Annotated in this window: 212 protein-coding genes, 7 tRNA genes, 3 rRNA genes, 1 other RNA gene, 3 pseudogenes and 1 other annotated feature (2 of these 227 cut by a window edge); of the genes and pseudogenes, 82 read left to right on the top strand and 144 right to left on the bottom strand. The window is 55.3% G+C overall.

The features are described 5' to 3' along the window. The 4 genes from ABLV66_RS07275 to tla1 all read right to left on the bottom strand — a co-directional run. Window positions 1–362 carry the 5' end (the start) of a KPHS_23130 family T6SS system protein gene (locus ABLV66_RS07275; RefSeq protein ID WP_316423358.1) on the bottom strand. The gene continues 760 nt to the left of window position 1, outside the view, so 362 of the gene's 1122 nt are visible here — the first part of the coding sequence; the start codon lies at window positions 360–362; its stop codon lies beyond the left edge, outside the window. 74 nt (window positions 363–436) lie between these two features. Further along, complete coding sequence (locus tag ABLV66_RS07270) at window positions 437–2881, bottom strand: Tle1 family T6SS lipase effector (protein ID WP_348876109.1); 2445 nt, start codon at window positions 2879–2881, stop codon at window positions 437–439. Then, window positions 2869–3441 carry a DUF3304 domain-containing protein gene (locus ABLV66_RS07265; protein ID WP_047045769.1) on the bottom strand — a complete coding sequence of 191 codons (573 nt, stop codon included), beginning with the start codon at window positions 3439–3441 and terminating at the stop codon, window positions 2869–2871. The genes ABLV66_RS07270 and ABLV66_RS07265 overlap by 13 nt, the downstream gene beginning before the upstream one ends. Window positions 3442–3489: 48 nt before the next feature. Then, on the bottom strand, window positions 3490–4269 hold the full coding sequence (gene tla1 / locus ABLV66_RS07260) for a toxin Tle1 chaperone Tla1 (RefSeq protein ID WP_348876118.1): 780 nt from the start codon (window positions 4267–4269) through the stop codon (window positions 3490–3492). A 323-nt stretch (window positions 4270–4592) separates the two neighbouring features. Between tla1 and ABLV66_RS07255 the strand changes: the two genes are divergently transcribed. From ABLV66_RS07255 to ypdK, 6 genes are all read left to right on the top strand, one after another. Further along, window positions 4593–5084, top strand: a complete 492-nt coding sequence (locus tag ABLV66_RS07255; protein WP_045391542.1) for a WbuC family cupin fold metalloprotein — start codon at window positions 4593–4595, stop codon at window positions 5082–5084. Window positions 5085–5431: 347 nt separating this feature from the next. Then, window positions 5432–6295: a hypothetical protein gene (locus ABLV66_RS07250; RefSeq protein WP_045391545.1), complete on the top strand. Its 864-nt coding sequence runs from the start codon at window positions 5432–5434 to the stop codon at window positions 6293–6295. Between the two features lie 348 nt (window positions 6296–6643). Next, a complete protein-coding gene (locus tag ABLV66_RS07245) occupies window positions 6644–7321 on the top strand; it encodes a MipA/OmpV family protein (RefSeq protein WP_052667981.1) in 678 nt (225 codons plus the stop codon). A gap of 486 nt (window positions 7322–7807) precedes the next feature. Continuing rightward, entirely contained in the window at window positions 7808–8263 is a 456-nt protein-coding gene (locus ABLV66_RS07240) for a nucleoside deaminase (RefSeq protein WP_047066247.1), read from the top strand. Beyond that, window positions 8263–9456, top strand: a complete 1194-nt coding sequence (locus ABLV66_RS07235) for a cyanate transporter (protein WP_045391555.1) — start codon at window positions 8263–8265, stop codon at window positions 9454–9456. The genes ABLV66_RS07240 and ABLV66_RS07235 overlap by 1 nt, the downstream gene beginning before the upstream one ends. A gap of 366 nt (window positions 9457–9822) precedes the next feature. Beyond that, window positions 9823–9894 carry a membrane protein YpdK gene (gene ypdK / locus ABLV66_RS07230; protein ID WP_077777854.1) on the top strand — a complete coding sequence of 24 codons (72 nt, stop codon included), beginning with the start codon at window positions 9823–9825 and terminating at the stop codon, window positions 9892–9894. Window positions 9895–9938: 44 nt separating this feature from the next. On the opposite strand, the gene alaC is transcribed toward ypdK, so the two are convergent. Beyond that, a complete protein-coding gene (gene alaC / locus ABLV66_RS07225) occupies window positions 9939–11177 on the bottom strand; it encodes an alanine transaminase (RefSeq protein WP_348876110.1) in 1239 nt (412 codons plus the stop codon). Window positions 11178–11557: 380 nt separating this feature from the next. Between alaC and ABLV66_RS07220 the strand changes: the two genes are divergently transcribed. Together ABLV66_RS07220 and ABLV66_RS07215 are read left to right on the top strand one after the other, a co-directional pair. Next, window positions 11558–13255, top strand: a complete 1698-nt coding sequence (locus tag ABLV66_RS07220) for a LytS/YhcK type 5TM receptor domain-containing protein (protein ID WP_348876111.1) — start codon at window positions 11558–11560, stop codon at window positions 13253–13255. A gap of 11 nt (window positions 13256–13266) precedes the next feature. Then, window positions 13267–14010 (top strand): LytR/AlgR family response regulator transcription factor, encoded by a 744-nt coding sequence (locus ABLV66_RS07215; protein WP_047066271.1) that lies wholly within the window; start codon window positions 13267–13269, stop codon window positions 14008–14010. A gap of 40 nt (window positions 14011–14050) precedes the next feature. Here the strand turns inward: ABLV66_RS07215 and glk are convergent, their stop codons facing one another. Next, window positions 14051–15016 (bottom strand): glucokinase, encoded by a 966-nt coding sequence (gene glk, locus ABLV66_RS07210; RefSeq protein ID WP_047078324.1) that lies wholly within the window; start codon window positions 15014–15016, stop codon window positions 14051–14053. 264 nt (window positions 15017–15280) lie between these two features. Here glk and ABLV66_RS07205 point away from each other — a divergent pair, with 264 nt between their 5' ends. Then, window positions 15281–16516, top strand: a complete 1236-nt coding sequence (locus ABLV66_RS07205) for an ion channel protein (RefSeq protein WP_348876113.1) — start codon at window positions 15281–15283, stop codon at window positions 16514–16516. Here ABLV66_RS07205 and ABLV66_RS07200 read toward each other — a convergent pair. Further along, a complete protein-coding gene (locus tag ABLV66_RS07200) occupies window positions 16513–18174 on the bottom strand; it encodes an alpha-keto acid decarboxylase family protein (protein ID WP_348876114.1) in 1662 nt (553 codons plus the stop codon). The genes ABLV66_RS07205 and ABLV66_RS07200 overlap by 4 nt on opposite strands. 176 nt (window positions 18175–18350) lie before the next feature. Between ABLV66_RS07200 and mgrA the strand changes: the two genes are divergently transcribed. Then, window positions 18351–19343 (top strand): L-glyceraldehyde 3-phosphate reductase, encoded by a 993-nt coding sequence (gene mgrA, locus ABLV66_RS07195; protein ID WP_047066253.1) that lies wholly within the window; start codon window positions 18351–18353, stop codon window positions 19341–19343. Between the two features lie 126 nt (window positions 19344–19469). Further along, window positions 19470–19826: a DUF2502 domain-containing protein gene (locus tag ABLV66_RS07190; protein WP_013878154.1), complete on the top strand. Its 357-nt coding sequence runs from the start codon at window positions 19470–19472 to the stop codon at window positions 19824–19826. A gap of 39 nt (window positions 19827–19865) precedes the next feature. On the opposite strand, the gene ABLV66_RS07185 is transcribed toward ABLV66_RS07190, so the two are convergent. Beyond that, window positions 19866–21101 carry an Nramp family divalent metal transporter gene (locus tag ABLV66_RS07185; RefSeq protein WP_047078327.1) on the bottom strand — a complete coding sequence of 412 codons (1236 nt, stop codon included), beginning with the start codon at window positions 21099–21101 and terminating at the stop codon, window positions 19866–19868. A 345-nt stretch (window positions 21102–21446) separates the two neighbouring features. On the opposite strand from ABLV66_RS07185, the gene nupC reads away from it, so the two are divergent. Continuing rightward, window positions 21447–22649 (top strand): nucleoside permease NupC, encoded by a 1203-nt coding sequence (gene nupC / locus ABLV66_RS07180; RefSeq protein WP_013878156.1) that lies wholly within the window; start codon window positions 21447–21449, stop codon window positions 22647–22649. A 55-nt stretch (window positions 22650–22704) separates the two neighbouring features. On the opposite strand, the gene ABLV66_RS07175 is transcribed toward nupC, so the two are convergent. The 3 genes from ABLV66_RS07175 to ABLV66_RS07165 form a co-directional block, all read right to left on the bottom strand. After that, a complete protein-coding gene (locus tag ABLV66_RS07175) occupies window positions 22705–24888 on the bottom strand; it encodes an EAL domain-containing protein (protein WP_289577883.1) in 2184 nt (727 codons plus the stop codon). 209 nt (window positions 24889–25097) lie between these two features. Beyond that, window positions 25098–25173 (bottom strand) — tRNA-Ala (locus ABLV66_RS07170). A 41-nt stretch (window positions 25174–25214) separates the two neighbouring features. Continuing rightward, window positions 25215–25290 (bottom strand) — tRNA-Ala (locus ABLV66_RS07165). A gap of 219 nt (window positions 25291–25509) precedes the next feature. On the opposite strand from ABLV66_RS07165, the gene ABLV66_RS07160 reads away from it, so the two are divergent. Together ABLV66_RS07160 and ABLV66_RS07155 are read left to right on the top strand one after the other, a co-directional pair. Beyond that, entirely contained in the window at window positions 25510–25863 is a 354-nt protein-coding gene (locus tag ABLV66_RS07160; protein ID WP_013878158.1) for a YfeC-like transcriptional regulator, read from the top strand. Between the two features lie 7 nt (window positions 25864–25870). Continuing rightward, the gene (locus tag ABLV66_RS07155; RefSeq protein WP_047045741.1) at window positions 25871–26266 is read left to right on the top strand and encodes a YfeC-like transcriptional regulator; all 396 of its coding nucleotides are present in this window, start codon (window positions 25871–25873) and stop codon (window positions 26264–26266) included. Window positions 26267–26321: 55 nt separating this feature from the next. Here the strand turns inward: ABLV66_RS07155 and gltX are convergent, their stop codons facing one another. After that, window positions 26322–27740: a glutamate--tRNA ligase gene (gene gltX, locus ABLV66_RS07150; RefSeq protein ID WP_020078209.1), complete on the bottom strand. Its 1419-nt coding sequence runs from the start codon at window positions 27738–27740 to the stop codon at window positions 26322–26324. 258 nt (window positions 27741–27998) lie between these two features. Here gltX and ABLV66_RS07145 point away from each other — a divergent pair. From ABLV66_RS07145 to ABLV66_RS07130, 4 genes are all read left to right on the top strand, one after another. Further along, window positions 27999–28074, top strand: a tRNA-Val gene (locus tag ABLV66_RS07145). Between the two features lie 46 nt (window positions 28075–28120). Continuing rightward, window positions 28121–28196: transfer RNA gene (locus tag ABLV66_RS07140), tRNA-Val, on the top strand. Between the two features lie 46 nt (window positions 28197–28242). Then, window positions 28243–28318: transfer RNA gene (locus tag ABLV66_RS07135), tRNA-Val, on the top strand. A gap of 4 nt (window positions 28319–28322) precedes the next feature. Continuing rightward, window positions 28323–28398: transfer RNA gene (locus tag ABLV66_RS07130), tRNA-Lys, on the top strand. Window positions 28399–28494: 96 nt separating this feature from the next. On the opposite strand, the gene ABLV66_RS07125 is transcribed toward ABLV66_RS07130, so the two are convergent. Together ABLV66_RS07125 and ABLV66_RS07120 are read right to left on the bottom strand one after the other, a co-directional pair. Continuing rightward, window positions 28495–30300 (bottom strand): cation:proton antiporter, encoded by a 1806-nt coding sequence (locus tag ABLV66_RS07125; RefSeq protein WP_047043545.1) that lies wholly within the window; start codon window positions 30298–30300, stop codon window positions 28495–28497. Between the two features lie 248 nt (window positions 30301–30548). Next, window positions 30549–31475, bottom strand: a complete 927-nt coding sequence (locus tag ABLV66_RS07120) for a LysR family transcriptional regulator (protein ID WP_045392579.1) — start codon at window positions 31473–31475, stop codon at window positions 30549–30551. 89 nt (window positions 31476–31564) lie between these two features. Between ABLV66_RS07120 and ABLV66_RS07115 the strand changes: the two genes are divergently transcribed. Continuing rightward, on the top strand, window positions 31565–32563 hold the full coding sequence (locus ABLV66_RS07115; protein WP_045392582.1) for a bile acid:sodium symporter family protein: 999 nt from the start codon (window positions 31565–31567) through the stop codon (window positions 32561–32563). On the opposite strand, the gene ABLV66_RS07110 is transcribed toward ABLV66_RS07115, so the two are convergent. From ABLV66_RS07110 to zipA, 3 genes are all read right to left on the bottom strand, one after another. After that, window positions 32560–32778, bottom strand: coding sequence for a DUF3820 family protein (locus tag ABLV66_RS07110; protein WP_013878164.1), 219 nt, complete (start codon window positions 32776–32778; stop codon window positions 32560–32562). The two genes, ABLV66_RS07115 and ABLV66_RS07110, sit on opposite strands and share 4 nt — an antisense overlap. Before the next feature lies 1 nt (window position 32779). Then, window positions 32780–34795, bottom strand: a complete 2016-nt coding sequence (gene ligA / locus ABLV66_RS07105; protein ID WP_045392584.1) for an NAD-dependent DNA ligase LigA — start codon at window positions 34793–34795, stop codon at window positions 32780–32782. Window positions 34796–34869: 74 nt separating this feature from the next. Further along, complete coding sequence (gene zipA / locus ABLV66_RS07100; RefSeq protein ID WP_045392587.1) at window positions 34870–35949, bottom strand: cell division protein ZipA; 1080 nt, start codon at window positions 35947–35949, stop codon at window positions 34870–34872. Between the two features lie 230 nt (window positions 35950–36179). On the opposite strand from zipA, the gene cysZ reads away from it, so the two are divergent. From cysZ to crr, 5 genes are all read left to right on the top strand, one after another. Next, on the top strand, window positions 36180–36941 hold the full coding sequence (gene cysZ, locus ABLV66_RS07095) for a sulfate transporter CysZ (protein WP_348876963.1): 762 nt from the start codon (window positions 36180–36182) through the stop codon (window positions 36939–36941). Between the two features lie 177 nt (window positions 36942–37118). After that, window positions 37119–38090 (top strand): cysteine synthase A, encoded by a 972-nt coding sequence (gene cysK, locus ABLV66_RS07090; RefSeq protein WP_045362238.1) that lies wholly within the window; start codon window positions 37119–37121, stop codon window positions 38088–38090. A gap of 379 nt (window positions 38091–38469) precedes the next feature. Beyond that, on the top strand, window positions 38470–38727 hold the full coding sequence (gene ptsH, locus ABLV66_RS07085) for a phosphocarrier protein Hpr (RefSeq protein ID WP_000487600.1): 258 nt from the start codon (window positions 38470–38472) through the stop codon (window positions 38725–38727). A gap of 44 nt (window positions 38728–38771) precedes the next feature. Continuing rightward, a complete protein-coding gene (gene ptsI, locus ABLV66_RS07080; RefSeq protein ID WP_015365498.1) occupies window positions 38772–40499 on the top strand; it encodes a phosphoenolpyruvate-protein phosphotransferase PtsI in 1728 nt (575 codons plus the stop codon). A 42-nt stretch (window positions 40500–40541) separates the two neighbouring features. Beyond that, a complete protein-coding gene (gene crr, locus ABLV66_RS07075; RefSeq protein ID WP_015365497.1) occupies window positions 40542–41051 on the top strand; it encodes a PTS glucose transporter subunit IIA in 510 nt (169 codons plus the stop codon). A 42-nt stretch (window positions 41052–41093) separates the two neighbouring features. Here the strand turns inward: crr and ABLV66_RS07070 are convergent, their stop codons facing one another. Together ABLV66_RS07070 and pdxK are read right to left on the bottom strand one after the other, a co-directional pair. Next, window positions 41094–41321: a hypothetical protein gene (locus ABLV66_RS07070; protein ID WP_045392593.1), complete on the bottom strand. Its 228-nt coding sequence runs from the start codon at window positions 41319–41321 to the stop codon at window positions 41094–41096. A 2-nt stretch (window positions 41322–41323) separates the two neighbouring features. Further along, window positions 41324–42187: a pyridoxine/pyridoxal/pyridoxamine kinase gene (gene pdxK, locus ABLV66_RS07065; RefSeq protein WP_015703132.1), complete on the bottom strand. Its 864-nt coding sequence runs from the start codon at window positions 42185–42187 to the stop codon at window positions 41324–41326. Between the two features lie 82 nt (window positions 42188–42269). On the opposite strand from pdxK, the gene ptsJ reads away from it, so the two are divergent. Together ptsJ and ABLV66_RS07055 are read left to right on the top strand one after the other, a co-directional pair. Continuing rightward, window positions 42270–43565, top strand: a complete 1296-nt coding sequence (gene ptsJ, locus ABLV66_RS07060) for a MocR-like B6 salvage transcription factor PtsJ (protein ID WP_320482844.1) — start codon at window positions 42270–42272, stop codon at window positions 43563–43565. Window positions 43566–43579: 14 nt separating this feature from the next. Beyond that, a complete protein-coding gene (locus ABLV66_RS07055) occupies window positions 43580–44296 on the top strand; it encodes a type 1 glutamine amidotransferase (RefSeq protein ID WP_047043520.1) in 717 nt (238 codons plus the stop codon). Between the two features lie 45 nt (window positions 44297–44341). Here ABLV66_RS07055 and cysM read toward each other — a convergent pair whose 3' ends face one another. The 5 genes from cysM to ABLV66_RS07030 all read right to left on the bottom strand — a co-directional run bounded on the left by cysM (window position 44342) and on the right by ABLV66_RS07030 (window position 49160). Beyond that, window positions 44342–45253 (bottom strand): cysteine synthase CysM, encoded by a 912-nt coding sequence (gene cysM / locus ABLV66_RS07050; RefSeq protein WP_015365492.1) that lies wholly within the window; start codon window positions 45251–45253, stop codon window positions 44342–44344. 98 nt (window positions 45254–45351) lie between these two features. After that, window positions 45352–46446: a sulfate/thiosulfate ABC transporter ATP-binding protein CysA gene (gene cysA / locus ABLV66_RS07045; protein ID WP_047043512.1), complete on the bottom strand. Its 1095-nt coding sequence runs from the start codon at window positions 46444–46446 to the stop codon at window positions 45352–45354. Beyond that, on the bottom strand, window positions 46436–47311 hold the full coding sequence (gene cysW, locus ABLV66_RS07040) for a sulfate/thiosulfate ABC transporter permease CysW (protein ID WP_047043509.1): 876 nt from the start codon (window positions 47309–47311) through the stop codon (window positions 46436–46438). Before cysW ends, cysA begins: the two co-directional genes overlap by 11 nt. After that, window positions 47311–48144 carry a sulfate/thiosulfate ABC transporter permease CysT gene (cysT, locus tag ABLV66_RS07035; protein ID WP_015365489.1) on the bottom strand — a complete coding sequence of 278 codons (834 nt, stop codon included), beginning with the start codon at window positions 48142–48144 and terminating at the stop codon, window positions 47311–47313. The genes cysW and cysT overlap by 1 nt, the downstream gene beginning before the upstream one ends. After that, on the bottom strand, window positions 48144–49160 hold the full coding sequence (locus ABLV66_RS07030; RefSeq protein ID WP_015365488.1) for a sulfate ABC transporter substrate-binding protein: 1017 nt from the start codon (window positions 49158–49160) through the stop codon (window positions 48144–48146). The genes cysT and ABLV66_RS07030 overlap by 1 nt, the downstream gene beginning before the upstream one ends. Window positions 49161–49360: 200 nt before the next feature. Here ABLV66_RS07030 and ABLV66_RS07025 point away from each other — a divergent pair, with 200 nt between their 5' ends. Further along, on the top strand, window positions 49361–49723 hold the full coding sequence (locus ABLV66_RS07025) for an endonuclease domain-containing protein (protein WP_348876962.1): 363 nt from the start codon (window positions 49361–49363) through the stop codon (window positions 49721–49723). Between the two features lie 204 nt (window positions 49724–49927). Here the strand turns inward: ABLV66_RS07025 and ABLV66_RS07020 are convergent, their stop codons facing one another. The 4 genes from ABLV66_RS07020 to ABLV66_RS07005 form a co-directional block, all read right to left on the bottom strand. After that, window positions 49928–50827 carry a Dyp-type peroxidase gene (locus ABLV66_RS07020; RefSeq protein ID WP_032712132.1) on the bottom strand — a complete coding sequence of 300 codons (900 nt, stop codon included), beginning with the start codon at window positions 50825–50827 and terminating at the stop codon, window positions 49928–49930. 94 nt (window positions 50828–50921) lie between these two features. Next, on the bottom strand, window positions 50922–51497 hold the full coding sequence (locus ABLV66_RS07015; protein WP_047043503.1) for an RpoE-regulated lipoprotein: 576 nt from the start codon (window positions 51495–51497) through the stop codon (window positions 50922–50924). Between the two features lie 60 nt (window positions 51498–51557). Beyond that, the gene (locus tag ABLV66_RS07010; protein WP_047050999.1) at window positions 51558–52007 is read right to left on the bottom strand and encodes a DUF2919 domain-containing protein; all 450 of its coding nucleotides are present in this window, start codon (window positions 52005–52007) and stop codon (window positions 51558–51560) included. Next, a complete protein-coding gene (locus ABLV66_RS07005) occupies window positions 51994–52419 on the bottom strand; it encodes a GNAT family acetyltransferase (RefSeq protein ID WP_045392622.1) in 426 nt (141 codons plus the stop codon). Before ABLV66_RS07005 ends, ABLV66_RS07010 begins: the two co-directional genes overlap by 14 nt. 211 nt (window positions 52420–52630) lie before the next feature. On the opposite strand from ABLV66_RS07005, the gene amiA reads away from it, so the two are divergent. Together amiA and hemF are read left to right on the top strand one after the other, a co-directional pair. Next, window positions 52631–53503, top strand: a complete 873-nt coding sequence (gene amiA, locus ABLV66_RS07000) for an N-acetylmuramoyl-L-alanine amidase AmiA (RefSeq protein ID WP_045392625.1) — start codon at window positions 52631–52633, stop codon at window positions 53501–53503. After that, a complete protein-coding gene (gene hemF / locus ABLV66_RS06995) occupies window positions 53503–54402 on the top strand; it encodes an oxygen-dependent coproporphyrinogen oxidase (RefSeq protein WP_047078069.1) in 900 nt (299 codons plus the stop codon). Before amiA ends, hemF begins: the two co-directional genes overlap by 1 nt. 55 nt (window positions 54403–54457) lie before the next feature. Here the strand turns inward: hemF and maeB are convergent, their stop codons facing one another. Continuing rightward, the gene (gene maeB, locus ABLV66_RS06990) at window positions 54458–56737 is read right to left on the bottom strand and encodes an NADP-dependent oxaloacetate-decarboxylating malate dehydrogenase (protein ID WP_015365481.1); all 2280 of its coding nucleotides are present in this window, start codon (window positions 56735–56737) and stop codon (window positions 54458–54460) included. Window positions 56738–57030: 293 nt separating this feature from the next. On the opposite strand from maeB, the gene tal reads away from it, so the two are divergent. Continuing rightward, the gene (gene tal, locus ABLV66_RS06985) at window positions 57031–57999 is read left to right on the top strand and encodes a transaldolase (RefSeq protein WP_045392631.1); all 969 of its coding nucleotides are present in this window, start codon (window positions 57031–57033) and stop codon (window positions 57997–57999) included. A 6-nt stretch (window positions 58000–58005) separates the two neighbouring features. Next, window positions 58006–60000: a transketolase gene (gene tkt, locus ABLV66_RS06980; RefSeq protein WP_213794796.1), complete on the top strand. Its 1995-nt coding sequence runs from the start codon at window positions 58006–58008 to the stop codon at window positions 59998–60000. On the opposite strand, the gene ABLV66_RS06975 is transcribed toward tkt, so the two are convergent. The 3 genes and pseudogenes from ABLV66_RS06975 to aegA all read right to left on the bottom strand — a co-directional run bounded on the left by ABLV66_RS06975 (window position 59990) and on the right by aegA (window position 63740). Then, window positions 59990–61036: a DUF1176 domain-containing protein gene (locus ABLV66_RS06975; protein WP_213797454.1), complete on the bottom strand. Its 1047-nt coding sequence runs from the start codon at window positions 61034–61036 to the stop codon at window positions 59990–59992. The genes tkt and ABLV66_RS06975 overlap by 11 nt on opposite strands. Window positions 61037–61113: 77 nt before the next feature. Then, window positions 61114–61711, bottom strand: a pseudogene (nudK, locus tag ABLV66_RS06970) (GDP-mannose pyrophosphatase NudK). Between the two features lie 58 nt (window positions 61712–61769). Further along, on the bottom strand, window positions 61770–63740 hold the full coding sequence (gene aegA, locus ABLV66_RS06965) for a formate-dependent uric acid utilization protein AegA (protein WP_348876961.1): 1971 nt from the start codon (window positions 63738–63740) through the stop codon (window positions 61770–61772). A gap of 383 nt (window positions 63741–64123) precedes the next feature. Here aegA and acrD point away from each other — a divergent pair, with 383 nt between their 5' ends. Further along, complete coding sequence (acrD, locus tag ABLV66_RS06960) at window positions 64124–67237, top strand: multidrug efflux RND transporter permease AcrD (RefSeq protein ID WP_047043488.1); 3114 nt, start codon at window positions 64124–64126, stop codon at window positions 67235–67237. 84 nt (window positions 67238–67321) lie between these two features. Here the strand turns inward: acrD and ypfM are convergent, their stop codons facing one another. After that, window positions 67322–67381 (bottom strand): protein YpfM, encoded by a 60-nt coding sequence (gene ypfM, locus ABLV66_RS06955; RefSeq protein ID WP_087867655.1) that lies wholly within the window; start codon window positions 67379–67381, stop codon window positions 67322–67324. A gap of 355 nt (window positions 67382–67736) precedes the next feature. Between ypfM and ABLV66_RS06950 the strand changes: the two genes are divergently transcribed. Genes ABLV66_RS06950 through ABLV66_RS06940 form a run of 3 tightly spaced genes read left to right on the top strand, consistent with a single transcriptional unit; the run spans window position 67737 to window position 69478 of the window. Beyond that, window positions 67737–68093, top strand: coding sequence for an ArsC family reductase (locus tag ABLV66_RS06950; protein ID WP_015703145.1), 357 nt, complete (start codon window positions 67737–67739; stop codon window positions 68091–68093). 3 nt (window positions 68094–68096) lie between these two features. Next, window positions 68097–69224 (top strand): succinyl-diaminopimelate desuccinylase, encoded by a 1128-nt coding sequence (dapE, locus tag ABLV66_RS06945; RefSeq protein ID WP_020078199.1) that lies wholly within the window; start codon window positions 68097–68099, stop codon window positions 69222–69224. Window positions 69225–69277: 53 nt separating this feature from the next. Continuing rightward, window positions 69278–69478 (top strand): YpfN family protein, encoded by a 201-nt coding sequence (locus ABLV66_RS06940; RefSeq protein WP_015365470.1) that lies wholly within the window; start codon window positions 69278–69280, stop codon window positions 69476–69478. 307 nt (window positions 69479–69785) lie between these two features. Here the strand turns inward: ABLV66_RS06940 and ypfH are convergent, their stop codons facing one another. The 6 genes from ypfH to dapA form a co-directional block, all read right to left on the bottom strand. Continuing rightward, window positions 69786–70484, bottom strand: a complete 699-nt coding sequence (ypfH, locus tag ABLV66_RS06935) for an esterase (RefSeq protein WP_047043485.1) — start codon at window positions 70482–70484, stop codon at window positions 69786–69788. Window positions 70485–70591: 107 nt separating this feature from the next. After that, window positions 70592–72592, bottom strand: coding sequence for a tRNA(Met) cytidine acetyltransferase TmcA (locus tag ABLV66_RS06930; protein ID WP_348876960.1), 2001 nt, complete (start codon window positions 72590–72592; stop codon window positions 70592–70594). Window positions 72593–72601: 9 nt separating this feature from the next. Continuing rightward, the gene (gene ypfJ / locus ABLV66_RS06925; RefSeq protein ID WP_047043480.1) at window positions 72602–73477 is read right to left on the bottom strand and encodes a KPN_02809 family neutral zinc metallopeptidase; all 876 of its coding nucleotides are present in this window, start codon (window positions 73475–73477) and stop codon (window positions 72602–72604) included. Between the two features lie 121 nt (window positions 73478–73598). Next, the gene (gene purC / locus ABLV66_RS06920) at window positions 73599–74312 is read right to left on the bottom strand and encodes a phosphoribosylaminoimidazolesuccinocarboxamide synthase (RefSeq protein ID WP_015703148.1); all 714 of its coding nucleotides are present in this window, start codon (window positions 74310–74312) and stop codon (window positions 73599–73601) included. 142 nt (window positions 74313–74454) lie between these two features. Further along, window positions 74455–75489 (bottom strand): outer membrane protein assembly factor BamC, encoded by a 1035-nt coding sequence (gene bamC / locus ABLV66_RS06915; RefSeq protein ID WP_047043476.1) that lies wholly within the window; start codon window positions 75487–75489, stop codon window positions 74455–74457. 16 nt (window positions 75490–75505) lie between these two features. After that, window positions 75506–76384: a 4-hydroxy-tetrahydrodipicolinate synthase gene (gene dapA, locus ABLV66_RS06910; RefSeq protein WP_015365464.1), complete on the bottom strand. Its 879-nt coding sequence runs from the start codon at window positions 76382–76384 to the stop codon at window positions 75506–75508. Window positions 76385–76537: 153 nt separating this feature from the next. On the opposite strand from dapA, the gene ABLV66_RS06905 reads away from it, so the two are divergent. Beyond that, entirely contained in the window at window positions 76538–77107 is a 570-nt protein-coding gene (locus ABLV66_RS06905; RefSeq protein ID WP_015365463.1) for a glycine cleavage system transcriptional repressor, read from the top strand. Between the two features lie 3 nt (window positions 77108–77110). Then, window positions 77111–77581, top strand: coding sequence for a thioredoxin-dependent thiol peroxidase (bcp, locus tag ABLV66_RS06900; protein ID WP_015365462.1), 471 nt, complete (start codon window positions 77111–77113; stop codon window positions 77579–77581). 65 nt (window positions 77582–77646) lie between these two features. On the opposite strand, the gene ABLV66_RS06895 is transcribed toward bcp, so the two are convergent. Further along, a complete protein-coding gene (locus tag ABLV66_RS06895; RefSeq protein ID WP_045392657.1) occupies window positions 77647–78711 on the bottom strand; it encodes an AI-2E family transporter in 1065 nt (354 codons plus the stop codon). A 223-nt stretch (window positions 78712–78934) separates the two neighbouring features. On the opposite strand from ABLV66_RS06895, the gene bepA reads away from it, so the two are divergent. From bepA to ABLV66_RS06880, 3 genes and pseudogenes are all read left to right on the top strand, one after another. Beyond that, on the top strand, window positions 78935–80398 hold the full coding sequence (gene bepA / locus ABLV66_RS06890; RefSeq protein WP_047043473.1) for a beta-barrel assembly-enhancing protease: 1464 nt from the start codon (window positions 78935–78937) through the stop codon (window positions 80396–80398). A 9-nt stretch (window positions 80399–80407) separates the two neighbouring features. Further along, window positions 80408–80767, top strand: coding sequence for an arsenate reductase (glutaredoxin) (gene arsC, locus ABLV66_RS06885; protein WP_320482835.1), 360 nt, complete (start codon window positions 80408–80410; stop codon window positions 80765–80767). A 66-nt stretch (window positions 80768–80833) separates the two neighbouring features. Next, a pseudogene (locus ABLV66_RS06880) lies at window positions 80834–81055 on the top strand (Rpn/YhgA-type helix-turn-helix domain-containing protein); the annotation flags it as partial. Here ABLV66_RS06880 and ABLV66_RS06875 read toward each other — a convergent pair. The 4 genes from ABLV66_RS06875 to ABLV66_RS06860 all read right to left on the bottom strand — a co-directional run bounded on the left by ABLV66_RS06875 (window position 81052) and on the right by ABLV66_RS06860 (window position 85488). Further along, complete coding sequence (locus tag ABLV66_RS06875) at window positions 81052–81753, bottom strand: DnaA inactivator Hda (protein ID WP_026612247.1); 702 nt, start codon at window positions 81751–81753, stop codon at window positions 81052–81054. The pseudogene ABLV66_RS06880 and the gene ABLV66_RS06875 overlap by 4 nt on opposite strands. A 98-nt stretch (window positions 81754–81851) precedes the next feature. Beyond that, window positions 81852–83138: a uracil permease gene (gene uraA / locus ABLV66_RS06870; RefSeq protein WP_045379877.1), complete on the bottom strand. Its 1287-nt coding sequence runs from the start codon at window positions 83136–83138 to the stop codon at window positions 81852–81854. A 96-nt stretch (window positions 83139–83234) separates the two neighbouring features. Then, the gene (gene upp / locus ABLV66_RS06865; protein WP_015370402.1) at window positions 83235–83861 is read right to left on the bottom strand and encodes a uracil phosphoribosyltransferase; all 627 of its coding nucleotides are present in this window, start codon (window positions 83859–83861) and stop codon (window positions 83235–83237) included. Window positions 83862–84057: 196 nt separating this feature from the next. After that, complete coding sequence (locus ABLV66_RS06860) at window positions 84058–85488, bottom strand: 6-phospho-beta-glucosidase (protein ID WP_348876959.1); 1431 nt, start codon at window positions 85486–85488, stop codon at window positions 84058–84060. Between the two features lie 249 nt (window positions 85489–85737). Between ABLV66_RS06860 and purM the strand changes: the two genes are divergently transcribed. Next, on the top strand, window positions 85738–86775 hold the full coding sequence (gene purM, locus ABLV66_RS06855) for a phosphoribosylformylglycinamidine cyclo-ligase (protein WP_348876958.1): 1038 nt from the start codon (window positions 85738–85740) through the stop codon (window positions 86773–86775). Then, on the top strand, window positions 86772–87413 hold the full coding sequence (gene purN, locus ABLV66_RS06850) for a phosphoribosylglycinamide formyltransferase (protein ID WP_045392675.1): 642 nt from the start codon (window positions 86772–86774) through the stop codon (window positions 87411–87413). Before purM ends, purN begins: the two co-directional genes overlap by 4 nt. Before the next feature lie 53 nt (window positions 87414–87466). Here purN and ABLV66_RS06845 read toward each other — a convergent pair whose 3' ends face one another. Continuing rightward, entirely contained in the window at window positions 87467–88807 is a 1341-nt protein-coding gene (locus ABLV66_RS06845) for a glycoside hydrolase family 28 protein (RefSeq protein ID WP_348876957.1), read from the bottom strand. Window positions 88808–89167: 360 nt separating this feature from the next. Here ABLV66_RS06845 and ABLV66_RS06840 point away from each other — a divergent pair, with 360 nt between their 5' ends. Together ABLV66_RS06840 and bglB are read left to right on the top strand one after the other, a co-directional pair. After that, a complete protein-coding gene (locus ABLV66_RS06840; RefSeq protein ID WP_512173933.1) occupies window positions 89168–90679 on the top strand; it encodes an MFS transporter in 1512 nt (503 codons plus the stop codon). Continuing rightward, complete coding sequence (bglB, locus tag ABLV66_RS06835) at window positions 90654–91751, top strand: beta-galactosidase BglB (RefSeq protein WP_047043450.1); 1098 nt, start codon at window positions 90654–90656, stop codon at window positions 91749–91751. Before ABLV66_RS06840 ends, bglB begins: the two co-directional genes overlap by 26 nt. A gap of 5 nt (window positions 91752–91756) precedes the next feature. Here the strand turns inward: bglB and ABLV66_RS06830 are convergent, their stop codons facing one another. Further along, window positions 91757–93415 (bottom strand): hypothetical protein, encoded by a 1659-nt coding sequence (locus ABLV66_RS06830; RefSeq protein WP_047078074.1) that lies wholly within the window; start codon window positions 93413–93415, stop codon window positions 91757–91759. Between the two features lie 177 nt (window positions 93416–93592). On the opposite strand from ABLV66_RS06830, the gene ppk1 reads away from it, so the two are divergent. Both ppk1 and ppx read left to right on the top strand, forming a co-directional pair. Further along, a complete protein-coding gene (ppk1, locus tag ABLV66_RS06825; RefSeq protein WP_047043447.1) occupies window positions 93593–95653 on the top strand; it encodes a polyphosphate kinase 1 in 2061 nt (686 codons plus the stop codon). A 3-nt stretch (window positions 95654–95656) separates the two neighbouring features. Then, window positions 95657–97183, top strand: coding sequence for an exopolyphosphatase (ppx, locus tag ABLV66_RS06820; protein ID WP_045392691.1), 1527 nt, complete (start codon window positions 95657–95659; stop codon window positions 97181–97183). 48 nt (window positions 97184–97231) lie between these two features. On the opposite strand, the gene ABLV66_RS06815 is transcribed toward ppx, so the two are convergent. Further along, window positions 97232–99463, bottom strand: coding sequence for an EAL domain-containing protein (locus ABLV66_RS06815; RefSeq protein ID WP_348876956.1), 2232 nt, complete (start codon window positions 99461–99463; stop codon window positions 97232–97234). Between the two features lie 370 nt (window positions 99464–99833). Between ABLV66_RS06815 and ABLV66_RS06810 the strand changes: the two genes are divergently transcribed. After that, window positions 99834–100025: a YfgG family protein gene (locus ABLV66_RS06810; protein WP_045392697.1), complete on the top strand. Its 192-nt coding sequence runs from the start codon at window positions 99834–99836 to the stop codon at window positions 100023–100025. Window positions 100026–100293: 268 nt separating this feature from the next. Here the strand turns inward: ABLV66_RS06810 and guaA are convergent, their stop codons facing one another. Both guaA and guaB read right to left on the bottom strand, forming a co-directional pair. Continuing rightward, window positions 100294–101871, bottom strand: coding sequence for a glutamine-hydrolyzing GMP synthase (gene guaA / locus ABLV66_RS06805; protein WP_015703162.1), 1578 nt, complete (start codon window positions 101869–101871; stop codon window positions 100294–100296). Between the two features lie 69 nt (window positions 101872–101940). Continuing rightward, entirely contained in the window at window positions 101941–103407 is a 1467-nt protein-coding gene (gene guaB / locus ABLV66_RS06800) for an IMP dehydrogenase (protein ID WP_015370334.1), read from the bottom strand. A 158-nt stretch (window positions 103408–103565) separates the two neighbouring features. On the opposite strand from guaB, the gene xseA reads away from it, so the two are divergent. From xseA to ABLV66_RS06785, 3 genes are all read left to right on the top strand, one after another. After that, the gene (gene xseA, locus ABLV66_RS06795; protein ID WP_047043444.1) at window positions 103566–104939 is read left to right on the top strand and encodes an exodeoxyribonuclease VII large subunit; all 1374 of its coding nucleotides are present in this window, start codon (window positions 103566–103568) and stop codon (window positions 104937–104939) included. A gap of 80 nt (window positions 104940–105019) precedes the next feature. Continuing rightward, window positions 105020–106048 carry a M4 family metallopeptidase gene (locus tag ABLV66_RS06790; protein WP_047043441.1) on the top strand — a complete coding sequence of 343 codons (1029 nt, stop codon included), beginning with the start codon at window positions 105020–105022 and terminating at the stop codon, window positions 106046–106048. Beyond that, window positions 106045–106383, top strand: coding sequence for a protealysin inhibitor emfourin (locus ABLV66_RS06785; RefSeq protein WP_047043438.1), 339 nt, complete (start codon window positions 106045–106047; stop codon window positions 106381–106383). The genes ABLV66_RS06790 and ABLV66_RS06785 overlap by 4 nt, the downstream gene beginning before the upstream one ends. Here the strand turns inward: ABLV66_RS06785 and ABLV66_RS06780 are convergent. The 11 genes from ABLV66_RS06780 to ABLV66_RS06730 form a co-directional block, all read right to left on the bottom strand. Then, on the bottom strand, window positions 106380–106595 hold the full coding sequence (locus ABLV66_RS06780; RefSeq protein ID WP_047043436.1) for a zinc ribbon domain-containing protein: 216 nt from the start codon (window positions 106593–106595) through the stop codon (window positions 106380–106382). The two genes, ABLV66_RS06785 and ABLV66_RS06780, sit on opposite strands and share 4 nt — an antisense overlap. Before the next feature lie 117 nt (window positions 106596–106712). Further along, entirely contained in the window at window positions 106713–108191 is a 1479-nt protein-coding gene (gene der, locus ABLV66_RS06775; RefSeq protein ID WP_015370328.1) for a ribosome biogenesis GTPase Der, read from the bottom strand. A 113-nt stretch (window positions 108192–108304) separates the two neighbouring features. Then, window positions 108305–109483 carry an outer membrane protein assembly factor BamB gene (gene bamB / locus ABLV66_RS06770; RefSeq protein WP_045392712.1) on the bottom strand — a complete coding sequence of 393 codons (1179 nt, stop codon included), beginning with the start codon at window positions 109481–109483 and terminating at the stop codon, window positions 108305–108307. A gap of 10 nt (window positions 109484–109493) precedes the next feature. Further along, window positions 109494–110114: a YfgM family protein gene (locus tag ABLV66_RS06765; protein WP_045392715.1), complete on the bottom strand. Its 621-nt coding sequence runs from the start codon at window positions 110112–110114 to the stop codon at window positions 109494–109496. Between the two features lie 34 nt (window positions 110115–110148). Then, complete coding sequence (hisS, locus tag ABLV66_RS06760; protein ID WP_015703166.1) at window positions 110149–111423, bottom strand: histidine--tRNA ligase; 1275 nt, start codon at window positions 111421–111423, stop codon at window positions 110149–110151. 89 nt (window positions 111424–111512) lie between these two features. Next, the gene (gene ispG / locus ABLV66_RS06755; protein WP_015370324.1) at window positions 111513–112634 is read right to left on the bottom strand and encodes a flavodoxin-dependent (E)-4-hydroxy-3-methylbut-2-enyl-diphosphate synthase; all 1122 of its coding nucleotides are present in this window, start codon (window positions 112632–112634) and stop codon (window positions 111513–111515) included. A 26-nt stretch (window positions 112635–112660) separates the two neighbouring features. Further along, window positions 112661–113659 carry a cytoskeleton protein RodZ gene (gene rodZ / locus ABLV66_RS06750; protein WP_348876955.1) on the bottom strand — a complete coding sequence of 333 codons (999 nt, stop codon included), beginning with the start codon at window positions 113657–113659 and terminating at the stop codon, window positions 112661–112663. A gap of 274 nt (window positions 113660–113933) precedes the next feature. Beyond that, complete coding sequence (rlmN, locus tag ABLV66_RS06745; RefSeq protein WP_348876954.1) at window positions 113934–115100, bottom strand: dual-specificity RNA methyltransferase RlmN; 1167 nt, start codon at window positions 115098–115100, stop codon at window positions 113934–113936. A gap of 349 nt (window positions 115101–115449) precedes the next feature. After that, window positions 115450–115881 (bottom strand): nucleoside-diphosphate kinase, encoded by a 432-nt coding sequence (gene ndk / locus ABLV66_RS06740; protein WP_004866348.1) that lies wholly within the window; start codon window positions 115879–115881, stop codon window positions 115450–115452. A 160-nt stretch (window positions 115882–116041) separates the two neighbouring features. Then, window positions 116042–118366 carry a peptidoglycan glycosyltransferase PbpC gene (pbpC, locus tag ABLV66_RS06735; protein WP_348876953.1) on the bottom strand — a complete coding sequence of 775 codons (2325 nt, stop codon included), beginning with the start codon at window positions 118364–118366 and terminating at the stop codon, window positions 116042–116044. Then, window positions 118367–123310 carry an alpha-2-macroglobulin family protein gene (locus ABLV66_RS06730; RefSeq protein WP_348876952.1) on the bottom strand — a complete coding sequence of 1648 codons (4944 nt, stop codon included), beginning with the start codon at window positions 123308–123310 and terminating at the stop codon, window positions 118367–118369. A gap of 204 nt (window positions 123311–123514) precedes the next feature. Between ABLV66_RS06730 and sseA the strand changes: the two genes are divergently transcribed. From sseA to ABLV66_RS06715, 3 genes are all read left to right on the top strand, one after another. Next, complete coding sequence (gene sseA, locus ABLV66_RS06725; RefSeq protein WP_045392728.1) at window positions 123515–124372, top strand: 3-mercaptopyruvate sulfurtransferase; 858 nt, start codon at window positions 123515–123517, stop codon at window positions 124370–124372. Between the two features lie 164 nt (window positions 124373–124536). After that, window positions 124537–125187 (top strand): DUF5066 family protein, encoded by a 651-nt coding sequence (locus ABLV66_RS06720; RefSeq protein ID WP_348876950.1) that lies wholly within the window; start codon window positions 124537–124539, stop codon window positions 125185–125187. Window positions 125188–125286: 99 nt separating this feature from the next. After that, the gene (locus tag ABLV66_RS06715; RefSeq protein WP_348876949.1) at window positions 125287–126129 is read left to right on the top strand and encodes a hypothetical protein; all 843 of its coding nucleotides are present in this window, start codon (window positions 125287–125289) and stop codon (window positions 126127–126129) included. A 72-nt stretch (window positions 126130–126201) separates the two neighbouring features. Here ABLV66_RS06715 and sseB read toward each other — a convergent pair whose 3' ends face one another. From sseB to trmJ, 11 genes are all read right to left on the bottom strand, one after another. Further along, entirely contained in the window at window positions 126202–126978 is a 777-nt protein-coding gene (sseB, locus tag ABLV66_RS06710; protein WP_047043418.1) for an enhanced serine sensitivity protein SseB, read from the bottom strand. A 94-nt stretch (window positions 126979–127072) separates the two neighbouring features. Further along, window positions 127073–128359 (bottom strand): aminopeptidase PepB, encoded by a 1287-nt coding sequence (gene pepB / locus ABLV66_RS06705; protein ID WP_348876948.1) that lies wholly within the window; start codon window positions 128357–128359, stop codon window positions 127073–127075. A 71-nt stretch (window positions 128360–128430) separates the two neighbouring features. After that, entirely contained in the window at window positions 128431–128631 is a 201-nt protein-coding gene (gene iscX, locus ABLV66_RS06700) for a Fe-S cluster assembly protein IscX (RefSeq protein ID WP_002913954.1), read from the bottom strand. 1 nt (window position 128632) lies between these two features. Beyond that, window positions 128633–128968: an ISC system 2Fe-2S type ferredoxin gene (fdx, locus tag ABLV66_RS06695; protein WP_012540871.1), complete on the bottom strand. Its 336-nt coding sequence runs from the start codon at window positions 128966–128968 to the stop codon at window positions 128633–128635. Between the two features lies 1 nt (window position 128969). Then, a complete protein-coding gene (gene hscA / locus ABLV66_RS06690) occupies window positions 128970–130820 on the bottom strand; it encodes a Fe-S protein assembly chaperone HscA (protein ID WP_047043413.1) in 1851 nt (616 codons plus the stop codon). A gap of 15 nt (window positions 130821–130835) precedes the next feature. Continuing rightward, on the bottom strand, window positions 130836–131351 hold the full coding sequence (hscB, locus tag ABLV66_RS06685) for a co-chaperone HscB (RefSeq protein WP_289577847.1): 516 nt from the start codon (window positions 131349–131351) through the stop codon (window positions 130836–130838). Between the two features lie 74 nt (window positions 131352–131425). Continuing rightward, on the bottom strand, window positions 131426–131749 hold the full coding sequence (iscA, locus tag ABLV66_RS06680; RefSeq protein ID WP_012540868.1) for an iron-sulfur cluster assembly protein IscA: 324 nt from the start codon (window positions 131747–131749) through the stop codon (window positions 131426–131428). A gap of 19 nt (window positions 131750–131768) precedes the next feature. Further along, window positions 131769–132155 carry a Fe-S cluster assembly scaffold IscU gene (iscU, locus tag ABLV66_RS06675; RefSeq protein WP_004866383.1) on the bottom strand — a complete coding sequence of 129 codons (387 nt, stop codon included), beginning with the start codon at window positions 132153–132155 and terminating at the stop codon, window positions 131769–131771. 26 nt (window positions 132156–132181) lie between these two features. Continuing rightward, window positions 132182–133396 carry a cysteine desulfurase gene (gene iscS, locus ABLV66_RS06670; RefSeq protein ID WP_015703173.1) on the bottom strand — a complete coding sequence of 405 codons (1215 nt, stop codon included), beginning with the start codon at window positions 133394–133396 and terminating at the stop codon, window positions 132182–132184. Between the two features lie 177 nt (window positions 133397–133573). Beyond that, a complete protein-coding gene (iscR, locus tag ABLV66_RS06665) occupies window positions 133574–134065 on the bottom strand; it encodes a Fe-S cluster assembly transcriptional regulator IscR (RefSeq protein WP_015370314.1) in 492 nt (163 codons plus the stop codon). Window positions 134066–134317: 252 nt separating this feature from the next. After that, complete coding sequence (gene trmJ / locus ABLV66_RS06660) at window positions 134318–135052, bottom strand: tRNA (cytosine(32)/uridine(32)-2'-O)-methyltransferase TrmJ (RefSeq protein WP_015370313.1); 735 nt, start codon at window positions 135050–135052, stop codon at window positions 134318–134320. Between the two features lie 120 nt (window positions 135053–135172). Between trmJ and suhB the strand changes: the two genes are divergently transcribed. After that, complete coding sequence (gene suhB, locus ABLV66_RS06655) at window positions 135173–135976, top strand: inositol-1-monophosphatase (protein WP_015370312.1); 804 nt, start codon at window positions 135173–135175, stop codon at window positions 135974–135976. A 48-nt stretch (window positions 135977–136024) separates the two neighbouring features. Here the strand turns inward: suhB and ABLV66_RS06650 are convergent, their stop codons facing one another. Then, window positions 136025–137005, bottom strand: a complete 981-nt coding sequence (locus ABLV66_RS06650) for a nickel/cobalt transporter (protein WP_045367515.1) — start codon at window positions 137003–137005, stop codon at window positions 136025–136027. Further along, the gene (locus ABLV66_RS06645) at window positions 136996–137634 is read right to left on the bottom strand and encodes a DUF1007 family protein (RefSeq protein ID WP_348876947.1); all 639 of its coding nucleotides are present in this window, start codon (window positions 137632–137634) and stop codon (window positions 136996–136998) included. The genes ABLV66_RS06650 and ABLV66_RS06645 overlap by 10 nt, the downstream gene beginning before the upstream one ends. A 124-nt stretch (window positions 137635–137758) precedes the next feature. Between ABLV66_RS06645 and csiE the strand changes: the two genes are divergently transcribed. Beyond that, window positions 137759–139036 (top strand): stationary phase inducible protein CsiE, encoded by a 1278-nt coding sequence (gene csiE, locus ABLV66_RS06640; protein WP_045392750.1) that lies wholly within the window; start codon window positions 137759–137761, stop codon window positions 139034–139036. On the opposite strand, the gene ABLV66_RS06635 is transcribed toward csiE, so the two are convergent. Continuing rightward, window positions 139033–140169, bottom strand: a complete 1137-nt coding sequence (locus ABLV66_RS06635; protein ID WP_047043398.1) for a 3-phenylpropionate MFS transporter — start codon at window positions 140167–140169, stop codon at window positions 139033–139035. The two genes, csiE and ABLV66_RS06635, sit on opposite strands and share 4 nt — an antisense overlap. 299 nt (window positions 140170–140468) lie before the next feature. Here ABLV66_RS06635 and ABLV66_RS06630 point away from each other — a divergent pair, with 299 nt between their 5' ends. Next, window positions 140469–140891 (top strand): DoxX family protein, encoded by a 423-nt coding sequence (locus ABLV66_RS06630; RefSeq protein ID WP_045392754.1) that lies wholly within the window; start codon window positions 140469–140471, stop codon window positions 140889–140891. A gap of 56 nt (window positions 140892–140947) precedes the next feature. Here the strand turns inward: ABLV66_RS06630 and glyA are convergent, their stop codons facing one another. Then, a complete protein-coding gene (glyA, locus tag ABLV66_RS06625; RefSeq protein WP_015370305.1) occupies window positions 140948–142201 on the bottom strand; it encodes a serine hydroxymethyltransferase in 1254 nt (417 codons plus the stop codon). Between the two features lie 325 nt (window positions 142202–142526). Here glyA and hmpA point away from each other — a divergent pair, with 325 nt between their 5' ends. After that, entirely contained in the window at window positions 142527–143717 is a 1191-nt protein-coding gene (hmpA, locus tag ABLV66_RS06620; RefSeq protein WP_348876946.1) for an NO-inducible flavohemoprotein, read from the top strand. A gap of 142 nt (window positions 143718–143859) precedes the next feature. Here the strand turns inward: hmpA and glnB are convergent, their stop codons facing one another. The 5 genes from glnB to purL form a co-directional block, all read right to left on the bottom strand. Further along, entirely contained in the window at window positions 143860–144198 is a 339-nt protein-coding gene (gene glnB / locus ABLV66_RS06615; RefSeq protein WP_002914032.1) for a nitrogen regulatory protein P-II, read from the bottom strand. Window positions 144199–144263: 65 nt separating this feature from the next. Then, window positions 144264–145601 carry a two-component system response regulator GlrR gene (gene glrR / locus ABLV66_RS06610; RefSeq protein WP_045377589.1) on the bottom strand — a complete coding sequence of 446 codons (1338 nt, stop codon included), beginning with the start codon at window positions 145599–145601 and terminating at the stop codon, window positions 144264–144266. Continuing rightward, window positions 145588–146280 (bottom strand): two-component system QseEF-associated lipoprotein QseG, encoded by a 693-nt coding sequence (gene qseG, locus ABLV66_RS06605; protein WP_047043539.1) that lies wholly within the window; start codon window positions 146278–146280, stop codon window positions 145588–145590. The genes glrR and qseG overlap by 14 nt, the downstream gene beginning before the upstream one ends. Window positions 146281–146297: 17 nt before the next feature. After that, window positions 146298–147734, bottom strand: coding sequence for a sensor histidine kinase (locus tag ABLV66_RS06600; protein WP_072251588.1), 1437 nt, complete (start codon window positions 147732–147734; stop codon window positions 146298–146300). Window positions 147735–148303: 569 nt separating this feature from the next. Then, window positions 148304–152191 (bottom strand): phosphoribosylformylglycinamidine synthase, encoded by a 3888-nt coding sequence (purL, locus tag ABLV66_RS06595; protein ID WP_348876945.1) that lies wholly within the window; start codon window positions 152189–152191, stop codon window positions 148304–148306. A gap of 173 nt (window positions 152192–152364) precedes the next feature. Here purL and mltF point away from each other — a divergent pair, with 173 nt between their 5' ends. Next, window positions 152365–153984 carry a membrane-bound lytic murein transglycosylase MltF gene (mltF, locus tag ABLV66_RS06590; RefSeq protein WP_047043386.1) on the top strand — a complete coding sequence of 540 codons (1620 nt, stop codon included), beginning with the start codon at window positions 152365–152367 and terminating at the stop codon, window positions 153982–153984. Here the strand turns inward: mltF and tadA are convergent. Both tadA and yfhb read right to left on the bottom strand, forming a co-directional pair. Next, the gene (tadA, locus tag ABLV66_RS06585) at window positions 153981–154484 is read right to left on the bottom strand and encodes a tRNA adenosine(34) deaminase TadA (RefSeq protein WP_348876943.1); all 504 of its coding nucleotides are present in this window, start codon (window positions 154482–154484) and stop codon (window positions 153981–153983) included. The two genes, mltF and tadA, sit on opposite strands and share 4 nt — an antisense overlap. A 79-nt stretch (window positions 154485–154563) precedes the next feature. Next, complete coding sequence (yfhb, locus tag ABLV66_RS06580) at window positions 154564–155175, bottom strand: phosphatidylglycerophosphatase C (RefSeq protein WP_213293137.1); 612 nt, start codon at window positions 155173–155175, stop codon at window positions 154564–154566. Window positions 155176–155413: 238 nt separating this feature from the next. Between yfhb and ABLV66_RS06575 the strand changes: the two genes are divergently transcribed. After that, window positions 155414–156262: a MurR/RpiR family transcriptional regulator gene (locus ABLV66_RS06575; RefSeq protein WP_045392768.1), complete on the top strand. Its 849-nt coding sequence runs from the start codon at window positions 155414–155416 to the stop codon at window positions 156260–156262. Window positions 156263–156296: 34 nt separating this feature from the next. Here ABLV66_RS06575 and nadS read toward each other — a convergent pair whose 3' ends face one another. Then, window positions 156297–156593: a NadS family protein gene (gene nadS / locus ABLV66_RS06570; protein WP_045392770.1), complete on the bottom strand. Its 297-nt coding sequence runs from the start codon at window positions 156591–156593 to the stop codon at window positions 156297–156299. A 66-nt stretch (window positions 156594–156659) separates the two neighbouring features. Further along, window positions 156660–156977 (bottom strand): annotated as a pseudogene (locus ABLV66_RS06565) (type II toxin-antitoxin system RelE/ParE family toxin). Between the two features lie 203 nt (window positions 156978–157180). Here ABLV66_RS06565 and ABLV66_RS06560 point away from each other — a divergent pair. Beyond that, on the top strand, window positions 157181–157441 hold the full coding sequence (locus ABLV66_RS06560) for a YfhL family 4Fe-4S dicluster ferredoxin (protein ID WP_047043379.1): 261 nt from the start codon (window positions 157181–157183) through the stop codon (window positions 157439–157441). A gap of 8 nt (window positions 157442–157449) precedes the next feature. Here the strand turns inward: ABLV66_RS06560 and acpS are convergent, their stop codons facing one another. The 12 genes from acpS to rseD form a co-directional block, all read right to left on the bottom strand. Next, window positions 157450–157830: a holo-ACP synthase gene (gene acpS / locus ABLV66_RS06555; RefSeq protein WP_045392774.1), complete on the bottom strand. Its 381-nt coding sequence runs from the start codon at window positions 157828–157830 to the stop codon at window positions 157450–157452. Further along, window positions 157830–158561 (bottom strand): pyridoxine 5'-phosphate synthase, encoded by a 732-nt coding sequence (gene pdxJ, locus ABLV66_RS06550; protein WP_045392776.1) that lies wholly within the window; start codon window positions 158559–158561, stop codon window positions 157830–157832. Before pdxJ ends, acpS begins: the two co-directional genes overlap by 1 nt. An 11-nt stretch (window positions 158562–158572) precedes the next feature. Then, window positions 158573–159310, bottom strand: a complete 738-nt coding sequence (gene recO / locus ABLV66_RS06545; protein WP_015370291.1) for a DNA repair protein RecO — start codon at window positions 159308–159310, stop codon at window positions 158573–158575. Window positions 159311–159321: 11 nt separating this feature from the next. Next, the gene (gene era / locus ABLV66_RS06540) at window positions 159322–160227 is read right to left on the bottom strand and encodes a GTPase Era (RefSeq protein ID WP_015370290.1); all 906 of its coding nucleotides are present in this window, start codon (window positions 160225–160227) and stop codon (window positions 159322–159324) included. Beyond that, a complete protein-coding gene (gene rnc, locus ABLV66_RS06535; RefSeq protein ID WP_020078171.1) occupies window positions 160224–160904 on the bottom strand; it encodes a ribonuclease III in 681 nt (226 codons plus the stop codon). The genes era and rnc overlap by 4 nt, the downstream gene beginning before the upstream one ends. 253 nt (window positions 160905–161157) lie before the next feature. Then, complete coding sequence (gene lepB / locus ABLV66_RS06530; protein WP_045392778.1) at window positions 161158–162132, bottom strand: signal peptidase I; 975 nt, start codon at window positions 162130–162132, stop codon at window positions 161158–161160. A gap of 14 nt (window positions 162133–162146) precedes the next feature. Further along, the gene (gene lepA, locus ABLV66_RS06525) at window positions 162147–163946 is read right to left on the bottom strand and encodes a translation elongation factor 4 (protein WP_008803765.1); all 1800 of its coding nucleotides are present in this window, start codon (window positions 163944–163946) and stop codon (window positions 162147–162149) included. A 184-nt stretch (window positions 163947–164130) separates the two neighbouring features. Beyond that, window positions 164131–164610 carry a SoxR-reducing system protein RseC gene (rseC, locus tag ABLV66_RS06520; protein WP_045392781.1) on the bottom strand — a complete coding sequence of 160 codons (480 nt, stop codon included), beginning with the start codon at window positions 164608–164610 and terminating at the stop codon, window positions 164131–164133. Further along, on the bottom strand, window positions 164607–165563 hold the full coding sequence (gene rseB, locus ABLV66_RS06515; RefSeq protein WP_045392783.1) for a sigma-E factor regulatory protein RseB: 957 nt from the start codon (window positions 165561–165563) through the stop codon (window positions 164607–164609). The genes rseC and rseB overlap by 4 nt, the downstream gene beginning before the upstream one ends. Further along, window positions 165563–166213 carry an anti-sigma-E factor RseA gene (rseA, locus tag ABLV66_RS06510; RefSeq protein WP_015370285.1) on the bottom strand — a complete coding sequence of 217 codons (651 nt, stop codon included), beginning with the start codon at window positions 166211–166213 and terminating at the stop codon, window positions 165563–165565. The genes rseB and rseA overlap by 1 nt, the downstream gene beginning before the upstream one ends. A 32-nt stretch (window positions 166214–166245) precedes the next feature. Continuing rightward, window positions 166246–166821: an RNA polymerase sigma factor RpoE gene (gene rpoE, locus ABLV66_RS06505; RefSeq protein ID WP_002914074.1), complete on the bottom strand. Its 576-nt coding sequence runs from the start codon at window positions 166819–166821 to the stop codon at window positions 166246–166248. After that, a complete protein-coding gene (rseD, locus tag ABLV66_RS06500; protein WP_350425049.1) occupies window positions 166818–166880 on the bottom strand; it encodes a rpoE leader peptide RseD in 63 nt (20 codons plus the stop codon). Before rseD ends, rpoE begins: the two co-directional genes overlap by 4 nt. Before the next feature lie 363 nt (window positions 166881–167243). Between rseD and nadB the strand changes: the two genes are divergently transcribed. Next, window positions 167244–168863, top strand: a complete 1620-nt coding sequence (nadB, locus tag ABLV66_RS06495) for an L-aspartate oxidase (protein WP_047043373.1) — start codon at window positions 167244–167246, stop codon at window positions 168861–168863. Here nadB and trmN read toward each other — a convergent pair. Next, a complete protein-coding gene (gene trmN, locus ABLV66_RS06490; protein WP_049061051.1) occupies window positions 168848–169585 on the bottom strand; it encodes a tRNA(1)(Val) (adenine(37)-N(6))-methyltransferase TrmN in 738 nt (245 codons plus the stop codon). The two genes, nadB and trmN, sit on opposite strands and share 16 nt — an antisense overlap. A gap of 131 nt (window positions 169586–169716) precedes the next feature. On the opposite strand from trmN, the gene srmB reads away from it, so the two are divergent. Then, window positions 169717–171048, top strand: a complete 1332-nt coding sequence (srmB, locus tag ABLV66_RS06485; RefSeq protein ID WP_348876942.1) for an ATP-dependent RNA helicase SrmB — start codon at window positions 169717–169719, stop codon at window positions 171046–171048. Between the two features lie 45 nt (window positions 171049–171093). On the opposite strand, the gene grcA is transcribed toward srmB, so the two are convergent. Continuing rightward, a complete protein-coding gene (gene grcA, locus ABLV66_RS06480) occupies window positions 171094–171477 on the bottom strand; it encodes an autonomous glycyl radical cofactor GrcA (protein ID WP_002914084.1) in 384 nt (127 codons plus the stop codon). 312 nt (window positions 171478–171789) lie between these two features. On the opposite strand from grcA, the gene ung reads away from it, so the two are divergent. Continuing rightward, window positions 171790–172479, top strand: a complete 690-nt coding sequence (gene ung, locus ABLV66_RS06475; protein WP_020078167.1) for a uracil-DNA glycosylase — start codon at window positions 171790–171792, stop codon at window positions 172477–172479. A gap of 55 nt (window positions 172480–172534) precedes the next feature. Here the strand turns inward: ung and ABLV66_RS06470 are convergent, their stop codons facing one another. Continuing rightward, window positions 172535–173605 (bottom strand): tRNA/rRNA methyltransferase, encoded by a 1071-nt coding sequence (locus ABLV66_RS06470; protein WP_015703188.1) that lies wholly within the window; start codon window positions 173603–173605, stop codon window positions 172535–172537. Window positions 173606–173809: 204 nt separating this feature from the next. Here ABLV66_RS06470 and trxC point away from each other — a divergent pair, with 204 nt between their 5' ends. From trxC to ABLV66_RS06445, 5 genes are all read left to right on the top strand, one after another. After that, entirely contained in the window at window positions 173810–174235 is a 426-nt protein-coding gene (trxC, locus tag ABLV66_RS06465) for a thioredoxin TrxC (protein WP_015370277.1), read from the top strand. A 69-nt stretch (window positions 174236–174304) separates the two neighbouring features. Next, complete coding sequence (tapT, locus tag ABLV66_RS06460; RefSeq protein ID WP_047043367.1) at window positions 174305–175003, top strand: tRNA-uridine aminocarboxypropyltransferase; 699 nt, start codon at window positions 174305–174307, stop codon at window positions 175001–175003. 35 nt (window positions 175004–175038) lie between these two features. After that, window positions 175039–177714, top strand: a complete 2676-nt coding sequence (locus ABLV66_RS06455; protein WP_348876941.1) for a bifunctional acetate--CoA ligase family protein/GNAT family N-acetyltransferase — start codon at window positions 175039–175041, stop codon at window positions 177712–177714. A 96-nt stretch (window positions 177715–177810) separates the two neighbouring features. Then, entirely contained in the window at window positions 177811–179166 is a 1356-nt protein-coding gene (gene pssA, locus ABLV66_RS06450) for a CDP-diacylglycerol--serine O-phosphatidyltransferase (RefSeq protein WP_348876964.1), read from the top strand. A 40-nt stretch (window positions 179167–179206) separates the two neighbouring features. Beyond that, the gene (locus tag ABLV66_RS06445; RefSeq protein ID WP_045392800.1) at window positions 179207–179530 is read left to right on the top strand and encodes a YfiM family lipoprotein; all 324 of its coding nucleotides are present in this window, start codon (window positions 179207–179209) and stop codon (window positions 179528–179530) included. 2 nt (window positions 179531–179532) lie between these two features. Here ABLV66_RS06445 and ABLV66_RS06440 read toward each other — a convergent pair whose 3' ends face one another. The 8 genes from ABLV66_RS06440 to rluD form a co-directional block, all read right to left on the bottom strand. Continuing rightward, window positions 179533–180831, bottom strand: coding sequence for an MFS transporter (locus tag ABLV66_RS06440; RefSeq protein WP_045392803.1), 1299 nt, complete (start codon window positions 180829–180831; stop codon window positions 179533–179535). Window positions 180832–181547: 716 nt separating this feature from the next. Continuing rightward, window positions 181548–181663 (bottom strand): 5S ribosomal RNA (gene rrf / locus ABLV66_RS06435). 96 nt (window positions 181664–181759) lie between these two features. Then, a 23S ribosomal RNA gene (locus ABLV66_RS06430) occupies window positions 181760–184664 on the bottom strand. Between the two features lie 182 nt (window positions 184665–184846). Next, window positions 184847–184922, bottom strand: a tRNA-Glu gene (locus ABLV66_RS06425). A gap of 85 nt (window positions 184923–185007) precedes the next feature. Next, window positions 185008–186547, bottom strand: a 16S ribosomal RNA gene (locus ABLV66_RS06420). The 16S, 23S and 5S rRNA genes sit together here with 1 tRNA gene alongside, the layout of an rRNA operon. 468 nt (window positions 186548–187015) lie before the next feature. Next, entirely contained in the window at window positions 187016–189589 is a 2574-nt protein-coding gene (clpB, locus tag ABLV66_RS06415) for an ATP-dependent chaperone ClpB (protein WP_015703191.1), read from the bottom strand. 129 nt (window positions 189590–189718) lie between these two features. Then, window positions 189719–190450, bottom strand: coding sequence for a purine nucleoside phosphorylase YfiH (gene yfiH, locus ABLV66_RS06410; RefSeq protein WP_047044442.1), 732 nt, complete (start codon window positions 190448–190450; stop codon window positions 189719–189721). Continuing rightward, the gene (rluD, locus tag ABLV66_RS06405) at window positions 190447–191427 is read right to left on the bottom strand and encodes a 23S rRNA pseudouridine(1911/1915/1917) synthase RluD (RefSeq protein ID WP_047044438.1); all 981 of its coding nucleotides are present in this window, start codon (window positions 191425–191427) and stop codon (window positions 190447–190449) included. The genes yfiH and rluD overlap by 4 nt, the downstream gene beginning before the upstream one ends. 131 nt (window positions 191428–191558) lie before the next feature. Here rluD and bamD point away from each other — a divergent pair, with 131 nt between their 5' ends. The 4 genes from bamD to pheA all read left to right on the top strand — a co-directional run bounded on the left by bamD (window position 191559) and on the right by pheA (window position 194327). After that, window positions 191559–192296 carry an outer membrane protein assembly factor BamD gene (gene bamD, locus ABLV66_RS06400; RefSeq protein WP_015370268.1) on the top strand — a complete coding sequence of 246 codons (738 nt, stop codon included), beginning with the start codon at window positions 191559–191561 and terminating at the stop codon, window positions 192294–192296. Window positions 192297–192568: 272 nt separating this feature from the next. Then, window positions 192569–192904 carry a ribosome-associated translation inhibitor RaiA gene (raiA, locus tag ABLV66_RS06395; RefSeq protein WP_002914111.1) on the top strand — a complete coding sequence of 112 codons (336 nt, stop codon included), beginning with the start codon at window positions 192569–192571 and terminating at the stop codon, window positions 192902–192904. 112 nt (window positions 192905–193016) lie between these two features. Then, window positions 193017–193141: a sequence feature (Phe leader region), on the top strand. After that, entirely contained in the window at window positions 193018–193065 is a 48-nt protein-coding gene (pheL, locus tag ABLV66_RS06390) for a pheA operon leader peptide PheL (RefSeq protein ID WP_100279143.1), read from the top strand. Its footprint overlaps the feature before it by 48 nt. Before the next feature lie 25 nt (window positions 193142–193166). Beyond that, window positions 193167–194327, top strand: coding sequence for a bifunctional chorismate mutase/prephenate dehydratase (gene pheA / locus ABLV66_RS06385; protein WP_045395094.1), 1161 nt, complete (start codon window positions 193167–193169; stop codon window positions 194325–194327). Here the strand turns inward: pheA and ABLV66_RS06380 are convergent. From ABLV66_RS06380 to aroF, 3 genes are all read right to left on the bottom strand, one after another. Further along, window positions 194324–195196 (bottom strand): SMP-30/gluconolactonase/LRE family protein, encoded by an 873-nt coding sequence (locus tag ABLV66_RS06380; protein ID WP_348876864.1) that lies wholly within the window; start codon window positions 195194–195196, stop codon window positions 194324–194326. The genes pheA and ABLV66_RS06380 overlap by 4 nt on opposite strands. Window positions 195197–195264: 68 nt before the next feature. Then, on the bottom strand, window positions 195265–196386 hold the full coding sequence (gene tyrA, locus ABLV66_RS06375; protein WP_015703194.1) for a bifunctional chorismate mutase/prephenate dehydrogenase: 1122 nt from the start codon (window positions 196384–196386) through the stop codon (window positions 195265–195267). Window positions 196387–196395: 9 nt separating this feature from the next. Further along, complete coding sequence (gene aroF / locus ABLV66_RS06370) at window positions 196396–197466, bottom strand: 3-deoxy-7-phosphoheptulonate synthase AroF (protein WP_348876863.1); 1071 nt, start codon at window positions 197464–197466, stop codon at window positions 196396–196398. 343 nt (window positions 197467–197809) lie between these two features. On the opposite strand from aroF, the gene yfiR reads away from it, so the two are divergent. The 3 genes from yfiR to ABLV66_RS06355 are packed head-to-tail and all read left to right on the top strand — an operon-like array spanning window position 197810 to window position 200027. Then, window positions 197810–198319, top strand: a complete 510-nt coding sequence (yfiR, locus tag ABLV66_RS06365; RefSeq protein WP_348876869.1) for a regulatory sequestration protein YfiR — start codon at window positions 197810–197812, stop codon at window positions 198317–198319. Continuing rightward, window positions 198312–199535: a diguanylate cyclase DgcN/YfiN gene (gene dgcN, locus ABLV66_RS06360; protein WP_047044434.1), complete on the top strand. Its 1224-nt coding sequence runs from the start codon at window positions 198312–198314 to the stop codon at window positions 199533–199535. Before yfiR ends, dgcN begins: the two co-directional genes overlap by 8 nt. Window positions 199536–199547: 12 nt before the next feature. After that, complete coding sequence (locus tag ABLV66_RS06355; RefSeq protein ID WP_045395099.1) at window positions 199548–200027, top strand: OmpA family protein; 480 nt, start codon at window positions 199548–199550, stop codon at window positions 200025–200027. A 5-nt stretch (window positions 200028–200032) separates the two neighbouring features. On the opposite strand, the gene ABLV66_RS06350 is transcribed toward ABLV66_RS06355, so the two are convergent. The 7 genes from ABLV66_RS06350 to ffh all read right to left on the bottom strand — a co-directional run bounded on the left by ABLV66_RS06350 (window position 200033) and on the right by ffh (window position 205634). Beyond that, window positions 200033–201403, bottom strand: a complete 1371-nt coding sequence (locus ABLV66_RS06350; RefSeq protein ID WP_320482798.1) for a PepSY-associated TM helix domain-containing protein — start codon at window positions 201401–201403, stop codon at window positions 200033–200035. Window positions 201404–201459: 56 nt separating this feature from the next. Further along, window positions 201460–201909, bottom strand: a complete 450-nt coding sequence (locus ABLV66_RS06345) for a DUF2946 domain-containing protein (RefSeq protein ID WP_045395101.1) — start codon at window positions 201907–201909, stop codon at window positions 201460–201462. Between the two features lie 120 nt (window positions 201910–202029). Continuing rightward, window positions 202030–202377 carry a 50S ribosomal protein L19 gene (gene rplS / locus ABLV66_RS06340; protein WP_002914145.1) on the bottom strand — a complete coding sequence of 116 codons (348 nt, stop codon included), beginning with the start codon at window positions 202375–202377 and terminating at the stop codon, window positions 202030–202032. A 39-nt stretch (window positions 202378–202416) separates the two neighbouring features. Then, window positions 202417–203184 carry a tRNA (guanosine(37)-N1)-methyltransferase TrmD gene (gene trmD / locus ABLV66_RS06335; RefSeq protein ID WP_008806092.1) on the bottom strand — a complete coding sequence of 256 codons (768 nt, stop codon included), beginning with the start codon at window positions 203182–203184 and terminating at the stop codon, window positions 202417–202419. Window positions 203185–203215: 31 nt separating this feature from the next. Beyond that, window positions 203216–203764, bottom strand: coding sequence for a ribosome maturation factor RimM (gene rimM / locus ABLV66_RS06330; RefSeq protein WP_015703198.1), 549 nt, complete (start codon window positions 203762–203764; stop codon window positions 203216–203218). An 18-nt stretch (window positions 203765–203782) separates the two neighbouring features. Then, on the bottom strand, window positions 203783–204031 hold the full coding sequence (gene rpsP, locus ABLV66_RS06325) for a 30S ribosomal protein S16 (RefSeq protein ID WP_015370257.1): 249 nt from the start codon (window positions 204029–204031) through the stop codon (window positions 203783–203785). Window positions 204032–204269: 238 nt separating this feature from the next. Beyond that, window positions 204270–205634 (bottom strand): signal recognition particle protein, encoded by a 1365-nt coding sequence (ffh, locus tag ABLV66_RS06320; RefSeq protein ID WP_020078159.1) that lies wholly within the window; start codon window positions 205632–205634, stop codon window positions 204270–204272. A gap of 166 nt (window positions 205635–205800) precedes the next feature. On the opposite strand from ffh, the gene ABLV66_RS06315 reads away from it, so the two are divergent. Next, a complete protein-coding gene (locus ABLV66_RS06315) occupies window positions 205801–206592 on the top strand; it encodes a cytochrome C assembly family protein (RefSeq protein ID WP_015703199.1) in 792 nt (263 codons plus the stop codon). Window positions 206593–206609: 17 nt separating this feature from the next. Then, on the top strand, window positions 206610–207896 hold the full coding sequence (locus ABLV66_RS06310) for an HlyC/CorC family transporter (RefSeq protein ID WP_348876867.1): 1287 nt from the start codon (window positions 206610–206612) through the stop codon (window positions 207894–207896). Between the two features lie 103 nt (window positions 207897–207999). Here the strand turns inward: ABLV66_RS06310 and grpE are convergent, their stop codons facing one another. Further along, on the bottom strand, window positions 208000–208590 hold the full coding sequence (gene grpE / locus ABLV66_RS06305; RefSeq protein ID WP_015370253.1) for a nucleotide exchange factor GrpE: 591 nt from the start codon (window positions 208588–208590) through the stop codon (window positions 208000–208002). 123 nt (window positions 208591–208713) lie between these two features. Between grpE and nadK the strand changes: the two genes are divergently transcribed. The 3 genes from nadK to bamE all read left to right on the top strand — a co-directional run bounded on the left by nadK (window position 208714) and on the right by bamE (window position 211826). Further along, complete coding sequence (nadK, locus tag ABLV66_RS06300) at window positions 208714–209592, top strand: NAD(+) kinase (protein WP_015370252.1); 879 nt, start codon at window positions 208714–208716, stop codon at window positions 209590–209592. 86 nt (window positions 209593–209678) lie between these two features. Further along, a complete protein-coding gene (gene recN / locus ABLV66_RS06295; RefSeq protein WP_047044422.1) occupies window positions 209679–211340 on the top strand; it encodes a DNA repair protein RecN in 1662 nt (553 codons plus the stop codon). A gap of 147 nt (window positions 211341–211487) precedes the next feature. Beyond that, complete coding sequence (gene bamE / locus ABLV66_RS06290; RefSeq protein WP_047044418.1) at window positions 211488–211826, top strand: outer membrane protein assembly factor BamE; 339 nt, start codon at window positions 211488–211490, stop codon at window positions 211824–211826. Between the two features lie 63 nt (window positions 211827–211889). Here the strand turns inward: bamE and ABLV66_RS06285 are convergent, their stop codons facing one another. Together ABLV66_RS06285 and ABLV66_RS06280 are read right to left on the bottom strand one after the other, a co-directional pair. Further along, window positions 211890–212180, bottom strand: coding sequence for an RnfH family protein (locus ABLV66_RS06285; protein ID WP_015370249.1), 291 nt, complete (start codon window positions 212178–212180; stop codon window positions 211890–211892). Then, window positions 212170–212607 carry a type II toxin-antitoxin system RatA family toxin gene (locus ABLV66_RS06280; protein ID WP_015370248.1) on the bottom strand — a complete coding sequence of 146 codons (438 nt, stop codon included), beginning with the start codon at window positions 212605–212607 and terminating at the stop codon, window positions 212170–212172. Before ABLV66_RS06280 ends, ABLV66_RS06285 begins: the two co-directional genes overlap by 11 nt. Window positions 212608–212760: 153 nt before the next feature. Here ABLV66_RS06280 and smpB point away from each other — a divergent pair, with 153 nt between their 5' ends. Together smpB and ssrA are read left to right on the top strand one after the other, a co-directional pair. Next, window positions 212761–213243 carry an SsrA-binding protein SmpB gene (gene smpB / locus ABLV66_RS06275; RefSeq protein WP_015370247.1) on the top strand — a complete coding sequence of 161 codons (483 nt, stop codon included), beginning with the start codon at window positions 212761–212763 and terminating at the stop codon, window positions 213241–213243. 146 nt (window positions 213244–213389) lie between these two features. Then, window positions 213390–213752: a transfer-messenger RNA gene (ssrA, locus tag ABLV66_RS06270) on the top strand. Between the two features lie 55 nt (window positions 213753–213807). On the opposite strand, the gene ABLV66_RS06265 is transcribed toward ssrA, so the two are convergent. From ABLV66_RS06265 to ABLV66_RS06150, 24 genes are all read right to left on the bottom strand, one after another. Next, entirely contained in the window at window positions 213808–214107 is a 300-nt protein-coding gene (locus tag ABLV66_RS06265; protein WP_336186109.1) for a hypothetical protein, read from the bottom strand. Between the two features lie 190 nt (window positions 214108–214297). Continuing rightward, window positions 214298–214507, bottom strand: coding sequence for a hypothetical protein (locus tag ABLV66_RS06260; protein ID WP_336186108.1), 210 nt, complete (start codon window positions 214505–214507; stop codon window positions 214298–214300). A gap of 183 nt (window positions 214508–214690) precedes the next feature. Beyond that, window positions 214691–216370, bottom strand: coding sequence for a hypothetical protein (locus tag ABLV66_RS06255; RefSeq protein WP_348876862.1), 1680 nt, complete (start codon window positions 216368–216370; stop codon window positions 214691–214693). Between the two features lie 2 nt (window positions 216371–216372). Continuing rightward, window positions 216373–216918 carry a baseplate complex protein gene (locus ABLV66_RS06250; protein ID WP_348876861.1) on the bottom strand — a complete coding sequence of 182 codons (546 nt, stop codon included), beginning with the start codon at window positions 216916–216918 and terminating at the stop codon, window positions 216373–216375. Next, window positions 216890–217615, bottom strand: a complete 726-nt coding sequence (locus ABLV66_RS06245; RefSeq protein WP_348876860.1) for a hypothetical protein — start codon at window positions 217613–217615, stop codon at window positions 216890–216892. Before ABLV66_RS06245 ends, ABLV66_RS06250 begins: the two co-directional genes overlap by 29 nt. Continuing rightward, window positions 217605–218240: a tail fiber assembly protein gene (locus ABLV66_RS06240; RefSeq protein ID WP_348876858.1), complete on the bottom strand. Its 636-nt coding sequence runs from the start codon at window positions 218238–218240 to the stop codon at window positions 217605–217607. Before ABLV66_RS06240 ends, ABLV66_RS06245 begins: the two co-directional genes overlap by 11 nt. Further along, window positions 218240–220624, bottom strand: a complete 2385-nt coding sequence (locus ABLV66_RS06235; protein ID WP_348876857.1) for a phage tail-collar fiber domain-containing protein — start codon at window positions 220622–220624, stop codon at window positions 218240–218242. Before ABLV66_RS06235 ends, ABLV66_RS06240 begins: the two co-directional genes overlap by 1 nt. Before the next feature lie 10 nt (window positions 220625–220634). Then, window positions 220635–221222, bottom strand: coding sequence for a hypothetical protein (locus ABLV66_RS06230; RefSeq protein ID WP_348876865.1), 588 nt, complete (start codon window positions 221220–221222; stop codon window positions 220635–220637). Then, complete coding sequence (locus ABLV66_RS06225) at window positions 221215–222399, bottom strand: baseplate J/gp47 family protein (protein WP_348876856.1); 1185 nt, start codon at window positions 222397–222399, stop codon at window positions 221215–221217. The genes ABLV66_RS06230 and ABLV66_RS06225 overlap by 8 nt, the downstream gene beginning before the upstream one ends. Beyond that, window positions 222396–222725, bottom strand: coding sequence for a DUF2590 family protein (locus ABLV66_RS06220; RefSeq protein WP_032411168.1), 330 nt, complete (start codon window positions 222723–222725; stop codon window positions 222396–222398). Before ABLV66_RS06220 ends, ABLV66_RS06225 begins: the two co-directional genes overlap by 4 nt. Then, window positions 222722–224689 (bottom strand): phage tail tape measure protein, encoded by a 1968-nt coding sequence (locus ABLV66_RS06215; RefSeq protein ID WP_348876855.1) that lies wholly within the window; start codon window positions 224687–224689, stop codon window positions 222722–222724. The genes ABLV66_RS06220 and ABLV66_RS06215 overlap by 4 nt, the downstream gene beginning before the upstream one ends. Next, window positions 224686–224769, bottom strand: a complete 84-nt coding sequence (locus ABLV66_RS06210) for a DUF6890 family protein (RefSeq protein WP_407718992.1) — start codon at window positions 224767–224769, stop codon at window positions 224686–224688. The genes ABLV66_RS06215 and ABLV66_RS06210 overlap by 4 nt, the downstream gene beginning before the upstream one ends. 107 nt (window positions 224770–224876) lie before the next feature. Further along, window positions 224877–225134, bottom strand: a complete 258-nt coding sequence (locus tag ABLV66_RS06205) for a putative phage tail assembly chaperone (protein WP_348876854.1) — start codon at window positions 225132–225134, stop codon at window positions 224877–224879. After that, the gene (locus ABLV66_RS06200) at window positions 225121–225309 is read right to left on the bottom strand and encodes a hypothetical protein (RefSeq protein ID WP_348876853.1); all 189 of its coding nucleotides are present in this window, start codon (window positions 225307–225309) and stop codon (window positions 225121–225123) included. The genes ABLV66_RS06205 and ABLV66_RS06200 overlap by 14 nt, the downstream gene beginning before the upstream one ends. Next, entirely contained in the window at window positions 225281–225613 is a 333-nt protein-coding gene (locus ABLV66_RS06195) for a hypothetical protein (RefSeq protein WP_047043552.1), read from the bottom strand. The genes ABLV66_RS06200 and ABLV66_RS06195 overlap by 29 nt, the downstream gene beginning before the upstream one ends. After that, entirely contained in the window at window positions 225613–225954 is a 342-nt protein-coding gene (locus ABLV66_RS06190; protein WP_053064769.1) for a M15 family metallopeptidase, read from the bottom strand. The genes ABLV66_RS06195 and ABLV66_RS06190 overlap by 1 nt, the downstream gene beginning before the upstream one ends. Beyond that, window positions 225951–226244: a phage holin family protein gene (locus ABLV66_RS06185; RefSeq protein WP_032411153.1), complete on the bottom strand. Its 294-nt coding sequence runs from the start codon at window positions 226242–226244 to the stop codon at window positions 225951–225953. Before ABLV66_RS06185 ends, ABLV66_RS06190 begins: the two co-directional genes overlap by 4 nt. A 9-nt stretch (window positions 226245–226253) precedes the next feature. Then, window positions 226254–226709 carry a phage protein gene (locus ABLV66_RS06180; RefSeq protein WP_032411150.1) on the bottom strand — a complete coding sequence of 152 codons (456 nt, stop codon included), beginning with the start codon at window positions 226707–226709 and terminating at the stop codon, window positions 226254–226256. Beyond that, window positions 226706–227833: a DUF2586 domain-containing protein gene (locus ABLV66_RS06175; protein ID WP_348876851.1), complete on the bottom strand. Its 1128-nt coding sequence runs from the start codon at window positions 227831–227833 to the stop codon at window positions 226706–226708. The genes ABLV66_RS06180 and ABLV66_RS06175 overlap by 4 nt, the downstream gene beginning before the upstream one ends. Continuing rightward, window positions 227830–228537, bottom strand: coding sequence for a hypothetical protein (locus tag ABLV66_RS06170; RefSeq protein WP_348876850.1), 708 nt, complete (start codon window positions 228535–228537; stop codon window positions 227830–227832). Before ABLV66_RS06170 ends, ABLV66_RS06175 begins: the two co-directional genes overlap by 4 nt. Beyond that, complete coding sequence (locus ABLV66_RS06165) at window positions 228534–229040, bottom strand: phage tail protein (RefSeq protein WP_348876848.1); 507 nt, start codon at window positions 229038–229040, stop codon at window positions 228534–228536. The genes ABLV66_RS06170 and ABLV66_RS06165 overlap by 4 nt, the downstream gene beginning before the upstream one ends. Beyond that, complete coding sequence (locus tag ABLV66_RS06160; protein WP_207304268.1) at window positions 229037–229489, bottom strand: head completion/stabilization protein; 453 nt, start codon at window positions 229487–229489, stop codon at window positions 229037–229039. The genes ABLV66_RS06165 and ABLV66_RS06160 overlap by 4 nt, the downstream gene beginning before the upstream one ends. 96 nt (window positions 229490–229585) lie before the next feature. Beyond that, window positions 229586–230287 carry a phage terminase small subunit gene (gpM, locus tag ABLV66_RS06155; protein WP_348876847.1) on the bottom strand — a complete coding sequence of 234 codons (702 nt, stop codon included), beginning with the start codon at window positions 230285–230287 and terminating at the stop codon, window positions 229586–229588. 2 nt (window positions 230288–230289) lie between these two features. Beyond that, window positions 230290–230686 carry the end of a phage major capsid protein, P2 family gene (locus ABLV66_RS06150; RefSeq protein ID WP_348876846.1) on the bottom strand. The gene runs 626 nt beyond the window's last position, so 397 of the gene's 1023 nt are visible here — the last part of the coding sequence; its start codon lies off the right edge, out of view; its stop codon occupies window positions 230290–230292.

The raw sequence follows: 230686 nt of genomic DNA, 5'->3' as shown, positions 1-230686 counted from the left end.
TGTTTGAGCAGGCGCCACCAATGCGTATTCGTTGATCCAGACGGCCCGAGCAACACTACGTCACTTAACGTAAAATGCAGCTGATGCTCTGTCCACCACTCCTGCTGATACTGACTGACCAGCCGGTAATAGTATTGAGCGTAATGAACCGACAGCCGGTAATAGAGGAGACGAAGCATCCACAGTATCACCATCACTATCGCACTGCCGCATGACACTATGCCGACAACGTTTCCAACAGGCTGAAGTATTAGCGCCCCGATTCCCGAGAACACCACCACTATCAAGCTTATCGACAACCAGAGCACACCATAAGGCGGGCTGGCAACCTGGTAAGGCGGATATTCAGGTAATGGCCTCATCTTCCATATCCGCACAATAGGTGCAGAGTAAGGTTCTGGCGTCTTTCCTGTAACATTGTTCGCTCCTGCTCCAACTATACCAGCAGCGCTGAGGCTATTGATTCCGTCCAACGCTTTTCTATTTGTGATTTCTTCAGCGCCAGCCGCTGCTCACTAATCATCTGGGTTTGACCGGCAACGACCAGGCCAGGCTCCATGGTGGGCAACTGTAACTGCGCGGCGTTTTTCAGCATCGATAATGGCTTACCAGAAAGCAGATCGATTGCCTGAGTTTCCAGATAAATAGCCCCCGCAGCGCCAATTACCCCAATAAGCTCACCCATTACCCGCTTCTGTTTAATGATAACGGCGACACCGCCTGCGACCGTCGCTGCCCCAACTACCGCACCAGCAATCATCAGTGGAGTTAGCGGTTTACTACTTCGGCTGCCAAAGTAGATCATCCGCTGCAGAAAATAACTCCCCCACGGCTCGCGGGCTCCTAGAGCGCTGTGCATAAACCATGCGCGGGAATCATGTATTTGCTCGTCGAACAACGCCCGTACCAGTCCTGCTGGCAGATGGGCATTACTGCTCTCACCCTGCGGCGGAAAAAGTATTTTTTCTCGCTCGGCGCCTGTGGTTTTTATTTTTAGCCACTCACCGTATTCATCATCACCATTTAGCAGGAAAATCCCATTACTCATTGCGTCGACGGCCTTAAACAACCAATTGCCGTTATCCGTACGCGATAGTCGATGATAATCCTCCCGAAACTCATCTGCCGCCTGACGCAATTGCGTCTGCCCAAGGGCGGCATCAAAATCTTTTGGCCCTTGCGGCAGCATCAGAAACGCGGACTCCTGATCTTGCTCAACAATACGTTTACGCCGTGCTTTTTCTACCGCCTGTTGGGCCTCCTCTCTCTCAGCTTCAGATTTTTTTCTGACCTGCGGATCGCTATCTTTATCCAGTCCATTTGCCGCAGAATCGATGTAAAAGCGCTGGGTCTTGTAGCTACCGCCGGCATAGCGATTAATGCGCCATGCGGTGATCCAAGCGATCTGTTCTTCCAGGGCTCGTTCCAGGCAGAGGGGAGCACGTTGGGGGTCATATTTGGCGGCCAGTTCTTTACTAATATCTTTGGCGTAACTTTCAACACTTAAAGTTAAAGTCCTCCAACTGTTAAAACGCAGAACCACTTCTGGAGAAATATCAAAGTCACGAACTAATTGGACGGGCATAACGCGCCAAAGATCCTTTTTCAAATCAACAGGTAAACTTTGCAGCTTCACCTTTAATGGCGCACCTATATTATAGGCTGCAGCGTATATATCATTCAGCGCAATTTGGGATATTAATTCTAAATCAGAATCACCTTTTCCCTGATCCCCCGGCGGATATCCTCCCCCTATATCCGAGTGCACCCCCGGATAAATAACCTCCACGCTATTCGCCGGGTATTTGCCGTCCGGGCGGCGAATGGAATCCAGCGGGAAACACAGCCGCTGTTCATGTGCCGAAACCAGATGTACACAGCGTTTGATAAATCCGCCGTAGAACTCTTCATCCGGCAGCTCCTGGCTTCCGTCCGCCCACCCCATATGTCCTTCCGCTACGGGGGCAATATGCGCGACCCCCACTGAAGCAACGGTATCTAACAGGCCCAGAAACTCCACGCTTAATGGGATCTTCAGCTCTCCCACCGCCAGACACTGTTCGGGCTTTGTTTCTCCCTCCCCTGGCTTTGGCAGCAGTTCGCTCAGCCAGTTAACAAAGGTCCTGGCCGCTGCCGCTCCACGAGAAAAACCATACACATACAGCTTAATGCCTAATAGCTTCTGTTTGCCGGGCGTAGCGGGCAGCAGCGCTTTGCGCAGATCTGCGGACATTGCATTCAACAGATTATGGATGGTTTCATAGCGGTTAGCGCTGCCGGTCAGGCCAAAGGAAACCATCGATGTTGCCATCTTTTTGACCGCCTTCCAGCTATCGCCATCCGAGAGCGCATCCTTATCCATGGTCCGTTTGAGAGCATCGACCAGCCGTAGCAGCCCCCAGTTTATCCGGTCTTCGCCGTGTGTTGCCGCGGCGAGTCCCATTATGCTGAAATCCAGATCCATCACCTCCGGGAAAGGAGTACCGACGCCGGGAATATAATATTTGTAGTATTTATTGCCGCCACTGTTGCTGGCATCCAGCAGCTCAGGCCCTTTATCCGCCAACCCACCAGCATAACCCTGGCCAATAGTGGCGCGGAACAGGCGGGCAATATTAGTTGGATGCTTCGGATTGGCGACAAAAAGATCGTGATTAAGGTTATTACCGGTGCCATCAAAAAACAGGCTGATATGCAGTGTTTTGCAACAGGGGGGCTCCACGCGCCGCCCGACGGCCAGCGATAATTGCTGTCGGTAGGCCGTTTCAAGGCTCTCCTGGCGGAGGCTATTCTGCCCTACCAGCGCGGCTTGCGTCGGTAAACGTCCTTGCGCCGGAAACGCAGGCGGGTACCATGCCCGCTCGCTAATTATCGCGGACATAATTTCGGCTCCATCATCTTTATAGGTTCCTTAATGGGGTATCCCGGACTGCCGTAGTTGGCACAACTGGTGGTCACTTTGGCCCGATCGCAAGGCAAAAAATGCACGGTGATCCCGCAGGTTTCCTGTCCCGTATAGTCCGGTACCGAAACTAAAAATGAATGATGTCCACCTAATGCATTGATTTTTTTATACCACTCTTGTATTTCATCTGAATAACTTTGCCACGCCTGATAATATTCTTTTTCACTCATTCTAGAGGTATCAGGCCGTTCTGGCTCTGGGATATCAGGAACATCGCTGGCAAAAGCCACCCCCGTTTCCCAGTTCACCTTTACCGTCATCCCTGGTCTCCATTTCGCAGGTACCTGGTAACAGCATCCACCGCCGCCCCCCTGATACGGCCCGATAATGTCTATTCCCGACTGGCCATCGACGCTGAAAGCGTTAATCGCCCAACGGGTATGATTGATGGCTTTAATGGTTCCCGCCAGCGCCCCCTGGCTGGCGACAGTCAGCAGCAATGCCACCAGTATCACGCGCGGAAATGTTAGGTTCATGGAATATTCCTTTATCAATAACGAGGCATGTGAGTCATGATTTGGTTTTCATTCTGCAGGAGAGTGCCGTTCCACCAGGGTATTCATCACCCATTCCTCGCGATCGTTGTCCAGCAAAATTCCATTTTTTGTCGCATCCAACATCGCCCGAAAGCAGGCTGAAAAGCGTTCTTCTTGGGAGCTGAACAAGCTGTCCGGCAGACTTCGATGGCGAAGAAATAACCTAACGTCGCAAAGACACATCATCACTTCGAATTGCTCATCACTGAAAGCGATTTTCTGGCATTTTTCACCACGCCCAAGCGGAGCGCCGTGACCGATCAATAGTGCCGGCCTGGCATCAAGATCCAGCCAGCTCCAGAAGAGTGCGGGACGACGTAGCTGCGCTTGCTGCTCGGGTTGCAGAATATCGGAAAATAGCCACGGAAATAGACGAGCGTCAAAGTAGCGAAAAAGGCCTGATCGCCCCTCATGCGTTGCATCAACGCAGTCAGTTAGCCATTCGGCTAGCGTGGAGAAAGCCCACTGCGACCCTATTGCCAGTAATGGCGTTCTGGTTTGCGTTTTATACGCCAGTTCGATAAACCACTGCCGCTGTAGCGGGGCATTAAGTGCGATACGAATCAGGAGCGGCGCCATTTCGGGCAGAGATTCCTCCGGCAGACCAAGGTAAAGGGACTGCCATTGAAGAGGGGGAGAAAACTCCTCAAGTGCCGGGATAATGGAATAATCGAGACCGCTCTGGTCAATAATAAAATCAAGATACGCCGTTTCTATTTCGGCACAAAGCGGCTCAAGCTTGCTTACCCAGTCACTTATAGATTGCATACTCAACTATGTTTCCCTCTGTAAGAAACGCTCAGGTATGTTGCTATTTCCCCCCTATTTTTATGCTACACACCTTCGCCAACAATAAAAGAATAATGATTGAGATGAGATAAAATTAAGCGACGCCACTAAAAAAATAAAAAATCACTTAAATATATTCATCAATATGAAATAGATAAATCACCCTATGCTAATGGCGTTAAATGTGCATAATCAGGCAACCGGGAGAGCAATCTGCGCTTCGTAGCGCAGATTGCTCAACTCCACCTTAGTCATGCAAACCGGCGTAAGCCCTGAGTCATCTTTTTTTGCAGGCGGTATACATGAAACAAATCACTATCAGTGATATGCAACAACAGAGCGCGGCCGCCGCGGTCTCGCCCCGCCTACGGGCGCATCGTAACTTCCATCCGGAACTCAGCGATCCGGTACAGCGTCTGGCCATTGCCATGGAGCCGGGAACTTACATTCGTCCTCACCGTCATCCTCATACTTTTGAGCTGCTGCTGCCGTTAAGCGGCCGTTTTGTAGTACTGAACTTCGATGAACAAGGCACCGTGACCCACCGCGTGGTATTAGGAGAAGAATGCACGGCGCTGGAAATGGCGGCCGGTACCTGGCATGCGGTACTGTCGCTCGATCGCGGCGGTATCATTTTTGAAGTCAAGCACGGAGGCTATCAGCCGGTAGCCGAGCAGGATTCCGCGCCATGGGCACCAGCCGAAGGCGCGCCGGGTACCGAGGAATTAATGGCGTGGTATGCCACGGCGCAGGTGGGGGATGGCGGTTTTACTCTCCAGAAGAGCGCCCGCTAATTTATGCCTGCGATGGTTACTATAAAAAGGCGCTGCGGCGTCTTTTTTATTTATCGATACAATCATTAACATCTAACGCATTCAGTTTTAGAGTAATTTATTATAGTTCAAACCCGGCTTACCGTTAATTAAGCATTGTTCTATTCCTTATTTATAAAACAGGGATTATAATTATCTACAGAGGGTATTTTAACCATCCTCCGCCGTATAAATATTATGAACTATAAACTCACATTCCGCTGATGAATAGTTTTTCATGAAAAGGATTGTGTAGTCGAATAAAAACGCTCGCGTTCTGTTAATCAGAACACGCAAACCATTTAAAACATTTACATTAAATTAACGCCATGAATAAGATAGAAAGAAACATTTGGAAGTTGAACAATCTCCCACCGCTGGAGTATTGCTCTATCGCTCGTGCGCAAAAACTCTTGCAGTGCGAACTGGAAGATTTACTTCACTGGCACGATATCGGCGCTATCAGCCTGTGCCTGAAACTGAAAAAAAATCGCGGCACTCTCAATAGCGCCTTAACCAGGAATCAAGGGGTTGGCGACTCGTCATACGGCTACGGTGGTTTTGATGACATTACCAAAGCCAATAAACCCTGGTCTCAGCACTCTAAAATAAACAATATCATCACCCTGAATGAAAATGTGTCGGTCATTGATGCCAATCACGACAGCGCCATCGCCAAAATTAAACTCAACGTTTCAGTTTCTGGTTTATGGCACACTCATTCAAGAAATCTAATGGATGTACTGGAGAATCCGGACAACATTCAACAAGAAGATTCACTGAGCATTATCTCTCCGGCTAAAAACGTCATCTACTGCAATTTCATTCCTGATAATGATGATAAGCCGACGATTGAGCTAAGCAAGCTGTACATTACCTGTAAAGAAATTGAGAAAATTTACGAGCACACCATCAGTAGTCGTCCGCTGGAACATTCTGAAGCCGCGATGAATTCATATAATGAAAAAACCATTAATGAGCCATCCACGCCGCCACAAAATAAGCTGCTGCTCGAATTCATTAATTATATCATTCAATCTAATCCCGCCTTTAACCGCGATCTACTTAATGCGACAGAAAGCAGTAAACAGCTCGCTTTTAAATCCATCATGGAAAAACTAAAAAAAGAAGGCATCGTCACCAACGAAAATCATTCGATGGCTTCACTCTCTGAACTGATTCTCAATTCATGATACTCATTTTTGTGCGGATTATTCACACGAATAATCCGCTACTGTTACAGTGATAGTGCTGATACCGGCGCACTTTGCTTTCCCGAGTAAAAGCAAAACAGAAAAAGTACGATAAAAGACAAAAAATATCCCCCTACCGCGTTCGCTATCGTCTATATATCTTCTATTGTTTATCACGGTCGATTCACATCGACTTCATCATCTCACGCCAACTATAAGCTCATGCTCAAACTATCCCGATGCCCCATAGCCATTCTCGGTACGCTTGCTTTGTATTGCGGTTCCGCTAGCGCTGAGGTCGACCTCGGCTCAATCGACATTTTTTCCGCCGATAACCCGAATAGCCCGGTGCCTAAAGGATGGGTTCTCGGCGGCGCCGCCATTAGCGGTACCGCACGCTACCAAAAGCAGGACAACGAAACCCACTTTATTCCCGGAGGATTGTATTTTGGCGACCAGTTAATGTATCTCGGCGATCGCGCCCGCTACTACTTTCACCTTGATGACAATATCGCGCTTTACGGCTATGGGCGCTGGCGTTTCGGTAATTTAGATCCCAGCGACGATGCGGCATTCAAGGGAATGGACGAACGTAAAGGGGAACTGGAAGGCGGTATTGGCGCTACCTGGATCACGCCATACGCGCTGATAAGCGCGCGCATCAGTTCCGATATCAGCGGTCGCAGCAACGGCCAGGAGCTGCTGTTATGGGCCGATTTTCCGATTGTTAAAGACAATCTGCTGGTGATGCCCGGTATGGGGCTGATGGTGCGTAGCCATAACATGGCGAACTACTATTTTGGCGGCGTCTCAGCAGGCGAGGCGACGCCCGAGCGCCCGCAGTGGGATACCGGTACGACGGTATCGCCAATGGTCGCCATCATTACCAGCTACCGCTTTAGCCCGCATTGGGTCGCTATGGTAGCGGCAAACTACGAACGCTATGATGACGATATTGCCGATAGCCCCATTGTCCAGCACAGCGGAGAACTGTATGGCATCCTTGGCGTTGGATATACCTGGTAGATAAACCGCATGTCTGGCAAAAATCATCCTCGCGTGAGAGAACTCAGTAGTATTTCGGCAACCCATAAGCAAATCTTATTGACTCAATCACAAATAAGTCTTTTAGCTTATGGCATAAGCTCGCTACCCTGAAGCAGGGTTCAATCTCCAGCCTGCCGCCGATTGCGCTCTTTTACCCGGCCTCTACGCCGGCATGTGATCTGTAGGCCCGCGCAAGCGTAGGGCCGCCTGGCAATAACCGCGGGTAAAGAGCCACTTTCGCGCCGGATGGCGGCTGCGCCTTATCCGGCCTACGGTCCGTGCCATGGCGAGCTGAAGATTTCTACCGCTGTCCCCATGGTTACTGAAACTGCCGGTGTTGGTGGCTTCAAAATCGCTGAGACGTTCCCGGCAGGAGGGGAGCGCAATGTGCTCTGAATTAACACCACATGTTTTTCCCGGACCAAAACAGTTGCAAACCGATAACAGTATCTACAGGAGCCGCTCATGCCTACTCATGATAACTATCTTCAGCGCGCTATTACGCTTGCTGCCAAAAATGTTGAAAACGGCGGCCGCCCATTCGGCGCCGTCATCGTGCGCCAGGGTGAAGTCATTGCCGAAGCGGTGAATACCTTGCACCAGAGCGGCGATCCTACCGCGCACGCTGAACTCAACGCCATCCGCGACGTTTCTCTACGTCTGGGCAATCAGGTATTGCGCGAATGCGTGGTTTACGCCAGCGGACAACCCTGCCCGATGTGTCTGAGCGCGATGTATTTAACCGGCGTGCGCGAAGTCTATTTTGCCAACAGCAATCAGGATGGCGAGCGCTTCAATCTCTCTACCGCCGCTATCTACCAACAATTGCAGCAGCCGTTAGACAACCAATCACTCCCCATTCACCACTGCCCACAACCCGAAGGGCTGGCCCTGTATCAGCGCTGGGCGGGTAAAGCGTAATGAGCCAGACGCAACGCAATACGCTGACGTTATTTGTGCTGGTACTGATCGGCATTAATATGCGCCCGCTACTGACCTCGATAGGTCCATTGCTGCCGCAACTGCAACAGGCAACCGGTATGAGCTTTACCCTGGTGTCACTGTTGACCGCGCTTCCGGTCATCGCGATGGGGGGGCTGGCGCTCGCTGGCGGATGGATTAACCGCCACGTTAGCGAAAACCGCAGTATTGCGTTAAGTCTGCTGGCGATTGGCATTGGCGCGCTCCTGCGCGAGCTGGCGCCGCAAAGCGGCCTGCTGCTTAGTAGCGCGCTGCTCGGCGGGATTGGCATCGGCGTGATTCAGGCGATTATTCCCAGCGTCATCAAGCGTCTTTTTCATCGCCGCACGCCGCAGGTGATGGGATTGTGGTCAGCGGCGTTGATGGGCGGAGGCGGCCTTGGCGCCGCGCTCACCCCCTGGCTTGCGCAGCAAAGCGCGCTCTGGCACCACGCGCTGGCATGGTGGACGCTACCGGCCCTGGCTGCGCTCATTGGCTGGTTGCCGATCAGCAAAATGCTGCCCGCCGCGCCGGTTGCCGCATCGGCGCAAGCCGCGCCGTCGGTCTTTCGTCACCATCGGGCCTGGACGCTTGGCCTTTATTTCGGGCTGATCAATGGCGGCTACGCCAGCCTGATTGCCTGGTTACCGCCCTATTATATGCAGCTTGGCCACAGCGCTCAGTTTAGCGGCACGCTTCTGGCATTGATGACCGTCGGCCAAACCGCCGGCGCGCTGTTACTACCGATGCTCGCTCGCCACGAAGATCGCCGTAAGCTGCTGATGTTGGCGCTGGCGCTGCAGTTGCTCGGGTTCTGCGGTTTCATCTGGTGGCCACAACAGTGGCCGCTGCTGTGGGCGGTGAGCTGCGGCATAGGACTGGGCGGCGCCTTCCCGCTGTGCCTGGTACTGGCGCTAGACCATTCACCGCAACCTGCCGTCGCCGGTCGGCTGGTGGCGTTTATGCAGGGCATCGGTTTTATTATCGCCGGTTTATCGCCGTGGCTTTCAGGGCTGCTGCGCAGCCTGAGCGGAAACTACCAGCTAGACTGGGAATTCCACGCCATCTGCGTTTTCCTCTTAATGGCGCTTACCTTGCGCTTTGTTCCCGCACGTTATCCACATCAATGGCGCGCGCCGACGACCGGCCACTAACCTCATCGCGATAGGGTGCAGAAAGTGATTTCTGCACCTTCCCGCCTATAGAAAAAATCCCAAAATCAAATAACTACAGAGTGTCAGGGTATTGCTTAAAATCATCGTCGCCGTAATTGAATTTATTACCGAATGAAATTAATGTGTCGCCTATTCACGACAGTCGTAAGTAACTAAAAATTAATAAAAAAATGGATCTTGTTTCCACCATTTTTTAAGCGTACATTAGCGCCATCTGGAGCAGTTAACGCACAGAATTTCGGGTTGCCGCAGCTGCCAGAATAGTCTGGTTTTATCTGCGACAATCCTGCAATGGTTAAAGTTAAATTCATTTAGGCGTTTCGCCAAAATGCGGAGTGACATGTCGTGAAATACTTTTTGATGGGAATTTCTTTTATGGTCATCGTTTGGGCCGGTACCTTCGCCCTGATGATTTAACCTGCTATGCAGTAAAGAGATGGGAGCCAGACGGCTCCCATTTTTTATTCGTGGTGTTCAGCTACCGTTTTACCAGCTGCCGGTAGCAGCCCATCTGCACGGAACATGGATTTGATACCGCGGATGGCCTGACGGATACGATCGCGGTTTTCGATTAATGCGAAACGCACATGAGTATCGCCATAGTCGCCAAAGCCGATTCCCGGCGAGACGCACACTTTGGCCTCCTGCAGCAACTTTTTAGCGAACTCCAGCGAGCCCATCGCCGCATATGGCTCCGGAATTTTCGCCCACACGTACATTGACGCTTTCGGGTATTCAACCATCCAGCCGGCTTCATGCAGCCCTTTCACCAGCACATCACGGCGACGTTTATATTGTTCCGCAATATCACGCACGCACTGCTGATCGCCTTCCAGCGCGGCAATCGCCGCTACCTGCAACGGCGTGAAGGTACCGTAGTCATGGTAGCTTTTGATGCGGGCCAGCGCATTAACCAGCGTTTTGTTCCCTACCATAAAACCAATACGCCAGCCGGCCATGTTGTAGCTTTTTGACAGGGTGAAGAATTCGACAGCCACATCGCGCGCACCGGGCACCTGCATAATCGACGGCGCTTTCCAGCCATCATAGACGATGTCGGCGTAGGCCAGATCGTGCACCACCAGCACGTCATAACGTTTCGCCAGCGCGACGACTTTTTCGAAGAAATCGAGTTCAACGCACTGGGCGGTAGGGTTAGACGGGAAGCCCAGAATCATCATTTTTGGCTTCGGATAACTTTCACGGATCGCGCGTTCCAGTTCATTGAAGAAATCAACGCCTTCCACCAGCGGGACGGAACGGACCTGCGCCCCGGCAATAACCGCGCCGTAAATATGAATCGGATAACTGGGGTTTGGCACCAGCACCGTATCGCCATGATCGAGCGTCGCCAGCATCAGATGCGCCAGCCCCTCTTTCGAACCAATCGTCACGATGGCTTCTGATTCCGGGTCGATATCGACGTCATAACGCTCCTGGTACCAGCGCGAAATCGCGCGGCGCAGACGCGGAATACCGCGAGAGGTAGAGTAACCGTGGGTATCCGGGCGCTGGGCAACGGTACAGAGTTTTTCGACGATATGCGGCGGCGTGGCGCCATCCGGGTTACCCATACTGAAATCGATAATATCTTCGCCGCGCCGACGCGCAGCCATTTTCAGTTCGGCAGTAATGTTAAAAACATACGGAGGGAGACGATCGATACGCGTAAAACGGCGTTCAGGACTGAATTCAGCCATAGATTCCTCAGATTAACGTTAGCGCCCGGACCGTCCGAGCGACGCGGCCACCGATGTGGCTCGCTTAGAAAATAACCTGAAAAAAAACACGCTGTCTAGAGGGTTGATAAAAAATAATCGTTGGCGCAAAAATTAGGCATTACTTATTAGTATGCGGCAGAACGCCTCCCTAAAACGTGCATATATTAAATAAAACATTAACATATTGATATCATTTATAATACTGGAATTTATCATCACTCCCCATCAACGCCCTGATAGCTGGAGATATCCACTTATCCCCTTTTATTTTTGTGCTTGTTCCTCATTGATTTCTGCGGCTAGCCTTCTGGCGCGAGGTTTTCTATCATATTGCTTTCCTGCGAATCCTGGGCGCACCCATGCACGATATTTTTAATATGCTGCTGGCGGTTTTTGACCGCGCGGCATTAATGCTCATTTGCCTCTTTTTTCTTATCCGCTTACGCCTGTTTCGCGAACTGCTGCATAAATCGGCGCATACGCCTCGCGAGCTGCTGGCGGTCACCGCCATCTTCTCCATGTTCGCGCTGTTCAGCACCTGGTCCGGCGTTCCGGTAGAAGGTTCGCTGGTCAACGTACGTATTATCGCGGTGATATCCGGCGGGATCCTGTTTGGCCCGTGGGTCGGCGCGATTGTCGGCGTAATTGCCGGGGTACACCGCTATCTCATTGATATTGACGGTGTGACCGCCATCCCCTGCTTTATCACCAGTATTGTCGCCGGGCTGCTTTCCGGGCTTATCAACCGCAAAATCCCGAAAGCCCAGCGCTGGAAGGTGGGGATTCTGGCCGGGATGCTGTGTGAAACGCTAACCATGATCCTCGTGGTGCTGTGGGCGCCGACGCTGGCGTTGGGGATCGATATTGTCTCCAAAATCGGTATCCCGATGATCCTTGGCAGCATCTGCATCGGTTTTATTGTACTGCTGGTCCAGAGCGTGGAAGGCGAGAAAGAGGCCAGCGCGGCGCGCCAGGCAAAACTGGCGTTGGATATCGCCAACAAAACGCTGCCGCTGTTCCGTCACGTGAACAGCGAATCGCTGCGTCAGGTTTGCGATATTATTCGCCGGGACATCAATGCCGATGCGGTCGCGATTACCACCACTGACCGGGTGCTGGCCTACGTTGGCTATGGGGAAAATAACTATAACGATCGCAACAACGATATCAGCCCAACGACTCGTAAAGCTATTGAAAGCGACACCATCATCATTAAAAACAACGATGAAGCCTACAGAACGCCGGAGATCCACTCCATGCTGGTGATTCCGCTACGCGAGAAAGGTGTGGTGACCGGCACGCTGAAAATTTACTACTGCCACGCGCATCGTATTACCTCCTCGCTGCAGGAGATGGCGATCGGCCTGTCGCAAATAATCTCCACCCAGCTTGAGGTCTCCCGGGCCGAACAGCTGCGTGAAATGGCCAATAAAGCGGAACTGCGCGCCCTGCAGAGTAAAATAAATCCCCATTTTCTGTTTAATGCGCTTAACGCCATCTCCTCTTCCATCCGTATGAATCCGGATACCGCCCGGCAGTTGATTTTCAATTTGTCGCGTTATTTACGCTATAACATTGAGTTAAAAGATGACGAGCAGATCGACATCAAGCGCGAGCTATACCAAATTAAGGATTATATTGCGATCGAGCAGGCGCGATTCGGCGACAAGCTGACGGTGATTTATGATATTGATGAGGACGTCAGCTGCGTCATCCCCAGCCTGCTCATTCAGCCTCTGGTAGAAAATGCCATCGTCCACGGTATTCAACCCTGTCGGGGCAAGGGCGTGGTGACTATCGCCATCAACGAATGCGGAAACCGGGTGCGCATCAGCGTACGGGATACCGGGAACGGTATTGACCCGGCGGTGGTGGCCCGCGTCGAAGCCGACGAGATGCCGGGTAATAAAATTGGCCTGCTGAATGTTCATCATCGGGTGAAACTGCTCTACGGCGAAGGGCTGCATATCCGCCGCTTGACGCCGGGGACGGAGATTGCGTTCTACGTCCCCAACCAGCACGCCCCGGCGACTGAACCGGTATCGCTGTTGCCATGAGCGGAGAAAACATGAAAGTCATTATTGTTGAGGATGAGTTCCCGGCGCAGCAGGAACTCACCTGGTTGATTAACACCCACAGCCAGATGGAGATCGTCGGCACCTTCGACGACGGTCTCGACGTGCTGAAATTCCTGCAGCACAATAAAGTCGATGCCATCTTTCTCGACATCAATATCCCCTCGCTGGATGGCGTGCTGCTGGCGCAAAATATTAGCCAGTTCGCGCATAAGCCGTTCATCGTCTTTATCACCGCGTGGAAAGAACATGCGGTGGAAGCCTTTGAACTGGAAGCGTTTGACTACATCCTCAAGCCTTATCAGGAATCACGGATTATTAATATGTTGCAGAAGCTGTCCAGCGCCTGGCAGCAACAGCAGCAAGTGGCGGTAAGCGGCACGCCCGCGCACAACCCAACCCGCGAAAACGACACCATTAATCTGATTAAAGACGAGCGGATCATCGTCACCAGCATTCACGATATTTATTACGCGGAAGCGCATGAGAAAATGACCTTCGTCTATACGCGCCGTGAATCATTCGTCATGCCGATGAACATCACCGAATTCTGCAGCAAGCTGCCGGCTGCGCACTTCTTTCGCTGTCACCGCTCGTACTGCGTCAATCTGAATAAAATCCGCGAAATTGAACCATGGTTCAACAACACCTACGTCCTACGATTGCGCGACCTTGAGTTTCAGGTGCCGGTCAGCCGCAGTAAGGTAAAAGAGTTTCGCCAGTTGATGAATCTGTAATGAGATGGGCGGCGCCAAACGCCGCCCGACTGAGAGTGGCTTAGAGTATATACCCAAGCGTCTGGCGCAGATGCGCGCCGGAGCCGAGCAGGCCAGGGTTATCATGAACGATGAGATAGACCGGAATATCCTGCACGTAGGCTTTAAAGCGCCCTTTATCTTCAAACCCGCCGCGGAAACCCGACGCCTTAAAGAACTCAAGGAAACGCGGGACAATGCCGCCCGCGATGTACACGCCGCCGAATGTGCCAAGGGTTAGCGCCAGGTTACCGCCAAAGCGCCCCATAATGACGCAGAACAGCGACAGCGCGCGGCGACAATCAATGCAGGTATCCGCCAGCGCACGTTCAGTGACGTCCTTCGGCTGTAGGTTTTCCGGCAAACGGCCATCGGATTTAACGATAGCCCGATACAGATTAACTAATCCAGGGCCGGACAAAACGCGTTCGGCGGACACGTGGCCCAACTCGTTGCGTAACTCCTCAAGAATAATGCCCTCTTCTTCGCTATTCGGCGCGAAATCGACGTGGCCGCCCTCGCCCGGCAGGCTCACCCAGCGTTTATCAACATGTACCAGGTGCGCTACGCCAAGACCAGTACCAGCGCCGTAGACGGCGATCGGTTTACCTTCCGCCGGTTGCGCGCCGCCGAACTGGATCAGATGCTCAGTTTTGAGCATTGGGATCGCCATCGACACCGCGGTGAAATCATTAATGATTTCCAGATGCGCAAATCCGAGGTTCTTTTTCATCTCGGCAATAGAAAAAGCCCAGGTATGGTTGGTCATCGCCACCCAGTCGCCGGTGATGGGGCAAGCAATGGCGATGCAGCCATCCTCGACCTTCACGGTTTGTTCGTCGAGATAGACGCGTACAACGGCCTCAAGGCTTGGGTAATCGAGCCCGGAATAAGTTTTAGCGCGGGAAATCTCCCCGCTTGCGATATCACATAACGCCAGACGGGCGTTAGTTCCGCCGACGTCTCCTACTAAAGCAAATTTTGTCATTCCGTTACGGCTCCGCTAAAGTCAAAATAATTCTTTTCGCACACTGTAAATTCATGGCGACATAACAACAACGACCAACGTACAGCCGCCGGTAGTTTAGCGACATTGGTCACATTTAGACTGTAATCTATGTAACATGCCAGTTTATGTCATACACGCAACGTCAGGTTTGGCCTTAAGTTTATCGTTTCAGCACCATTTGCGCCGAAGCTCTTTACAGAGACAGGCAAAGTAGCGCTTCAGGACATTTAAAAGGAACCCTTCATGCTGCACCCGCGCGCCAGAACGATGCTGTTGTTATCGATACCCGCCATTCTTATTGGTATCGCATCCAGCCTGGTATTGATTGTGGCGATGAAGATAGCCGCAGTCCTACAGAGCATCTTGTGGAGCGACCTGCCGGTACATGTCGGCATTGCCGCCGATAGTCCGCTATGGATAATTGCCATCCTCACTCTCACCGGGATAGCCGTGGGGCTGGTGGTCCGTTTCAGTCCTGGACATGGTGGGCCAGATCCGGCAACAGAATCCTTAATCGGCGCGCCCATCGCCACCAGCGCGCTACCGGGGTTACTGGCGGCGTTGATTCTCGGCCTCGCGGGCGGCGTGAGTCTCGGGCCGGAACATCCGATCATGGTCGTCAATATCGCGCTTGCCGTCGCCCTTGGCTCGCGTCTGTTCCCACGAGTAAGCTCGCTGGACTGGACAATCCTCGCCGCATCGGGAACCATCGGCGCGCTGTTCGGTACGCCGGTTGCCGCGGCGCTTATTTTTTCGCAAACGCTCAATAGCAGCAGCGACGTTCCGTTATGGGACCGGCTATTCGCCCCGCTGCTGGCAGCGGCGGCAGGCGCATTGACGACCGGTATCTTTTTCCATCCCAATTTCACCCTGCCGATCCCGCACTATCCACACCTGCGTATCGTCGATATTATCAGCGGCGCAATCGTCACGCTTATCGCCATCGCCGTCGGCATGGTCGCCGTGTGGTGTCTACCACGTCTGCACGCGCTGATCCACCGCCTGAAAAATCCGGTGTTAATGCTAGGTATCGGGGGGTTTTTACTGGGGATCCTGGGCGTTATTGGCGGGCATATTACGCTGTTTAAAGGGCTGGACGAAATGCAGCAACTGGCCTCCAGCCAGACCCTTGGCGCCGGCGATTTTCTACTCATTGCCGTGGTGAAACTGGCGGCGCTGGTGCTGGCGGCCGCCTGTGGCTTCCGCGGCGGGCGTATTTTCCCGGCGGTGTTTGTCGGCGTCTCGTTGGGGCTAATGCTGCATGCCCACGTTGAAGCGGTACCGGCCGCCATTACCATCTCCTGCGCGATCCTCGGCCTGGTGCTGGTCGTCACCCGCGACGGCTGGCTGAGCCTGTTTATGGCGGCGGTGGTGGTGCCGGATACCACCTTGCTGCCGCTGCTATGTATCGTGATGCTCCCGGCCTGGCTACTGCTGGCCGGGAAGCCGCTGATGATTGCCAAACGCCGCGGCGATTAGCTGCGGTTGTTGCGATCTTCCAGCGCCTGGGTAACCGCGCGTAAGAAGTCAGGGATATCCATTTTCGGCAGCATCACTTCGACCATCGTTAGCTTATCGGAGTTAACGCTATCGGCCATCGCCTCAGCCAGCTCACCGGTTTGCGATACCCGCCAACAGCGGGAAGGCGTATCCGGCGCAAAAGCATCGGGGAAGCGGCTCCAGTCCCACAACGCAATATCGTTGTAGCGCTGTTCTGGTCCGTGAATGGCGCGCTCGACGGTGTAGCCCTCGTTATTCAACAGCAAAATTAACAGTTTTTGCTTATCGCGCAGCATTGAGCTCATCTCCTGGATAGTGAGCTGCGCGGCGCCATCGCCAATGATTAATACCACCCTTCTGTCCGCGGCGGCGGTCTGCGCGCCGTAAGCGGCAGGTAGCGTGAACCCGATTGAGCCCCATAGCGGTTGCACCAGCAGCGTGGCCTGCGAGGGTAGTTTTAATGAGGCGATACCGAATGCCGAGGTCCCCTGATCGGCAAGAATAATATCGCCCGGCCGCAGCTGTTTCTCGACCGTACTCCAGAAGTTTTTCTGCGTCAGATTACCCTGCGGCGCGCCGGAAGCGTCGGGCGCGATGATATCTGGCGCGCGCCATTCCGCGGACAGCTTGCCAGAAACATCAATGAGGGCCGCCAGCGCCTGATCCATCGGGATTCGGCTGAACCAATGATCGCCAACCCGCGCGGCAAACGGCTGGATTTCGATGGTTTTCTCCGTTGGCAAATGATGGGTAAAGCCGGCGGTAATAGTATCGGTAAAGCGTGTACCCACGCAGATGATGGCATCGGCGCTTTCCATCGCTTCGCGGGTTTGCGGCGCGCTGGCGATCCCGCTATAGGTCCCGGCGAACCCCATTCCCTGTTCGTCAAATAGCCCTTTCCCCATTAGCATGGTGGCGTGGGTAATCGGCGCGGACTTAACCCACTGCTGTAGTGTGTTTTGCAGACCGTAACGCTGAGCGAGAAAATCCGCCAGCAGCGACACGCGGCGACTGCTGCGCAACAATTTGGCCGCGTGCTCGCGAAAGCCGGCAAGCTGGTTTTCATCGGCCGCCGGGCCCTTAATGACCAGCGCGCGGGCCGGCGGCACCGCGCGGGCTTTCGCCACGTCGGCAGGCAGCATCAGATACCCTGGGCGGTGGTGGGTCAGCATGTCGCTTAATACCCGGTCAATTTCATGACAGGCGTTGCCCGCCGTTAACGTCGCCTGAGTACAGGTAATATGTTCGCTCATTCGCGAGAAATGGGTGAAATCGCCATCGCCGAGGGTATGGTGCAGCAGTTCGCCGCGCTGCTGCGCGCCGGTAGATGGCGCGCCCACAATGTGCAGCACCGGGATATGTTCCGCATAGCTACCGGCCACTCCGTTTAACGCGCTTAACTCACCTACGCCATAGGTGGTTAGCAGCGCGCCGGCGCCTTTTATACGCGCATAGCCGTCTGCGGCGTAGGCCGCGTTCAGTTCGTTAGCACAGCCGACCCATCCCAAATTTTGATGGGCTATCACGTGATCGAGAAACTGTAAGTTGTAATCACCAGGTACGCCGAACAGGCGATCGATACCACAATCTACGAGACGATCCAGCAGATAATCGCCAATGGTGTAAGTCGGTTGCATATCCATAATCCTTGTTGTTGTGCAGGTAATCTGAGTATTAGATATGCGTTTTACCTGTCCAGATTGTGAGCAATAATGAGGGTGGAAAGCAAAATTTACGCGTTATCCCCATATACTCCGCATGCAACATTGATTAGTGTAAACGTATACACACCCTGTTTTGATGCGGAGGAAGTATGGTTTACCAGGCAAGCGACACGCGTTATCAGACCATGGAATACCGCCGATGCGGGCGCAGCGGCCTGAAGCTACCGGCGATATCTCTCGGTCTGTGGCATAACTTTGGCGATGAGACACAGGTCGAGGTCAGCCGCCAGTTGCTGCGTCACGCCTTCGACCTCGGGATTACCCACTTCGACCTGGCGAACAATTACGGCCCACCGCCGGGATCGGCGGAGAGCAACTTCGGGCGGATCCTGAAAGAAGATTTTCTGCCCTACCGCGACGAACTCATCATCTCCAGTAAAGCCGGCTATACCATGTGGGACGGTCCTTATGGCGACTGGGGATCGCGCAAGTATCTGGTCGCCAGTCTCGACCAGAGCCTGAAGCGGATGGGTCTTGAGTACGTCGATATCTTCTATCACCACCGCCCGGACCCGGAAACGCCGCTGGAAGAGACTATGCGCGCGTTGGATCATCTGGTTCGCCAGGGAAAAGCGCTCTACGTTGGTTTATCGAACTACCCGCTTGAGCTGGCGCGTCAGGCTATCGCTATCCTCAACGATCTCGGCACGCCGTGCCTGATTCACCAACCCAAATATTCGATGTTTGAACGCTGGGTGGAAGAAGGATTATTAGCGATGCTGCAGGCCGAAGGCGTGGGAAGTATAGCGTTTTCACCGCTGGCTGGCGGGCAGTTGACCAACCGCTATCTAAACGGTATTCCACCAGACTCGCGCGCAGCCAGCAATAGCCGTTTTTTACAGCCGGAACAGCTCACCGCCGAGCGGCTGGAAAAAGTCCGCCAGCTTGACGCCATTGCCGGGCGCCGCGGACAGAAGCTATCACAGATGGCCCTGGCCTGGGTGCTGCGTGAAGATAAAGTGACGTCAGTGCTGATCGGCGCCAGTAAAACGGCGCAACTGGACGATGCCGTAGGTATGTTAAGCAATCGTCAGTTCAGCGCTGAAGAGTGCGCCGCCATTGACGCGATCCTTGCGGTGTAAACTCATTTTTACTTTGGCAAAAAGTGCTATTTCTTGCGATTTAAGAGTTCCCTGATGCTACGCCTCTTTACCGGCTCGTAATATCTGGTTAACAGGTCATTAAGACCCGATCGTGAGGAGAAGAGTATGTTCAGGTCACTGATTCTGGCTGCGGTACTGCTGGCGTGCGCGCCGGTTATCGCCAATGCTGGTGAAATCACCCTGCTGCCATCGGTAAAATTACAAATTGGCGATCGTGACGGTTACGGTAACTACTGGGACGGTGGCGGCTGGCGCGACCGTGATTACTGGCGTCGTCATTATGAATGGCGCGATCACCGCTGGCATCGCCATGATAACGGCTGGCATCGCGGTTGGGATAAACGCGGCTGGGATCGCGGTCGTGCTTACGAGCGCGGCTATCGCGAAGGCTGGAACGATCGCCGTGGCGGCTGGGGCCGAGGCCCTGGCGGCGGGCGCGGACATGGTCACGGGCACCACTAATTGATAAAGGGAGCGAAAGCTCCCTTTTTTGTTGCCGTATTAATCTAATGCGGAACCAATTATCAGCCAGCCGTTCAGCGCCACCACAATCGCCACAATCAGCCAACCGATGCGTTTTACCCAGCGACTGTTTACCAGATCGCCCATTAACCGCGCATCGCTGGTAAAAATCAGCAGCGGCACCAGCGCCAGCGCAATCCCGAAGCTCAGCAATACCTGGCTCATCACCAGGATACGCGTTGGATCCAGCCCCATCATAATCACGATAAACGACGGCAGCATGGTGATAGTCCGGCGAAACCACAGCGGAATATGGAAGCGGATAAACCCCTGCATCACGACCTGCCCGGCAAGCGTTCCGACTACCGTCGACGAGAGACCGGCGGCAACCAGACTGAGACCAAAAATCGTCGCGGCGGCATGGCTAAGCAGCGGTTCGAGAGTTAAATAAGCCTGGTCGAGATCGGCCACGCCGGTGTGGCCGTTGAAGTGAAACGCGGCGGCGGCGGTCGCCATCATCGCCAGGTTAACGAAGCCGGCAATGGTCATTGCAATCGCCACGTCCCAACGCGTGGCGTTATAGCGTTCTTTGCGCGAGCCGTCGTGCAGGTTTTGCGTCAGCGATGAGTGCAGATAGATAACGTGCGGCATAATCGTCGCCCCGAGAACCCCGGCGGCAAGGAATACCGCTTCGCCATTCGGCAGGCTCGGAATAATCATGCCTTTGGCCAGCGGCGCTAACGCCGGCTGCGAGAAGATAAGCTCGACCACATAAGCCACCGCCACAAACAGCAGCAGCCCGCCGATGACTTTTTCCAGCGGTTTCTGCCCGCGACGCTGCAACATCAGGATCAGGAAGGTGGCGACGCCGGTCAGCACCGCCCCCTGTAATAAGGAAACGCCGAGCAGCAGCTTAAAGCCGATGGCCGCGCCGATGAATTCAGCCAGATCGGTCGCCATGGCGATAATTTCCGCCTGTATCCAGTAAAACCACACCACCGGGCGCGGGTAATGGTCGCGGATCTGTTCCGCGAGGTTTTTACCGGTGGCGATACCGAGCTTGGCCGATAACACCTGAATCAGCATCGCCATCAGGTTCGCCCATACCACTACCCATAACAATTGATAGCCAAAGCTGGCGCCTGCCTGGATATTCGTGGCGAAGTTACCCGGATCGATGTAGCCGATGGCAGCAATGAATGCGGGCCCCATCAGTGCGAGCCTCATCTTGCGCGCTGCGCGACCGCTGCTATTCTCAACGCGACTGCTAGTCATTTTCTGCCCCTGGAAATATAGCCTTTGCTATGTTTAATGCTATCAAAATGCGAATGATTATCAAGTTCATTTAGAAAGGTGATAATGATTGCTTTGATAGGAGGGAACGATAGCAGGCCAAATAACGAAACGGGCGTGAAGCTGTCGACAACGCGCCTTTCATCAGATTAGTACATTAATGCAACTTTTAATACCTTTGCATAACATAACAAAAATGTACGATTGATCACTATTTTTGTTATTGGTCACATATCCTTGCAATAGTGTGGATTCGATCTCGTTTTATTTAGGCTTGTTGCATAGAATGTGCACGGAAATTTAACCTGCCTCATATTTGGAGCAAATATGGACCGCGTCTTGCATTTTGTCCTCGCGATCGTTGTGGTGGCTATACTGGCCTTGCTGGTCAGTCACAACCGTAAGCAGATCCGCATTCGTTATGTTATTCAATTACTTGTTATTGAAGTTTTGCTGGCCTGGTTCTTCCTGAACTCCGATGTCGGTCTGGGTTTCGTGAAAGGCTTTTCTGAGATGTTCGAGAAACTTCTCGGTTTCGCCAACGAAGGCACCAACTTCGTATTCGGTAACATGAACGATAAAGGTCTGGCCTTCTTCTTCCTGAAGGTTTTGTGCCCAATCGTCTTTATTTCCGCGCTGATTGGTATTTTACAGCATATTCGCATTCTGCCGATTGTCATCCGCGCGATCGGTACCGTGCTGTCGAAAGTTAACGGCATGGGTAAACTGGAATCTTTCAACGCCGTCAGCTCGCTGATCCTGGGTCAGTCGGAAAACTTCATCGCCTATAAAGATATTCTCGGCAAAATGTCGCGCAACCGTATGTACACCATGGCGGCAACCGCGATGTCTACCGTTTCGATGTCCATCGTCGGCGCCTATATGACTATGCTGCAGCCGAAGTATGTGGTTGCCGCGCTGGTGCTCAACATGTTCAGCACCTTTATTGTTCTGTCGCTGATTAACCCGTATCGCGTTGAGCAGAGCGAAGAAAACCTGCAGATGTCCAATCTGCACGAAGGTCAGAGCTTCTTCGAAATGCTGGGCGAATACATTCTGGCAGGCTTTAAAGTAGCGATTATCGTTGCGGCGATGCTGATCGGCTTTATCGCGCTGATTTCCGCGCTCAATGCCCTGTTCGCCACCGTCACCGGCTGGTTTGGCTACAGCATCTCCTTCCAGGGGATCCTCGGCTACATCTTCTACCCGGTTGCGTGGGTGATGGGTGTGCCGGCGAGCGAAGCGCTGCAGGTAGGCAGTATTATGGCGACCAAACTGGTGTCTAACGAATTCGTGGCGATGATGGATCTGCAGAAAGTGGCAGCGACGCTCTCCCCGCGTGCGGAAGGTATCATCTCCATCTTCCTGGTCTCCTTCGCCAACTTCTCTTCTATCGGCATCATCGCCGGGGCGATTAAAGGCCTGAATGAAGAGCAAGGTAACGTGGTTTCTCGCTTTGGTCTGAAACTGGTTTACGGTTCCACGCTGGTCAGCGTGTTGTCAGCCTCTATCGCTGCGCTGGTACTGTAATCACAAACAGACGTTAATAAAATAACAAGCCGGGCTGCAGTATCGCCCGGCTTTTTTACGCCTTCAATTCACTTAACGGCTGCGGTTTGCCAATCAGGTAGCCCTGCAAATAATCGACGCCCAGCGCCAACAGCATCGCCTTTTGCGCCTGAGTCTCTACGTACTCTGCGACGACCGTTAACTGTTTCGCCCGCGCGATTTCGATAATGGATTTCACGATAATCGCATCAAGCTGGTCGCTCTCGATTTCGTGCACGAAGCAGCCGTCAATTTTTACGATATCCGCCTGCAGGCTTTTCAGACGCTCATAGTTAGCGTAACCGGTGCCGAAGTCATCAATGGCGATAGCGCAACCGAACTCACTCAGCAGCTGAATATTATGCATGCTGGTATCCGCATTCGAGAACGCCTGCTCTTCAGTTATTTCAATCGTGATATAAGCAGGCGAAACGCGATAACGCTTAAACAGCGCGATAATCTGCGCGGCGCTATCCTTTTGCATCAGCGTATACGGCAGCAAATTGACGGAGAAGCGTCGGCCGGGATGTTGATCAAGCTGGCTGAACAGCGTTTCCAGCACCAGCATATCGAAGCGCTGGCTGAGGTTAAACTGTGCAATAAGTGGAATAAACCGATCAGGCGTGATAATCGTCTCGCCGCAGCGCATACGGGTGAGGATTTCGTAATAGCCCTCCCCCTCCGCATTTTGAATCGGCTGCGCGTACAGCAGGAGATTACGCTCGTTCAGCGCTTGTTTTATTTTCGTCAGCATCCGCACCTGTTCGGTTGTTTGGTCAGAAACCTCCTCCTGCGCGGTATCTAACGCCAGCACCCGCTGCACGGCGCCAGCCTGCTCCGATAACCAACTAAGCTGGCCGAGCATAGGGTGTAATTCGGTCTCAATGCCGCTGTAACTCCCCCACGCCGCGCCAAACTCTAAATCCAGAACCTGGTTATGCCAGTTAAATTTAGCGTGGTTAAGCATCGCGACGATGTGATTTAGCCGCGCAGCCGGTTCCGGCCCCTCAATCACCAGCAACAACTCGCTACCCGGGAGCTGATAAATTTTATCGCGGTGGTCCAGTAGCGGCTGCAGACGGCGGGCTATTTGCCGCTTGCACTCTACCCGCATCATCATGCCGTAATGGCGGCTAAGGAAGTCCAGGTTTTCGATGCGCAGACTGCTAATAACAACCCGCGGCGACTGGCGCAAATGTCCTTCCAGCGCCCGCAAATTGGGTAACCCGGTTAACGGATCTTCTTCAGCTCGATCGCGCCAGCGTTGTTTAATTCTGTCACTACGCGAATAAATATCTGTCATGTAAAACAAACAAATCGTGAATGAAATTAACACCGACAGGACAAATGACAAGGAGTACCCCGACTGAACACCCTGCAGAAAATTTTTGTTATAGGCGACTAAAAAGAATGCCGAAATAGCCCACGTAATGCGAATTAACTCATGCCCCAGACGCCCAATACCAACGAAGTAGAGAATAAAAATAATTGGCACCAGATATCCGGCAATTAAATCGGAATCAAAAGGCGCACAAAGCACCAGCATGATTGTGATTAATGCCATAAACCAGTACAAGGTAAAGGTTCTTTTTTCTTTCACCAGCCACGGTTGACAATGACGCAGCCAAAACACCCGCCGATAACGTGGGCTAACTATCATTCTCATCGGATAATAGAAAGCGGTAGTAAAGATTAAGGCGGCGCATATCAACGCCTGGATATCAATAACGGAATAGATGATTGACGCAGTACTGAAGTAGCTGGAGACGGCAAGCGGGAAGGCGAAGAAGCGCCCGGCCAGATACATCGTCAGCTTAAGCAGGATGGGGGCAAAGAAGCCGCCCCAGAAGATACGGCGACCAATATGGCGCTTCGCCGGCCTTCCGCTACGCCATTTTTTCCCCGACAACGAGCGCATGATTGCGAAGGTGAAAAAGACGGAAAATAATTGACAGAATAATAGGATAGCGGCCTGCGCATAGGTTAGATCTATTACAAATGTATTAGTAATTGCAAACGCAACAATCAAGGGAGCAACGGCGTAACGACCGAAAATACAAATGGTTGCGTACATGACGCTTAATGGTAGCCATGCCAGATAAATTTGTTTTCCGTCGATAAGGGTTTGCGGAGAAATTAATCGAGAAAGCGGAATAAAAATCAAACAAACAATTAACGCCAGCAGAGTTTTTTTAACTTTGATGTTAAATATGTCAGTCATTATTGTTAATCAACACCTCTGCGGCTAAAAAATTATAAGCAATCAGAAAATAGTATGTTGGTTAATAATGGCAGGCAAGAAAATAAACCGAGAAAAATTCCTAAATTACGTTGGTTTTTATTTGCTCGATACACGCTGACGTAAGCTGAAAATCATTTACATTGAGGACGCTAAAGCAAAAACCCCCGCCGTAGCGAGGGTTCGAATTTTGGTGGAGCTAAGCGGGATCGAACCGCTGACCTCTTGCATGCCATGCAAGCGCTCTCCCAGCTGAGCTATAGCCCCACAGGACCTCTTTACGAACCAAATCCGCTGGGTGCAGAATTTGGTGGAGCTAAGCGGGATCGAACCGCTGACCTCTTGCATGCCATGCAAGCGCTCTCCCAGCTGAGCTATAGCCCCGTAACGTAAAGCGTGTCGTGTTGACGGGCGGCATAATATGAATTCCTTCGCCAGGTGTCAACGGCAAAATTACCCCTCCTGATTCAATCGCTGAAAAAGCAGGCAAATAGCTGACAATGCGAGCCTTATCGCAGGCAGGCGTTAAACATGTCACTATTTCCTGTAAAAGGATGCTATAACATGAAGCACTAATTCCCACATATTTACTCAGGAAATAGTATGCTCAAGGAACGAATGACTCCGGAAGAAATTGCGCATCTAACTGGCTTCAGCCGACAGACGATAAATAAATGGGTTCGTAAAGAGGGGTGGCAAACTTCTCCGCGGCCTGGCGTACAGGGAGGCAAAGCGCGTCTCGTACACGTTAACGAGCAGGTACGGGAGTTTATCCGCAATGCCCAGCGCGTAGCGGAAACGCCCTCTCCCTATTCGGTCGCCGAGACCGATCTCGAACCCTTATTGCTTACGCTCTGCAAAGAGATGACTCATCGCGAACAGAAGCAGCTAATGTCGCTGCTGCTGCGCGAAGGCATTACCGGGTTGTTAAACCGTCTTGGAATACGCGGCCAGTAAAATAAGAATGATGAAACTAAAAGAAAAAATGACGCCTGCAGAGCTTGCCGAAGTTCTGGGTCTGGCCAGACAAACGGTCAACCGTTGGGCGCGAGAACAAAAGTGGCGAACCGAAGCGATTCCCGGCGTCAAAGGCGGGCGTGCGCGTTTGATTGTCATCGATAGGACAGTGATTGATTTTCTGACCAATATTCCGGCATTTCGCCATCTGAATGAAGAGTACCAGCTCGCCGAACAGCCCGGCGGCTACTTTATCAATGAAGCGGATGCGGTATGGCGGCAAATCGCCGATACGCTGCAGCTGATGACCGCCGCGGAACAAACTCACCTGCGCGATCTTCTTGCCCGCGATGGCATTAGTGGCTTCCTGGCGCGGTTAGGTATCAACACTGCGACAAAATAGCGGCGAAAAAAAACGGCAGGATTAACCTGCCGCTTGCTTTAGCTTACGCTCGGCCTCAGGACTGCTGGCTTTCGCGTTCGGCGATAAACGCCAGCGCTTTGTTGATACGTTCAACGCTACGGGATTTACCGATAGCATGAACGGTGACGTCCAGCGCCGGAGATTGACCCGCGCCGGTCACGGCCACGCGCAGCGGCATGCCTACTTTCCCCATGCCCACTTCCAGCTCATCGGCGGTCGCCTGAATCGCATGGTGGACATTTTCCGCCGTCCAGTCGCTAATGGCCGCCAGCTTATCGCGAACCACTTCCAGCGGCTGACGTGCCACCGGACGCAGGTGTTTCTTCGCCGCATCGGCGTCGAACTCGGCGAACTCTTCATAGAAGTAGCGGCAGCTCTGGGCAATCTCTTTCAGCGTTTTGCAACGCTCGCCCAGCAGCTTAACCAGCTCGGACAACTGAGGGCCGTTACGGGTATCGATATTTTCCTGCTCAATGTGCCACTGCAGATGCGTCGCCACATATTCCGCCGGCAGCGTGTTGATGTAGTGATGGTTTAACCACAGCAGTTTATCGGTGTTGAACGCACTGGCGGACTTGCTCACCGCGCCCAGCGAGAAGAACTCGATCATCTCTTCGCGAGTGAAGATCTCCTGATCGCCATGGGACCAGCCCAGGCGCACCAGATAGTTCAGCAGCGCTTCCGGCAGGTAGCCGTCGTCGCGGTACTGCATCACGCTCACCGCGCCGTGGCGCTTGGAGAGTTTTTTACCGTCATCGCCGTTGATCATCGATACGTGCGCATACACCGGTACCGGCGCATTCAGCGCTTTAAGAATATTGATCTGGCGCGGGGTATTGTTGATGTGGTCTTCGCCGCGGATCACGTGGGTGATCGCCATATCCCAGTCATCCACCACGACGCAGAAGTTGTAGGTCGGAGAGCCGTCGGTACGGCGAATGATCAGATCGTCCAGCTCCTGATTGCTGAATTCGATCGGCCCGCGGATTTGATCGTCAAAGATAACCGAACCTTCCTGCGGATTAGCAAAACGCACGACGCAAGGCTCATCGGCGGCGTGATGCTGATGATCATGGCGGCAGCGACCGTCGTAGCGCGGCTTTTCGCCGTTCGCCATCTGTTCTTCGCGCAGCGCGTCCAGACGTTCTTTCGAGCAGTAGCATTTATAAGCTGTGCCTGCTTCCAGCATTTCATCAATAACCGCATTATAGCGATCGAAACGTTTAGTCTGGAAATACGGGCCTTCGTCCCATTCCAGATTCAGCCAGTTCATCCCATCCATGATGGCTTCAATTGCTTCCGGGGTGGAGCGTTCGAGATCGGTGTCTTCAATACGCAGCACAAACTCACCGCCGTGGTTACGTGCAAAAAGCCAGGAATAGAGAGCAGTACGCGCACCGCCAACGTGCAGATAGCCTGTTGGGCTTGGCGCGAAGCGAGTTTTGATTTTCATGAAATGGCCTTACGTTTAATAAAGATGCCGATAGCCGGCAGTGTTCTTGGAATTGATAGGGGAATATTCTAACACCACAGGCTGATTCCTCAATGTAGATCCCGCCTCAACATCACGCTTTACCATTTTTGTTTATAAATCATACGCCGAAGCTGATTTTGCGATCGCTTTGTTTAATTTTACGACGAACAAACAAATTATTTAGAAAAGGCGTTGACTCAATTTCAACTCTCCCTATAATGCGACTCCACACAGCGGGGGTGATTAGCTCAGCTGGGAGAGCACCTCCCTTACAAGGAGGGGGTCGGCGGTTCGATCCCGTCATCACCCACCAACTACTTTACGTAGTCTCCGCCGTGTAGAACAGAAAATTGAGAAGTGGGTGATTAGCTCAGCTGGGAGAGCACCTCCCTTACAAGGAGGGGGTCGGCGGTTCGATCCCGTCATCACCCACCACTTTCTCGCCAGCTGGATTTTCTGTCAAAATGTGAAGTACCGAAGTGGGTGATTAGCTCAGCTGGGAGAGCACCTCCCTTACAAGGAGGGGGTCGGCGGTTCGATCCCGTCATCACCCACCACTTCGGGTCGTTAGCTCAGTTGGTAGAGCAGTTGACTTTTAATCAATTGGTCGCAGGTTCGAATCCTGCACGACCCACCAATGTAAAAAGGCGCCCTAAAGGCGCCTTTTTGCTATGCGCAGAACGCCAGATAGCGGAACGGCCTGCAACGACAGCCAACAATGAAGAACAGGCTATCAATACGCTTCTGACGGAGTTTTTTCACTTTCCACTCCAGGTTCGATAATCGCCACGACGGTACAGGGTGGCGGCGGCATGATTCCATTATTAATCGCTATCAGATTGCCATCCTCTCTTTGCGCAAACAGCGGTGTTGCACCGGGGTTGGTGCTGAGATACTCCGGCCAGCCAAAATTGTTATTCAGGCGAGTGACTTTCATGACTGCGCCTTTCGCTATCAAGCTACTAAGCCGTGCCCAGGTCATTTCAGTATCGAAAAGCTGTTCGTGACGCGTTTCTTTCTCACTACGTCCTTTGGTCACAGGCCCCGTACGGATTGAGAAGACGCGATTATTACCAAATATATGCTGAAAATGCAGGGCGGTCAGCGCATTCTGGTGACGATTAGGCGACAAGGCGATCACCTGACGAATCTCACTCAGATTCAGGTAGTTTTCCGCATGTTCAGACCAGACATTGCCATAATATGTTGGTAACCCTTCCATTCTTGCCAGCCGGTAGTATTCCCAGCTGTTATCGCTCAGCTGAACCGGAATATCGAGTTTTCTGAGCGCCTGGGCCAGGGTTCTGGCGACCGTATTCGCCCCGACAATCAGCACTCCTCGAGGCCTACGTTGCTGCACGCCAAGCCAGCGCGCCAATTGACTGCTGGTAAGGCTTTGCAAAACTACCGTACCTATAATGATTGCGAAAACGACGGTTACCAGCTGATCCGCGTTCTCATAGCCTTTTTTTTGCAGCGTCAAAGCAAACAGGGAACTGACGGCGGCAGCAACGATTCCGCGCGGGGCGATCCAACATAACATCAGCCTGTCACGCCAATGCAAGCTGGAACGCCATGTCGAGACAAGAATGCATAGTGGACGGGCCACAAACTGGACGATCAGCATCAATATCAGCAGCGGCCAGCCCATATCCCAGAGTGCATGGATATCCAGACGGGCCGCCAGGATGATAAATAGCGCTGAAAGTAAGATGGCGGATAGCTCTTCTTTAAATTCAACGATATCCGAGGTCTCAACCTCTCGCATATTAGCCAGCCAGATCCCCAGAACCGTTACCGCAAGCAGACCAGATTCATCCGCCAGCGTATTGGACACGCCAAACGTCAATAGAACGAAGGATAAAACAGCGAAGTTTTGCAGATAACCCGGGATCCAACCACGCCTGAGCGCATTCCCTAAGAACACGCCAAATACCGCCCCGCTCACCAGCCCTATAACGACCGTTTTTGTAAGCATGATCAGCAAATGAAGCCATGTGCCCGTTTGCTCCTGCAAAGTAATAAACTCAAATACTAATAGTGTAAAAATCGCTCCCACCGGATCAATGACGATCCCTTCCCAGCGCAGTACCTGATTAATAGAGGCTGTTGGGCGAACCACTCGCATGAGTGGAGAAATCACTGTCGGCCCTGTAACCACCGTGACCGCCCCGATCAGCGCTGAAATCTGAGGCGTGAGGCCTAAAATCCCCCAGCAGGTTAGTGAGATAACGGCGAAGGTAATCAACATTCCAATTGTGACCAAATTGCGCACAATACCACCCAAGCCGCGAATCTCGTCAAAGCGTAGCGTTAGGGCCCCTTCAAACAGAATGATGGCCACCGACAGCGATACCAGTGGGAAAAGTAGAGGACCAAATAATATATCCGGTTGCAATAAATGCACCCCGGGGCCAAGTAGTACGCCGATGAGCAGCAGCGGCAGGATAGAAGGTATACGTAATCGCCACGCCAACCACTGAGCAAGCAGCGAAGCAATGGAAATAATAACGAGCATAAAAGGGACTGATAATTCCATTTTTACCATTCTCAAATAGCGTCTGGAAAATTCAACAGCTCGGCCGCCCGACAATGACACGCTCCGCTCTATTCTCTGTATAGTGTAAACAAGTTGATCGAACGTAGTGTATTTAAACAATGATTCAAATTGGGGCTGTTGATTTCTGAACAGACTAAAGTAGGGTTTTCACCAGGCATGAGAAAAGGAAATGTCTACGATTGTGCAGTATAAAAAGTAGCGTTCCCCACCAGCGTTAAGAATGACGCTTAGCGCTGATACAGCGGGTCCTCGACCCTGGCTGATGTCAGGTTTGCCCCCTCTTCACGCACGATCTCCCATAGCGCCTGCGCCGCAGTCGACAGCGAGCGATTTTTTCGCTGCGCCAGCATCAATTGGCGCTCCACAACCGGGGTTAATCTTTTTACCTGCAAACGGCTGCCCTGCGGCAAGGGTAAAGCCAGCGCCGGTAGTACGCTAATACCAATCCCCGATTCCACCATCGGGAACAGCGTCGCCGGATGACCAATCTCCTGCACGATATCGGCTTTGATGGCGAAACGCGCCAGCGCGGCATCAATCAGCGGCCGACTGCCGGAAGCATAGTCCTGTAATACCAGCCTCTCCCCCTGCAGCTCCTGCCAGTTGACCGATGACTGCCGGGAAAAGCGGTGATCCTCACGGCATAACAACAGAAAAGGTTCCGCCAACACGGACTCGCACTGCAGATCTGCCGCCGTCCCCGGATCGATAACGATACCAAAATCAACCTCGCCCTGACGGATACTTTCCAGCACCCACTGCTGCGGCCTGTCATGCAGTACGAAATCAATATCCGGATAGCGGCGATTGCTATGTGCGATGCATTGCGGGATCAGATGCGCCGAGATGGTCTGGCTGGCGGCGACGCGCACGGTCCCCGTCAACTGCTGCCCTACCCGCCCCGCTTCACGTAGGGTCACATGGAGTTCATCAAGCAAACGCTCAAGCCTGCCCGCCAGCTGATGGCCTGCTTCGGTGAGCACCACTTCACGCGTCGTTCTGTCGAGCAAACGCACGCCGGTTTGGTGTTCCAGTTCCTTAACGCTATGGCTCACTGCCGACTGGCTGAGACCAATAATCTCCCCGGCACGGCTAAAACTGCGCGCCCTGGCAACGGTGATAAAGACCCTTAACTGACGTAGCGAGTAATTCATCTTTTTTATTCATGAATAGATGCAATAAATCAATTTTATTTCTCAAAACAAAGAAAGCACAATAGCGGCATCGAATTTCAGGAGCGTTTATGAAACTTTTCCGCATTCTTGATCCATTTACACTGACATTGATTACCGTGGTTCTGCTGGCCTCGTTCTTTCCGGCGCGCGGCGAATTCGTCCCTTTCGTCGAGCACCTCACCACCGCCGCTATCGCGCTATTATTCTTTATGCATGGCGCCAAGCTGTCGCGTGAAGCGATTATCGCCGGCGGCAGCCACTGGCGTTTACACCTGTGGGTGATGTGCAGCACCTTTATTGTTTTTCCGGTTCTGGGGGTTCTGTTTGCGTGGTGGGCGCCGATTAAGGTCGACCCGATGCTTTATAGCGGTTTTATTTACCTTTGTATCTTACCGGCGACCGTACAGTCAGCAATTGCCTTTACTTCGCTCGCCGGCGGTAACGTCGCCGCGGCGGTCTGTTCCGCTTCAGCGTCAAGTCTGCTCGGTATTTTTGTCTCGCCATTGCTGGTAGGACTGCTGATGCATTTGCATGGCGCTGGCGGCGATCTGGAACAGGTCGGTAAGATTATGCTGCAGCTGCTGCTGCCGTTTGTACTCGGCCACCTGTCGCGCCCGTGGATCGGTAGTTGGGTGGCGAAACATAAAAAATGGATTGGCAAAACCGACCAGACCTCAATCCTGCTGGTGGTCTACTCCGCCTTTAGCGAAGCCGTCGTCAATGGAATCTGGCATAAAGTGGGCGTGGGATCGCTGCTGTTTATCGTCGTTGTCAGCCTGGTACTCTTGGCTATTGTCATCGCGATCAATATCTTTGTCGCCCGCCGCTGCGGCTTTAGCAAGCCGGATGAAATTACCATCGTCTTCTGCGGCTCGAAAAAGAGCCTGGCGAACGGGATACCGATGGCGAATATCCTGTTCCCGGCGTCGATTCTGGGAATAATGGTGCTGCCGCTAATGATCTTCCATCAGATCCAACTGATGGTCTGCGCCGTACTGGCTCGTCGCTATAAAGCGCAGACAGACGCCCAACTGGCGCAGGAGAAATCCCGCGCCACGGCAGGTTAACGCGGTTGTTTCAGGGGCTGAACCAATTGCGTCAGCCCCTCGGTCTTGATCAATAAGGTCAACGCCATCAGCTCGCCGAGATGCCCGGCAGGGAATTGATCCTTACGGGCAAACCACAGCAAATATTCTTCCGGGACGTCGATCAAGCGGCGCCCCTTATATTTGCCAAACGGCATCTCGGTATTAGCAATCTCGATGAGCTGCGCTTTATCCACGTTATTCTCCCAGCAGGCGCATCATTTCGGCTTCATCGATAACCTCGATGCCTAACTCCTGCGCCTTCGCAAGCTTAGAACCCGCCGCTTCACCGGCAATCACCAGATCGGTTTTCTTCGACACGCTGCCGGCGACTTTCGCCCCCAGCGCGACCAGCCGCGCTTTGGCATCATCGCGCGACAGCTGGCTCAGGCTACCGGTTAATACCACGGTTTTACCAGCAAACGGACTGTCAATTTCTTCCGCCTTCACCACCACCGGCGCCGGCCAGCGGACGCCTTCAGCGCGCAGTTGCGCGATGACCTCGCGGTTGCTCTCTTCGGCGAAGAAGTTAAAAGTATGTGTGGCGACGACAATCCCGACGTCAGGCACCTTCTGCAGCTCCTCAATCGAAGCCTGTTCCAGCGCTTCAATCGTGCCAAAATGCGCTGCCAGTCCCGCTGCTGTCGCCTCACCGACTTCGCGAATACCTAACGCATACAGGAAGCGGGCGAAGGTCGTCTCTTTTGCTTTTTCCAGCGCGTTGACCACGTTTTGCGCCGACTTCGGCCCCATGCGATCCAGCCCGGTTAGCTTACCGGCGCTGAGGCGGAACAGATCGGCTGGCGTATGCACGTACTCTTTCTCAACCAGCTGATCGATGATTTTATCGCCCATACCGTCGACATCCAGCGCCCGTCGGGAGACAAAGTGCTTCAGCGCTTCTTTACGCTGCGCGCCGCAGATAAGCCCGCCGGTACAGCGCGCCACCGCTTCTCCTTCTACGCGTTCAACATCGGAATGACAGACCGGGCAATGGGTTGGGAAGATGATTTCACGCGTATGTTCCGGGCGTTCGGAAAGCACTACGTTGACGACCTGCGGGATCACGTCCCCGGCACGGCGAATCACCACTTTATCGCCAATGCGCAAGCCTAAACGCTCGATTTCGTCGGCGTTATGCAGCGTGGCGTTACTGACCAGCACCCCGGCCACGTGCACCGGTTCCAGGCGCGCAACCGGCGTAATCGCTCCGGTACGGCCAACCTGGAATTCCACATCGTTGACGAAAGTCATCTGCTCCTGGGCCGGGAATTTAAAGGCCACCGCCCAGCGCGGGGCGCGGGCAACGAAACCGAGCTGCTCCTGCAACGCCAGCGAATCAACTTTTATCACCACGCCGTCAATATCAAAACCAAGATGCGGACGGTCTTCTTCAACCTGGCGATAGTAAGTAAGCACTTCCTCTGGAGAATGACACAGCTTCACGCGGTCGCTCACCGGCAATCCCCACTGCTTAAACTGCTGCAAACGCGCAGAGTGGCTGGCCGGCAGTTCGCCGCCTTCCAGCACGCCAACGCCGTAGCAGAAGAAAGTAAGCGGTCGCTTCGCGGTAATACGCGGATCCAACTGGCGCAACGAGCCCGCGGCGGCATTGCGCGGGTTAGCAAACACTTTGCCGCCGGTGCGGCGCGCTTCTTCATTAATTTTTTCAAATCCGGCCTGCGGCAGGAACACTTCCCCGCGTACTTCCAGACGCGCCGGAATATTGTCGCCGCGTAGCTTCAGCGGAATAGCGCGAATGGTTCGCACGTTGGAGGTGATATCCTCGCCGGTAGTGCCATCGCCACGGGTCGCCGCCTGCATCAGCACGCCGTTTTCATACAGGATACTGACCGCGAGGCCATCGAGCTTGAGCTCACAGCACCAGGTCAGGTCCGCGGTATCGCTTAAACGGTCCTGCACGCGTTTGTTAAAGGCGAGGAAACTCTCTTCATCAAAGACGTTATCCAGCGACAGCATTGGCACTTCATGGCGAATCTGGCTGAAAGAGGCCAATGGCGCCGCGCCCACGCGCTGGGTCGGCGAGTCGGGGGTTATCAGTTCAGGATGTTGCGCTTCGAGTTCGCGCAGTTCACGCATCAGCCGGTCATATTCCGCATCGGGAATCTCCGGAGTGTCCATAACATGATACAGATATTCATGATGGCGAAGGGTGGTTCGCAGTTCAGTCAGTTTTTGTTCGATTGGTTCCATATCGCACCATCAATGATAAAAAACCCCCGACGGGCGGGGGTTCAGATTAAGCAGACGACACGCTAGCGCGTAAATCAGGCGTTAGCCTCTTTTACTTCGCGAATACGATCCTGGTACTCGCGCAGTTTCTGCGGCGTCATCATCCGACGCTGATCGTCAAGCACCACGCCGCCAACTTCATCGGCGATGTACTGCGCCGACTGCAGCATCAGTTTAAAGTTTTGCAGCTCGTCGCCAAACGACGGCACCTGCATAAAGATAGTCACGCCCGGCGTGGTCATATCCACCATCGCATCCGGATTAAAGGTGCCAGGTTTAACCATATTCGCCAGGCTGAACAACACCTGTCCGCTACCGTCCGGGCTTAAATGACGGTGGAAAATATTCATATCGCCAAACTTAAAGCCGGCCTGCTGGATGCTGTTGATCAGCAGTTCACCGTTAAGCTGCGAACCGTGATGCGCGGCGACGTTCATCACGATGACCGTCTCTTTGCGCTCTTTCGGCTGCGGCGCGGCGGCGGGCTGCTGAGGTTCAGCGGCTGGCGCTTCAGGCGCCTGTTGCGGCTGCGGCGCGGCAGGCTGTTGAACCGGCGCAGGTTGTTGAGCAACAGGTTGTTGGACTGGCGCCGGCTGTTGCGCTACAGGCTGCTGCGGCGCAGGCTGCACCGGCTGCTGATATTGCGGCGGTACCGGCTGAGGCTGGGTCGGCTGCGGCTGATGGACCGGCTGCGCAGGGGCAACGTGCTGCGGCGGCTGAACGTGCGGCTGCGGAGCAACAGGCTGCTGCGGGCGCGGCGCGTGCGGCGGCGCCTGATGCACCGGCTCGTCCTGACGCACAGGCTGCTGCACCTGACGCTCGTACGGAGGCTGATACTGGTGTTGCGGCGCCTGACGAGGTGCTTCTTGCTCCCCATATGCGCCGTTCGGGGCGTGATTAACCCGGTGAACACGAACTTCACCTACGCCTTCAACATCGTCATCAAAGTCATCGCCTTCCGATGTTTCATCGTCGCGAGACTTCATACGTTTCAGTGGGCGATCGCGGAACATCGAGGAACGCTCTTTACGGCTGGTCCAGAAACCATGTACCAGTAAAGCGATTATGGCGATCGCGCCAACAATGATTAATATCAGACGCAAATCCTGCATCATTATATTCTCTGTTGTTCTAACACCTTGCCACCACGGCAAACATTTACTCACTAAGAGTATTTGCCGATTACATCAAGTGCAAGTGCGTCTGCCCCTTTCACCCCATAAAGATGAACTAAATCGTGCTTTTTGCTGTTTTTTCGAACATTTCCTAACTGGTTATTGTCTGGCAACCCGATAAAATAAGCGGGCATTCACACTGAATGTTAAAAAAGGAGCATCGCCTGACTATGGTTTCATCATCCGCAACTACCCCACGTAGCGGCGTCTACTATTTTTTACAAGGCTGGAAACTCATCAGGCTGCCAGGGATCCGACGTTTCGTGTTCCTGCCTTTATTAGTTAACGTCATTCTGATGGGCGGCGCGTTCTGGTGGCTGTTTACCCGCCTCGATAGCTGGATCCCTTCATTAATGAGCCATGTGCCTGAATGGCTTCAGTGGTTAAACTACCTGCTATGGCCGGTGGCGGTTATCTCTATTTTGTTGGTATTTGGTTACTTCTTTTCGACCATCGCCAACTGGATTGCCGCGCCGTTTAGCGGTCTGCTGGCGGAACAGCTCGAAGCGCGACTGACCGGCGCTACGCCGCCGGATGTTGGCGTATTCGGCATCATGAAAGATGTCCCGCGCATTATGAAACGCGAATGGCAAAAGTTTGCCTGGTACCTGCCGCGCGCCATCGTTCTGTTGCTGCTGTACTTTATCCCCGGCATTGGCCAAACCGTCGCGCCGGTACTGTGGTTCCTGTTTAGCGCCTGGATGCTGGCCATTCAGTACTGCGACTATCCGTTCGATAACCATAAAGTGCCGTTTAAAACCATGCGCGAGGCGCTGCGCTCGCGGAAGGTCATTAACATGCAGTTTGGCGCGCTGACCAGCCTGTTCACCATGATCCCGGTTCTCAACCTGGTCATTCTGCCAGTCGCTATCTGCGGCGCGACGGCGATGTGGGTGGATTGCTACCGCGATAAGCACGCCATGTGGAAATAGCGAGCTGAGCTGTCTCTTTCAGGGCGGTTCACGCCGCCCCTTATTTCCGTCTTATTCCTTCTTGCTCATCATTATTTCCCTTCAGCATATAGATATGCTAAATCCTTACTTCCGGATATTGTTTAAGCGGGTATGCTGAAGCCGTACCCCCAAATTTCATACAGTTAAGGACGGGCCATGAGTAAGATTTTTGAAGACAACTCCCTGACTATCGGTCATACGCCGCTGGTACGACTGAACCGCATCGGTAATGGCCGAATCCTGGCCAAGGTAGAATCTCGTAACCCGAGCTTTAGCGTTAAATGCCGTATCGGCGCCAATATGATTTGGGATGCTGAAAAGCGCGGCGTACTGAAACCGGGTGTGGAACTGGTTGAACCAACCAGCGGCAACACCGGTATCGCCCTCGCCTACGTCGCCGCCGCTCGCGGCTACAAACTGACGCTGACCATGCCGGAAACCATGAGCGTGGAACGCCGCAAATTGCTGAAAGCGCTGGGCGCTAACCTGGTGCTGACCGAAGGCGCGAAAGGCATGAAAGGCGCCATCCAGAAGGCGGAAGAGATTGTCGCCAGCGACCCGGAAAAATATCTACTGCTGCAGCAGTTCAGTAACCCGGCGAACCCGGAAATTCACGAAAAGACCACCGGCCCGGAAATCTGGGAAGACACCGACGGCCAGGTTGACGTCTTTATCTCGGGCGTCGGTACCGGCGGTACCCTGACCGGTGTCTCTCGTTATATTAAAGGCACGAAAGGCAAAAAAGATCTGATCACCGTCGCCGTTGAGCCAACCGACTCGCCGGTTATCACCCAGGCGCTGGCTGGCGAAGAGCTGAAACCTGGCCCGCACAAAATTCAGGGCATCGGCGCCGGCTTTATCCCGGGCAACCTCGACCTGAAACTGGTCGATAAAGTGGTCGCCATCACCAACGAAGAAGCCATCTCCACCGCTCGTCGCCTGATGGAAGAAGAAGGTATTCTGGCCGGTATCTCTTCCGGCGCGGCTGTCGCCGCGGCGTTAAAGCTGCAGGAAGATGAGGCCTTTACCAATAAGAATATTGTGGTTATCCTACCGTCTTCCGGTGAGCGTTATTTAAGCACGGCGCTGTTCGCAGATCTCTTCACCGAGAAAGAATTGCAACAGTAGTGCCAGTTTGTAAAAACCGTGTAAAAAAGCACCTTTTCGGGTGCTTTTTTGTGGCATACGTCAAAGTTTTACCCCTCCTGGCATTGATTCACCTCGTAGGGTCTGGTATTTAACCAGCACATTTATTTTGAAGCGCGAAATTATTCAGATTTGGATTTCCGCAGGCTGAATCGATTTTATGATTTGGTTCAAGTCTTCCTTTCGCGGCATAATGTTTAATGAAGTGCTAGACGTCAACGGACTTAAGGTCCTCTCAGCGGTTCCGCTGCTGACGCCTTAGCCACACACGTAACGCCGGCGCTAACAATACAGGCTAAAGTTTGGTCGTTAGGCTAGACTTTAGGTCCACAACACTAAACCTATAAGTTGGGGAAATATAATGTTCCAGCAAGAAGTTACCATTACCGCTCCGAACGGTCTGCACACCCGCCCTGCTGCTCAGTTTGTTAAAGAAGCGAAAGGCTTCACTTCTGAGATCACTGTAACCTCCAACGGCAAAAGCGCCAGCGCAAAAAGCCTGTTCAAACTGCAAACTCTGGGCCTGACTCAGGGTACCGTTGTGACCATCTCCGCTGAAGGCGAAGATGAGCAAAAAGCAGTTGAGCATCTGGTTAAACTGATGGCTGAACTCGAGTAAGTTCACGGGTTCTTTTTAATATCAGTCACAAGTAAGGTAGGGTTATGATTTCAGGCATTTTAGCATCCCCGGGTATCGCTTTCGGCAAGGCTCTCCTGCTGAAAGAAGACGAAATTGTCATCGACCGGAAGAAAATTTCTGCCGATAAGGTTGATCAGGAAGTTGAACGTTTCCTGAACGGCCGCACCAAGGCCTCCGCCCAGCTGGAGGTCATCAAAACCAAAGCTGGTGAAACTTTCGGTGAAGAAAAAGAAGCCATCTTCGAAGGGCATATTATGCTGCTGGAAGATGAGGAGCTTGAGCAGGAAATCATAGCCCTGATTAAAGATAAGCACATGACTGCCGATGCGGCAGCCAATGAAGTTATCGAAGGTCAGGCAACTGCACTGGAAGAGCTGGATGACGAATACCTGAAAGAGCGTGCCGCTGACGTACGCGACATCGGTAAACGTCTGCTGCGCAACATTCTGGGCCTGGCAATCATCGATCTGAGCGCTATCGCGGATGAAGTTATCCTCGTTGCCGCCGATCTCACCCCGTCGGAAACCGCACAGCTGAACCTGAACAAGGTGCTGGGTTTCATCACCGACGCGGGCGGCCGTACTTCCCACACCTCTATCATGGCGCGCTCCCTTGAGCTGCCGGCAATCGTCGGTACCGGAAGCGTCACCTCCCAGGTGAAAAACGGCGACTATCTGATTCTCGATGCGGTTAACAACCAGGTTCTGGTTAACCCAAGCAACGAAAAAATCGAAGAGCTGCGTGCGCTGCAGGCGCAGGTTGCTGAAGAAAAAGCAGAACTGGCGAAACTGAAAGATCTGCCGGCCATCACTCTCGACGGTCATCAGGTTGAAGTTTGCGCCAACATCGGTACCGTTCGCGACGTCGATGGCGCTGAGCGCAACGGCGCGGAAGGCGTAGGCCTGTACCGTACTGAATTCCTGTTCATGGACCGCGATTCTCTGCCGACTGAAGAAGAGCAGTTTGCAGCTTATAAAGCGGTGGCTGAAGCGTGCGGCTCACAGGCCGTTATCGTTCGCACCATGGACATCGGCGGCGATAAAGAGCTGCCGTACATGAACTTCCCGAAAGAAGAGAACCCGTTCCTCGGCTGGCGCGCCGTGCGTATCGCGATGGATCGTAAAGAGATCCTCCGCGACCAGGTTCGCGCTATCCTGCGTGCCTCCGCTTTCGGTAAGCTGCGCATCATGTTCCCGATGATCATCTCTGTTGAAGAAGTGCGCGCACTGAAGAAAGAGATTGAGATCTACAAACAGGAACTGCGTGACGAAGGTAAAGCTTTTGACGAATCGATTGAAATCGGCGTGATGGTGGAAACCCCTGCAGCCGCGACCATTGCTCGTCATTTAGCCAAAGAAGTTGATTTCTTTAGTATCGGAACCAATGATTTAACGCAATATACTCTGGCAGTTGACCGTGGTAATGATATGATCTCGCATCTTTACCAGCCGATGTCACCGTCTGTGCTGACTCTGATCAAGCAAGTTATTGATGCTTCTCATGCAGAAGGCAAATGGACGGGTATGTGTGGTGAGCTTGCAGGCGATGAACGTGCTACACTTCTGTTGCTGGGTATGGGGCTGGACGAATTCTCTATGAGCGCCATTTCCATCCCGCGCATCAAGAAGATTATTCGTAACACGAACTTCGAAGATGCAAAAGTATTAGCAGAGCAGGCTCTTGCTCAACCGACGACGGACGAGTTAATGACGCTGGTTAACAAGTTCATTGAAGAAAAAACAATCTGCTAATCCACGAGATGCGCGGCCCAAATTACTGCTTAGGAGAAGATCATGGGTTTGTTCGATAAACTGAAATCTCTGGTTTCTGATGACAAAAAAGACACCGGAACTATTGAGATTGTTGCTCCGCTCTCTGGCGAGATCGTCAACATCGAAGACGTGCCGGATGTGGTTTTTGCGGAGAAAATTGTGGGTGATGGCATTGCCATCAAACCTACTGGCAACAAAATGGTTGCGCCGGTAGAGGGTACCATCGGTAAAATTTTTGAAACCAACCATGCTTTCTCTATTGAATCCGATAGCGGCATTGAGCTGTTTGTTCACTTCGGTATCGATACCGTTGAACTGAAAGGCGAAGGCTTCAAGCGCATCGCTGAAGAAGGTCAGCGCGTGAAAGTCGGCGACCCGGTTATCGAATTCGATCTGCCGCTGCTGGAAGAAAAAGCCAAGTCTACCCTGACTCCGGTTGTTATCTCCAACATGGACGAGATCAAAGAGCTGATCAAACTGTCCGGTAGCGTCACCGTTGGTGAAACTCCGGTTATCCGCATCAAGAAGTAATTCTTGCTTGCCGAGAAAATGGCGCCTTCAGGCGCCATTTTTTTATGCCGGCCGGTAGCACTTTTCACTCGCCAGGATTTTCATCCCCTGCGGGCTACTTTCCAGAATCCGCCGTTCGCTATCCGCGACCCATAGCTCGCACTGGCAGCCGCTCTCGTTTTCAAACATCGTTCTCGCCCTACAGGCATCTTCCAGCGCGTTCATCCCCGTCGTCTCAAAATGGCCAACGGTTCTCCCCTCCCTGCGTACCACTAACCGATAGCTATGCATCGTTATTGCGCTCCCGACGGCGGTAAAATGAGTTCATCGCAGCCCTGACTCTCGGTCCAGGTCATTACCGCCAGTACGCGCTGAGCGGCGGCGCGCGTAGCGTCGCCCAACGGCATGTCGCACACCAGGTTGCTGATGAGCTCGGCGCAGAACAGGTCGCCGGTACCTTTGAGGTCGGTTTCGACGCGAGGATGGACGACCACTTCGACTGCATCGTCGGTGACCACCAGCACGTTAATAGTCGAAGCATCCAGCCCAGGCGCGCTGGTAATCACCACCCACTTTAGGGTATCGGAAAGCAGACTACGCGCGGCGATCACCGCTTCCTGCTGGTTGTGGCACGGCATGCCGCTGAGGGTTTCGAGCTCGAAAAGATTTGGCGTGATCCCCCGCGCCAGCGGCAACAGGTGGCGGCGATAAGCCTCGGGGATCTCCGCTTTTACGTAGATGCCGCTATCTACATCGCCAATCACCGGGTCAACCAGAATACAGAGGTCGGGATGGTGCACACGGATCCGCTGCAGCCACTGCGCCAGCAGCGCAATTTGCCCGGCGCTGCCCATATACCCGGTGGTTACCGCCCGCAGCTCGCGAAGCGCATCACGCTCCTCCAGCGCCCGCAGATAGCCGCTAAACCACTCTTCCGGGATCACCCCACCGTAGAAAGTATCGTAATGTGGGGTATTGCTGAATAACACCGTGGGCACCGCCATCACCCGCAATTCATGCTGCTTGATTGCCGGTACCGCGATACTGTTACCGACGCTGCCATAGACCACCTGCGATTGCACCGCCACGATATCAACCTCCAGCGCCCGGCTGTGGTCGTTAAAGAGCACGGACTGTATTTCGTCTTGCTGACTCATCCTTTCTCCCCCCGCTGGACAGCGGGTCATACTCTGATTATCATTCGTCCTATGCTAAAATTCATTTTGTCATAGGTCAATAATGTTCACCGGAAAAACCGCAAACGAGATTTTCGATAACATCCGTCATCTGGTGCAGAGCGGCGCGTTGCAACCCGGAGAGGCGCTGCCGCCGGTGCGCGAGCTGGCAGGCGAACTGGCAGTCAACCGCAATACGGTGGCGGCGGCCTACAAGCGGCTGGTGACCTCAGGGCTCGCCGTCAGCCAGGGGCGCAACGGCACGGCCATTAAGGCGCTTAATACGCTTAATGCGGTCGAGGGCGGCGATCCGACGACATCGCTGATTGATATTTCCGGCGGCAATCCGGATCCGCGACGTCTACCGGATATTGGCCGTTTTCTTCCCAAGCTGTCGCGGACCCCGCACTTATATGGCGATGCCGCCGTTGAGCCGCGTCTGGCTAACTGGGCGCGGGAGTGGGTCAGTCGCGATATTGGCCACGAATTTGACATCAACTTGACCAGCGGCGCAATTGACGCCCTTGAACGCCTGCTCTGCGCACTGCTGCTACCCGGCGACAGCGTCGCGGTAGAAGACCCCTGCTTTCTGAGCAGCATCAATATGCTGCGTTACGCCGGTTTCCAGCCCAGCCCTGTCGCCGTCGACGGTGAAGGCATGAACCCAGAGCGGCTTGAAGAAGCGCTGCGCAACGGCGCCCGTGCGGTAATACTGACTCCACGCGCCCACAACCCGACCGGCTGCAGTTTGACGCCCGAGCGCGCACAAGCGATTCGCACCGTGCTCGCCCGCTATCCGCAGACGCTGGCGATCGTTGACGATCACTTCGCCCTGCTCTCAGCGACACGCTGGCACAATCCTCTACCTGAAGGCATTCAGCGTTGGGCGCTGGTGCGCTCAATGTCCAAAACCCTGGGCCCGGATTTGCGCCTGGCGATAGTCGCCAGCGATGTCACCACCTCAGCGGCGCTGCGCCTGCGCCTGAACGCCGGTAGCCAGTGGGTCAGCCATTTACTACAAGAGCTGGCGTTCTCCTGCCTGAATGATAACGCTTTTACCGCTTCTCTGACTGCGAGCCAGCGCCATTATCAGCAGCAAAATCAGCGGCTCGCCGCCGCGTTGGCCCGCCAGGGCGTTGGCGATTTTCCGCCTGGCGATGGTCTTAATTTCTGGCTGCCGCTATCAGCCGTCAGCCAGTCGCTGGCGCTGCGTCTGGCGCGGGCCGGTTGGCTGGTGCGTGAAGGTGAAGCCTTTGGCGTGAAAACACCGTCGCACGGCCTGCGCCTGTCGCTGGGCGCTTTAACCGAGGCGCAAATTGAACAACTTGCACACGATTTATCGCTGGTCTTACCTTGTTAAACACGGGAGTTGTTATGCGGATCCACTTTATCGTCCATGAAGTTTTTGAAGCGCCTGGCGCCTATCTGCGCTGGGTTAACGCGCGCGGCTATCAGGCCAGCTGGTCGCGAGTTTATGTCGGGGATCCGCTGCCGGCGAATGCCGAAGGTTTTGATATGTTGGTGGTACTTGGCGGCCCGCAATCACCACGCACTACGCTTGCCGAGTGCCCATGGTTTGATGCCCATGCCGAGAAAAACCTGATTGCCCAGGCGATTGCCGCCGGGCGTATCGTGGTCGGGATTTGCCTCGGGTCGCAGCTTATCGGCGAAGCGCTGGGGGCGCCGGTGATGCAAAGCCCGGAAAAAGAGATTGGCCACTATCCTATCATCCTGACCACCGCCGGACTGCAGGATGACAACATCGCCCATTTCGGCCCATCGGTGGTAGTCGGCCACTGGCACAACGATATGCCGGGCCTGACGCCTGCGGCGGAAGTCCTGGCCTCCAGCGAAGGGTGCCCGCGGCAAATCGTCAAATATAGCGATCGGGTCTACGGTTTTCAGTGCCATATGGAGTTTGACACGGAGGTCATCGAGTTATTAATTACGCACTCGCAACCTGAACTTACCGCCGCAAAAGGCAGGCGCTTTATTCGCAGCGAAGATGAAATGAGGCAATGGGATTATCGCGAGATGAATCAAAAGCTATGGGCGTTTCTGGATAAGCTGGTAGCGAAATACGCACTTTAGGTTAACCGCCCCCCATGCCAGGCATGGGAGGCCGTGATAGCGCGTTTAGATACCCGCCCCCTGGCTGAAGTGTTCTTCGCCGAACACGCCGGTTGAGAGATAGCGATCGCCGCGATCGCAGATGATCGCCACCACCACCGCGCCCGGATTGGCGCGAGCAATACGCAGCGCCCCGGCAACCGCGCCGCCGGAACTGACGCCACAGAAGATCCCTTCCTGTACGGCCAACTGGCGCATCGTGTTTTCCGCATCCTGCTGGTGGATATCCAGCACCTCATCCACCAACGAGGCATTAAAAATGCCCGGCATATATTCCTGCGGCCAGCGGCGGATCCCCGGAATGCTGCTGCCCTCTTCCGGCTGCAGCCCAATGATGCTCACCGGTTTCGCCTGTTCGCGCAGAAAACGCGATACGCCGGTAATGGTACCGGTGGTGCCCATGCTTGAAACAAAGTGGGTGATACGCCCGTCCGTCTGGCGCCAGATCTCCGGGCCGGTGGTGGTGTAATGGGCGTAAGGGTTATCCGGATTGTTAAACTGATCCAATAGTTTACCCTCGCCACGCTCGGCCATCGCGGCGGCCAGATCGCGAGCGCCTTCCATCCCCTGCTCTTTGGTGACCAGGATGAGTTCAGCGCCGTAGGCGCGCATCGCGGCACGGCGCTCCTGGCTCATGTTGTCCGGCATCAGCAGTTTCATCTGATAGCCTTTTAACGCTGCAATCATCGCCAGCGCGATACCGGTATTACCGCTGGTCGCCTCGATAAGCACGTCGCCTGGTTTAATTTCGCCGCGCTTTTCCGCTTCGACAATCATCGACAGCGCGGCGCGATCTTTTACCGAGCCCGCCGGGTTATTGCCCTCAAGCTTAAGCCAGATTTCGCTGCCGTTGTCCGGCCCCAGACGTTGTAATTTCACCAGCGGCGTGTTGCCGATTGTTTGTTCTAATGTGTTCACTTCAGCTGTCCAATAAAAAGCCCGGCCGCGTCATGCGCTCCGGGCTGTCGGCCGGGTCAGCGCAGCGCCGCCCGGCAAAAGCACGTGGATTTAAGCTATCAGGCCGTCTCTGCCAGAGCAAGTTCGCCGCGCGGTTCGATGCGTTCGGTTCCATTATACAGGCGCGCATTCTGCAAGCCGACAAACAGGCGTTCGCCGCGGGACGGGGCCTCATCGCCCGCCAGCACCACGCTCAGCGGTTCGTCATACCACCCCAGAGGCTGGACAACTAATTGGGTGTAGTGCCCCTTCGGACTGGCTTCCAGCACCTGCACCGGCAATGGCGAATCCAGGCTGGTACGGCGGCTGATATCTACTTCCCACGGTCGCAGGAACAGATCGACCGGCCCCTGATATGCCGGGGTATAGCCTAAAGGCCAGCGGTGGGCGCCGACGTGGAACTGGCCGCCGCGAATGGTGCCCTGCAGGCGGTTAACTTCGCCCATAAACTCGAGCACAAAACGGGTCGAAGGTTCCCGCCACACGCGTTCAGGCGCATCGGCCTGTTCGATATTGCCCTGGCTCATTACCACCACCCGATCGGCGACTTCCATCGCCTCTTCCTGATCGTGGGTAACAAACACGCTGGTGAATTTTAATTCTTCGTGCAGCTGGCGCAGCCAGCGGCGCAGTTCTTTACGCACCTGCGCATCCAGCGCGCCAAAGGGTTCATCCAGCAGCAGAATTTGCGGCTCGACCGCCAGCGCGCGCGCTAACGCTACGCGCTGCTTCTGGCCGCCGGAAAGCTGCGCCGGATAACGGTCGGCAAGATGGGCCAGTTGCACCATCTCCAGCAGTTTGGTCACTTTGGCTTTAATCGCCGCCGCATTGGGACGCTCACGACGCGGCAGGACGGTCAGGCCAAAGGCGATGTTATCGAACACCGTCATATGACGGAACAGCGCATAGTGCTGGAAAACAAAGCCCACTTTACGATCGCGGGCGTGCATCCGGCTCACGTCGGTGCCGTGAAAACGAATATGGCCGCTGGATTGATGCTCCAGCCCGGCGATAATCCGCAATAAGGTGGTTTTACCGGAGCCGGACGGCCCCAGCAGCGCAACCATTTGCCCGGAAGGGATATCCAGCGAGATATCATTCAGCACCTGGGTGCGACCAAACGATTTCTTAATATTGGCAATCTCAATGCTCATGATTTCCCTCCTGTTGCGCGCGTTTTTCCTGATTGGCCAGACGCCATTGCAACATACTCTTTAAAAACAGGGTCAAAATAGCCATTAACGTCAGCAGGGCCGCGGCGGTAAACGAACCGACGGTGTTGTAGTCCTGCTGTAGTAATTCAATTTGCAGCGGCAGAGATAACGTTTCGCCGCGGATCGAGCCGGAAACGACCGACACCGCGCCGAATTCGCCAATCGCGCGGGCGTTGGTCAACACCACGCCGTACAGCAGCGCCCAGCGAATATTGGGTAGCGTCACCCGGCGGAACATCTGCCAACCGGAAGCGCCGAGCAGGATCGCCGCTTCATCTTCATTGCTCCCCTGACTCATCATGACCGGCACCAGCTCGCGGACCACAAACGGACAGGTGACGAAGATAGTCGCCAGCACCATGCCCGGCCAGGCGAACATGATCTGCAGGTTGTGCTCATCAAGCCAGCCGCCGAGTGGGCCGTTGGAGCCGTAAAACAGTAAATAAACCAGACCTGCCACCACCGGCGAGACGGCGAACGGGATATCCAGCATCGTCAGCAGCAGCTGGCGGCCTGGGAAGGTAAAGCGCGTCACCAGCCAGGCCAGCAGCGTACCGAACACCAGATTCACCGGCACGGTAATCAACGCAATCATCACCGTCAGCCAGATGGCGTGCAGCATGTCCGGATTGGCCAGATTTTCCAGCACCGGCATTAACCCTTTACTGAAAGCCTGGACAAAAATATAAATCATCGGCACCACGAGGATGAAGGCGGATACCAGCATCCCGATGCCGATCAGAAACCATTTGCCCCAGTTGATCCGGGGCGCGTCATAGCGCTTCAATTGAGTAACTTCCGCCATTAGTGACCTACCACGCGTCGACCAAAGCGACTCTGCAGAGTGTTGATGGAGAACAGCAGCAGCAGCGAAGCCGCGAGGATCACCGAGGCAATCGCGCTCGCCGCCGGGTAATCAAACTCTTGCAAACGAATGAAAATCATCAGCGAAGTCACTTCCGTTTTCCACGCGATGTTGCCGGCGATAAAAATCACCGCGCCGAACTCGCCAAGGCTGCGGGTAAACGACAGCGCAATCCCCGCCAGCAGAGCCGGCGACAGCTCCGGCAGCACCACTTTGCGGAAACTCTGTAAGCGCGTCGCGCCGAGGGTTTCCGCCGCTTCTTCATATTCCGGCCCTAACTCTTCCAGCACCGGCTGCACGGTACGCACCACAAACGGAATACTGGTAAAGGCCATCGCCACCGCGATGCCAAGCCAGGTATAAGTCACTTTGATATCAAACTTCGCCAGCCATTCGCCGTACAAGCCATTGACCGAGAACAGCGAGGCCAGCGTCAGGCCGGCCACCGCCGTCGGCAGCGCGAACGGCAGGTCCATCAGGGCATCCAGCAGGGTACGGCCCGGGAAACGATAGCGGGTAAGGATCCACGCCATCAGCAGGCCAAACACACCGTTAAAAATTGACGCCACAAAAGCAGACAGCAGCGTGACTTTATAGGCAGCGACCACCTGCGGGTTGGTAATCACCTCCCAGTACTGCGCCCAGCTCATCTGCGCCAGCTGCATTACCAGCGCGCTGAGCGGCAACAGTAAAATCAGGCACACAAATAGCAGGCTGGTGCCAAGGCTCAGGGTAAAGCCCGGCAGCACGCGCTTGGACGACACAGCCAACATTACTGACGCCCCGCTGCCAGCAGTTTGTCCAGCTCGCCGCCGCTGACGAAGTGGGTTTTCATCACTTCAGGCCAGCTGCCAAACTGGTCTTCCACGCGGAACAGTTCGGTCTGCGGGAATTTATCTTTCAGCGACGCCATGACTTTCGGGTCGTTCACGCGATAGTAGTAATCGGTGATGATGGTCTGCGCCTGCGGACTATAGAGATAGTTCAGGTAGGCTTTCGCCGCTTTTTCAGTACCGTTGGCCTTAACGTTTTTGTCTACCCACGCGACCGGGAATTCGGCGAGGATATTGACCTTCGGCACCACTACTTCGAACCCCTGCGCTTCATACTGTTTACGGATGTTGTTAACTTCCGATTCAAAAGTAATCAGCACATCGCCCAACCCGCGCTCGACGAAGGTGGTCGTCGCGCCGCGACCGCCGGTATCGAATACCTCGACGTTCTTCAGGAACTGGGTCATGAACTGTTCGGTTTTGGCTTTATCACCGCCATCGGCTTTGTCTGCCGCCCCCCAGGCCGCAAGATAGGTATAGCGCGCGTTGCCTGAAGTTTTAGGATTCGGGAAGATCAGCTTCACGTCAGAACGCACCAGATCGTTCCAGTCGTGAATATTTTTGGGGTTGCCCTTACGCACCAGGAACGCCATGGTCGAATAAAACGGCGAGCTGTTATTCGGCAGACGGCTCTGCCAGTCCGCCGGGATCAGGTTGCCTTTATCATGCAGAATCTGGACGTCCGTCACCTGGTTATAGGTCACGACGTCAGCCTTCAGACCTTGCAGAATCGCCAATGCCTGCTTGGAGGAGCCCGCATGTGACTGCTTAATGGTCAGCTTGTCGCCGCCGTTTTCTTTTGCCCACTGCTGTTCAAAAGGCGGATTAAGGGCGGCGAACAGCTCGCGGGAAACATCATAGGAACTGTTCAGCAGTTCAGTCGCCTGCGCCTGCGCCACCAGCAGCATGGAAGCCGCCAGCGCCAGATATCCTTTTTTCAGTGATTTAACGGCCATTGCGCACCCTTATCAAAAATGATCATTTACTGATGATCATCATATTTATAACGAGTACGAAAGGAGTAACGGTTTTATATACCGTTTGGCGATTTAGAAGTAGAAAAGAGAATAAGCAACTGGCAAAGCTTTGCTGAAAGCGGCTCGCAGATTCGACGTGTCATTGTGACAAACGGCAGCCAGGGGTGCACTGTGTTTATATGAAAAACACACAGATATTTGCACGTCAGCTCAGACGTAGCTTAACGCCAACAGAACGTCGACTATGGTACTTACTGCGCAACCGCCGTTTTGCTTGCTATAAGTTTCGCCGCCAACATCCCGTTGGTCCCTACATTCTCGATTTTGCCTGCTGCGCAACACGGCTGGCGATTGAACTGGACGGCGGTCAGCACGATGAGAGGCGCGTCTACGATGTTCGCCGCACCCGCTGGCTACAGAGCCAGGGATGGCGGGTTTTACGCTTCTGGAATAATGAGTTTGAAGAGTATGAAGATGCGGTGATGGAGAGAATACTTGAAGCGCTTGAGTCGCCGATGCCCTCACCCCGCCCCTCTCACTGAGGGAGAGGGAGAAAGAGAGTCCGCACGCAGAATCCATAGCTGCACCGTACCTCCCCTTTCCCTGAGGGAGAGGGAGAAAGAGAGTTCGCACGCGGAATCCATAGCCGCACCGTACGTCCCCTCTCCCTGAGGGAGAGGGAGAAAGAGAGTCCACCGTGCCGTCCCCTCTCCCCCTTGGGGAGAGGGTTAGGGTGAGGGGAAAAATTACAGCGCCTGAATACGCTCCAGCGACGGCGCGAAGTAATAACCGCCGGTCACCGGTTTAGTGAAGCGCAGCATGGCATCACGCTTACCGTCGGTATCGCCGAACATGCTCAGCAGCTGCTGTTCAATGTTGTACAGGCGCGCGCAGTAGGCGCAGAAGTACAGGCCGTTAGTGCCGCTGGCGGTACCGTACGGCAGGCTCTGGCGGACGATTTTCAGCCCTTTGCCATCTTCTTTTAAGTCCACGCGGCTCAGGTGCGAAGTGACCGGGCGCTCGTCGCCGTCGATCTCTTCATTGGCTTCTTTGGTACGGCCAATCATCATCTCCTGATCCGGCACGCTCATGCGGTTCAGTTGCTTAAGATTGTGCTCCCAGCGTTGCACAAATACGTAGCTGCCGCCCGCGTCAACGCCGTCTTTAATCACCGCGACTTCACGGCGAGTTTCTTCGCCTGCCGGGTTTTCGGTGCCGTCAACGAAGCCACTCAGATCGCGTTCTTCCACCCAGCGGAAACCGTGAATTTCTTCTTTCACTTCGATGGCGTCGCCGAACGCGGCCATCGCCGCCTGGGCGACGGAAAAGTTCACTTCATGGCGGGCGGATAAAATATGAATTAACACGTCATACTGCGTGGATGGCGCCAGCCCTTTGCCGTAAACCGGAAAATCTTTTAACTCTTCCGCGCCTTCACCACCGCTCAGCTGACGCCAGACGGTATTGCCGAAAGCCACCACCGCGCCGAGTTTGGCATCGGGGAATTTAGCCTGGAAGGTGGCTACTTTATCGACAAAAATTTTGCTCGCTTCGCGCAGGGCGTTAACATCCCCTTTGACATTGGCTTCAATCCAAATCGCCGCGCGGCAATGTTCCGGCAAAATGCCGCTCTGAACCTGAGACATCGCTCCTCCTGAAATGATGCAACCACAACGCTATGACGTTGCTAACGCGCCATTGTAACCGTTTTTATCCGCCCACGTGTCTCTTCAGATCAAATTAGCGACGCCAGATAATTTTGCTGACTTTCCAGTTTTTCAGGGTATCGTCGGACGGCATCAGCTCGTCCGGGCCGCTCCAGTGGCCGGTAAAGGCGTAGCTGATGTGCTGGCTACCTGCGGCTTTACATTCCACCACCGCGCCGTTATCGGGAGCGCCTTTCTCGCAGTTGCCGAACGCTTTGCTGTACAGCTCGCTAAACGGGGTACCGATTTTCACGCCGCTGGCGGCAGGAATTGCGCTATCGCGCACGTCAATGCGGCTCACCGTACCGCCATCGCCGTTGATGGTCAGCGCCAGCTTGTCATCCTTCAGCGCTTCAAAATAGTGAACGATTTTGCCATCCGTGGTTTTCATTCCGCTGCGCAGACGGTAGCTGCCGCCGAGGGCATCGCTAATCGCCTGCTCATTCAGCGGCGTCGATGCTGTCAGTTTACCCACGCCCTGCTCGGTGACCTCGTTGGAGGAACCAAACCAGTTCCACGGATAGGCAGCCGACCAGTTCACCGCGCTCATCGTTGAGCAGCCGGTTAGCGCCAGCGGAAGCGCGCAGAGCATTAGACGTAGCGATTTCATATCTCAATCCTTCTGATTAATTCAACGCATGTTGGAGTACGCGATCGGCAAAAAGTGCCATTAAAGCGCTTCGAGGCGAAAACAGGCGTGCAACCTGCGGCTGGTTATCAGCCACCATAGCGCATAAATATCGGCCGCCAGCAGGGCGATGGTCAGCGCGGAAGGCGCCTCGCCGGTAAACCACAGCCACGGCTGCCAGGCCAGCAACAGCGCCTGCGAGGCAATCAGCAGCCAGCGCATCAGCGGCCAGAGACGCGGGAAACGCTGACGCTGACCGCTCAACAAAAATGCCGCGACCGCCGGTACGCCGGGCAGTAACCCCAGCCAGAAGTTATCGTGATCGGGATAGAACAGGCTCAGCAGCGCATCGCCCTGCTGGCGGGAGGCGCCGGCCATGACGAACAGTACCCAGGTGCGCGCCTGCAGCAACAGCACGCCCCAAAACAACAGCGGCAGCCGCAAACGGCCCTGGGCATCGTAATCGGCAGGAATAAATTCAGTATTCTTCATCTTCAATCAGGCGTTTACCCAGGGTGAGTACATCCGAGTGCTCGTAACCGAGACGCTCATACATCCCCTGCACCACTTCGTTATCGTCACGCACCATAATTGAAATTTTCGGGCAGCCGCGGGCGATCAGCTTCTTTTCCAGCCGATTGAGCAGCGCATTGGCTATTCCGCGGCCTCGGTATTCCGGATGTACGCCAAGATAGTAAGCGGAACCGCGGTGACCGTCGTAACCGCCCATTACCGTCCCTACCACTTCACCGTTCACTTCAGCGACCAGAAACAAGCTCACGTCGTGGTTGAGCTTACGCTCGATATCCATTTCCGGATCGTTCCATGGGCGCAGAAGATCGCAGCGCTCCCAAAGGGTGATCACTTCTTCGAAATCCTGCTGGCGAAAAACGCGAATCTCCATGGTATTCCCCACCATTTACGGTTAAAAACAGTGATTATGGCGCGAATATGACTGATAGCCAATATCAGGCGAAATCATCGGCAAAAAATGGCATAATATATCTTTGTCATGTATTGAAATGAAAAGTAAAACAATTCTTATTTTGAGTGGTCGTAACGGGAAACGCGATACGATATAACATTGGACATCACTTGTTTACAATTCAGGCCGAATGAGCACTTTTAAACCATTAAAAATACTTGCTTCGCGCCGTCAGGTGCTGAAAGCAGGACTGGCTGCGATGACGCTAACCGGCGTCGCTTCCCAGGCCAATGCCAAAGAACAGCCGCTAAAAACTTCCAATGGACACAGCAAACCCGTCGCAAAGAAAGCAGGCAGCAAGCGCCTGGTGATGCTTGACCCCGGTCATGGCGGCATCGATACGGGGGCAATTGGCCACAACGGTTCGAAAGAAAAACACGTCGTGCTGGCCATTGCCAAAAATGTGCGCAGTATTTTACGCAGCAACGGCATCGATGCCCGCCTGACGCGTAGCGGCGATACCTTTATTCCGCTATACGATCGCGTTGAAATCGCCCACCAGCACGGCGCCGATCTGTTTATGTCGATTCACGCCGACGGCTTTACCAACCCGAGTGCGGCCGGCGCCTCCGTCTTTGCGCTCTCCAACCGCGGCGCCAGTAGCGCCATGGCGAAATATCTCTCCGAGCGCGAAAACCGCGCCGATGAGGTCGCCGGTAAAAAAGCGACGGATAAGGACCATCTGCTGCAGCAGGTATTGTTCGATCTGGTGCAAACCGACACTATTAAGAACAGCCTGACGCTCGGCTCGCATATTCTGAAAAAGATTAAGCCGGTGCATAAGCTGCACAGCCGTAATACAGAACAGGCGGCCTTTGTGGTGCTGAAGTCACCTTCCATTCCCTCGGTGCTGGTCGAGACATCGTTCATTACCAACCCAAATGAAGAGAAGCTACTCGGCACAACCGCTTTCCGCCAGAAGATCGCCAACGCTATTGCTTCCGGTATTATTAGTTATTTCCACTGGTTCGATAACCAGAAAGCGCATTCGAAGAGACGTTAATGAAACCCGATGTACAGCAGGTCAAAGCCTTCCTTCTTCAGCTGCAGGATGCCATTTGCGCCAACCTCTCCGCCGTTGACGGCAAGGATTTTGTCGAAGATAGCTGGCAGCGCGAAGGCGGCGGCGGCGGACGCAGCCGGGTTTTACGCGACGGCGGCGTCTTTGAGCAGGCCGGGGTTAACTTCTCTCACGTCCACGGCGATGCGATGCCTGCATCGGCAACCGCCCACCGCCCGGAGCTCGCCGGGCGCAGCTTTGAAGCGATGGGCGTTTCGCTGGTGGTGCATCCGCGCAACCCCTATGTGCCGACCAGCCACGCCAACGTCCGCTTTTTCATTGCCGAGAAGCCCGGCGCCGACCCGGTGTGGTGGTTCGGCGGCGGGTTTGATTTAACGCCTTATTACGGATTTGAAGAAGACGCCATCCACTGGCATCGTACCGCCCGCGATTTGTGCCTGCCGTTCGGCGACGAGGTCTATCCGCGCTATAAAAAGTGGTGCGATGACTACTTCTACCTCAAGCACCGTAACGAACAGCGCGGCATTGGCGGCCTGTTCTTCGATGATTTAAATACCCCGGACTTTGACCACTGCTTCGCCTTTATGCAGGCGGTGGGCAACGGCTTTACTGACGCCTATCTGCCGATCGTTGAGCGTCGAAAAACCACGCCTTACGGCGAACGCGAACGCGATTTCCAGCTTTATCGCCGCGGGCGCTATGTGGAATTCAATCTGGTGTGGGACCGCGGCACGCTGTTCGGCCTGCAGACCGGCGGGCGTACGGAGTCTATTCTGATGTCGATGCCGCCGCTGGTGCGCTGGGAATACAACTTCCACCCGCAGGAAGGCAGCCCGGAAGCCGCACTGAGCGAGTTCATCAAAGTGAAAGAGTGGATCTGAATTTAGCCATCTGAGACAAAAAAGCCCCGGAATACCGGGGCTTAATTTTATGCGTTTACAGCGGCTGGGTCTGCGCTTCCACGACCGCCAGCGCCACCATGTTGACGATACGCCGCACGGAGGCGATAGGCGTCAGAATATGCACCGGCTTAGCGATACCCATCAGTACCGGCCCGACGGTGACCCCTTCCGAACTGGAGACGCGCAGCAGGTTGTAGCTGATACGCGCGGCTTCCATATTCGGCATCACCAGAATATTGGCCGCCCCTTTCAGCGGGCTATCCGGCATACGGTCATTACGGATGCTTTCGACCAGCGCGGCGTCGCCGTGCATTTCGCCGTCAATCATCAGATCCGGCGCGCTCGCTTTCACCAATTCCAGCGTTTTACGCATTTTGCTGGCCGACGGGCAATCGGCGGAACCGAAGTTGGAGTGCGACAGCAGCGCCACGCGCGGTTCGATACCAAAACGACGCACGCTTTCCGCCGCCATCAGGGTGATCTCCGCCAGCTCTTCCGGCGATGGATCGTGATTGACGTAGGTGTCGGCGATAAAGGTGTTACCGCTTGGCAGCAGCAGCGCGTTCATCGCCCCGGCGGTGCTGACGCCGTCGCGGAAGCCAAACAGCGGCTGTACCACGCGATAGTGCTCATGATAATCGCCGATGGTTCCGCAGATCATCGCGTCCGCCTCACCGCGATGAACCATGATCGCGCCAATGACCGAGGTGTTGCTAATTACTGCCCGTTGCGCCTGCTCCTGGGTAATGCCGCGGCGCTTCATCAGCTGATAGTACTCGCTCCAGTACTCTTTAAAGCGCGGATCGGATTCATTATTGACGATTTCAAAGTCCACGCCCGGTTTGATCTGCAGACCCAGTTTCTGGATGCGCATTTCAATCACGCTCGGACGACCGATGAGGATTGGCTTCGCCAGCCCCAGCGATACCAGCTCCTGCGTGGCGTGCAGCACGCGGGTCTCCTCACCTTCCGCCAGCACCACGCGCTTCGGCTCTTTGCGCGCCTGGGAGAAGATCGGCTTCATAAACAGGTTGGTTTTATAAACGAACTCGCTCAGCTTCTCGATGTAGGCATCGAAGTCGGCAATCGGCCGCGTCGCCACGCCGGATTCCATCGCCGCTTTGGCAACCGCTGGCGCGATCTTGACGATCAGGCGCGGATCGAACGGTTTCGGAATAATGTACTCCGGGCCAAAGCTGAGATCCTGGTCGCCATAGGCGGAAGCCACGACTTCGCTCTGTTCGGCATGCGCCAGCTCGGCGATAGCGTGAACCGCCGCCAGCTTCATCTCTTCGTTAATCGCCGTCGCGCCAACATCCAGCGCGCCGCGGAAAATGAACGGGAAGCACAGCACGTTGTTGACCTGGTTTGGATAGTCGGAACGGCCGGTACAAATAATCACATCGTCGCGCACTTCCTTCGCCAACGGCGGCAGGATTTCCGGCTCCGGGTTCGCCAGCGCGAGGATCAGCGGCGAGCGCGCCATTTTCTTGACCATCTCCGGAGTCAGAACTTTCGGCCCGGAGCAGCCGAGGAAAATGTCCGCGCCATCGATGACATCGTCGAGGGTACGTTTCCCGTCGTCTTCCACCGCGTAGGCCGCTTTGGTTTCCGCCATATTGGCTTCGCGATCTTTATAGATAACGCCTTTCGAGTCGCAGACCACGATATTGTGTTTCTGCATTCCCAGCGCCACCAGCAGGTTCATACAGGCGATTGCCGCCGCTCCCGCGCCGGAGACCACCATCCGCACATCGGAGAGATTCTTCTCAACCACCCGCAGACCGTTGAGAATTGCCGCGGTGCTGATAATCGCCGTGCCGTGCTGATCGTCGTGGAACACCGGAATATTCATGCGTTCACGCAGTTTCTGCTCAATATAGAAACATTCCGGCGCTTTAATATCTTCGAGGTTGATGCCGCCAAACGTCGGCTCCAGGGCGGCGACGACATTAATGAATTTGTCAGGATCCAGCTCATCGACTTCAATATCAAACACATCAATGCCGGCGAATTTCTTAAACAGAACGCCCTTTCCTTCCATTACCGGTTTTCCGGCCAGCGCGCCGATATTGCCTAAACCGAGGACGGCGGTACCGTTAGAGACCACCGCAACAAGGTTGCCGCGAGCGGTGTATTTGTAAGCGGCCAAAGGATCCTTCTCAATTTCCAGGCACGGCGCGGCAACGCCCGGCGAATATGCCAGCGCCAGATCGCGTTGGGTCGCCAGGGGTTTGGTCGGCGACACCTGAATTTTCCCGGGCACCGGGAACTCGTGGAAATCGAGGGCGCTTTGTTTCAACTGCTCATCCATTTTATGGTTCCTTTCACGTATCGAATCGTAGGGGGTGAAGCGTGATGGCGAGCCGTCGGCCCGCCTTAAGGCGATGCTTAGTATCGCGCCTGACGGCGGTTTAAACTTTGAAGGCCGCCATACTCTTGCCATCACAAAGGTCTGGTTGTTATCAATTTATAATATTTATGTAACCTAGTTTCACGGTCAATGATAGCCCCGTCTGCTATGCTTTTTAGTTATGTACCTCATCACCATCTCTACCGCATAACGACAAGAACTAATGCAACTTATTGTTCCAGGAGTACTTTTTAATGAATCAGCTAGACAGTATCAAACAATTCACCACCGTGGTCGCCGACAGCGGCGACATTGAATCTATCCGCCACTATCAGCCGGAAGATGCCACCACCAACCCTTCGCTGCTATTAAAGGCTGCCGGATTGGATAACTACGCCGGGCTTATCGATGATGCCCTCGCCTGGGCCGCGAAACAGGGCGGCAACCGCGAGGCGCAGGTCGCTAATGCCTGCGATAAGCTGGCGGTCAATTTCGGCGCGGAAATACTCAAAAGCATTCCAGGGCGCGTCTCTACCGAAGTCGATGCCCGTCTCTCCTTCAATCGTGAAAAAAGTATTGAGAAAGCGCGCCACCTGGTCGCTCTCTATCAGGAAATGGGGATCGATAAGTCGCGGATCCTGATCAAACTGGCCTCCACATGGGAGGGGATCCGCGCCGCGGAGGTGCTGGAAAAAGAAGGGATCCACTGCAACCTGACGCTGTTGTTCTCATTCGCCCAGGCTCGCGCCTGCGCCGAAGCCGGCGTGTTTCTGATTTCGCCCTTCGTCGGGCGTATTTACGACTGGTATCAGGCGCGTCAGCCGTTAGAGCCTTACGTGGTTGATGAAGACCCGGGGGTGAAATCGGTGCGCAATATCTACGACTATTTCAAACTCCATAAGTACAACACCATCGTGATGGGCGCCAGCTTCCGCCGTACCGAACAAATCCTCGCGCTGGTCGGCTGCGACCGCCTCACCATCTCCCCGGCCTTGTTACAAGAGCTGCAGGCCAGCGACGCGCCGGTAATACGTAAACTCATCCCCGCTCATCAGATACTTCCGCGCCCGGTTCCGCTAAGCGAAGCGGAATTCCGCTGGGAGCATAACCAGGATCCGATGGCGGTAGAAAAGCTGGCGGAAGGTATTCGCCAGTTCGCCGTCGATCAACGCAAACTGGAAGATCTGCTAGCAGCCAAACTGTCATCCTTTGTCACGGAGTAAACGACTATGTCCCGAAGAGAGCTTGCTAACGCCATTCGCGCCCTGAGCATGGACGCCGTCCAGAAAGCCAACTCCGGCCACCCCGGCGCTCCGATGGGGATGGCGGATATTGCCGAAGTGCTGTGGAACGATTTTCTCAAGCACAACCCGACAAATCCGCACTGGTACGATCGCGATCGTTTCATTTTGTCTAACGGCCATGCTTCGATGCTGCTGTATAGCCTGCTGCATTTGACCGGCTACGATCTGCCGATGAATGAGCTGAAAAACTTCCGCCAGCTGCATTCGAAAACGCCGGGTCACCCGGAACATGGTTATACCCCCGGCGTGGAAACCACCACCGGGCCGCTCGGCCAGGGGCTGGCTAACGCCGTCGGGATGGCTATAGCCGAACGTACGCTGGCGGCGCAGTTTAACCGTCCCGGCCACGACATCGTCGATCACTACACCTGGGTGTTTATGGGCGATGGCTGTCTGATGGAGGGGATTTCACACGAGGCCAGTTCGCTGGCGGGCACCCTGGGATTAGGCAAGCTGATTGGGTTCTACGATCACAACGGTATCTCTATTGACGGCCACGTTGAAGGCTGGTTCACCGACGATACCGCCGAGCGCTTTCGCGCCTACCACTGGCACGTGATTGGCGATATCGACGGTCACGATCCGCAGGCGGTGAAGCAGGCAATCCAGCAAGCGCAGGCGGTAACAGACAAACCTTCGCTGATTATTTGCCGCACCATAATCGGTTTTGGTTCACCGAATAAAGCCGGTTCCGAAGAGTCGCACGGCGCGGCCTTGGGGGAAAAGGAGGTCGCGCTGGCCCGCGAACAGCTGGGCTGGAAATATCCGCCGTTTGAAATCCCAAAAGAAATTTATCAGGGCTGGGATGCGCGGCCGCGCGGCGAGAAAGCAGAACATGCGTGGAATGAAAAATTCGCCGCTTATCAGCAGCAGTATCCAGAACTGGCGGCTGAGCTCAAACGGCGCATGGAAGGTGAGCTCCCGGCTGACTGGCAAAAAACGGCCCATGACTATGTGGCGAAGCTACAGTCGGAACCGGCGAAAATAGCCAGCCGTAAGGCTTCGCAAAATGCGCTTAACGCCTACGGCCCGGATCTGCCTGAGCTGCTCGGCGGTTCCGCCGACCTGGCGCCCAGTAACCTGACGATCTGGTCCGGCTCGAAGTCGATCAAAGAGGATCAGGCGGGTAATTATATCCACTACGGCGTACGCGAATTCGGTATGACCGCGGTAGCTAACGGCATCGCCCTGCACGGCGGTTTTATTCCCTATACCTCGACCTTCCTGATGTTCGTCGAATACGCGCGTAACGCCGCACGCATGGCGGCGCTGATGAAGGCGCATCAGATTATGGTCTATACCCATGATTCAATCGGCCTTGGCGAAGACGGTCCAACGCACCAGGCGGTAGAGCAGCTGGCAAGCCTGCGCCTGACGCCCAATTTTAGTACCTGGCGGCCGTGCGATCAGGTGGAAACCGCCGTCGCCTGGCAGGCGGCCATCGAGCGCAATGACGGCCCTACCGCGTTAATCCTTTCGCGACAGAATCTGGCGCAAATGGCCCGTACGCCGGAACAGGTGCAGGAAATTGCGCGCGGCGGTTACGTTCTGAAGGATGCGGGCGGCAAGCCGGATCTCATCCTTATCGCCACCGGTTCGGAAGTCGAGATTACTGTTCAGGCGGCGGAGACGCTGCTGGCCAGCGGCGTAAACGTGCGGGTGGTGTCGCTGCCCTCCACCGACGTTTTCGATGCTCAGGATGAGGCCTGGCGCGAGTCGGTGCTGCCTTCCGATGTTAGCGCCCGCGTCGCTATCGAAGCCGGTATCGCCGACTACTGGTATAAATATGTCGGCCTGAAAGGCGCAATTGTTGGTATGACCCGCTACGGGGAATCGGCGCCAGCCGACAAGCTGTTCCCGTTCTTCGGCTTTACCGCTGAACATATTGTCGAAGTCAGCCGCAAAGTGCTTAACGGGTGATCCATAATGTGGGCCAGGCGTCTGGCCCCTGCCAGTTATCGCACTGCGGTTGCTGAGCGTAGCGGGTCAAATTAAACCGCTGGCCGTCATAGCGCCAGCGGGTTTGGATCCCGCAATCGCCCGGCGCGCGGCCTTTATCGAAGGTCACCAGTTCATGACGCTGCTCATCGAAGCTGGCGTTAATCAACTCAATATCGCGCGGCGCATTGCCGGGCGGCTGGAATGGCAGCGCCAGCCGCACCTGACGGGCAAGATGCGGCGTTTTGCGCGACACCAGCCACGCCAGCCAGACGGTGTTATACGCGCCCGCTTCGCAACTGGTCATCAACAGAACTTTCTCATCGGTTAGCGCGGTGACGCGGATTTCCCGGCGGAAAGGATCGAGCGAACAGGGGCTGGCGTTCATCCGCTCATTGCCGTAATCGATAAGCTCATTAAGTTCGTCGCGGCTGAGCGGCGACTGCGCTACTTCCGCTTTACCTACGGTTCGCAACGCTGGTGCCGGCGGTACGCTGAGCGGCGGTTCTTCACCTTTGCCGACCCACGCGGTTTCGCTGCCGACCCGCTTTTGCCGATTATCAATAAATAGCAGCGCGGCCTTCAGGCCCTTTAATGAAATGCTTTGCAGACCGTTTTGCAGGGTAATCTCTTTCCCCTCCTGGGCCTGCTGCAGGAAAGCGTCGATACTGACGCTATCGCCGGTTTTAATCAGCTTATCGGCAATCTGCCAGTGTTTACCGTCAAAATGCAGCGATTTTCCATCTAGCTGCAGCCGCGGGCCGATGGCCGCCAGCGCGGCAACCGGATTACCGACGCCGCCAAGTTCAATGCGCAAAGCGGCATCGGTGGCCGCTCCCGCGCTGCGGCTTAGCGTCATCACCAATCCATGATGCAGCCCGACATTACGCGTGACGCAATAATTTTGATTGTTGCAGGTGACAAGCCAATCTCCAAACAACTGCTGGGCTGGCGCCGCCCACGCCAACGACGTCGGCAGAAAACCGAAAAAAAGCAGTATTAAAACCCGATAAAGCATGAGCGGCACAATCCCGAAGTATGACTGACAGAGTGATTTCTAATTCATCATTATCATCAGCACTGGCGGGGTTTTGCTCAATCAGATTTATCAGAGATCCCGCGACATGAGGCCGGAATTTTGTAGGTATTGCAGCAGGATCACCGCTTTGCCATCCTGGATTTCACCGCTGGCGACCATTTCCAGCGCCCGGACGAACGGCAGTTCCAGCACCTCAATATCTTCATCATCTACGCCGCCGCCCCGGTTAGCGCGCTGCGCCTCGCTGTATTCGGCGATAAAAAAGTGAATCAGTTCGGTCACGCCGCCGGGCGACATATAGAGTTCGAAGACCTTGCGCGCCTCGCCGACCTGATAACCGGTCTCCTCGATCGCTTCCTTGCGGATACACACCTCTGGCGCGTCGTTATCCAGCAGTCCGGCGCAGGTTTCAATCAGCATGCCATCCTGGTTGCCATTCACCCAAGTGGCGACACGGAACTGGCGCACCAGAACCACACTCTGTTTGCCGGGGTTGTAGAGCAGAACCGTGGCGCCATTGCCGCGATCGTACACTTCGCGTTTGTGACGCACGACGCTGCCGTCGCGGCGCGTCAACTCATAGGTCATGTTGCGCAGTACGAAGTAGTTTTCGGAGAGGATTTTATCTTTAATGACGTGGATATTAAGTGACATGCAAACTCCGCAGCGTGAAATAACCCAGTCATACTACGCCGCGGAGCCTGCTTTGTCGTTAGTGCGTCAGTGCGGAAGCGACGCCCAGGTAGTCCATGATCCCCTGCGCGGCATGCCGCCCTTCCGCCATCGCCGTCACCACCAAATCCGCGCCGCGCACCGCGTCGCCGCCGGCGAAGATCTTCTGATTACTGGTCTGGTATCGATAGCGGCTCTCCACGTTCGCCTTGATCCGCCCGCGGCTATCCAGCTGTACCCCCGCGGCTTCCAGCCACGGCATTGAATGCGGGTGGAAACCAAACGCCATAATGACCGCGTCGGCAGGCATCACAAATTCGCTGCCGGGGATCGGCGACGGGCTGCGGCGGCCCTGAGCGTCCGGTTCGCCAAGCTGGGTGCGCAGAAAACGCACGCCGCTGACCCGGCCATCCTCACCGAGCTCAAGGGTGATCGGCTGAACATTGAATTCAAAACTCGCCCCCTCTTCCCGGGCATTTTTGACCTCTTTTTTCGACCCCGGCATATTGGCTTCATCACGACGATAGGCGCAGGTGACCTGCTGCGCGCCGTGGCGCAGCGCGGTACGCACGCAGTCCATCGCCGTATCGCCGCCCCCCAGCACGACCACCTTCAGCCCGGCGGTATCGATATAAGGTTCATCGGCCAGCGCCTCCAGCCCCATCACCTGTTTGGTGTTGGCGATAAGGAACGGCAGCGCCTCATACACGCCCGGCGCCTCCTCGTTAGGCAGATCGGCTTTCATTGAGCGATAGGTACCGGCGCCGACGAAAACCGCGTCATAGTCTGCAAGCAGCTGTACGAGTTTGATATCTTTACCCACCTCGCAGTTCAGTTCAAAGCGGATGCCCATCTGGCTGAAAATCTCGCGCCGACGGGCCAGCAATGATTTATCCAGCTTGAAAGGCGGGATGCCGAACGTCAGCAGGCCGCCGATTTCCGGGTGGCGATCGAACACCACCGGCGCCACGCCGCTACGCGCCAGAAGGTCGGCGCAGGCCAGGCCCGCAGGCCCGGCGCCGATGATGGCAACCTTCCTACCGCTGGCTTTTACCGCCGAAAGGTCCGGGCGCCAGCCGCCAGCCAGCGCCTGGTCGGAGATATAGCGTTCGATATTGCCGATCGTCACCGAGCCGCTCTCATCGCGCAGCGTGCAGGTCCCCTCGCACAGACGATCCTGCGGGCAGACGCGACCGGTGATTTCCGGCAGGCAGTTGGTTTGATGGGAAAGCTCAACGGCGCTGGCGATGTCGCCGGCTTTTACCCGCTCGATCCACTGCGGAATATGGTTATGCAGCGGACAGGTCCACTCGCAGATGCTGCGATCGCCGCATTTCAGACAGCGCTGCGTTTCCCGCTGCGCCTGCGCCGCGCTGAACGGCAAATAGATTTCGCCAAAGTGCTGTTTACGCGCGTCAGCCGCCAGTTTATCCGCCTCGCCGCGGGTGGGCGTGGCCGCCATCTGGCTAGCCTTATCGCCGGCGGTTGACGCTAAAGCGGTCAAAGTCCGATGTTGCCAGGACGCCGCATCCGCACGCGCCGCCCGCAGCCGCCGCGCTTTCGCCATCTCGCTTAACGCGGAATCGGTCGCCAACTGTAACGCCTGCGCCGGACAATTCTGCACGCAGGCTGGCCCGGCTTCGCGACCATGACATAAGTCGCATTTGTGCGCCGTCGCTCTGCCGTTTGGCGTGACGACGATTTGCATCACGCCAAAGGGACAGGCCACCACGCAGGATTTACAGCCGATACATTTTTCTTCCTGCACCAATACGCTGTCTTCCTGCCGGCTAATGGCGCCGTTAGGACAGCTACGCGCGCAGGGCGCGCCTTCACAGTGACGACAGGTTACCGCGTTACGCTGTTTCTGGTTTTTAATCACGGTAATGCGCGGCAAAAAGCGCTGTGGGGTCAAGACATGTTGTTCGCCATTATGCGCCATCACGCAGGCCACTTCGCAGCCCCTGCATCCGATGCATTTGCGACTATCGCTCATAATAAAGTGGTTCATACATCCTTCCGGCTTATCGCTAATAACCCCTCATTTAGTATGACTGTTTATTACCTGACATCATGACCGTGGGACAATGGTCGTTTGCCCAGAAATCGGCTTTTCTCACCAGAATCCGGTTTAGATCAAAAATATTGACCTGAATGAAATTTTGTTTCATTTAGCTGAGCAATAATAAGCGGCTTTGACGGAATGACAGAAAAGACGTGATAAGCGCATATAAATTCAGAGAGGAGCGACAGACGTTTCTTTACGCTCTCATAAAAGACACATGATAAATTACACTATCTCCTTAATTTCTCCACGATTGCCTGCAGGGTTATCTATAAAGTATCACAGGCTGCGAAATAACAAAAAATGTACACAATGAGGTCCTGATTCCGATGGCGAATTTCTTTATCGATCGCCCCATCTTTGCCTGGGTTTTGGCTATTTTATTAGTCCTGACCGGCACGCTGGCAATTTTGTCGCTCCCCGTAGAACAATATCCGGATTTGGCGCCGCCTAACGTCCGAGTGACGGCCAATTATCCCGGCGCTTCGGCGCAAACGCTGGAGAATACCGTCACCCAGGTTATCGAACAGAATATGACCGGCCTTGATAACCTCATGTACATGTCATCGCAGAGTAGCGCCACCGGTCAGGCAACGGTTACCCTGAGCTTTACCGCCGGTACCGACCCGGATGAAGCCGTACAGCAGGTACAAAACCAGCTGCAATCGGCGATGCGTAAACTGCCGCAGGCGGTACAGAATCAGGGGGTCACGGTGCGCAAAACCGGCGACACCAACATTCTCACTCTCGCGTTTGTCTCTACCGACGGCAGCATGGATAAGCAGGATATTGCCGACTACGTCGCCAGTAACGTGCAGGATCCTCTAAGCCGCGTCAACGGCGTCGGCGATATCGACGCCTATGGTTCGCAGTACTCAATGCGTATCTGGCTCGATCCGGCGAAACTCAACAGCTATCAGATGACGGCGAAAGATGTAACTGACGCCATCGAATCGCAGAACGCGCAAATTGCCGTCGGCCAGTTGGGCGGTACGCCATCGGTTGATAACCAGGCGCTGAACGCCACCATCAACTCACAATCGCTGCTACAAACGCCGCAGCAGTTCCGCGATATTACCCTGCGCGTTAATAAGGATGGTTCGGAAGTCACGCTGGGCGACGTCGCCAGCGTCGAAATGGGCGCAGAAAAATATGATTATCTGAGCCGCTATAATCGTCAGGCCGCTTCGGGGCTGGGGATTAAGCTCGCCTCGGGTGCCAACGAAATGGCCACCGCCGAGCGCGTTATCGCCCGTCTTAATGAACTGTCGCAATATTTCCCGCACGGACTGCAGTATAAAGTCGCCTACGAGACCACCTCTTTTGTAAAAGCCTCGATTACCGATGTGGTGAAAACGCTGCTGGAGGCGATTCTGCTGGTGTTCCTGGTCATGTATTTGTTCTTGCAGAACTTCCGCGCGACCCTGATCCCGACCATCGCCGTGCCGGTGGTATTGATGGGCACCTTCGCCGTGCTCTACGCCTGCGGCTACAGTATTAACACCCTGACGATGTTCGCGACGGTGCTGGCTATCGGCCTGCTGGTCGATGACGCCATCGTCGTCGTCGAAAACGTCGAGCGCATTATGAGCGAAGAAGGTCTTTCGCCGCGCGAAGCGACGCGAAAATCGATGAAGCAGATCCAGGGGGCGCTGGTCGGTATCGCCATGGTCCTTTCGGCGGTATTCGTCCCTATGGCCTTCTTCGGCGGCACCACCGGCGCCATTTACCGCCAGTTCTCCATCACCATCGTTTCAGCAATGGTGCTGTCGGTGCTGGTGGCGATGATCCTCACCCCGGCGCTCTGCGCCACGCTGTTAAAACCGATTCAAAAAGGCGAGGAGCATGGTCAAAAAGGGTTCTTCGGCTGGTTTAACCGCACCTTCAACCGCAGCGCCAGCCGCTATGAAACTTTCGTGGGCAAAATTCTCCATCGTTCGCTGCGCTGGATTTTGATTTACGTCCTACTGCTCGGCGGCATGGTGCTGCTGTTCCTGCATCTGCCGACTTCGTTCCTGCCGCTGGAAGACCGCGGTATGTTCACCACCTCGATACAGCTCCCGAGCGGCTCCACCCAACAGCAGACGCTGAAAGTGGTGCAAAAAGCGGAAGATTATTTCCTCAATAACGAGAAGAGTAACGTCGAGTCGGTGTTTGCTACCGTCGGCTCCGGCCCCGGCGGCAACGGCCAGAACGTCGCACGTATGTTTGTCCGCCTGAAAGACTGGGATCAGCGCGACCCAAAAACCGGCTCCTCGTTCGCTATCATTGAGCGCGCGACCAAAGCCTTCAATAAAATTAAAGAAGCGCGCGTGTTTGCCAGCAGCCCACCGGCCATCAGCGGCCTTGGCAGCTCCGCGGGCTTCGATATGGAGCTGGAAGATCACGCCGGCAACGGCCACGAGGCGCTGATGTCGGCGCGCGACAAACTGCTGGAGCTGGCGGCGAACAACGACCAGCTCACCCGCGTACGCCACAACGGCCTGGACGACAGTCCGCAACTACAGGTTGATATCGACCAGCGTAAAGCCCAGGCGCTGGGGGTCTCCATTGATGATATTAACGATACGCTGCAGACCGCCTGGGGTTCGAGCTACGTGAACGACTTTATGGATCGCGGACGCGTGAAGAAGGTCTACGTCCAGGCGGCGGCGAAATATCGCATGCTGCCGGACGATATCAATTTGTGGTATGTGCGTAACAGTAGCGGCACCATGGTACCGTTCTCCGCCTTCGCCACCTCGCGTTGGGAAACGGGTTCGCCGCGCCTCGAACGTTACAATGGCTACTCAGCGGTCGAGATCGTTGGCGAAGCCGCGCCTGGCGTCAGCACCGGTACCGCCATGACCATTATGGAAGAGTTAGCCAAACAGCTCCCGAACGGTTTCGGCCTGGAATGGACGGCGATGTCCTATCAGGAGCGTTTGTCTGGCGCTCAGGCGCCTGCCCTGTACGCCATTTCTCTGCTGGTGGTCTTCCTGTGTCTGGCGGCGCTATATGAAAGCTGGTCGGTACCGTTCTCGGTGATGCTGGTGGTGCCGCTGGGGGTTATCGGCGCGCTGCTGGCGACCTGGATGCGCGGCCTGGAAAACGATGTCTACTTCCAGGTAGGTCTGTTGACGGTCATCGGCCTGTCGGCAAAGAACGCCATCCTGATTGTTGAGTTCGCCAACGAGCTGAACCAGAAAGGCGAAGATCTGCTGACCGCCACCCTATCGGCCTGTCGCCAGCGTCTACGCCCGATACTGATGACCTCACTGGCGTTTATCTTCGGCGTGCTGCCAATGGCCACCAGTACCGGCGCGGGCTCCGGCAGCCAGCACGCTGTTGGTACCGGCGTCATGGGCGGAATGATCTCCGCCACCGTGTTGGCCATCTTCTTTGTACCGCTGTTCTTCGTGTTGGTACGCCGCCGCTTCCCGCTGAAAGAGAGGCCGGAATAAACCGTCAAATAACAGAAAAGGCGACTGTCACAGTCGCCTTTTTCATGGGTTAAACATTGTCTTCAGTACCGACAAAGCCAGATTTTATTTACGCAGCATATCTTCGATAAAATCTTTCCAGTTCCCCAGTTCATGTTCAATCATAATAGCCTCTCTTATTATTATGGCGATTTTAGATAAATTCCCCGCTCAGGAGAAGTTCGTCCGATCTATCGCTCTAATCGCTTTTCTTGTCACCGCAAGCCTTGAATACTCTGGCTTGCGGCTACCATAAGCCGGTTCATGTAAATTTAATGTGACATAGAGCAACATTACGCAACATTTTGTTAATATCAGAATTCCTGTAATTCATTATCTTAGTCTGTCGCGAAAAAGAACAAATTTTAATCAGACAAGGCTGAAAAGTTATATTTATCCAGCCGATTCACGTATTATTTAACAAAGCTTATATATTCGGAAAAAACTGAGAAACATATTCTTTTAACGTGAAGGTTTAATTATGTTGACCATGTACGGCATCAAAAACTGCGACACCATTAAAAAGGCCCGCCGCTGGCTGGAAGCCCATCAGATAGACTATCGCTTCCATGATTATCGTGTTGACGGACTGGACCGCGAATTGCTGAATACCTTTATTGCCGAATTAGGCTGGGAAGCGCTGCTTAACACCCGCGGCACCACCTGGCGCAAACTCGATGAATCGGTCCGCACTGGGATCGATAATGCCGATGCGGCGGCGGCGTTGATGCTGGAAATGCCGGCAATTATCAAACGCCCATTGCTCTGCGCGCCCGGTCAGCCTATGCTGCTGGGCTTTAGCGAAGCAAACTACGAAAAATTTATTAACGAGGTGTAGTCTATGTCTTGCCCGGTCATTGAGCTGGCTCAGCAGCTTATTCGCCGCCCTTCCCTTAGCCCCAATGATGCGGGATGCCAGGCGTTAATGATTGAACGCCTGCGGGCGATCGGCTTTACCGTTGAAGCGATGGACTTCGGCGATACGCAAAATTTCTGGGCCTGGCGCGGACAGGGTGAAACGCTGGCCTTTGCCGGCCATACCGATGTGGTGCCGGCCGGCGACGCCGACCGCTGGATCAACCCGCCGTTTGAACCAACTATTCGCGATGGCATGCTGTTTGGCCGCGGCGCGGCGGATATGAAAGGATCGCTGGCGGCAATGGTTGTCGCCGCCGAGCGCTTTGTCGCGCAGTATCCGGATCATAAAGGACGCCTGGCGTTTCTCATCACCTCTGATGAAGAAGCCAGCGCCACCCATGGCACGGTAAAAGTGGTCGAAACGCTGATGGCGCGTAACGAGCGCCTTGATTACTGCCTGGTCGGCGAACCTTCAAGTACCGAAGTGGTCGGCGATGTCGTGAAAAACGGCCGCCGCGGTTCACTCACCTGTAACCTGACGATTCATGGTGTCCAGGGCCACGTCGCTTATCCGCACCTCGCCGATAACCCGGTGCACCGCGCCGCGCCGATGCTGGCGGAGCTGGTGGCTATCGAATGGGATAAAGGCAACGAATACTTCCCGCCGACCAGCATGCAAATCGCCAACGTGCAGGCTGGCACCGGCAGTAACAACGTCATCCCTGGCGATATGTTCGTTCAGTTCAACTTCCGTTTCAGCACCGAGCTGACCGACGAGATGATCAAAGCACGCATCATCGCGCTGCTGGAAAAATATCAGCTGCGCTATACCGTCGAATGGTGGCTTTCCGGCCAGCCGTTCCTGACCGGTCGCGGCAATCTTGTCGATGCGGTCGTGAACGCCATTGAGCACTATAATGAAGTAAAACCGCAGTTGCTAACCACCGGCGGTACCTCTGACGGACGCTTTATCGCCCGCATGGGCGCGCAGGTGGTGGAACTGGGCCCGGTGAACGCGACCATTCACAAAATTAATGAATGCGTCAATGCCGCCGACCTGCAGCTGCTGGCGCGGATGTATCAACGCATCATGGAACAACTGGTCGCCTGACGACAATAACGATTACCCTGCAGCGCCGCTGCGGGGTAAAAAGAGGACACAGCATGGAATGGCTTATCAACCACTGGTGGATTCTGGTGTTGGTATTTTTAGTCGGCGTGATGATCAACGTGATTAAAGATCTTAATCGCGTCGACCCGAAAAAATATCTCGATAACAAACCGGATCTGCCGCCGCATCGCGACTTCAATAGCAAGTGGGATGACGACGACGACTGGCCGAACAAAGACCAGCCGAAGAAGTAAACCTGCGCTCCCCGTCATCACGCGGGCTGGGTGCATTCCCGGGTAGCGGCCGACGCCTTACCCGGGCTATGGCCCGTACCATTGCGAGCTGAAGTTCTCAATTTTACCTCTGTACCCGTGGCTACTGAAACTGCCGGTGTTGGTGGCCTCAAAATTCCCCGGTGGCGCTGCCGCTTACCGGGGCTACAGCGCTGTGCGATTTGGTAGCCCGGAGAAGGCGCAACGCGCCGCGTCCGGGAAAACCCTTAAAAAGTTGTAAACCGATAACAGTATCTACCTATACCAGCGACGTTGTACCGCGGGGCCATTACAGCATTTCGATTATATCGTCATCTTTCGGCGTACCGCCGCTCAACGCTTCATCAAAATAGTGCTTCGGTACGGTATAACGCAGACGGTCGAGGGCAAACTGCATGCTCCGGTCATCAATGGCATGTCCGAGATCTTCAACGATATCCAGCGTGACATCTCCACCCAGCTCCTGCAGCCGCTCCTGCGCGGAGACCGCCCACGCCAGATCGATCACCCGATCCTCGCCGCCGTGGATCAGATGCACGGTGGTTTGCGTGGTCGCCGTTTGCGGCAGCGTCGCGTAACGGCCGTTAAAGGCAATTACCCGCGACGCCAGTCCTGGCTCGGCTTTAATACTCTCGAGGGACATAATCGCACCCTGCGAAAAACCGATCAGCGCCGTCGCCTGCGGGCCCAAACCGCTCTGTTTTTGCCAGTAGCGTACCGTTTCAATAAAGGTCGGCATAATGGCATCAATGCGCTGCTGACGATTCTCTTCCGTCACGCCTTGTACCGAAAACCACTGGCGCGCCGGCGCCGGACCGCAGGGCTCCGCACCACCGATACTGACAATGAGCGCGTTGGGAAACAGCGGCGCAAACCAGCTACCTATTTGCCCCATCGAAACCGGATTATCGCCCACGCCATGAAACAGCAGCAGCAACTGTTGCGCAGGCGTCGCCGGGCTCTGAACAATAAAGTGATCGTGTTTCATGGTTATCTCCTGATGTCTCAGATAAACAGGAATCGGGCTCCTGATTGATGCAAGGCAGTTTACGCCGCGCAGAGAATATGACCATGCCATTTAACTGAATGAGTTAGTTAAAAAAATTGCAGCTTCCTGACCCACTCTTCCAGCCGCTGCGCGCGGGCAGGATCGAGTCCCGCCATGGCCGAAGCCGCCTCTTCCCGCAGTCGCGCCAGCAGCGCCTTGCGACCGGATAAGCCGAGGTCCACGCATAGCGCTGCTTCATCCTGCTGCGCTAAGCGCGCGCGTAGCGCCACTAACGGCAGCGGCGTCGCCTGCAGAAGCCGGTTCAGACTCCCGACCGCCGCCAACAGCGGACGATGCGCAAAGGCAAAACCGGCGACCTCCAGCCAGTCCTCCTCAGTAAGCATAGCTGTTTCATCCATCGTCACCGGAGCGCGTTCATCACGCCACTGACTCAGCCAGCGTTCATCCCGCGCCAGCCGTTGATGTTCGCGCCAGGCCAGTTGCCGCCCCTCTTCGCTGAGCGGATAGAGCGCCATCGCCGTATAGCAGCCGCTGCTCGCCTCGCGATGCGTGCCCATGCGCACCAGCAGAAACCCGCAGCGCTGCCAGAAGCGCCATAGTTCAGGGGTAAAACCAAAGCTGACGGAGAGATAGTCACAGCCGTGCGTCTGCTTGACGGCATGGGCGATTAAACGCTGCCCCAACCCTTCGCGCTGGCGCGCTGGATGGACGGCAATACGACTGACGCGCCTGCCGGTCAGCGTCGCCGCCAGCGGGCTACCGCCGTGCGCGGCCAATGATTGGGCGACAAGATTGCCGCGCGGGCGGCGATATCCGGCCCAGACGGCGCGGCTAAGCTCAGGTTCGAGACCGCCCTCTTCCACCAGCCACACCGCGCCAGCGACGCCATCCGCGCAGCGAGCCACGGTGAAGTGCTGGCCTGGCGCATCCATCATCCTGCGCAAATCCAGCGGCGAAGTGCGGTAATGCGCGCCGGAAAGCAGTTGATAAGCCTCTGATGGGCGCGTGGGTTGTTCGCGCCAGGCATCCTGGCTTAACGTCTCCAGCTGCGGTTCCCCATGCGGCGCCAGCAGAAATGCCTCATCGTTAAATAACAATAACCGGTCGATAACCGACTCCAGCGGGCAACCCGGCGCCCAGCGAATCGGCGACGACAGGTTATACCGCCGTAGCGTTGGGAAACCGGCGCAGAACTTCAATAAGAAGCCGCGGCCGGTTCCCTCATAGCCCTGAACCGTCGTCGTTAACAGCGTATGGGGAAAACGCGCCGTCAGCTGGCGCAGCGTCGGTGCCGGGATAGCGGCGGCCTCATCGACCACCAGCCAGTCGGCTTTCGCATCGCTTGCCAGCAGCGCATCGGGCGCCATAAAGCATATCTTTTGTCCCGCAAAAACGGCGATGACTTCCGTCGCGTCGCGCGTCGGCGCAGTGACGATGGTGGAGCCGGTGAGCTGATGAATCAACATTCCCGCCAGCGCAGATTTACCGCGCCCGCGCCCGGCGGTGATGGCGGCAATTTCCGGGGGCGATGACAGTAGTGACGAAAGAATGGCGGCCTGTTCGGCCTGCGGGTAGCCATCGGCAGCGTGCCAGTCTCTGCGCGGAGCGACCTCCGGCAACCGTAAGCCGTAGCCCTGTCGCCACAGTGCGACCTCAGGATCCGCGGTGAAGAGCTGGAGACAACGGTGGACAAAGTTAGGGGTGGCGATTGGTTCAGACGTATCGCTCCAGCGCAGCGAATCGCCATCCGCCTGCTCAGGCCAGCGGGCAAAATCCGGCGCCAGCAGCACTAACCAGCTGCCGGCGCGCAGCGTGCCGGCAAGCGCGGCAAAAGCCGCCACGTCAAAACCGTGGCGAGCGTCGAAAAAGGCATGCTGAAATTCGCGCCCGAGCAGCGTTTTCAGCGCGCCCGGCGCCGCGCAGGGCGCCAGCTGTGACGACGGGCCGACCCACAGTCCATCGCCCTCCAGCCGCGCTCGCAAATCCAGGGCTTGCGTCAGGCACCAGTCTTCGTCGCCGCTAAGCACCAGCAGGCGACGAATGCCCTCGCGCGCCATCCGCGCGGTCAGGTGAACAAGCGGTTCCATGAGCAAGCGTTAACGAAGTGAACTGCCAAAGGTATTACACTGCGCAGGATCGCCGCTATCAAAACCGCGTTTGAACCAGGTATAGCGCTGCTGGGAAGTCCCATGGGTGAAGCTGTCCGGCACTACGCGGCCCTGGCTTTGTTCCTGCAGACGATCGTCGCCGATGGCCTCAGCGGCATTGAGCGCTTCCTGCAGATCGCCGGTTTCCATCACATCCTGCTTCTGCATGTTATTGCCCCAGACGCCCGCAAAGCAGTCTGCCTGCAGCTCCATTTTCACCGACAGGCGGTTCACTTCGGTCTGCGAAGCCTGCTGCTGCATCTGACGGACCTTAGGTTCGATGCCGAGCAGTTTCTGCACATGATGGCCGACTTCGTGCGCAATCACGTAGCCCTGCGCAAAGTCGCCGTCAGCGCCGAGTTTGTTTTTCATCTCGTCATAGAATGACAGGTCGATATAGACCGTGCTGTCCGCCGGACAGTAGAACGGCCCCATCACCGATTGGCCGGTGCCGCAACCGGTACGGGTCGCGCCGCGATACATCACCAGCTTCGGCTGAACGTATTGCCGCCCCATCTTTTCGAAAATAGGCCCCCAGGTGTCTTCGGTGGTTGCCAGAATAACGGAGGTGAACTTCGCCGCTTCGTCATCCTTCGGGCTGATGGAACGTTGGGTAGAAGTCTGCTGCTGCGGCATCGGTTCGCCAGTCAGCATGCCGGTTAAATCCACGCCATAATAACCCGCCACCAGAACGATAATCAGCAGGACGATGCCGCCTTTACCGCTTGGAATGCGGAAACCGCCACCGCCGCCGCCCAGCGGCGAACCTGAATCACTACGTCTGTCTTCCACATTGTCGCTTTCACGACGCCCTTGCCAGCGCATAAGCACCTCTATTCCATCATGTTACGAATATGAGAGATCGTAGGCGGTTCAGCGGAGGATTACCACAGGAAACAACGAATAAGAGCGCCGGAAGAGACGATTTCTTCCGGCGCGGAGGAGATTAGTCGAGCTTGACGCCCAGACGGTGGGCCACTTCTTCGTAAGCTTCGATCAGGCCGCCGAGACTCTGGCGGAAGCGATCTTTGTCCATTTTATCGAGGGTGTTTTTATCCCACAGACGGCTACCGTCCGGAGAAAATTCATCGCCAAGCACCACTTCGCCTTTGAACAGGCCGAACTCCAGCTTGAAGTCGACCAGAATCAGACCGGCATCATCAAACAGCTTGCTGAGTACGTCATTCGCTTTGTAGCTGAGCTCTTTCATGCGCGCCAGGTTTTCTTTATTCACCCAGCCGAACGTCTCGCAGTAGGATTCGTTGACCATCGGGTCGTGCATGGCGTCGTTTTTCAGGAACAGATCGAACAACGGCGGAGTCAGTTCGATACCTTCTTCAATTCCCAGGCGTTTCACCAGCGAGCCCGCCGCGCGGTTACGAATCACGCATTCAACCGGCACCATATCCAGCTTCTTCACCAGGCATTCAGTATCGGAAAGCAGCGCTTCCATTTGGGTCGGGATACCGGCTTCTTCCAGCTTGCTCATAATGAAATGGTTGAATTTGTTATTCACCATACCTTTACGATCGAACTGTTCGATGCGGGCGCCATCCCCTGCTGACGTATCGTTACGGAATTCAAGTACCAGCAGATCCGGGTTTTCGGTGCTGTATACCGTTTTCGCTTTGCCACGATACAACTCAGCTTGCTTTTTCATCTTTCACCACTCCAGTGATATTAAGCCAAAAAATTACGTTTCCGCCCGTAGGCAAAATCAGGCAATTTACCGGACTTTGCGGCCACGCACACGTTTGCGTCACTATACATTAAAAAGGGCCGGATTGCTCCAGCCCTTTTTATTACTTGTTAAATGCGGCCTGGAATACGGCTACCAGGGCGTCATTTTGCGACTGCGTCAGAGTATGGCCTTTCGGGTCGATGAACTGCAGACTACTGCGGTTATCGAGATCGCCGACCTGCAGTTTATAGTCGCCAGAGACCAGCTGTGGGTCACTGGCGCCCAGTTCCTGCCAGCTGCTGTCAGACAGCGGCTTGTAAGTTACCGCCATGCTGCCCTGGGAGCGAGTGCTGTCGGTCACCTTCATGCCCACTTTTTCAAGCGTGGCCGGCAGTTTCTGCCATACCATGTTGAATGGCGCGCGCACCACCAGCATCGGCAAGCCGGTGTCATCCGCCGCGCTCTGCACGTCGAAGGTCGCGCCAGCGCTTCTCTGCGCCGCGTTCTGCGCATTGGTGGCGTTAGAATCAAGACCGGAAGAGATAACGTTCAGCATCGAGGTGCTGTAGCGCTGCAGAGAAGCCGGGTCAGACACGGGCTTGCCCGCCTGCTCCAGGTTCACCAACTTCACTACCACCGCCTGCTGATAGCCCTGCGGCTTAACGGAGATTTGATAACGGCCACGGTACTGCTGGTCTTCATCAAGGCGGTTCCACTCTACCCAATCGGTATTCAGCGTCTGGCCTGCATCGTCACGCTTGGTGATGGTGTAGTTTTTCGCCTGGATGATGCTGACAACCTGCGCCCATAAAGAACCGCTGCGGCTATTTTCAACCATCAAGGTGGAGGTGTCGCCGTTAAACTGGGTACGCGCGCCGCTGACCAGGGCTAACGCCTGAGCCGGTGGACGAATGTCCAGCGCCTTACCTACCGCGCCGGTGCTCGCGGCAACCGGAATGTTGTAGTCGCCAGTCTGCAGCGGCAGGATCATCCCCGCCGGGGCGTGAAGTTCACTGAGCGGCGCGGCATCTAAATAAGCCTCGTCGCCGCTAACCTGACGCTTATAGCGCGAGTCAGAACTACAGGCCGCGAGGAGTAAAACCAGCGAAACACCCGCAACCTTCGCCAGGCGCGACTTCTGTACTGAGTAAGCCATCAAATCTCCCTAAACTCTACAGCAAACCGGCATGCTTCAGCGCTGCGGTAACCGCTTTCGTACCCGCTTCGGTAATCGGCGTCATCGGCAGGCGCAGCGTGTCGGTCGCTACAAGTCCCAACGCCTTACAAGCCCATTTGACTGGGATCGGGTTGGGTTCGACAAATAATTTTGTATGCAGCGGCATCAGACGCTGGTTAATCGCGCGAGCTTCCGCGAATTGCCCCGCCATCGCCAGTCGGCACATGTCCGCCATTTCACGCGCAGCAACGTTCGCCGTGACGGAAATGACGCCGACGCCGCCGAGCTGGATAAAGTCCATGCCGGTCGCGTCATCGCCGCTCAGCAGAATAAAGTCGTCTGAAACCAGCTCTTTGATCTGGTGAACACGACTTAAGTTCCCTGTTGCTTCCTTAATACCAACAATATTTTTAATTTCCGCCAGGCGACCGACGGTTTCCGGCAGCATATCGCAACCGGTACGGGACGGCACATTATACAGAATTTGCGGCAGGTCAGTATGTTCAGCGATAGCTTTAAAGTGTTGGAACAGGCCTTCCTGGGTCGGACGGTTATAATAAGGAGTGACCGTCAGGCAGCCGACAACGCCGCTATCGTTAAAACGCTTGGTCAGGCTAATCGCCTCTGCGGTTGCATTTGCACCGGTACCTGCAATGACCGGAATGCGGCCATCGGCCAGCTCGAGGGTCATCATTACGACGTCGCCATGCTCTTCATGGCTTAACGTGGCGGATTCGCCGGTAGTCCCTACAGAAACAATCGCCGAGGTTCCGTTGGCGACATGGTAATCAATCAGTTTTTTCAGGCTTGACCGGCAGACATTACCGTTATCATCCATCGGCGTGACAAGCGCTACAATACTTCCCGTGAACATGGGCCATCCTCAGAGCAGAAGTGGGACAAGATTCTCAATGTTACGTTTGGTGCCGCAATAAAAGCAAGAGACCCAACGCCATCTGGGATGTTGTACGCCGGTTTTTTTTATGCTTTCCTAATGTTACCTCACCTTTTTAAAGGAAGAACAGGTTTGACAGCCTCATTACAACACTATCTGGTGATTACCGCTCTGGGCGCAGACCGCCCCGGCATCGTAAACACAATCACTCGCCACGTCAGCAGCTGCGGCTGCAACATTGAAGACAGCCGGTTGGCCATGCTCGGCGACGAGTTCACGTTTATAATGCTGCTTTCCGGCTCGTGGAACGCGATTAACCTGATCGAATCAACGCTGCCGTTAAAAGGAGCCGAGCTGGATTTGCTGATCGTAATGAAGCGCACCTCCGCCCGGCCGCCGCAGGCGATGCCGAATACGGTTTGGATCCAGGTAGAGGTGCCGGACTCGCCGCATATTATTGAGCGCTTTACCGCGCTGTGCGACACGTGGAATATGAATATCGCCGAACTGGTCTCCCGAACTCAACCGGGAGAAGATAAAGACGCCGCTCAGCTATTTATTCAAATCACCGCGCACAGTCCTGCCTCGCAAAACACGACAAATATCGAGCAAGCGTTCAAAGCACTATGTACAGAACTGAGCGCACAAGGCAGTATTAACATCGTTAATTATTCACAGCATGATGAACAGGATGGAGTTTAACCAATGACCCCACTGAAAGCCGGTGATATCGCACCGAAATTTAGCTTACCGGACCAGGACGGCGAGGAAGTAAATTTAACCGACTTCCAGGGACAGCGTGTTCTGGTTTATTTTTACCCGAAAGCCATGACCCCAGGCTGCACCGTACAAGCGTGCGGTTTACGCGATAATATGGACGACCTGAAAAAAGCGGGCGTCGAAGTACTGGGTATCAGCACTGATAAACCAGAAAAGCTGTCTCGTTTTGCCGAAAAAGAGCTGCTGAACTTTACGCTGCTGTCTGATGAAGATCATCAGGTCTGCGAACAGTTCGGCGTCTGGGGCGAAAAATCATTTATGGGGAAAACCTACGACGGCATTCACCGTATTAGCTTCCTCATTGATGCTGACGGCAAGATTGAACATGTGTTTGATAACTTCAAAACCAGCAATCACCACGATGTCGTGCTGAACTGGCTGAAAGAAAACGCATAACCTCTAAATGAAAAACGCCGGGGGATAAAAAATCGCCCGGCGTTTTTTTTGGTTCAATCAGCGCGTCACTCGTCTTCGATAGCCATTCCATCTGGCCAGGCATGCATTACCGCCTTGATAAGCGTCGCCAGCGGAATCGCGAAGAAAACGCCCCAGAAGCCCCACAGCCCGCCAAAAATCACCACCGACAGAATGATCACCAGCGGATGTAAATTCACCGCCTCCGAGAACAGCACCGGCACCAGCAGGTTGCCGTCCAGCCCCTGAATAATCAGGTATACGGCAAACAGGCTCCAGAACTCAGTACCCGCGCCGAACTGGAACAACGCCACGCCGATCACCGGAATAGTGACCACAAAAGCGCCGATATAGGGGATTAACACCGAGAATCCCACCAGTACGGCCAGCAGCAGCGAGTAGTTAAGACCGAAGAGAATGAAGCCTATCCAGGTAGCGACGCCGACGACAATCATCTCCAGCACTTTACCGCGGATATAGTTGGTAATCTGCTGGTTCATCTCCTTCCACACCTGCCCCGCCAGACCGCGATTACGCGGCAATACCCGGCGTACGGCATTCAGCATCTGCTGTTTGTCTTTCAGCAGGAAAAAAACCATCAGCGGAACCAGGACCAGATAAACCGCCAGGGTCAGCAGGCCCACCAGCGAGGCGAGCGAATACTTCACCACCGAATCCCCCACGGTCAACATGCGAGTGCGCACGTTTTCCGCCATCGCATCGATGATGCCGGCATCCACCAATGCCGGATAGCGACGCGGCAGCGTGGCGGCGAAATCGGAAAGCTTATTAAGCATGCCAGGCATATCGCGGATGAGATAAATGCCCTGTTGCCAGGCCACCGGCATCACCACAAAGGCCATCAGCAGCAAGATACCGACAAATAGCACCAGCACCAGCGAGGTGGCCCAGGTTCGCGACAGGCCGATACGCTCCAGGCGAACGGTCGGCCACTCCAGCAGATAGGCCAACACGATGGCGACCAGAAGCGGCGCCAGCAGGCCGCTGAAAAAGAACATAATGCCGAAGCCGGCCAGCAGAATAACCAGCAGCGCTATCGCTTCCGGGTCGCTGAAACGACGACGATACCACTGCATTAACATCTCAAGCATAAACCCTTCCCTGAAGCGCAAATCGCCACAATCCGGGGAATTGTATCTAAGTGTCACAAAAAAGACTTCGCTTTTTATTGGCTATGACACAAACCTGCACAACTGTGCGAATATCATATTTTCAACGCCATCAACCACAGCTAAACTCGCAGAATCTGCGGCACGGGAACATTGGGCCGCGCAACCGGTCAAACTGGCACACCCACATTACAGGACAGAGGTTATGTTCAGGCAGTTAAAGAAAACGCTGGTGGCCGCCGCCGTCGCGTCGCTGACGCTGGGGACGATATTACCTGCCGCCGCTGACTCGGCGGATACGCTGCCGGATATGGGCACCTCGGCAGGAAGCACGCTTTCCATCGGTCAGGAAATGCAGATGGGGGATTACTACGTGCGCCAGCTGCGCGGCAGCGCGCCGCTGATTAACGACCCGCTGCTGGTGCAATACATTAACGGGCTGGGCATGCGCCTGGTCGCCCATGCTAACTCCGTGCGTACGCCGTTCCACTTTTATCTGATTAATAACGATCAGATTAACGCCTTCGCCTTCTTCGGCGGCAACGTGGTGTTGCACTCGGCGCTGTTCCGTTATTCCGATAACGAAAGCGAGCTCGCCTCGGTGATGGCGCACGAAATCTCCCACGTTACCCAGCGCCATCTGGCGCGCGCGATGGAAGACCAAAAACGTAGCGCGCCGCTAACCTGGGTGGGCGCGCTGGGCTCAATTCTGCTGGCGATGGCCAGCCCGCAGGCGGGGATGGCGGCATTAACCGGCACCCTTGCCGGCACCCAGCAGGGGATGATTAGTTTCACCCGTCAGAATGAAGAAGAAGCTGACCGCATCGGTATTCAGGTATTGCAGCGTTCCGGTTTCGATCCGCAGGCAATGCCGGCGTTTATGGGTAAATTACTCGACGAATCCCGTTATTCCAGCCGCCCGCCGGAAATGCTGCTTACTCACCCGCTGCCGGAAAGCCGTCTGGCCGACGCCCGTAACCGCGCCAATCAGATGCGTCCGGTGGTGGTCCAGTCGTCGGCGGATTTCTATCTCGCCAAGGCCCGTACGCTCGGGATGTACAATTCCGGGGAAAATAAGCTCGGCAGCGATCTGCTTGACGCCTGGTCGAAAGGCAATATCCGCGAGCAGCACGCCGCGCTGTATGGCCGCGCGCTATTGGCCATGGAGAGCAATAACTACGATCAGGCGCGCAAAACGCTACAGCCGCTACTCAGCGCCGATCCGCAAAATCCCTGGTATCTTGACCTTGCCACCGATATCGATCTTGGACAGAAAAAGACCACTGACGCGATTAACCGTCTGAAAAACGCCAAAGAGATCCGCACCGATCCGGTCCTGCAGCTGAACCTGGCCAACGCCTATCTTCAGGGCGGGCAGCCGGCGGAAGCCGCTACCATACTCAATCGCTACACCTTTAATAATAAAGATGACGGCAACGGTTGGGATCTGCTGGCGCAGGCGGAAGGCGCCCTGGGTCATCGCGACCAGGAGCTGGCGGCGCGGGCCGAAGGCATGGCGCTGGCCGGCAGGCTTGACCAGGCCATCTCGCTGCTGAGCAGCGCCAGTTCGCAAGTGAAATTGGGCAGTTTGCAGCAGGCGCGCTACGACGCTCGCATCGACCAGCTGCGCCAGCTGCAGGAAAGATTCCGCCCCTATCAGAAAATGTAAGGAGACCACATGTCTGACGCGGTAAAAATTTACCACAACCCGCGCTGCTCGAAGAGCCGCGACACGCTCAGCCTGCTGAAAGCCAACGGCATCAACCCTGAAGTGGTGCTGTATCTGGAGACACCGCCGGATGCCGCGACGCTGCGCCAGCTGTTGAAAATGCTCAATATGAGCAGCGCCCGTGAACTGATGCGCCAGAAAGAAGATCTGTATAAGTCGCTCAATCTCGCCGACCCACAGCTCAGCGAAGAGGCGTTGATTAAGGCCATGGTCGAGAACCCGAAACTCATCGAACGGCCCATCGTGGTCAGCCACGGCCAGGCGCGTATCGGCCGCCCGCCGGAACAGGTACTGGAAATCGTCAGCTAACCCCTACGCGCCGCCGGTGTTGCCCGCGGCGCGATTTTTTTCATCTTATACGCTGGCTGGATGAATTTGCCACGCCGGACGCCGCAACATAAGGAGACGCTGATGACTATTGCAGAATATCTCGAGCAGCAAGGCCTGGAGCGCGGTCTGCTTCAGGGCCGGCAAGAAGGTCGGCAAGAAGAAGCAAAACGTATCGCCGCCGCGATGTTACGTAGCGGTCTCGCCCCCGCGCTGGTGGCGCAGCTAACCGGCCTGGCAGAGCAGGAGTTGGCGTCGCTTTCGGCCTAAAGCTTCAGGATCTCTTTAACGAATGGGATCGTCAGTTTTCGTTGGGCGGTAATCGACGCGTGATCCAGCTGATCGAGCGTCATAAACAGCGAGCGCATTTCTCTATCCAGCCGCTTGAGCAGGAAACGGCAGACGTCTTCCGGCATCTCGAAACCGCGTAATCTGGCGCGCAGCTGCAGCGCCTGCAGCTTATCTTCATCCGACAGCGGTTGCAGCTTGTAGATTTGGCCCCAGTCAAGGCGCGAGGCGAGATCCGGCAGGCCGAGATGCAGCTGCCGCGGCGGGCAATCGCCGGTGATCAGCAGGCGAGTTTTACCTGATTCGAGAATACGGTTATAGAGATTAAAGATAGCCATCTCCCAGGGCTCGTCCCCGGCCACGCACTCGATGTTATCGATACACACCAGCGCCAGTTGCTCCATGCCGTCCAGCACTTCCGGCACGAACCACGTGCGCTTATCCAACGGCACGTAGCCGACGGCATCGCCACGCTGGGATAGCTCAGCGCAGGCGGCATGCAAAAGGTGGCTACGCCCCGCGCCTTCGCGTGACCAGATATAGATGTATCCGCTGTGTTCCTGCCGCAGTACGTTCTGCAGAGCGGCAAGTAGGGAAGGATTATCACCCGGCCAGAAACTCGCGAACGTTTCGTCGTCAGGAAGATACAGTGGCAAAGAGAGCTGTGCCGGAGCGTTCAGATGGACCTCAACATAGGCTTACAGAAAAACGCGAAGAGTTTAACACAGTTTTAGGTCCGGAGAGAACCGGGCAGGATCGCTGCCCGGTATCAGGATCGTTATTTCGCTTCTTCGCTATCCGCGGCGTCCAGCACCACTTCTTCCGGACGCAGGACGCTGATCAGTTTAAAGATCAGGCTCAGGCAGATACCGACGATCGTCGCCAGCGCCATGCCTTTCAGCTCCGCCGCGCCAATATGCACCTTCGCGCCGCTCACGCCGATGATCAGAATGACTGAGGTCAGAATCAGGTTCTGCGCTTTGCTGTAATCGACCTTTGATTCGATCAGCACGCGGATACCGGATGCGCCGATCACCCCGTACAGCAGCAGAGAAACGCCGCCCATCACCGGAACCGGGATAATCTGGATCGCCGCCGCCAGCTTGCCGACGCAGGAGAGCAGAATCGCGATAATCGCCGCGCCGCCAATAACCCAGGTACTGTATACGCGGGTAATCGCCATCACGCCGATATTTTCACCGTAGGTGGTGTTTGGCGTCGAGCCAAAGAAACCGGAGACAATCGTCGACAGCCCGTTGGCGAACATCGAGCGGTGCAGACCCGGATCGCGGATCAGGTCGCGCTTAACAATATTGGCGGTCACCACCAGGTGCCCCACGTGCTCGGCAATGACCACCAGCGCGGCAGGCAGAATGGTGAAAATGGCAAACCACTCAAAGCGCGGGGTGTAGAAGGTCGGCAATGCGAACCAGTGCGCTTCGGCGATAGGCGTCGTATCGACTACGCCCATCACGAAGGAGAGCGCATAGCCCACCAGCACGCCGATAAGAATCGGGATAATCGCCAGGAAACCGCGGAACAGTACGGAACCAAAAACCGTCACCGCCAGCGTTACCATCGAAATAATAATGGTTTTGCTGTCGGGAGCTTGACCGTCAGCCGGCAGCAGCCCGGCCATATTCGCCGCCACGCCCGCCAGTTCCAGGCCGATAACCGCCACGATGGCGCCCATCGCCGCCGGCGGGAACATCACATCCAGCCAGCCGGTACCGGCTTTTTTGACAATAAAGGAGACGATGCAGAACAGGACGCCGCACATAATGAAGCCGCCGAGCGCCACTTCATAACCCAGCGGCAACAACAGTAACACCGGGGAGATAAAGGCGAAGCTCGACCCCAGATAGGCCGGAATTTTGCCTTTACAGATAAAGAGGTACAACAGCGTACCGATGCCGTTAAACAGCAGTACGGTAGCCGGGTTAATGTGGAACAGGATTGGCACCAGAACCGTTGCGCCAAACATGGCGAACAGATGTTGCAAACTAAGCGGGATTGTCTGTAAAAGCGGCGGTCTTTCACTCACCCCGATTGCACGGCGCGTCATAATATTATCCTCTGAGAGTCGTTTGTTATTTGTTGTGGGCGTGATTTATTCAAAAAAAAGCCGACTCTCAAAGTCGGCTTTTTATCACTTCATCATTTATTTGGTACCGAAAATCTTATCGCCGGCATCGCCGAGGCCCGGAATAATGTATCCGTGCTCGTTAAGGCCCTGGTCGACGGACGCGGTGTACAGCTCGACGTCAGGATGCGCTTTCTCCAGCGCGGCAATGCCTTCCGGCGCCGCCACCAGCACCAGCACCTTAATGCTCGAGCAGCCCGCTTTTTTCAGCAGGTCGATAGTCGCGATCATCGAACCGCCGGTTGCCAGCATCGGGTCAACCACCAGCGCCATACGCTCGTCAATGTTAGAAACCAGCTTCTGGAAATAAGGAACCGGCTCCAGCGTTTCTTCATCACGGTAGATACCCACGACGCTGATACGCGCGCTCGGCACGTGCTCCAGCACGCCTTCCATCATCCCCAGACCGGCACGCAGAATGGGCACTACGGTAATTTTCTTACCTTTGATCTGCTCAACTTCGACCGGACCGTTCCAGCCTTCGATGGTGACACGCTCGGTAGCGAGATCGGCGGTTGCTTCGTAGGTCAGTAAGCTACCAACCTCTGAGGCGAGTTCACGGAAGCGTTTAGTACTGATGTCATGCTCACGCATCAGGCCCAGCTTGTGTTTGACGAGTGGATGTTTCACTTCCACGATCTTCATTCTCTTTCTCCTCTGAGGGGCAGCCACAAAAAAAATCGCGGGATTATACCGCTTTTTGCGGATTGCGCCATACCCATCTTGCTTGACGTATATCAAACAAAGTGATTTATGGATTGTTACACATTATAAAACAAACAAAAAAAGCCGGAGGTTCCCCTTCGGCTTTTATATCTGGCAACGCTACGCTTGTTGGCGACTACAGGTTTTCGCCGTTACTGGCAATAACCTGCTGATACCAGGCAAAAGATTTTTTCCGGCTGCGGGCCAACGTACCGCGACCTTCGTTATCTTTATCAACAAAGATAAATCCATAGCGCTTTTTCATCTCCCCGGTACCGGCGGAGACCAGGTCGATGCAGCCCCACGGGGTATACCCCATCAGGTCGACGCCATCTTCCACCACCGCTTTTTTCATTTCGGCAATATGGGCGCTGAGATAATCGATACGATACTGGTCGTCCACGCTGCCGTCCGCTTCACGCACGTCAATGGCGCCAAAGCCGTTTTCAACGATAAACAGCGGCAGTTGATAATGATCCCAGAACCAATTGAGCGAGTAGCGCAGGCCAACCGGGTCAATCTGCCAGCCCCAATCCGATTTCTTCACGTACGGGTTGGAGACCAGGCTGGTGCTTTCGTCGTAATCCAGGTGCGGATTATCGTCAGTCGCTTTGGTGGCGAAGGACATATAGTAGCTAAAACCAATATAGTCGACACAGCCCTCTTGTAACGCCCGGCGGTCGGCGTCGGTAATATCCAGCGTAAAACCGCGGCGCGCGAAGTAGTTGAGCAGATGTTGCGGATAGCGACCGCGTACATGCACATCGGTAAACCAGTAACGACGATGCATGGCGTTCATCGCCATCATCATGTCGTCCGGCGCGCAGGTGAGCGGATAGATAGGACACATCGCGATCATACAGCCAATCTGCAGCCCCGGATTAATCTCGCGTGCCGCCTTTACCGCCAGCGCGCTGGCGACTAGTTCATAATGGGCGGCCTGGAACATCACCGGTTCACGGTCTTCGCCGGGCTGATACTTCAGGCCCGAGTTGGTAAAAGGGGCGAAATCTTCATGGAAGTTGGCCTGGTTGTTGATCTCGTTAAAGGTCATCCAGTACTTCACTTTGTGCTGATAGCGGGTAAACACTACCTTCGCGAAGCGGACAAAGAAATCAATGAGTTTACGGTTGCGCCAGCCGCCGTATTCAGTCACCAGGTGGTAAGGCATCTCAAAATGGGAGAGCGTGATCACCGGTTCGATACCATATTTCAGGCACTCGTCGAACAGCTCGTCATAGAATTGCAGGCCCGCTTCATTGGGCTCCAGTTCATCACCCAGCGGAAAAATGCGCGTCCAGGCAATTGAAGTACGGAAACACTTAAATCCCAGTTCGGCAAACAGCGCTACGTCTTCTTTATAACGATGATAAAAATCAATTGCCTCATGGTTGGGATAGTTATGACCAGGCAGTACGCCGTCGGTGATCGTACGCGGCACCCCGTGGGCGCCTGCGGTCATCACGTCAGCAACGCTAACCCCCTTCCCTCCTTCTTGCCAGCCGCCCTCAAGCTGATGCGCCGCTACCGCGCCGCCCCACAGAAAACCTTCTTTGAATCCGGACATATGCTCTCCCTTTAGACGATCGTTATTCGCTTTTCACCAAACAGAAACCGGTTTCATTGGCATAATGATCATTCAACAAAGGCGAGGCAAGCAGAAGACTGTACCCGGTTTCATTTTCGTGAACAGTATCAAATTTGCTCATCTGTAAGCCGTTTTAAATCGAGTGTAAAGCAGGCTCGCAAACGTTTGCTTTCCCTGTTAGAATTGCGCCGATTTTTCTTGCTACCGCAAACGCGTGGAGACTTCGCAGTGACCGATAAAACCTCTCTCAGCTATAAAGATGCCGGCGTGGATATTGATGCAGGCAACGCTCTCGTCGACCGTATTAAGGGCGTGGTGAAGAAAACCCGTCGCCCGGAAGTGATGGGCGGACTGGGCGGATTCGGCGCGCTGTGCGCTCTGCCGCAGAAATACCGCGAACCGGTACTGGTCTCCGGCACCGACGGCGTCGGCACCAAGCTGCGTCTGGCGATGGACCTTAAACGTCACGACACTATCGGTATCGATCTGGTCGCCATGTGCGTTAATGACCTGGTGGTTCAGGGCGCCGAGCCGCTATTTTTCCTTGACTACTACGCGACCGGTAAACTGGACGTAGACACCGCGGCAAGCGTCATCAACGGCATCGCCGAAGGCTGCTTACAGTCCGGCTGCGCGCTGGTTGGCGGCGAAACGGCAGAGATGCCGGGTATGTACCATGGTGAAGATTATGACGTGGCCGGTTTCTGCGTCGGCGTGGTAGAAAAATCAGAAATCATCGACGGCAGCAAAGTGGCTGACGGCGACGTACTGGTCGCGCTTGCCTCCAGCGGCCCGCACTCTAACGGCTACTCGCTGGTACGTAAGATTATCGAAGTCAGCGGCGTTGACCCGCAGACCACCGACCTCAACGGCAAACCGCTGGCCGACCACCTGCTGGCGCCGACCCGTATTTATGTCAAATCGATTCTGAATCTGATTGCCAATGTCGACGTCCACGCTATCGCCCACCTGACCGGCGGCGGCTTCTGGGAAAATATCCCGCGCGTACTGCCGGACAACACCCAGGCAGTGATCGACGAGTCATCCTGGCAGTGGCCGGAAATCTTCAACTGGCTGCAAACCGCCGGTAATGTCAGCAGCCACGAAATGTACCGCACCTTTAACTGCGGCGTCGGCATGCTGGTCGCGCTCCCGGCAGCCGAGGCGGATAAAGCTATCGCCCTGCTGAACGAGCAGGGTGAAAACGCGTGGAAAATCGGTTATATCAAGGCATCCGATGCCGAACAACGTGTGGTCATTGAATGAAAAACATTGTGGTGCTGATTTCCGGTAACGGCAGTAATCTACAGGCGATTATTGATGCCTGCGCCCGGAAGCAAATCAACGGCACCCTGCGTGCGGTATTCAGCAATAAGGCCGAAGCATTCGGCCTTGAGCGCGCCCGCGAGGCCGGTATTCCGGCCTTTGCGCTCTCGCCGAAAGCGTTTGATAGCCGCGAGGCCTTCGACCGCGAGCTGATGCAGCAAATCGACGCCTTTCAACCGGATTTGGTGGTGCTGGCAGGCTATATGCGCATCCTTAGCCCAGCGTTTGTTGACCACTATCAGGGGCGCTTGCTGAATATCCATCCTTCTCTGCTGCCGAAATATCCAGGGCTGCATACTCATCGCCAGGCGCTGGAAAACGGTGATGAGGAACATGGCACCTCGGTGCATTTCGTCACCGACGAGCTCGACGGCGGGCCGGTGATCTTACAGGCTCGGGTACCGGTATTTCCGGAAGACAGCGAAGATGACGTTACCGCCCGCGTTCAGGCGCAGGAGCACGATATCTACCCGCTGGTGGTGAGCTGGTTTGTTGATGGTCGCCTGCGTATGGAAGCTAACTCTGCGTGGCTGGATAATCGCAAGCTGCCGCCGCAGGGCTATGCAGCTGAAGAATAACTTGTTCTGGCCCCGGAGCAATCGCCGGGGCAACTTCCTCTCTTGTTTCCTCGCTAATTATCTCCGTTTTCCAGACATAGCGCGTTAGGGTTCCAGGCTGCCGGTAATGGGGTCGGGCGCTGATAATCAAATTCGCGCAGTGTCAGACCCGCTACGCCGTTAGCATACAGTACCGGCAAACCGCCGGGATAAGGCTCGACACCCCAAACGCGGCCGCTTTGCGGATTCATACACCAGGCGTTATCAATCCCCATCCCGGTCGGCGACATCGGATTGCACGGCGGGCGGATATCATAAAGCCCCTGCTCCGCTGCCAGGTTCAGCTTCTGGGTTAGCTGCACGCCGTCAAACAGAATGCGCCGGATCTGACCTGGCGTTTCACTATGCAGGTTTATCGCGCCTTCGCACTCGCCAACCAGCCCGCGGAACTGGATCTGTGAGATTTCGCCGGGTTCAATCGCCGGATCGCGACGGCGCGCGGAAAGGAAAACAGGGTCCGCCTCGCCCCAATGACAGGCCGGCGCGCTCACGCAATCAAAAGCAATGCTGCTAAATATCATCCGCCGTAGCCGCCCGCCGTCACGGGATATCAGGCCAATGCCGCGATTGGAGTCAAAGATAGTGCAGTTACTCACCAGCACATCTTCAATATCCCGCCAGGTTTCAGTACCAATTTTAAAGGCGCAGCTTTTCGAACGCAGCGTGCAGTTAACGATGGTTACCTGACGCAACGGTCGCTGGATGCGCTCAGGTTTATCGGTGGTTTTCAAACAGATGGCATCATCCGCCGCGCTGAAATAGCTATTGGCGATATGGACCTGCTGGCAGCTGTCGATATCCAGCGCATCGGTATTAGCCATCGTCAAATCATTGTCGACGGTAACGCCGTCAACCACCACGCCCGTGCAGGAGACCAGATGGATTGTCCACATCGGGGCATGTCGTACGGTGATATTTTCCAGCCGGACGCGACGGCAATTCTCCAGCAAAATGATCCGCGGGCGCGCCCTGGCTGGCGTGCGGTAGCCCATGGCATCAACGCCACGGGAGAACCAGCCGTCAGCGCTGCCGTAAATCTCGCCGCCGCCGCAGATGGTAATATTCTGTGCATCCACAGCATACAGAAAGGCCCGATCTGAAGATTCCGCCCGGCTCAGCGCCGTCGCCTGAGCAAAGTCATCATAGTTTTCGCTAACGATAAGCTCGGCCCCCGGCGACAGCCACAGACAGGTGTTCGACCCTATCCGCAAACCGCCAAGCGCGTACCTGCCGCAATCAACTACCAACTGGCCGCCGCCCGCCTGCGCCAGTTCGTCCAGCGCCTGTTGAAAAAGTTCGGTATCCGGCGTCACGCCATCCGCATGGGGATGGCGCTGCGAAAGATAAATGTTCATAGCATGTCCTGGAAATCAACGTATTGGCTATCTCACCATCTCTCTCGCCCTCAGCGTAGGGTCGAAATCACTACCGCGGAAATATCTGCGTACCCTTTCACATTCCCCGTCACGCTCAGAGGAAAAACGTGAGATAACGCGCATAATTTACCGGCGAAAAAAATGAAAACAGGGCCGTTATCACAGTTATTGCCCTCTTAAACCGCAGCATATGTGAGCAGCATCACGGGATTTATTTCATTTTGTCGCCATTTGGCATGCTGCTCGCAGAACGGTACGAAAAACCGACTGTCGGGATTCTCGCCCCCCTCCCCCTCTTTTACTGTGCAACCTCGCATTCCTTACCAAAGAGATACGCTCATGACGAGGACAGTGACCCCGCAACGAGAAGTCAAAACCCGCAACATCCTCTGCTGGGGGATGGGCGATATTTTCGGCAGCGGCGCGATGACCATCACCGGCCTGTGGCTGCTCTACTTTTATATCGAAGTCGCCGGGCTCTCACCCGCCGCCGCGGCCTCTATTTTCGCCATCGCCAAGATTTGGGACGGCATCACGGATCCGGTGATGGGCTACATTACCGACAACATTCGCACCCGTTGGGGACGGCGACGGATCTTCTTCATTCTCGGCGCGCCGCTATCGCTCTGTTTCGCTCTGATGTGGATAAGTGGTTTTGGCTACGCCTGGTACCTTGGTACCTATCTACTATTCAGCACCGTCTTCACCCTGCTGATGGTGCCTTACGATACGCTGCCTGCAGAGATGACCACCCGCTATGATTTGCGCTCGAAAATGTCCGGCGCGCGAATGTTATTCGCTCAGGCGACAGCCTTTCTCGCGGCGCTGATCCCCGGGCAAATCATGGCCCACGTCGCCGATAAATCGCAGGCGTTTCTCTATATCGGCATTATCTTCGCCCTGCTTTTTGCCTTGCCGTGGATCTTCGTCTGGCGCGGTACCTGGGAGCGCGACAACCTCCCGCCTCCGCAGACGCAGCAAGGTTTAGGCAAAACGCTGCGTTCGCTGTATCGGGAAATGGCCTCGACCTTCCGTCTGCGGACCTTCCGTATTCATATCATGATGTACGTCGGCGGCGCGGTGGCGCTGGATATTTTCGGCTCGCTGTTTATGCACTATATGACCTACGTGCTACGTGTCGGCACCTCGCTGGCTTCGCAGGCCATGAGTCTGATGACGCTGTTTCAGTTCTTCGCGATCCCTTTATTTACCTGGCTTTGCATCCGCGTCGGCAACGGCAACGCCTATAAGGTGGCTATCGCGCTGATCCTCTGCGCGCTACTGTGGTTCAGCCAATTGACCGCTTCTTTCAGCCATCTTTCCTGGCTGCTGCTCGGCGGCGCAATCGTGATGGGGATCGCCCGCGGCGGCACCTATCTCATCCCATGGAATGTCTACAATTTCCTGCCCGATATCGATGAAGCCTACACCGGCGTGCGGCGTGAAGGGATCTACGCAGGGGTGATGATGCTGACGCGCAAATTCTCCCAGGCGCTGGCGCTGTTTATCGTCGGCCTGGCGCTGGAAGCCTTTGGATTCACCAAAGGCGCCGAAACGCAGAATACCGCCGCGCTGAATGGCATCTGGTGGGTATTCCTCGTTGGCCCCGGTCTGCTGGCCCTACTGGCGATGTATGGCGCGTTTCGTTTCCGCTTGAGCCAGCCGCGACATCAAATCCTGATTAGCGAACTGGAGCGACTGCGCGCCGGTGGTCATCCACAGGATGCCAGCCCGCTGGCACGCGAAACCATCGAGCTATTGACCGGCCATTCACATCGCAACGATCGCTGGCAACACGCCGCCGTTTCTTCTCAAGGAAATCACTATGTCGCAGAAAAACAACCGTCCTGAATTACAGTCACTCATCGAAGCGCTAATCGGCAACTTAACCGCGATTACCGACGATAGCGGCCAGTATTTGCAACGGCTGGCGGATGGCCGGGTGGTTGACACCAAAGGTTGGGACGGCTGGGAGTGGACGCATGGCATCGCCCTGTTTGGCCTGTTTCGCTACCAGCAACTGACAGGATCGCTTCGGGCTCGTGAACTTATTGACGGCTGGTTTAGCGCCCGCTTCGCCGAGGGCACGCCGGAAAAAAACATCAATACCGCTTGCCCGTTTTTAACCCTGGCGCTGCGCTATCAACAGACGCCTCGCAGCGACTGGCGCGCCTACCTGGAAAGCTGGGGAGACGCTATATATCGCCAGATGCCGCGTACCGATGAAGGCTGCCTGCAGCACGTCACCTATGAGGCTCCCCATCATCAACAAATCTGGGACGATACGCTAATGATGGCGGTGCTGCCGCTGGCGATGCTCGGCAAAATGTTTGGTAAATCGCGCTGGCTAGAAGAGGCGAAATTTCAGTTTTTGCAGCACCTGCACTATTTAAGCGACCGCCAAAGCGGCCTGTGGTTTCACGGCTGGCATTTCAACGGCAGACACCATTTCGCCGGCGCGCTGTGGGCTCGCGGCAATAGCTGGATAACGCTGGCGATACCGGAGCTACTGGAGATGCTCGATCTCGACGAGCACGACGCCTTTTACCGCCAGTTGCAAAATACTCTGCAGATTCAGGTCAGCGCCCTTGCCCGCTGCCAGGCCGAAAACGGCCTATGGCCGACGCTGCTCAACGAGCCGGATAGTTATCTGGAAGCCTCTGCGACGGCGGGGTTTGCCGCGGGTATTTTCAAGGCGGTGCGCCTCGGCTACCTCGACGACGCGTTTCTGCCGGTCGCCGAGCGGGCCTGCCGGGGTATAATCGAACATATCTCGCCGCAAGGAGAGTTAACGCAGGTGTCGTTTGGCACAGCGATGGGCAACGACCTCGACCACTATCGTAATATCCCCCTGACCGCCATGCCCTACGGCCAGGCAATGGCGATACTGTGCCTGGTTGAAGCCCTACGTCGCACCCTTTAATGCAGTTACCTGAGCGCCGCCAGCTCGGTGCTCAGGCTATCCGCCAGATTACGTGCTCGTACAGGATCGAACATCACGTAAAACGCCGGCGAGGCCTCGCCAATCTGCTGACAAAGCGTTTCCATTTCCGATGCGCAGCGATATAACGCCTGCACGTTGATATGGCAAATTTCCCGCATGCTCCAGCTGTTTTCCACCTCTCGGGCGTAGTGCAGGGTAAAGAAGGCCTTTTGCGCATGGGTAAATAACTGGCAATAGAGCGGCAGTCCCTGCCACTCTTCACGCCACCGAAGCGCCAGCGCGGCGGGAAAATCCGCGGTGAGAGCGAACGCTTGCGCCGCTATCCCCAACTGCTGCGCGCTGGCTGCGACTTCATCTTTTTCTTGCGCGATTTGCGTGAGATTAGCCATCGACTTCTGCGGGTCATCGCGGGTGAAGTGGATATCCTGCGCCGAACCGGGTAACCAGTGGCTACGCGCCAGTTGTCCGTAAAGGCTCCACACCGCCTGGCCGTAGCTTTCAGGCAATTGGCTATGGCGATGGAAAACATGGTCACGCACATATATTGACTGGTAGAGCGTCTGCGTCGCCTGTTCAAGCAGCAACTGGAACTGCTGCGCGACATCGGCTGATGGACACCAGCCGTAACGTTGCGCCAGCCATTGCACCAGTAACTGCTGCTGATTTTTTACCGCCCCTTCACCCAGCAACTGACTACAGGCGAAGAGGTTGCATTCGCTTAGCGTCGCAGGGATCCAGTGATTATCGATACTTTCCCAACTGGTTTTACAGATAGCGCCGGTAATGCGCGGGTTGCGACTCTGACACCACAACAGTCGCCCCTGCAGCTCATCAATACGTAAAAACGGCATGACGCCCCATCCCACTTCTTCGCCGGCAAGATCGATATCGATCCATACATCTCGCGTCTGCACCGCCAACAGCGCCGGATTGTTAGGGAAAGCAGGCCAGAAACGTTCCGGCGTGAGTTTTATCGATACCGAAACCGCAGGCGGCAGCGGTTCAATCGCATCCAGCACGGCGCTGAGATCGTCATTGCTGGCAGGGAAGACACGCAGTACCAGATGCTTATTTTGCGCGGCTACCGCCTGGCTCAGGGCATTAAAGCAGCGGCGATAGAGCATCAAGCTTTGCGCCGGCTGGCGAAGACCGTCGCTTTGCCTGACCCACTGCGGGCGAGAGATCGGCAGTAAACCGTCGGTACTGGAGAGCGCGATAATCAAACCGGTGAGCGCCGGCACGCTTTGGCACACGGCGCGCACTTTGTCAGTTAACCAGCGGCTCCAGAAATCGACATCAAAACGCACCCCGCGCGGGGTATCCAGCAGTTCCGGATGCGCTAATAACAGTTCGGTGGGAAAGCTAAGTTCTTTCGCCTGCAGATAAAATCGCAACCCCTGTTCACGACAGCGCAACGCCAGGCGATTGAGATAGATACAGCGCGCTCGTTGTTGGCTCGACAAGCGGTCGTTATAGTCAAAAGGCGTATACCCCTGTGGCGAAACCAGCTTGCCAAATAGCTCGGCCTGCCCCACCACCACGGTATTAAAATCATGCTCAATTGCGTATTCAATCAACCGGCAGGCCGACGGCCAGTGCCAGATATCCTGATTGTTAAGCTCCAGCGCCCGCGTTTCCCACATCGTTTCGCCCTCCATTTCGCCCCTGACTGAACATAACGTAAGCAAACAAACGCGTCCGCTTTTTCCTGACATCCGATTGAAAGAAAACTGTCATATTGCTTTGACATAGTTGGACATTCAATGGCAAAGCTCGCCATAATGAAAAAGCGACGTCAATGATCCGGAGTGTGAGTTGTAATGGGCCAGGAAAAGCTATACATCGAAAAAGAACTCAGCTGGTTGTCCTTTAACGAGCGCGTACTTCAGGAAGCGGCGGACAAGAGTAACCCGCTTATCGAGCGCATGCGCTTCTTAGGAATTTACTCCAATAACCTTGATGAGTTTTACAAAGTGCGCTTCGCTGAACTTAAGCGACGCATTCTTATCAGTGAAGAACAAGGTAGTACCGCCCATTCACGTCATCTGTTAGGTAAAATCCAGGCCCGCGTGCTCAAGGCCGATCAGGAATTTGATGGTCTTTATAATGAACTGCTGCTGGAAATGGCGCGTAATCAGATCTTCCTGATTAACGAACGCCAGCTGTCCGTTAATCAGCAGTCCTGGCTGCGCAACTACTTCAAACAGTATCTTCGCCAGCATATTTCGCCGATTCTGATCAATCGCGAAACGGATCTGGTTCAATTCCTGAAAGATGATTACACCTATCTGGCGGTGGAGATTATCCGCGGCGATACCATTAACTACGCGCTGCTGGAAATTCCATCCGATAAGGTGCCGCGCTTTGTGAACCTGCCGCCGGAAACGCCGCGACGCCGCAAGCCAATGATTCTGCTGGATAACATTCTGCGTTACTGCCTGGATGATATCTTCAAGGGTTTCTTTGACTACGATGCCCTTAATGCATACTCGATGAAAATGACCCGTGATGCCGAGTACGATCTGGTACACGAAATGGAATCGAGCCTGATGGAGCTGATGTCCTCGAGCCTGAAGCAGCGCTTAACCGCCGAGCCGGTACGTTTTGTCTACCAGCGCGATATGCCGGACGCGATGGTTGAAATGCTGCGCGATAAGCTCTCCATCTCCAACTACGATTCAATGCTGCCGGGCGGGCGTTATCACAACTTTAAAGACTTTATCGGTTTCCCGAATGTTGGCAAGGCCAACCTGGTCAACAAACCGATGCCGCGCCTGCGCCACCTGTGGTTCGATAAATTCCGCAACGGCTTTGACGCCATCCGCGAACGCGACGTACTGCTCTACTATCCGTATCATACCTTCGAGCACGTGCTTGAACTGCTGCGTCAGGCCTCGTTCGATCCAAGCGTGTTGGCAATCAAAATCAATATTTACCGCGTCGCTAAGGATTCACGGATTATCGATTCGATGATCCACGCCGCCCACAATGGTAAAAAAGTGACCGTGGTGGTTGAACTGCAGGCGCGCTTCGATGAAGAGGCCAATATTCATTGGGCTAAACGTCTGACTGAAGCCGGCGTACACGTTATCTTCTCGGCGCCGGGGCTGAAGATCCACGCCAAATTATTCCTCATTTCACGTAAAGAAGGCGATGAGGTAGTACGTTATGCACATATCGGCACCGGCAACTTCAACGAGAAAACCGCTCGTATCTACACCGACTATTCATTACTCACTGCCGACGCGCGCATCACCAATGAAGTCCGTCGCGTATTTAACTTTATCGAAAACCCTTACCGACCCGTCAGCTTCGACTACCTGCTCGTATCGCCGCAGAACTCGCGTCGTCTGCTGTATGAAATGATCGATCGCGAAATCGCCAATGCGCAGAATGGGCAACCGTCCGGAATTACGCTTAAATTAAATAATCTGGTCGATAAAGGGCTGGTGGACAGACTCTACGCCGCCTCCAGCACCGGCGTACCGGTGAACCTGCTCATCCGCGGCATGTGCTCGCTGATCCCGGGTCTTGAGGGGATTAGCGAAAATATTCGCGTTATTAGTATCGTTGACCGTTTCCTTGAGCACGACAGGGTCTATTGTTTTGAAAACGGCGGTGATAAACAGGTGTGGTTATCCTCCGCCGACTGGATGACGCGCAATATCGACTATCGTATCGAAGTGGCCGTACCGCTGCTGGACCCGCGTCTGAAGCAACGCGTACTGGATATTCTCGATATCCTGTTCAACGATACCGTAAAAGCGCGCTATCTTGATAAAGAACTGAGTAATCGCTACGTGCCGCGCGGCAATCGTCGCAAAGTACGCGCACAGATGGCGATTTACGATTATCTCAAATCACTCGAACAACCCGATTAACCTATGCCAATAAACGAAAAAACACCTCGGCCGCAGGAGTTCGCTGCGGTCGACCTTGGTTCGAACAGTTTTCATATGGTGATCGCCCGTGTCGTCGACGGGGCAATGCAGATCATCGGTCGCCTGAAGCAGCGCGTCCACCTGGCCGATGGCCTGGATGAAAACTCGGTGTTGAGCGAAGAAGCGATTACTCGCGGACTGAACTGCCTGTCGTTGTTTGCTGAACGTCTGCAGGGGTTCTCCCCTTCCAGCGTTTGTATCGTCGGGACGCACACCCTGCGCCAGGCGGCTAACGCGGCGGATTTTCTCAAACGAGCGGAAAAAGTCATTCCTTATCCCATCGAGATAATCTCCGGTAACGAAGAAGCGCGTCTGATTTTTATGGGCGTTGAACACACGCAACCGGAACGCGGACGTAAGCTGGTTATCGACATCGGCGGCGGTTCGACTGAGCTCGTTATCGGCGAAGATTTCGAGCCCCGCCTGGTGGAAAGCCGACGTATGGGCTGCGTAAGCTTCTCGCAGGCCTATTTCGCCGGCGGCGTTATCAATAAAGAAAACTTCCAGCGCGCGCGCCTGGCGGCGGTGCAGAAACTGGAAACCCTGGCCTGGCAATTCCGTATTCAGGGGTGGAACGTGGCGCTGGGCGCCTCTGGCACCATCAAAGCAGCGCACGAAGTGCTGGTCGCGATGGGTGAAAAGGACGGATTCATTACCCCAGAACGCCTTGAAATGCTGGTCAGTGAACTGCTGAAGAATAAAAACTTCGATTCATTAAGCCTGCCGGGATTGTCGGAAGACCGTAAAGCGGTATTCGCGCCCGGTCTGGCCATTTTGTGCGGGGTATTCGACGCGCTGGCGATCAAAGAGCTGCGCCTGTCCGACGGCGCGCTGCGCGAAGGCGTGCTGTACGAGATGGAAGGTCGCTTCCGCCACCAGGATATTCGCAGCCGTACGGCCCAGAGCCTCGCAAACCAGTACAATATCGATCGCGAGCAGGCGCGCCGGGTACTGGAGACCACCACTCAGATGCTCGAGCAGTGGCAGGAGCAAAACCCGAAACTGGCGAATCCGCATCTGTCCGCCCTGCTGAAGTGGGCGGTAATGCTACATGAAGTGGGGCTGAACATTAACCACAGCGGCATGCATCGCCACTCCGCCTATATCCTGCAAAATAGCGATCTACCGGGCTTTAATCAGGAGCAGCAGATGCTGATGGCTACGCTGGTGCGCTATCACCGCAAAGCTATCAAGCTTGATGATCTGCCGCGTTTTACCTTGTTTAAGAAAAAACAATTCTTGCCGCTGATCCAACTGCTGCGTCTGGGCGTATTGCTGAACAATCAGCGTCAGGCGACGACTACGCCGCCAAAACTGACATTGAAGACGGAAGCCAATCACTGGACATTAATTTTCCCCCACGACTGGTTTAGCCAGAACGCGTTAGTGCTACTGGATCTGGAGAAAGAGCAAGAATACTGGGAAGGCGTGCCGGAATGGCTGCTGAAAATTACTGAAGAAGAAGCGTAAAGCTGACATCTTTCACTAAAACGGCCGGGTCATACGCCCGGCCGTTTTTTATGCGACGTCAGCCGCACACGCCAGCTGTTCTATCGGAACCGGCATACCAATGTCATAGCCCTGCATATAATTAATCCCCAGTGAAATCACCGCCTGGCGGATCTCCGGCGATTCCACATATTCCGCCACTACCTGCATGTTTTTGATTTGCGCTAACCGGCAAATCGACGCTACGACCTGATAATCCAGGCTACTGGTGACCAGATTACGGATAAAGCTACCGTCAATTTTCAGCATGTCGACGTTAAGCGTTTTCAGCCGCGCATAGCTGGCATAGCCGGTGCCAAAATCATCAATCGCCACCCGGCATCCCAATTCCTGCAACCGCGCGAGCGTTTGTTGCGCCTGCTCCGGATTACTGAGCGAGTGGTTTTCCGTCAGTTCAAAAATAAGCTGCCACGGCTCGATATTATAATGATGCAGCATTTCCTCGACTTCATCCGGGAAACGGCTGCGACTGACCGAGACTGGCGACAGATTGATGGCCAGACGCATGCCTGGCAACGTATGGCGATTATCGTTCATAAAAGCCAGCGTATTGTCGATAACCCAGCTGTCGATGCGCGAAGCCAGGCCAAATTCGTGCGCCGCGGACAAAAAATTATCCGGCGCAACCAGCTCGCCCTGCTCGCCAACCATGCGTAACAGGACTTCATGATAGCTATCGCCGCGCATGCCGACAATTGGCTGCGCCATCAGCCGAAAGCGATTCTGCTCCAGCGCCTGCAGGATCTGGTTCATCATGGACACGCGTTCTTTTAGCCCCTGTTGAACGTGAACGGCGCCGCGGCGCTGCACGTTTTCCGGCTGTCCGCTGGTTAACGACATGTCGGCAATATTATTCAGTTCACCGAGCAGTAAATACAGATGCTTGACCGGAGAGCGCACGTTGCAATAGCTGATCCCGACGGGCGGCTGCAGCGGAATACCATCCCAAATGAAACGGAACTGCTTAATCCGCTCATCCAGCATCACAATGCGTTTTTGATGATCGTCGCTATTCAGGCGTACCACAAGGTCATGGCCCGAAAGATGACAGACCATTTCGTTTGGCTGCAGTAGGTGACTCAAATACTCCGACAGCTGCTGCTTATACTGAATTCGCAGCATCACGCCGTAGTGCCGCCCGAGCAGCTCCAACTCTGGCATGCGTAAAAAGCACAGTACCGACCAGGTCGAGTGGTTTAGCGCCCGGCTCAGGGCGCGCAAATTTGGCATATGAACGACCGGGTCGAGAAAGGCCATTCTTCGAACCCGACGGTGGATCATCCGCTGCTGCGTCGCCAGCATTGCCATATAAGCGATAATAAAAGAGAAAACCAGGTAGCTGGAGGAGGTAATCGCCAGCTGGTTATTGTAGATGGGGGAAAATGGCAAGTAGCTGTAATGAAAATGGATGACCAGAATTAATATCGGCGGCCACACCAGGGAAATAAAACGATAACCAAAGCGCATCGCTCCCCATAACATGACCGGCATAAGTAATGACAATGTATAATTTGTGCTAAATATCGTGCTGTTGACATTTAACGGCATGAATAATAAAGCCAGTATTATTAACAATGCTATTGCCCAGACAATAATTTCCAGCGGTTTTATTTTTTGGTCGATTTGTAAACGCACCTGGGATATAAAGCCGCGTAAATGCAAAGGATTACGAATAACGCGCAGCAAAAAATAGCACAGCGGCACGCCGGTCAGACAACCGACCATCAGCGCCTGAAAAGTGATTAACGATCGTAAACTAAATGGCGTCGTCCCAACCAGCTCCGCCGCGCGCGGATGCAGACCCAGATACTCCGCAAGTTGCGAGATAATGAGAAAAATCACCGAAGGCAGCAGCATTTGCCAGAACAATCGATGCGGCATCAGGGCAACATTGCCGTGGGAAATCTGCTGGCGGCGCGGAACGAAAATACGATATCCGCCCCAGCACAGCACCGCGGGGATCAAAAAATGAAATAACACGCCGATGGCCTGCTCAAAGGTCATGCCGCGCGTAATGGTCAGCAGCAAGCCGATAACAATGCCAGGCAATGCCGCCCAGCCAAAAAATAGCATCAGGCTTAATACTAGCGCCAGCGGAAGGTAATACAGGAAGACGGTATGACCGTTAAGATTCGCGAATGTATTTGCAGCGCGCGCTAATGGCAACAACAACGTAGGTAAGACGAGCGGTAGTGCCCACCATTTATCCTGATATCGTTTGTATAGTTTAATAATACTCATAGATGCTCGACAGATTACCCCAACTCCTGCGGAGTATATTCAGACAGGCATCCAACCCGACCAGGCTAACCGCGAAAGTAATAACGATGCGGAACAGATGGTCGATTTTAGTGAGCAACAGAATCAAGCAATTGACGCAAATCAATAAACTATTTAGCTAATATTAATAAAACTTATTTTTTTGCGACCTTGTGCAACAACCAAAATCCGTGTAAATACGATGTTCATCTTATATAACATTAAGTAATGTTTTAGCTCTACGATTTTTACACCGCCGACAATTGACCCCACCGCTATACTATGACTTAATAGCCCCATTGCCCGTCTTCGGGTATACTTCAAGGAACCTTTTGTGAGTCAGGCACCCAGTATGCGTAAACGACATCGATTTAACCGTCGCATGACCCGTATCGTACTACTTATCAGTTTTCTCTTCTTCTTTGGACGCTTTGTCTACTCTTCTATCGGCGCCTGGTACCATCATCAGGGCAAGCAAGAGTCGCAGCAATCGACCATCACCATTGATGCTCCCGCGACGCCAACCACTCCAGCCCAGGAATAACGCCTACGGCCAATGTAACGGCTCTTTCGAGAACCCGCGCCCTTCCGCTTTATCTTTCTGTGACAGGGTAAGCAACTGCAGCAAAAATTGACATTCACCCGTCGCGGCGTTCTTTTAACGTTGCTGATTGACTCGACTTCATGGCGTGTTCGCTAATCGTCAGGCATCGTTTTTAATCCAGACCATATGCCCAACCGACATCAAACATCATTACGGACATAAAAAAACCCTCTGTAAACAGAGGGTTTCGTTCAACTATCAGCAGGAATTATTCCCACTCAATAGTCGCTGGCGGCTTGCCACTGATGTCGTACACCACACGGGAAATACCGTTAACTTCGTTGATGATGCGGTTGGAGACGCGGCCGAGGAAATCATACGGCAGGTGCGCCCAGTGCGCGGTCATAAAGTCGATGGTTTCTACCGCACGCAGGGAGACGACCCAGTCGTACTTACGACCATCGCCCATCACGCCGACGGAGCGAACCGGCAGGAACACGGTGAATGCCTGGCTTACTTTGTCATACAGGTCGGCTTTGCGCAGTTCTTCAATGAAGATAGCGTCCGCGCGACGCAGCAGGTCGCAGTACTCTTTCTTCACTTCGCCAAGTACGCGAACGCCGAGGCCCGGCCCCGGGAACGGGTGGCGGAACAGCATGTCGTACGGCAGGCCCAGCTCCAGACCAATCTTACGCACTTCGTCTTTGAACAGCTCTTTCAGCGGCTCAACGAGGCCCATCTTCATTTCTTTCGGCAGGCCGCCAACGTTGTGGTGAGACTTGATGACGTGCGCTTTACCGGTCGCGGAAGCGGCGGATTCGATCACGTCAGGGTAGATAGTGCCCTGCGCCAGCCATTTCACGTCTTCCAGCTTCAGCGCTTCTTCGTCAAACACTTCAACGAAGACGCGGCCAATGATTTTACGCTTCGCTTCCGGATCGTTTTCGCCCTTCAGCGCGGTCAGGAAGCGATCTTCCGCCGCAACGTGTACGATGTTCAGGCCGAAACGGTCGCCGAACATATCCATAACCTGCTCAGCTTCGTTCAGGCGCAGCAGGCCGTTATCCACGAATACGCAGGTCAGGTTTTTACCGATGGCGCGGTGCAGCAGCATCGCGGTAACGGAAGAGTCAACGCCGCCGGACAGGCCGAGGATGACTTTATCTTCACCCACCTGCTGACGAATACGCTCAACCGCGTCGTCGATGATCTTCGCCGGCGTCCACAGCGCTTCACACTGGCAGATGTCGCGCACGAAGCGCTCCAGCATACGCAGCCCCTGACGGGTGTGGGTGACTTCCGGGTGGAACTGTACGCCGTAGAAGCGTTTTTCTTCATTCGCCATGATGGCGAACGGGCAACTCTCAGTGCTGGCGACGGTCACAAAGTCGGAAGGGATAGCGGTGACTTTATCACCATGGCTCATCCACACGTCCAGCAGCGGCTTACCGTCAGCGCTCAGCGCATCTTCGATGCCCTTGATCAGCGCGCTGTCGGTCTGCACTTCCACCTGCGCGTAACCGAACTCGCGCTCGTTGGAAGCTTCAACGTGGCCGCCCAGCTGCATGGCCATGGTCTGCATGCCGTAGCATACGCCGAATACCGGTACGCCGGCCTCGAAGACGTACTGCGGCGCGCGCGGGCTGTTGTCTTCGGTAGTGCTTTCCGGGCCGCCGGAAAGAATGATGCCGTTCGGGTTGAACTCACGGATTTGAGCTTCGGTCACGTCCCAAGCCCAGAGTTCGCAATAGACCCCTAACTCACGTACGCGACGCGCAACCAGCTGGGTGTACTGAGAACCGAAGTCCAGGATAAGAATGCGATGTTTATGAATGTTATCCGTCATTGACGTTAATTCCAGAGAAGTAGCGATGATTGAATAAAAATCGCCCGGCGCGTAGCCGGGCGATGAAAATCAGGAGCCCATGCGGTAGTTCGGGGATTCCTTGGTGATCGTCACGTCGTGAACGTGGCTCTCCTGGATGCCCGCGCCGCTGATGCGCACGAACTCTGCTTTGGTACGCAGTGCGTCAATAGTACCACAACCGGTCAGACCCATACAGGAGCGCAGGCCGCCCATCTGCTGGTGAATGATCTCTTTCAGGCGGCCTTTATAGGCAACGCGGCCTTCGATACCTTCCGGTACCAGTTTGTCAGCGGCGTTATCGCTCTGGAAGTAACGGTCGGAGGAACCTTTGGACATCGCGCCCAGGGAACCCATACCGCGGTAGGATTTATAAGAACGGCCCTGATAGAGCTCGATTTCACCCGGGGATTCTTCGGTACCGGCCAGCATGGAGCCTACCATCACCGCGGCGGCGCCTGCGGCAATCGCTTTTGCGATATCGCCGGAGAAGCGGATACCGCCATCGGCGATAACCGGAATACCGGTGCCTTCCAGCGCTTCAACCGCGTCAGAAACAGCGGTGATCTGCGGAACGCCTACGCCGGTAACGATACGGGTAGTACAGATGGAGCCAGGGCCAATACCCACTTTCACCGCGCTGACGCCCGCTTCCGCCAGGGCACGAGCGCCCGCGCCGGTCGCCACGTTGCCGCCGATGATTTGCAGGTCAGGATATTTAGCGCGCGTTTCGCGAATACGCTGCAGAACGCCTTCGGAGTGACCGTGAGAGGAGTCGATCAGCAGAACGTCAACGCCTGCGGCGACCAGCGCGTCAACGCGCTCTTCGTTACCGGCGCCAGCACCAACGGCGGCGCCAACGCGCAGACGACCGTGCTCGTCTTTACACGCATTCGGTTTACGTTCCGCTTTCTGGAAATCTTTTACGGTGATCATGCCGCGCAGATGGAAGCTATCATCCACTACCAGCGCTTTTTCTACGCGTTTTTCGTGCATTTTCGCGAAGACTACTTCACGGCTTTCGCCTTCACGCACGGTGACCAGGCGCTCTTTCGGCGTCATATAAACGCTGACCGGCTGATTCAGGTCGGTAACAAAACGCACGTCGCGGCCGGTGATAATACCGACCAGTTCGTTGTCTTCGGTCACTACCGGATAACCGGCGAAACCGTTACGTTCGGTCAGTTCTTTCACTTCGCGCAGGGTGGTAGTCGGCAGAACGGTCTGTGGATCGCTTACCACGCCGGATTCATGTTTCTTCACGCGGCGGACTTCTTCAGCCTGGCGCTCGATTGACATGTTTTTATGAATAAAGCCGATGCCGCCTTCCTGGGCCAGGGCAATTGCCAGGCGCGCTTCAGTTACGGTATCCATCGCCGCGGAGAGCATAGGAATATTCAGACGAATCGTTTTCGTCAGCTGCGTGCTGAGATCGGCGGTATTCGGCAGAACGGTAGAATGAGCGGGAACAAGGAGGACGTCGTCAAACGTCAGGGCTTCTTTAGCGATACGTAGCATGGGCAATATCTCGACCAGGGTGGATAAATATTGCCGTGGCATTATACAGAGCGTAACCGATTGCATCCACCCTTTTTTGCAAATAATACTTGCGATCCCCTCTCAGCGCGTTACTATCGACTGAATAACCTGCTGATTTAGAATTTGATCTTGCTCACATGTTGCCATCTCAATCCCCTGCAATATTTACGGTCAGCCGCCTGAATCAGACGGTTCGCTTACTGCTGGAACGCGAAATGGGCCAGGTCTGGATAAGCGGCGAGATCTCTAACTTCAGCCAGCCCTCTTCCGGCCACTGGTACTTCACCTTAAAAGACGATAACGCCCAGGTGCGCTGCGCGATGTTTCGCAACAGCAACCGCCGCGTCACGTTTCGCCCGCAGCATGGCCAGCAGGTGCTGGTTCGCGCCAACATTACGCTTTACGAGCCGCGCGGCGACTACCAGATCATCGTCGAAAGCATGCAACCCGCCGGTGAAGGCCTGCTGCAGCAGAAATATGAGCAGCTCAAAGCGCTCCTGACGGCGGAAGGGTTATTCGATCAAAGTCACAAGCAGGCGCTCCCCTCACCCGCGCACTGCGTCGGCGTTATCACCTCCAAAACCGGCGCCGCGCTGCATGATATTTTACATGTGTTGAAACGCCGCGATCCCTCGCTGCCGGTGATCATCTATCCCACGGCGGTGCAAGGCGATGATGCGCCGGGGCAAATCGTGCGCGCGATAGCAGTAGCCAACCAGCGCCAGGAATGCGACGTGCTGATCGTCGGGCGCGGCGGCGGTTCGCTGGAAGATTTATGGAGCTTTAACGACGAACGGGTCGCGCGGGCGATCTTCGCCAGCCGCATTCCGGTAGTGAGTGCCGTCGGCCATGAAACCGACGTCACCATCGCCGATTTCGTCGCCGACCTGCGGGCGCCGACGCCCTCTGCGGCGGCAGAGATCGTCAGCCGCAATCAGCAGGAGCTTCTGCGTCAGCTACAGTCAGGCCAGCAGCGCCTGGAGATGGCGATGGATTACTTCCTCGCCAACCGCCAGCGCCGCTTTACGCAGTTGTTTCACCGCTTACAGCAGCAGCATCCGCAACTGCGTTTAGCGCGTCAGCAGGCCGAACTGGAACGCCTGCGTCAGCGGATGCGCTTTGCGCTGGAAAGCCAGCTCAAACGTGCCGACCAGCGCCAGCAGCGCGCCGCGCAGCGGTTGAATCAGCAAAACCCGCAGCCGCGCATCCATCGCGCGCAGTCGCGTATTCAGCAACTGGAGTATCGTCTGGCGGAAAATATTCGCGCCCGACTGAGCGAGCAGCGCGAGCGTTTCGGCAATACCGTGACGCATCTGGAAGCCGTCAGCCCGCTGGCGACGCTGGCTCGTGGCTATAGCGTCACCTCAGCCGGTGACGGCAAGGTACTGAAAAAAATCAAACAGGTGCAGGCTGGCGATGTTGTCACTACCCGGCTGGAAGATGGTTGGGTCGAAAGCGAAGTGACAACCATTACCCCGGTGAAGAAAACGCGCGCCCGCAAAAAAGTCTGATTATCCCCCCGTTTCAAGCGGGGATAACTATACTGCTGTCATGCCCTTTTAACACCGTTCATCCGGCCAGGGAGCGTGATATGCCAGATACTTGTCCTCGTTTCGTGATTCCACCCTACATTTTACGCCGTATTGTCGACCATGGTTCCGTTCAGCAGCAGCGCTGCGCGCAGCAAACGCTGAGCCATGTACAAACCCTGATGGCGCACGTGCCGGGCCGCCCCACCGCCGCCCATGTCGCCACGCCAGGCCAGCTTGAGCGCGACATTTACGATGCCAGGCAGACTCAGGAACTTCCAGGATTCCAGGTGCGCTTTGAAGGACAACCTTCCAACGGCGATGTCGCCGTCGATGAGGCCTACGACTATCTCGGCATCACCCATGAGTTTTTCTGGAAGAGCTATCATCGCGATTCGCTGGACAACCGCGGATTGAAGCTGACCGGCAGCGTCCACTATGGTCACGAATATCAAAACGCCTTCTGGAACGGGCAGCAAATGGTGTTTGGCGATGGCGATGGCGAGATCTTTAATCGTTTTACAATTGCGATTGATGTGGTGGCGCACGAGTTAAGCCATGGCGTTACGGAGAGCGAAGCCGGGCTTATCTATTTCGAACAATCCGGCGCGCTCAATGAATCGCTTTCCGATGTTTTTGGCTCGCTGGTCAAGCAATATCAACGCCAGCAAACGGCAGATAAAGCAGACTGGATAATTGGCGAGGGGCTCCTCGCGAAAGGGATTCACGGCCAAGGACTGCGATCGATGTCGCATCCGGGGACCGCCTATGATGACCCCATTCTTGGCAAAGACCCGCAACCCGCCCATATGAAAGATTTTGTGCATACCCAGCAGGATAACGGCGGCGTGCATATTAACTCCGGCATTCCTAATCATGCTTTCTATCTCGCCGCCAGCGCGCTGGGTGGTTTTGCATGGGAAAAAGCGGGATACGCCTGGTACGACGCGGTTTGTGATAAGTCACTGGCCAAAGACGCCGATTTTTCAGCCTTTGCCAGACTGACGATTCAACATGGCGAAAAACGTTTTGGTAAAGCGGTCGCCGATACGATTCGCCAGGCCTGGGAGGGCGTTGGAGTCACATCATGAACGAGGCCGATCTTAGCGATGACGCGATTATTGAACTGGCGCGTGAAGGCGGTGTCGCCTGGTTCCCGACGCTTAGCGGCATGCGTAAGATTGTCGTAGCGCAACTTAACGAGCAACAAAAACAGCGCATCGCCGCAATACTGCAGCAGTCGTTGCCGCTCGGCAAGCCGCCGGGGCAGCCGGATTCCCCGGGTAGCGGCGACCAGCGTTTCTTTCGTATCCAAATAATCAGCGCCCAGCACTATCACAGCCTGATCATTCTCATCCCGGAAGAGCGCGCACCGGAGGCGCTGGTTGAACTCTGGCGAAATGGTGAAGGCTGCGTTAGCGATTAACCGAGCACAAATTCGACGCGTTTTTTCGAAATCAGTCCGTGGCCGTGCTGGCAGAAATAATCCACCGCACCGCACGCCTTCAACACTTCCAGCGGCTGATGGCAGTCCGGGCAGCGCGCCTCTAAAGCAAAATCTTTCTCACAGTGCGCGCAATGCGCGCTGTTGCCTTGTGCTTCCAACCGGGCATGACAAATGGGGCAATTGAGTTCCATGGTGTCTCCTTCTCATAATGAATAGCATGAGTTTATCACGTCATACGTCAGCGTTGCTGACCCGGCGAAGCGTTGAATAGGGTAGATAAAAAAACCCGCCAGCGGCGGGTTTCTGCATTATTTGCTTTTCTTGATATGTTTAATCAAGCGCTTACGCTTACGCATCTGGTTCGGCGTCAGGGTATTGCGTTTATTGGCAAACGGGTTTTCCCCTTCCTTGAACTGAATGCGAATCGGCGTACCCATGACATCCAGCGATTTACGGAAGTAGTTCATCAGGTAACGCTTGTAGGAATCCGGCAGGTCTTTCACCTGGTTGCCGTGAATCACCACGATCGGCGGGTTATAACCGCCAGCGTGCGCATACTTCAGCTTCACGCGGCGACCGCGTACCAGCGGCGGCTGATGGTCTTCTGCCGCCATGGTCATAATACGCGTCAGCATGGCGGTACCCACGCGACGGGTGGCGCTGTCGTATGCTTCACGCACCGATTCGAACAGGTTGCCGACGCCGCTGCCGTGCAGAGCGGAGATAAAGTGCACGCGGGCGAAGTCGATGAAGCCCAGACGGAAGTCGAGGGTTTCTTTCACCTGCTCTCTCACTTCCTGGCTCAGGCCATCCCATTTGTTGACCACGATAACCAGGGAACGACCGCTGTTAAGGATAAAGCCCAGCAGCGACAGGTCCTGATCGGAGATGCCTTCACGGGCATCAATGACCAGCATCACCACGTTGGCGTCTTCAATCGCCTGCAGCGTCTTGATGACCGAGAATTTCTCCACGACGTCGGTAATTTTGCCGCGCTTACGCACACCAGCGGTATCGATAAGCACATATTCGCGTTCATCGCGCTGCATCGGAATGTAGATGCTGTCGCGGGTTGTGCCCGGCATATCGTAAACCACCACGCGATCTTCGCCGAGAATACGGTTAGTCAGCGTTGACTTACCGACATTTGGACGACCGACGATCGCCAGCTTAATCGGGAGATCTTGCGGGTTGAAGTCGTCTTCCGGTTCTTCAACTTCTTCGCCGTTTTGCTCGGCTTCAAACTGCGCCCAGTAGGCGGCGTCTTCATCCACTTCTTCCTGCGGATTAACCTCATCCACCCACGGCAGCAGCACATGTTCCAGCAGGCTGGTAACGCCGCGACCGTGCGAAGCGGCGATCGGATAAATATCGCCCAGCCCCAGCGACCAGAAGTCGGCCATCGCCTGATCGACGTCGATGCCGTCGGTTTTGTTCGCCACCAGGAAGGTCGGTTTTTCGCGAGAACGCAGATGTTTGGCGATTGCGGAATCCGCCGGCATCAGGCCCGCGCGCGCATCAACCATAAACAGCACCACGTCGGCCTCTTCAATCGCCAGCAGCGACTGTTCCGCCATCCGGGTTTCCACGCCTTCTTCCGTACCGTCGATACCGCCGGTATCGATACAGATGAATTCGCGGCCTTCCACTTCAGCACGACCGTACTTACGGTCGCGAGTCAGCCCCGGGAAATCCGCGACCAACGCGTCACGAGTGCGCGTTAAGCGGTTGAAGAGCGTGGATTTTCCAACGTTAGGGCGCCCGACAAGCGCGACCACAGGTATCATGTTAAATGCCTCATACAAATTGCAATACAACCTCATTTTACGAGGTTTTTTAAAAAGTCAAAACGGCCCCTGTCTGTCAGGAGCCGTTTATTAAAGCGATACTACCGCGCGAGTTAACGCGTGATTGAATACAGCGTACCGTCTTTGGCCTGGATAAGCAGGCGACCGTCGGCGATAACCGGGTCGGTCAGGAAGCCGGAACTATCGACTTTCTGCTGCGCCACAAAGTGGCCGTCTTCCGGATTGATCCAGTGCATGTAGCCTTCGCTGTCGCCTACCACCAGGCTGCCGTTATACAGCGCCGGAGCGGTCAGCAGACGGTGCAGCAGATCGCTCTGGGTCCACAGCGTTACGCCGCCATCGGTGGTCAGCGCCAGCAGGCGGTCATTCTGATCGACCAGATAGATACGATTGCCGTCAACGATGAAATCGTTCACTGAACCCAGTTCGCGTTTCCAGATAATCTGGCCGCTGCGCAGATCAAGCGCGGTCAGGTTGCCATTATAAGCCAACGTATAAACAACGCCATTAACGATAACCGGCGTGGTGTCAACGTCGTTCAGACGGTCGATCTCAGTCGGGCCGGTAGCCGTAGAAATACGCTGCTGCCAAATCATCTGCCCCTGCTGCATCAGCACGGCGCTGACGCGGCCGTTATCGCCGCCGACAATTGCCGCGCCATAAGCGGTGGCCGGAGCGGATTCACCGCGCAGGGAGAGCGCCGGCATGTCCAGGTTCACGGTCCATTTTACCGCGCCGTCAGTTTCGTTCAGCGCCTGCAGCTGACCGTTACTGGTATGCACCAGTACCATGCCATCGCTAACGACCGGACGAGAAATCGCTTCACCCGCAACACGGCTCTGCCACGCAACGGTACCGTCGCTGGTATTCAGCGCGAACAGCTGCGCCTTTTCAGTACCAACATAAACGTGGCCGCCGGAAACGGTCAGCCCGCCGGAGAGCAGCGCCGGGGCGCGCGAGAACCAGCCGTCTTTTTCCGCCAGGTTCACCGACCAGACTTCTTTTCCGTCTTCAGCGTGCAGCGCTTTCACGGTGCCTTTACGGTCAGCCGCATACACAACGCCGTCAGCAAACGCCGGGTGCAGGTTGGAATAGAAATCACCGATACCATCGCCAACTGAAGTGCTCCAGGACGTGGACGGCGTAAACTGGTTTTCCACCGTCGGCAGCGGTGACATTTTCACCACGTCTTCTTCGCTGTTAAACAGCGAGCAACCGCTCAGTAAGGTGACGGAAAGCAGCCCTGGCAAAAGTAATTTACGCAATTGCATCGAGTCCCTCTCAGATGGACAAATTATTTATTTTCATACGCATCATTTCGCTGAGCGCTGGCGATGCATCGCTTTTCACGCCTGCTTCCCAGGCCGCGCGGGCGCCCTGCTTGTCGCCTTTGCTCAGCAGAATTTCACCTCGCAAATCGGCGACGATAGCGGTCCAGCCTTCGCCTTTAATGCCTTCCAGGGTTTTCAGCGCCGCATCCGGCTGCTTGAGCTGCAGCTGTACGCGGGCCAGACGCATATTGATAACCGATTTCAGGTTATCATCGGAGGCGGCAGTCAGCCCTTGTTGCAGCTGCTTCTCCGCGCCCTGCAGATCGTTTTTGTCGACCAGACGCTGCGCGAGCTCCAGCGATGCGAACGCGCCATAGGTGTTTTTACTGTCGGCGGCGAATTTCTCCGCCGCGGTCAGCGTTTCAGGCGTACCCGATTTCAGCGCGGAAATGGCATTTTCGTAGGCCAGAGAGGAATCCCGGGCCGAATCCAGCTGATGGGAAGTCCAGTAGCGCCAGCCAACCAGCGCGCCGATCCCTAAAATCACCCCGACGGCCAGCGCTTTACCGTTCTCGGCAAAGAAACGCTTGAGGGCGTCGACCTGCTCGTTTTCGTTGTTGAAAGTTTCCACGCAGTCCTTCTCCTGACTAATGGTTTCCGGGAAATTAACCCAGAAGTGTGCGCAAATGCGCGGCAACGCTATCCTGCGTTACGGTAGTTTGCTCACCTGAGCGTAAATCCTTCACTACCACGTTTCCGTCAGCAATTTCTGACTCACCAACCACCAGCGCGACGCGCGCGCCCCACTTGTCAGCGCGAGCGAACTGCTTTTTAAAGTTACCGCCGCCGTGGTTAGTCATCAGCTTAACGCCGGGCAGCGCATCGCGAACCTGCTCAGCCAGACGCATTGCTGCGGACTGAGTATCGGTACCGGAGGCTACCAGGTATATATCGACAACAGGATCGGCTTTAAATTCCGGATTGACTGCCTGAACCAGCAAAACAAGACGTTCCAGGCCCATCGCAAAGCCAACGCCCGGCGTCGCGCGACCGCCAAGCTGCTCAACCAGACCGTCGTAACGGCCGCCGGCGCAGACGGTGCCCTGCGAACCGAGGCTGGTGGTGACCCACTCAAATACGGTGCGATTGTAATAGTCAAGCCCGCGCACCAGACGCTGGTTGACGGTATAGCGAATTCCGGCCGCGTCGAGCAGCGCGCACAGACCGGCGAAGTGTTCTTTGGACTCGTCGTCCAGATAATCGCCCAGCGCCGGCGCATCGTTCAGCAGCGCCTGTACTTCCGGATTTTTAGAGTCCAGCACGCGCAGCGGGTTGGTATACATGCGGCGTTTGCAGTCTTCATCAAGCTTATCTTTAAATTGTTCCAGATAGGCAACCAGCGCGTCGCGATAGGCGGCACGCGCCTCCAGCGAACCGATGGAGTTCAGCTCAAGGCTGACGTGATCGGAAATGCCCAGCTCGCGCCACCAGCGCGCGGTCAACATGATAAGCTCGGCGTCGATGTCCGGGCCCTGCAGGCCAAAGACTTCCGCGCCAATCTGATGGAACTGACGGTAGCGTCCTTTCTGCGGACGTTCGTGGCGGAACATCGGCCCCACGTACCACAGACGCTGTTCTTGATTGTACAGCAGACCATGTTCGATGCCGGCACGTACGCAGCCCGCCGTTCCTTCCGGACGCAGCGTCAGGCTATCGCCATTGCGGTCTTCGAAGGTATACATCTCTTTTTCAACCACGTCGGTCACTTCGCCGATCGCGCGTTTGAATAACGGGGTCTGCTCTACAATCGGCAAACGAATTTCGCTGTAACCGTAGCTACCAAGCACCTGCTTCAGTGAGCCTTCAATGCGCTGCCAGAGAGCGGTTTCGCCCGGCAGATAATCGTTCATGCCACGGATGGCTTGAATGTTCTTTGCCACGTTTATTCTCTTTATATATAAAAATGAACCCCGGCGCCTTGCGCCCGCAGGTTCAATCATACACGGGAAGCGTATTGCTTCCCAACACGTTATTTTGCTTCAACCTGCTGAACTTCAATACGACGCGCTTCATCCAGCATGGTGGCTTTCGCGCGGATACGCGCTTCCAGCTGGTCGATCATGTCATTATTGTCCAGTCGGTCTTTGCGCACGCCGTCTTCATACAGGCCGCTTTTCTTGTTGCCGCCGGTGACGCCGAGGGTAGAAACCAGCGCTTCGCCTGGGCCGTTAACCACGCAGCCGATGATCGAAACATCCATCGGAGTGATGATATCTTCCAGACGCTGCTCCAGCGCGTTCACCGTACCGATGACGTCAAACTCCTGACGCGAGCAGGTTGGGCAAGCGATAAAGTTAATACCGCGGGAACGGATGCGCAGCGACTTCAGGATATCGAAGCCGACTTTGATCTCTTCCACCGGATCGGCTGCCAGCGACACGCGCAGGGTATCGCCGATCCCTTCAGACAGCAGCAAACCTAAACCGATCGCGGATTTTACCGCGCCGCTACGCGCGCCGCCGGCTTCGGTGATCCCGAGATGCAGCGGCTGATCGATCTGCTTCGCCAACAGGCGATAGGATTCAACGGCGAGGAAGACATCAGAAGCTTTTACGCTAACTTTGAACTGATCGAAGTTCAAACGATCGAGATGATCGACGTGACGCATGGCGGACTCTAACAGCGCCTGCGGCGTCGGCTCGCCGTATTTTTCCTGCAGATCTTTTTCCAGCGAACCGGCGTTGACGCCGATGCGGATAGGAATGTTTTTGTCGCGCGCGCAGTCCACGACCATGCGGATACGCTCTTCGTTACCTATGTTGCCTGGGTTGATGCGCAGGCAATCAACGCCATATTCCGCGACTTTCAGCGCGATACGGTAGTCAAAGTGGATATCGGCGACCAGCGGGACGTTGACCTGCTGTTTGATGAGCTTGAAAGCTTCCGCTGCGTCCATCGTCGGGACGGAAACGCGGACGATGTCCGCGCCCACGCGCTCCAGCGCTTTAATTTGATTTACCGTCGCGGCCACATCGGTGGTGCGAGTATTGGTCATCGACTGTACGGCGATGGGAGCCCCATCGCCAATCGGCACATTACCAACGTAAATGCGTTTGGACTTTCTACGTTGAATCGGAGCCTGGTTATGCATGAAAAATCTCCCGCGTTACCCGTCTGTTACTGCGCCGGTGATTGTTCGGCATTAAGGGTCAGACGCGCAACCTGGTTAGTTCTGATAAAACGACTCAAATCGACTGGTTTGCCCAGATACTGGATTTGTACCGCAGCCGGGGCGCCGATTTTCAGCTTATACGGCGCCTGACCGCTCAGGTTCAGGTTCCCGCCTTTACGCTGCAGACCGCTGAACAGTTTTTTACCGGTCGCATCGCTCACTTCCAGCCAGCAATCGGCGCTAAAGTTCATTACCAGATCCTGAGCGGAAGCCGCCGCTGCGGCATTGGCCTGATCGGTAGGCAATGCGGAGGTCGGGGCTGGCGCAGCCGGCGCGGTGGCGGCGGTATCGACGTTCGCCTGCGAAGGGGCGACCACGGCGTTGTTATCCGCCGGCGCGGAGGTAGCCGCTGGCGCGCTCGCGGCTGGCGCAGTCGAGTTATCGACCGGCGCGCTATTGGTATTGGCTGCCGTCGTATCCGGCGCGTTATTCGCCGAACCGGTGTCCAGCGGAATTGACTGGCTGCCGCTATCGCTACTGTTCAGATCGCTGGAGGATTGATCGGCCATGCTGGTGATCTCTTCCTGCTGCGCTTTGTGGTCTTGCCACCACCATGCGCCGCTCAGGCCGATAACCACAAACAAAATCAGCCAGGTAAAGCTCATCAGCCAACCGTCGCGTTTTTTACGACGTTTACCCAGCGAGAAGCTCTGCATCGGCGCCACTTTGGCGGCGCGAATTGGCGCTTGCTTCGCCATCATCGGCAGCAGTTCTTCTTCCGGGATATGTACGAGGCGAGCGTAGGAACGGATATAGCCGCGCAGGAAGGTCGAAGCGAGATCGGCTGGCGCCTTATCTTCTTCAATATCACGAACCGTGGAAACCTTCAGGCATAAGCGTTCAGCCACCGCTTGCTGGCTGAGTCCGAGTTGTTCGCGGGCATTACGCAGGCGCGCGCCCGTAGAGTTTGCTTCTTGATGGTCTTGAGTGGCTTCAGTATTCATTCGCTACAACTACTGGTACGTGAAATTTAAAGTTCAGCGCGGGAAAGAGCCTGCGCCGCGAGACACTGCTCAACGTCAACCGACAGTATAAGGCTGTCCGGGCGACTATCACAGAGACTTATCAATATTGAATGCTAAGCGGTTGTTGTACCGCTACATACTGCCTCAAAGTCGACAAAAACGCACCGTAATTATTAACCGAATCAGCGTATTTCGCCTGGCAATTCGACATATTTATGCAGCGCGCAGCGAAAGCTGTGCGCTGCATAACTTATCAGACGGCTTTCACGTCGATCGCTTCGCCCTGCATACGCTTACGCAGCGTACGTTTAGTACGGTCAATTACGTCGCCCGCCAGCTGGCCACAGGCAGCATCGATATCGTCGCCGCGGGTTTTACGCACGATGGTGGTGAAACCATATTCCATCAGCACTTTGGAGAAACGATCGATACGGCTGTTAGAACTACGGCCATACGGCGCGCCCGGGAACGGGTTCCATGGGATCAGGTTGATCTTGCACGGCGTATCTTTCAGCAGCGCCGCCAGTTCGTGGGCGTGCTCGGTACCGTCGTTGACGTGATCCAGCATGACGTACTCGATAGTCACGCGGCCCTGGTTGGCGTTGGACTTCGAAATATAGCCGCGCACCGAGTTCAGGAAGGTCTCAACATTGTACTTTTTGTTAATCGGTACAATTTCGTCGCGGATGGTGTCGTTCGGCGCGTGCAGAGAAATCGCCAGCGCAACGTCGATCATGTCGCCGAGTTTATCCAGCGCCGGCACCACGCCGGAAGTGGACAAGGTCACGCGACGTTTGGAGAGACCAAAACCGAAATCATCCAGCATGATTTCCATCGCCGGAACGACGTTATTGAGGTTCAGCAGCGGCTCGCCCATACCCATCATTACCACGTTGGTAATTGGACGTACGCCGGTAGTCTTCACCGCGCCGACGATTTTCGCCGCGCGCCAGACCTGGCCGATAATTTCGGAAACGCGCAGGTTACGGTTGAAGCCTTGCTGAGCGGTGGAGCAGAATTTACATTCCAGCGCACAGCCAACCTGTGAAGAAACGCACAGCGTGGCGCGGTCTTCTTCCGGGATGTAGACCGTTTCAACGCGCTGATCGCCAACGGCAATCGCCCACTTAATGGTGCCGTCGCTGGAGCGCTGCTCTTCAACGACTTCCGGCGCGCGGATCTCGGCGACTTCCTTCAGTTTGCCGCGCAGGACTTTGTTGATGTCGGTCATTTCATCAAAGTCATCGCAGCAGTAGTGATACATCCATTTCATCACCTGATCGGCGCGGAAAGGCTTCTCGCCCATGTTTTTGAAAAACTCGCGCATCTGCTGACGGTTTAAATCCAGCAGGTTGATTTTGGCATCTTTATTCGGCACCGTCAGAGCGGCGGTATCAGGTGTGACAATTTGTTCAGACATAATTTTTCCGGCCTCGTTATTACACGTTATGGCCCCAGGTGGGTTGAAAAAGAAACGCCCCGGAGAGCGACTGCTCGTCCGGGGGCGCTATATTCTACAAATTCTGGCGCATCATTGCCACGTTTGCACAAAGCAATGATAAAAAAATCTGTAACTGACTGCTCAATCCTCTAAGGCTTTTCGATTGTCAGGCCACGCCGCGACGGTCGAAAAGACGAGGGTCGTATCTCCAAAGTATTTCAGGTCACAGCGAGGCGGCGAGTTCGCAAATCCCCGGGAGCATAGATAACTATGTGACCGGGGTGCGCGAATGAAGCCAACAAAGCTGTGGCGTGAAAGACGCAGGAGATTAGCGAGTACGCGGGCAAACCTCGCCTTCAGCAAAGAAGAACGCGATTTCGCGAGCAGCAGACTCTACAGAGTCGGAACCGTGGGTGCCGTTCTCGGTGAAGCTGTCAGCGTAGTCAGCGCGCAGGGTACCGGCCAGGGCGTTGTCCGGGTTGGTCGCGCCCAGCAGGTCACGGTGACGCTGAACCGCGTTTTCGCCTTCCAGTACGGAAACCACGATCGGGCCGGAGGTCATGAACTCAACCAGACCGTCGAAGAACGGACGGCCTTCGTGCTCAGCATAGAAGCCGCGAGCCTGCTCAACGGTCAGATGCAGCATTTTGGTGCCGACGATTTTGAACCCTGCAGCTTCAAAGCGAGAAAAGATGCTGCCAATAACGTTTTTTGCCACCGCGTTTGGTTTGATGATGGAAAAAGTACGTTCAATAGCCATGATTACCTCTAATTAAATGTTCTGTTGTTGCACATACGATCGTATGGCCTGGCGCGCATTATAATGAGCAACGTCGGCGATGCCTACGGACGAAGGTAACATTTTGTTAAAATAAGATGAGTATTAGCAACACAAACCGCCAACAACAGATTTACCCTGTTTATTGTAGGGTGAAATTGGCGGCCGCCGTTTGCCCCGCCTCATCCATTACCACCAGTTGCCACTCGCCGGGCCTATCGAGCGTAATTATCGTTCTTGCGCCTGCTGCCTCTAACGGTTCACCGTTAATAAACCACCAGCGCCGCCCTTCTCCACCGCTCGTTTGCACGGGTAACATCACCCGCGCCTCGCCCGGGAGCCGTTTTATTACCGCCCCTTCGCGAATGCCGGAAAGCACCAGCGGCGCGGCATCCTGAGTCTGCAGCGGCGGACACGCCTTCGATGCCGTGCCCAGCCGCGCCCGGCGGCGCTCGCTAACCGGCAGCCAGGGTTCTAACGGTAGCGGCCAGACATCAACAGAAGTTTCTGTCGCGCCCGGACAATCCGCGGCGACCCTTTCTCCTGCTGCGTTACGCCACACCGGGAAGCGGATACCGCGCACACCCTCCTGACCCGGCAACAGCAGCGTCGGCGGCTGGCTGGCATCCAGAAGCCAGCTGGCTAAGCGCCGGCGGCAGTTGCTATCGCCAACCGGCAGATCCTGCCCGCCGGGCCAGCAGATAGTGCCGCGGCTGACCGACGGCGGACGCGGGTCGACCGGCAGCCCGCCGCGGCTCATTAACGGACGCGCCAGCAGCATATTATTGACCTGGTTTAACAGCGGCACGGCGCTGGCAAAACCAAACTGCCCCACCACCGGCGTACCGTCTGGCCGTCCGGTCCAGATGCCAATCAAGTAACGCGCGTTGAGGCCTACCGCCCACGCATCGCGATAACCGTAGCTGGTGCCGGTTTTCCACGCCAGCGGCACCGCTTGCGGCAGCGACGCATCGGGTAACGGCTGGGCTTCGCCTGCCAATATCCGCCGGGTGATCCACGCCGCGCCTGGCGACATTAGCGCCCTTTCCACCAGCGGGTCGTCGGGTTTCATGCGCAACCGCGCCGCTTTGCCATGACGGGCGAAAGCGCCGTACGCCGCGACAATATCTTCCAGCCGCGCTCCAGCGCCGCCGAGGATCAGCGACAGATTCGGTTCAGCGCCGGCGGGCAACATCAAGGGAAGGCCGGCATTGCGTAAATTAGCCGCAAAGCGTTTGGGTCCATAGGCCTCGAGCACCTGCACCGCCGGCAGATTCAACGAACGCACCAGAGCCTCGCTGGCGCTCACCGGGCCATGAAACCCGCTGTCGAAATTACCGGGGCGATAATCGCTAAAGCGCCGCGGCACATCCTGTAATAGCGATGCCGGGTGAATCAGCCCGTCATCCATCGCCATCGCGTAGATAAAGGGTTTCAGCACCGAACCCGGCGAGCGCACCGCCGAGACCATATCAATGTGGCCGAAGCGGCTATCGTCGCGGATATCCGCCGAACCCACCCAGCCGCGGACTTTCATGTCAGTGTGATCGACGACGACAATCGCCAGTGAGCTGCGCGGCGGCAGACGTGATTTCCAGTTCATCGCCAGATCTTCAAGCTGCCGCTGGAGCCCGGCATCGAGCGTTGTCGTCACCTTTTCATCACGACTTGTCGCCAGCGCCCGGCGCGCAAACAGCGGCGCCAGCTGCGGCATCTGCCGCGGGAAAAGCCACACCGGCTCTTCCATCGCTTCCTGTACCGCCCGTTGCGGCCAGACGCCCTGGCTGAGCATCCGCTCCAGCACCTTATCGCGAGCGGCCTGGGCCCGCTGCGGCCAGCGGTCCGGGCGTAAACGGCTCGGCGCCTGCGGCAGCACGGCCAGTAGCGCCGCCTCGCCGTAGCTGAGCTGGGCGGGCGGTTTGCCGAGATAAGCCCAGCTGGCCGCGCCGATCCCCTGTAGGGTGCCGCCAAACGGCGCGCGGTTCAGATACAGGGTAAGAATTTCGCTTTTTGACAGATGCCACTCCAGCTGCAGCGCCCGCCATAGCTGGCGTAGCTTGCCGCCAAAGGTGCGCGGATGAGGGTCGAGCAGACGCGCCACCTGCATGGTGAGGGTGCTGCCGCCAGATATCAGCCGCCCGGAAGTAAGATCCTGCCAGGCGGCGCGCAGCACCGCGAAGGGGTTGACCCCCGGATGTTTCCAGAACCAACGGTCTTCATACTGAATGAGCGCCTGCAGATAGCGCGGCGAAACGTCAGCGATAGCCACCGGGTAACGCCAGACGCCCTGCGCGTCAGCAAAGCGCCACAGCGGCGTGCCGTCTTCCGCCACCACCACGCGGGCAGGAGTGACTTCATGCAGCGGCAGCGGCCACAGACGGTCGGCCGCCAATAGCGCCAGCCACGACAGAAAAATAAACGCCGCCAGCCAGCGCCAGCGGCGTTTTATGCGAGGTAATGCACGCATTTACGGCGTAACGGTAAGCGGGCCGCTGGCCGCCCCTGTTGCCCGCCACTGCGGTACATACATCGATTCCACCTGCGGCTGCGGAACCTGATAGGTGCCAGGCGTCACCGCCCGCGCCAGATAGACCAGCGTCACCGGCTGACCTTCATTAATGGCGACTGCGGCGACAAAGCGGTCGTCGCGGAACTCGATATGCTGAATATCCGCCTGCTGCATCTGGTTAAGCAGATTTTGTACCGCTTCGCCATTCTCCTGCAGGCTGGCGCTGCTATTGGCCAGGTTCTGGTTTTCCAGCTCAAGGCCCGCCGGCAGCAGATCGACCACCAGCGCGTCAGGAACGTTACGTTTGGCGGTCACCTCCAGCTTGACCAGCACCAGTTCGCCGCTACGCAGCGAGGTCAGCGATTTCTGCTGTCCGTGAGTATCGAAAATGGCGCGTTCAATCCCCAACACGTTGCCGCCCGGCTGCGGCGCGCTTTGCGGATAACCGCTGCTATCGAGACGCAGCCACAGCGGCTGATTGCCGGTATTCGTCACCTGTAGCGCCGCCAGCCGATCGCCGTCGAGATTGCGGGTTTGCGCTTTGTCGCTGGCAAGCGGCTGCGCCTGCAGCGAGGTTTGCGCCTGCCAGTTGCCCGGCAGGTCGGCGAGGGTACGCCCGGCAAGGAACAGCGCGTTGGTTTCCTGGGTCGACAGCCAGCGCTGACCGAAGGCCTCTTCCGACAAGCTGCCCAACAGCTGATTTTGTACCTCCGGCAGCAGCTTGTTCTCTTCCAGCAGCGCCAGTTTCAGCGCATCATCGCGAAGTTGGCTGCCGTAATCGCCCAGCCAACGATTCTCATCCTGGCGCGGCGTGGCAACCGCCAGCTTCATGGCCTCATCGCCGCGCGGCGCATCGCCCATGGTTTTCAGCGCAATACCGAGTTGCAGCAGCGGTAGTCCGGATCGCGCCTGTTCGTGACGGCTCCAGATTTCACGCAAGGCGCCGAGCGGCGCTTTTTGCTGGCGCGCCAGCACCAGCGCGGCGTAGGCCTGAGCGGCAAAGCGGCTGGCCTGCGCATCGTCGCTGTAGCGCACGGTCATCAAACCCGGCTCCTGCAGATAGCGCAGCAGGCGCTCGTTGCCCTTATTAAGGGCGTTGACCGGCACGCTATAGCCCTGCTCGCCCGCGCGGACGAGGAAGTCCATGGCGTAGGCGGTTAACCAGTACTCTTCCGGGCCCTCTTTATCCCATAGCGCAAAGCCGCCGTTTTCCAGCTGCATCTGCAGCAGGCGCGAGATACCAACATCGACCGCCGCGCGGCGTTTCTCATCGCTATCGCCGCTGATCCCCAGCGCTTTTAGCTGCGCCGCGCTGGTGTACAGAGAAGGGAACAGGCCGCTGGCGGTCTGCTCAAGGCAGCCGTAAGGATAGGCTTTCAGCTCGCGAATATAGCGGGCGAGATTCAACGGCGGTTTACCGCTGAGCAGCAGTTGGCCCTGCAGCGTTTGCGGGGCGAACCCCTGACTCTGCGCCGCCGGCGCCTGCCAGCTTTCACCAGGTTGTAGCACCGCGCCGCTATTGACGGTCTGGGCCGGGAATGCCGGACGCACGCCGATTTTCCACTGCTTTTGCAGCGGCGCGAAGGTTTCGCCCGGCAGATTCAGGCCGCTGATGGTGGCATTGACCTGACCATCGCCGAATCCCGCTAACGCGGTCACCGGTATAAACAGCGTGCTGCGGGCGCCCGGCGCCAGTTGTACTGGCGGCAGTTGGCCATCGGTCAACGTGACCAACCCGCTGGCGGTAAGATGCACCTGCAGGGTTTGCGGTTTGTCGGTCAGATTACTGAGATCCAGCGCCAGACGCGTGGCGTCGCCGCTGGCAAGGAAGCGCGGGGTATTCAGTTCCGCGATAACCGGGGCGGCAACCACCACTTTATCTTCGCTGCTGCCGAAGTCATCTGCCGTCCACGCCTGAGCCATCACCCGCAGCTCGCCGTTAAAATCACCGATGGGCAACGTCACCGTGCCTTCGCCCTGGTCATTCAACACCACCGGCTGCGCCTGCTGGGCGACGATCGTCACGTGATTAACCGGCGGTTTACCGCCGCGTTTCAACTCGTCGCCATCGCCGCCGAAGCGCAGGCTGGCTAAACGCCCCTGCCCTTCGATTACCTGACCATAGATGTCATAAATATCCGCGCCGTAGCGCTTCTGGCCGAAGAAGGCGTTCCACGGATCCGGCGTGGCGTAATCGGTAATATTCAGCACCCCGCTATCCACCGCCGAGAGCAGAACGTTAACCTGTTTCGGCACCTCGCCCTCCTTGACGCTGGCCTTCACTTTCACCGTCAGCGGCTGATTCGGGCGCATTTTGTCCGGTGCCTCCAGCGCCAGCGTCAGACGGCGGTTTTCATCGCCCAGCGGCAGATGCAGCAAGCCGACCGCGCGTTTCGGCGTCGCCGAGCGCGATTTATCGCCGGGGCGAACCACCAGCGTGCTGAGGTAGAGGTCGTGGCGATTCCAGGCTTTATCGACCGGAATCGACAGTTCCATGCCCTCCGCCGGGACGTCAATCTCCTGCCACCACAGCGGCCCTTCGCTGGATTCCACCATCGCGTAGCCTTTACCCGCCGCCGGAGCGGCAATATGCAGCTTGATGGTGTCGCCCGGTTTGTAGCCTGGTTTGTCGAGCTTCATCGTCACGCGGTCAGGACGCGCCGCGCCGGCGCCTTCGCTGTTATCCTGCCAGCTATAGCCTGCCCAGAAGCGCACGCTGCTGACGACGTCGTCCGGCCCCTTCACCTCAAGACGATACGAGCCCCACTCCACCGGGAAACTTACTTTGCCGGTCTGCCCGGCCTGCAGATCCAGCGACGTTTCGCCCTCCTGCAGATCTTTTTGATCAAACTGCGACTGCCAGCCCTCACTATCGGACCAGTTCCAGTAGTAGTCGCGCCGCTCGCGGATCAGCCGCACCTGCAGACCGGAGACCGCTTTTTTCTCGCCTTTCGCGTCGGCATAGACGATGTCAAAAGCGGCGTTACTGTTTTCATCCACCACCGGCTGTTTCACCGTGGTATCGGTGCGGTAGTCGTAGACGTCCTTCAGCGTAAATTGCGGGCGGATCCCCGGCAGCGCCTCGGCAGGCCAGATCGGCTGCTGTACGGTGCGGGTCACCGGACGGCCGCCTGATTCCAGCAGGCTGGCCTGCAACACCACCTGCAGCGGCGAGTGGCTATCCTGCCACTGGCTCGAAGTCGTCACTTCCCCATGGCCTTTTTCATCCAGCGTCAGCTGAACTTCGTCCAGGCTGCGGGAGAGGTTTTCTTCCGCGATATCGCCGAACTGGAAGCCCGGCAGCGCCGCGACGGCGTCGCGCAGCGGGCGCAGGAACAGTTTGCCCTGCAGTTGGTTGCCGCTGGCCGGCGCGCCGTAGAGATAGGCGCCGCTGACGCTAAAGGCGACGTCGGCATCCGGGGCTATAGGCGCGGACTGCGGTGTCAGATTCAGCGCCATGCGTTCGGGCATAAAGTCTTCGACGTGGAAATCCCACTCGCGGGGTTGATTATCGCCGGTGCTGGCGCGAATGTGCCACATACCGGTGGCCGCGCCGCTGTCGAGCGGATAAGTAAACTGATACAGGCCATTGACCGGTTTGCTCATCACAGAGCGAATCACCTGGCCATCCGGCTGCACCACTTCCAGCTTCACCGGCTGCTCCGCCAGCGGTTTACCATCGCCGTCGCGCAACAGCGCGTTAAGAATAACCGTTTCCCCCGGGCGATAGAGATCGCGCGGGCCAAACATAAAGAACTGTTTACTGAAGCCAGGAGCGCCAGCGATGGAGAATTCCGCCAGATCCAGCGCCGGCAGTTTAAGGTCAAGCAGCGTAGTCTGCCCGTCTTTACGCGCCAGCAGCAGCGCCGCTTCTTTGTCGGTTTGCAGAGTAACATGGCCCAGGCTATCGCTTTTCGCCTGCGCCAGCGTCTGCCCTTTGGCGTTTAGCAGTTGCACTTCAATTCCCGACTGCGCGGCGCCATTTTCGAGGCTCTGGGTGAAGACATCGAGCCGGTTGTGGTAGCGATGCGCCGAGACGCCAATATCGCTGAGGGTGAACAGCGTTGCCGCGTTACTGTAGCTATAATGACCCGCCGGGTTCATCACCGCCACATAGACGCCCGGCTGCTGGAGCGGCTTGATGTCGGTAAGCGGCAGCAGCAGCTTTTCACGGGTATTCCGCGCCGGGTTGAGATCGAAGCGTCCGCTATAAACCAGATCGGCCATCTTCAACAGTTCATCAGATTCCCAATTGCTTAACGAGTTACGGTATTCCCACTGACTGACGAAGGCTGAAAGTGATTCCGGCTTAATCCGGAAGAAATTGACGTCGACATTGTCGACGTTCAGCGCCATCACCGGCAGCCCGGCGACCACTTTCCCCGGCAGCAGCGAGCCGCGACTGGCGAAACCGACGCTCGGCGCGATATCGCGGGTGGCGATGGTTTTTTCAAAAGGGCTGCCGAGGGTGGCGTCATTGAGGGCAATGAGCGTTGGATCAACGGTGACGATCAATTCACGCTTTGGCTCGAGATGGCGCAGACGCAGCTCTTTGAGATTCGGCGCCAGCTCCCATGCGCCGTCAACCTTGCCGCTTTTCTTATCGACCAGATGGACGCTGCGGGAGAAATCCTGATCCGGCTTGAGCGGAATGGAGAAAGTCAGCACCAGCGTCGCCGCGCCGTCGAGCTGCACTTCAGAAGCGTCGAGCACCGTCAGCGCCTTGCCCTGGCTTTTTTCTTTTAACGTCGCCAGCTGGGCGCTATCCGGTTTTTTCGCGCTATCGGCAGCGCCTTTGTCGGCCGCCGATACGGCCTGCGGTTCACCGCTGTTATCGCAGCCGCTTAATGATAGTGCGGTAAGGAGCGCCAACGATAGCGCCGCTAAACGAAATGGTTTCATCCTTCTAACCCCTAGGCCCAGAGCCTGATGCAATCAATAACGTTCTATTATGCGTCATCGCGGCGATTCTCAACAGCTACCAGCATAGAAACCGCCTATGAATCGGGAAACTCCGTGACCGCCTCCCCACTCCCGCGTCCTTAACTTGTCAGCCCTTTATAAAACGCCGACAATTCATTGATCGATAATAAAACGGAGGCACTCATGTCCACCTCATTCTTTGTCGCCGCCGACTGGCTGGCGGAACATATTGATGACCCGCAGATTCAAATTCTGGATGCGCGGATGGCGCCGGCAGGTCAGGAAGCGCTGCGCGATATGGCGGCGGAATACCGCGACGGGCATATCCCCGGCGCGGTTTTTTTTGATATCGAAGCGCTGTCTGACCACACCAGCCCGCTGCCGCATATGATGCCGCGGGCGGAAACTTTCGCCGTAGCAATGCGCGAGCTTGGCGTCAGCAGCGATAAGCATCTGGTGGTGTATGACGAAGGCAATCTCTTCTCAGCGCCGCGCGCCTGGTGGATGTTACGCACCTTCGGCGTCGAAAAGGTATCGATTGTCGCCGGCGGCCTCGAAGGCTGGCGTCGCGACGAATTGCCGCTGGAAAAAGGCGAACCGGACCTGCCGGAAGGCGAATTTGAGGTGAACTTCGATCCTGAGGTGATCAAACGCTTAACCGATGTGCTGCTGGTCAGCCATGAAGGATCGGCGCAGATCGTAGACGCCCGCCCGGCGGCGCGTTTTAACGGCCTGGCGGATGAACCGCGTCCAGGCTTACGCCGCGGGCATATCCCCGGCGCGCTTAACGTCCCGTGGACCGAGCTGGTGATTAATGGCGAACTGAAAACCGTCGATGAGATGAACGATATTTTTGCGCGTCAGGGCGTTGATTTTGCGCGACCGATTATCGCCAGCTGCGGTTCCGGGGTTACGGCAGCAGTGGTGGTACTGGCGTTGACCACCCTCGGCGTCAACGGCGTGTGCCTGTACGATGGTTCATGGAGCGAATGGGGCGCGAGAACGGATTTGCCGATCGAGCCGACCCCTGCCGCTGAGTAAACGCGTCGTGACTGCGGGTCCCCCCTCCCGCAGTCCCTAAATAATTTCTGATTTTCCCCGCCCCTTTCTTCTGCTTCTCGATAAACCGGTTACTCTACCCTGCCGCAGGATTTGTACCTGCCGAATTTGCTCTACCGCCACCCAATTTATAAGGAAATTGAATAATGGCCTTTTCATTACAGAACCTCATGGATGTCGTAAAAAAGCACAATCGCAATCCCTCTCCTAAACCTATGCCGGAAGATGAGGTGGAGCGCCTGCGGGTCAGGAAATACCGCGATCCGCAAAATAGCGAAACCGTGGCGCTTCCGGACAGTTTGAAAGCGCTGTTGGCCTACGATTGTCAACTGAAAAGCCACCACGGTCAGTTGGTGCTGGAATCGGTTGTGGACTCAATTGATGAACATGGCGTCCTGCTTTCCGACTCGCTGGATGAAGATGCTTATTACATGAATGGTCTTGATATGGCCGGGCTGGACTTTGAAGAGCTGACGCCAATCTGGAACGACGATCCGCGTCTTCCTGCCCTGATTCGCATCAGCCATTCCGGCGATCAGCAGGTATTTATCTATGTCACCGAGCGTGATGAACAGGGTGAATATCCTGTCGTCCGCTTCGAAGGTAAAGAGAATGACCTCTGGCTGGCGGAATCGTCACTGATTGAATATCTGCAAGGGGTCTTTACCGATGAGGAAGAGAGCCATGACGAATGGCAGCGCCAGCAAGCCCTCAACGAGGCACGCGATGGCGCCTTGCTGGAGCTGGAATATATTCATGAGGATCTTTACGCCAGGCTTGAAGGCTGCCCTGACTAATTCACGGTCTCGCCTCGGATGGCGAGGTTAACGCGCGCCGCCGGGGCTACTCCAGGAGAGCGCCTTTTCCGTAACCTGATGTCACCACAAGGAGTGAAAATGGCATTAGTCTCCACCCCACATTCTGCTGATTCATCTCGCCTGCCCTGGCTGGGAGGCATAACCGGCCTGCTGGCGGGCGGCATCATTCTTTATTTTTGGCCGGAATGGAACCGGGCATGGTTAAGCCTGGTTCCTGCGCCGGTTTCCGTTTATACCCGCTTTCTCGGAGTCACTCTGGAACAAGTTCCGTTGATAACCTATTTCCATCAGGCGCTGCTGGGTTTTCTGATGGTGCTGCTTGCTCCCGGATACGGTAAATCGACCCTTGCCGCATGGATGCTGCATAGCCCATCGCCATACCGCCGCTGGCCGGGCGAGATATTACGCGCCTGGAGCATGAAATTTGGCCTGCTGGTCATTGTCTTTTGCAATCTTTTCTTTTTGTCCAGGGTCAGCTCCGGGACTCTGGCGTTATATATCTTTTTTCTCCAGCACGTTAGCGTTGCCGCTGCGGTGGCGTCAGGCGTACTGCTGCTGCGTGATGCCCGACGCCTGACCCACACGTCTCATGCTCAGCTGGCGGACCTGCACCTTCTCATGATACTCACGCTGGGGTGCCAGACGATTTTGCCTGCACAGATCGCGCTAATGAGCGCCCGCGGCGTGAACACACCGTTAGGCTGGTACATTGTTATCGCGCAGATGGCAGGCGTGTTACTGGCGTTAATACTGGTCGGCGGGCTGGTGGCAGCGATACGTTCTCTGTTGGGCGAAAAGAGGTGTCGGGCCTGGCGCGGTGATATGGCGCTCTTCAACGGCATTGTTACGCTGTGCGTGACGGGATTCCTTATCTATAACATGGTGTCAGCCTATCCGCGGATCTTTGCCGCCCTGCATTGACCTTTGCAAACCCGATTTTCGGCCTCGCGCAGAAGACATAAAAAAACACAGCGGGGGCTAACGCCCCCGCTTTCAGATAATCCGGTTCTGCTTGAAATCGCGCAGGAAGCTGCCCCAGCGCTTTTCATAGAACGGCGTGATATGGGCAATCATAAAGTGGCTGATGCCCTTCTCGCCTTCTACCACCTGACAAATATCGATAGGTTCATCGCCAGGCAGGGTATCGGTGGCCACGCTGCCGGTGGTCTGGATAACGGATTCAATATCCCCTTCCGCTTCAATACCGATCAACAAGTTGGCCGGCGCGTCGGCGCTCTCTTTAATCGAGCACAGAAACGCCCGCTTGACGGTCTTCAGCGTTTTGAACAGCGTGGTCAGCGAATCCACCATCTGCGCCGGTGGTTCGGCGACCTCAGACAGCAGCAGCGCTTCGCCGCCTTCCAGAACCGTCTGGGTACTGAGCGGACTGCCCTCTTCGCCCAGCAAATGGCTGATTTCTCGCGGGGTGAACTCTTTGCCGCTCGGCAACTTCGGGTTGAGGAACAGCGATTCGCCCAGCGTCATCGCCATCAGCGTGCGCGCTGGCATCATCACGAAGGCCTGTTCCTCTTCTACCGCCTGCTGTAGCGCCTCCAGCGAGGTGAAGAACGGTATGACCGACGTGCCGTCATCTTTTTCCCAATGCTGGAGATCGAGGGCGCTATCTTCGACAACCTGCTCACCGTCCGCCGCGCTACCCGGCACCCACACGGTTGCCTCAAGCAGTGCGGTGAAAAATGCCGGACGATGAGCAGGCTCGGTCGCCGCCTTCTCCAGCAATGTTTCTAATTCATTTTTAGTATCAGACATAGATTCGCTACTTCAAAATCGCCCGGCGGCGCTACGTCCGCGCGGGCCTACGGTTTTCCAGGCCGGGTAAGCGTAACGCTACCCGGCAAGGCCATCACTCAGCCGTCAGCAAATTAGCGATAGTACGCACGCCAAGACCCGTCGCGCCCGCCGACCACTGCTCTACCGCGGCTTTGCGGTACGTCGCGGAGCAGTCGATGTGCAGCCAGCCCTGGTGGTAGTTTTCCACGAAGTGGGACAGGAAGCCCGCCGCAGTGCTGGCGCCGGCCGGATACGCCGCGCTACCGGTGTTGTTCAGTTCCGCGAAGTTAGACGGCAGCTGGTTGCGGTGGAATTCGGCCAGCGGCAGACGCCAGAAGGCTTCATTTTCCGCCTGCGCGCTCGCCAGCAGGCGATTCGCCAACGCGTCGTCAAAACTGAACAGCGCGTGGTAGTCGTTACCCAACGCGGTTTTCGCCGCGCCGGTCAGGGTGGCGGCATCGATGATCAGCTGCGGCTTCTGCGCCGAGGCATCGATCAGGCCATCCGCCAGCACCAGGCGGCCTTCGGCGTCGGTATTCATGATTTCAACGGTTTTACCGTTGCGGTAATGAATGATATCGCCAAGCTTGAAGGCGTTGCCGCTAATCAGGTTATCCGCGCAGCACAGATACAGCTTCACACGTTTGTTCAGACCGCGGGTAATAGCGAAAGCCAGCGCGCCGGTCACGGTGGCCGCGCCGCCCATGTCGGATTTCATCGAGTCCATAAAGGCGCTTTGCTTGATGCTGTAGCCGCCGGAGTCGAAGGTGATGCCCTTGCCAACCAGACAGGCGTATACCGGCGCGTCTTTATCGCCGGTCGGGTTATAGTCCAGCGCCAGCAGGACCGGCGGGCGCTCGGAGCCGCGGCCAACGGTATGCAGGCCAAGATAGTTCTGCTCACGCAGATCTTCGCCTTTGGTGATGCGATAGCTGACCTTTTCGCCCGCCACGCCGCACAGCAGATCGACGGCGCGCTGGGCCAGCTGTTCTGGCCCCAGCTCTTCTGCCGGCGCGTTGATGGTGTCGCGAACCCAATCGATAATCGTCAGGCGGTTATCCAGCTCGCTGCGCTGCGCATCGTCAAGGGTTGGCCATTCGACCTGGCGCTGACCTTTCGGCCCTTTATAGCCGGCCCAAAAGGCCCAGGCGCGATCGGTATTCCAGCCTTCGCCGCTCAGGGCGACGTGCTTGATACCCATGCCGTCAATTTTGCGCGCCGCGCACTGGATTAACCCCAGGTCGTCTTTACCATTGAGATGTAAGGCGATACCGTCGTTATTGATACTCCAGGTCGCTTTTTCTCCCCAGCGCGCATCGGCAGGCAGAGTAGAAAGCGTAATCTTCATGGCTTCGGTCATTATCTTTATCCTTATTAACAAACGGGCCACCCTATGGCAGCCCGTTAAAATTTTTCCGCTTGAGGCGAAAATTATTCTGCTTCGTCTAACCAGACTAGCAGAATCGCCTCCAGAATTTTTTCATTGGATGCGTTTGGGTCGTCATCGAACTCTTCCAGATCGCAAATCCACTGATGCATATCGGTAAAGCGAACGGTTTTCGGGTCGAGATCCGGGTAAGCGTCATACAAGGCTTCGCCGATTTCGCGACTGTCGGTCCATTTCAGTGCCATATTAGTGCTCGCGTGCGTGGTTGATGGTATAACGCGGGATCTCAACGACCAGATCTTCGTCGGTGACGCGCGCCTGGCAGCTCAGACGGCTGTCAGGTTCCAGCCCCCAGGCTTTGTCCAGCATGTCGTCTTCATCTTCGCTACTTTCCGCCAGCGAGTCAAAACCTTCACGCACGATGCAGTGGCAGGTGGTGCAGGCACAGGATTTTTCACAGGCGTGTTCAATCTCGATACCGCTACGCAGCGCCGCATCCAGAATGGTTTCACCGCTCTCAGCTTCCACAACTACGCCATCCGGACACAGGTCCTGGTGGGGCAGAAAAACAATTTTTGGCATTTTAAACCTCGTCCACGGATTGGCCTTTCAGCGCAGCGCGGACCGACTGGTCCATGCGGCGTGCGGCGAATTCCTGGGTTTGTGTGTCGATATTTTTAATGGCTTCTTTAATCGCGTCTGCATCTTCGCCTGCCGCGGCGGCGCGAACTTGCTCCGCGGCGGCATCGATAGCCTGACGCTCTGCGGCGCTTAACAGCGCGGCGTCGGCGGCCAGCGCGCTTTCCAGGCTCTCCAGTACGCGAGCGGCTTCGACTTTCTGTTCAGCCAGCATACGCGCCTGGATATCCTGTTCGGCGTAGCTCATCGAATCTTTAATCATGTTGGCGATTTCGCCGTCCGTCAGGCCATAAGACGGTTTCACCTGGATTGAGGCTTCCACGCCGGTCGATTTTTCCATCGCCGTGACGCTCAGCAGACCGTCGGCATCAACCTGGAAGGTCACGCGAATATGCGCCCCGCCCGCCGGCAGCGCCGGGATACCGCGCAGCGCAAAACGCGCCAGCGAGCGGCAATCCTGCACCAGCTCACGCTCACCCTGCATCACGTGAATAGACATCGCCGTTTGACCATCTTTGAAAGTGGTAAACTCCTGCGCGCGGGCCACCGGAATGGTGGTATTACGCGGGATCACTTTCTCTACCAGACCGCCCATGGTTTCCAGCCCAAGCGACAGCGGGATAACATCAAGCAGCAGCAGTTCGCTGTCCGGTTTGTTGCCGACCAGAATATCCGCCTGAATCGCCGCGCCAATGGCGACGACTTTGTCCGGGTCAATAGAGGTCAGCGGGGTACGGCCAAAAAATTCGCCAACGCGCTCACGCACCAGCGGCACGCGGGTGGAGCCGCCGACCATTACCACTTCCAGCACCTCTTGCGCTTCAACGCCGGCGTCTTTCAGCGCGCGACGGCAGGCCATCAGGGTACGTTTTACCAGTGGGGCAATCAGATCGTTAAACTGGCTACGGCTGATATCGCCCTGCCAGCCGCCTACCTCAACGTGCGCCACATCGGCATCGCTCAGGGCGATTTTCGCCGCAATGGCGGCATCCAGCAGCTCACGCTGCAGACGGTTATCGCTACGGTCGCTAAGGCCCGCCTGCTCACGCAGATAGTCGGCCAACAGATGGTCGAAATCATCGCCGCCGAGAGCGGAATCACCGCCGGTCGCCAGCACTTCAAACACCCCGCGGCTTAAGCGCAGAATGGAGATATCAAAGGTGCCGCCGCCGAGATCGTAGACCGCAATCACCCCTTCCTGACCGGAATCGAGGCCGTAGGCGATAGCCGCCGCGGTCGGCTCATTGAGCAAACGCAGCACGTGCAGGCCCGCCAGACGCGCCGCGTCTTTGGTTCCCTGACGTTGAGCGTCATCGAAATAGGCCGGAACGGTAATGACCACGCCGTCGAGATCGCCTGCCAGCGCTTCAGTGGCGCGGGCGGCAAGGGCTTTCAGGATATCGGCGGAGACCCGTACCGGGTTCAGCAGGCCGCCGGCGGTTTGAATCATCGGCAGTCCATTTTCACTGGCCTGCAGCTGGTACGGTAGATGCGGATAGCGGGTTTGAATATCGGCGAGGGAACGCCCCATCATCCGCTTCACCGAGCTGATGGTGTTCACCGGATCCTGAGCGGCATTGAGCCGGGCTTCATAGCCGACGGTCAGCCCCGAGGCGTGGTAGTTCACGACCGACGGCAGCAGGTAGCGGCCTTGATGGTCGGGCAGAGTTTCGGCCTGGCCGCTACGCACGGTAGCAACCAGAGAATTGGTGGTGCCAAGGTCGATACCTGCCGCCAATCGACGCTGATGCGGCGCGGCGCTCAGACCAGGCTCACTAATTTGTAATAGGGCCATAATTGCTTCCGAAAATTAAAAGTCGAGCAGTTTTTCTTCGAGTTCTTCAGCACTGCTGCGCAGTTTATCGAGAAAACGGAGCTTGCGTACAGTATCAGCCGCCGCATCCCAGGTCTCGTTTTGCAATTGTTCAACCATCAGTTGATGGCGGGTATCAAACAGCGCTTTTACCCGTTTGATAAAGGTTTCCAGCCGCGCTTCGTCTTTCGCCTGGCCGATTTCATCGAGCTCTTCGCGCAGTTCCAGCTGTTCCATCAGGAACGCGGTGTCGCGTACGGTGTGCTGCTCGCTGGCGAGGTCAAAGCCGTGCAGCGAAAGGATATATTCCGCACGGGTCAGCGGATGGCGCAGAGTCTGCCATGCCTGGTTAATGGTGGCGGAGTGCTGAACCGCAGCCAGCTGTTCCGCAGCGGGCGCGCTGGCGAATTTATCCGGATGGTACTGGCGCTGCAGATCCTGATACCGGACAGCCAGTTGTTCGAGCGAGAGGGTATAGCTGGCTGGTAACCCGAAGAGGGTGAAATAGTCCATAGTAACCTCAGGGTCATGCATCTAAACTAAAACCCCACGCGCGGCGTGACCGCGGTGGGGTTGGGGATTACCGATTATACGTTAAAGCTTTCGCCGCAACCGCACTCATCTTTCACGTTCGGGTTGGTAAATTTGAACCCTTCGTTGAGACCTTCTTTGACGAAGTCCAGTTGAGTGCCGTCGAGGAATTGCAGGCTCTTGCCGTCGATCACGACTTTCACGCCTTTGTCTTCAAACACGGTGTCTTCTGCCGCCGGCTCGTCAACAAATTCCAGTACATAAGCCATGCCTGAACAGCCGGAGGTTCTTACCCCCAGACGCAGGCCAAAGCCTTTACCGCGGTTCGCCAGGAAGGAATTGACTCGCGCTGCTGCACTGTCGCTTAAGGTAATCGACATAACAAACCTCAACTCTTAATTATTTTGCTTCACGTTTGCTTTTGTAATCCGCAATCGCGGCTTTAATCGCGTCTTCCGCCAGGATAGAACAGTGAATTTTCACCGGCGGCAGTTCCAGTTCATCGGCGATATCGGTGTTCTTGATAGCCTGCGCTTCGTCCAGCGATTTACCTTTCACCCACTCGGTGACCAGGGAGCTGGAAGCGATAGCGGAACCGCAGCCATAGGTCTTGAAGCGCGCGTCTTCAATGATACCTTCATTGTTGACTTTAATCTGCAACTTCATGACGTCGCCGCACGCCGGCGCGCCAACCATACCGCTACCGACGCTGTCGTCGCTGTTGTCGAAAGAGCCGACGTTGCGCGGGTTTTCGTAATGATCGATGACTTTTTCGCTGTATGCCATGATGAATTCTCCTTATCGGTGCCGAATTAGTGATGTGACCATTCAATGCTGTTCAGATCCACGCCCTGCTTGAACATTTCCCACAGCGGAGAAAGGTCGCGCAGACGGCCGATGGAGTTACGAACCAGCTTGATGGTGTAGTCAATCTCTTCTTCGGTAGTGAAACGACCTAAAGAGAAACGAATAGAACTGTGCGCCAGTTCATCAGTCATGCCTAATGCGCGCAGCACGTAGGATGGCTCAAGGCTCGCGGAAGTACAGGCTGAACCGGAGGAAACCGCCAGGTCTTTCAGCGCCATAATCAGCGACTCGCCTTCAACATAGTTGAAGCTGACGTTGAGAATGTTCGGCGCGCCCTGCTCGAGGTCGCCATTCAAATAGACTTCTTCCATATCTTTCACGCCGTTCCACAGACGGTCACGCAGGCCGCGCAGGCGCGCCATTTCGCTTTCCATCTCTTCTTTGGCGATACGGTAAGCTTCGCCCATACCGACGATCTGGTGGACAGGCAGGGTACCAGAACGCATGCCGCGCTCGTGACCGCCGCCGTGCATCTGCGCTTCGATGCGAATACGCGGCTTACGGCGTACATACAGCGCGCCGATACCTTTCGGGCCGTAAATTTTGTGACCGGAGAAGGACATCAGGTCAACTTTCAGCTGGCTCAGATCGATAGGCAGCTTGCCCACGCTCTGGGTGGCGTCAACGTGGTAAATGATACCGCGGGCGCGGCACATCTCGCCGATGGTAGCGATATCCTGCACCACGCCGATTTCGTTGTTTACGTGCATGATGGAAACCAGGATGGTGTCGTCACGCATCGCCGCTTCCAGTTCTTTCAGATCGATAATACCGTTGCTCTGCGGAGCAAGGTAGGTCACTTCAAAACCTTCGCGTTCGAGCTGACGGCAGGTATCCAGTACCGCTTTATGCTCGGTTTTGCTGGTGATGATGTGCTTGCCTTTTTTCTGATAAAAGTTGGCTGCACCTTTAATCGCCAGGTTATCGGATTCCGTTGCGCCGGAGGTAAAGACGATTTCGCGCGGATCGGCGCCGACCAGTTCGGCAATCTGATTACGGGCGATATCTACCGCCTCTTCAGCCTGCCAACCGAAACGGTGAGAACGTGAGGCCGGGTTACCAAAGGTCCCGTCCAGGGTCAGGAACTGCATCATTTTCTCGGCAACACGCGGGTCCACCGGCGTTGTTGCGGAGTAATCGAGGTAAATCGGTAATTTCATTGCTCTTAAACTCCGTACATCACTCAATGCAAGGAACCAGGCAACCGGCTTGATGTACGACCGAGTACACGAGATGTCTTAACATCCCGGCCTGATTCTGAAAATCTTTATTATTGCTATCTACCCTGCCGTTTCACCTTGCAGCCCGTAAGCCGCAAGCTGAAACTAAGCCTCGTGCTAGGCGCGCAGTTTTACGTCAATGGCGTCCTGAGAACGCGTAGTACGCTGAGATTCATGATTGTGCTGACGACCGGAAACATCGAGGATTTCCTGGTTATTCACCAGTTCGCCCAGGGTGATGTTGTTCAGGAAACCGGTCAAACGTTCGCTCAGATCGCGCCACAGCGCGTGAGTCAGACACTTATCGCCACCCTGGCAGCCGCCTTTACCCTGACAACGGGTGGCGTCAACGGATTCGTCTACGGCGCTGATCACTTCGCCTACGGCGATGCTGCCAGCTTCTTTACCTAACAGGTAACCGCCGCCTGGTCCACGAACGCTGGATACCAGACCATTTTTACGCAGGCGAGAGAACAGCTGTTCCAGATAGGAAAGCGAAATTCCCTGACGCTCTGAAATATCTGCCAACGGAACCGGACCCGTTTCAGAGTTGAGCGCAACGTCAAGCATTGCGGTCACGGCATAACGCCCTTTAGATGTCAGTCTCATGTCTTACTTAACCTCAAACTCGCCCCTGCCCGGGCTTTTTATTAATATGGGTATTGCATAGCAGGGCCAAGTCTGACATTCCCGAGTAAATTGGTCAACTATTTACTTGACTGTTTTAGTCAGGTATTTGGCTTTCCGTGCCGTTATTGATTTCGAGCCGCTCCCGGGGTCGGCCAAAGGCCTCGCCCGGGCTACAACAGAGATGTAGCTTCGTAGGCCGGATAAGCGAAGCGCCATCCGGCGGGAACGCGGTTACTTACCTTTATTCTGCTGCTCAATAGACGCCAGCATCCCGCGCAGAATGTTCAGCTCCTGGCTTTCCGGACGCGCGCGGGTGAACAGACGACGCAGCTTGTTCATCACCTGCCCCGGATGATTCGGACGGATAAAACCGGTCGCCAGCAGCGTCTGCTCAAGGTGGCCGTAAAAACGTTCTAAATCATCGACCAGCGGATACGGCGTCTCTTCATGTTCAACCGCCGGCTGCGCCTGCTCCTGCGTCGCCAGCCAGGCCATTCGCACTTCATAGGCGATAACCTGCACCGCCATTGCCAGGTTCAGCGAGCTGTACTCCGGGTTGGCGGCGATCGCCACGTGATAGTGGCACTTCTGCAGTTCGTCGTTGGTCAGGCCAACGCGCTCGCGGCCAAAGACCAGCGCGACCGGCGCATGCTGTCCTTCGGCGACGCTTTTCAGACCGCATTCGCGCGGATCCAGCATCGGCCACGGCAGCGTGCGGGAGCGCGCGCTGGTGCCAACCACCAGGCTACAGCCCGCCAGCGCTTCATCAAGGGTATCGACGATCTGCGCGTTGCCAATCACATCGCTGGCGCCAGCGGCCAGCGCGATGGCCTGGGAATCAGGTTTCACCAGCGGGTTGACCAGCCACAGGTTAGTTAAGCCCATGGTTTTCATCGCGCGGGCAACGGAGCCCATATTGCCGGTGTGTGAGGTTTCTACCAGTACGATTCGAATATTTTGCAGCATTATGGTTCTTCGGCTAAAGATTATTCGTGCATGCTAACATAAAACGGAGACATAAGCAGAATTCGCTGTTACTATATGCGCCGTTTTTTCCCGTTCTTTAACATCCAGTGAGAGATACCGATGCATCCGATGCTGAACATTGCCGTGCGCGCAGCGCGCAAGGCGGGTAATTTAATTGCCAAGCACTACGAAACGCCAGATTCCGTAGAAACCAGCCAGAAAGGCAGCAATGACTTTGTGACTAACGTCGATAAAGCCGCAGAAGCGATTATTATCGAAACCATTCGCAAGTCTTACCCACAGCACACCATCATCACCGAAGAAAGCGGCGAGCACGCTGGTGAAGATCAGGATATTCAATGGGTTATCGATCCACTGGATGGCACCACCAACTTCGTTAAACGTCTGCCACACTTCTCCGTTTCCATCGCCGTACGCATTAAAGGCCGTACTGAAGTCGCGGTGGTTTACGATCCGATGCGTAATGAACTGTTCACCGCCACCCGCGGTCAGGGCGCGCAGCTGAACGGCTACCGTCTGCGCGGCAGCAACGCTCGCGATCTCGACGGCACCATCATCGCCACCGGTTTCCCGTTCAAAGCCAAGCAGCACGCTACCGCTTACATGAACATCCTCGGCAATATGTTCACCGAGTGCGCTGACTTCCGTCGCACCGGTTCCGCCGCACTGGATCTGGCCTACGTTGCCGCTGGCCGCGTTGATGGTTACTTTGAAATCGCCCTCAAACCGTGGGATTTCGCCGCAGGCGAGCTGATCGCTCGTGAAGCAGGCGCCATCGTTTGCGACTTCACCGGTGGTCATAACTATATGCTGACCGGCAACATCGTAGCCGGTAACCCGCGCGTCGTGAAAGCGATGCTGGCGAACATGCGCGAGCAGCTGAGCGAAGCGCTGAAGCGTTAATTTCTCACTGAATGTAAAAAGGAAGCCGCGGCTTCCTTTTTTTATCCCCTAAAACGGCCGCAAGCCGCCGCCCGGCGGGATCGCGCTACTCCACATCACGACGGCCGCCGTCAACAGCGCCACGCCGCCGGCCAGCGCCAGCGTCGCCCAGCCAACCTGTTTCCACATCGCTGGTGCCTGATGGCGACTCAGGCGGATAGCCAACTGGCGGAATCCATGCACCAACAGCGCCAGCCCGCTTATGGTCAGCGACGTTCCCGCCGCCATCACCAGCGCGGCTGCCATGCCCCAGCCAAAGACGCCGATCACCTTACTGAACAGCAGCACCATAATCGCTCCCGAGCAGGGACGCATGCCCATCGACAGCACAATCGCCAGCCTGGCGCGCCAGTCGTCGCCACTCTGTAGTTGATCCGGCGCCGGAAGGTGCTGATGGCCGCAGCCGCAATGTTCATCATGGACGTGCTGCAGGGTAAAAGCGGTAAACGTTGGCCGCCGTAGCAAGACTCGCAGTTTTTTCAATGCCCGCCAGCACAGTAAAAGCCCCAATGCGCCGACCAGCAGATAACTGCCCTTCTCCAGCCAGAAGCTGCTGAGATGCAATTGACGCGCCGGGAGCTGCAGCAGCGTCAATACCACCACCACCAGCGCTATCGCCACCATTCCCTGCAACAGCGATGCTGCCAGCGTCAGCGTAATACTCGATTTCAGCTTTGAGGGATGGGTGGCAAGCCAGGTGGTAATCACGATTTTACCGTGGCCAGGGCCTAAGGCATGTAGCACACCGTAGACAAAGCTGAACCCGAGCAGCGATAGCCCCGCCGCTGAAGGGTTATCCGCCACCGCCTGCAGCAGTTGGCTGAGCTCAAGATTCAGTGAACGCTGCCAGACCGCGCTTTGCAACAGTACCTGCGGCCAGGCGAGCCACAACCAGATACCGCCCACGACGGTCAGCGTCAGAAACAGCGCCAGCGGCCAGAGTGATTTCCAGCGCGGCGCCCGCGCTCGCGGCGTAAAGACTACTGACATGTCAAGGTCACCTTCTGGGCGAAGTAGTTACCCAGTTCCATGTCTTCCGGCGGCGCGTCCTCTTTATCGAGCGACTTCGCATAAGACAGCATTTTGTCGTTGGGTTTCGGCGTCATTACCGTGGTCTTACAGGAGGCCCGCAGCGCGGTAGGCAGTGAAAAATCGCTATCCTGCTCATAAAACATATCGACATAGTAGGTCGGATCGAAGGTGGATAAAGTGAAGGTTTGTCCGGCAATGGGCTGCGGCGTCGCCAGCGGCAAGGTGAAGGTAAGTACCGCCTGCATCCCGCTACGCGCAAGGCCGTAACCATCCGGGCGGTTAGCAAACTTCACCCGCTGGCCGTTATGCCACAGCTCGCTGAAGTAGTGCTGGCCGAGCACATTGGCCATCACCTCCGCTGCCAGTTTTTTCCATACTTCGCTGCCCGGCTTGGCATTTCCGGCATCATAGAGCAGATCCGCTGAGGTTATTTCGTCCATCGTCCAGCGCATATTGAAACCGGTCAACTGACCGTCTTTCACCACGGCCTCACTCTGCAAATTAATGAAGCTGTGCGGATGCGCAACGGCTGACAATGATAAAACCATGAAAAATGCCGCACTGACGCAGTGTTTCACTCTCTTCATCTGTTCCTCGCGTGAAAAATTCTGTGAACCTCGCCAGCAATCCTGATCTAAAGGCCGCGGCCCGTCCTGCTCAACCCGCATCCTTTGGCTATTCTTAGCTGAAACCCTAACTGGAACTTACCAGATGATGACAGTGATTGAACCACCATCTGCGCTTTCCAGTCCACAGCGCCGTAGCCAGGTGCTCCTGATGTTCTATCTTCCGGGACAATCCGTCACGCCGCAACAGCTGGTCAGGCTCAACCAGGTGGATGAGGCGACGGCCCAACAGGATATCGCGGAGACGGGGCGCGAAATTCAGCGTTATCATCGACTGACTCTCGCGTCGCAGATGGACGGCAGCTATCGGATTGAAGGCGCCGCGCTCGATCAACGCCTGTGCCTGCTGCACGCTCTCCGGCGCGGGCTGCGCCTGTGCCCGCATTTCGTTCACCACCATTTTACCCCGGCGTTAAAAACGCAGCTTAAACAGCAGGGTATCGCGCGAACCTTATATGATGATACCAATCTTCAGGCGCTGGTGAATCGCTGCGCGCGCGCGCTCAATCGGCAGTTTGACTGTCGGGACGGGCAGTTCCTGCGCCTGTATCTTCAGTACTGCCTGCTACAACATCATCTGGGCCAGTCGCCGGATTTCACCCACCAGCAGCGCAGCTGGGCCCAGGCGGCGGCGGAATTTGACCTCGCCGCCGAAATCGTTCGCCACTGGCAGCGTCGGGTCAGCGCCACGCCCCACGCCGGCGAACAACATTTCCTGACCCTGCTTTTTATGTTGCTGAAAACGCCGGATCCGATTCATGACGGCCATCAACAGGACAGACGCCTGCATCTGGCGATCTCCCGCTTGATCCATCGTTTCCAGGATCTGGCGGGACGGCCGTTTAGCGATGAACAGGGGTTAAGCGACCAGCTCTATATTCATCTTTCGCAGGCGTTGAACCGCAGCGTATTCGCTATCGGTATCGATAACGCCTTACCTGAGGAGATCGGACGCCTGTATCCGCGCCTGATGCGTACTACTCAGGACGCATTGCGCGATTTCGAAACGGCCTATCATATTCAATTTAATCAGGAAGAGGTCAGTTTAATTGCGGTGATTTTCGGCGCATGGTTGATGCAAAAAGCCGACCTGCATGAAAAGCAGGTGGTGTTGCTGACGCGGGAAAACAGCGAGCTGGAACAGGCGCTGGAAATGCAATTGCGGGAATTGACGCTGCTGCCGCTGAATATTAAATACTTAAGCGTGACGCAGTTTCAGCAACAAGGCGCGCCGAAAGATGTGACCTTAGTAGTCACGCCTTACACCACCGCGCTACCGCTGTTTTCGCCGCCGCTGTTTCATGCTGAAGAGAATTTCAGCGATCACCAGCGGCAGCAGATTTGCAAAATGCTTGAGAGCTAGGCGGTTACCACCTTCGGCCGCACGATCAGCGCCGGAAGCGCTACCAGCGCCATCACCCAGAAGACGCCCTGATGCAGGTGCTGATAGAGGAAGCCGGCAAATACCGTCATCACCGCAATGCTGCCGCCCATCGCCACCGCCGAGTAAACGGCCTGCAGGCGGATGACCTCACTTCCCTGCCGCGCGGCGATATAGCGCATGGCCGCCAGATGGCAGACGGTAAACGTTCCACAATGCAAGATCTGCGCGACCAGTAACCATGGCAACGCGGTCGTCCAGCCCATAATCGTCCAGCGCGCCACGCCGCACACCGCCGAAAGCAGCAGCAGGTCGCGGGCGCTAAAGCGGCGGAAGACCTTTTTACTCAGGGCGAAAATCACCACTTCGGCGACGACGCCAAGCGACCACAAATAGCCGACGGCGGAAGCTGAATAACCGGCCTGCTGCCAGTACAGCGCGCTGAAACCGTAGTAGGCGGCGTGCGCCCCCTGCAACAGACAGACGCAGGCAAGAAAACGCCAGCTTTGCCGCACCAGGCTAAGCCACGCCGATAGTCCGGCCGCCTCCTGATGTCGGCTCTCCCCCTGCGGCATCACTGAAGGTTTCAGTAACATGCCCAACAGCATCGAAGCGGTGCCCAGGCTTAACAACAGCAGGATCGCCCGGTAATCATACAAACTCACCAGTTTGCCGGTCAGCGCAGAACCGATGACGAAAGCAATCGATCCCCACAATCGCACCCGGCCGTAATCCATGGTGATCTGCTTTTGCCAGGTGTTGGCCAGCGCATCGGTTAGCGGCACCAGCGGGGAGAAAAAGAGGTTGAATCCGACGATGACTACCATCAGCCAGGCCACCTGCCCGCCGACCCAGAAGGCGAGAGCAAACAGCAGCGTCAGCAACGCGAGGATTCGCAAGGCGCTAATCAAACGAGAAGGATCGCTAACCCGCGGCGCAATCAGCAGACTGCCCAGAAAACGCGCCACCAGCCCGGCGCCGAGCAGCACGCCGATGGTTTCCGGCGTCAGGCCAACGCCTGCCAGCCAGACGCTCCAGAATGGTAGAAAAATACCGTAGCTAAAAAAATAGGTGAAGTAACTTAGCGCCAGCCAGCGCGTGGAGTGCAAGACCATGATTCCCTCCCGAATGGAAGCTCTAGTCTGGCGATAAAGCGCATACTGAGCAAACCCATGTCTCACTATCTGCATGGTCATTAACTACATTTCTCTTAAAATCGTGAGCATCGTCACGCAAAGGTTTTACGAAATGGCGGGCAGTATGAAAAAAAATCCGATAACCGGGCATCAAAGCGCTTTCTGCATATCGACTCAATCGCCGCTAAACGAAGCGCAACAATATTAGTTTCCCAGCGTGGCGGGGAGTAAAAATGTGTATTACGTTTAGATCACACGCCTGTGATAAAGGACTGATTATGAACACGCTACGCTATTTTGACTTTGGCTCTTCCCGCCCTGTTCTGCTGTTAATCGCACGTATTGCGATCGTGCTGCTGTTCATTATTTTTGGCTATCCGAAACTGATGGGATTTAGCGGAACGGTACAATATATGGCTTCTTCCGGCGCGCCGCTGCCGACGCTGGCGGCGATTATCGCGGTCATCATGGAGGTTCCCGCCGCTATTCTGATTATTTTAGGTTTCTTTACCCGCCCGCTGGCGGTGATCTTTATTTTTTACACCCTGGGTACCGCGGTTATCGGCCACCATTACTGGGATATGACCGGCGATGCGGTATTGCCGAATATGATTAACTTCTATAAGAACGTCAGTATCGCCGGGGCCTTCCTGCTGCTGGCAATAACCGGACCGGGTTCAATTTCGCTTGACCGCCGCTAATCATCAGACACAAAAAAGGCCGCAATCGCGGCCTTTTTTATCTTAACGCGGCAAGATTATGCGTAAACCGGGAAACGTGCGCAGATATCCAGCACTTTACCTTTGACGCGCTCAATAACAGCTTCGTCGTTGATATTGTCGAGAACGTCGCACATCCAGCCAGCCAGCTCCTTCACTTCCGCTTCTTTAAAGCCGCGGCGAGTCACAGCCGGAGAACCGATACGGATACCGGAAGTCACGAACGGGCTCTTCGGATCGTTCGGCACGCTGTTTTTGTTAACGGTGATGTTGGCGCGGCCCAGGGCGGCGTCAGCTTCTTTACCGGTCAGGTTTTTATCAACCAGATCCAGCAGGAATAGGTGGTTTTCAGTACCGCCAGAAACCACTTTGTAACCGCGGTTCAGGAACACTTCCACCATCGCTTTGGCGTTTTTAGCAACCTGCTGCTGGTAAACTTTGAACTCTGGCTCCATCGCTTCTTTCAGCGCCACCGCTTTCGCGGCGATAACGTGCATCAGCGGGCCGCCCTGCGCGCTTGGGAACACGGCGGAGTTCAGTTTCTTGTACAGCTCTTCGCTACCGCCTTTCGCCAGGATCAGGCCGCCGCGCGGACCCGCCAGGGTTTTGTGGGTGGTAGTAGTAACAACGTGGGCGTGCGGAACCGGGTTCGGATAAACGCCGGCGGCAATCAGGCCCGCTACGTGCGCCATATCGACGAACAGGTATGCGCCGATACTGTCAGCGATTTCACGCATTTTCGCCCAGTCAACGATACCGGAGTAAGCGGAGAAGCCACCGATGATCATCTTCGGTTTGTGCTCCTGGGCCTGCTTCGCCATGTCTTCGTAGTCAATTTTACCGGACTCATCGATGCCGTAAGGAATGATGTTGTACAGTTTACCGGAGAAGTTAACCGGGGAGCCGTGGGTCAGGTGGCCGCCTTGCGCCAGGTTCATACCCAGCACGGTATCGCCTGGCTGCAGCAGCGCGGTGTAGACGGCAAAGTTAGCCTGCGAGCCGGAGTGCGGCTGCACGTTAGCGTAGTCGGCGCCGAACAGTTCTTTCGCGCGGTCGATAGCCAGTTGCTCAACGATATCCACGTACTCGCAGCCACCGTAGTAGCGCTTGCCCGGATAACCTTCGGCATATTTGTTAGTCAGCTGGGAACCCTGAGCCTGCATCACGCGCGGACTGGTGTAGTTCTCGGAGGCGATCAGTTCGATGTGCTCTTCCTGACGTACTTTTTCCTGCTCCATAGCCTGCCACAGTTCGGCATCATAATCGGCAATGTTCATTTCACGCTTTAACATCCGCATCTCCTGACTCAGCTAACGATAAAATTTTTGGCCTAAAAAGGCGGTCCTGATGGACAACGGCCCACAGTATAACCGAATCATTCTGTGATAACAGGTCTTGACAAAGGATTTTACGCAAACGATTGGCTCCACAGCACACAAGGCTTTGAGCAATAACGCATCAAACATTATCAACGGATTTCTTTTCAGGTTTGTGATGCAAATTCTTCATGTTGTAACGGCTTTGCGGCAAAGTGATAAAGAACCATTTACATAGCAGGGTTATTTATATAAGATGCATTTGAAATGCATCAATAGGATAATATTTAAGGAAGCTGCTATGCTCGACGCTCAAACCATCGCCACGGTCAAAGCCACCATTCCCCTGCTTGTAGAGACCGGCCCAAAGTTAACCGCGCATTTTTATGATCGTATGTTTACTCATAATCCGGAGCTCAAAGAGATCTTCAATATGAGTAACCAGCGTAACGGCGATCAGCGCGAAGCGCTGTTCAACGCTATCGCCGCCTACGCCAGCAATATCGACAACCTGCCGGCCCTGCTGCCGGCGGTCGAAAAAATCGCCCAGAAACATACCAGCTTCCAGATTAAACCGGAGCAGTACAATATTGTCGGCAGCCATCTGCTGGCGACCCTCGACGAAATGTTTAGCCCGGGCCAGGAAGTACTCGACGCCTGGGGCAAAGCCTATGGCGTGCTGGCGAACGTCTTCATCAATCGCGAAGCGGAAATCTATCAGGATAACGCCAGTAAAAATGGCGGTTGGGAAGGTACCCGTGCGTTTCGCATTGTTAAGAAGACCCCGCGCAGCCAGCTTATTACCAGCTTTGAACTGGAGCCTGTCGACGGTCAGCCGGTCGCCGATTACCAGCCGGGACAGTATCTGGCTATCTGGCTGAAGCCGGAAGCCTTCGAATATCAGGAAATTCGTCAATACTCTCTGACCCGCAAAGCGGACGGTAAGGGCTATCGCATCGCGGTGAAACGCGAGAATGGCGGCCAGGTGTCTAACTGGCTGCATAACCACGCCAGCGAAGGCGACGTGGTCTATTTAGCCGCACCTGCAGGCGACTTCTTCCTTAACGTGGAAGCGCAGACGCCGGTGACCCTGCTCTCCGGCGGCGTCGGCCAAACGCCAATGCTGGCGATGCTGGATACGCTGGCGAAAAGCCATCATCAGGGCCAGGTGAACTGGTTCCACGCGGCGGAAAACGGTGACGTTCACGCTTTTGCGGACGAAGTGAAGGCGCTTGGCGCGACGCTACCGAAATTTACCTCACACGTCTGGTACCGCAGCCCGAGCGAAGCCGACCGTCAGGCAGGACGTTTTGATAGCGAAGGTTTGATGGATTTAGAGCCGCTGGCGGAAAATATTCGCGACCCGCAGATGCAATTCTATCTCTGCGGCCCGGTAGCGTTTATGCAATTTGCAGCGAAGCAGCTGGTAGAATTAGGGGTCAATAAAGACAACATTCATTACGAATGTTTCGGCCCGCATAAGGTTCTGTAAGCCCAACGACGCGGGGATTTGTAGAAGGCCACCAACACCGGCAGTTTCAGCAAGCGTGGTGAATAAATTAACGGCAGGCCGCACGGACCGTAGGCCGGGTAAGCGCAGCGCCACCCGGCAATACTGCAGCGAGCGGCGAGGATTAAATCGCCGCATCGTCTTCTTCACCGGTACGGATACGAATCACCCGCGCCACGTCGAAGACAAAGATTTTACCGTCACCGATTTTACCGGTCTGGGCGGTACGAATGATGGTATCGACGCAGGTATCAACGATATCGTCAGTCACCACGATTTCAATTTTCACCTTCGGCAGAAAATCCACCATATATTCCGCGCCGCGGTACAGCTCGGTATGCCCTTTCTGACGACCAAACCCTTTGACTTCCGTCACCGTCATGCCGGTGATACCGACTTCCGCCAGCGCTTCACGCACGTCATCCAATTTGAACGGTTTAATAATCGCATCAATCTTTTTCATGGTTTTCCTGTCTTTGTCGCGTAACCGGTTGCTTACCGTATCATAGCTTGCGCTATGCCGCGGGGCTACTCTTTAAAGTCGTTGGCGTCGAGCTCGTGGCGCGACAGCAGTTTGTAAAATTCGGTGCGGTTGCGCCCGGCCATCCGCGCGGCATGAGTCACGTTACCTTTGGTTATCTGTAAAAGCTTACGCAGGTAGTTGAGCTCAAACTGATTACGCGCCTCAACGAAGGTCGGCAACGCGGTATTCTCCCCCTCCAGCGCCTGCTCCACCAGCGCATCGCTGATCACCGGCGATGAGGTCAGCGCCACGCACTGTTCAATCACGTTAACCAGCTGGCGCACGTTGCCCGGCCATTTGGCGGCCATCAGCCGCTTCATCGCATCGGTGGAGAAGGCGCGCACGAAGGGTTTGTGACGGTCGGCGGACTGGCGCAATAGATGATTAGCCAGTAGCGGAATATCCTCCGCGCGCTCGGAAAGCGGTGGGATCTTCAGGTTAACCACATTGAGCCGATAGAACAGATCTTCACGAAACTCACCGCGCGCCATCGCCTTCGGTAGATCGCGGTGGGTCGCCGAGATAATGCGCACGTCGATGTCGATATCGCGGTTGCTGCCCAGCGGGCGCACCTTACGCTCCTGTAGGACGCGCAGTAGCTTTACCTGCAACGCGACGGGCATATCGCCGATTTCATCAAGGAACAGCGTACCGCCCTCGGCGGCCTGAAAAAGCCCTTCGCGGTTGCTGACCGCGCCGGTAAAGGCGCCGCGCGCGTGGCCGAACAGTTCGGACTCCAGCAATTGCTCCGGCAACGCGCCGCAGTTAATCGCAATAAACGGTTTTTCGTGGCGCGGACTGGCGTTGTGGATCGCCTGGGCGACAATCTCTTTCCCGGTACCGCTCTGGCCGATAATCAGCACGCTAACGTCCGACTGCGCCACCATACCGGCCTGCTCCAGCAGCCGCAGCATCTGTGGGCTACGGGTGACGATCGCCTGTCGCCAGCGCTCGTCGGTGGCCGGCGAGCTCTGCTCGAGAGCATCATCAATCGCTTTATACAGCGCGTCTTTATCGACCGGTTTAGTCAGAAAACTAAAGACCCCTTGTTGGGTAGCGGCAACGGCGTCTGGAATGGAGCCGTGGGCAGTCAGGATGATGACCGGCATGCCGGGCTGCGCCTTCTGGATTTCAGCAAACAGCTGCAGGCCGTCCATTTCATCCATGCGTAAATCGCTCACCACCAGGTCCACCCGTTCGCGCGTCAGCACGCGCAGCGCCTCGGGCCCGCTTTCCGCCGTGACCACGCTGTACCCTTCGCTGACCAGACGCATCCCCAGCAGCTTTAACAGCCCCGGATCGTCGTCCACCAGCAGCAGGTGGGCGGGTTTACGGATCGTCATGGATCACCTCCGGTACCTTATCGCTACCGCTATTAAAATTGCCGCCGGGCTTACGGCTGGAGAGCTGGCGCTCAATATCGGTAAGGTTTTCCAGCTTGCGGGTGGTCAGCTCCAGTTGGCTACGCAGCTGCTGCTCCTGCTGGCGCAAGGTTTCCAGTTCAGCATCGCTTGATTGCTGGAGTTTGCCGTAGCGGGAGCGCTCCTCGAATAACTGCAGTTGCCGGGCTTGACCGTCGCGCCACAGCCGGTATAGAGGGCGAACCTGCGCGGCGATTTGCGGGCTAAAGCTGTCGATGCGGGCAACCATTTCGCGACGCTCGTCGGGGGTGATTTTGGCGTCGGCCAGCAGAATGCCGCGTTTGAAAGCATCCTGCCAGTTATCATCATTATGCAATTTGGCTTCGGCACGGGCCTGTACCGGCGCCAGGCGATCCGCGCAGTCAATGCCGCGCAGCCAGTACAGCGGGTTTTTATCACTGGCATCGTTTTCCAGCGACCAGATATTGGCGCAATCTACGGAGAGAAAATCCGCCACCTGATGTTCCGGCAGCTCGGGCGGCGCATTGCCGTCAGCGGCGCGCGGCGACATAGCGGCGGAACAGCCCGCCAGCGTCAGGCAGCATAGGCCCGACAGCAGCCATCCCCGTAAAGGACGGCGCAATGCGAAAAAGTGGGACATATTCACCCAATGTTGATTCATGTGTTGGTTTTTCCCGGCTCAGCGGCGGGGAGCGAGATGCGAAAACAGATGAACCCGGGATTGTCATCGACCAGGCTCAGCTCTCCCTGCATTTGCCGTACGCAGTCGCGGGCGATACTCAGCCCCAGACCGCTGCCTTTTACTGCCCCTTTACGCAGGTGGCTTCCCTGATAAAAAGGCTCGAAAATCATGTTTCTTTCGGCGGCGGGGATCGGCTCGCCGCTATTGGCGACATCGATACGAACCTGCTCGCCGTGGCGGTAACTATGAATACGAATGTTACCGGATTCAGCGCCATAGTGCACCGCATTGGAGTACAGATTATCAAGCACGCTGGTCAGCAACGTCGGCTCCGCCAGGCAGAAGCGTTCATCCAGCGCCAGCTCGGTAGACATCATCTTGGCCCTTGCCGGTAAACTATGCGCGGAAACGACGGTCTGCGCCAGTTCGGCAATATCCACCTTCTGCCGCTCGACCGGGCCATCGGCCAGTTTACGGTTATAGTCGAGCAGTTGTTCGATTAGCTTTTGCAGATTACGGCTGCTGTTATCGAGGATCTCAACGATTTCTTGCTGCTCCGTCGTCAGCGGCCCCGCTACCCGGTCCGCCAGCAGTTCCGTTCCTTCACGCATGCTGGCGAGCGGTGTTTTCAGTTCATGTGACAGATGACGAAGAAACTGGTGGCGTTGGGACTCCAGCCACGCCAGACGTTCGCTCAACCAGATAATCCGTTTACCGACCGATCGCAGTTCGCGCGGGCCGGTGAACAGCGCCGCATCATCCAGCGACTTCCCCTCCCCCAGGCGGTTAATCATCTTCTCGATGCCCTTCACCGGGCCGATGATCATGCGGGTAAACAGCAAAACCAGCGTCAGGCTCAGCAGAAACAGAACCAGCGCCTGCCATCCGAAAAACTGCCCGCGCTCGGCAATCTCCTGCTGTAGCTGCTGGCCGCGGGAGAAGATTACCGTTCGGGTCGCCTGTACCATTTCATTGTTAGCATCGGCAAAGGCTTCGAGGCTCGCCGCAGCTTTGGCGTCCGGCGCGCTATTATGGCAACGTAGTTGGGCCAGATCGGCGAGGTTTTGCCGCAGGGTCTGCCAGATGTCAGCATCCGGCAACACGTCAGAGAGCGCCTCAAGCATTTCGCTATAACGCTTACGTTGATTTTGATAGACCCGCTCAAGGGTAGGATCGTCCAGCACGCAATACTGGAGATAGCTACGCTCCATTTCCAGCGAGGCGTTGACCATCGCTTCGCTACGCCGCGCATCCGTCAAGGTGGTGCGGTTAATATGCGCGGCCTGGGCGCTGAGCGCGTTCAGGCTTTGCCAGGCCTGCCATGCCAGGACAAGCAGCGGCAACATGATCAGCACAAAGGAAAGCGTCACCAGTTGGCGCAAGGAACGGGGGAAAAGAGAGAATCGCTTCAAAGATATAGCCTCAACCATTAGCTCCTGAAGATGCTAACTGAGGATGGCGGAAACATCCACGGCAGAAACAATAAAGGCAGGCTCTAAAGCCTGCCTTTATTAAGGAATGAGGCGGTGCCTTACTCGACGTTTCGCCCGATGACTGATAAAGCAGAGCTGTTATCAGGAGTTGGACGGCAGGCACCTGTTTGTGCGTCATTCGAAGTTTATGTAGCGCTTCCCGAAGGGGCTGACATAAGAAGGTGAATGAGCCACTGCCAATTATTATGCATGAAGTGTGCCACCTTTCAAAACAAATTATTAACAGCATGATATATAAAGAATTACATGTAATTCCGCTTCAAAAGCCTATCGCACAACATTCGGCCTTTGTGTCGCTAATTAGCAACACCAAATAAGCATATATATAGAATCTTTTAAAATCAGTGCGTTAAGTGTCGCCTTTTGGAGACACCCCAAAGCCGCGTTTGTCGGTAATTCCCGACACCGTCACGCGGCCCCGATCACAAATAAAAAAGCCCCCTGATGACCAGGGGGCTCATTATCAACAACGCGTTACGTAAACGGTATTAACCCAGTTGCTTACGCGCGTTGCGGAAGATGCGCATCCATGGGCTGTCTTCACCCCAGTTTTCCGGGTGCCAGGAGTTGCTGACAGTACGGAAGACGCGTTCCGGGTGCGGCATCATGATCGTCGCGCGACCGCTTTCGCTGGTCACTGCGGTAATGCCGTTCACCGAGCCGTTCGGGTTCGCCGGATAGGTTTGCGTCACTTCGCCGAAGTTATCGACGAAGCGCAGCGCCACCAGGCCTTTGCTTTCAAGCTGAGCCAGATGCGCGCTATCACGAACTTCCACCTGCCCTTCGCCGTGCGAAACGGCAATCGGCATCATCGAACCGGCCATCCCCTGCAACAGCAGCGATGGGCTTTGGGTAACTTCAACCAGGCTGAAACGCGCTTCAAAGCGGTCAGAGTGGTTGCGTACGAAGCGCGGCCACAGGTCGCTGCCAGGGATCAGTTCACGCAGATTGGACATCATCTGACAACCGTTACACACGCCCAGCGCCAGCGTCTGCGGGCGGTGGAAGAAAGTGGCGAACTCATCGCGTACGCGTTCGTTGAACAGAATCGATTTTGCCCAACCTTCACCTGCCCCCAGTACGTCACCGTAGGAGAAGCCGCCGCAGGCCACCAGCGCATGGAAGTCGCCAAGACCGGTACGACCCGCCAGTAGATCGCTCATATGCACGTCAATGGCGTCGAAGCCGGCGCGATGGAAAGCGGCGGCCATTTCAACATGGGAGTTAACCCCCTGCTCGCGCAGCACGGCCACTTTCGGGCGCGCGCCGGTCGCAATATACGGCGCGGCAACATCTTCATTGATATCAAACGACAGCTTAACGTTAAGACCCGGGTCGCTATCGTTAGACTTCGCCTGGTGCTCCTGATCGGCGCACTCCGGATTATCGCGCAGACGCTGCATCTGCCAGGTGGTTTCCGCCCACCACATACGCAGCGTGGTGCGGCTTTCGCTGAACAGCGGCTGACTGTCGACGGTGATAACAAAACGATCCCCCGCCGTCGCCTGGCCTAAGTAGTGCACGCAATCTGCCAGACCATTCATCGCCAGCAGCGCTTCTACCGCTTCGCGATCCGCGGCGCGAACCTGAATCACCGCGCCCAATTCTTCGTTGAACAACGCAGCCAGACGGTCGTCGCCCAGCGCGGCGATATCGGCAGTTACGCCGCAGTGACCGGCAAAAGCCATTTCCGCCAGCGTCACTAACAAGCCGCCATCGGAGCGGTCGTGGTAAGCCAGCAGCTTACGCTGCGCCACCAGCGCCTGCATCGCGTCCCAGAAGCCTTTCAGCTGCGCGACATCACGCACGTCGGCCGGCTGGTCGCCTAGCTGACGATAGACCTGCGCCAGCGCGGTGGCGCCCAGCGCGTTACGCCCTTTGCCGAGATCGATCAGCAGCAGGGCGTTATCTTCCGTAGAGAGCTGCGGGGTCACGGTGCCGCGCACGTCTTCAACGCGGGCAAACGCGGAGATAACCAGCGACAGCGGCGAGGTCATTTCGCGCTGCTCGCTGCCTTCCTGCCAGCGGGTTTTCATCGACATTGAGTCTTTGCCCACCGGGATAGTCAGGCCCAGCGCCGGACAGAGTTCTTCACCGACCGCTTTTACTGCTTCATACAGACCGGCGTCTTCACCCGGGTGACCGGCTGCCGCCATCCAGTTTGCCGACAGTTTAACGCGGTTGAGTTCGCCAATCTGCGTAGCGGCGATATTTGTCAACGCCTCGCCGACCGCCAGACGGGCTGAGGCGGCAAAGTCGAGCAGCGCAACCGGCGCGCGTTCGCCCATCGCCATCGCTTCGCCGTAGTAGCTATCGAGGCTGGCAGTGGTCACCGCGCAGTTAGCGACCGGGATCTGCCACGGTCCTACCATCTGATCGCGCGCTACCATACCGGTCACGGTGCGGTCGCCGATGGTCACGAGGAAGGTTTTCTCGGCCACCGTCGGCAGATGCAGAACGCGGTTAACCGCATCGGCAATCGTCATTGGTTGACGATCCAGCTCACTGCCCTGCGCTTTCAGCGTTTGCACGTCACGCGTCATTTTCGGCGTTTTGCCGAGCAGGACGTCCAGCGGCAGGTCGATCGGCCGATCGTTAAAGTGGCTGTCGCTCAGGCTAAGGTGTTGCTCCGCCGTGGCTTCGCCAATCACCGCGTAAGGCGCGCGCTCGCGGCGGCACAGCTCTTCAAACAGCGGCAGCTGTTCCGGCGCGACCGCCAGAACATAACGTTCCTGGGATTCGTTACACCAGATCTCCAGCGGACTCATTCCCGGCTCATCGCTGAGGATATCGCGCAGCTGGAAATTCCCGCCGCGGCCGCCATCGCTCACCAGCTCCGGCATGGCGTTAGAGAGACCGCCCGCGCCAACGTCGTGGATAAACAGAATCGGGTTCGCATCGCCCAGCTGCCAGCAGCGGTCGATCACTTCCTGACAGCGGCGCTCCATTTCCGGGTTGTCGCGCTGTACGGAGGCAAAATCCAGATCGGCATCAGACTGGCCGGAAGCCATGGATGACGCCGCGCCGCCGCCGAGACCGATATTCATCGCCGGGCCACCCAGCACGATAAGCTTGGCGCCAACGGTGATTTCGCCCTTCTGGACGTGCTCGCCGCGGATGTTGCCAATACCGCCCGCCAGCATGATCGGTTTGTGATAGCCGCGCAGCTCTTCGCCATTGTGGCTGGTCACTTTCTCTTCATAGGTACGGAAATAGCCATTCAGCGCCGGACGACCAAATTCGTTGTTAAACGCCGCGCCGCCCAGCGGGCCTTCGGTCATGATATCCAGCGCGGTCACGATACGCTCAGGTTTACCGAAATCCTCTTCCCACGGCTGCTCAAAGCCCGGAATACGCAGGTTAGAAACCGAGAAGCCGACCAGGCCCGCTTTCGGCTTTGCGCCGCGTCCGGTTGCGCCTTCGTCGCGGATCTCGCCGCCGGAACCGGTCGCGGCCCCTGGCCACGGCGAAATTGCCGTCGGGTGGTTGTGGGTTTCAACTTTCATCAGAATGTGCGCCGGCTCCTGATGGAAGTCATAGCGCCCGGTCTGATAGTCGGCGAAATAGCGGCCGACTTCGGAACCTTCCATTACTGCAGCGTTGTCTTTATAGGCAGACAGCACATATTCCGGGTTTTTCTCGAAGGTGTTTTTGATCATTTTAAACAGCGACTTCGGCTGTTTTTGGCCGTCGATAATCCAGTCGGCGTTAAAAATTTTGTGACGGCAATGTTCCGAGTTGGCCTGCGCGAACATATACAGCTCAATGTCGTTCGGATTGCGGCCAAGTTTAACGAATGCGTCCTGCAGGTAGTCGATTTCGTCATCGGCCAGCGCCAGCCCCAGACGGAGGTTGGCGTCAATCAGCGCCTGACGTCCCTGGCCCAGCAGGTCAACGCTGGTCACTGGCGTCGGCTGATGGTGAACAAACAGCTTCTCTCCCTCTTCCAGCTCAGTGAAAACGCTCTCCATCATGCGATCGTGCAGTTCCGCCGCAACGGCGTCCCACTGCGCATCGCTCAGACCCTGTGCTTCAACGTAGTACGCCACGCCGCGTTCCAAACGCACGACCTGCGATAAACCGCAGTTATGGGCGATGTCGGTAGCTTTGGAGGACCAGGGAGAGATAGTGCCGGGGCGAGGGGTGACGAGCAGTAATTTACCGGTTGGCGTATGGCTGCTGAGGCTTGGGCCATATTTGAGCAGTCTGACCAGTCTTTCGCGCTCCTCATCGCTTAGCGGGGCGCTCAGGTCGGCAAAGTGAACATACTCCGCGTATAAGGTGCTAACCGGCAGGTTGGCCGCCTGAAAACGTGCCAGCAGTTTGTTGATACGGAATGCCGACAGTGCAGGTGAACCACGCAAAATATCCATCATAAGTCTCTCGTCTTCGAAGCTTTCAAGGTGAGCCAGGGGGAAACGGGCGCCATTATAGAGAATCCTGAGCCCCGACGAAACCGTTTGCGTAGAAATAAAATGATTCATCAGTTTTATCAATAAATGTGACATGAATCGCGAATAAGTTGCCAACTGGCGCATTCTTAAGCAAAATGCCGCTCAACTTACGGCAACCTTTTACTTTTTCCGGATATACCCAGCTGAGGAACTCCACGCTGCAGAAAATTAACTATTTGAAAAAATTAAAGATTAATTATCTGCTGATCGGCGTCGTCACCCTTTTGTTGGCGGCGGCGCTGTGGCCGTCTTTGCCGTGGATGGGAAAACCGGAGAACCGCGTGGCCGGGATCATTGCCCGCGGCGAACTGCGCGTGAGTACCATTAACTCGCCGCTGACCTATGCTGCCATCAACAACAAAGACTACGGTCTCGATTACGAGCTGGCGAAACGCTTCGCCGATTACCTTGGGGTGAAGCTGAAAGTCACCGTGCGGCAGAATATCAGCCAGTTGTTCGACGATCTCGATGCCGGTAAAACCGATATGCTGGCCGCCGGGCTGGTCTATAACACCGAGCGGGTGAAGAACTATCAGGCAGGCCCTACCTATTATTCCGTTTCGCAGCAGCTGGTCTATCGCGTTGGCGGTAATCGCCCGCGCACGCTGGCCGGGATTAACGCCGAACAGCTCGCCATCGCCCCAGGCCACGTCGCCCTCAACGACCTGCAGGCGCTGAAGGAGAGCAAATACCCGGACCTCAACTGGCGCGTCGATGAAAAACGCGGCACCACCGCCCTGATGCAGGCGGTCATCGACGGTACGCTGGAATATACCGTCGCCGATTCCGTCGCCGTCAGCCTGTTCCAGCGCGTGCATCCGGAGCTGGCTGTGGCGCTCGATATCAGCGATGAACAGCCGGTCACCTGGTTTAGCGAAAAAAGCGAAGACAATTCACTATCGGCAGCCATGCTCGATTTCTTTAATAGTATGAACGAAGACGGCACTCTCGCCCGCCTGGAAGAAAAGTATCTCGGCCACGGTAACGACTTCGACTATGTTGATACCCGCACCTTCCTGCGCGCGGTGCAAAATACGCTGCCGGATCTGAAGCCGCTGTTTGAGAAATACGCCCGGCAGATCGACTGGCGACTGCTGGCGGCGATTGCCTGGCAGGAGTCGCACTGGGACCCGCAGGCCACCTCGCCGACCGGGGTGCGCGGCATGATGATGCTAACCCGCAATACCGCCCAGAGTTTAGGTCTTACCGACCGTACCGATGCCGAACAGAGCCTAGACGGCGGTATGCGCTATCTGCAGGATATGATGGCCAAAGTGCCGGACTCGATCCCGAAAGAGGAGCGGATCTGGTTTGCGCTGGCGGCTTATAACATGGGCTACGCGCATATGCTTGACGCGATGGCGCTGACTAAAAAACAAAAAGGCAACCCGAACAGCTGGTCCGACGTTAAGCAGCGTCTGCCATTGCTGAGCCAGAAGCCCTACTACAGCCGCTTAAAATATGGCTACGCCCGCGGCCATGAGGCCTACGCCTACGTGGAAAATATTCGTAAGTACCATATCAGCCTGGTTGGATATTTGTCTGAACAGGAAAGGAAAGCGGCGCAGGAGATGGCGATTGCTGAAGATTATCCAGCCGTCACGCCGGAAGAACTCGATGGCGAGCATAAAGAGTATGCGATGCCCTTCTTTAGATTCCGCGGCGAAAAGCTTGTCGACAACGTTAAACTAAAGTTGCCGACAGCAGGACGTTAGCCCTCCTCCTGCCGCGCTCTTTTCAACGCTTTTTTCTCTTCCCGCCGCCAGCGGAAGAAATCGCTCAGCATCGTGGAGCAAGATTCAGCCAGAATTCCCTCGGTAATTTCAACGCGGTGGTTCATCCCCGGATGATGCAGCACATCGATTAACGACCCGGCCGCGCCGGTTTTAGCATCGCGGGCGCCGAACACCAGCCGCGAGATGCGGCTATGCACCATCGCCCCGGCGCACATCACACAGGGCTCCAGCGTGACGTACAGCGTGGCATCAATTAAACGATAGTTCTGCAGAACCAGTCCACCCTGACGCAGCGCCATTATTTCGCCATGGGCTGTGGGGTCGTGACGGCCAATCGGCCGGTTCCATCCCTCGCCGATGACCTGATTGTTATGTACCAGCACGGCGCCCACCGGCACCTCGCCCTCTTCCCAGGCGCGTTTCGCCAGCGTCAGCGCATGGCGCATCCAGTATTCATCGTTAAATTCGTGGTCAGACACAGCGGCACTCCTGCAGAAAAAGCGGGGCGCATTATACATGGGCGCTATATATCGCCCAAATAATTCGCCTGCAGCAGAATTATTCGAGCTGCTGGAGATCGCCCTGCGGCGTGACCCGCCAGCGGTGCTGGCAAAAACAGAGTAGCGGGTTATCCTGCTCGCTATCGCTATAGCCGCTGTATAAACGTAGCGGCGCGCCGATCCGCTGTTCCAGCTGCGCTACTTTCTCATGGCCCAGGCAACGCAGCGTCAGCACCCAGCCGCCGCGACGGCGGCTCATACGGCTGGCGATAAGTTTTACGCGCGGCAGCCAAAGCGTATCGGCATAGACCTGTTCCACCAGCGACTGCGGTGAGCCGGTAATCAGCCAGACGTCGGCATCAGTACTGGTTAAATAGTCGTTTAGCCGGCCCTGCACCACCGGAAAGGCGGTCACGTGCTGGCGAAACCAGCTAACGAACGCCGCCTCCAGACGCTTAAGATGGCTTTCACGCCGCCCGCAGGTAGCAGCCCACAGCAGCAGGCTCATCGGCCAGCGCGCCGCGCGACCGTTAACCAACAGCCCCAGCAGTACTACTGGCGACAAGGCCGCCACTGCCAGCACGTTGAGCGGCTGACGACGTAAAAGATAACGAATAAAGCTGCCAAACATATCCTGCTGGTGCAAGGTGCCATCAAGATCGAAAAACACGACTCGTCGCGCGTTACTGTTCAAACCGAACTCCTTTCTGGTACGGATTTTCCTGGCGATGTCGATAGCTTAACAGGCTTGCCGCGACGAGCGCGAAATTGTCTGCCGTGGTTGAGGTAAGATTCAGAATCTGACCCGTTCGCATAATTCTTCACAGCAGAATTTTTAATTCGTATTATTCCACTTATAATCGAATACAAAATTCTTTCAGCCGCTAACGCCCTCCTTCGGAGAAGCCATGAACTGTTTAATCCGCATCCGCCAGCGTTACCCGTCGCTGGCGGCGAGCGACAAAAAACTTGCTGACTTTATTCTGGCTCAGCCGGACCAAACCCGCCATCTCAGCTCGCAGCAGCTGGCGGGCGAAGCGGGAGTCAGCCAGTCCAGCGTGGTGAAGTTCGCGCAAAAAATGGGGTTCAAAGGCTTTCCGGCATTAAAACTGGCGCTCAGCGAAGCGCTGGCCAGCAGCCCGGACCCGCACTCGGTGCCGGTACACAACCAAATCCGCGGCGACGATCCGCTGCGTCTGGTGGGCGAAAAGTTGATCAAAGATAACATCGCGGCGATGCACGCCTCGCTGGACGTCAACAGCGAAGAGAAACTCCTGGAGGCGGTGACTCTGCTGCGCGATGCTCGCCGGATAATCATTACCGGTATCGGCGCCTCCGGACTGGTGGCGCGCAATTTTAGCTGGAAGTTGATGAAAATTGGCATCAACGCCGTCGCCGAGCAAGATATGCATGCGCTGCTGGCAACGGTGCAAGCGATGTCGGCGGACGATCTGCTGCTGGCTATCTCCTACTCCGGCGAACGCCGCGAGATCAATATGGCGGCCGCTGAAGCGCTACGCGTCGGCAGCAAGATCCTCGCGATCACCGGGTTTACTCCCAATGCCTTACAGCAGCAGGCCTCGCAGTGTCTCTACACTATTGCTGAAGAGCAGGCGACGCGCAGCGCGGCGATCTCCTCCACCAGCGCGCAAATGATGCTCACCGATCTCCTCTTTATGGCGCTGGTGCAGCAAGATCTCGAACACGCGCCGGAACGGATACGACATAGCGAAGCGCTGGTGAAAAAGCTGGTCTGAGTAGAAAATGGGCATCTGGCGATGCCCACAAACATTAGATTGTTTTGAGCTGATTGATAATAAAAGGATTGAGCTGTAATAAAAGCAGCAATTTTCGCGGCGCCCCGGTTGGCTGACGCCGTTTAGTTTCCCAGCTTTTAACTAAGTCATAGCTAACGCCTACGGCGAGAGCAAAATCCTGCTGTTTTAACCCCGTCGCTTCGCGAATCGCTTTCACATCGATCGGGCTAAAAGTGTGAACATGCTGCGGCTCAGGGGTTTGCTCACCTTTTTCAATTCTCACCATTTCTTCTGCACTGGCCAGCAGATCGGCAAATAATTCGTCTTTCATCTGTACCTCATCGCCCTCGTGGGCACCACTGACAACGTGGTCCCGTGGAGTGATAGAAACTCAGCGTTATTCCAGCATAGCGGATAACTGTTTCAGCATCTTCTTTTGTTCTTCCGTTAAATCATCCAGCTCATTTTTGGGATAGACCAATGCCAGGTAAATTCGCCCTTTACGCGTCACATTGTAATAAATAATTCTCACCCCGCCACGCTTGCCCATCCCCGGTCAGCTCCAGCGAATTTTTCGAAATCCCCCTGTCCCTGCGATGGTATCGCCAGCCTCAGGATCCTCAATCAACACCTCCTGAAAAACGCGAAACTCGTCATCCGGTAGAAGCGCCTGACGCCGTTTACTGAAACCCTGCAGCTCAATAAAAGTGTACATACCGCATCCTGCGTATCATGATTATAAAATCATCATAAGTGTACGGGGTACAACAAGCAAGTTAATAAATGTACCAGGTACATATTCAGGCTCAACGGGGTTATAAATATAGACGCTAGCGAAGCGCTGGTGAAAAAGCTGGTCTGAGTAGAAAATGGGCGTATAATGCCCGCCCTGTTTGTGTTGTTTCTGAGATTTTCCTGATGGCGCTGTTAATCACCAAAAAATGCATCAATTGCGATATGTGCGAGCCGGAGTGCCCGAATGAGGCCATTTCGATGGGCGATAGCATTTATGAGATTAACAGCGACCGCTGCACCGAGTGCGTGGGTCACTACGACACGCCAACCTGCCAGAAAGTGTGCCCGATCCCGAATACTATTCTCAAAGATCCGGCGCACGTCGAGAATGAAGAACAGTTGTGGGATAAATTCGTGCTCATGCATCACGCGGATAAGCTTTAACCGCGGGTTTAGCTTTCGACGATCACCGTGGCGCAGGCATAGTGGCGTTCATCGGCGAGAGTGACGTGAATAACGCTTACCCCCATCCGTTCAGCCAATAGCTTTGCTTCGCCCCATAGCCGCAGTTTCGGCTTGCCTAATTCATCGTTGAAAACTTCGAACTGATTAAACGCCAGGCCGTTGCGAATACCGGTTCCGAGCGCTTTCGCCGCCGCTTCTTTGACCGCAAAGCGTTTTGCCAGAAAACGCACCGGCTGCTGATGCTGCTCCCAAATGCTCCATTCGTGATCGCTCAGCACCCGGCGCGCCAGGCGATCGCCGCTACGGGCGATCACCGCTTCGATGCGGGCGATTTCGACGATGTCGGTACCCAGCCCGAGAATCGCCATTAGCCGCGCGCTTCCAGCATCAGGCGTTTCATTTCCGCGACAGCCTCTTTCAGACCGCTCATCACTGCGCGACCAATAATGGCATGGCCGATATTCAGTTCGTGCATTTCCGGCAAGGCGGCAATGGCTTTCACGTTGTGATAGGTCAGACCGTGACCGGCGTTCACCTTCAGTCCAAGGGTGGCGGCATAGGTCGCCGCTTTGGCGATACGCTCAAGCTCTTTAGCCTGTTCGGCATCGGTTTTGGCATCGGCATAGCAGCCGGTATGGATTTCAATATACGGCGCGCCCACGTCGGCAGCCGCTTTGATCTGCTCATCATCGGCGTCAATAAACAGGGAGACCAGAATACCGGCATCCGCCAGGCGCTTACAGGCATCGCGCATCTTATCGCGCTGCCCGGCAACATCCAGTCCACCCTCGGTGGTCACTTCCTGACGCTTCTCCGGCACCAGACAGCAAAAGTGCGGTTTTGTCTCGCAGGCAATCGCCAGCATCTCTTCGGTGACCGCCATTTCGAGATTCATTCGGGTGTGCAACGTCTGGCGCAGAATGCGCACGTCACGATCGGTGATATGGCGGCGGTCTTCGCGCAGGTGCACGGTAATACCATCGGCGCCGGCCTGTTCTGCAATAAAAGCCGCCTGCACCGGATCCGGATAAGCGGTACCGCGCGCGTTACGCAATGTCGCAATGTGGTCAATATTGACCCCTAACAGTAATTCAGCCATGACAATCCTCGTTAATCATTATTCGTATTATCGGCTCGCGCCTTTCGCGCGGGCATAAACTGGCGAAACAATTCCCGGCTCTTGAGCGGTTTCCCTCCAAGATACGGCTTCAGGGCGATGCGGGTAAAGCGCTTCGCGGCGCGCAGCGTATCTACATCCGGAAACTCGCGGCTAGCCAACGCTTTCAAATGGTGCCCGGTAAACGTGCTGTTATCAATCACCAGGCTGGCGATAAAGCCTTTTTCTTCGCGATAGCGGTAGGTCATGGTGTCATCCACCGGGTCGCCGCTGCCGGCACAGTGGAGGAAATCCACGCCATAGCCCAGGTGCCCGAGCAGCGCCAGCTCAAAGCGCCGCAGCGCGGGCTCCGGCGAACCGCTGGCCCCGGCAAGCGCCTGGATGCAGTGCAGGTAGTCGAAAAAGAGTTCGGAGAAGCGCGTTTCGTGCTCAAGCACGCGGGAGATGAGCTCGTTTACGTAAAGACCGCTGTAGAGCGTGATGCCGCTAAGCGGCAGCGCCAGCGAGACGGCTTCCGCACTGCGAAGGGTTTTGACTTCGCCGCGGCCGCCGAAGCGAACCAGTAAGGGGGTGAAGGGCTGTAAAGCGCCCTTGAGATTAGAACGTTTGGAGCGTGCGCCTTTGGCAACCAGGCGCACGCGACCGGACTCTTCCGTGAAGACGTCCAGCATCAGACTGGTTTCGCTCCACGGTCGGCTATGCAGGACAAAGGCGCGCTGCCATCCATCCACGTTGCGTTAACTCAGAGGTCGTCAACGTAACCGAGACTGCGCAGCGCGCGCTCGTCATCGGCCCAGCCGGATTTCACTTTGACCCACAGTTCGAGGTGCACCGGCGCTTCAAACATCTCTTGCATGTCTTTACGCGCTTCGATGCCGATGGTTTTGATTTTGGCGCCTTTGTTGCCAATTACCATCTTCTTCTGCCCTTCACGCTCGACGAGGATCAGGCCGTTGATGTCGTAGCCGCCGCGTTCATTGCTCACGAAACGTTCAATTTCGACGGTCACGGAGTACGGCAGTTCAGCGCCGAGGAAACGCATCAGCTTTTCGCGGATGATCTCGGAAGCCATGAAACGCTGGGAACGGTCGGTAATGTAATCTTCCGGGAAGTGATGAATCGCTTCCGGCAGATGTTTACGTACGATCGACGCGATAGTATCAACGTTGGTGCCGGTTTCCGCAGAAATCGGCACGATGTCGAGGAAGTTCATCTGGCTGGCAAGGAACTGCAGATGCGGCAGCAGATCCGCTTTTTCCTGCACGTTATCAACTTTGTTGACGGCCAGAATCACCGGCGCGCGCGCATCGCGCAGCTTGTTCAGCACCATCTCGTCATCTTGCGTCCAGCGGGTACCTTCAACGACAAAGATAACCAGTTCCACGTCGCCAATCGAGCTGCTGGCCGCTTTGTTCATTAAGCGGTTAATCGCGCGCTTCTCTTCCATATGCAGGCCCGGGGTATCAACATAAATCGCCTGATACGGCCCTTCGGTATGGATACCGACGATGCGGTGACGGGTAGTCTGCGCTTTACGGGAAGTGATCGAAATCTTCTGCCCAAGCAGCTTGTTCAACAGCGTGGATTTGCCAACGTTTGGACGACCAACGATGGCGACAAATCCGCAATAACTTTTTTCTTCGCTCATTCCAGCTCCAGTTTTTTCAGCGCCTGTTCGGCGGCAGCCTGCTCCGCCTTGCGACGGCTGGAACCTGTGCCAACCACCGGTTCACTCAGGCCACTGACCTGGCAGTGGATAGTAAATTCCTGATCGTGCGCTTCGCCGCGAACCTGGACGACCAGGTAGGACGGCAGCGGCAGATGACGCCCCTGCAGATACTCCTGCAGACGAGTCTTCGGATCCTTTTGCTTATCGCCCGGGCTGATTTCATCCAGACGAGTCTGGTACCAGGAGAGGATTAAGCGTTCAACATTTTGAATATCGCTGTCGAGGAAAACCCCGCCGATTAAGGCTTCTACGGTGTCAGCCAGAATCGATTCGCGACGAAAACCGCCGCTCTTCAGCTCGCCAGGCCCAAGGCGCAGGCACTCGCCCAGTTCAAATTCGCGGGCGATTTCCGCCAGCGTATTGCCTCGCACCAGCGTCGCGCGCATACGGCTCATATCCCCTTCGTCTACCCGCGGGAAACGATGATAGAGCGCATTGGCGATCACGAAACTTAAAATAGAGTCGCCTAAAAACTCGAGACGCTCGTTGTGTTTGCTGCTGGCACTGCGGTGAGTTAATGCCTGTTGCAACAGCTCCTGATGAACAAAAGTGTAGCCCAGCTTTCGTTGAAGCCGATTAATTACGATGGGGTTCATGCGTTACCAATAAATGAATGCGTCAAAGATGCAGCACACGAAACCGACCTGAGCATACATACCCTTGATATATAAGGGCAGAAACTAACCAACGCGGTTTCGTGTGCAGTGTCACTCTTTCGAGAGACAACCAAAAACTTCGGGGGGATATTCTATACGCAACGACAAGGGATGTCGTTAGTTTGGATGGATTTAAATACTAAATAATTCGCGCTGCCATTATTGCACCGGCAGCGCGAATTAAGACGAGGAATTAGTGGATGCCGCCGATGCGCGATAAACGTACGCCGGTTGGCCACTCACCTTCCTGTTTTTCGAAGCTCATCCAGATGGCGGTGGCTTTACCCACCAGGTTCGCTTCCGGCACGAAGCCCCAGTAACGGCTGTCGGCGCTGTTGTCGCGGTTGTCACCCATCATGAAGTATTCACCCGGCGGAACGACCCATGTCGCCAGCGGCTGACCGGACTGACGATAGTACATCCCCACCTGATCCTGAGCGATAGGTACCGTCAGAATACGGTGGGTCACTTCGCCCAGCGTCTCTTTGCGCTCGGTCAGACGAATACCGTCGGCTTTGGTTTCGCCTTTTGGCAGCTGCCAGAAACCGCTGGTGGCTTCACCGCCGTTGCGACGGGAGAAGGTCTGAACGAAATCGCTCGGCTCAACGTTTGAGTAGGTGATCGGCAAGGCGCTCCCGCATGCCTGGCCCGACGCGCAGCCAGGCTCAATCGTCACCTGTTTAGCCACCGGATCGTAAGTGACTTTATCCCCCGGCAGACCAACCGCACGCTTGATGTAGTCAAGGCGCGGATCTTCCGGATATTTAAACACCACGATGTCGCCACGCTTCGGATGGCCGGTTTCGATCAGCGTTTTCTGGTAGATCGGATCTTTAATGCCGTAGGCGAATTTCTCCACCAGGATAAAATCGCCAATCAGCAGAGTCGGCATCATCGAACCTGACGGGATCTGGAACGGCTCATAGATAAACGAACGCACAATCAGCACAATCGCCAGCACCGGGAAGATCGAGGCGCCGGTTTCCAGCCAGCCCGGTTTTGGGCCAACCTTCTTCAGCGTTTTCTTGTCCAGCTGATCGCCAGTCGCTGCCTGAGCAGCGGCCTGACGTTCACGACGTTTTGGTGCGAATATGAACTTATCCAGACACCACAACAGCCCTGTCACAAGGGTCGCAATGACCAGAATCAGGGCAAACATGTTCGCCATGCCAACTCCTTAGATTATTTGCCGTCTTTACCAACGTGCAGAATGGCGAGGAACGCTTCCTGCGGCAGTTCAACGTTACCAACCTGTTTCATACGCTTCTTACCTTCTTTCTGCTTCTGCAGCAGCTTTTTCTTACGGCTGACGTCGCCGCCGTAGCATTTCGCCAGGACGTTTTTACGCAGCTGTTTCACGGTAGAGCGCGCGATGATGTGGTTACCGATGGCCGCCTGAATCGCGATATCAAACTGCTGACGCGGGATCAGCTCTTTCATCTTCTCGACCAGCTCGCGGCCACGATACGGCGCGTTGTCGTTGTGCGTGATGAGCGCCAGCGCATCGACGCGCTCGCCGTTGATCAGCACGTCGACGCGCACCATGTTGGAAGCCTGGAAGCGCTTGAAGTTGTAATCCAGCGATGCATAGCCGCGGGAGGTCGACTTTAGACGGTCGAAGAAATCGAGGACCACTTCCGCCATCGGGATTTCATAGGTCAGCGCAACCTGTTTGCCGTGGTAAACCATGTTGGTTTGCACGCCGCGTTTCTCGATACACAAGGTAATCACGTTGCCGAGGAACTCTTGCGGCAGCAGCATGTGACATTCGGCGATCGGCTCACGCAGTTCCTGAATATTATTCAGCGGCGGCAGCTTCGATGGACTATCGACGTAGATAACCTCTTTAGAGGTGGTTTCTACTTCATAGACTACCGTCGGCGCGGTGGTAATCAGATCCAGATCGTATTCACGCTCCAGACGCTCCTGAATGATTTCCATGTGCAGCAGACCGAGGAAGCCGCAGCGGAAGCCGAAGCCCAGCGCCGTTGAGCTTTCCGGCTCGTAGAACAAGGAAGCATCGTTCAGACTCAGTTTACCCAGCGCATCGCGGAAGTTCTCATAGTCATCAGAGCTCACCGGGAACAGACCGGCGTAGACCTGCGGCTTCACTTTTTTGAAGCCCGGCAGCGCTTTATCCGCTGGATTACGCGCCGCGGTCAGGGTATCGCCCACCGGCGCGCCGAGGATGTCTTTAATGGCGCAAACCAGCCAACCCACCTCGCCGCATTTCAGTTCGGTACGGTCAACCTGTTTCGGGGTGAAGATGCCAAGACGGTCGGCGTTATAGACCTGACCGGTGCTCATCACCTTAATTTTGTCGCCTTTGCGCATGGTGCCGTTTTTAATACGCACCAGCGACACGACGCCTAAATAGTTATCGAACCAGGAGTCGATAATCAGCGCCTGCAGCGGCGCGTCCGGATCGCCTTCCGGCGGCGGAATATCGCGTACCAGACGTTCCAGCACATCCGGCACGCCAACACCGGTTTTCGCCGAGCAGCGAACCGCGTCGTGAGCGTCGATACCGACGATATCTTCAATCTCGTCCGCTACGCGCTCAGGGTCGGCGGCAGGCAGGTCGATCTTGTTAAGAACCGGGACGACTTCGAGGTCCATTTCCATCGCGGTATAGCAGTTCGCCAGAGTCTGGGCTTCTACGCCCTGCCCGGCGTCAACCACCAGCAGCGCGCCTTCGCACGCCGCCAGGGAGCGCGATACTTCATAGGAGAAGTCAACGTGGCCCGGAGTGTCGATAAAGTTGAGCTGATAGGTTTCACCATCGCTGGCTTTGTAATCCAGGGTGACGCTCTGCGCCTTGATGGTAATGCCACGCTCACGTTCAAGGTCCATGGAGTCCAGAACCTGGGCCGCCATTTCGCGATCAGAAAGGCCACCGCAAATCTGGATGATACGGTCAGACAGCGTCGACTTACCGTGGTCGATGTGAGCGATGATCGAAAAGTTACGTATATTCTTCATATTTAGAGTTAATTATGCCTTACGAGTCTCATGAGGCCGCTGTTCTGTGCCTGACGTTTTTTAATCCGAAAACGCCGCATTCTACACTACATCCGCGAAACCAGGAAATGCTGTTAGATCCAGCATAACGGCAGAATTGTGGCGTTGTATCAGGAAGCGTAAATAAAGATGAGGGACAGTGAAATCACTGCCCCATTTCAGAGGAAGGCGTATCAACGCGCAGCAGATCCGGCGGTAAACCGACGCTTAAAATCACCGGCTGCCACGACTGGCGAGCAGCCAGCTTCGGCGACAGCCCGCGCGCCACCAGGAACCCGCCGACGCCGCCAAGCAACGCGCCGCACAGCGAAGCAATATCGCTGGCAAACAGCACCTGGAAAATCGACGCCATCACAAACAGCCCGAACAGCGGCGCCATGTATACCAGCAGCGCCGAACCCAGCAGGCTGCTTTCAGCAATGCCCAGTTCCACTTTTTGCCCGGCCGTCAGCGGCTGGTCGCAGGGAACGCTTATGGTATGGCTGGTTTGCGGCCCCAGTTTATTGAGCACCCGGCTACCGCAGCCAGCGCGCGAGGCGCAGCTGCTGCAAGAGGCTTTAACATCGCAGTGAACCTGCGCCACGCCGTTGTGCCAGGAGACGACAGTCGCCCACTCTTTGATCATTGCGCGGCCCTGAACTTAATGCTGTCTGAGATACGTTTTGCCGTTTGCGGCGGTAATTCGCCAACCACCGAGATTTCGGCGTTATCGCGTACCGAAGTGCTGACGGTACGGCGACCGGTGCGCAGCAGCTGATCGCTGCTGTTAGCCGTCGCGCGATTAACGTTAACGGAGAAGCTAAACAGACCGTCGGAATAGAGACGAGACTCGACCGGACCGTCGAAGGTCGGTAAACGACGCTGGCTGCTGGAAACTTCCGTCACGCCCTGCGGCAGCCAGGTTGGCGCCCAGTTAAAGTTGGCTTTATTGCCGCTTTCCGGAACCGACAGCTGCGGCGGCAGGCTGGCTTTCGACAGCGCTTCCATACTCGAGCTTACGTTATCACCGATATTGAATGAGACCACCCGAAACTGCTCCAGGGTTTCACCGTCGCGGTCGAGCAAGTCGACGCGCAGCGGCAGCTTGGTCTCGGCATCCAGCCACGCAATGTAGCTGTAGCGCGTGCCGTCGCGGGCCACCACGCGCACTACATCGCACAGGCGATCGGCGATACGCGTCCGGCCAACGGAGATGAAATCATAATACGAGGCCAGCTTTTTGAAATCGGTGTACACCAGAGACGGCAAGGAATCGACGATATAGTCGCCGTTCAGGGTGAAGGGATCGAGACCGGGTTCAAAATAGCTGATTTCAGTACCGCGCAGCACCACTTCCCGACGCGGACCGTCGAGCTGTAGCAACTGAGCAAGGGGCTGGTTGTTCAACCGCACGTGACGATAGCGCAGCGACTCAACGCCCTGTTTGTTGATACTGACAAAAGACAGCTCGTAATTGAGGGACTGGCTGGCCAGGTTCATCTGCTGCAACAACGCCCCGGACGATGTATCAGCCGAGGCGTTGGTGGAGAAGAACAGGCTGCCTGCCATGAGCGACATGGCACACCAAAGTTGCTTCATTACTGCGATTGCGTTCCTAAAGTTTGATAACCCGGCACCTGAACAGCGGCTTGCTGAGTCTGGGCCTGGCCAAACTGAAGCTGCTCAGCGTGCAGGCGACGCTGCAATTCATAGTCCTGCAGCATAGCATTAATACGACGACGTTGCTCCTGAACCTGCGCCTGCTGACCGCTACCGGCGGAGGCATCGGCCGGAACGCCCAGGCTAACCGGGCTGGCTTTGCCCATCATCGGCATGGTGTTGAAGACTGGCGCTTCCGGCTGCTGGGAGGCATCGGAGTGTCCGTTATACTGCTGGACACCGACGATCACAGCCAGAGACACGCACGCTGCCACGCCCATTTGGGTAAGCGAGCTGGCCCACGGGCGCACTTTCTGCCAGAAAGGCATCTGACGCCACTGGTGTGGAGCGGGTTGAGATTCAGGAATAAGCGGCGCAACCTGACGAGCAGGTTCGTTCTCGATGGCGGCCATTACGCGAGCTGAGATATCGAATTGGAGCATCTCGGCGGTATCGCCTCGCAGCGTGTCGCGGATGAGATGGTAGCTCTCCCAGGTTTTTTGCATTTCAGAAGAACGACTCAGCTCATTGAGCAGCTCGTTATCCAGCGTTTCACCATCCATTAAGGCCGAAAGTTTTTCTTTCTGCATGCCTGATACCCTTTTCCAGTATTCCGCTATCGTCAACGCCTGATTAGCGGTTGAACTTTATTATCAATAGCTTCACGTGCCCGGAAGATACGCGAACGTACCGTGCCAACCGGACAATCCATGATGGCGGCTATTTCTTCATAGCTCAGGCCATCCAGCTCCCGTAACGTAATTGCCATGCGTAAATCTTCCGGGAGCGATTCAATGGTACGAAAAACTATTTGTCTCAGCTCTTCTGACAACATTAAGTTCTCAGGGTTCGAAATTTCTTTCAATGCCCCGCCGCTTTCGAAGTTTTCCGCCTCGTTGGCGTCTACATCGCTTGATGGCGGACGGCGTCCCTGAGCAACCAGATAATTCTTTGCCGTGTTTACGGCGATACGATACAACCAGGTATAAAAAGCGCTATCCCCCCGGAAAGAATCCAGCGCACGCCACGCCTTCACGAACGATTCCTGAACAACGTCAGCGATATCGCCCGGCGGTACATAGCGGGAGACCAGGCTTGCCACCTTGTGCTGATAGCGTACTACCAGTAGGTTAAAGGCTTTCTGATCTCCTTTCTGGACCCGTTCAACAAGGACCTGATCCGTTAACTGCTCGCTCATCCGAGGTAATGTCTCCCCAAACCCAATTCCCATGCGTATTCAGAACACCACCCAAGCACTGCATTATGAGCAAGCAGTCGTTTGGAGTGTCTGAACACAATAAAGTTCCGTTACGCTTTTGATTTTTGTCTGACAACGGTGGACTGATTGTTATCTCTCATTATAAGTCCCGTTGTTCAACGCCAGGTAAGCTAATGAAGAAAAAGCGCAAGGCCCGCCTGAAGGGTAACGTAACCCAACTTATTTTTCACTATAAAATCTGAAGGTAACGGCCTGCTTCGCAAATATTTTCTTTCGTTTACATATTTTCTTTTCCGCCAGCTTTGTTTAGCCCGCACAACTATTCACGAAAATAATTGTACGATTTGGCCCCATCAGGTGCTATGGTGACGCCATTGTGTTTAGTAAATTAAACAGAAGCTATGAAGACGACTCCTGACTTTTCCTGTGATGTGTTGATTATCGGCAGCGGCGCTGCCGGATTGTCTCTGGCGCTGCGCCTGGCGGAACGCCACGCGGTCACCATACTAAGCAAAGGGCCGGTTAGCGAAGGCTCGACGTTCTACGCCCAGGGTGGGATTGCCGCCGTTTTCGATGAAACCGATAGCATTGAATCCCACGTCGAAGATACGCTCATCGCCGGGGCCGGTCTTTGTGACCGCCATGCCGTCTCCTTTGTCGCCAGCAACGCCAAACCCTGCGTACAGTGGCTTATCGATCAAGGGGTACTGTTTGATACCCAGGTTCAGGCCAACGGTGAAGAGAGCTACCATCTGACGCGTGAAGGCGGCCATAGCCATCGGCGGATCCTGCATGCCGCCGATGCCACCGGTAAAGAGGTAGAGACGACGCTGGTCGGCAAAGCGCTGGCGCATCCGAATATCACCATTCTGGAGCGTAGCAACGCGGTTGACCTGATTATCTCCGATAAGATTGGTCTGCCGGGTACCCGGCGGGTCGTCGGCGCATGGATCTGGAATCGTAATAAGGAAAAGGTAGAAACCTGCAGCGCAAAAGCCGTGGTGCTGGCGACCGGCGGCGCCGCGAAAGTCTATCAATACACCACCAACCCTGATGTCTCCTCCGGCGACGGCATCGCCATGGCCTGGCGCGCGGGGTGCCGTGTGGCCAATCTCGAATTTAACCAGTTCCACCCTACCGCGCTGTTTCATCCACAGGCGCGAAACTTCCTCTTAACGGAAGCCCTACGCGGTGAAGGCGCGCTGCTAAAACGGCCCGACGGTAGCCGCTTTATGCCGGACTTCGACGAGCGTGGCGAACTGGCTCCGCGCGATATCGTCGCCCGCGCCATCGACCATGAGATGAAACGCCTCGGCGTCGACTGCATGTATCTGGATATTAGCCATAAGCCCGAAGCGTTTATTCGCCAGCATTTCCCGATGATTTATGAAAAGCTACTCGGCCTTGGCATCGATTTAACCAAAGAGCCGGTACCGATCGTGCCTGCCGCCCACTACACCTGCGGCGGCGTGATGGTGGATGATAACGGACGTACCGACGTTGACGGCCTGTACGCCATCGGCGAGGTGAGCTACACCGGGCTGCACGGCGCCAACCGCATGGCCTCGAACTCATTACTGGAGTGTCTGGTGTACGGCTGGTCGGCCGCCGAGGATATTGCGAAACGCCTGCCGCTGGCGCAAGCGGCGGAACAGCTGCCGCCGTGGGATGAAAGCCAGGTTGAGATCCCGGATGAACTGGTGGTGATTCAACATAACTGGCACGAACTGCGCCTGCTGATGTGGGATTATGTCGGAATCGTGCGTACCACCCGCCGGCTGGAAAGGGCCCTGCGGCGCATTACTATGCTGCAGCAGGAGCTGGATGAGTATTACGCGCGTTTTCGCGTCTCCAATAATTTACTGGAACTGCGCAATCTGGTGCAGGTGGCCGAGCTTATCGTGCGTTGCGCCATGCAGCGTAAAGAGAGCCGCGGCCTGCACTATACGCTCGACTACCCGGACACGCTGGCCGAGAGCGGCCCGTCAATCCTCTCGCCGCTCACTCACATAAAAAGATAGAAGTCGCGGGTCAGCGCGGTAAAGCCTTCAGAGTACTGCTGCTCTGGCCCACGCACCACCAGCCGATCGCTGAAACACTCGCCGGCGCTGGGAGAGAATGCCAGCAGGACGCGATGCGGCGGACGCATTTCTGTTTCCGCCACGTCGGTGCGTAAGCGCAAATGCCATCCCATCGCTTTTGCCCGTTCGACAAACGCATTACCAATATCCACCGGCAGCACTACGCAGAAAAAGCCCTCCTCGGTAATCAGATCCGCAGCGCAGGCGAGCAGCGTCGTATGATCGAGCGAGGTGGTGTAACGCGCCTGTTCGCGCTGCGACGTCGCGCAAGGGACGCCTTCGGCAAAAAACGGCGGATTGCTGACAATGAGCTCATAGCGCCGCGGCGGCTGCGGCTGCCACTGCTGAATCGGCGCCTGAAATACCGCGATACGTCCAGACCAGCTGCTGGCCGCCACGTTATCCCGCGCCTGCGCCGCGGCCTCTTCATCCAACTCCACCGCATCCAGTTGTACCGACTCCGCGGTACGCTGGGCTAACATTAATGCCAGTAAACCGCTACCGGCGCCGATATCCAGCACGTGCTTCACCTGAGCAATCGGCGCCCAAGCGCCCAGCAGAATACCGTCGGTACCGACTTTCATGGCGCAGCGATCGTGGGCGACGAAAAATTGTTTAAAGGTAAAACCATTGCGCGGCAGCGCAAACTTCGACTGAGACATCCTCAAAAACCTTGCTGGCGAAAACGGCTGTGCTTAAGGCTATGCACAATACCGGAGAACAGATAGCCTTACAAACAGATGAACATTACGTCAGTAACGTCTATAATCGGCGGCCCACTCAGAGGTAGAACATGACTGTAACGACTTTTTCCGAACTTGAACTCGACGAAAACCTGCTGGAAGCGCTCCAGGATAAAGGTTTCACACGCCCGACAGCCATTCAGGCCGCCGCTATTCCGCCTGCGCTTGATGGCCGTGATATTCTCGGTTCTGCGCCGACAGGCACCGGTAAAACTGCGGCATATTTGCTGCCAGCGTTGCAGCATCTGCTTGATTTCCCGCGTAAGAAATCGGGGCCGCCGCGGATCCTTATCCTGACGCCGACCCGCGAGCTGGCGATGCAGGTTGCCGATCACGCCCGCGAACTGGCGAAGCATACCCATCTGGATATTGCCACCATTACCGGCGGCGTTGCGTACATGAACCACGCGGAAGTGTTCAGCGAAAACCAGGATATCGTGGTCGCCACCACCGGTCGCCTGCTGCAGTATATTAAAGAAGAGAACTTCGACTGCCGCGCGGTAGAAACGCTGATCCTTGATGAAGCGGACCGCATGCTGGACATGGGCTTTGCCCAGGATATCGAAACCATCGCCGGTGAAACCCGCTGGCGCAAGCAGACCATGCTGTTTTCCGCCACGCTGGAAGGCGATGCAATTAAAGACTTTGCCGAACGCCTGCTGGAAGAGCCGGTTGAAGTTTCCGCAAATCCGTCGACCCGCGAACGTAAAAAAATCCACCAGTGGTACTATCGCGCCGATGATATCGAGCATAAAACCGCGCTGCTGGTTAATCTGCTGAAGCAGCCGGAAGCAACCCGCTCTATCGTGTTCGTGCGTAAACGCGAGCGCGTTCATGAACTGGCGGCCAAGCTGCACGAATCAGGCATCACCACCTGCTGGCTGGAAGGCGAAATGGTGCAGATCAAACGTAACGAAGCGATTAAACGCCTGACCGATGGTCGCGTGAACGTGCTGATTGCCACCGACGTCGCCGCGCGCGGTATTGATATTCCGGATGTCAGCCACGTGTTTAACTTCGATATGCCGCGCACCGCCGATATCTATCTGCACCGTATTGGCCGTACCGGCCGTGCTGGTAAGAAAGGCACCGCTATTTCGCTGGTTGAAGCGCACGATCATCTGCTGCTGGGCAAAATCGGCCGCTACGTTGAAGAACCGCTGAAAGCTCGCGTGATTGATGAATTGCGACCGAAAACCCGCGCGCCGAGCGAGAAGTTAACCGGTAAGCCATCGAAGAAAGTGCTGGCGAAACGCGCCGAGAAAAAAGAGAAAGAAAAAGAGAAGCCGCGGGTCAAGAAACGCCACCGCGATACCAAAAACATCGGTAAGCGTCGTAAGCCAAGCGCTGCCGGGACGCCGTCAACGTCTAACGAAGAGTAAAAAAAACGCCGGGATATCCCGGCGTTTTCACATCTGGCTTTAGCCTTACAGGCTTTCGGTAAAGGTACGAGCGATAACGTCGCGCTGCTGTTCCGGAGTCAGAGAGTTAAAACGTACCGCGTAGCCGGAAACACGAATGGTCAGCTGCGGGTATTTTTCCGGGTGCTCAACGGCATCCAGCAGGGTTTCGCGACGCAGCACGTTCACGTTCAGGTGCTGACCGCCTTCCACGCGGACTTCCGGTTTCACGTCTACCGGGATTTCACGGTATTCGATTTCACCCAGTTTGCTCACCGCAACCACGTCATCTTCCGCAAAACCACCTTTGGCGCACAGGCAGCGCGCTTCGCCTTTTTCGCTATCCAGCAGCCAGAAAGAGTTCAGCAGGTCGTCGTTTGCCGCTTTAGTAATTTGGATACCAGTAATCATTTGATGCCTCCCAGGCAGTGTTTATTCGATTTTGGCCTCTTTGCGGCCAATTGGTAAAACCATTGTTGTATGAGTGTATATATATCAGCCACACACCCGGCATTCATTGATTTAAATCAACAAAAACCACTCACTCAAAGTGGGTATATGAGGATAGTATTGTTTTACATCAAGTTACGCCAGTAGGTGTCATAAAAAATTTTGTAAATTTTCAATTTTTTTTATGCGCAACCAGTCAGGAATGACGTCGCGATTTTGTTATGCAGAAAGAAGCAGTTAAGCTATGGGCATGACACTTTGCAGGAGAGCGAGATGACCACCCCATTAACCTGGCACGACGTGCTGGCGGAAGAGAAGCAGCAGCCCTATTTTCTCAACACCCTCAAGACCGTCGCCGAAGAGCGTCAGTCCGGCATGACTATCTATCCGCCGCAGAAAGATGTCTTTAACGCCTTTCGCTATACCGAACTGGGCGAGGTCAAAGTGGTCATCTTAGGTCAGGATCCCTATCACGGCCCGGGACAGGCGCACGGTCTGGCCTTTTCTGTTTTACCGGGAGTACAGATACCGCCGTCGCTGCTGAACATGTATAAAGAGCTGGAAGGCACCATCCCCGGCTTTCAGCGCCCGGCGCATGGTTATCTGGAAAGCTGGGCGCGCCAGGGCGTGCTCCTGCTTAATACCGTGTTAACGGTACGCGCCGGTCAGGCGCATTCACACGCCAGTCTCGGCTGGGAAACCTTTACCGATAAAGTGATAGCGCTGATTAACCAGCATTGTGAAGGAGTGGTATTTCTGCTGTGGGGCGCGCACGCGCAGAAGAAAGGCGCCATTATCGATCGCCAGCGCCATTGCGTCCTGAAGGCGCCGCACCCATCGCCGCTGTCGGCGCACCGCGGTTTCTTCGGCTGCAACCACTTTGTGCAAACCAACCAGTGGCTGGCCGAACGCGGCGAGGCGCCCATTGACTGGATGCCGGTGCTGCCCGCTGAAAGCGAGTGAGCGACGACAATAAAAAAGCCAGCATCAGCTGGCTTTTTGCATTCAGAGACCGATATCAGGCCTTATTCTGACGCCACCATTCCGCCAGCAGCACGCCGGTCGCCACGGAGACGTTAAGACTTTCGACATTGCCGGTGCCGTCGATGGCGACGTTGAGGTCAGAGCTGGAGATCGCCGCATCGGACAGACCGTCACGCTCCTGGCCTAATACCAGCACCATTTTTTTCGGCAGCTCGGCCTTAAACAGCGGCGTACCGTTATGGCTGGAGGTCGAGACGATAGCGTAGCCAGCCTGACGGAACTGCGTCAGGGTATCGATAAAGCTGTCGCCGGTGATCGGCTCAACATGTTCCGCGCCGCCTTCTGCAGTGCGGATCGCCGCGCCAGACTCCAGCACGCCGGCATCCTGCACTACCACACCTTTCACGCCAAAATGCGCGCAGCTACGCATAATCGCGCCGAGGTTGTGCGGGTTGCCAACATCTTCCAGCGCCAGTACGCAATCTTCGGCTTCTGCTTTCGCCACCCACTGGGCCACGGAAGTACCATGACGTTTTTTGATCAGGAAGCAGACGCCGCCGTGGTGTTCGGTACCAGACGCTTTCGCCAGCTCGGCTTCGTCCACTACGTGGTAGGCCTTACGGTTGGCCGCCATCCAGCGCAGCGCCTCTTTAAAGCGCGGGGTGACGCTCTGGATAAACCAGGCGCGTACGATGGCTTCCGGACGGCTCTGGAACAGCGCCTGACAGGCGTTCTCGCCGTAGACTCGGGTCTCTTCCGCGCGCTGACGACGCAGCACTTCCGGATCGATAAAGCTCTTACCGCTGATGCCGCCGTGATCTTCTTTTACCGGCGTCTCATCGCCAGGAGCGCGGGAAACGGTGCGCCACGGGGACGCATCATCGCGATTAAAATCATTACGCTTGCGATCGTCGCGTTTGCGATCGTCGCCGCGGCTGTTACGTTCATCGCGCGCAGGGCGGCTGCGGCCGTCAACACGTGATTTTCCTGGACGCCCTCCCCCTTTCCCGGTACGCGGGTTATGGGTACGTTTGTCAGAATCATCATCACTGCGGACATACATCACTTTGACCTTGCCGCTTTTATTTTTCAGTTCGTCGCTCATCTATTTTCTCCACCTGCGCTGCGCGAAGCGCGAAGATTACCCGATGTATCTTCACTTAGCCATTATTTCATTTAAAAGCCTTGGTCTATTGTAACCATCGAACAAAAGACATTGTCCTTTATTCGCGCCTAATCGATAATATGTAACATTACAGAAACAAATCGGCCACGTGCCGCGCTGCAACCCCATAACCAGAGGTTAGTTATGAATACCGTTTGTGCCAGTTGTCAGGCTCTTAACCGCATCCCCGAAGACCGTAGCGCCGATGGCGCCAAGTGCGGGCGCTGCGGCCACGATCTCTTTGACGGCGATGTCATCAACGCGACCGGGGCAACGCTGGATAAACTATTAAAGGACGATCTGCCAGTCGTGATTGATTTCTGGGCCCCGTGGTGCGGTCCATGCCGTAGCTTCGCGCCGATCTTTGAAGATGTGGCTGAAGAGCGCAGCGGCGAAATGCGTTTTGTGAAAGTGAACACCGAAGCCGAACGCGAACTGAGCGCTCGCTTCCGCATCCGTAGCATTCCAACCATTATGATGTTCAAAAATGGTGAAATGGTCGACATGCTGAATGGCGCCGTCCCCAAAGCGCCGTTCGATAGCTGGTTGAACGAAGCCAACCAACAGTAAAGCCGCCGGGGCACCGCTTGTGCCCCGTTTTCTCCTCTGCGACAATAGCGTTTTTCATTAGCGACTCCCATGATTGATAACGCTGTCCTTCGCCTGCGCGCAGAACGCCTCGCGCGCGCAACCCGGCCTTTTCTTGCTCGCGGCAACCGTATCCGCCGCTGTCAGCGCTGCCTGCTCCCCCTAAAACAGTGTCTGTGCGCAACGCTGGCGCCAGTGCCCGCCGACAGCCGCTTTTGCCTGGTAATGTTCGACACCGAGCCGATGAAGCCCAGCAATACCGGACGTCTTATCGCCGATATTCTGCCCAATACCGAAGCGTTTCAGTGGTCGCGTACCGAGCCGCCGCAGGCGTTGCTCGATCTGGTCGCCAACCCTGATTATCAGCCCATGGTCGTCTTTCCGGCCTCTTATGCCGGAGCGGATCGTCAGGTACTGAGCGCCCCGCCGGAGGGTAAGCCGCCGTTGTTCATTATGCTCGACGGCACCTGGACGGAAGCACGGAAAATGTTTCGCAAAAGCCCGTATCTCGATGCGCTGCCGGTAATCTCAGTCGACCTGTCGCGCATCTCAGCCTATCACCTGCGCGAGGCCCACGCCGACGGTCAGTACTGTACGGCGGAAGTCGCCATTGCTCTGCTGGATTTAGCCGGCGACGCACAGGCGGCTGCCGCGCTTGGCGATCACTTTAGTCTGTTCAGAAGCCGCTATCTGGCGGGAAAAACGCAGCATAAGGGCAGTATCACAGCACAACAGGCTGAAAGCGTTTAAAATCATTCGGTCACTGGGGATTAAAGGAGACCGGAATGAGCCAACGAGGCCTGGAAGCACTGCTGCGGCCAAAATCGATCGCCGTCATTGGCGCATCGATGAAACCGCAGCGCGCTGGCTATTTAATGATGCGCAACCTGTTGGCCGGCGGTTTTAATGGCCCGGTCCTGCCGGTGACGCCCGCCTGGAAAGCGGTGCTTGGCGTACTGGCGTGGCCGACTATCGACAGCCTGCCTTTTACTCCGGATCTGGCGGTGCTCTGTACTAATGCCCGTCGCAACCTCGAGTTGCTCGAGGCCTTAGGGCGGAAAGGGTGTAAAACCTGCATTATCCTCTCTTCACAGCCGGACCAGTACCCGGCGCTGCTCGAATGCGCCGCCCGTTATCAAATGCGTCTACTCGGCCCCAACAGCCTGGGGCTCCTGGCGCCGTGGCAGGGCCTCAACGCCAGCTTCTCGCCGGTGCCTATCCAGCGCGGCAAGCTGGCGTTTATCTCGCAATCCGCCGCCGTCTCCAACACCATTCTGGACTGGGCGCAGCAGCGTGAAATGGGCTTCTCGTACTTTATTGCGCTGGGCGATAGTCTTGATATCGACGTCGACGACCTGCTCGATTTTCTCGCCCGTGATAGCAAGACCAGCGCCATTCTGCTCTATCTGGAGCATCTCAGCGATGCGCGGCGTTTTGTCTCCGCCGCCCGTAGCGCCTCGCGTAATAAACCCATTCTGGTCATCAAAAGCGGCCGCAGCCCGGCGGCGCAGAAATTGCTGCATGTAAACTCAGGAATGGATCCCGCCTGGGACGCCGCTATTCAGCGGGCGGGGCTACTGCGCGTGCAGGACACCCACGAGCTCTTTTCCGCCGTTGAAACCCTGAGCCATATGCGCCCATTGCGCGGCGAAAAACTGATGATCATCAGTAATGGCGCGGCGCCGGCGGCGCTGGCGTTGGACGAACTGTGGCTGCGTAACGGTAAGCTCGCCACGCCTAGCGAGGCAACCAGCAACCAGCTCAAACAGACGTTACCGACAGGCGTCGAGGTTGCTAATCCTCTGGATCTGCGCGATGACGCCAGCAGCGAGCATTATCTCAAGGCGCTGAATGTGTTGCTGGATAGCCAGGATTATGATGCGCTGCTGGTGATCCACTCCCCCAGCGCCGCGGCGCCGGGTACCGAAAGCGCGCTGGCGTTGATTGATGCCCTTAAGCGTCATCCGCGCGGGAAATACGTTACGGTGCTGACGAACTGGTGCGGAGAGTTCTCCTCCCAGGAGGCGCGACGGCTATTTAGCGAAGCCGGCATTCCAACCTATCGCACGCCTGAGGGTACCATTACCGCCTTTATGCATATGGTGGAATACCGTCGCAACCAGAAACAGCTACGGGAAACGCCGGTATTGTCCGATACGTTGACCGCCAATACCGCCGAGGCCCACACGCTATTGCAGCGCGCGCTGAGCGAAGGCGCGACCTCACTGGACACCCATGAAGTCAGCCCGGTGCTACGCGCCTACGGCATCCATACTCTGCCCACCTGGATTGCCGCCGACAGCGCCGAAGCGGTACATATCGCCGAGCAGATTGGCTACCCGGTGGCGTTGAAGTTACGTTCGCCGGATATTCCACATAAATCTGAAGTTCAGGGCGTTATGCTCTATTTACGAACCCCTGCTGAAGTCCAGCAGGCGGCGGACGCGATTATCGACAGGGTAAAAATGGCCTGGCCGCAGGCGCGTATTCATGGCCTGCTAGTCCAAAGCATGGCCAACCGCGCCGGGGCGCAGGAACTTCGGGTCGTCGTCGAGCATGACCCGCTTTTTGGCCCGTTGATCATGCTTGGCGAAGGCGGTGTCGAGTGGCGAGCGGAAAATCAGGCCGCGGTCGCCCTGCCGCCGCTGAATATGAACCTGGCGCGTTATCTGGTGATCCAGGCCATTAAGAGCAAAAAAATCCGCGGACGCAGCGCGCTGCGCCCGTTAGATATTCCCGGTCTTAGCCAGTTGCTGGTGCAGGTCTCTAATCTGATCGTCGATTGCCCCGAGATCCAGCGGTTGGATATTCACCCCTTGCTTGCTTCCGGCAACGAGTTTACCGCCCTCGACGTCACCCTCAGCCTGGCGCCATTTAGCGGCGACAGCGAAAGCCGGCTGGCAGTCAGACCCTATCCGCAACAGTTAGAAGAATGGGTGGTGATGAAAAACGGTGAACGCTGCCTGTTCCGGCCGATCCTGCCTGAGGATGAACCTCTGCTATTGGCTTTTATCGAACAGGTCACTAAAGAAGATCTCTATTACCGCTACTTCAGCGAGATCAACGAATTCACCCATGACGACTTAGCCAATATGACCCAGATCGACTACGATCGTGAAATGGCCTTTGTTGCGGTACGCGCTACGGAGCAAGGAAGCGAGATCCTTGGCGTGACCAGAGCGATTTCCGATCCTGATAACATTGATGCCGAGTTTGCCGTACTGGTACGCTCGGATCTGAAAGGTTTAGGTCTGGGGCGACAGCTCCTTGAAAAGCTTATCGCCTATACGCATGGACACGGATTACAGCGCTTAAATGGCATCACCATGCCAAATAACCGCGGCATGATAAGCCTTGCCAGAAAACTTGGCTTTGCCGTAGATATCCAGCTAGAAGACGGAATTGTGAGCCTGTCTCTTGCGCTGAATACGTTACATTCGGTGACAAGCGACAGCAATTAATGACCACATTCGCGGGTAGTGATGTTATTATTGCCCGCTTACGTCGTCTGCATGGTACAGAAGACCCTTCAATAAACAGAGAAGAAACGCACTGTGATGTTGTCAAAATTTAAGCGTAATAAACATCAACAACACCTTGCCCAACTCCCTAAGCTCTCTCAGTCAGTTGATGATATCGAGTTCTTTTACGCGCCGGCTGATTTCCGCCAGGCGCTACTGGCAAAGATAGCCCACGCCACCCAGCGTATTTGCATTATTGCGCTCTACCTTGAGCAAGATGATGGCGGAAAAGGAATACTGCAAGCCCTGTACGACGCCAAACGTCAACGTCCGGAACTGGACGTGCGCGTGCTGGTTGACTGGCATCGCGCCCAGCGCGGCCGCATCGGCGCTGCAGCCTCCAATACCAATGCCGACTGGTACTGTCGTATGGCCCAGGAAAATCCTGGGATTGATATCCCGGTCTATGGCGTCCCGGTCAATACCCGTGAAGCGCTCGGCGTGCTCCATTTTAAAGGCTTCATCATCGACGATAGCGTCATCTATAGCGGCGCCAGCCTGAACGATGTGTACCTGCATCAGCATGATAAATATCGCTACGATCGCTATCAGTGCATCCGCAACGGCAAGATGGCCGATGTCATGTTCGACTGGGTCGAGCACAACCTGGTACAGGGTCGCGGCGTGAATCGTCTCGATCGCCCGGATCGGCCGAAAAGCCCGGAAATCAAAAATGATATTCGCCTGTATCGCCAGGATCTGCGCGAAAGCGGCTATCACTTCACCGGCAATGCCGATGAAGAACAATTATCAGTCACACCGCTGGTCGGGCTCGGTAAATCGAGCTTGCTCAACAAGACTATCTTCCACCTGATGCCGTGTGCGGAACACAAGCTGACAATCTGCACCCCGTATTTCAACCTGCCCGCCGTACTGGTCAGAAATATTATTTCTCTGCTACGCAGCGGCAAAAAAGTGGAAATCATCGTCGGCGATAAGACCGCGAACGACTTCTATATCCCGGAAGATCAGCCGTTTAAAATCATCGGCGCACTGCCTTATTTGTACGAAATTAACCTGCGACGCTTCCTGAGCCGCCTGCAGTATTATGTGAATACCGATCAGCTCATCGTGCGTTTATGGAAAGATGACGATAACAGCTACCATCTAAAGGGTATGTGGGTTGATAACGAATGGATGCTGTTAACCGGCAATAACCTCAATCCGCGCGCCTGGCGGCTGGACTTGGAAAATGCCGTGCTTATCCACGATCCTAAACATCAACTGCGCGAAATGCGGGAAAAGGAGCTTCAGCTCATCCGTACGCATACGACGGTAGTGAAGCATTATCGCGATCTGCAAAGCATCGCCGACTATCCGGTGAAGGTGAAAAAGCTCATTCGCCGTCTGCGACGTATCCGCATCGACCGTCTTATTAGCCGCATTCTTTAAATCAATGCCCCGTTTACGGGGCTTTTTTTCAGGAAGCACTATGCGTCATCTTGTTATTTTTGCCCCTTTACTGCTTGGCGGCTGCAGCCATATGGCCAATGATGCCTGGAGCGGTCAGGACAAAGCCCAACACTTTCTCGCGTCGGCAATGCTCTCCGCGGCCGGCAATGAATATGCGCAGCATCAGGGATACAGCCGCGATCGCAGCGCCGCCATCGGTCTGATGTTTTCCGTTAGTCTGGGGGCATCAAAAGAGTTATGGGACAGCCGCCCGGCAGGGAGCGGCTGGAGCTGGAAAGATTTCGCCTGGGATGTCGCCGGCGCCACTACCGGCTATGCGGTGTGGCAACTGGCGCATCAATAAGGTTACAAACGCAGACCCTTCCCTTTACCGTGCAGCATCAGAGACACCAGGAAGGCAATCGCCGCCATCGCCGTCACGTACCAGTAGAAGGCATTCTCCATTCCCGCAGATTTAAGCGACAGCGCGACGTATTCCGCTGAACCACCGAACAACGCGTTTGCTACCGCATAGGACAAGCCCACGCCCAGCGCGCGAACCTGTGCCGGAAACATTTCCGCCTTCAGGATCCCGCTGATGGAAGTGTAGAAGCTGACAATCAGCAACGCACAAATCACCAGGGCAAATGCGGCATATGGAGAGCTGACATTTTGCAGCGCGCTAAGGATAGGCACGGTAAACAGCGTCGCCAGCACGCCGAAACACAGCATTGAAGTGCGGCGACCCACTTTATCCGAGAATGCGCCAAACAGCGGCTGTACCAGCATATACACGAAAAGCGCCGCCGTCATAATCATGCTGGCGGTGCTGGCCGACATGCCGGCGGTATTCACCAGATATTTTTGCATGTAGGTGGTGAAGGTGTAAAAAGTCAGCGAGCCGGCGGCGGTAAAGCCCAGCACCATGACAAAAGCCCGGCGATTACGCCACAAACCTTTAAAGGAACCGGCCTCTTTCAGCGCTCGGGTTTCCTGTTTCGAGGTTTCATCCAACTGACGGCGCAGCCACAGCGCGACGATGGCCAGTACGGCGCCCAGAGCAAAAGGTATACGCCATCCCCAGGCATGCAAGTCTTCATCACTGAGGATTTGCTGTAGCGCGACAACGACCAGTACCGCCAGCAGTTGACCGCCAATTAACGTAACGTACTGGAAGGAGGCGTAGAATCCTTTCTTTCCTTCTACTGCCACTTCACTCATGTAGGTCGCGCTGGTGCCATATTCCCCGCCAACGGACAGGCCCTGGAACAGACGTGCCAGCAGGAGCAAAGCCGGTGCCCAGGTGCCGATAGTGGCGTATCCCGGTAGACAAGCAATTACCAGCGAGCCGAAGCACATCATGCATACCGAAATAAGCATTGAGGCTTTACGTCCGCGACGGTCAGCAATGCGGCCAAACAGCCAGCCGCCGATGGGGCGCATCAGGAAGCCAGCGGCAAAAACTCCGGCGGTTTGTAACAATTGAGTAGTGGTATTTCCTGAAGGGAAAAAGATGTGCGCAAAATAGAGTGAGCAAAATGAATAGACATAAAAATCAAACCATTCCACCAGGTTCCCTGAAGATGCGCCCACAATTGCCCATACTCGGCGCCGGGTATCTCCCTGTTCCAGGGCCCCCTGCTCGTTAATACTGCTTTCTGTCATTGTAATTTTGCTCCAGCAAAGACCGTAATCTGTCTCATCGGGCGTGACACGTCACTTCGACAAATTAATTAGTGAACCAAATGTTATATAATTGTTATTTATTTATATGTGATTGTATTCACATTTTTTTTCGTAACACCGCTTTTCGCGATTAACGTCAGTACATGCGCAATGAAAAAGAGAATTATGGCGAAGTGGGTACAACGACGGGGTTTTATATGGCTTTGAATGAAGGTGAGCGTGTGGATATGGCGCGATCTTCCCCGCAGGAAGTGCGGATCTGTAGCCCCGGTAAGCGCAGCGCCACCGGGGAGATGGCGGCGCGTCTGGCCGCAAAAGACAAAAGCAGAAAGCCAGGTCTTCCGACTGAGCCTTTCGTTTACGTTGCTATGGCAGCGGCTTTTCCCGGAGGCGGTGCTGCGCACCTTTTCCGGGCTACGGGTTGCTACGCCGGTCTGTAGCCCCGGTAAGCGCAGCGCCACCGGGGAGCTATACGCCACACAGCAAAAAACCCCGCACCTTCCGGTACGGGGTTTTTCTTATTTGATGCCTGGCAGTTTATGGCGGGCGTCCTGCCCGCCACCCTCCGGGCCGTTGCTGCGCAACGTTCAAATCCGCTCCCGGCGGATTTGTCCTACTCCGGAGAGCGCTCACCGACAAACAACAGATAAAACAAAAGGCCCATTCTTCCGACTGAGCCTTTCGTTCTATTTGATGCCTGGCAGTTCCCTACTCTCACATGGGGAGACCCCACACTACCATCGGCGCTACGGCGTTTCACTTCTGAGTTCGGCATGGGGTCAGGTGGGACCACCGCGCTATCGCCGCCAGGCAAATTCTGTTTTATCAGCCCGTCATTACGACGCACTGATTAATCTGTATCAGGCTGAAAATCATCTCAAATCCGCCAAAACAGCTTCGGCGTTGTAAGGTTAAGCCTCACGGTTCATTAGTATCGGTTAGCTCAACGTATCGCTACGCTTACACACCCGACCTATCAACGTCATCGTCTTTAACGTTCCTTCAGGAGACTTAAAGTCTCAGGGAGAACTCATCTCGGGGCAAGTTTCGTGCTTAGATGCTTTCAGCACTTATCTCTTCCGCATTTAGCTACCGGGCAATGCCATTGGCATGACAACCCGAACACCAGTGATGCGTCCACTCCGGTCCTCTCGTACTAGGAGCAGCCCCCCTCAATTCTCCAGCGCCCACGGCAGATAGGGACCGAACTGTCTCACGACGTTCTAAACCCAGCTCGCGTACCACTTTAAATGGCGAACAGCCATACCCTTGGGACCTACTTCAGCCCCAGGATGTGATGAGCCGACATCGAGGTGCCAAACACCGCCGTCGATATGAACTCTTGGGCGGTATCAGCCTGTTATCCCCGGAGTACCTTTTATCCGTTGAGCGATGGCCCTTCCATTCAGAACCACCGGATCACTATGACCTGCTTTCGCACCTGCTCGCGCCGTCACGCTCGCAGTCAAGCTAGCTTATGCCATTGCACTAACCTCCTGATGTCCGACCAGGATTAGCTAACCTTCGTGCTCCTCCGTTACTCTTTGGGAGGAGACCGCCCCAGTCAAACTACCCACCAGACACTGTCCGCAACCCCGATTAGGGGCCAACGTTAGAACATCAAACATTAAAGGGTGGTATTTCAAGGTTGGCTCCACGCAGACTGGCGTCCACGCTTCAAAGCCTCCCACCTATCCTACACATCAAGGCTCAATGTTCAGTGTCAAGCTATAGTAAAGGTTCACGGGGTCTTTCCGTCTTGCCGCGGGTACACTGCATCTTCACAGCGAGTTCAATTTCACTGAGTCTCGGGTGGAGACAGCCTGGCCATCATTACGCCATTCGTGCAGGTCGGAACTTACCCGACAAGGAATTTCGCTACCTTAGGACCGTTATAGTTACGGCCGCCGTTTACCGGGGCTTCGATCAAGAGCTTCTCCTTACGGATAACCCCATCAATTAACCTTCCGGCACCGGGCAGGCGTCACACCGTATACGTCCACTTTCGTGTTTGCACAGTGCTGTGTTTTTAATAAACAGTTGCAGCCAGCTGGTATCTTCGACTGATTTCAGCTCCACCCGCAGGGGCTTCACCTACATATCAGCGTGCCTTCTCCCGAAGTTACGGCACCATTTTGCCTAGTTCCTTCACCCGAGTTCTCTCAAGCGCCTTGGTATTCTCTACCTGACCACCTGTGTCGGTTTGGGGTACGATTTGATGTTACCTGATGCTTAGAGGCTTTTCCTGGAAGCAGGGCATTTGTTACTTCAGCACCGTAGTGCCTCGTCATCACACCTCAGCGTTAAAAGGTACCGGATTTACCTGGAACCTCCGCCTACATGCTTAAACCGGGACAACCGTCGCCCGGCTAACATAGCCTTCTCCGTCCCCCCTTCGCAGTAACACCAAGTACAGGAATATTAACCTGTTTCCCATCGACTACGCCTTTCGGCCTCGCCTTAGGGGTCGACTCACCCTGCCCCGATTAACGTTGGACAGGAACCCTTGGTCTTCCGGCGTGCGGGCTTTTCACCCGCATTATCGTTACTTATGTCAGCATTCGCACTTCTGATACCTCCAGCAACCCTCACAGGTCACCTTCGCAGGCTTACAGAACGCTCCCCTACCCAACAACACATAGTGTCGCTGCCGCAGCTTCGGTGCACAGTTTAGCCCCGTTACATCTTCCGCGCAGGCCGACTCGACCAGTGAGCTATTACGCTTTCTTTAAATGATGGCTGCTTCTAAGCCAACATCCTGGCTGTCTGTGCCTTCCCACATCGTTTCCCACTTAACTGTGACTTTGGGACCTTAGCTGGCGGTCTGGGTTGTTTCCCTCTTCACGACGGACGTTAGCACCCGCCGTGTGTCTCCCGTGATAACATTCTTCGGTATTCGTAGTTTGCATCGGGTTGGTAAGTCGGGATGACCCCCTAGCCGAAACAGTGCTCTACCCCCGAAGATGAATTCACGAGGCGCTACCTAAATAGCTTTCGGGGAGAACCAGCTATCTCCCGGTTTGATTGGCCTTTCACCCCCAGCCACAAGTCATCCGCTAATTTTTCAACATTAGTCGGTTCGGTCCTCCAGTTAGTGTTACCCAACCTTCAACCTGCCCATGGCTAGATCACCGGGTTTCGGGTCTATACCCTGCAACTTAACGCCCAGTTAAGACTCGGTTTCCCTGCGGCTCCCCTATACGGTTAACCTTGCTACAGAATATAAGTCGCTGACCCATTATACAAAAGGTACGCAGTCACACCATAAAGGTGCTCCCACTGCTTGTACGTACACGGTTTCAGGTTCTTTTTCACTCCCCTCGCCGGGGTTCTTTTCGCCTTTCCCTCACGGTACTGGTTCACTATCGGTCAGTCAGGAGTATTTAGCCTTGGAGGATGGTCCCCCCATATTCAGACAGGATACCACGTGTCCCGCCCTACTCTTCGAGTTCACAGCCTGTGCATTTTGGTGTACGGGACTATCACCCTGTACCGTCGGACTTTCCAGACCGTTCCACTAACACACAAGCTGATTCAGACTCTGGGCTGCTCCCCGTTCGCTCGCCGCTACTGGGGGAATCTCGGTTGATTTCTTTTCCTCGGGGTACTTAGATGTTTCAGTTCCCCCGGTTCGCCTCGTTAACCTATGTATTCAGTTAACGATAGTGTGACGAATCACACTGGGTTTCCCCATTCGGACATCGCCGGCTATAACGGTTCATATCACCTTACCGACGCTTTTCGCAGATTAGCACGTCCTTCATCGCCTCTGACTGCCAGGGCATCCACCGTGTACGCTTAGTCGCTTAACCTCACAACCCGAAGATGTTTCACTTCTGATTGCGAAAATTTGAGAGACTCGAACACACATTGACTGTGTGTCGTTTCAATTTTCAGCTTGATCCAGATTTTTAAAGAGCAAATATCTCAAACGTCACCCGAAGATGAGTTTTGAGATATGTCGGCGCGCGTCTTTCACTCACGAACCAGCAAGTGGCGTCCCCTAGGGGATTCGAACCCCTGTTACCGCCGTGAAAGGGCGGTGTCCTGGGCCTCTAGACGAAGGGGACACTGAAGTCTCAATCGCAAGACGCCTTGCTTCTCTACTTTCATCAGACAATCTGTGTGAGCACTACAAAGGCAGGTTCTTTAAGGTAAGGAGGTGATCCAACCGCAGGTTCCCCTACGGTTACCTTGTTACGACTTCACCCCAGTCATGAATCACAAAGTGGTAAGCGCCCTCCCGAAGGTTAAGCTACCTACTTCTTTTGCAACCCACTCCCATGGTGTGACGGGCGGTGTGTACAAGGCCCGGGAACGTATTCACCGTAGCATTCTGATCTACGATTACTAGCGATTCCGACTTCATGGAGTCGAGTTGCAGACTCCAATCCGGACTACGACATACTTTATGAGGTCCGCTTGCTCTCGCGAGGTCGCTTCTCTTTGTATATGCCATTGTAGCACGTGTGTAGCCCTACTCGTAAGGGCCATGATGACTTGACGTCATCCCCACCTTCCTCCAGTTTATCACTGGCAGTCTCCTTTGAGTTCCCGGCCGGACCGCTGGCAACAAAGGATAAGGGTTGCGCTCGTTGCGGGACTTAACCCAACATTTCACAACACGAGCTGACGACAGCCATGCAGCACCTGTCTCAGAGTTCCCGAAGGCACCAAAGCATCTCTGCTAAGTTCTCTGGATGTCAAGAGTAGGTAAGGTTCTTCGCGTTGCATCGAATTAAACCACATGCTCCACCGCTTGTGCGGGCCCCCGTCAATTCATTTGAGTTTTAACCTTGCGGCCGTACTCCCCAGGCGGTCGACTTAACGCGTTAGCTCCGGAAGCCACGCCTCAAGGGCACAACCTCCAAGTCGACATCGTTTACGGCGTGGACTACCAGGGTATCTAATCCTGTTTGCTCCCCACGCTTTCGCACCTGAGCGTCAGTCTTTGTCCAGGGGGCCGCCTTCGCCACCGGTATTCCTCCAGATCTCTACGCATTTCACCGCTACACCTGGAATTCTACCCCCCTCTACAAGACTCTAGCCTGCCAGTTTCGAATGCAGTTCCCAGGTTGAGCCCGGGGATTTCACATCCGACTTGACAGACCGCCTGCGTGCGCTTTACGCCCAGTAATTCCGATTAACGCTTGCACCCTCCGTATTACCGCGGCTGCTGGCACGGAGTTAGCCGGTGCTTCTTCTGCGAGTAACGTCAATCACTAAGGTTATTAACCTTAATGCCTTCCTCCTCGCTGAAAGTACTTTACAACCCGAAGGCCTTCTTCATACACGCGGCATGGCTGCATCAGGCTTGCGCCCATTGTGCAATATTCCCCACTGCTGCCTCCCGTAGGAGTCTGGACCGTGTCTCAGTTCCAGTGTGGCTGGTCATCCTCTCAGACCAGCTAGGGATCGTCGCCTAGGTGAGCCATTACCCCACCTACTAGCTAATCCCATCTGGGCACATCTGATGGCATGAGGCCCGAAGGTCCCCCACTTTGGTCTTGCGACGTTATGCGGTATTAGCTACCGTTTCCAGTAGTTATCCCCCTCCATCAGGCAGTTTCCCAGACATTACTCACCCGTCCGCCGCTCGTCACCCGAGAGCAAGCTCTCTGTGCTACCGCTCGACTTGCATGTGTTAGGCCTGCCGCCAGCGTTCAATCTGAGCCATGATCAAACTCTTCAATTTAAGTTTGATGCTCGTGAATTAAACTTCGTAATGAATTACGCATGTTCACTCAGAGACTTGGTATTCATTTTTCGTCCGAGGACGTTAAGAATCCATGTCACTTTGAGTGCCCACACAGATTGTCTGATAAATTGTTAAAGAGCAGTTGCAACGCGGCTTTCAGCTCACCGTTGCGAGGTCCCGTATATTACGTTTTCCTCATTCAGAGTCAAGCGCTTATTTCGCTTTTCTCTGTCGGTTTTCAGCGTCGTATTTCACTGCTGAAACCCTGCTGACCCGGCGGCTTGTTTGCCGTTGTTCCGTGTCAGTGGAGGCGCATTATAGGGAGTAATTCTGAAGTGACAAGCATAAATTCAAAAAAACAATTCAAGCGCTCACTTTTCAACCAAATCATCGTTTGGACTTTAATTCTTGCCTGGTTTTTAAACAAAAACGAGCCCAGAGGGCCCGTTTTTGTCGTTTTGTGACTTACTGCACTGCCACGATACGGTCGTCTTTCACCACCAGCTCGACGGTTTTACCCGGAACCAGCTCGCCAGACAAGATTTGCTGGGCTAACGGGTTCTCTATCTGTTGCTGGATGGCACGTTTCAATGGACGCGCACCGTATACCGGGTCGTAGCCATTTTCGCTCAGCAGCTTCAGCGCCTCATCGGACATATGCACTTCATAGCCGCGCTCTTCCAGACGTTTATACAAACGCTGCAGTTGGATCTGCGCAATAGAAGCAATGTGTTTTTCACCCAACGGATGGAAGACCACCACTTCATCGATACGGTTGATAAACTCCGGACGGAAGCGCTGACTAACCACGCCAAGCACCAGATCCTTCATATGACCGTAGTCCAGCTCGCCGAAACGTTCCTGAATCAGATCGGAACCGAGGTTAGAGGTCATGATGACAACCGTATTACGGAAGTCGACCGTTCTCCCCTGCCCGTCGGTCAGGCGACCATCGTCAAGCACCTGCAGCAGAATGTTAAATACATCCGGATGCGCTTTTTCCACTTCATCCAGCAGGATGACGGAATAAGGACGACGACGAACCGCTTCGGTCAGATACCCGCCCTCTTCGTAACCCACATATCCCGGAGGCGCACCGACCAGACGCGAGACGGAGTGTTTCTCCATAAATTCGGACATATCGATACGCACCATCGCGTCGTCGCTGTCGAACATGAAGTTAGCCAGCGTTTTGCAAAGCTCAGTTTTACCCACCCCGGTCGGGCCGAGGAACAGGAACGAACCAATAGGCCGGTTCGGGTCAGACAATCCGGCGCGGCTACGGCGAATGGCGTTGGATACCGCTTCAACCGCTTCATCCTGGCCAATGACGCGGTGATGCAGATCCTGCTCCATACGCAGCAGTTTTTCGCGCTCGCTTTCCATCATCCGCGCCACCGGAATGCCGGTCCAACGCGCCAGCACTTCGGCAATCTCGGCATCGGTTACTTTGTTACGTAACAGGCGCATCGTTTTGCCTTCAGACTGGGTGGCTGCCGCCAGCTGTTTTTCCAGCTCCGGAATTTTACCGTATTGCAGCTCGGACATCCGCGCGAGGTCGCCAAGACGTCGTGCTTGTTCGATGGCAATTTTGGCTTGTTCCAGCTCGGCTTTAATAGTCTGCGTACCGGAGAGTGATGCTTTTTCCGCTTTCCACTCTTCTTCCAGCACCGAATACTGGCTTTCTTTGTCCGCCAGCTCTTCATTAAGCATATCGAGACGTTTCAGGCTCGCTTCATCGGCCTCTTTCTTCAGCGCCTGCTGTTCCAGCTTCAACTGGATGATACGGCGATCGAGACGGTCCAGCTCTTCCGGCTTCGAGTCGATCTGCATACGGATGCTGGATGCCGCTTCATCGATAAGGTCGATAGCTTTATCCGGCAACTGACGGTCGGCAATATAGCGATGCGACAGGGTCGCCGCCGCCACGATGGCCGGGTCAGTGATCTGCACGTGGTGGTGCAGTTCATAACGTTCTTTCAGACCGCGCAAAATCGCGATGGTATCTTCTACCGTCGGCTCGGCAACAAACACTTTCTGGAAACGACGTTCCAGCGCAGCGTCTTTTTCAATGTACTGGCGGTATTCATCAAGGGTGGTGGCGCCGACGCAGTGCAGTTCACCGCGTGCCAGGGCCGGTTTCAGCATGTTGCCGGCATCCATCGCGCCGTCGGCTTTACCCGCGCCGACCATGGTGTGCAGCTCATCGATAAACAGGATAACGTTGCCTTCCTGTTTCGCCAGATCGTTCAGCACGCCTTTCAGACGTTCTTCGAACTCGCCGCGATATTTCGCCCCGGCCACCAGCGCGCCCATATCCAGCGCTAATACCCGACGGCCTTTCAGCCCTTCTGGTACTTCGCCGTTGACGATACGCTGCGCCAGTCCTTCGACGATTGCCGTTTTACCCACCCCGGGCTCACCAATCAGTACCGGGTTGTTTTTAGTACGGCGCTGAAGTACCTGGATGGTACGACGGATCTCTTCATCACGGCCGATCACCGGGTCCAGCTTGCCTTGTTCGGCCCGTTCGGTCAGATCGACGGTAAATTTTTTCAATGCCTGACGTTGGTCTTCGGCACCCTGATCGTTCACGCTTTCACCTCCGCGCATTTGTTCAATCGCCTGAGTCACATTGGCGGTTGTTGCTCCGGCAGATTTCAGCAGGTCGGTCAGCGTACCGCGTGATTCAAGCGCCGCCAGAACGAACAGTTCTGACGAAATAAAGTTATCCTTTCTCTTTTGCGCCAGCTTGTCGCAAAGATTGAGAATACGCACCAGATCCTGAGACGGCTGCACGTCGCCGCCGGTACCTTCTACCTGCGGTAAACGGCTCAGCGCCTGTTCGATTTGGCTGCGTAACGCCACGGCGTTAACACCCGCCGAGGTTAATAAAGGATGTACCGATCCCCCTTCCTGATTCAGCAAGGCGCTCATTAGATGAAGTGGTTCGATGAATTGGTTGTCGTGCCCGAGTGCTAGCGACTGGGCATCGGCAAGAGCAAGCTGGAATTTATTAGTAAGACGATCCAGACGCATAACTCCTCCCATAAACAGGTCAAATTTGCTACTGGAGATTAAATGAGGTCATCCCTCAATTATTCAAGGTTAAAGACCTGAACTATGTGAAAAATAAGTTTGCCTTCTGGATCGTCTTGATTCTCTAGGTTATATCAGCCAAATGAAACTTGCCATACGACCTGTGGTCTTGTCGCGACGATAAGAGAAAAAATCATCCTTTTCACTTAGAGTGCAACGATCGCCGCCGAAAATCTGCTCCACGCCGACGTTTGCCAGGCGCTGACGAGCCAATTGATAGATATTAGCAAAATATTTTTCACCGGCAGGACGGAAGGCGCTCTCCGCCTGGGCATCTTTGGCGATGAAAGCCTCGCGCACTTCCGCACCGACTTCAAACGCCTCAGGGCCAATTGCCGGACCAAGCCAGGCCAGGATATTTTCCGGTTTATCATTAAAGCAGGCGACCGTTTCTTCCAGTACGCCTTCACATAAGCCGCGCCATCCGGCGTGCGCTGCCGCCACCTCGGTTCCGTCGCGGTTACAGAACAGCACCGGCAGGCAGTCCGCGGTCATCACCGCACAAACGGTACCCGGCGTATTACAGTATGACGCATCGGCGCGTTTTGACACGTACGGCCCGCCATCCAACTTTAGTACCGTGGTACCATGCACCTGCTCCAGCCACACCGGATAAGAGGGTAATCCGCCAGCGGCAAACATCCGCCGGCGGTTTTCTTCGACATGCGGGAGATCGTCGCCGCAATGGGCGCCAAGGTTCAACGAGTCATACGGAGGCAGGCTCACGCCGCCCACACGAGTAGAACTACAGGCCGCCACGCCTTTCGGCATTGGCCACTGCGGAACAATCAGCTTTGTCATAACCAGTCAATATCGTCCTTATGGGCTTCAAAATCGGCGCGCATGGCGTCGATCAGATCCACCATATCCTGCGGGATCGGCGCATGCCATTCCATCTCAATACCGGTAATTGGGTGATACAGACGCAGCATCGTCGCGTGCAATGCCTGGCGATCGAATTTGCGTAGCGCGCTGATGAACTCGTCCGATGCCCCTTTCGGCGGACGCGGGCGGCCGCCGTAAACCTGATCGCCCACCAGCGGATGGGTGATATGCGCCATATGGACGCGAATCTGGTGGGTACGGCCGGTTTCCAGACGCAGGCGCAAACGGGTGTGGATACGGAAATGTTCCATAATGCGGTAATGGGTCACCGCCGGTTTCCCCATCGGGTGAACCGCCATATGCGTGCGCTTGGTTGGGTGACGGCTGATCGGTTCTTCAACCGTACCGCCAGCGGTCATGTGGCCGATGGCCACCGCTTCATACTCGCGGGTAATTTCGCGCAGCTGCAGCGACTCGACCAGACGCGTTTGCGCCGGAATAGTCTTCGCCACGACCATCAGGCCGGTGGTGTCTTTATCCAGACGGTGGACAATTCCCGCGCGCGGTACATCGGCAATGGGCGGATAGTAATGCAGCAGCGCATTCAGCACAGTACCGTCAGGGTTGCCCGCACCGGGGTGCACAACCAAATCACGTGGTTTGTTGATGACCAGGATGTCGTCATCTTCATAGACGATATTGAGCGGAATATCCTGCGGTTCAAAACGCACGTCTTCCTCGATCTCAACATCGATAGAGACGGCCTCGCCGCCAAAAACTTTTTCTTTCGGCTTGTCGATGACGTTGCCGTTTACCAGCACGCGCTGGTCAAGGATCCATTCTTTTATCCGCGAACGTGAATAATCCGGGAACAATTCGGCCAAAGCCTGATCTAAGCGTTGACCGAGTTGATTTTCGGACACCGTTGCGGTGAGTTGTACTCGTTGTGCCATATACAGCTTCTTCGTTTAACGTTGGGTTTTACGGCTTTGCCGTTTAATATAGTGTGCTATTGTAGCTGGTCTTAATCGGGAGCAGGAACAGAGATTCTCCCGCATAAACATTTTGAGGAAGTCAAAACGTCATGACGCGCATGAAATACCTGGTGGCAGCAGCCACACTGAGCCTGGCTTTGGTGGGTTGCTCTGGCTCAAAGGAGGAGGTGCCTGATAATCCGCCGAATGAAATTTACGCGACCGCCCAGCAAAAGTTGCAGGACGGTAACTGGAAACAGGCAATAACGCAACTGGAAGCGTTGGATAATCGCTATCCATTTGGTCCTTACTCCCAACAGGTACAGCTGGACCTGATTTATGCGTATTACAAAAATGCCGATTTGCCGCTGGCTCAGGCCGCAATCGATCGTTTCGCTCGTCTGAATCCTACGCATCCAAACATTGACTACGTCATCTATATGCGCGGCCTGACTAACATGGCCCTCGATGACAGCGCTCTGCAGGGCTTCTTCGGCGTCGATCGTTCCGACCGCGACCCGCAGCACGCTCGCGACGCATTCAATGATTTCTCGAAGCTGGTTCGCGGTTATCCGAACAGCCAGTACGCCACTGACGCCTACAAGCGTCTGGTGTTCCTGAAAGATCGTCTGGCGAAGTATGAGCTATCGGTGGTGGATTATTACACCGACCGCGGCGCCTGGGTTGCCGTTGTGAACCGCGTTGACGGTATGCTGCGTAACTACCCGGATACACAGGCCACTCGCGATGCGCTGCCGAAGATGGAAAACGCCTATCGTCAGATGCAAATGAACGCGCAGGCTGACAAAGTCGCCAAAATCATCGCCGCCAACGGCAAAAACACCTGAGGGTGATAGCAGAAAGCAAAACGGCAGCCACGCGGCTGCCGTTTTTTTATTCAATGAACACCAGCGCTGAAGCGGTTTAGCGCCGAGTTAACTCATCAAATATGGCGCCCTTTCTTCATTTCGACAAGTAAAATCTCATCCGTTCCTGTCCTGTCTCACAAAATGAATTCGTTGACAAAAAGTGACATTTAAATGTGATTTAGATCACACATTTTGACATTGGGCGAGGTATGCTGGGTTCACCAAGACGGGAAAGACAAGAGGTAAAATTTATGACAATGAACATTACCAGTAAACAAATGGAAATTACTCCGGCAATCCGCCAGCATGTCGCAGACCGTCTCGCCAAACTGGATAAGTGGCAAACTCATTTAATCAACCCGCACATCATTCTCTCTAAGGAGCCGCAGGGTTTTATTGCTGACGCAACCATCAATACGCCGAACGGTCATCTGGTTGCCAGCGCGCGTCATGAAGACATGTACGCCGCCATTAACGAATTGATCAACAAGCTGGAACGGCAGCTGAATAAAGTGCAACACAAAGGGGAAGCCCGCCGCGCCGCCACATCGGTGAAAGAGGCAGGCTTTGTGGAAGAAGAAGAGTAATCCTTAACTTAAGTTGTGTCATGCCACGCGCCTTCGGGCGCGTTTTTCGTTTTTTATTGACAGGATGAAAACAGTACAGGTACTGTAATCCACACTAACCTAAGGAATTCATCGTGAAACGACTCCCGTTCTTCTTCGCATTCTTTTTTACCTTCCCCTGACTGGGAGGCGGTTCGTCGTATAAGAAAGAATGCGAAGACGAATAACAAGGCCTCCCACGCGGGAGGCCTTTTTTATTGATAACAAGAAAGGCAACACAATTATGACCGAGGAAAACCCATTACTGGCCCTGCGCGACAAAATAAGCGCCCTGGATGAAAAACTGCTCGCGCTGCTGGCCGAACGCCGCGGCCTGGCGGTGGAAGTCGGGAAAGCGAAGCTGGAATCGCACCGTCCGGTACGCGATATCGACCGCGAACGCGACCTGCTGGAGCGTTTAATGACGCTTGGCAAAAAGCATCATCTGGACGCCCACTACATTACCCGCCTGTTCCAGCTGATTATTGAAGACTCCGTTCTTACCCAACAGGCGCTACTGCAGCAGCATCTCAATAAGATTAACCCCCACTCCGCGCGTATCGCCTTCCTGGGGCCTAAAGGTTCGTACTCACATCTTGCCGCGCGCCAGTACGCCGCGCGTCATTTTGAGCAATTTATCGAAAGCGGCTGCGCGAAATTCGCCGATATCTTTGAGCAGGTCGAAACCGGTCAGGCCGATTACGCCGTCGTGCCGATCGAAAACACCAGCTCCGGCGGGATCAACGATGTGTACGATCTGCTGCAGCACACCAGTCTGTCGATCGTTGGCGAACTGACGCTGCCAATCGATCACTGTGTGCTCGTTTCGTCCTCAACGGACGCCGATAAGATCGAGACCGTCTATAGTCATCCGCAGCCGTTCCAGCAGTGCAGCCAGTATTTAAGCCGCTATCCGCACTGGAAAATCGAGTACACCGAGAGCACCTCGGCGGCGATGGAAAAAGTCGCGCAGGCAAAATCTCCCACCGTTGCCGCGCTGGGTAGCGAAGCCGGCGGCGCGCTGTACGGGCTGCAGGTGCTGGAGCACTGCCAGGCTAACCAGACGCAAAACATCACTCGTTTCCTGGTGCTGGCGCGTAAAGCGGTGAACGTATCCGATCAGGTGCCGGCGAAAACGACGTTGTTAATCGCCACCGGCCAACAGGCGGGCGCGCTGGTTGAAGCGCTTCTGGTGCTGCGTAACCACAACCTGATCATGAGCAAGCTGGAATCGCGCCCAATCCACGGTAACCCGTGGGAAGAGATGTTTTATCTGGATATTCAGGCCAACCTGGAATCCCTTCCTCTACGTAAAGCCTTAAAAGAGCTGGCCGAAATTACCCGTTCGATGAAAGTACTGGGCTGTTACCCGAGCGAAAACGTCGTGCCGGTCGACCCGGCTTAACGTTCAATAAATTGCCGTTTCTTCATCCCTGCCACCGCAACCGGCAGGGTGAAGATGGCGCCGGAAAGCGGATATTGCGCCACTTCGTCGGCGTCCATATTTTCCCGGGTGGTAGTGATATAGAGCGTTTTCATGTCCGCGCCGCCGAAACACGCCATCGTGGGGCAACGCACCGGCACGCGATACTCTTCCAGTTGTTCTCCGTTCGGCGAAAAGCGGGCAATCCGCCAGCCGTCAAACATCGCGCTCCAGTAACAGCCTTCTTCATCAACCGCCGCACCGTCAGGGATCCCCTCTCCCGGATGGAAACGACGAAACACTTCCCGTATGCCCGGCTCGCCCTGCTCATCCAGCGGCGTGCGGTAAATCACCGCGTTTGGCGTATCGGAGGTATACATCCAGCGCTTATCGTCGCTAAATGCCAGACCATTAGCACCATGAATATCGCACTGCACCACCTTTGGCGTCAGGTCATTATCAATCCGTACCAGCAGCGCGCCATTGTAATCCCCCGGCCCCCAGAAGGTCCCTGCGTAAAAACGGCCATCCCGGTCGGTGCCGCCGTCGTTAAAACGCGCCAGATCCGGGTTACTTGGGTTATCACAAATTTTGCGTTGCAGCAGACCACGGGCATCACAAAGCCAGATACCGCTACGTAAGGCAACGATAAAACCGCCCTTCTCGCGCAGAGCAAAGCATCCCACTTCTTCGGGAAATTGCAGAACCTGGTGTTCTTTACTGCGTGTATCGTAGCGGTGAATTTCGCACTCCAGAATATCCGCCCAGTACAGTACCTGTTCGGCATCGCTCCAGGTTGGGCATTCCGGCAGGTGCCCGACGTAATCAAACAGCGGTTGCGGTTGAGCCATCTTTTCATCCCTATAAAAAAAGCCAGCGGGTTACCCCTCTGGCTTTATTGTATACACGTTTAGCGGACTTACTGTCGATTATCATTCGCCTGACGCAGCAGCGTGCGGCTTTCGCTCTGGAAGCGCTGGGCGTAATCGCCAAACCAGTGTTCGACTTTACGGAAGCTGTCGATAAACGCCTGTTTATCGCCCTGCTCCAGCAGGCCAATCGCTTCGCCGAAACGCTGGTAGTAGCGCTTAATCAACGCCAGATTATTTTCTGACGACATAATGATGTCGGCATACAGCTGCGGATCCTGGGCAAACAGACGCCCCACCATCGCCAGCTCCAGCCGATAAATCGGCGAAGAGAGCGCCAATAGTTGCTCAAGACGAACGTTCTCTTCGGCCAGATGCAGGCCATAGGCGAAAGTGGCAAAGTGACGCAACGCCTGAATAAACGCCATGTTCTGATCGTGCTCAACGGCGCTGATGCGGTGCAGTCGCGCCCCCCAGACCTGAATCTGTTCAAGGAACCACTGGTACGCTTCCGGCTGACGCCCATCGCAGTAAACCACTACCTGTTTCGCCAGGCTGCCGCTGTCCGGGCCAAACATCGGGTGCAATCCCAATACCGGGCCGTTATGCGCCGCCAGCATCGCCTGCAGCGGCTCGGCTTTGATGGAAGCCAGATCGACCAGAATGCAATCTGCCGGCAGCGGCGGCAGACGTGAAATCGTCTCGGCTGTGGTATGGATCGGAACGCTGACGATAACCATCCCGGCATCGGCGACAATCTCTGTCGCCCGCGGCCAGTCTTCTTTTTCCAGTACCCGCACCTGATAGCCAGACAGCGTCAGCATCTTCTCAAACAGACGTCCCATCTGCCCGCCGCCGCCAACAATGACCACCGGGCGCAGATTCGGATGCAGCGTTTTGAAGCCTTTGTCGTTTTCACTTGAATACGATTCGCGCATCACCCGACGCAGAACATCCTCGATAAGATCCGGCGGCACGCCGAGCGCCGCCGCCTCTTCCCGGCGGGAAGCCAGCATCGCGGCTTCCCGTTCCGGTACGTAAATCGGCAGGCCATATTTACTCTTAACCTCGCCAACCTCCGCCACCAGCTCCAGGCGCTTTGCCAGCAAATCAAGCAGCGCCTTATCAACTTCATCAATTTGATCGCGCAATGCGGTCAGTTCAGCAACCATACAATCCTCTTAAGCCAGACGTGCCGCCAGATGTCCGCGCAGATCGCTATCGAGCTCGCGCAGCAGTGCATCGGTAGTTTCCCAGCTGATGCAGGCATCGGTGACGGATACGCCATACTTCATATCGCAACGGGGCTGCTCAGAAGACTGATTGCCTTCGTGGATATTGCTCTCAATCATCAGGCCAATGATGGAACGGTTGCCATCTTTGATCTGCGCGACGACGGATTCCGCAACCGCCGGCTGACGACGGAAGTCTTTATTGGAATTACCATGACTGCAATCTATCATCAGCGACGGTTTCAGTCCCGCCTGCGCCATCTCTTTTTCGCACTTCTCAACATCTTCCGGGCCGTAGTTAGGCGCTTTGCCGCCGCGCAGAATGACGTGACCATCCGGATTCCCCTGGGTCTGCAGCAGGCAAACCTGGCCGGCCTGGTTGATGCCGACAAAACGGTGCGGCATGGCGGCGGCGCGCATGGCGTTGATCGCCGTCGCCAGGCTGCCATCGGTACCGTTTTTAAAACCAACCGGCATCGACAGACCGGATGCCATTTCACGGTGGGTCTGCGATTCGGTGGTACGCGCGCCGATAGCGGACCAGCTGAACAGATCGCCAAGGTATTGCGGGCTATTAGGATCGAGCGCTTCTGTTGCCAGCGGCAGGCCCATATTGACCAAATCAACCAGCAGGCGACGCGCGATCTTGAGACCGCCTTCAACATCAAACGAGCCATCCATGTGCGGATCGTTAATCAGCCCTTTCCAGCCAACGGTAGTACGGGGCTTTTCAAAATAGACGCGCATCACCAGGTAGAGGCTATCGCTGACCTCTGCGGCAAGGGCTTTAAATCGACGAGCATATTCGATAGCAGCTTCCGGATCGTGAATTGAGCAAGGACCGCAGACCACCAGCAGACGCGGATCGCGGCCGGCAATAATGTTGGAAATAGTCTGCCGGGAGTGGGCGATCTGCGCTTCCTGCTCCACGGTTAACGGGAATTCGGCTTTCAGCTGATCCGGGGTAATCAGAACTTGTTCATCGGTAATATGTACGTTATTCAGCGCGTCTTTTTGCATGATGGCGATCCTGTATAGCTCGTTTGCGATAGTTGTTGCCTCAGCGGGCATGACGTAACCATACCATATAAAGTAAAGATATCAATCCATATTACGTAAACTTTAATTTACACTAGCAAAATAATTGGCATCGGATTGCCCGCAAACTGTTCATATAAATGTACACATGACGAAAGACTCTTTTTGCCGCCGCGCTTTACTCATTCCTTTACTAAAATTCCTGGTAAGGATTATCTCAAAGCGGCCGGGGCAGCTAATGACGCTTTTTGCCAATAATGCTATTCTCCGCTCAGGCAACTGCGAACTGCGTTTCCCGTGCAATAACGATTTGACGGACCCGTTAATGAAAGAGTTTTACCGTCTATTTTTGCTTTTCTTTTTGCTCATCGCGGGAGTTCCCACTTTTGCCGCTGAGACATCTGAGAACGTTCGCGCCATAGTTTCGGGGATTGTGACTTATACGCGCTGGCCAAATTTATCCGGCCCGCCGAAGTTATGCGTTTTTTCCACCTCCCGATATATCCGCAGTTTGGCTCAGGAAGCGCCGGAAAATTTACCTTATCAACCGGTGATAGTTCGAAATTCACAGGAAGCCCTAAAGGCCAGCTGCGACGGTTTGTATTTCGGCAGTGAAACCCCGGATCAGCAGTCTGCATTAACAAAAAAATATGGCTCCCGTCCCCTATTACTCATAGCGGAACAAAATACCGATTGCTCTTTTGGCAGCGCTTTTTGCTTGCTCATAAATGACGATAGGGTGAGGTTTTCCGTTAATCTGGATGTCCTGACGCATAGCGGTGTACGGGTCAATCCGGACGTACTGATGCTTGCCCGGAAGAAATCACATGAATAAGGATTTTTCTCAGGCCCCGCGCCCCACTTTCAAAAACGCGTTACGCCGAATCAGCATGATAAGCGTAGTGATTTCGATGACGCTGGTCTGGCTTTTGCTCAGCGCCGCCTCTGTCATCACGTTAAAACAGTACGCGCAAAAAAATCTTGAGCTCACCGCGGCAACCATGGGCCGCAGCCTCGAAGCGGCACTGGTTTTTGGCGATGCCACCGCCGCAGAAGATACGCTGGCGACGCTTGGAAGACAGGGGCAATTTTCCGAAGCCACGCTTCTGGACAGCCGTCAGCGTCATTTCGCCGACTGGCGTAATGACGCCTTAGTTAAAAACGAAAAATTCAGTGGTTATATTAGTAAATGGCTGTTTCCTGAACCGACTGTCCAGCCAATCTGGCATCAGGGAAAAATAATCGGTGAGCTTCGTCTGAAGGCGCTCGATCGGTTAATCAGTCATTTTCTCGGTGTTTCGCTGATCGTATTGACCGGTAGTATTCTGCTGGCGTCCGTTATCGCCCTGATGCTCACCCATTCTCTGCACCGCGGTATTGTCACCGCGCTGCAAAGTATTACCGAAGTGGTACATGATATCCGCGAAAACCGCCATTTCTCGCGCCGTGTACCGGAAGAACGTATTGAGGAATTCCATCTCTTCGCCCAGGACTTCAATAGCCTGCTCGGAGAAATGGAGGATTGGCAGCGTCAGCTGCAGGCAAAAAATGCGCAACTGCTGCGCAGCTCGTTACATGACCCACTAACGGGATTGGCGAATCGCGCGGCGTTTCGCAACGTCATCGGTAAACTGATGGACGATGACGCGGCACGCCATAGCTCGGCGCTGCTGTTTCTTGACGGCGATAATTTCAAACTCATTAACGATAACTGGGGACACGCCGCCGGCGATAAAGTCCTTATTGAGGTCGCCAGCCGCCTGATGGCATTCGTTGGCGACCAACACCAGGCATGGCGTCTGGGCGGCGATGAATTCGCCATTTTATTGCACGATGTGCATACAGAAACCGAAGTCCAGGCGCTTTGCGCAACGCTGTCCGAACAGTTTCTCCAGCCATTCAACCTTCACAATGGCCACACGGCAACGCTCTCTCTGAGTATTGGCTATGCTTTGACCTGGGAGCACACCTCGGTGGAGGAGCTGCAGGAACTGGCCGATCAGAATATGTATCGGATGAAAAACCAGCGTTTTCATCACACACAAAAATAAGAAGGAATTACTATGCTCAGGCAATTTATTGCACCCACTCTTCTGGCTGCATTTCTCCTCACCGGGTGCCAGGCGCCAGGTAAGTTCTCTAAAGAACAGGTCGCAGCAATGAAGTCTTACGGCTTTACCGAAGCCGCTGGTGATTGGTCTTTAGGTTTGTCTGACAGCATTCTGTTTGACAAAAACGACTATCGCCTGCGTCCCGAAAGCCAGCAGCAAATCCACAGTATGGCCGCACGGTTAGCTGAGACCGGTATTACCCATAGCCGTCTTGAAGGTCATACAGATAACTACGGCGAAGACAGCTACAACGAAGCGCTGTCATTAAAGCGCGCCAACAGCGTGGCGGATGCCTGGGCTGAAGGCGCGAAAATCCCGCGCAGTAATCTAACCACCCGCGGATTAGGTAAAAAGTACCCCATCGCCAGCAACGATACCGCTGCAGGCCGTGCTGAAAACCGCCGCGTTACCGTGGTGATCAGCACGCCTTAAGCAGGTTAGTCTACCGACTTAGCCAGCCTCATCGCTGAAGCCGCGCGCCAGCGCAGGTAATCAACCACGAGGCACGCCGCGAGGCTGACGCCCATCAGCGGCACCGCCAGCCCGAGCAGGAGCGCGATTAGCAGCGCAAGCGCCCGGGCGGCGACACTTAACCCCAGCCACGCTTGCACCAACGTCTGTGCTGGATTAAACGCACTCTGCGTCGGACGGCGGATCCACCACAGGCGGTAGCCGACGATGATCATGATGCACAGAGCCACCCCGAACGCCACCAACAGCAACTGGTTCGCCAACCCGAACAGTAAACCCATATGAAAATCGACGCCCCATCGGGTCAGCTTAGCCATCAGCGGGAAATCGCTAAAGCGGGTACGATCCACGACTTGTAACGTCTCGCCATCAATGGCCACCGCATCGACCCGTGTCGGCCAGCTACGGTCAATTTCATTCACCGTCCACGCCATCCCCGCGCTTTTGGGCGGCCGGATCTCCAGCTTGCTGGCCGTCAGCCCTGCGGCCTGCGCCACCTGCAATACGCTATCGAACCGATCCGCAGTCACTTTCACCTGTGGCTCATCCATTGCCATATGCGCCATGTGGTGCCCGGCGTGCGGATCGGGCGGCATCGCCTCCCCGCCATGAAGTTGCGTATTGACCTGCGGCGTTAGCCAGCCAAACGCGGCGCGCATCTTATCGACGTTACCGCCCGCCCACTGCGACCAGGTTAAGCCGGTGGCGGAAAACAGCAACATGCCAACCAGCAACATCCAGCCCAGCGTCACGTGCAGACGGCGGGTATTTTGCAGCCGATTGTTTATACGCCGCTTCGGACGGGTCATCGCCCATAGCGCAATACCGCCCAACGCCGCAACCCACATCCAGGAGGCCGCCAGTTCGCTGTACAGCCTGCCACTGTCACCCAATAGCAAGGATTTATGCGCGTAATCAATCCACTGGCGCAGCGGTAAAATACCGCTGGTACCGTAAACCGTCAGATCGCCTTTGACCCGTAGCGTCACCGGGTCAACAAAAATAGCCCGGTTTTCTGATTCCCCCAGCCGCGGGTCGGCAAACATCACCCGCGTCGTTTCGCCAGCGGTAATACCCGGGCGCACGGCCTGCAGGCGGAGGTTGTTTTGCGTGGCCTCTTTGGCGACGGCAATTTGCGCGCTAAGCGGCTGTCTTTCGCCGTTGAGCGAGCCCTGTAAGGCATCATGGTACAGCCAGTTTTCCAGCTGCGGCGTGGCGACATACAGCGTGCCGGTCAAGGCCGCGACAAAGATAAATGGTCCGATAAACAGACCAATATAGAAATGGAGGCGCCGCAGCAGGTTTAACCATGCCGCGCGCGAGGTGCAGGTTGTCATACTCTTCCTTTTTTAAAGCAAAAGAGGTCGTTGCGCAGTACGCAGATTCATTTTTATTAAAGGGAAAAAGCAGACAGCCGCGGCGGCGCGCGGGTTTCAGGGTAGAGCCAGGGGAAGTAGTGCCAGTGTTTTAATACCGGGCGAGAAACCGGCAGGCGAATGCGCCGCAGGATCATGGCGAAGAACAGCGCCAGCGCGAACAGCAGCCCCGGTACGTGCGCTAATAGCACGCAATAGCCGCAGGCTTCGGCGTGATCAACCGGCATGCTATGCGCCGGCTGTGACGCGCTGTCAGCGCCGTGCATCATTACCATCTCATGCCCGGACATCCCATCATGAGACTCGCCCATCGGCATAGCATGATGCATGCCCGGCATCGCACTCATGGGGTCTTTCTGTAGCGAAATGGAGATCAGCGGCGCCACCACGATCAGCAGGATCGCAAACAGCGCCAGCCAGGCGGCCCGCCGTTGAAATGCTGATTGTGAGAAAATAGTGCCGTTCACCGCCCCTCCGAAATCCGGGCGATATTGTAATTGATTTACATCAAAATAGTTAAAATTTAGATAAAAAAAGGGCCAGCCATCTGGCCAGCCCTTTCTATCAGGATGTCGCGAAAGCGAATCTTAGTTAAGACGCTCTTTGATACGAGCAGACTTACCGGTACGCTCACGCAGGTAGTACAGTTTAGCTTTACGTACAGCACCACGACGTTTAACAGCAATGCTGTCAACTACCGGAGAGTGAGTCTGGAAGACACGCTCAACGCCTTCGCCGTTGGAAATTTTACGAACAGTGAATGCAGAGTGCAGACCGCGGTTACGAATAGCGATAACCACGCCCTCGAATGCCTGCAGACGTTTTTTGGAACCTTCAACAACCCATACTTTCACTTCCACGGTATCACCCGGACGGAAGGAAGGTACGTCCTGCTTCATCTGTTCTTGTTCAAGTTGCTTAATAATGTTGCTCATAATTTAATCTCTTATCCTGGGTAAACTGATATTGGGGGCTCACGCCTGCCCATCATGTTTATGCTGCTGTTGCGCGTGTTCGCTTTTGAACTGCGCCAGCAACTTTGCTTGCTCTTCAGTCAGAGCCAGGTTTTCCAGAAGTTCAGGTCTTCTAAGCCAGGTGCGGCCCAGCGACTGCTTCAGACGCCAGCGACGTATCTCAGCATGGTTTCCCGACAGCAATACTGGCGGTACTTCCATCTCTTCTAACACTTCAGGACGGGTATAGTGCGGGCAATCCAGCAACCCATCAGCAAAGGAATCTTCCGTTGCCGATGCTTCATGTCCCAGTACTCCCGGAATGAACCGGGAAACGGAGTCAATCAGCGTCATTGCCGGTAACTCACCACCGCTGAGAACGTAATCGCCGATTGACCATTCTTCGTCAATTTCGGTTTGGATTACGCGCTCGTCTATCCCTTCGTAGCGACCACACACCAGAATCAGTTTCTGATTCGTTGCCAGTTCGCTGACGCCCGCTTGATCAAGCTTGCGTCCCTGAGGTGACAGATAAATCACCTTTGCGCCTTCACCTGCCGCGGCTTTTGCTGCATGAATGGCATCCCGTAAGGGTTGAACCATCATTAGCATCCCCGGTCCGCCGCCGTAAGGACGATCGTCCACGGTACGGTGCCGGTCATGAGCGAAGTCGCGAGGACTCCAGCTTTCGATGCTCAGCAGGCCATTTTTTACTGCCCGGCCAGTTACCCCGTAATCGGTAATTGCGCGGAACATTTCAGGAAACAGGCTAATTATGCCAATCCACATAGCGCCGTCTTTTACCGTTTATCCGGAGAATTTAAAAACCAGGATCCCAATCTACTTCGATAGTACGAGTAGCGAGATCGACTTTCTTGATAACCTGCCCATCGAGGAACGGAACCAACCGCTCCTTGATGCCAAATGCATCTTTCAGGTTTGCCTTGATGACGAGAACGTCATTCGACCCGGTTTCCATCATATCAATGACTTTACCCAGGCTATAGCCTTCGGTGGTAACTACCTGGCAGCCCATCAGGTCTTTCCAGTAATAGTCGCCCTCTTCCAGCGCCGGCAGCTGCGATGAATCCACGATAATTTCGCAATTAGTCAGGAGATTCGCCGCATCACGATCGTCAATGCCTTTCAGCTTGATGATGATGTCCTGATTGTGGTGGCGCCAGCTTTCCAGCTCAACAACCTGCCACTGACCCGCCTTCTGGATTAACCAGGGCTGATAGTCAAAAATGCTTTCAGCGTCTTCGGTGGAGGAAAACACTCTGAGCCAACCACGGATACCGTAGGAAGAACCCATTTTCCCCAATACAATCGGATCAACAGGTGCTTGTGCGGTGTGTTGCTTGCTCATCATGACCACCGTGACAGATTAAGCTGCTTTGTTAGCGGCTTTGATCAGCGCGGCAACGCGATCGGAAACAGTAGCGCCCTGGCCAACCCAGTGAGCGATACGATCCAGATCCAGGCGGGTGCCTTCTTCTTTCTCGGTAGCGATCGGGTTGAAGAAGCCAACGCGCTCGATGAAGCGACCGTTGCGTGCATTACGGCTGTCGGTGACAACAACCTGGTAGAACGGACGCTTTTTAGCGCCGTGACGTGCTAAACGAATAGTTACCATAACATCCTCTTGTGTGAATAAAACAACCGGGCCCCATCGAGGAACGGAGCCCGGTGTCATATTAAAAGCCCGAAAATTTTACTGATTTCTGTGCAAAAATCAATTCAAAACTACATACGCTAAATAATTCGAGTTGCAGGAAGGCGGCAAGTGAGTAAATCCCCGGGAGCGTACACAAGTACGTGACCGGGGTGAACGAACGCAGCCAACGCATCTGCGGCTTGAATTATGACGCGTATTAGCGGCCAGGGAATCCTGGCGGCATCATCCCTTTCATCCCACGCATCATCTTCATCATGCCGCCTTTCGACTTCATCTTCTTCATCATGCGCTGCATGTCGTCGAACTGCTTCAGCAGTCGGTTCACGTCCTGCACCTGCATTCCGCAACCGGCGGCGATACGGCGTTTACGCGAACCTTTAATGATTTCCGGCTTGGCGCGCTCTTTCATCGTCATCGAGTTGATGATCGCTTCCATACGCACCAGCACTTTGTCGTCCATCTGCGCTTTCACGTTATCGGGAATTTGCCCCATGCCCGGCAGTTTGCCCATCAGGCTGGCCATGCCGCCCATGTTTTTCATCTGGCGCAGTTGCTCAAGGAAGTCGGTCAGGTCGAAACCGTCGCCTTTCTTCAGCTTGGATGCCAGCTTCTCGGCCTGCGCGCGGTCAACTTTGCTCTCGATATCTTCGATAAGCGACAGCACGTCGCCCATGCCGAGAATACGAGAAGCGATACGGTCCGGGTGGAACGGCTCCAGCGCTTCGGTTTTCTCGCCGACGCCGAGGAATTTAATCGGCTTGCCGGTGATATGACGAATCGACAGCGCCGCACCGCCGCGGGCGTCGCCGTCTACTTTGGTCAGCACCACGCCGGTCAAAGGCAGCGCTTCGTTAAAAGCCTTCGCGGTATTCGCCGCATCCTGACCGGTCATCGCATCGACGACGAACAGCGTCTCAACCGGATTAATCGCGGCGTGGACCTGTTTGATTTCGTCCATCATCGCTTCATCGACGTGCAGACGACCGGCGGTATCCACCAGCAGCACGTCGTAGAATTTAAGCTTCGCTTCTTTCAGCGCCGCGTTGACGATATCAACCGGCTTCTGGCCCACGTCGGACGGGAAGAAATCCACGCCGACCTGCTCTGCCAGCGTTTCCAGCTGTTTAATCGCCGCTGGGCGGTATACGTCCGCGGAAACGACCAGCACTTTTTTCTTGTGCTTCTCGCGCAGGAATTTACCCAGCTTACCGACGCTGGTCGTTTTACCCGCACCCTGCAGGCCCGCCATCAGGACGACGGCCGGCGGCTGCGCGGCTAAATCCAGCGTCTGGTTTTCTTCGCCCATCGCCGCAACCAGCTCGTTGCGAACAATTTTGACGAACTCCTGACCTGGCGTCAGGCTTTTATTGACTTCATGGCCTACCGCGCTCTCTTTGACGCGGCTGATGAAATCACGCACCACCGGAAGCGCGACGTCGGCCTCCAGCAGCGCCATGCGCACTTCGCGCAGGGTGTCTTTAATGTTGTCTTCGGTAAGGCGTCCGCGGCCGCTAATGTTGCGCAGCGTACGCGACAAACGATCGGTTAAATTATCAAACATTGTCTCTCGCCTGAGGTGGAAACGGTCGGTCGCCGCAGCGACACAAAAATACGAATTTGGCGCAGTATAACACGACATAAACCTGAATGTGCTGCAACGGTTGGAGCAGACGTCGCGTGACGCTATACTGCTTCTCTTTCTTATTTAGTCAACAGTCGACGCTCCTATGCCTGTGTTTGCTCTACTTGCCCTTGTCGCCTACTCCATCAGCCTTGCGCTGATCATCCCTGGCTTGCTGCAAAAAAACAGCAGCTGGCGGCGGATGGCGATTCTCTCCGCGACGATAGCGCTGATTTGCCACGCCTTCGCGCTGGAGTCACGTATTTTCCCCGGCGGCGAAGGTGGGCAAAATCTCAGCTTACTTAACGTCGGCTCGCTGGTCAGCCTGATGATCTGTACGGTGATGACCATCGTCGCCTCGCGTAATCGCGGCTGGCTATTGCTACCTATCGTATACGCCTTCGCGCTGATCAACCTCGCCTTCGCCACCTTCGTGCCTAACGAGTACATCACCCACCTCGAAACCACTCCTGGGATGTTGGTGCATATCGGCCTGTCGCTCTTTGCCTACGCCACGCTTATCATCGCCGCGCTGTACGCGCTGCAGCTGGCGTGGATTGACTACCAGCTGAAAAATAAAAAGCTGGCTTTCAGCAGCGAAATGCCGCCGCTGATGAGTATTGAGCGTAAAATGTTTCATATCACCCAGGTTGGCGTAGTGCTGCTGACCCTGACGCTATGCACCGGGTTGTTCTATATGCACAACCTGTTCAATACCGAAAATATTGATAAAGCGGTGCTATCTATCGTGGCCTGGTTTGTCTATATCGTACTGCTGTGGGGGCACTACCACGAAGGCTGGCGCGGCCGCCGGGTGGTCTGGTTTAACGTCGCCGGAGCCGGGTTGCTGACCCTGGCTTATTTTGGCAGCCGCGTCCTTCAGCAGTTTGTTAGTTAAAGACTAAGGAGTCTCTCCTGGAACACATTTCTACCACCACGCTGATCGTCACGCTGATCATCATGGTGATTATCTCCGCCTATTTCTCCGGTTCCGAAACCGGCATGATGACGCTGAACCGCTATCGGCTGCGCCATATGGCGAAACAAGGCAACCGCCCGGCTAAGCGTGTGGAAAAGCTGCTGCGTAAGCCGGACCGCCTCATTAGCCTGGTGCTCATCGGCAACAACCTCGTCAATATCCTGGCCTCAGCGCTGGGGACCATCGTCGGCATGCGTCTGTACGGCGACGCTGGCGTGGCTATCGCCACCGGCGTGCTCACCTTTGTCGTGCTGGTGTTTGCCGAAGTCTTACCTAAAACCATTGCCGCCCTGTATCCGGAAAAGGTCGCCTACCCCAGCAGTTTCCTGTTGGCGCCGCTACAGGTACTGATGATGCCGCTGGTGTGGCTGTTGAACACCATTACCCGCGTACTGATGCGCATGATGGGTATTAAGACCGATCACGTCATTAGCGGCGCATTAAGCAAAGATGAACTGCGAACGATTGTGAATGAATCCCGTTCACAAATCTCACGGCGGAATCAGGACATGCTGCTGTCGGTCCTGGATCTGGAAAAGGTCAGCGTTAATGACATCATGGTGCCGCGCAATGAGATCGTCGGTATCGATATCAACGATGACTGGAAATCTATCGTCCGCCAGCTAACCCACTCGCCGCATGGCCGTATCGTGCTTTATCGTGATTCGCTGGACGATGCCATCAGCATGCTGCGCGTCCGTGAAGCCTATCGTCTGATGACGGAAAAGAAAGAGTTCACAAAAGAGATCATGTTACGAGCGGCAGATGAGATTTACTTTGTGCCAGAAGGTACGCCACTCAGCACGCAATTGGTGAAATTCCAACGTAATAAAAAGAAAGTCGGTCTGGTGGTCGATGAATATGGTGATATTCAAGGACTGGTCACCGTTGAAGATATTCTTGAAGAGATCGTGGGAGACTTCACTACCTCGATGTCGCCGACCCTTGCCGAAGAAGTGACGCCGCTTAATGACGGCTCGGTGATTATTGACGGCGGCGCCAACGTGCGGGAAATCAACAAAGCGTTCAACTGGCACCTGCCGGAAGACGACGCGCGTACCGTTAACGGCATCATTCTGGAAGCGCTGGAGGAGATCCCGGTCCCTGGAACCCGCGTACGTATCGAACAGTATGATATCGATATTCTCGACGTACAGGACAATATGATTAAGCAGGTGAAGGTGATGCCGGTGAAATCATTACGCGAAAGCGTGTCCGAATAGCGCAGCCAGCAAAGAACAACGGCGAACTTCGGTTCGCCGTTTTTTTATTTAAAGCCAATAAAAACGGCCACCCGCAGGCAGCCGTTACTGGCGAACTAGCGAATTACTTCGCTTTCGCGACGGTTACCATTGCGGCGCGAATAGTACGACCGTTCAGGGTATATCCCTTCTGCATCACGCCCAGTACGTTACCGGCAGCCACATCGTCAGACTCGACCATCGCGATGGCCTGGTGCACGTTTGGATCCAGCGGTACGTTGGTATCGGCAACCACTTCCACACCAAACTTACGCACGACGTCCAGCATCGATTTCAGGGTCAGTTCGATCCCTTCAACCATTGGCGCCATATCCGGGTTAGCTTTATCAGCCACTTCCAGCGCGCGATCCAGGCTATCGATAACCGGCAGCAGTTCGTTGACGAACTTCTCCAGCGCAAATTTATGCGCTTTCTCGATATCCTGTTCGGTGCGACGACGCAGGTTGTCTTCTTCCGCTTTTGCGCGCAGCATCACATCACGTTCACGCTTTTGCGCTTCGGCCAGCTGTGCTTCCAGATTCGCAATTTTTTCATCGCGCGGATCCACCTGCTCAGCAGAAACCTCAGGCTCTACAGCCTCTACGTTGTCGTGCTGCTCCGTGATAATTTCTTCCGGGGCTTGCCCCTCAGGCGTTTTCTGTTCTTTACTACTCATGAATTTCTCCGCGTTTTTTTCGCATTCATCTCGCTAACTTCGCTTATTATGGGGATCAGTTTCCGGGATTCAAGGGAAGCAGACAGATTGTCATCATTCATTTAACCCAAGGACATCCAGATCATGAAGAACCATTTCAAGTGTATCGGCATTGTGGGACACCCTCGTCACCCAACCGCCCTGACCACACATGAAATGCTCTGGCGCTGGCTATGCGGCAAAGGCTATGAAGTATTGGTCGAGCAGCAAATCGCCCATGAACTCCAGCTTAGCAATGTAAAAACCGGCACGCTGGCGGAAATCGGCCAGCAGGCGGATCTGGCGGTGGTGGTCGGCGGCGACGGCAATATGCTCGGCGCGGCGCGTACCCTGGCGCGCTATGACATCAACGTCATCGGCATTAACCGCGGCAATCTTGGTTTTCTTACCGACCTTGACCCGGATAACGCGCTTCAGCAATTGGCCGACGTGCTCGAAGGCCACTATATCGCAGAAAAACGTTTTCTGCTGGAAGCCCAGGTATGCCAGCATGACTGCCAGAAGCGCATCAGCACGGCTATTAATGAAGTGGTGCTGCATCCGGGTAAAGTCGCGCACATGATTGAGTTCGAGGTCTATATCGATGAAGTGTTCGCCTTCTCCCAGCGCTCCGACGGCCTGATCATCTCCACGCCTACCGGTTCGACGGCCTATTCGCTCTCTGCGGGCGGCCCTATTCTCACGCCTTCTCTGGACGCCATCACCCTGGTGCCGATGTTCCCGCATACGCTATCAGCGCGACCGCTGGTGATTAACGGCGATAGCACCATTCGCCTGCGCTTCTCGCAGCGCTGCAACGATCTGGAAATCAGCTGCGACAGCCAGATTGCGCTCCCCATTCAGGACGGCGAAGATGTGCTCATCCGCCGCTGTGATTATCACCTCAATCTGATTCATCCGAAAGACTACAGTTATTTCAATACATTAAGCACTAAGTTGGGCTGGTCGAAAAAATTGTTCTGATTTTACAAGCTGCCTCTTTACTGGATAAAAAACCAGTCTATACTGTACGAAAACACAGTAATGGTTTTTCATACAGGAAGGCAGCTATGTTGGCGCAACTCACCATCAGCAATTTCGCTATCGTTCGTGAACTGGAAATTGATTTTCACAGTGGCATGACCGCCATCACCGGGGAAACCGGCGCCGGGAAATCCATTGCCATCGACGCGCTGGGGCTGTGCCTCGGCGGCCGAGCCGAAGCTGACATGGTGCGCCGCGGAGCCAGCCGTGCCGACCTGTGCGCGCGCTTCGCGCTGAAAGATACCCCTGCCGCCCAGCGCTGGCTGGAAGAGAACCAACTGGAAAGCGGGCGTGAGTGTTTACTTCGCCGCGTGATCAGCGCTGACGGTCGCTCCCGCGGTTTTATCAACGGTACCGCCGTGCCCCTTTCTCAACTTCGCGAGCTGGGCCAGTTGCTTATCCAGATCCATGGCCAGCATGCCCATCAGTTACTCACCAAAGCCGAACATCAGAAAACCCTGCTCGATGGTTATACCGGTGAGTATGCGCTTACTCAGCGCATGGCGGAACGCTACCGCCAGTGGCACCAGAGCTGCCGGGAGCTGGCTCAGCATCAGCAGCAGAGCCAGGAGCGCGCCGCCCGCGCAGACCTGCTGCAATACCAGCTCAAAGAACTGAACGAATTTAATCCTCTGCCGGGCGAGTTCGAACAGATAGACGAAGAGTACAAACGTTTGGCCAACAGCGGCCAGCTGCTCAGTACCTGTCAGCATGCGTTAACGGTACTGGCCGACGGCGAAGAGGCCAATTTGCAAAGCCAGCTTTATACCGCTAAACAGCTGGTTAGCGAGCTGGTCGGTATGGATAGCAAACTCTCCAGCGTGCTCGATATGCTGGAAGAAGCCTCTATTCAGCTCAGCGAGGCGACCGATGAGCTGCGCCACTACAATGACCGTCTCGATCTCGACCCTAACCGTCTGTTCGAGCTGGAACAGCGCATTTCCCGGCAGATTGCGCTGGCGCGTAAGCATCAGATTGCTCCGGAAGAGCTGCCGGCGTTCTATCAGGCCATGCTGGATGAGCAGCGCCTGCTGGACGACAGCGCCGGTTCGCTGGAGTCGCTGAGCCAACTGGTCATTGAGCATCACCGCCTGGCGCTGGAAACGGCGCAGGAACTGCACGCCCTGCGTCAGCGCAGCGCCGATGAACTCACCCAGTTGATAACCGAAAGTATGCACTCACTTTCTATGCCACACGGGGTGTTTGCCATTGATGTCGCCTTTGATGAACGCCATCTGACCGCCGAAGGCGCCGACCATATTGAGTTCCGCGTCACCACCAACCCGGGGCAACCGCTGCAGCCGATCGCTAAAGTGGCCTCCGGCGGCGAGCTGTCGCGTATCGCACTGGCTATTCAGGTTATTACCGCCCGTAAAATGGAAACCCCGGCGCTGATTTTCGATGAGGTCGATGTCGGCATCAGCGGCCCGACGGCGGCGGTGGTCGGCAAACTGCTCCGCCAGTTGGGAGAGTCCACGCAGGTCATGTGCGTGACTCACCTGCCGCAGGTTGCTGGCTGTGGTCACCATCATTTCTTTGTCTGCAAAGAGACCGATGGCGAGATGACCGAGACGCACATGCATGCGCTGGATAAACGCGCCAGACTGCAGGAACTGGCCCGTCTGCTGGGCGGTAGCGAGGTGACCCGCAACACCCTGGCGAACGCGAAAGAGTTGCTTGCGGCGTAAACTTTTTGATTTTCACAGAGTCATAGTGAACAGCAAATTGCCAATAGACCTGCAGTCGAAGGTTCCCAACCGGGCAAAGGTCTATTATTATCGGCATATTACAGATGAGCCACGTATTGCTCGGGCCCAAAAAGGAATCAAATCACTATGCGCTGTAAAACGCTGACTGCTGCCGCAGCGGTTCTCCTTATGTTGACCGCAGGCTGTTCCACTCTGGAACGAGTGGTTTACCGTCCTGATATCAACCAGGGTAACTATCTGGCACCAACCGATGTCGCAAAAATTCGTGTCGGCATGACACAACAGCAGGTTGCTTATGCGCTGGGTACGCCGATGATGTCAGATCCATTTGGTAGCAACACCTGGTTCTACGTTTTCCGCCAGCAGCCGGGCCATGAGAAAGTGACCCAGCAGACCCTGACGCTGACCTTCGACAGCAGCGGTGTGTTAACCAACATTGATAACAAACCGGCGCTGACCAAGTAATCTCAGGCCAGTAGAAATGCAAAAAGCGCTCAATGAGCGCTTTTTTTAATTGTGCATTCCCGCTTATTTTTCAGCGTGCTTTTCAGCCCGCTGCCGGCGCAGCTCTTTCGGGTCAGCAATCAGCGGGCGATAAATCTCTACGCGGTCGCCATCATGGACTTCGTCATGCAGCTTGACCGGACGGCTGTAGATGCCGACTTTATTCTTCGCCAGATCGATATCTTCACGCAGCGCCAGAATACCGCTGGAGATAATCGCCTGCTCGACCGTTGCCCCAGCCTGCAGCTTCACGCGTTGCAGGTACTGTTTTTCCGGCAACGCATAGGCGACTTCAACCACAATATTAGCCGACACGATACACCTCTTTGGCGCGCGTGGTGAACGCCTGCACCATATTGGCGGCCAGCTCTTTAAAGATGCGACCAAAAGCCATTTCAATCAGCTTGTTGGTGAACTCAAAATCGAGATGAAACTCAATTTTGCACGCATCCGGGCTGAGCGGAATAAACTTCCAGCCGCCAATCAGCTTTTTGAACGGCCCATCGACCAGGCTCATCAGGATACTCTGGTTATCGGTCAGCGTATTACGCGTCGTGAAAGTCTTGCTGATGCCGGCCTTGGACACATCAACCGCCGCCGTCATTTGCGTCGGCCCGGCCTCCAGCACTCGGCTACCGGTGCAGCCAGGCAGGAAATCGGGATAGGACTTCACATCATTTACGAGTTGATACATCTGTTCCACGCTGAAAGGCACCAGCGCAGTACGGCTAATCTGAGGCATAGCAGGTTCCACATTTAAACACGGGACAAATAATATCATTTATCTGCTGCTAAAAAAAACGCTGTACCATAACTCGTGCTAAGATAGCCCATTACGCCTCGCAGGAAGGATTGAGGTAACAATGTTTAGAACTAGCGATGACTTCAGGACATTATGACTAAGAAAAAAGCCCACAAACCTGGATCAGCCACCATTGCGCTGAATAAACGCGCCCGTCACGAATACTTTATCGAAGATGAATACGAGGCAGGCCTCGCGCTGCAGGGTTGGGAAGTGAAATCTCTGCGTGCCGGCAAAGCCAACATCGGCGATAGCTATGTCATTCTGAGAGATGGCGAAGCCTATCTTTTCGGCGCCAACTTTACGCCAATGGCGGTCGCCTCCACGCATTACGTTTGCGATCCGACCCGTACCCGCAAGCTGCTGCTCAATCAGCGCGAGCTCGATGCGCTATATGGCCGCATCAACCGCGAAGGTTATACCGTCGTCGCCCTGTCGTTGTACTGGAAGAACGCCTGGTGCAAAGTGAAAATCGGCGTGGCGAAAGGTAAGAAACAGCACGATAAGCGCACCGACGTGAAAGATCGTGAATGGGCTGTAGATAAAGCGCGCATCATGAAGAACGCCGGGCGATAATCTCCCCCCCTATCTGCGGGCCAGCTTTCCCTGGCCCCACGCTATATTGCTGTTGTAGCTGCTTTTTCACTCGATATGCCGCCAGAATCCTCGCTTCAGGGGCTGGTAACCACCTTCACAAATCTGTTATACTTCAAGTACACATTGGGGCTGATTCTGGATTCGACGGGATTCGCGAAACCCAAGGTGCATGCCGAGGGGCGGTTGGCCTCGTAAAAAGCCGCAAAAAAATAGTCGCAAACGACGAAAACTACGCTTTAGCAGCTTAATAACCTGCTTAGAGCCCTCTCTCCCTAGCCTCCGCTCTTAGGACGGGGATCAAGAGAGGTCAAACCCAAAAGAGATCGCGCGGATGCCCTGCCTGGGGTTGAAGTGCTAAAACTAATCAGGCTAGTTCGTTAGTGGCGTGTCTGTCCGCAGCTGGCGTGCGAATGTAAAGACAAACTAAGCATGTAGTGCCGAGGATGTAGGAATTTCGGACGCGGGTTCAACTCCCGCCAGCTCCACCAAATAAAACAAGGGGTTACGTGAAAACGTAACCCTTTTTTTTTGTCCATGTCCACTTTACGTCCATTCAAAAATGATTTGTCCTTCAGTTAAGCCAACCTTGCACCTTTCCATCCAATGACCATAGGCTGATTGCCATGCCTCCGACTCATCAGCAAAAAGATGCTCTGCTATTGGTAACCATTCAATCTTGCTCGATCCAAACTTCAGATAACGCACATCCCATCCTTCAACGCGTGACCAAATGACGTATTTTTGATCAGGCATTCCGCTTCTAGGAAAAACGTCGCAATCATTGAGTTTTTCGCCTTTGGCCACAAAGATAAATACCGCTCCGTTAATTGAAATTTTTCCCATAGCCTCATCCTCCACACCACAAAATACTGTACATAAAGACAGTATTATAATGCGAGGTTTTTTCAGTTTTCCATAACATTGCATTTTGCCTTTGCGCCGCGTCCTCTCTGGCTTCAGCTATTCTGTATTACACACCGCTGGCTAAACAAAACGATCCTGTTAACTCACAAAAAACCAATAATTACTATATTTATCTGATGGTTATCATTTCAAAACGATCCACAACAGATCCGTAAAAGTGAAAAACACTGAAATTCTTTTCAATCTTTTCAGTTTTGGATTTCTTGTAAGCCGCCAGCACTGGCGCGGTGTGGCGCTCTGGTTTGTAGAAAAATAAAACTGAAAAATTTTTATGATCCAGAAACCGCAGGCGGGTGCGGTGTAGCGCCGTTTTCGTCACGGAAAGATTTATTTTGTCAGGCTCACACGCTGCCAGCGCCCTGCTGTGCGCACGATCTGTTTTGCGTGTTGCGGTGGATTGTTTAGACGCGAAAAGACCGCTGCGGGCGTTACGCAGCGTTTTATGGGGGGGTATAAAAAAACCCGCATTACGCGGGCTTTAATTCTGGCTGGGGTAGAATGGTTACTGGCCAATCACCGGCGAGTACTTACCGTTAAGCTGATCGGCTTTCTGGCCAGCGCCACGGATAGCGCCCGCATTCGTGGGGGCACCCGTATTACTGTGGGTATGGCTGGCCGTCTGTTCCGCCAGCTCCTTTAATACGTCAAGGGTATCCAGCATCAGCTGTGCCACGTTGATACTGCCGGAACCAATCCACACCACCGGCGCAATTATCTGCTGCTGAATCGCCGCCACGCTTTTGCGAATTTTCCCGATCTGTTCAGTCAGATCCCCGCCAGCATGCACTGTATGATTACCGGCAATTCTGCTTTCAGCATTACCGCTGACACTGGCCAGCCAGTTCCCTTTCACCGCCTGGCTGTAATCTCCGGCGCTCACCTGCTGAATGGCACCGGCCATCAGCGTGGCGGTACCCAGCACGCGAGTGTTATCCGTGGCTTTGATTGTTGTGTCACGGCTGACCAGCTCACGCCTTTCCGTATCGGCCTTGATAACCCTGGTCATTGACGATTCATCAATGGCCTGATCGGTCTGTCTCACCCAGTCACCGGCCTGCGTAACCCGCTGTGATACTTCCGCACGCTGCTGCTGCAGCTGCTCGCCCGGTTTAATATCCGGCAGGCTGTTACCCTCCGGCACAGTCTGGCGGATAAATGGCTTATCAGGTCTGCCACCTGTGAATCCCACTTCCACCAGGGTACCTTCAGGCGGAAACTGATACATACCAGCATCATTTCCGGCCATCGGTACCGGCAGCGGCACGGCTGAATAAACCGGTGTTTGTTTATCCGGGTTGCCCTCAGCATCAAGCAACTGCACGTTAACGGCATATCGCGGGCGGAACGGATCGGCAAAATTCCCGCTGCTGACTTCTTCCGTGGGGGCAAGCACCCTGGCGAATTTTGGCAAATGAAGACCTGCAGCCAGTTCCGGGTACTGGCTTTCAATCTGACGCTGTAATGGCGTTTTCTGCAAGGGTTCGCCGGTGGCTTTGTTGCGCGGTGTCCAGGTGACGGCCATTGTGTCATTTTCCAGATGCACGCGGGTTATGCGCTCCCCGTTCATTTCCACACCAGGCCGCAGGCTCTGGATGACCGGCAATGTCATGGAATTACCACCGGCAGCGCCCTGGCTGAATTCAGCCGGGATTGTCACGGGCTTACCCGCAAACAATGCCAGTTCCGCCCCTCCGACATAAAGACCACCATCCGGCAACTGGTACCAGATGTAATCCGTGATACCAAACGCTTTGCCCAGATTGTTCAGCAACTGATAACCGCTGCCGCTGTGCGTAAAGTGAGGGATCGGCTTATCGGAATAACCGGCATCCGGCACGCTTACGGCGATCCCGCTGTTTTCTTCCAGCCAGGTGGCCACGCTGCGCAAAGTTGGATGTTGAAATGAACACGGCCATAATTTATCAAAGACGCCGACCAGCTCCCGGACAAACAGACGCTGAAAGCCATTTTCCGAGGGTTGCGAGCGCTCCACATAACCAGTAAACCACCGCAGAATTAAATCGCTGTATCCCACATCAAGGCGCACCAGTTTCCCGGTGTAATCCTGTGTCGTCTCTGCCGTAATAAATCCGCGGCCGCAACTGTTAAGCTCCAGCACCAGGCTGGCATCCGCCAGATGAACTTCATCCCCGGAAAGGTAAAGGCGTTTTACTGGTTTCATGCTTACCCCAATGCATCATTAACCGGCTTCAGCACTTTGCGCTCAAACCACGTCATTTTTGCTTCATCCTCAGCGGCGTCCTGGCCGCCGCCCTTCCCGGTATTACCGGCCGTCTGTTTTTTGGCCGTGGTTTTGCTGGTTGCCCTGGCTTCCCGCTTTTCCTGTACGCTGACATGTTCCGTCAGGGTAAACGTGACCAGCCATGACATTTTCCCGTCCTGCTGCGGTGCATCCAGCGTGCCGGTAAACGTCGCTTCACGAAAATTCACCGCCCGCGCCATTTCATGTGCAACGCGGTACTTTTGCCGCTGTCCGTCGCTGCCGGTGGCGCTGGCCAGATCAAAGATGCGTTTCAGTACTTCAGGACTTTTAAACGGAATTTCGCCCGATACGCGCAGTTCCTTACCTTTAATCCCCTGCTCTGATTTGGTCGTGGCACTGGTCTGGCCGCTCTGGTCTTTATCCTGAAATTGCTGAGTCAGGGTGACGCGCATATTTTTCAGCGGGATGGCTTCCCCGTTAAGCGCCAGTGTCGGGATCGATGTCATGTATCATTCCTTTTATACCGTCCAGATTATTGCCAACCAGCATCATTGCTGCCGTATGTACGGCTGACGGTTGCGGGATATCTTTCACCATTTCCAGGAGTGTTGCGCCCAGATTGCCACTGGCCGTAAATACCCACGCTCTGGCGCTTTTCCCCTGCAGTTCATTCAGCCCGCTGGCGATATCTCCAATTATTTCATCGCGCAGCTGTGTGAAGGATTCCAGTTGCTTTTGCATTGAATCCATATCCAGTGCCTGTCCTGCCGCTTCCTGGGCTTTTTTAACCGCCGCTGCCGCCATAGCCGCCCGGCTGGTTGGCACCGACAATGGCACCGCCACCGGCAGACCGTTACCAATACCGGCAGGGATCTGCATTTTCTCCGTGGCCAGTTGCGCGGCCGACTGCGCCAGCCGTTTAACCTGCGTAAATGCCGGTGAAGGGAACACGTCAACCAGCTGATTCAGGCTACTCATGAAACTGTCATGTGCCTGGCCAGTCACCATCATAATGACCACATCCGCTTCACCGCCCGTTCCGGCCAGCTTTTCTGCCAGGTACGAAATGGCATTAACCGGGCTGAGATAAGCGCCGTTATCGGTCTGCTGTCCCAAGCCATATACCCATGGATGCGCTGGCACGATGGAACAGTTTATTGCCCCAACGGCATCAGTAAATGCCAACCTTGCTTCACGCCACATATTCAGGCCTTTCCGGTAGTGAGATGTCCGGCCAGTCTTCTGGTTTAACCCGGCTCAGCTGTACGCTGTATTTTTCCCAGGCTTCCAGTAGTGCTTTTTCTTCGTCAGTGGCCAGATCGTATTTAATTGCCCGCTCAAGCTGAGTAATCACGCTGTCTGCCTCCAGCGCCAGTTGCGCCAGTTGCGCGCGGATTTCTTCAACTTTTGCAGCCCGTTCAGCGTCTTTATCTGTTACCCATTGCGTGCCATTCCAGTAATCAAATGGGGTTTGCGGGGCGGAAAATGACAACGTATCGGGTAGCTCTCCCATTTCCGTGATAACTTCCGGCTGGCCGGTTACAGTGCTGTAGGCTACATGCCCACGGTAATCTGGCACGATTTCCCACGCCGCATTGTCAGCGGTGCGGCGCACAGCCTGCTTATCAGTTGCTGGCAGCTTTGGTGCATCGACATATGCGCCTGCAGCCAGGCTTACACCTTCCTGAAGGTAATCTGAACGAGCGCCGGTATATTCACGCGTATGAATGTCCATGTTATAGGTTGTTATCCAACCGGCATGAATAGAAAAACCATCCTCACCAATAACGGCTTTAGGTATTGATAGTGAATATTTTGATGTAGCCATTATGCTGCTCTCACAATGTAATTTACGGATACGTTTACCGGGCGGGTTTCACGCTGCGCTTCGGTTTCCTGTTTTACGTTATAGTTACCATCTGAATCAGTACCTACTCTGCCCGGACGCCCTGTATCACGTCCGGCATAATTACCCCAGTCACCACGCCCGATTGCTGAGGCTGGCGCTTGTCCCCACTGGAGATCGCCAAGATTACGATTAGGATCAATACCCCGCCCCGCATCTTTGCCGCGCAGAAATACCCCGCGCAAATCGGGCAAAACACCTTTTGGAAATACCAGTGCCAGCCAGGGGAAAAGCGTTTTATTAAATCCGGCACCATTACAAAGTAACCAGCCAGCCGGGGGCGTTTCACTCAGCCACGCCACAATCGCACCGGCTGGGGACATATCAGAACCATTAACGTAAAAGCGGCCATCATGGCGAAACTCAACCCAGCTATCACGTCCTGCGCTCCGTGTATGAATACAGGTGGCCGCATATTTTGAGATATTCTCCAGAAAATAAATTTCTGAAATTAAATCGCCGTTCCCCTTAAGGGCGATGCCTTTTGTTTCGTTATAATTATTTCCTGCATCGCTATATGAATAGATGCCTTTCTTATTAATAAAACCGGTGCTATTAATCGTCGTATCTTTTAGCGTCGTAGCACCGTTAACCGTCAGACCTTTATTATCCAGTACCGCCTGGGTGATAACTTTTGGATTAGCCCCCTGATTTTCCTGCTCACCGTAACAAAGATCCCCTTCAAGATTTACCCCCAGGCGTTTCATGTTCATGCCCTGAAGCTGAAAGCCGATTGATAAGTTTGCGGTGGATGTCGGCCGGCTTAAAACCAGTGGTGTATGCTGCACCCCCGTTATGGCCACAGACTGTTCAGTGGTTACAGCGCTGGGATTATTAAAAACCTGCTTCGCTGTCCAGGTATTTGCCCTGTTCAAAAGCGGAATTTTTCCACCGCTGGTTCCGGTATCAGCATCCGTCAGAAGGGTTTTCCGGCTGGCCGTGAAACTATTTGCTGGTTTATTAGATGTCCATGCATTTGCCCCCATTTTACGGTCTACGACAGGGCCACTTATAAAAACGCCATCGCCTGAAATTGATTCCACCCGCATGGCAACACCGCTCCACCAACCACCGGAAGCATTCAGATAGATATCAAACATACCAGCAGCAGCTGCAGGCGCGGCAACAACGCGCAGTGGAGAATCTGCACCGTTATCAATAGCACTATGCCGAATATAGGTATCAATATTCGCGGCGGTCATGTTGGCGACACCCCGACAGCTTACTGCTATTTGCTCAACGTTCTGTACTGGCCTGCCATAATTGCCGCTACCAAACACACTTATCTGAAAATAACCGGATGTCGAACCACAGTCTTTAATAGTGGCAATTTTAATAAATGAACTATTGCCATTTGTAATAACGGGCAAGGCGATAACAGGCTGGATAGCATCGCCCCGCTTCGTATCCACATTTCCTTTCGCGTCCGGCCTGATATTATCAACCGATTTCACGGCTACGCGTTCAACCTGCGAACCTTTCGGACGTAAATCCGTGATGTTTCCGTTGGCATCAATACTGGCCAGCGCAAACACATGATGTTTAACACCGTTTTGCTCATAGTCCGCCAGGCTCGCCGCTACCGTGACTTTAGTCTGCACTTCCCAGGCACTGGTAAACCCACCTGTCCAGCACACATCCAGCCAGACTTTAACGGGCTTTGCAGCAACCGTAATATTTTGATTTGCGGCAAGCTCCGCACGCAGCCCGGCAACATACCCCGCGCCTTTCGTCACAAAATACTGATTGCCGGATTTACCAACCAGCCAGCCATCGCCAAAGAATGCGGCAGCGCCATAAATATCAGTATTTTCCAGGCGCTGCCGCTCATCCATTCCGGCCATTCTGGCGGTGAAGTCTATCTGCCAGGTTTCTGCTGGCGTATTGATTGACGTTTCAGCCTGTGCGCCGTTGTACTCCATCAGAAATGAACGGGTTAATACGTTACCCTGCTGCCCTTCTTTCGTTTTCAGTTTCTGCTGTAGTGGCGCATGTACAATCATGGCCAGCGTACCGCTTGCCTTGTTAATCAGACCGATCCAGTTAAACGAAAAATCGCCTACGTCTGCGCCCAGCACAACGGAATGCACTACGGCGTTTTCATTCACCACACCTTTACGCGTGACTGCCTCGCGGTAAACAATCTGGCCAGCCGGTGGCAGCTTTTCGTTGCGGTCAATCGGCCGTGTCGGATCAAGGCCTGGCACGTTGGCAAAAATGAACTCATCCAGCATGACAGGTTCACCGGTACTTCCCTGCTGCGCTTTCCACTGTTCAAACGCCTGCGTGATAACGGTTTGCGACATATTTAACTCCTTATATGCTCGCGCTGAAAAAAGTATTACTGGTTAGCGTTCCGGCAATCCTCGCCGGGTAAACCACATATTCCCCCTGATCCCATCCCGCCCGGATTAACAGGCTTTCCGATGTAATCACTTCAAACTGATAACGGCGGCAGGTTCGCCCGTACTGGCGGATAATCTGGATCATCAGCTGCGTGTTGTCGGCTATCTGGCTGTCTGAAACGCGCACCAGAATCACATCCCAGTCGATACCCGGCTGGCGCTCCAGTAGCTCGACGTATCCGATACCCAGCCGATCAAAGATGTTGATGAATCCCTCCACTGAACCGGCATCCGCGGCATTCACAAACGCATACGCCACGCGCTTACGGAACAGGTTCAACGGCTCGCCATTCAGGCGCGGAATATCACGGTCATACGCCATCAGGTTTAACATCGGTTCACTGCAGGTCAGCGGATCAAACTGCGCCAGCGGCCAGGTTATCCAGCTGTATACCTCTGCCCAGAAACGGCGCAATGCATTCAGCAGCTTTGCCGGTTCCCCTTTATTCATCCAGAAAGGCAGCGCCAGCGCGGCCAGTTTCTTCATAAAATCAGTCATCATGCAGACTCACTGTCAGCGAATTCAGGCGCGGAACATCAAGCCCGCTGGTAATGTCCCGTAACGAAAACTCGATAGAATCTGTCTGCGGGAAAGCCCTGTGTAACTCCCTCCCCAACTGGGAAAAAGAGAAGCGGGAATATGGCCACGTTTTTTTCACATCAAAATCCGCGTTTTCACGGAACGCACAGCGGATCAGATTTTCCACGCCCGATTTCAGCGCGTTCACTTCGTCGTCAGTCATATTGCTGACGCTCGGCACGTATACGCTTACCGCCAGATCGTGGCGTGTCTCTGGCATGGCAAAACACTGCATATCGTCGCCGTGGCCGTGGTGGCCTTGTGTGTTGATGTAGTCATTCACAGCATCAATAAACGGCGCGGAGGCCACACCGGTATCCAGCAACAGATAGCTGTTTGCCGTACCTGCTCCCCGTGGCGCTTCATGCTCAAAAAAAATGCGGTCAATACTCAGCCCGGCAACCTGGGCAATCATCGAACGGTAAACCGCATCAGTGTGATAATTACCCACCAGATTGAACTGGTTGCGGCAGCGCTCGCGCAGTTCATCATCACTTTCTTCATCGGCTCCCGGCTTCGTCAGCCAGTCTTCCTCACTGGCCACCTGGCTGATACCATCCACGGCTACAGGCAAAATCCGGTAATACCCCGGTGCCAGGTTATACGCACCGCCTGTTCCGGTTGCTTTGACTGCCACCAGGGCGCTGGCCACACCGGAGGGGATCACCACATCGGCCACCGTGGCCAACACATATACACGGCCATTAATACGCTCAGTCTGTACCAGCGTGCCTGCCTTTACGGTGGTGGTAGCCTTTGCATCGGTTTTGAAGAAGCGGATCACCCCCTCGGCAGCGGTGGCTGGTTTTGCGGTCACATTTACCGCCCATGCCAGCAAACGCAGCATCTTGCCGCCTGCCGTCGCCACGTACATATTGGTAAGCACGACCCCAATAAGCGCATCTTTCAGCCACATGACCGGCGCGGTCACTATCGCTGTGACCAACCGCCAGAAAGGTGACATACGGGATGTGTTAGTGATCAGCCCTTCGCCAGCCACGATGGCGTTAAAACGCGCCTGCACATCGTCTTCCGTGACCGGCATTCCGCTGTCTTTCAGTACTTCTTCAAAATCAACCTGCGGCTTTTCCGTCATACATCCACCTGATAAGCAATACGGCCAAAATCATATGTGCTGGCTGTCACCCATAATCGCTTCGGGCTTTCTTCACTGATTTCCACGGTACCAGGCACAATGCGTTCATCTTCTTCCACCAGTAATTCAAGCTGGGTAAAAATATCGGCTCGCATTGTCGGACTTCGCTCTGCAATTAATCGGGTTGCCAGCCCACTTTCCAGAATGGAATGGACAACATCCTGCCCAATACTTTGGCGGTTATTACATAATTCAGGTTCATTACCTACATTCAGAACAAAATCACCATTCTGGATCAGTAAGTCGATATAAAGGTTTTCACTCATCCGTTAAGCTCCTGCCATTCCATTAATTTACCCGGCGAAAGCGTTTCTTTCGGATAAATATTTACCGTGTCAATTTTCTTACTGTTATCTGTTACCGATTTGGCATTACTGTTAATGGATTTACTGATACCGCCGCGTTCAATACCTTTTAACTCGCCACCAGTAGATAACGTATTCGACGTTAACGGTGGCGGGTTTTCTGCGGCCATAGAAATATCCACGCCGGGAATTTTATTTAACTTCCCTATAATCCAGTTCCATGATTTAAGAAAACCGCCTTTGATAACCTGCCAGACATTATCAAACATTGAGATAATACCGCTGGCCATACCGCCAAGCGCCTGCGTCGGTGAAAAGCCGGTCAGAAGTGCAATAAAACTATTCCAGCCATCTTTAATAAATTGCCAGGCGCTGGCAAAGACACCCGCCAGCCATGTAACCACCCCGGCTACAACCTTAAAGGCTTCGGTATTCATCACGGCCGCTTTTACCGTATCCCAGTGCTTAATCAGCAGATAACAGCCTGCGGCCAGCAGGGCAATGGCACCAATGACAAGCAGGATCGGCCAGCTCATGAAATTAATCGCCGCGCCAGTCATCACAGCAGTCATACGCAGGGCAAGCATCACCCCACGAACCATTTTCATGGTTTTAGCCCATGCCAGATTTGCTTTGGTATTAATCCAAGTCCAGGCGGTATTAATTTTTGTCACCGCAGTCAGGGTTTTCCAGATAGCGATGGCACCCAGCTTAATTAGCTTTGACACTCCCAACACAATATTGGCTATTGCTCCAGCGGCGGCAAATCCCAGCAGTGCCATGGCAGCATAACCAATCACGCGGGCGATATTGGGAAACATCTGCATCCAGCGGGCAAAGGTCTGCCCCATATCCGCCAGGCGGTTAAGTAGTGGATACAGTACCGGGATCAGCGTCAGACCAATGACCGTTTTGATTGCCTGCAGGATGGCCACAAAGCGATCCCACGGCTTCACCAGTTTGTTTGCCTGTTCCTGGGTACGCTTCAACCCATCGGAACCACCCAGCTCTGTAATATTCCGCTGTAGAAGTGCCACATTGCCATAAAGATGCTTCACCACGGCGGAACTGTCACCAAAGGCGGCATCCAGTTCCGCCTGCGCTTTCAGGTTCCCTTCAAGGCTTTTACCGTATTTGCCCTGCAGCTTGATCAGCATTTCCGGCATGGACAACATTTTGCCGGTGGCATCAGTGAACGACAGCCCCAGCTTTTTAGCGCCATCAATGGCACCCGTCATAAAACCTTCATAAGCGCTGCTGGCTTCTGTGCCCAGCGTACGGTTTAACTGCCCCAGTACGGCCAGCTGTTCATCCAGTCCCACGCCATAGTTGGTACCCACGCCGCGCGCCCCTTCCATCAAATCCTTGATAGTGGCCATTTCCGTGCCAAAGGTTTTGCGCATGTACACCATTTTCCCTGCCAGCTGCTCGGCAAACTGGACTTTGCCCAGGCGCTCCGCCTCTGCTGAGAAGTTGCCATACATTTGCCCCATAAATTCTGCCGTGTCTGCAGCAGTGGATTTCAGGGCAAACGCCAGTGTATTGGCGACTTTTGTCACCTTCGGCAGCTCATTGCCGGTCAGCCCGGCAATGGATGCGTTTATGCTTTCGGTGGATTGCACAAACTCCACCGCGCTGGCGCCATAGGTCGTACTGAATGCCAGCGCATCCCGTTGCACGGTTTTCAGGACAGAATTACCAATGCCTTTTGCCGCGGCTTCATTCAGCGCGTCATACATTTCAATCGCCGGTGATAATGCGCCTTTGATTGCCATTCCGGTACCTGCCAGCGCCAGTGCGCCGCCGCCAATTTGTATAAAAGCCGCTTTTGATTTTTCAGCAAAGCCGGTGACATTATTCTGCACCTGTTTTAACGGGCGCGATAATTTATCAATCAGGCTTAATGTAAAATCTAACTGTTTCATTCTGTGCCTTTAAATGCGGTACTGATTCCGTTAGCAATGGCAATATGCATATTTTCCCAATGACGATTATCCAGCCATATCGCGGCTGCAATATCATCTATGGAATCATTACCCTGCGGTAAATAGTGGCGACGTAAAATTAAATACTGGTCGAGTCCGTTATTTTCAATAGAACGAACTCGCTTACTCAGTTTTTTACTTCAATTTCCAGCTCAGGCGCATAAATTTCATTCACCTTTCCGGCTAACTGGATTGCTGCCCCCGGACGTTTCAGAATATCCTCCAGCGCATCTTTACTTTCTGCCGCCACAATACGGGTCAGGTAGTTATGTGCGGGCGCAACTTTATTATCCATTGCCACTTCGTTAATGAATTTGTTGTATGCCGTTTGGTTGGGTTCAAAAATAACAGGCGTACCACAGACCACTAATTTAATTTGTTCCATTTAATATATTCTCTCGTAAATTAATTTCATCAATTAACTGGTTATGACGTGCCGCACACTGGCCGTACATTTCCAGATAAAGGGTTAACAGTTCTGCTGCGTCTTTTCCCTGCATGCCCTTCAGGCGCGGCAGCTGCACGGCGCATTTAGTTTTCAGGTTTTCCTGATAACGCACGTTCTGTGCTGGCGGTGGCGTCGTTGTACATGCTGACAAAATCAGCAGACAGGCACACGTTAGTAAACACCGGCTTAACCACTTCCGTGCGAATTTCACGCGGTGGCGCATTCTTTAAAGCCTCAAGCTTTTCTTCCAGTTTTCGCCCGGATGCGCTGGCCACACTGGCCAGCTGCGTGCCGGTGGCAGTGGCTGTTTTACGGATAGCCAGATCAACACTGTCACGCTGCCAGCTGGCAACCTTCCAGCCACAGGCAAACGCCATCATGGCCAGCATCACCACACCCACCGTCAGCTTATCCATCAGCGCACCCCGTTATGTTCCAGGCTGAAGTGGTTTCCGTCCGGGTTAGACCTGAAGCGTCCGCCCCAGCTACCGCCCAGTTTTTCCCAGTATTCACCCAGCGGCAGGTAATCTTCCGTGCGGGTTTTATACTCGCCCTTCACAAACAGATTAAAATCAACAGCCAGCCGCTGGGTATGGAGGCTATTGGAAATACCGCTGCCTTTCTTTGCGTTCAGCGCCGCCTGCTCAGGCGTGCGATACGCTTCACCAAAGGTCAACTGCATACCGTTTGCATTTGCATACTGGATTAACAATGCAATCATCGACGTAAATCGTTGTTGCTTTTCGCTTAGTGTCACTTCCTGCCCCCCTTACCTAAAAAATCAATCCCCTTGCGACGCAGCCAGGCTTCAACGCCATTCAGGCCGAGAATCCCCAGTGCGGAACCAAACCCGGCCAGTGCCAGGGGGTGGATATCCGGAACAAAGTACAACGCCACCCCTGCAGCCACTGACAGGGCGCTGCCGACAATGACACGCCCCGCAACCAGGCGCAGGGTTATTGGTTCCCCGCTGTTAAGCATCTTGCCCAGCGCAATCAGCGCCCCCATCACCGCCAGGGCGATAAACCCCTTTTCATAGTCCTGCATCCCTGCCCCTTATCCGATCAGGTTTTCCGTGGCTTCCGGCTCCAGATACGGAACACCGTTGATGTTGATAAACTTCGGACTGGTCACGAAGTACTTGATTTTGTGCGTGGCCACCGTGCCACCCTTTGGATCAATATCCAGCAGATTGCTGACCTGCAGCTTATTGCCGAACGTTTCCACCTTCATTTCCTCGCTGCCGGCTTTCGCGTAGAAAAGGAAATCCACAGCCGGGATGCCCCGCCATGAACCCGCTGCGCGGGCTTTTGCGGTCAGTACCTTCATCACTTTGGAACTGACTTCAATTTCACCCTCAGCCGACACATCACCGTCCACATGGCCATCCGGCACACCACGCGTCTGCGCGGCGGCGCTGTTATCGGTGATATCCAGTGAAATTTTCTCGATATGGATCAGATCACCATCCAGATAGACATCAAACGACATCCCCGAAATACGCTTACTCATGCGGCAGTCTCCAGGCTGGCATCCAGCATCAGATTGATCGTAATCTGCAGCGGCACTTCATACGTGCGCACCACAATGTAAATATCCACCGCTTTCTTACTCTTCCACACAATGGCCACATCACCATCCTGCGGCGGCTTCACTTCGCCCGGAAACGCCACGCCATTGATGCTGGCGGCGGTGGACATCTCGCGCAGTGGCTTCATGAAAAGTGACTGGTGCGCCTCGATACTGCCCGGCGTGCTGTTCAGAGAACGATCACCGATCTTGCCGATAGCCAGGAGACGGATACGACGCGCGGCCTTATCAGCAATGCGCAGCGTTTCAATGGACTGATAATCCCCCCCTTCCACGTCCAGGGTACGCCCATCTGCCCAGTAAAAGCCGTCATAGTCCGGGTACCACATCGGCACGCTGTAGCGCTGCATTTCCAGTGCCTGCAGCGTGGCCAGCTCCAGAACTTCACCGGTGCCGTCCACCGGCAATTCATCACCCCCCAGATCAAGCAGTGCGCCGGTCTGGACTCGCGCCGGGCTGTCAGCAATGGTCACTGCACGATTACATAACCGGCCAGCAAGCACGCCCGGCTCATGGCCAAACAGGCGCGGTACCAGCTGCACCGCTTTTTCCGCAATGCCATCCTGCAGCGTGGAAGCGCGTGCCAGGTAATCAGCCTGGCTTTCCTTGTCCTGCATGCCCTGTACCGCAAGCAGGAACCACACCCAGCGGCCAAACTTCGCGATCAGATCCGCCCGCAGTGCAACCGCCTGATTAATTGCCTCTTTAGTGGAAATATCGTCTGACAGCACCACCCCTTCCACGGAACACGATACCTGCGCAGCCTTAACGGCTTTCACCCATGCATCCGCCTCCGCATCGGACGGCAGCACATGCACGAACCCCCACCAGTTCTGCCCGGCGTTTTTCATCGCGGCCAGCACGTCACTTTTCAGCGGGCTGTCACCTTCACCCAGCAATTTGTCAAAATCACTCTGGGTATTAACCGCCAGCGTCTTACCCATATTTACCGCGCCCTTGCCGACAAACAGCACGCAGCGTTCCACCTCACTGGTTTCCCCCTGCAGCTGATTCAGCTGGTTAACTCCTACATTTGGCCAGGTCATGTTCTCCCCCTGATATCCTGCGCATTTACATCCCAGCCAAAGCCAATGGCCTGCAGCTGCCGTGCCAGCGCCTTGTTAAATTCATCCTCCCCCATACCCAGAAACACACGGGCAGGCAGATCAATTGTCCAGCTCGTTTTCACCGCCTTGCCGCTGAGTTTTCGTATCAGCAACCCCGCCTGGCTGTAAGGCATGGATGTGGTGATTTCGCCCAGGGTTGGCTTTTTCCAGCGCTTCCCCCGGCGCATCCGGTACCCCAGGGCGCGTAATTTCTTTGCCTGCGCCGCGGTGGCCATCTTTGCGCCCCCGTCCTGCCGTGGCTGGCTGGCACGACTGACACGAACACGCATCCCATTTTGCTGCGAGTAACCCACGGTGCCTGCGGGTACCGGTGTATCCCCGTTCCGGTAGCCTCCACCCTGCAGATAAATCCGCACAGCCTGCATTTCGGGCATTTCCCGGATATGCAGCAGTTTTGGCATATTGCGCAGCATCTTCCCTTTACGGCGCGTTTTCCTTCCCGGCCAGGCGCTTCCCTCCGGTGATTCCTGATTGCGCACATGGCGTTTTGCGGCGGCGATAACGCCGTATTTGGCCATACGCCACAACAACCGCTGGCGCTTCTTCGGCGGCAGCTCCATTGCTGCCAGTGCCTTGCGCAGCGCAGCCAGTTGCGCTTTGTTCAGCTCGCCGCCCGCGATCACTCTTCCACCCCGATAGGCGCACCGGTTTCATCCACGCCATAAACGCTGGCGTGGATCGCCGTCCAGACTTCAGGATTAACCAGTGACCAGCGCTCACCACGCCACGGAATAGCGCCGTTTTCATCCTGCTTAATCACCAGTTCTTCCGCCATTGGTACGCTCAGCACTACGGTGGCGGTTTCTTCATCCTCCACAGATACATCCCACTGCGGATCGGCTTCCGTTACCCCGATTTCGTCAAGCAGTTCCCGATCCGCCTCGTCCAGCCATGCTGCCAGCAGTGACATCAGCAGTTGCGGCGGGCAAAGTCGGTACGGGAAACGCGCCCAGCTCAGTACCGCGTCATAACGGATAACGGCCTGCCGGTATTGCCCCAGCCCCAAATCCCTGGCTGCGGGAATGAATTCCATTTCATCAAGCACGCTATCAAATGACTGCATCGCCCGTGGCGGGACATTCGCCTGAAAGAAAGCGGTCAGGTTTTCCAGTTGTGTCTGGCTCATACTTTTTTCACCGTTGCCCGTTTAAGTCCTTTCATACGGCGGATCACCACCGATGCTTCCGCCAATAGCCCCGCACGCGTTTCCAGGCTTTCCTGCCCCGGATGCGTTTCACGCCGTCCGATGGTGGCAAACTCCCCCAGTAAATCGGCCTTTGCCCTGGCAAAAACAGCCTTTGTATACTGGGCGCACAGGCTGTTCAGCCCGCCCATGCTTACCCCCGGCACTTCCGTGGCCTGGGCATATCCCTTTGCCTGCCAGCCAGATTCAACCCGCTCCAGCTCAGCATTGACCTCTGCGACGGCTGCGATCAGCGCCTGCGCGATGGTATCCGCATCGATATCAGCAGGCAGTGACCGCTGCGCCTGAAAATCTTTCAGATTCAAATCAGGCCAGAAGCCGTTATTGGTCAGCGGTTCATCCTGATAATCCAGCGGCTTGCCACTAAACATATATCCCCCGAAAAAGGCGGACTGTCCGGTTTCCACGGCGCAGTTGTACGGTCTGTACGCTGCCCTCCACCGCGTCCGCCTGGCTGTCGGTAGTCTTTAAACCTGCGTTAATTTGCGCAGACGTGCGGCGATGGTCTGCCGGGCAGTTTTCACACCAACCCTGAAATAATGCCGCTCTGCAATAGCCAGCAGTTGATCGGCCTTTTCCAGTGTGGCCACGTCATCCACGCCCGCCGCCGTTTTCTGGCCATCCTCCCCGCGCAACAGCTCCAGCCCGGCAAACTTGAACCATTTGGCCGTCACCTGCTCATGTAAGCGCCAGGTGTTAGCCACACGGTCAAACGTGCGGGAAAAATACGGCTCAATACTTTCCCCACGCCCGGCTGACTCTTCCGCCCAGGCCAGCATGGTATCCGCCACAAATGTGGGGAAGTTGCTGCGCAGACGGTCTGGTGTGACCTGCTGCTGGCTGATTGCGATATCTGCCCAGTCCAGCGCCTTATCCAGTTCGCCCACGTCAAAAAGCCAGATTACGCACCATGCCAGTACCGGGTTTGCATAGACCTGCCCGCTGGCCAGATAGGCTTCAACGGTTGGCATCCAGCGCGGCAGCAACACATCGCGCTTAAACGCAACACGATCTGGAATAAACTGAATGCTTCTGGCCTGCGCCACGTCCTTTTCCAGCGCAGCAATCAGGATGTGCATGCTTTCGCTGCTGTCCACCGCCTGGCTCTGTTTCAGGCGCTGTTCCGTAGCAATACGCTGGCTGTGCCGCTGTGCGGGAGAAAGTGCCATGCTTAACCCTCCACTGGTTCGGTCACTTCACCGATGGTCACAGCAGACTCATCAAAAGCGGCATACAGTTCTGGCTCTTCAACCGCATAACCTTCATTGCGCAAATATTTGTTTTCATACTGCTTACGGTCTTCAACAAATTCCGCTTTGCGCTGGCGAGTATTGCGCTGGGTATAGATGTGCAGGTTCTTAAGCGGCGTCACCACCATGCGCTTACCCGGCATAAACGGCGGAATAACTGCCGGACGTCCGGCAATGGTGCTGCCCAGCATTTGCGCTGCAATCTTTTCAGACGGGCGGTCAGCTGCCTGATAAAGCCGGTACTGTTCCGCCGCCACCAGGTCAGCGCCAACCAGCACGACAAGACGCGGATCATTTCGGTACTGCGCCGGAATTTTG

The sequence above is a fragment of the Klebsiella sp. CN_Kp073 genome (assembly GCF_040065495.2).
GTDB classification, from domain to species: domain Bacteria; phylum Pseudomonadota; class Gammaproteobacteria; order Enterobacterales; family Enterobacteriaceae; genus Klebsiella; species Klebsiella aerogenes.
This window is presented reverse-complemented; position numbering and strand designations above follow the sequence as displayed.

Excerpts from the sequence above, each read along its gene's own strand:
- pepB (WP_348876948.1), bottom strand. The coding sequence starts at position 128,359 with ATGACCGAAGCCATGAAGATTACGCTTTCTACTCTGCCTGCCGATGCG.
- ABLV66_RS06950 (WP_015703145.1), top strand. The coding sequence starts at position 67,737 with ATGTTGACCATGTACGGCATCAAAAACTGCGACACCATTAAAAAGGCC.
- era (WP_015370290.1), bottom strand. The coding sequence starts at position 160,227 with ATGAGCGAAGAAAAAAGTTATTGCGGATTTGTCGCCATCGTTGGTCGT.
- rnc (WP_020078171.1), bottom strand. The coding sequence starts at position 160,904 with ATGAACCCCATCGTAATTAATCGGCTTCAACGAAAGCTGGGCTACACT.
- ABLV66_RS07020 (WP_032712132.1), bottom strand. The coding sequence starts at position 50,827 with ATGTCTCAGGTTCAGAGCGGCATTTTGCCGGAACATTGCCGCGCGGCG.
- rplS (WP_002914145.1), bottom strand. The coding sequence starts at position 202,377 with ATGAGCAACATTATTAAGCAACTTGAACAAGAACAGATGAAGCAGGAC.
- ABLV66_RS07160 (WP_013878158.1), top strand. The coding sequence starts at position 25,510 with ATGCTCAAGGAACGAATGACTCCGGAAGAAATTGCGCATCTAACTGGC.
- ABLV66_RS07120 (WP_045392579.1), bottom strand. The coding sequence starts at position 31,475 with ATGAATTACTCGCTACGTCAGTTAAGGGTCTTTATCACCGTTGCCAGG.
- pdxJ (WP_045392776.1), bottom strand. The coding sequence starts at position 158,561 with ATGGCTGAATTACTGTTAGGGGTCAATATTGACCACATTGCGACATTG.
- sseA (WP_045392728.1), top strand. The coding sequence starts at position 123,515 with ATGTCCACCTCATTCTTTGTCGCCGCCGACTGGCTGGCGGAACATATT.
- ABLV66_RS06225 (WP_348876856.1), bottom strand. The coding sequence starts at position 222,399 with ATGACGGAAAAGCCGCAGGTTGATTTTGAAGAAGTACTGAAAGACAGC.
- der (WP_015370328.1), bottom strand. The coding sequence starts at position 108,191 with ATGATACCTGTGGTCGCGCTTGTCGGGCGCCCTAACGTTGGAAAATCC.
- ABLV66_RS06175 (WP_348876851.1), bottom strand. The coding sequence starts at position 227,833 with ATGACCTGGCCAAATGTAGGAGTTAACCAGCTGAATCAGCTGCAGGGG.
- ABLV66_RS06355 (WP_045395099.1), top strand. The coding sequence starts at position 199,548 with ATGCTCAGGCAATTTATTGCACCCACTCTTCTGGCTGCATTTCTCCTC.
- ABLV66_RS06860 (WP_348876959.1), bottom strand. The coding sequence starts at position 85,488 with ATGTCCGGATTCAAAGAAGGTTTTCTGTGGGGCGGCGCGGTAGCGGCG.
- raiA (WP_002914111.1), top strand. The coding sequence starts at position 192,569 with ATGACAATGAACATTACCAGTAAACAAATGGAAATTACTCCGGCAATC.
- ABLV66_RS07265 (WP_047045769.1), bottom strand. The coding sequence starts at position 3,441 with ATGAACCTAACATTTCCGCGCGTGATACTGGTGGCATTGCTGCTGACT.
- cysA (WP_047043512.1), bottom strand. The coding sequence starts at position 46,446 with ATGAGCATTGAGATTGCCAATATTAAGAAATCGTTTGGTCGCACCCAG.
- ABLV66_RS06245 (WP_348876860.1), bottom strand. The coding sequence starts at position 217,615 with ATGTGGCGTGAAGCAAGGTTGGCATTTACTGATGCCGTTGGGGCAATA.
- uraA (WP_045379877.1), bottom strand. The coding sequence starts at position 83,138 with ATGACGCGCCGTGCAATCGGGGTGAGTGAAAGACCGCCGCTTTTACAG.
- ABLV66_RS06940 (WP_015365470.1), top strand. The coding sequence starts at position 69,278 with ATGGAATGGCTTATCAACCACTGGTGGATTCTGGTGTTGGTATTTTTA.
- ABLV66_RS07240 (WP_047066247.1), top strand. The coding sequence starts at position 7,808 with ATGCCTACTCATGATAACTATCTTCAGCGCGCTATTACGCTTGCTGCC.
- ABLV66_RS07010 (WP_047050999.1), bottom strand. The coding sequence starts at position 52,007 with ATGAAGAATACTGAATTTATTCCTGCCGATTACGATGCCCAGGGCCGT.
- ABLV66_RS06235 (WP_348876857.1), bottom strand. The coding sequence starts at position 220,624 with ATGTCGCAAACCGTTATCACGCAGGCGTTTGAACAGTGGAAAGCGCAG.
- grpE (WP_015370253.1), bottom strand. The coding sequence starts at position 208,590 with ATGAGTAGTAAAGAACAGAAAACGCCTGAGGGGCAAGCCCCGGAAGAA.
- ABLV66_RS06650 (WP_045367515.1), bottom strand. The coding sequence starts at position 137,005 with ATGTCAGTAGTCTTTACGCCGCGAGCGCGGGCGCCGCGCTGGAAATCA.
- ABLV66_RS06455 (WP_348876941.1), top strand. The coding sequence starts at position 175,039 with ATGAGCCAACGAGGCCTGGAAGCACTGCTGCGGCCAAAATCGATCGCC.
- ABLV66_RS06930 (WP_348876960.1), bottom strand. The coding sequence starts at position 72,592 with ATGGAACCGCTTGTTCACCTGACCGCGCGGATGGCGCGCGAGGGCATT.
- rlmN (WP_348876954.1), bottom strand. The coding sequence starts at position 115,100 with ATGTCTGAACAAATTGTCACACCTGATACCGCCGCTCTGACGGTGCCG.
- glnB (WP_002914032.1), bottom strand. The coding sequence starts at position 144,198 with ATGAAAAAGATTGATGCGATTATTAAACCGTTCAAATTGGATGACGTG.
- dgcN (WP_047044434.1), top strand. The coding sequence starts at position 198,312 with ATGAATAAGGATTTTTCTCAGGCCCCGCGCCCCACTTTCAAAAACGCG.
- bcp (WP_015365462.1), top strand. The coding sequence starts at position 77,111 with ATGACCCCACTGAAAGCCGGTGATATCGCACCGAAATTTAGCTTACCG.
- purN (WP_045392675.1), top strand. The coding sequence starts at position 86,772 with ATGAAAAACATTGTGGTGCTGATTTCCGGTAACGGCAGTAATCTACAG.
- ABLV66_RS06195 (WP_047043552.1), bottom strand. The coding sequence starts at position 225,613 with ATGGATAAGCTGACGGTGGGTGTGGTGATGCTGGCCATGATGGCGTTT.
- alaC (WP_348876110.1), bottom strand. The coding sequence starts at position 11,177 with ATGGCTGAATTCAGTCCTGAACGCCGTTTTACGCGTATCGATCGTCTC.
- ABLV66_RS06315 (WP_015703199.1), top strand. The coding sequence starts at position 205,801 with ATGCCTGTGTTTGCTCTACTTGCCCTTGTCGCCTACTCCATCAGCCTT.
- hscA (WP_047043413.1), bottom strand. The coding sequence starts at position 130,820 with ATGGCCCTATTACAAATTAGTGAGCCTGGTCTGAGCGCCGCGCCGCAT.
- rpsP (WP_015370257.1), bottom strand. The coding sequence starts at position 204,031 with ATGGTAACTATTCGTTTAGCACGTCACGGCGCTAAAAAGCGTCCGTTC.
- ispG (WP_015370324.1), bottom strand. The coding sequence starts at position 112,634 with ATGCATAACCAGGCTCCGATTCAACGTAGAAAGTCCAAACGCATTTAC.
- ptsI (WP_015365498.1), top strand. The coding sequence starts at position 38,772 with ATGATTTCAGGCATTTTAGCATCCCCGGGTATCGCTTTCGGCAAGGCT.
- ABLV66_RS06230 (WP_348876865.1), bottom strand. The coding sequence starts at position 221,222 with ATGACTGATTTTATGAAGAAACTGGCCGCGCTGGCGCTGCCTTTCTGG.
- tkt (WP_213794796.1), top strand. The coding sequence starts at position 58,006 with ATGTCCCGAAGAGAGCTTGCTAACGCCATTCGCGCCCTGAGCATGGAC.
- ABLV66_RS06380 (WP_348876864.1), bottom strand. The coding sequence starts at position 195,196 with ATGGCTCAACCGCAACCGCTGTTTGATTACGTCGGGCACCTGCCGGAA.
- clpB (WP_015703191.1), bottom strand. The coding sequence starts at position 189,589 with ATGCGTCTGGATCGTCTTACTAATAAATTCCAGCTTGCTCTTGCCGAT.
- cysK (WP_045362238.1), top strand. The coding sequence starts at position 37,119 with ATGAGTAAGATTTTTGAAGACAACTCCCTGACTATCGGTCATACGCCG.
- ypfJ (WP_047043480.1), bottom strand. The coding sequence starts at position 73,477 with ATGCGCTGGCAAGGGCGTCGTGAAAGCGACAATGTGGAAGACAGACGT.
- ABLV66_RS07005 (WP_045392622.1), bottom strand. The coding sequence starts at position 52,419 with ATGGAGATTCGCGTTTTTCGCCAGCAGGATTTCGAAGAAGTGATCACC.
- ABLV66_RS06575 (WP_045392768.1), top strand. The coding sequence starts at position 155,414 with ATGAACTGTTTAATCCGCATCCGCCAGCGTTACCCGTCGCTGGCGGCG.
- rpoE (WP_002914074.1), bottom strand. The coding sequence starts at position 166,821 with ATGAGCGAGCAGTTAACGGATCAGGTCCTTGTTGAACGGGTCCAGAAA.
- ABLV66_RS07175 (WP_289577883.1), bottom strand. The coding sequence starts at position 24,888 with ATGACTGACATATTTAACATCAAAGTTAAAAAAACTCTGCTGGCGTTA.
- cysW (WP_047043509.1), bottom strand. The coding sequence starts at position 47,311 with ATGGCGGAAGTTACTCAATTGAAGCGCTATGACGCGCCCCGGATCAAC.
- sseB (WP_047043418.1), bottom strand. The coding sequence starts at position 126,978 with ATGTCTGATACTAAAAATGAATTAGAAACATTGCTGGAGAAGGCGGCG.
- ABLV66_RS06790 (WP_047043441.1), top strand. The coding sequence starts at position 105,020 with ATGCCAGATACTTGTCCTCGTTTCGTGATTCCACCCTACATTTTACGC.
- ABLV66_RS07030 (WP_015365488.1), bottom strand. The coding sequence starts at position 49,160 with ATGGCCGTTAAATCACTGAAAAAAGGATATCTGGCGCTGGCGGCTTCC.
- glk (WP_047078324.1), bottom strand. The coding sequence starts at position 15,016 with ATGACAAAATTTGCTTTAGTAGGAGACGTCGGCGGAACTAACGCCCGT.
- yfiR (WP_348876869.1), top strand. The coding sequence starts at position 197,810 with ATGAAAGAGTTTTACCGTCTATTTTTGCTTTTCTTTTTGCTCATCGCG.
- ABLV66_RS06630 (WP_045392754.1), top strand. The coding sequence starts at position 140,469 with ATGAACACGCTACGCTATTTTGACTTTGGCTCTTCCCGCCCTGTTCTG.
- guaB (WP_015370334.1), bottom strand. The coding sequence starts at position 103,407 with ATGCTACGTATCGCTAAAGAAGCCCTGACGTTTGACGACGTCCTCCTT.
- ABLV66_RS06220 (WP_032411168.1), bottom strand. The coding sequence starts at position 222,725 with ATGAGTGAAAACCTTTATATCGACTTACTGATCCAGAATGGTGATTTT.
- rimM (WP_015703198.1), bottom strand. The coding sequence starts at position 203,764 with ATGAGCAAGCAACACACCGCACAAGCACCTGTTGATCCGATTGTATTG.
- ABLV66_RS06350 (WP_320482798.1), bottom strand. The coding sequence starts at position 201,403 with ATGACAACCTGCACCTCGCGCGCGGCATGGTTAAACCTGCTGCGGCGC.
- ABLV66_RS07025 (WP_348876962.1), top strand. The coding sequence starts at position 49,361 with ATGAAAAACACACAGATATTTGCACGTCAGCTCAGACGTAGCTTAACG.
- iscU (WP_004866383.1), bottom strand. The coding sequence starts at position 132,155 with ATGGCATACAGCGAAAAAGTCATCGATCATTACGAAAACCCGCGCAAC.
- ABLV66_RS06160 (WP_207304268.1), bottom strand. The coding sequence starts at position 229,489 with ATGTTTAGTGGCAAGCCGCTGGATTATCAGGATGAACCGCTGACCAAT.
- ligA (WP_045392584.1), bottom strand. The coding sequence starts at position 34,795 with ATGGAACCAATCGAACAAAAACTGACTGAACTGCGAACCACCCTTCGC.
- ABLV66_RS06470 (WP_015703188.1), bottom strand. The coding sequence starts at position 173,605 with ATGAGCGACGAACTGAAAAATAAAAGCGGCAAGGTCAAAGTGATGTAT.
- ABLV66_RS06240 (WP_348876858.1), bottom strand. The coding sequence starts at position 218,240 with ATGGCTACATCAAAATATTCACTATCAATACCTAAAGCCGTTATTGGT.
- ABLV66_RS06165 (WP_348876848.1), bottom strand. The coding sequence starts at position 229,040 with ATGAGCCAGACACAACTGGAAAACCTGACCGCTTTCTTTCAGGCGAAT.
- ypfH (WP_047043485.1), bottom strand. The coding sequence starts at position 70,484 with ATGAAACACGATCACTTTATTGTTCAGAGCCCGGCGACGCCTGCGCAA.
- hemF (WP_047078069.1), top strand. The coding sequence starts at position 53,503 with ATGAAACCCGATGTACAGCAGGTCAAAGCCTTCCTTCTTCAGCTGCAG.
- lepA (WP_008803765.1), bottom strand. The coding sequence starts at position 163,946 with ATGAAGAATATACGTAACTTTTCGATCATCGCTCACATCGACCACGGT.
- ABLV66_RS07155 (WP_047045741.1), top strand. The coding sequence starts at position 25,871 with ATGATGAAACTAAAAGAAAAAATGACGCCTGCAGAGCTTGCCGAAGTT.
- xseA (WP_047043444.1), top strand. The coding sequence starts at position 103,566 with ATGTTGCCATCTCAATCCCCTGCAATATTTACGGTCAGCCGCCTGAAT.
- ABLV66_RS07270 (WP_348876109.1), bottom strand. The coding sequence starts at position 2,881 with ATGTCCGCGATAATTAGCGAGCGGGCATGGTACCCGCCTGCGTTTCCG.
- glrR (WP_045377589.1), bottom strand. The coding sequence starts at position 145,601 with ATGACGATCCGTAAACCCGCCCACCTGCTGCTGGTGGACGACGATCCG.
- ABLV66_RS07190 (WP_013878154.1), top strand. The coding sequence starts at position 19,470 with ATGTTCAGGTCACTGATTCTGGCTGCGGTACTGCTGGCGTGCGCGCCG.
- ABLV66_RS07235 (WP_045391555.1), top strand. The coding sequence starts at position 8,263 with ATGAGCCAGACGCAACGCAATACGCTGACGTTATTTGTGCTGGTACTG.
- ABLV66_RS07220 (WP_348876111.1), top strand. The coding sequence starts at position 11,558 with ATGCACGATATTTTTAATATGCTGCTGGCGGTTTTTGACCGCGCGGCA.
- amiA (WP_045392625.1), top strand. The coding sequence starts at position 52,631 with ATGAGCACTTTTAAACCATTAAAAATACTTGCTTCGCGCCGTCAGGTG.
- ABLV66_RS06840 (WP_512173933.1), top strand. The coding sequence starts at position 89,168 with ATGACGAGGACAGTGACCCCGCAACGAGAAGTCAAAACCCGCAACATC.
- pssA (WP_348876964.1), top strand. The coding sequence starts at position 177,811 with ATGTTGTCAAAATTTAAGCGTAATAAACATCAACAACACCTTGCCCAA.
- ABLV66_RS06720 (WP_348876950.1), top strand. The coding sequence starts at position 124,537 with ATGGCCTTTTCATTACAGAACCTCATGGATGTCGTAAAAAAGCACAAT.
- iscA (WP_012540868.1), bottom strand. The coding sequence starts at position 131,749 with ATGTCGATTACCTTAAGCGACAGTGCAGCAGCGCGAGTCAATTCCTTC.
- ppx (WP_045392691.1), top strand. The coding sequence starts at position 95,657 with ATGCCAATAAACGAAAAAACACCTCGGCCGCAGGAGTTCGCTGCGGTC.
- ABLV66_RS06215 (WP_348876855.1), bottom strand. The coding sequence starts at position 224,689 with ATGAAACAGTTAGATTTTACATTAAGCCTGATTGATAAATTATCGCGC.
- cysT (WP_015365489.1), bottom strand. The coding sequence starts at position 48,144 with ATGTTGGCTGTGTCGTCCAAGCGCGTGCTGCCGGGCTTTACCCTGAGC.
- trmD (WP_008806092.1), bottom strand. The coding sequence starts at position 203,184 with ATGTGGATTGGCATAATTAGCCTGTTTCCTGAAATGTTCCGCGCAATT.
- iscS (WP_015703173.1), bottom strand. The coding sequence starts at position 133,396 with ATGAAATTACCGATTTACCTCGATTACTCCGCAACAACGCCGGTGGAC.
- nadK (WP_015370252.1), top strand. The coding sequence starts at position 208,714 with ATGAAGAACCATTTCAAGTGTATCGGCATTGTGGGACACCCTCGTCAC.
- ABLV66_RS07255 (WP_045391542.1), top strand. The coding sequence starts at position 4,593 with ATGAAACAAATCACTATCAGTGATATGCAACAACAGAGCGCGGCCGCC.
- lepB (WP_045392778.1), bottom strand. The coding sequence starts at position 162,132 with ATGGCGAACATGTTTGCCCTGATTCTGGTCATTGCGACCCTTGTGACA.
- bamE (WP_047044418.1), top strand. The coding sequence starts at position 211,488 with ATGCGCTGTAAAACGCTGACTGCTGCCGCAGCGGTTCTCCTTATGTTG.
- nupC (WP_013878156.1), top strand. The coding sequence starts at position 21,447 with ATGGACCGCGTCTTGCATTTTGTCCTCGCGATCGTTGTGGTGGCTATA.
- ptsJ (WP_320482844.1), top strand. The coding sequence starts at position 42,270 with ATGTTCACCGGAAAAACCGCAAACGAGATTTTCGATAACATCCGTCAT.
- hscB (WP_289577847.1), bottom strand. The coding sequence starts at position 131,351 with ATGGACTATTTCACCCTCTTCGGGTTACCAGCCAGCTATACCCTCTCG.
- ABLV66_RS07185 (WP_047078327.1), bottom strand. The coding sequence starts at position 21,101 with ATGACTAGCAGTCGCGTTGAGAATAGCAGCGGTCGCGCAGCGCGCAAG.
- ABLV66_RS06635 (WP_047043398.1), bottom strand. The coding sequence starts at position 140,169 with ATGGTCTTGCACTCCACGCGCTGGCTGGCGCTAAGTTACTTCACCTAT.
- iscX (WP_002913954.1), bottom strand. The coding sequence starts at position 128,631 with ATGGCACTGAAATGGACCGACAGTCGCGAAATCGGCGAAGCCTTGTAT.
- pheA (WP_045395094.1), top strand. The coding sequence starts at position 193,167 with ATGACCGAGGAAAACCCATTACTGGCCCTGCGCGACAAAATAAGCGCC.
- ABLV66_RS06255 (WP_348876862.1), bottom strand. The coding sequence starts at position 216,370 with ATGAAACCAGTAAAACGCCTTTACCTTTCCGGGGATGAAGTTCATCTG.
- ABLV66_RS06265 (WP_336186109.1), bottom strand. The coding sequence starts at position 214,107 with ATGGGAAAAATTTCAATTAACGGAGCGGTATTTATCTTTGTGGCCAAA.
- arsC (WP_320482835.1), top strand. The coding sequence starts at position 80,408 with ATGTCTGACGCGGTAAAAATTTACCACAACCCGCGCTGCTCGAAGAGC.
- ABLV66_RS06895 (WP_045392657.1), bottom strand. The coding sequence starts at position 78,711 with ATGCTTGAGATGTTAATGCAGTGGTATCGTCGTCGTTTCAGCGACCCG.
- ndk (WP_004866348.1), bottom strand. The coding sequence starts at position 115,881 with ATGGCTATTGAACGTACTTTTTCCATCATCAAACCAAACGCGGTGGCA.
- ABLV66_RS07205 (WP_348876113.1), top strand. The coding sequence starts at position 15,281 with ATGCTGCACCCGCGCGCCAGAACGATGCTGTTGTTATCGATACCCGCC.
- qseG (WP_047043539.1), bottom strand. The coding sequence starts at position 146,280 with ATGTCCCACTTTTTCGCATTGCGCCGTCCTTTACGGGGATGGCTGCTG.
- ABLV66_RS06830 (WP_047078074.1), bottom strand. The coding sequence starts at position 93,415 with ATGTGGGAAACGCGGGCGCTGGAGCTTAACAATCAGGATATCTGGCAC.
- purC (WP_015703148.1), bottom strand. The coding sequence starts at position 74,312 with ATGAAAAAGCAAGCTGAGTTGTATCGTGGCAAAGCGAAAACGGTATAC.
- acpS (WP_045392774.1), bottom strand. The coding sequence starts at position 157,830 with ATGGCGATTCTCGGGCTGGGTACCGACATCGTCGAAATCGCCCGCATC.
- ABLV66_RS06205 (WP_348876854.1), bottom strand. The coding sequence starts at position 225,134 with ATGGAACAAATTAAATTAGTGGTCTGTGGTACGCCTGTTATTTTTGAA.
- gpM (WP_348876847.1), bottom strand. The coding sequence starts at position 230,287 with ATGGCACTTTCTCCCGCACAGCGGCACAGCCAGCGTATTGCTACGGAA.
- ABLV66_RS07055 (WP_047043520.1), top strand. The coding sequence starts at position 43,580 with ATGCGGATCCACTTTATCGTCCATGAAGTTTTTGAAGCGCCTGGCGCC.
- acrD (WP_047043488.1), top strand. The coding sequence starts at position 64,124 with ATGGCGAATTTCTTTATCGATCGCCCCATCTTTGCCTGGGTTTTGGCT.
- upp (WP_015370402.1), bottom strand. The coding sequence starts at position 83,861 with ATGAAGATCGTGGAAGTGAAACATCCACTCGTCAAACACAAGCTGGGC.
- ABLV66_RS06645 (WP_348876947.1), bottom strand. The coding sequence starts at position 137,634 with ATGAAGAGAGTGAAACACTGCGTCAGTGCGGCATTTTTCATGGTTTTA.
- dapA (WP_015365464.1), bottom strand. The coding sequence starts at position 76,384 with ATGTTCACGGGAAGTATTGTAGCGCTTGTCACGCCGATGGATGATAAC.
- trxC (WP_015370277.1), top strand. The coding sequence starts at position 173,810 with ATGAATACCGTTTGTGCCAGTTGTCAGGCTCTTAACCGCATCCCCGAA.
- rluD (WP_047044438.1), bottom strand. The coding sequence starts at position 191,427 with ATGGCACAACGAGTACAACTCACCGCAACGGTGTCCGAAAATCAACTC.
- hmpA (WP_348876946.1), top strand. The coding sequence starts at position 142,527 with ATGCTCGACGCTCAAACCATCGCCACGGTCAAAGCCACCATTCCCCTG.
- purL (WP_348876945.1), bottom strand. The coding sequence starts at position 152,191 with ATGATGGATATTTTGCGTGGTTCACCTGCACTGTCGGCATTCCGTATC.
- ABLV66_RS06780 (WP_047043436.1), bottom strand. The coding sequence starts at position 106,595 with ATGGAACTCAATTGCCCCATTTGTCATGCCCGGTTGGAAGCACAAGGC.
- ptsH (WP_000487600.1), top strand. The coding sequence starts at position 38,470 with ATGTTCCAGCAAGAAGTTACCATTACCGCTCCGAACGGTCTGCACACC.
- mltF (WP_047043386.1), top strand. The coding sequence starts at position 152,365 with ATGCCGCTCAACTTACGGCAACCTTTTACTTTTTCCGGATATACCCAG.
- dapE (WP_020078199.1), top strand. The coding sequence starts at position 68,097 with ATGTCTTGCCCGGTCATTGAGCTGGCTCAGCAGCTTATTCGCCGCCCT.
- cysZ (WP_348876963.1), top strand. The coding sequence starts at position 36,180 with ATGGTTTCATCATCCGCAACTACCCCACGTAGCGGCGTCTACTATTTT.
- ABLV66_RS06440 (WP_045392803.1), bottom strand. The coding sequence starts at position 180,831 with ATGACAGAAAGCAGTATTAACGAGCAGGGGGCCCTGGAACAGGGAGAT.
- ABLV66_RS07125 (WP_047043545.1), bottom strand. The coding sequence starts at position 30,300 with ATGGAATTATCAGTCCCTTTTATGCTCGTTATTATTTCCATTGCTTCG.
- ppk1 (WP_047043447.1), top strand. The coding sequence starts at position 93,593 with ATGGGCCAGGAAAAGCTATACATCGAAAAAGAACTCAGCTGGTTGTCC.
- gltX (WP_020078209.1), bottom strand. The coding sequence starts at position 27,740 with ATGAAAATCAAAACTCGCTTCGCGCCAAGCCCAACAGGCTATCTGCAC.
- ABLV66_RS07070 (WP_045392593.1), bottom strand. The coding sequence starts at position 41,321 with ATGCATAGCTATCGGTTAGTGGTACGCAGGGAGGGGAGAACCGTTGGC.
- ABLV66_RS06180 (WP_032411150.1), bottom strand. The coding sequence starts at position 226,709 with ATGAGTAAGCGTATTTCGGGGATGTCGTTTGATGTCTATCTGGATGGT.
- ABLV66_RS06810 (WP_045392697.1), top strand. The coding sequence starts at position 99,834 with ATGCGTAAACGACATCGATTTAACCGTCGCATGACCCGTATCGTACTA.
- zipA (WP_045392587.1), bottom strand. The coding sequence starts at position 35,949 with ATGATGCAGGATTTGCGTCTGATATTAATCATTGTTGGCGCGATCGCC.
- ABLV66_RS06445 (WP_045392800.1), top strand. The coding sequence starts at position 179,207 with ATGCGTCATCTTGTTATTTTTGCCCCTTTACTGCTTGGCGGCTGCAGC.
- bepA (WP_047043473.1), top strand. The coding sequence starts at position 78,935 with ATGTTCAGGCAGTTAAAGAAAACGCTGGTGGCCGCCGCCGTCGCGTCG.
- grcA (WP_002914084.1), bottom strand. The coding sequence starts at position 171,477 with ATGATTACTGGTATCCAAATTACTAAAGCGGCAAACGACGACCTGCTG.
- tyrA (WP_015703194.1), bottom strand. The coding sequence starts at position 196,386 with ATGGTTGCTGAACTGACCGCATTGCGCGATCAAATTGATGAAGTTGAT.
- rseB (WP_045392783.1), bottom strand. The coding sequence starts at position 165,563 with ATGAAGCAACTTTGGTGTGCCATGTCGCTCATGGCAGGCAGCCTGTTC.
- fdx (WP_012540871.1), bottom strand. The coding sequence starts at position 128,968 with ATGCCAAAAATTGTTTTTCTGCCCCACCAGGACCTGTGTCCGGATGGC.
- ffh (WP_020078159.1), bottom strand. The coding sequence starts at position 205,634 with ATGTTTGATAATTTAACCGATCGTTTGTCGCGTACGCTGCGCAACATT.
- smpB (WP_015370247.1), top strand. The coding sequence starts at position 212,761 with ATGACTAAGAAAAAAGCCCACAAACCTGGATCAGCCACCATTGCGCTG.
- bamB (WP_045392712.1), bottom strand. The coding sequence starts at position 109,483 with ATGCAATTGCGTAAATTACTTTTGCCAGGGCTGCTTTCCGTCACCTTA.
- nadB (WP_047043373.1), top strand. The coding sequence starts at position 167,244 with ATGAAGACGACTCCTGACTTTTCCTGTGATGTGTTGATTATCGGCAGC.
- suhB (WP_015370312.1), top strand. The coding sequence starts at position 135,173 with ATGCATCCGATGCTGAACATTGCCGTGCGCGCAGCGCGCAAGGCGGGT.
- ABLV66_RS07015 (WP_047043503.1), bottom strand. The coding sequence starts at position 51,497 with ATGAAATCGCTACGTCTAATGCTCTGCGCGCTTCCGCTGGCGCTAACC.
- recN (WP_047044422.1), top strand. The coding sequence starts at position 209,679 with ATGTTGGCGCAACTCACCATCAGCAATTTCGCTATCGTTCGTGAACTG.
- ABLV66_RS06715 (WP_348876949.1), top strand. The coding sequence starts at position 125,287 with ATGGCATTAGTCTCCACCCCACATTCTGCTGATTCATCTCGCCTGCCC.
- ABLV66_RS06185 (WP_032411153.1), bottom strand. The coding sequence starts at position 226,244 with ATGCAGGACTATGAAAAGGGGTTTATCGCCCTGGCGGTGATGGGGGCG.
- bamC (WP_047043476.1), bottom strand. The coding sequence starts at position 75,489 with ATGGCTTACTCAGTACAGAAGTCGCGCCTGGCGAAGGTTGCGGGTGTT.
- ABLV66_RS06815 (WP_348876956.1), bottom strand. The coding sequence starts at position 99,463 with ATGAGTATTATTAAACTATACAAACGATATCAGGATAAATGGTGGGCA.
- trmJ (WP_015370313.1), bottom strand. The coding sequence starts at position 135,052 with ATGCTGCAAAATATTCGAATCGTACTGGTAGAAACCTCACACACCGGC.
- ABLV66_RS06845 (WP_348876957.1), bottom strand. The coding sequence starts at position 88,807 with ATGAACATTTATCTTTCGCAGCGCCATCCCCATGCGGATGGCGTGACG.
- ABLV66_RS07215 (WP_047066271.1), top strand. The coding sequence starts at position 13,267 with ATGAAAGTCATTATTGTTGAGGATGAGTTCCCGGCGCAGCAGGAACTC.
- ABLV66_RS06280 (WP_015370248.1), bottom strand. The coding sequence starts at position 212,607 with ATGCCTCAGATTAGCCGTACTGCGCTGGTGCCTTTCAGCGTGGAACAG.
- pbpC (WP_348876953.1), bottom strand. The coding sequence starts at position 118,366 with ATGCGTGCATTACCTCGCATAAAACGCCGCTGGCGCTGGCTGGCGGCG.
- rodZ (WP_348876955.1), bottom strand. The coding sequence starts at position 113,659 with ATGAATACTGAAGCCACTCAAGACCATCAAGAAGCAAACTCTACGGGC.
- iscR (WP_015370314.1), bottom strand. The coding sequence starts at position 134,065 with ATGAGACTGACATCTAAAGGGCGTTATGCCGTGACCGCAATGCTTGAC.
- tal (WP_045392631.1), top strand. The coding sequence starts at position 57,031 with ATGAATCAGCTAGACAGTATCAAACAATTCACCACCGTGGTCGCCGAC.
- ABLV66_RS06560 (WP_047043379.1), top strand. The coding sequence starts at position 157,181 with ATGGCGCTGTTAATCACCAAAAAATGCATCAATTGCGATATGTGCGAG.
- csiE (WP_045392750.1), top strand. The coding sequence starts at position 137,759 with ATGATGACAGTGATTGAACCACCATCTGCGCTTTCCAGTCCACAGCGC.
- trmN (WP_049061051.1), bottom strand. The coding sequence starts at position 169,585 with ATGTCTCAGTCGAAGTTTGCGCTGCCGCGCAATGGTTTTACCTTTAAA.
- ung (WP_020078167.1), top strand. The coding sequence starts at position 171,790 with ATGACCACCCCATTAACCTGGCACGACGTGCTGGCGGAAGAGAAGCAG.
- ABLV66_RS06250 (WP_348876861.1), bottom strand. The coding sequence starts at position 216,918 with ATGACATCGATCCCGACACTGGCGCTTAACGGGGAAGCCATCCCGCTG.
- ABLV66_RS06785 (WP_047043438.1), top strand. The coding sequence starts at position 106,045 with ATGAACGAGGCCGATCTTAGCGATGACGCGATTATTGAACTGGCGCGT.
- srmB (WP_348876942.1), top strand. The coding sequence starts at position 169,717 with ATGACTGTAACGACTTTTTCCGAACTTGAACTCGACGAAAACCTGCTG.
- ABLV66_RS06730 (WP_348876952.1), bottom strand. The coding sequence starts at position 123,310 with ATGAAACCATTTCGTTTAGCGGCGCTATCGTTGGCGCTCCTTACCGCA.
- crr (WP_015365497.1), top strand. The coding sequence starts at position 40,542 with ATGGGTTTGTTCGATAAACTGAAATCTCTGGTTTCTGATGACAAAAAA.
- ABLV66_RS06975 (WP_213797454.1), bottom strand. The coding sequence starts at position 61,036 with ATGCTTTATCGGGTTTTAATACTGCTTTTTTTCGGTTTTCTGCCGACG.
- ABLV66_RS07200 (WP_348876114.1), bottom strand. The coding sequence starts at position 18,174 with ATGCAACCGACTTACACCATTGGCGATTATCTGCTGGATCGTCTCGTA.
- ABLV66_RS07115 (WP_045392582.1), top strand. The coding sequence starts at position 31,565 with ATGAAACTTTTCCGCATTCTTGATCCATTTACACTGACATTGATTACC.
- aegA (WP_348876961.1), bottom strand. The coding sequence starts at position 63,740 with ATGAACCACTTTATTATGAGCGATAGTCGCAAATGCATCGGATGCAGG.
- mgrA (WP_047066253.1), top strand. The coding sequence starts at position 18,351 with ATGGTTTACCAGGCAAGCGACACGCGTTATCAGACCATGGAATACCGC.
- maeB (WP_015365481.1), bottom strand. The coding sequence starts at position 56,737 with ATGGATGAGCAGTTGAAACAAAGCGCCCTCGATTTCCACGAGTTCCCG.
- nadS (WP_045392770.1), bottom strand. The coding sequence starts at position 156,593 with ATGAAAGACGAATTATTTGCCGATCTGCTGGCCAGTGCAGAAGAAATG.
- bamD (WP_015370268.1), top strand. The coding sequence starts at position 191,559 with ATGACGCGCATGAAATACCTGGTGGCAGCAGCCACACTGAGCCTGGCT.
- ABLV66_RS07250 (WP_045391545.1), top strand. The coding sequence starts at position 5,432 with ATGAATAAGATAGAAAGAAACATTTGGAAGTTGAACAATCTCCCACCG.
- aroF (WP_348876863.1), bottom strand. The coding sequence starts at position 197,466 with ATGCAAAAAGACGCGCTGAATAACGTACATATTACCGATGAACAAGTT.
- guaA (WP_015703162.1), bottom strand. The coding sequence starts at position 101,871 with ATGACGGATAACATTCATAAACATCGCATTCTTATCCTGGACTTCGGT.
- pdxK (WP_015703132.1), bottom strand. The coding sequence starts at position 42,187 with ATGAGTCAGCAAGACGAAATACAGTCCGTGCTCTTTAACGACCACAGC.
- rseC (WP_045392781.1), bottom strand. The coding sequence starts at position 164,610 with ATGATCAAAGAGTGGGCGACTGTCGTCTCCTGGCACAACGGCGTGGCG.
- yfiH (WP_047044442.1), bottom strand. The coding sequence starts at position 190,450 with ATGACAAAGCTGATTGTTCCGCAGTGGCCAATGCCGAAAGGCGTGGCG.
- tla1 (WP_348876118.1), bottom strand. The coding sequence starts at position 4,269 with ATGCAATCTATAAGTGACTGGGTAAGCAAGCTTGAGCCGCTTTGTGCC.
- glyA (WP_015370305.1), bottom strand. The coding sequence starts at position 142,201 with ATGTTAAAGCGTGAAATGAACATTGCCGATTATGATGCCGAACTGTGG.
- bglB (WP_047043450.1), top strand. The coding sequence starts at position 90,654 with ATGTCGCAGAAAAACAACCGTCCTGAATTACAGTCACTCATCGAAGCG.
- rseA (WP_015370285.1), bottom strand. The coding sequence starts at position 166,213 with ATGCAGAAAGAAAAACTTTCGGCCTTAATGGATGGTGAAACGCTGGAT.
- tapT (WP_047043367.1), top strand. The coding sequence starts at position 174,305 with ATGATTGATAACGCTGTCCTTCGCCTGCGCGCAGAACGCCTCGCGCGC.